The 226,003-nt window shown below is 64.3% G+C and carries 211 protein-coding genes (2 of these 211 cut by a window edge); 90 read left to right on the top strand and 121 right to left on the bottom strand.

Going from position 1 to position 226,003, the window contains the following annotated elements:
- Both fabF and AB7Z56_RS34440 read left to right on the top strand, forming a co-directional pair.
- Positions 1–877, top strand: the 3' portion of a protein-coding gene (gene fabF, locus AB7Z56_RS34435; RefSeq protein WP_063985107.1) for a beta-ketoacyl-ACP synthase II. Its footprint begins 386 nt before the window's first position; 877 of the gene's 1,263 nt are visible here — the last part of the coding sequence; its start codon lies beyond the left edge, outside the window; it ends in the stop codon at positions 875–877.
- Positions 878–921: 44 nt separating this feature from the next.
- Positions 922–1,554 carry a LysE family translocator gene (locus AB7Z56_RS34440; protein WP_063985108.1) on the top strand — a complete coding sequence of 211 codons (633 nt, stop codon included), beginning with the start codon at positions 922–924 and terminating at the stop codon, positions 1,552–1,554.
- Positions 1,555–1,617: 63 nt separating this feature from the next.
- On the opposite strand, the gene AB7Z56_RS34445 is transcribed toward AB7Z56_RS34440, so the two are convergent.
- On the bottom strand, positions 1,618–1,881 hold the full coding sequence (locus AB7Z56_RS34445) for a hypothetical protein (RefSeq protein WP_084795277.1): 264 nt from the start codon (positions 1,879–1,881) through the stop codon (positions 1,618–1,620).
- Positions 1,882–2,364: 483 nt separating this feature from the next.
- Between AB7Z56_RS34445 and AB7Z56_RS34450 the strand changes: the two genes are divergently transcribed.
- The gene (locus AB7Z56_RS34450; protein WP_063985111.1) at positions 2,365–3,237 is read left to right on the top strand and encodes an alpha/beta fold hydrolase; all 873 of its coding nucleotides are present in this window, start codon (positions 2,365–2,367) and stop codon (positions 3,235–3,237) included.
- 125 nt (positions 3,238–3,362) lie between these two features.
- Here AB7Z56_RS34450 and AB7Z56_RS34455 read toward each other — a convergent pair whose 3' ends face one another.
- The 3 genes from AB7Z56_RS34455 to AB7Z56_RS34465 all read right to left on the bottom strand — a co-directional run bounded on the left by AB7Z56_RS34455 (position 3,363) and on the right by AB7Z56_RS34465 (position 8,043).
- Positions 3,363–4,247, bottom strand: a complete 885-nt coding sequence (locus AB7Z56_RS34455; RefSeq protein ID WP_063985112.1) for a 4-(cytidine 5'-diphospho)-2-C-methyl-D-erythritol kinase — start codon at positions 4,245–4,247, stop codon at positions 3,363–3,365.
- A gap of 25 nt (positions 4,248–4,272) precedes the next feature.
- The gene (locus tag AB7Z56_RS34460) at positions 4,273–6,066 is read right to left on the bottom strand and encodes a tetratricopeptide repeat protein (protein WP_187387792.1); all 1,794 of its coding nucleotides are present in this window, start codon (positions 6,064–6,066) and stop codon (positions 4,273–4,275) included.
- Positions 6,067–6,381: 315 nt separating this feature from the next.
- The gene (locus AB7Z56_RS34465; protein ID WP_283018495.1) at positions 6,382–8,043 is read right to left on the bottom strand and encodes an electron transfer flavoprotein-ubiquinone oxidoreductase; all 1,662 of its coding nucleotides are present in this window, start codon (positions 8,041–8,043) and stop codon (positions 6,382–6,384) included.
- Positions 8,044–8,182: 139 nt separating this feature from the next.
- On the opposite strand from AB7Z56_RS34465, the gene AB7Z56_RS34470 reads away from it, so the two are divergent.
- Entirely contained in the window at positions 8,183–8,989 is an 807-nt protein-coding gene (locus AB7Z56_RS34470) for a uracil-DNA glycosylase (RefSeq protein WP_063985115.1), read from the top strand.
- 111 nt (positions 8,990–9,100) lie between these two features.
- Here the strand turns inward: AB7Z56_RS34470 and AB7Z56_RS34475 are convergent, their stop codons facing one another.
- The 4 genes from AB7Z56_RS34475 to AB7Z56_RS34490 form a co-directional block, all read right to left on the bottom strand.
- Positions 9,101–10,609, bottom strand: coding sequence for a glycosyltransferase family 39 protein (locus tag AB7Z56_RS34475; protein ID WP_063985116.1), 1,509 nt, complete (start codon positions 10,607–10,609; stop codon positions 9,101–9,103).
- A gap of 99 nt (positions 10,610–10,708) precedes the next feature.
- Entirely contained in the window at positions 10,709–11,572 is an 864-nt protein-coding gene (locus tag AB7Z56_RS34480; protein ID WP_063986628.1) for a ribonuclease HII, read from the bottom strand.
- A gap of 76 nt (positions 11,573–11,648) precedes the next feature.
- Positions 11,649–12,104, bottom strand: coding sequence for a VOC family protein (locus tag AB7Z56_RS34485; RefSeq protein ID WP_063985117.1), 456 nt, complete (start codon positions 12,102–12,104; stop codon positions 11,649–11,651).
- Positions 12,105–12,127: 23 nt separating this feature from the next.
- Positions 12,128–13,291, bottom strand: coding sequence for a PA0069 family radical SAM protein (locus tag AB7Z56_RS34490; RefSeq protein WP_063985118.1), 1,164 nt, complete (start codon positions 13,289–13,291; stop codon positions 12,128–12,130).
- Positions 13,292–13,501: 210 nt separating this feature from the next.
- Here AB7Z56_RS34490 and AB7Z56_RS34495 point away from each other — a divergent pair, with 210 nt between their 5' ends.
- Both AB7Z56_RS34495 and AB7Z56_RS34500 read left to right on the top strand, forming a co-directional pair.
- The gene (locus AB7Z56_RS34495) at positions 13,502–15,889 is read left to right on the top strand and encodes a phosphoketolase family protein (RefSeq protein WP_063985119.1); all 2,388 of its coding nucleotides are present in this window, start codon (positions 13,502–13,504) and stop codon (positions 15,887–15,889) included.
- Between the two features lie 4 nt (positions 15,890–15,893).
- Entirely contained in the window at positions 15,894–17,075 is a 1,182-nt protein-coding gene (locus tag AB7Z56_RS34500; RefSeq protein WP_063985120.1) for an acetate/propionate family kinase, read from the top strand.
- Between the two features lie 179 nt (positions 17,076–17,254).
- On the opposite strand, the gene AB7Z56_RS34505 is transcribed toward AB7Z56_RS34500, so the two are convergent.
- Both AB7Z56_RS34505 and AB7Z56_RS34510 read right to left on the bottom strand, forming a co-directional pair.
- A complete protein-coding gene (locus tag AB7Z56_RS34505; RefSeq protein WP_084795278.1) occupies positions 17,255–17,638 on the bottom strand; it encodes a hypothetical protein in 384 nt (127 codons plus the stop codon).
- A gap of 176 nt (positions 17,639–17,814) precedes the next feature.
- Positions 17,815–18,654 (bottom strand): RMD1 family protein, encoded by an 840-nt coding sequence (locus AB7Z56_RS34510; protein ID WP_085402542.1) that lies wholly within the window; start codon positions 18,652–18,654, stop codon positions 17,815–17,817.
- Positions 18,655–18,989: 335 nt separating this feature from the next.
- Between AB7Z56_RS34510 and AB7Z56_RS34515 the strand changes: the two genes are divergently transcribed.
- Together AB7Z56_RS34515 and AB7Z56_RS34520 are read left to right on the top strand one after the other, a co-directional pair.
- Positions 18,990–19,565: a glycosyl transferase gene (locus AB7Z56_RS34515; protein WP_231144353.1), complete on the top strand. Its 576-nt coding sequence runs from the start codon at positions 18,990–18,992 to the stop codon at positions 19,563–19,565.
- A 66-nt stretch (positions 19,566–19,631) separates the two neighbouring features.
- A complete protein-coding gene (locus tag AB7Z56_RS34520; protein ID WP_063985122.1) occupies positions 19,632–20,609 on the top strand; it encodes a bifunctional helix-turn-helix transcriptional regulator/GNAT family N-acetyltransferase in 978 nt (325 codons plus the stop codon).
- Positions 20,610–20,968: 359 nt separating this feature from the next.
- Here the strand turns inward: AB7Z56_RS34520 and moaB are convergent, their stop codons facing one another.
- Together moaB and ypfJ are read right to left on the bottom strand one after the other, a co-directional pair.
- The gene (gene moaB / locus AB7Z56_RS34525) at positions 20,969–21,532 is read right to left on the bottom strand and encodes a molybdenum cofactor biosynthesis protein B (protein WP_063985123.1); all 564 of its coding nucleotides are present in this window, start codon (positions 21,530–21,532) and stop codon (positions 20,969–20,971) included.
- A gap of 163 nt (positions 21,533–21,695) precedes the next feature.
- A complete protein-coding gene (gene ypfJ / locus AB7Z56_RS34530; protein WP_063985124.1) occupies positions 21,696–22,631 on the bottom strand; it encodes a KPN_02809 family neutral zinc metallopeptidase in 936 nt (311 codons plus the stop codon).
- Positions 22,632–23,032: 401 nt separating this feature from the next.
- Between ypfJ and AB7Z56_RS34535 the strand changes: the two genes are divergently transcribed.
- Together AB7Z56_RS34535 and AB7Z56_RS34540 are read left to right on the top strand one after the other, a co-directional pair.
- Positions 23,033–24,163, top strand: a complete 1,131-nt coding sequence (locus tag AB7Z56_RS34535) for a site-specific DNA-methyltransferase (protein ID WP_441256744.1) — start codon at positions 23,033–23,035, stop codon at positions 24,161–24,163.
- Between the two features lie 179 nt (positions 24,164–24,342).
- Entirely contained in the window at positions 24,343–24,669 is a 327-nt protein-coding gene (locus AB7Z56_RS34540; RefSeq protein ID WP_063985126.1) for a hypothetical protein, read from the top strand.
- A 16-nt stretch (positions 24,670–24,685) separates the two neighbouring features.
- On the opposite strand, the gene AB7Z56_RS34545 is transcribed toward AB7Z56_RS34540, so the two are convergent.
- Positions 24,686–25,576 carry an SDR family NAD(P)-dependent oxidoreductase gene (locus AB7Z56_RS34545; protein ID WP_063985127.1) on the bottom strand — a complete coding sequence of 297 codons (891 nt, stop codon included), beginning with the start codon at positions 25,574–25,576 and terminating at the stop codon, positions 24,686–24,688.
- Positions 25,577–25,679: 103 nt separating this feature from the next.
- Between AB7Z56_RS34545 and AB7Z56_RS34550 the strand changes: the two genes are divergently transcribed.
- Together AB7Z56_RS34550 and AB7Z56_RS34555 are read left to right on the top strand one after the other, a co-directional pair.
- Complete coding sequence (locus AB7Z56_RS34550; protein ID WP_231144352.1) at positions 25,680–26,555, top strand: LysR family transcriptional regulator; 876 nt, start codon at positions 25,680–25,682, stop codon at positions 26,553–26,555.
- Positions 26,556–26,716: 161 nt separating this feature from the next.
- Entirely contained in the window at positions 26,717–27,403 is a 687-nt protein-coding gene (locus AB7Z56_RS34555; protein WP_063985128.1) for a glutathione S-transferase family protein, read from the top strand.
- Between the two features lie 58 nt (positions 27,404–27,461).
- On the opposite strand, the gene AB7Z56_RS34560 is transcribed toward AB7Z56_RS34555, so the two are convergent.
- From AB7Z56_RS34560 to AB7Z56_RS34585, 6 genes are all read right to left on the bottom strand, one after another.
- The gene (locus AB7Z56_RS34560) at positions 27,462–29,471 is read right to left on the bottom strand and encodes a methyl-accepting chemotaxis protein (RefSeq protein ID WP_063985129.1); all 2,010 of its coding nucleotides are present in this window, start codon (positions 29,469–29,471) and stop codon (positions 27,462–27,464) included.
- A 294-nt stretch (positions 29,472–29,765) separates the two neighbouring features.
- Positions 29,766–31,775, bottom strand: coding sequence for a HAMP domain-containing methyl-accepting chemotaxis protein (locus AB7Z56_RS34565; protein ID WP_063985130.1), 2,010 nt, complete (start codon positions 31,773–31,775; stop codon positions 29,766–29,768).
- A gap of 270 nt (positions 31,776–32,045) precedes the next feature.
- Complete coding sequence (locus AB7Z56_RS34570; RefSeq protein WP_063985131.1) at positions 32,046–34,592, bottom strand: HWE histidine kinase domain-containing protein; 2,547 nt, start codon at positions 34,590–34,592, stop codon at positions 32,046–32,048.
- Positions 34,589–35,173, bottom strand: coding sequence for a biliverdin-producing heme oxygenase (locus AB7Z56_RS34575; RefSeq protein WP_063985132.1), 585 nt, complete (start codon positions 35,171–35,173; stop codon positions 34,589–34,591). The genes AB7Z56_RS34570 and AB7Z56_RS34575 overlap by 4 nt, the downstream gene beginning before the upstream one ends.
- Before the next feature lie 131 nt (positions 35,174–35,304).
- Positions 35,305–35,472 carry a DUF1127 domain-containing protein gene (locus AB7Z56_RS34580; protein WP_084795279.1) on the bottom strand — a complete coding sequence of 56 codons (168 nt, stop codon included), beginning with the start codon at positions 35,470–35,472 and terminating at the stop codon, positions 35,305–35,307.
- 53 nt (positions 35,473–35,525) lie between these two features.
- Positions 35,526–35,969 (bottom strand): nuclear transport factor 2 family protein, encoded by a 444-nt coding sequence (locus tag AB7Z56_RS34585; RefSeq protein WP_063985133.1) that lies wholly within the window; start codon positions 35,967–35,969, stop codon positions 35,526–35,528.
- A gap of 91 nt (positions 35,970–36,060) precedes the next feature.
- Here AB7Z56_RS34585 and AB7Z56_RS34590 point away from each other — a divergent pair, with 91 nt between their 5' ends.
- The gene (locus AB7Z56_RS34590) at positions 36,061–36,984 is read left to right on the top strand and encodes a LysR family transcriptional regulator (protein WP_063985134.1); all 924 of its coding nucleotides are present in this window, start codon (positions 36,061–36,063) and stop codon (positions 36,982–36,984) included.
- Positions 36,985–37,183: 199 nt separating this feature from the next.
- Here AB7Z56_RS34590 and AB7Z56_RS34595 read toward each other — a convergent pair whose 3' ends face one another.
- A complete protein-coding gene (locus AB7Z56_RS34595; RefSeq protein ID WP_441256745.1) occupies positions 37,184–37,804 on the bottom strand; it encodes a glutathione S-transferase family protein in 621 nt (206 codons plus the stop codon).
- Positions 37,805–37,944: 140 nt separating this feature from the next.
- Here AB7Z56_RS34595 and AB7Z56_RS34600 point away from each other — a divergent pair, with 140 nt between their 5' ends.
- Positions 37,945–39,222 carry a flavin-dependent oxidoreductase gene (locus tag AB7Z56_RS34600; protein WP_063985135.1) on the top strand — a complete coding sequence of 426 codons (1,278 nt, stop codon included), beginning with the start codon at positions 37,945–37,947 and terminating at the stop codon, positions 39,220–39,222.
- Positions 39,223–39,483: 261 nt separating this feature from the next.
- Here the strand turns inward: AB7Z56_RS34600 and AB7Z56_RS34605 are convergent, their stop codons facing one another.
- Positions 39,484–39,906 (bottom strand): PaaI family thioesterase, encoded by a 423-nt coding sequence (locus AB7Z56_RS34605; protein WP_063985136.1) that lies wholly within the window; start codon positions 39,904–39,906, stop codon positions 39,484–39,486.
- Between the two features lie 52 nt (positions 39,907–39,958).
- The gene (gene mutY / locus AB7Z56_RS34610) at positions 39,959–41,098 is read right to left on the bottom strand and encodes an A/G-specific adenine glycosylase (RefSeq protein WP_231144350.1); all 1,140 of its coding nucleotides are present in this window, start codon (positions 41,096–41,098) and stop codon (positions 39,959–39,961) included.
- Between the two features lie 128 nt (positions 41,099–41,226).
- Here mutY and AB7Z56_RS34615 point away from each other — a divergent pair, with 128 nt between their 5' ends.
- From AB7Z56_RS34615 to AB7Z56_RS34655, 9 genes are all read left to right on the top strand, one after another.
- On the top strand, positions 41,227–41,718 hold the full coding sequence (locus AB7Z56_RS34615; protein WP_063985137.1) for a DUF721 domain-containing protein: 492 nt from the start codon (positions 41,227–41,229) through the stop codon (positions 41,716–41,718).
- A gap of 139 nt (positions 41,719–41,857) precedes the next feature.
- Positions 41,858–42,514 (top strand): DsbA family protein, encoded by a 657-nt coding sequence (locus AB7Z56_RS34620; protein ID WP_063985138.1) that lies wholly within the window; start codon positions 41,858–41,860, stop codon positions 42,512–42,514.
- 218 nt (positions 42,515–42,732) lie between these two features.
- A complete protein-coding gene (smc, locus tag AB7Z56_RS34625; protein ID WP_063985139.1) occupies positions 42,733–46,197 on the top strand; it encodes a chromosome segregation protein SMC in 3,465 nt (1,154 codons plus the stop codon).
- 154 nt (positions 46,198–46,351) lie between these two features.
- Positions 46,352–47,329, top strand: a complete 978-nt coding sequence (locus AB7Z56_RS34630) for a small ribosomal subunit Rsm22 family protein (protein ID WP_063985140.1) — start codon at positions 46,352–46,354, stop codon at positions 47,327–47,329.
- 137 nt (positions 47,330–47,466) lie between these two features.
- Positions 47,467–48,027 (top strand): LemA family protein, encoded by a 561-nt coding sequence (locus AB7Z56_RS34635; protein WP_014497379.1) that lies wholly within the window; start codon positions 47,467–47,469, stop codon positions 48,025–48,027.
- Between the two features lie 32 nt (positions 48,028–48,059).
- Positions 48,060–49,262, top strand: a complete 1,203-nt coding sequence (locus AB7Z56_RS34640) for a M48 family metallopeptidase (protein WP_063985141.1) — start codon at positions 48,060–48,062, stop codon at positions 49,260–49,262.
- A gap of 194 nt (positions 49,263–49,456) precedes the next feature.
- Positions 49,457–50,209, top strand: coding sequence for a hypothetical protein (locus AB7Z56_RS34645; protein WP_085402523.1), 753 nt, complete (start codon positions 49,457–49,459; stop codon positions 50,207–50,209).
- Between the two features lie 60 nt (positions 50,210–50,269).
- Complete coding sequence (locus AB7Z56_RS34650; protein ID WP_063985143.1) at positions 50,270–50,938, top strand: hypothetical protein; 669 nt, start codon at positions 50,270–50,272, stop codon at positions 50,936–50,938.
- 92 nt (positions 50,939–51,030) lie between these two features.
- Positions 51,031–51,363, top strand: coding sequence for a GIY-YIG nuclease family protein (locus AB7Z56_RS34655; RefSeq protein ID WP_063985144.1), 333 nt, complete (start codon positions 51,031–51,033; stop codon positions 51,361–51,363).
- A gap of 24 nt (positions 51,364–51,387) precedes the next feature.
- Here AB7Z56_RS34655 and AB7Z56_RS34660 read toward each other — a convergent pair whose 3' ends face one another.
- The 5 genes from AB7Z56_RS34660 to petA form a co-directional block, all read right to left on the bottom strand.
- Positions 51,388–51,927: an adenine phosphoribosyltransferase gene (locus AB7Z56_RS34660; protein WP_038943444.1), complete on the bottom strand. Its 540-nt coding sequence runs from the start codon at positions 51,925–51,927 to the stop codon at positions 51,388–51,390.
- A 9-nt stretch (positions 51,928–51,936) separates the two neighbouring features.
- Positions 51,937–54,102, bottom strand: a complete 2,166-nt coding sequence (locus tag AB7Z56_RS34665) for an anthranilate synthase component I (RefSeq protein ID WP_063985145.1) — start codon at positions 54,100–54,102, stop codon at positions 51,937–51,939.
- A gap of 233 nt (positions 54,103–54,335) precedes the next feature.
- Positions 54,336–55,010, bottom strand: a complete 675-nt coding sequence (locus AB7Z56_RS34670; RefSeq protein WP_063985146.1) for a dienelactone hydrolase family protein — start codon at positions 55,008–55,010, stop codon at positions 54,336–54,338.
- Positions 55,011–55,155: 145 nt separating this feature from the next.
- Positions 55,156–57,219, bottom strand: a complete 2,064-nt coding sequence (gene fbcH / locus AB7Z56_RS34675) for a cytochrome b/c1 (protein ID WP_063985147.1) — start codon at positions 57,217–57,219, stop codon at positions 55,156–55,158.
- A gap of 62 nt (positions 57,220–57,281) precedes the next feature.
- A complete protein-coding gene (petA, locus tag AB7Z56_RS34680; RefSeq protein ID WP_063985148.1) occupies positions 57,282–57,812 on the bottom strand; it encodes a ubiquinol-cytochrome c reductase iron-sulfur subunit in 531 nt (176 codons plus the stop codon).
- Positions 57,813–58,090: 278 nt separating this feature from the next.
- Between petA and AB7Z56_RS34685 the strand changes: the two genes are divergently transcribed.
- From AB7Z56_RS34685 to AB7Z56_RS34710, 6 genes are all read left to right on the top strand, one after another.
- Positions 58,091–58,549, top strand: coding sequence for a tRNA (cytidine(34)-2'-O)-methyltransferase (locus tag AB7Z56_RS34685; protein ID WP_063985149.1), 459 nt, complete (start codon positions 58,091–58,093; stop codon positions 58,547–58,549).
- A gap of 18 nt (positions 58,550–58,567) precedes the next feature.
- Entirely contained in the window at positions 58,568–59,203 is a 636-nt protein-coding gene (queE, locus tag AB7Z56_RS34690; RefSeq protein WP_063985150.1) for a 7-carboxy-7-deazaguanine synthase, read from the top strand.
- Between the two features lie 17 nt (positions 59,204–59,220).
- Positions 59,221–59,586: a 6-pyruvoyl trahydropterin synthase family protein gene (locus AB7Z56_RS34695; RefSeq protein ID WP_063986630.1), complete on the top strand. Its 366-nt coding sequence runs from the start codon at positions 59,221–59,223 to the stop codon at positions 59,584–59,586.
- Between the two features lie 115 nt (positions 59,587–59,701).
- A complete protein-coding gene (gene hemF, locus AB7Z56_RS34700; RefSeq protein WP_063985151.1) occupies positions 59,702–60,589 on the top strand; it encodes an oxygen-dependent coproporphyrinogen oxidase in 888 nt (295 codons plus the stop codon).
- Entirely contained in the window at positions 60,580–61,329 is a 750-nt protein-coding gene (locus AB7Z56_RS34705; RefSeq protein ID WP_187387794.1) for an HAD family hydrolase, read from the top strand. The genes hemF and AB7Z56_RS34705 overlap by 10 nt, the downstream gene beginning before the upstream one ends.
- 329 nt (positions 61,330–61,658) lie before the next feature.
- The gene (locus tag AB7Z56_RS34710) at positions 61,659–61,865 is read left to right on the top strand and encodes a YodC family protein (protein ID WP_028153663.1); all 207 of its coding nucleotides are present in this window, start codon (positions 61,659–61,661) and stop codon (positions 61,863–61,865) included.
- Positions 61,866–61,941: 76 nt separating this feature from the next.
- Here the strand turns inward: AB7Z56_RS34710 and AB7Z56_RS34715 are convergent, their stop codons facing one another.
- The 4 genes from AB7Z56_RS34715 to AB7Z56_RS34730 all read right to left on the bottom strand — a co-directional run bounded on the left by AB7Z56_RS34715 (position 61,942) and on the right by AB7Z56_RS34730 (position 66,421).
- Positions 61,942–62,769, bottom strand: coding sequence for an outer membrane protein (locus tag AB7Z56_RS34715; RefSeq protein WP_063985152.1), 828 nt, complete (start codon positions 62,767–62,769; stop codon positions 61,942–61,944).
- Positions 62,770–62,987: 218 nt separating this feature from the next.
- Positions 62,988–63,569 carry a TetR/AcrR family transcriptional regulator gene (locus AB7Z56_RS34720; RefSeq protein WP_063985153.1) on the bottom strand — a complete coding sequence of 194 codons (582 nt, stop codon included), beginning with the start codon at positions 63,567–63,569 and terminating at the stop codon, positions 62,988–62,990.
- Positions 63,570–63,711: 142 nt separating this feature from the next.
- Entirely contained in the window at positions 63,712–65,178 is a 1,467-nt protein-coding gene (locus AB7Z56_RS34725) for an amidase family protein (RefSeq protein ID WP_063985154.1), read from the bottom strand.
- 307 nt (positions 65,179–65,485) lie between these two features.
- Positions 65,486–66,421: a LysR family transcriptional regulator gene (locus AB7Z56_RS34730; RefSeq protein WP_063986632.1), complete on the bottom strand. Its 936-nt coding sequence runs from the start codon at positions 66,419–66,421 to the stop codon at positions 65,486–65,488.
- A gap of 98 nt (positions 66,422–66,519) precedes the next feature.
- On the opposite strand from AB7Z56_RS34730, the gene AB7Z56_RS34735 reads away from it, so the two are divergent.
- Complete coding sequence (locus AB7Z56_RS34735; RefSeq protein ID WP_028158248.1) at positions 66,520–66,846, top strand: hypothetical protein; 327 nt, start codon at positions 66,520–66,522, stop codon at positions 66,844–66,846.
- A gap of 139 nt (positions 66,847–66,985) precedes the next feature.
- On the opposite strand, the gene AB7Z56_RS34740 is transcribed toward AB7Z56_RS34735, so the two are convergent.
- From AB7Z56_RS34740 to AB7Z56_RS34750, 3 genes are all read right to left on the bottom strand, one after another.
- Complete coding sequence (locus tag AB7Z56_RS34740) at positions 66,986–67,684, bottom strand: helix-turn-helix transcriptional regulator (protein WP_063985155.1); 699 nt, start codon at positions 67,682–67,684, stop codon at positions 66,986–66,988.
- A gap of 87 nt (positions 67,685–67,771) precedes the next feature.
- Positions 67,772–68,701, bottom strand: coding sequence for an NAD(P)-dependent alcohol dehydrogenase (locus tag AB7Z56_RS34745; RefSeq protein WP_441256746.1), 930 nt, complete (start codon positions 68,699–68,701; stop codon positions 67,772–67,774).
- Positions 68,702–68,714: 13 nt separating this feature from the next.
- Positions 68,715–69,095: a nuclear transport factor 2 family protein gene (locus tag AB7Z56_RS34750; protein WP_063985157.1), complete on the bottom strand. Its 381-nt coding sequence runs from the start codon at positions 69,093–69,095 to the stop codon at positions 68,715–68,717.
- A gap of 231 nt (positions 69,096–69,326) precedes the next feature.
- Here AB7Z56_RS34750 and AB7Z56_RS34755 point away from each other — a divergent pair, with 231 nt between their 5' ends.
- Positions 69,327–70,334 carry a class I SAM-dependent methyltransferase gene (locus AB7Z56_RS34755; RefSeq protein WP_187387795.1) on the top strand — a complete coding sequence of 336 codons (1,008 nt, stop codon included), beginning with the start codon at positions 69,327–69,329 and terminating at the stop codon, positions 70,332–70,334.
- Between the two features lie 52 nt (positions 70,335–70,386).
- Here the strand turns inward: AB7Z56_RS34755 and AB7Z56_RS34760 are convergent, their stop codons facing one another.
- The 6 genes from AB7Z56_RS34760 to AB7Z56_RS34785 form a co-directional block, all read right to left on the bottom strand.
- Positions 70,387–72,576 carry a PQQ-dependent dehydrogenase, methanol/ethanol family gene (locus AB7Z56_RS34760; protein ID WP_084795281.1) on the bottom strand — a complete coding sequence of 730 codons (2,190 nt, stop codon included), beginning with the start codon at positions 72,574–72,576 and terminating at the stop codon, positions 70,387–70,389.
- Positions 72,577–72,884: 308 nt separating this feature from the next.
- Positions 72,885–73,655, bottom strand: a complete 771-nt coding sequence (locus AB7Z56_RS34765) for a sulfite exporter TauE/SafE family protein (protein WP_063985159.1) — start codon at positions 73,653–73,655, stop codon at positions 72,885–72,887.
- Complete coding sequence (locus AB7Z56_RS34770; RefSeq protein ID WP_063985160.1) at positions 73,652–74,908, bottom strand: CCA tRNA nucleotidyltransferase; 1,257 nt, start codon at positions 74,906–74,908, stop codon at positions 73,652–73,654. The genes AB7Z56_RS34765 and AB7Z56_RS34770 overlap by 4 nt, the downstream gene beginning before the upstream one ends.
- 10 nt (positions 74,909–74,918) lie before the next feature.
- Positions 74,919–75,182, bottom strand: a complete 264-nt coding sequence (locus tag AB7Z56_RS34775; protein ID WP_014497409.1) for a DUF6111 family protein — start codon at positions 75,180–75,182, stop codon at positions 74,919–74,921.
- Positions 75,179–75,850: a CoA pyrophosphatase gene (locus tag AB7Z56_RS34780; RefSeq protein ID WP_063985161.1), complete on the bottom strand. Its 672-nt coding sequence runs from the start codon at positions 75,848–75,850 to the stop codon at positions 75,179–75,181. The genes AB7Z56_RS34775 and AB7Z56_RS34780 overlap by 4 nt, the downstream gene beginning before the upstream one ends.
- Complete coding sequence (locus AB7Z56_RS34785; protein WP_063985162.1) at positions 75,847–76,458, bottom strand: DUF1285 domain-containing protein; 612 nt, start codon at positions 76,456–76,458, stop codon at positions 75,847–75,849. The genes AB7Z56_RS34780 and AB7Z56_RS34785 overlap by 4 nt, the downstream gene beginning before the upstream one ends.
- A gap of 257 nt (positions 76,459–76,715) precedes the next feature.
- On the opposite strand from AB7Z56_RS34785, the gene AB7Z56_RS34790 reads away from it, so the two are divergent.
- From AB7Z56_RS34790 to AB7Z56_RS34815, 6 genes are all read left to right on the top strand, one after another.
- Positions 76,716–77,714, top strand: a complete 999-nt coding sequence (locus AB7Z56_RS34790; RefSeq protein WP_063985163.1) for an AAA family ATPase — start codon at positions 76,716–76,718, stop codon at positions 77,712–77,714.
- Positions 77,714–78,658 carry a DUF58 domain-containing protein gene (locus tag AB7Z56_RS34795; RefSeq protein ID WP_063985164.1) on the top strand — a complete coding sequence of 315 codons (945 nt, stop codon included), beginning with the start codon at positions 77,714–77,716 and terminating at the stop codon, positions 78,656–78,658. The genes AB7Z56_RS34790 and AB7Z56_RS34795 overlap by 1 nt, the downstream gene beginning before the upstream one ends.
- Positions 78,655–81,468, top strand: a complete 2,814-nt coding sequence (locus AB7Z56_RS34800; protein WP_063985165.1) for a DUF4159 domain-containing protein — start codon at positions 78,655–78,657, stop codon at positions 81,466–81,468. Before AB7Z56_RS34795 ends, AB7Z56_RS34800 begins: the two co-directional genes overlap by 4 nt.
- A gap of 7 nt (positions 81,469–81,475) precedes the next feature.
- Positions 81,476–83,539 carry a hypothetical protein gene (locus AB7Z56_RS34805; protein WP_063985166.1) on the top strand — a complete coding sequence of 688 codons (2,064 nt, stop codon included), beginning with the start codon at positions 81,476–81,478 and terminating at the stop codon, positions 83,537–83,539.
- A gap of 145 nt (positions 83,540–83,684) precedes the next feature.
- Positions 83,685–84,089 carry a DUF2946 domain-containing protein gene (locus AB7Z56_RS34810; protein ID WP_354233795.1) on the top strand — a complete coding sequence of 135 codons (405 nt, stop codon included), beginning with the start codon at positions 83,685–83,687 and terminating at the stop codon, positions 84,087–84,089.
- A 147-nt stretch (positions 84,090–84,236) separates the two neighbouring features.
- On the top strand, positions 84,237–86,624 hold the full coding sequence (locus tag AB7Z56_RS34815) for a TonB-dependent receptor (RefSeq protein WP_063985168.1): 2,388 nt from the start codon (positions 84,237–84,239) through the stop codon (positions 86,622–86,624).
- Between the two features lie 83 nt (positions 86,625–86,707).
- Here AB7Z56_RS34815 and AB7Z56_RS34820 read toward each other — a convergent pair whose 3' ends face one another.
- Genes AB7Z56_RS34820 through AB7Z56_RS34830 form a run of 3 tightly spaced genes read right to left on the bottom strand, consistent with a single transcriptional unit; the run spans position 86,708 to position 88,962 of the window.
- Positions 86,708–87,190: a GNAT family N-acetyltransferase gene (locus AB7Z56_RS34820; RefSeq protein WP_063986634.1), complete on the bottom strand. Its 483-nt coding sequence runs from the start codon at positions 87,188–87,190 to the stop codon at positions 86,708–86,710.
- Between the two features lie 30 nt (positions 87,191–87,220).
- A complete protein-coding gene (locus AB7Z56_RS34825) occupies positions 87,221–87,736 on the bottom strand; it encodes a GNAT family N-acetyltransferase (protein ID WP_063986635.1) in 516 nt (171 codons plus the stop codon).
- Between the two features lie 53 nt (positions 87,737–87,789).
- Complete coding sequence (locus AB7Z56_RS34830) at positions 87,790–88,962, bottom strand: hypothetical protein (RefSeq protein WP_441256747.1); 1,173 nt, start codon at positions 88,960–88,962, stop codon at positions 87,790–87,792.
- A 124-nt stretch (positions 88,963–89,086) separates the two neighbouring features.
- Here AB7Z56_RS34830 and AB7Z56_RS34835 point away from each other — a divergent pair, with 124 nt between their 5' ends.
- The 3 genes from AB7Z56_RS34835 to AB7Z56_RS34845 all read left to right on the top strand — a co-directional run bounded on the left by AB7Z56_RS34835 (position 89,087) and on the right by AB7Z56_RS34845 (position 90,741).
- A complete protein-coding gene (locus AB7Z56_RS34835; RefSeq protein WP_063986636.1) occupies positions 89,087–89,836 on the top strand; it encodes a glycosyltransferase family 2 protein in 750 nt (249 codons plus the stop codon).
- Between the two features lie 64 nt (positions 89,837–89,900).
- Positions 89,901–90,281, top strand: coding sequence for a DUF2304 domain-containing protein (locus AB7Z56_RS34840; protein WP_063985170.1), 381 nt, complete (start codon positions 89,901–89,903; stop codon positions 90,279–90,281).
- A gap of 55 nt (positions 90,282–90,336) precedes the next feature.
- Positions 90,337–90,741, top strand: a complete 405-nt coding sequence (locus tag AB7Z56_RS34845) for a VOC family protein (RefSeq protein ID WP_063985171.1) — start codon at positions 90,337–90,339, stop codon at positions 90,739–90,741.
- Positions 90,742–90,807: 66 nt separating this feature from the next.
- On the opposite strand, the gene AB7Z56_RS34850 is transcribed toward AB7Z56_RS34845, so the two are convergent.
- Positions 90,808–91,299 (bottom strand): NUDIX domain-containing protein, encoded by a 492-nt coding sequence (locus AB7Z56_RS34850; protein WP_063985172.1) that lies wholly within the window; start codon positions 91,297–91,299, stop codon positions 90,808–90,810.
- A gap of 128 nt (positions 91,300–91,427) precedes the next feature.
- On the opposite strand from AB7Z56_RS34850, the gene AB7Z56_RS34855 reads away from it, so the two are divergent.
- On the top strand, positions 91,428–92,309 hold the full coding sequence (locus AB7Z56_RS34855; RefSeq protein ID WP_063985173.1) for a metallophosphoesterase family protein: 882 nt from the start codon (positions 91,428–91,430) through the stop codon (positions 92,307–92,309).
- Between the two features lie 134 nt (positions 92,310–92,443).
- Here the strand turns inward: AB7Z56_RS34855 and AB7Z56_RS34860 are convergent, their stop codons facing one another.
- From AB7Z56_RS34860 to AB7Z56_RS34870, 3 genes are all read right to left on the bottom strand, one after another.
- A complete protein-coding gene (locus AB7Z56_RS34860) occupies positions 92,444–92,998 on the bottom strand; it encodes a hypothetical protein (RefSeq protein WP_028148626.1) in 555 nt (184 codons plus the stop codon).
- A 183-nt stretch (positions 92,999–93,181) separates the two neighbouring features.
- The gene (locus tag AB7Z56_RS34865; protein WP_008137787.1) at positions 93,182–93,391 is read right to left on the bottom strand and encodes a DUF4170 domain-containing protein; all 210 of its coding nucleotides are present in this window, start codon (positions 93,389–93,391) and stop codon (positions 93,182–93,184) included.
- A gap of 30 nt (positions 93,392–93,421) precedes the next feature.
- Positions 93,422–95,056, bottom strand: a complete 1,635-nt coding sequence (locus AB7Z56_RS34870; RefSeq protein ID WP_063985174.1) for an isocitrate lyase — start codon at positions 95,054–95,056, stop codon at positions 93,422–93,424.
- Between the two features lie 241 nt (positions 95,057–95,297).
- Between AB7Z56_RS34870 and AB7Z56_RS34875 the strand changes: the two genes are divergently transcribed.
- Positions 95,298–96,743, top strand: coding sequence for a helix-turn-helix domain-containing protein (locus AB7Z56_RS34875; protein ID WP_063985175.1), 1,446 nt, complete (start codon positions 95,298–95,300; stop codon positions 96,741–96,743).
- A 209-nt stretch (positions 96,744–96,952) separates the two neighbouring features.
- Here the strand turns inward: AB7Z56_RS34875 and AB7Z56_RS34880 are convergent, their stop codons facing one another.
- Complete coding sequence (locus tag AB7Z56_RS34880; protein ID WP_014497428.1) at positions 96,953–97,246, bottom strand: antibiotic biosynthesis monooxygenase; 294 nt, start codon at positions 97,244–97,246, stop codon at positions 96,953–96,955.
- Between the two features lie 224 nt (positions 97,247–97,470).
- Here AB7Z56_RS34880 and AB7Z56_RS34885 point away from each other — a divergent pair, with 224 nt between their 5' ends.
- A complete protein-coding gene (locus AB7Z56_RS34885; protein ID WP_063985176.1) occupies positions 97,471–98,277 on the top strand; it encodes a hypothetical protein in 807 nt (268 codons plus the stop codon).
- Positions 98,278–98,439: 162 nt separating this feature from the next.
- Entirely contained in the window at positions 98,440–98,784 is a 345-nt protein-coding gene (locus tag AB7Z56_RS34890; RefSeq protein ID WP_063985177.1) for a hypothetical protein, read from the top strand.
- 245 nt (positions 98,785–99,029) lie between these two features.
- Here the strand turns inward: AB7Z56_RS34890 and AB7Z56_RS34895 are convergent, their stop codons facing one another.
- The gene (locus AB7Z56_RS34895; protein ID WP_187387797.1) at positions 99,030–99,671 is read right to left on the bottom strand and encodes a tetratricopeptide repeat protein; all 642 of its coding nucleotides are present in this window, start codon (positions 99,669–99,671) and stop codon (positions 99,030–99,032) included.
- A 149-nt stretch (positions 99,672–99,820) separates the two neighbouring features.
- Positions 99,821–100,777, bottom strand: a complete 957-nt coding sequence (gene htpX / locus AB7Z56_RS34900) for a zinc metalloprotease HtpX (protein WP_063985179.1) — start codon at positions 100,775–100,777, stop codon at positions 99,821–99,823.
- 334 nt (positions 100,778–101,111) lie between these two features.
- On the opposite strand from htpX, the gene AB7Z56_RS34905 reads away from it, so the two are divergent.
- From AB7Z56_RS34905 to AB7Z56_RS34915, 3 genes are all read left to right on the top strand, one after another.
- A complete protein-coding gene (locus AB7Z56_RS34905) occupies positions 101,112–102,413 on the top strand; it encodes a lytic murein transglycosylase (protein ID WP_063985180.1) in 1,302 nt (433 codons plus the stop codon).
- Between the two features lie 242 nt (positions 102,414–102,655).
- Positions 102,656–103,159, top strand: a complete 504-nt coding sequence (locus AB7Z56_RS34910; protein ID WP_063985181.1) for a DUF1993 domain-containing protein — start codon at positions 102,656–102,658, stop codon at positions 103,157–103,159.
- A 173-nt stretch (positions 103,160–103,332) separates the two neighbouring features.
- Positions 103,333–104,433, top strand: coding sequence for an alkene reductase (locus tag AB7Z56_RS34915; RefSeq protein WP_063985182.1), 1,101 nt, complete (start codon positions 103,333–103,335; stop codon positions 104,431–104,433).
- Positions 104,434–104,654: 221 nt separating this feature from the next.
- Here the strand turns inward: AB7Z56_RS34915 and AB7Z56_RS34920 are convergent, their stop codons facing one another.
- The 7 genes from AB7Z56_RS34920 to glpD all read right to left on the bottom strand — a co-directional run bounded on the left by AB7Z56_RS34920 (position 104,655) and on the right by glpD (position 112,371).
- Entirely contained in the window at positions 104,655–106,397 is a 1,743-nt protein-coding gene (locus AB7Z56_RS34920; RefSeq protein ID WP_063985183.1) for an ABC transporter substrate-binding protein, read from the bottom strand.
- Between the two features lie 130 nt (positions 106,398–106,527).
- Positions 106,528–106,857, bottom strand: a complete 330-nt coding sequence (locus tag AB7Z56_RS34925) for a DUF2160 domain-containing protein (RefSeq protein ID WP_063985184.1) — start codon at positions 106,855–106,857, stop codon at positions 106,528–106,530.
- Positions 106,858–106,867: 10 nt separating this feature from the next.
- A complete protein-coding gene (locus AB7Z56_RS34930; RefSeq protein ID WP_063985185.1) occupies positions 106,868–107,674 on the bottom strand; it encodes a carbohydrate ABC transporter permease in 807 nt (268 codons plus the stop codon).
- Positions 107,674–108,648 (bottom strand): carbohydrate ABC transporter permease, encoded by a 975-nt coding sequence (locus tag AB7Z56_RS34935; RefSeq protein ID WP_063985186.1) that lies wholly within the window; start codon positions 108,646–108,648, stop codon positions 107,674–107,676. The genes AB7Z56_RS34930 and AB7Z56_RS34935 overlap by 1 nt, the downstream gene beginning before the upstream one ends.
- Positions 108,648–109,733 (bottom strand): ABC transporter ATP-binding protein, encoded by a 1,086-nt coding sequence (locus tag AB7Z56_RS34940; RefSeq protein WP_063985187.1) that lies wholly within the window; start codon positions 109,731–109,733, stop codon positions 108,648–108,650. The genes AB7Z56_RS34935 and AB7Z56_RS34940 overlap by 1 nt, the downstream gene beginning before the upstream one ends.
- Before the next feature lie 14 nt (positions 109,734–109,747).
- Positions 109,748–110,824, bottom strand: coding sequence for an ABC transporter ATP-binding protein (locus tag AB7Z56_RS34945; protein WP_063985188.1), 1,077 nt, complete (start codon positions 110,822–110,824; stop codon positions 109,748–109,750).
- Positions 110,821–112,371 carry a glycerol-3-phosphate dehydrogenase gene (gene glpD / locus AB7Z56_RS34950; protein WP_063985189.1) on the bottom strand — a complete coding sequence of 517 codons (1,551 nt, stop codon included), beginning with the start codon at positions 112,369–112,371 and terminating at the stop codon, positions 110,821–110,823. Before glpD ends, AB7Z56_RS34945 begins: the two co-directional genes overlap by 4 nt.
- 229 nt (positions 112,372–112,600) lie before the next feature.
- Here glpD and AB7Z56_RS34955 point away from each other — a divergent pair, with 229 nt between their 5' ends.
- Both AB7Z56_RS34955 and AB7Z56_RS34960 read left to right on the top strand, forming a co-directional pair.
- Entirely contained in the window at positions 112,601–112,882 is a 282-nt protein-coding gene (locus AB7Z56_RS34955; protein ID WP_028148610.1) for a type II toxin-antitoxin system Phd/YefM family antitoxin, read from the top strand.
- On the top strand, positions 112,879–113,304 hold the full coding sequence (locus AB7Z56_RS34960; RefSeq protein ID WP_063985190.1) for a type II toxin-antitoxin system VapC family toxin: 426 nt from the start codon (positions 112,879–112,881) through the stop codon (positions 113,302–113,304). Before AB7Z56_RS34955 ends, AB7Z56_RS34960 begins: the two co-directional genes overlap by 4 nt.
- Positions 113,305–113,308: 4 nt before the next feature.
- Here the strand turns inward: AB7Z56_RS34960 and AB7Z56_RS34965 are convergent, their stop codons facing one another.
- Both AB7Z56_RS34965 and AB7Z56_RS34970 read right to left on the bottom strand, forming a co-directional pair.
- Entirely contained in the window at positions 113,309–114,157 is an 849-nt protein-coding gene (locus AB7Z56_RS34965; RefSeq protein ID WP_063985191.1) for a DeoR/GlpR family DNA-binding transcription regulator, read from the bottom strand.
- A gap of 91 nt (positions 114,158–114,248) precedes the next feature.
- Positions 114,249–114,947: an HAD family hydrolase gene (locus tag AB7Z56_RS34970; RefSeq protein WP_063985192.1), complete on the bottom strand. Its 699-nt coding sequence runs from the start codon at positions 114,945–114,947 to the stop codon at positions 114,249–114,251.
- A 154-nt stretch (positions 114,948–115,101) separates the two neighbouring features.
- Between AB7Z56_RS34970 and AB7Z56_RS34975 the strand changes: the two genes are divergently transcribed.
- Together AB7Z56_RS34975 and AB7Z56_RS34980 are read left to right on the top strand one after the other, a co-directional pair.
- Positions 115,102–115,569, top strand: a complete 468-nt coding sequence (locus tag AB7Z56_RS34975; RefSeq protein WP_231144343.1) for a nuclear transport factor 2 family protein — start codon at positions 115,102–115,104, stop codon at positions 115,567–115,569.
- Positions 115,570–115,888: 319 nt separating this feature from the next.
- Positions 115,889–116,284, top strand: coding sequence for a nuclear transport factor 2 family protein (locus AB7Z56_RS34980; RefSeq protein ID WP_155795382.1), 396 nt, complete (start codon positions 115,889–115,891; stop codon positions 116,282–116,284).
- A 265-nt stretch (positions 116,285–116,549) separates the two neighbouring features.
- Here the strand turns inward: AB7Z56_RS34980 and AB7Z56_RS34985 are convergent, their stop codons facing one another.
- The 9 genes from AB7Z56_RS34985 to AB7Z56_RS35025 form a co-directional block, all read right to left on the bottom strand.
- Positions 116,550–116,741 carry a hypothetical protein gene (locus tag AB7Z56_RS34985; RefSeq protein ID WP_028134810.1) on the bottom strand — a complete coding sequence of 64 codons (192 nt, stop codon included), beginning with the start codon at positions 116,739–116,741 and terminating at the stop codon, positions 116,550–116,552.
- Positions 116,742–116,961: 220 nt separating this feature from the next.
- Complete coding sequence (locus tag AB7Z56_RS34990; protein ID WP_063985193.1) at positions 116,962–117,372, bottom strand: acyl-CoA thioesterase; 411 nt, start codon at positions 117,370–117,372, stop codon at positions 116,962–116,964.
- Positions 117,373–117,379: 7 nt separating this feature from the next.
- Positions 117,380–119,476: a 3-hydroxyacyl-CoA dehydrogenase NAD-binding domain-containing protein gene (locus AB7Z56_RS34995; RefSeq protein WP_063985194.1), complete on the bottom strand. Its 2,097-nt coding sequence runs from the start codon at positions 119,474–119,476 to the stop codon at positions 117,380–117,382.
- A 2-nt stretch (positions 119,477–119,478) separates the two neighbouring features.
- Positions 119,479–120,762 (bottom strand): acetyl-CoA C-acetyltransferase, encoded by a 1,284-nt coding sequence (locus AB7Z56_RS35000; RefSeq protein ID WP_063985195.1) that lies wholly within the window; start codon positions 120,760–120,762, stop codon positions 119,479–119,481.
- Complete coding sequence (locus AB7Z56_RS35005; RefSeq protein WP_231144342.1) at positions 120,762–123,029, bottom strand: acyl-CoA dehydrogenase; 2,268 nt, start codon at positions 123,027–123,029, stop codon at positions 120,762–120,764. Before AB7Z56_RS35005 ends, AB7Z56_RS35000 begins: the two co-directional genes overlap by 1 nt.
- 309 nt (positions 123,030–123,338) lie before the next feature.
- Complete coding sequence (locus AB7Z56_RS35010) at positions 123,339–123,962, bottom strand: flavin reductase family protein (RefSeq protein WP_231144341.1); 624 nt, start codon at positions 123,960–123,962, stop codon at positions 123,339–123,341.
- Positions 123,963–124,045: 83 nt separating this feature from the next.
- Positions 124,046–124,645 carry a TetR/AcrR family transcriptional regulator gene (locus AB7Z56_RS35015; RefSeq protein WP_063985197.1) on the bottom strand — a complete coding sequence of 200 codons (600 nt, stop codon included), beginning with the start codon at positions 124,643–124,645 and terminating at the stop codon, positions 124,046–124,048.
- A gap of 33 nt (positions 124,646–124,678) precedes the next feature.
- The gene (locus tag AB7Z56_RS35020) at positions 124,679–127,816 is read right to left on the bottom strand and encodes an efflux RND transporter permease subunit (protein WP_063985198.1); all 3,138 of its coding nucleotides are present in this window, start codon (positions 127,814–127,816) and stop codon (positions 124,679–124,681) included.
- A gap of 176 nt (positions 127,817–127,992) precedes the next feature.
- Positions 127,993–129,099, bottom strand: a complete 1,107-nt coding sequence (locus AB7Z56_RS35025; RefSeq protein WP_028148596.1) for an efflux RND transporter periplasmic adaptor subunit — start codon at positions 129,097–129,099, stop codon at positions 127,993–127,995.
- A 179-nt stretch (positions 129,100–129,278) separates the two neighbouring features.
- Here AB7Z56_RS35025 and AB7Z56_RS35030 point away from each other — a divergent pair, with 179 nt between their 5' ends.
- Together AB7Z56_RS35030 and AB7Z56_RS35035 are read left to right on the top strand one after the other, a co-directional pair.
- Positions 129,279–129,500: an antitoxin MazE family protein gene (locus tag AB7Z56_RS35030; protein WP_063985199.1), complete on the top strand. Its 222-nt coding sequence runs from the start codon at positions 129,279–129,281 to the stop codon at positions 129,498–129,500.
- Complete coding sequence (locus tag AB7Z56_RS35035; RefSeq protein WP_063985200.1) at positions 129,497–129,850, top strand: type II toxin-antitoxin system PemK/MazF family toxin; 354 nt, start codon at positions 129,497–129,499, stop codon at positions 129,848–129,850. The genes AB7Z56_RS35030 and AB7Z56_RS35035 overlap by 4 nt, the downstream gene beginning before the upstream one ends.
- 101 nt (positions 129,851–129,951) lie before the next feature.
- On the opposite strand, the gene AB7Z56_RS35040 is transcribed toward AB7Z56_RS35035, so the two are convergent.
- Complete coding sequence (locus AB7Z56_RS35040; protein WP_063985201.1) at positions 129,952–131,283, bottom strand: MFS transporter; 1,332 nt, start codon at positions 131,281–131,283, stop codon at positions 129,952–129,954.
- A gap of 80 nt (positions 131,284–131,363) precedes the next feature.
- Here AB7Z56_RS35040 and AB7Z56_RS35045 point away from each other — a divergent pair, with 80 nt between their 5' ends.
- Entirely contained in the window at positions 131,364–131,792 is a 429-nt protein-coding gene (locus AB7Z56_RS35045; protein ID WP_063985202.1) for a ribosomal maturation YjgA family protein, read from the top strand.
- Positions 131,793–131,916: 124 nt separating this feature from the next.
- Here the strand turns inward: AB7Z56_RS35045 and AB7Z56_RS35050 are convergent, their stop codons facing one another.
- The 3 genes from AB7Z56_RS35050 to AB7Z56_RS35060 all read right to left on the bottom strand — a co-directional run bounded on the left by AB7Z56_RS35050 (position 131,917) and on the right by AB7Z56_RS35060 (position 135,223).
- The gene (locus AB7Z56_RS35050; protein ID WP_441256748.1) at positions 131,917–133,080 is read right to left on the bottom strand and encodes a winged helix-turn-helix domain-containing protein; all 1,164 of its coding nucleotides are present in this window, start codon (positions 133,078–133,080) and stop codon (positions 131,917–131,919) included.
- A gap of 233 nt (positions 133,081–133,313) precedes the next feature.
- The gene (locus tag AB7Z56_RS35055; protein WP_063985204.1) at positions 133,314–133,559 is read right to left on the bottom strand and encodes a hypothetical protein; all 246 of its coding nucleotides are present in this window, start codon (positions 133,557–133,559) and stop codon (positions 133,314–133,316) included.
- A 251-nt stretch (positions 133,560–133,810) separates the two neighbouring features.
- Complete coding sequence (locus AB7Z56_RS35060) at positions 133,811–135,223, bottom strand: caspase family protein (RefSeq protein WP_063986640.1); 1,413 nt, start codon at positions 135,221–135,223, stop codon at positions 133,811–133,813.
- A gap of 461 nt (positions 135,224–135,684) precedes the next feature.
- Between AB7Z56_RS35060 and AB7Z56_RS35065 the strand changes: the two genes are divergently transcribed.
- A complete protein-coding gene (locus AB7Z56_RS35065; protein ID WP_063985205.1) occupies positions 135,685–136,326 on the top strand; it encodes an OmpA family protein in 642 nt (213 codons plus the stop codon).
- Between the two features lie 85 nt (positions 136,327–136,411).
- On the opposite strand, the gene AB7Z56_RS35070 is transcribed toward AB7Z56_RS35065, so the two are convergent.
- A complete protein-coding gene (locus tag AB7Z56_RS35070) occupies positions 136,412–137,842 on the bottom strand; it encodes a phospholipid carrier-dependent glycosyltransferase (RefSeq protein WP_187387798.1) in 1,431 nt (476 codons plus the stop codon).
- A gap of 51 nt (positions 137,843–137,893) precedes the next feature.
- On the opposite strand from AB7Z56_RS35070, the gene AB7Z56_RS35075 reads away from it, so the two are divergent.
- On the top strand, positions 137,894–138,595 hold the full coding sequence (locus AB7Z56_RS35075; RefSeq protein WP_063985207.1) for a FecR family protein: 702 nt from the start codon (positions 137,894–137,896) through the stop codon (positions 138,593–138,595).
- Between the two features lie 2 nt (positions 138,596–138,597).
- Positions 138,598–139,755: a hypothetical protein gene (locus AB7Z56_RS35080; protein ID WP_063986641.1), complete on the top strand. Its 1,158-nt coding sequence runs from the start codon at positions 138,598–138,600 to the stop codon at positions 139,753–139,755.
- 155 nt (positions 139,756–139,910) lie between these two features.
- On the opposite strand, the gene AB7Z56_RS35085 is transcribed toward AB7Z56_RS35080, so the two are convergent.
- The 3 genes from AB7Z56_RS35085 to AB7Z56_RS35095 all read right to left on the bottom strand — a co-directional run bounded on the left by AB7Z56_RS35085 (position 139,911) and on the right by AB7Z56_RS35095 (position 141,515).
- Entirely contained in the window at positions 139,911–140,399 is a 489-nt protein-coding gene (locus AB7Z56_RS35085) for a VOC family protein (RefSeq protein ID WP_063985208.1), read from the bottom strand.
- 43 nt (positions 140,400–140,442) lie between these two features.
- A complete protein-coding gene (locus tag AB7Z56_RS35090) occupies positions 140,443–140,871 on the bottom strand; it encodes a VOC family protein (protein ID WP_014497472.1) in 429 nt (142 codons plus the stop codon).
- Positions 140,872–141,002: 131 nt separating this feature from the next.
- Positions 141,003–141,515 carry a cupin domain-containing protein gene (locus AB7Z56_RS35095; protein WP_028148584.1) on the bottom strand — a complete coding sequence of 171 codons (513 nt, stop codon included), beginning with the start codon at positions 141,513–141,515 and terminating at the stop codon, positions 141,003–141,005.
- 128 nt (positions 141,516–141,643) lie between these two features.
- Here AB7Z56_RS35095 and AB7Z56_RS35100 point away from each other — a divergent pair, with 128 nt between their 5' ends.
- A complete protein-coding gene (locus tag AB7Z56_RS35100) occupies positions 141,644–141,862 on the top strand; it encodes a CsbD family protein (RefSeq protein WP_028148583.1) in 219 nt (72 codons plus the stop codon).
- Between the two features lie 164 nt (positions 141,863–142,026).
- Here AB7Z56_RS35100 and AB7Z56_RS35105 read toward each other — a convergent pair whose 3' ends face one another.
- The gene (locus AB7Z56_RS35105; protein WP_234678579.1) at positions 142,027–142,437 is read right to left on the bottom strand and encodes an FKBP-type peptidyl-prolyl cis-trans isomerase; all 411 of its coding nucleotides are present in this window, start codon (positions 142,435–142,437) and stop codon (positions 142,027–142,029) included.
- Between AB7Z56_RS35105 and AB7Z56_RS35110 the strand changes: the two genes are divergently transcribed.
- A complete protein-coding gene (locus AB7Z56_RS35110) occupies positions 142,373–142,525 on the top strand; it encodes a hypothetical protein (protein ID WP_224517873.1) in 153 nt (50 codons plus the stop codon). The genes AB7Z56_RS35105 and AB7Z56_RS35110 overlap by 65 nt on opposite strands.
- Positions 142,526–142,558: 33 nt before the next feature.
- On the opposite strand, the gene ggt is transcribed toward AB7Z56_RS35110, so the two are convergent.
- Positions 142,559–144,145, bottom strand: coding sequence for a gamma-glutamyltransferase (gene ggt / locus AB7Z56_RS35115; RefSeq protein WP_063985209.1), 1,587 nt, complete (start codon positions 144,143–144,145; stop codon positions 142,559–142,561).
- A 222-nt stretch (positions 144,146–144,367) separates the two neighbouring features.
- On the opposite strand from ggt, the gene trhO reads away from it, so the two are divergent.
- Together trhO and AB7Z56_RS35125 are read left to right on the top strand one after the other, a co-directional pair.
- Positions 144,368–145,135 (top strand): oxygen-dependent tRNA uridine(34) hydroxylase TrhO, encoded by a 768-nt coding sequence (gene trhO, locus AB7Z56_RS35120; RefSeq protein WP_084795283.1) that lies wholly within the window; start codon positions 144,368–144,370, stop codon positions 145,133–145,135.
- Complete coding sequence (locus tag AB7Z56_RS35125) at positions 145,125–145,343, top strand: SlyX family protein (RefSeq protein ID WP_063985210.1); 219 nt, start codon at positions 145,125–145,127, stop codon at positions 145,341–145,343. The genes trhO and AB7Z56_RS35125 overlap by 11 nt, the downstream gene beginning before the upstream one ends.
- Positions 145,344–145,353: 10 nt before the next feature.
- On the opposite strand, the gene AB7Z56_RS35130 is transcribed toward AB7Z56_RS35125, so the two are convergent.
- Both AB7Z56_RS35130 and AB7Z56_RS35135 read right to left on the bottom strand, forming a co-directional pair.
- Positions 145,354–147,258 (bottom strand): diguanylate cyclase domain-containing protein, encoded by a 1,905-nt coding sequence (locus AB7Z56_RS35130; protein WP_063985211.1) that lies wholly within the window; start codon positions 147,256–147,258, stop codon positions 145,354–145,356.
- Between the two features lie 188 nt (positions 147,259–147,446).
- Entirely contained in the window at positions 147,447–147,662 is a 216-nt protein-coding gene (locus AB7Z56_RS35135) for a hypothetical protein (RefSeq protein ID WP_014497480.1), read from the bottom strand.
- 108 nt (positions 147,663–147,770) lie between these two features.
- Here AB7Z56_RS35135 and hemE point away from each other — a divergent pair, with 108 nt between their 5' ends.
- Positions 147,771–148,805: a uroporphyrinogen decarboxylase gene (hemE, locus tag AB7Z56_RS35140; protein ID WP_063985212.1), complete on the top strand. Its 1,035-nt coding sequence runs from the start codon at positions 147,771–147,773 to the stop codon at positions 148,803–148,805.
- A 202-nt stretch (positions 148,806–149,007) separates the two neighbouring features.
- Here hemE and hemC read toward each other — a convergent pair whose 3' ends face one another.
- The 3 genes from hemC to AB7Z56_RS35155 are packed head-to-tail and all read right to left on the bottom strand — an operon-like array spanning position 149,008 to position 152,281.
- The gene (gene hemC, locus AB7Z56_RS35145) at positions 149,008–149,988 is read right to left on the bottom strand and encodes a hydroxymethylbilane synthase (RefSeq protein ID WP_084795284.1); all 981 of its coding nucleotides are present in this window, start codon (positions 149,986–149,988) and stop codon (positions 149,008–149,010) included.
- Between the two features lie 25 nt (positions 149,989–150,013).
- Positions 150,014–151,639 carry a GMC family oxidoreductase gene (locus tag AB7Z56_RS35150; protein ID WP_063985214.1) on the bottom strand — a complete coding sequence of 542 codons (1,626 nt, stop codon included), beginning with the start codon at positions 151,637–151,639 and terminating at the stop codon, positions 150,014–150,016.
- Positions 151,640–151,690: 51 nt separating this feature from the next.
- A complete protein-coding gene (locus AB7Z56_RS35155) occupies positions 151,691–152,281 on the bottom strand; it encodes a TetR/AcrR family transcriptional regulator (protein WP_063985215.1) in 591 nt (196 codons plus the stop codon).
- Positions 152,282–152,381: 100 nt separating this feature from the next.
- On the opposite strand from AB7Z56_RS35155, the gene AB7Z56_RS35160 reads away from it, so the two are divergent.
- The 3 genes from AB7Z56_RS35160 to AB7Z56_RS35170 all read left to right on the top strand — a co-directional run bounded on the left by AB7Z56_RS35160 (position 152,382) and on the right by AB7Z56_RS35170 (position 155,521).
- The gene (locus tag AB7Z56_RS35160; protein ID WP_063985216.1) at positions 152,382–152,747 is read left to right on the top strand and encodes a nuclear transport factor 2 family protein; all 366 of its coding nucleotides are present in this window, start codon (positions 152,382–152,384) and stop codon (positions 152,745–152,747) included.
- Between the two features lie 370 nt (positions 152,748–153,117).
- Positions 153,118–155,079 carry a putative bifunctional diguanylate cyclase/phosphodiesterase gene (locus AB7Z56_RS35165; RefSeq protein WP_063986643.1) on the top strand — a complete coding sequence of 654 codons (1,962 nt, stop codon included), beginning with the start codon at positions 153,118–153,120 and terminating at the stop codon, positions 155,077–155,079.
- Between the two features lie 292 nt (positions 155,080–155,371).
- The gene (locus tag AB7Z56_RS35170; RefSeq protein ID WP_166084486.1) at positions 155,372–155,521 is read left to right on the top strand and encodes a hypothetical protein; all 150 of its coding nucleotides are present in this window, start codon (positions 155,372–155,374) and stop codon (positions 155,519–155,521) included.
- Positions 155,522–155,527: 6 nt separating this feature from the next.
- On the opposite strand, the gene AB7Z56_RS35175 is transcribed toward AB7Z56_RS35170, so the two are convergent.
- The 5 genes from AB7Z56_RS35175 to pgm form a co-directional block, all read right to left on the bottom strand.
- Positions 155,528–155,971 (bottom strand): DoxX family protein, encoded by a 444-nt coding sequence (locus AB7Z56_RS35175; protein ID WP_063985218.1) that lies wholly within the window; start codon positions 155,969–155,971, stop codon positions 155,528–155,530.
- A gap of 244 nt (positions 155,972–156,215) precedes the next feature.
- Positions 156,216–157,196, bottom strand: a complete 981-nt coding sequence (locus tag AB7Z56_RS35180; protein ID WP_063979736.1) for a PDR/VanB family oxidoreductase — start codon at positions 157,194–157,196, stop codon at positions 156,216–156,218.
- 10 nt (positions 157,197–157,206) lie between these two features.
- Positions 157,207–157,968, bottom strand: coding sequence for a GntR family transcriptional regulator (locus AB7Z56_RS35185; RefSeq protein ID WP_063979735.1), 762 nt, complete (start codon positions 157,966–157,968; stop codon positions 157,207–157,209).
- A 5-nt stretch (positions 157,969–157,973) separates the two neighbouring features.
- A complete protein-coding gene (locus AB7Z56_RS35190) occupies positions 157,974–159,023 on the bottom strand; it encodes an aromatic ring-hydroxylating dioxygenase subunit alpha (protein ID WP_187387662.1) in 1,050 nt (349 codons plus the stop codon).
- Between the two features lie 287 nt (positions 159,024–159,310).
- Positions 159,311–160,957 (bottom strand): phosphoglucomutase (alpha-D-glucose-1,6-bisphosphate-dependent), encoded by a 1,647-nt coding sequence (gene pgm, locus AB7Z56_RS35195; protein WP_283018492.1) that lies wholly within the window; start codon positions 160,955–160,957, stop codon positions 159,311–159,313.
- A 146-nt stretch (positions 160,958–161,103) separates the two neighbouring features.
- On the opposite strand from pgm, the gene AB7Z56_RS35200 reads away from it, so the two are divergent.
- Entirely contained in the window at positions 161,104–162,246 is a 1,143-nt protein-coding gene (locus AB7Z56_RS35200) for an alpha/beta hydrolase family protein (RefSeq protein WP_063979732.1), read from the top strand.
- Positions 162,247–162,280: 34 nt separating this feature from the next.
- Here the strand turns inward: AB7Z56_RS35200 and AB7Z56_RS35205 are convergent, their stop codons facing one another.
- The gene (locus AB7Z56_RS35205) at positions 162,281–163,096 is read right to left on the bottom strand and encodes a response regulator transcription factor (RefSeq protein WP_063979731.1); all 816 of its coding nucleotides are present in this window, start codon (positions 163,094–163,096) and stop codon (positions 162,281–162,283) included.
- Between the two features lie 298 nt (positions 163,097–163,394).
- Here AB7Z56_RS35205 and AB7Z56_RS35210 point away from each other — a divergent pair, with 298 nt between their 5' ends.
- Both AB7Z56_RS35210 and AB7Z56_RS35215 read left to right on the top strand, forming a co-directional pair.
- Positions 163,395–164,552 carry an acyltransferase family protein gene (locus tag AB7Z56_RS35210; protein ID WP_283018491.1) on the top strand — a complete coding sequence of 386 codons (1,158 nt, stop codon included), beginning with the start codon at positions 163,395–163,397 and terminating at the stop codon, positions 164,550–164,552.
- A gap of 111 nt (positions 164,553–164,663) precedes the next feature.
- Positions 164,664–165,512 carry an MBL fold metallo-hydrolase gene (locus tag AB7Z56_RS35215; RefSeq protein ID WP_063979729.1) on the top strand — a complete coding sequence of 283 codons (849 nt, stop codon included), beginning with the start codon at positions 164,664–164,666 and terminating at the stop codon, positions 165,510–165,512.
- Positions 165,513–165,538: 26 nt separating this feature from the next.
- Here the strand turns inward: AB7Z56_RS35215 and AB7Z56_RS35220 are convergent, their stop codons facing one another.
- From AB7Z56_RS35220 to AB7Z56_RS35240, 5 genes are all read right to left on the bottom strand, one after another.
- Complete coding sequence (locus AB7Z56_RS35220; RefSeq protein ID WP_063979737.1) at positions 165,539–166,423, bottom strand: aldose 1-epimerase family protein; 885 nt, start codon at positions 166,421–166,423, stop codon at positions 165,539–165,541.
- 124 nt (positions 166,424–166,547) lie between these two features.
- Positions 166,548–167,861 carry a UDP-glucose dehydrogenase family protein gene (locus AB7Z56_RS35225; protein ID WP_441256749.1) on the bottom strand — a complete coding sequence of 438 codons (1,314 nt, stop codon included), beginning with the start codon at positions 167,859–167,861 and terminating at the stop codon, positions 166,548–166,550.
- A gap of 176 nt (positions 167,862–168,037) precedes the next feature.
- Positions 168,038–168,979, bottom strand: a complete 942-nt coding sequence (gene fcl / locus AB7Z56_RS35230; RefSeq protein WP_063979724.1) for a GDP-L-fucose synthase — start codon at positions 168,977–168,979, stop codon at positions 168,038–168,040.
- A complete protein-coding gene (gene gmd / locus AB7Z56_RS35235; protein ID WP_063979719.1) occupies positions 168,960–170,030 on the bottom strand; it encodes a GDP-mannose 4,6-dehydratase in 1,071 nt (356 codons plus the stop codon). The genes fcl and gmd overlap by 20 nt, the downstream gene beginning before the upstream one ends.
- A 164-nt stretch (positions 170,031–170,194) precedes the next feature.
- Positions 170,195–171,214: an NAD-dependent epimerase gene (locus tag AB7Z56_RS35240; protein WP_038960118.1), complete on the bottom strand. Its 1,020-nt coding sequence runs from the start codon at positions 171,212–171,214 to the stop codon at positions 170,195–170,197.
- A 269-nt stretch (positions 171,215–171,483) separates the two neighbouring features.
- Here AB7Z56_RS35240 and AB7Z56_RS35245 point away from each other — a divergent pair, with 269 nt between their 5' ends.
- Together AB7Z56_RS35245 and AB7Z56_RS35250 are read left to right on the top strand one after the other, a co-directional pair.
- On the top strand, positions 171,484–172,599 hold the full coding sequence (locus tag AB7Z56_RS35245) for a glycosyltransferase family 4 protein (RefSeq protein WP_063979720.1): 1,116 nt from the start codon (positions 171,484–171,486) through the stop codon (positions 172,597–172,599).
- A 98-nt stretch (positions 172,600–172,697) separates the two neighbouring features.
- Positions 172,698–173,858, top strand: a complete 1,161-nt coding sequence (locus AB7Z56_RS35250) for a glycosyltransferase (RefSeq protein ID WP_081369340.1) — start codon at positions 172,698–172,700, stop codon at positions 173,856–173,858.
- Positions 173,859–173,869: 11 nt separating this feature from the next.
- Here AB7Z56_RS35250 and AB7Z56_RS35255 read toward each other — a convergent pair whose 3' ends face one another.
- Entirely contained in the window at positions 173,870–174,013 is a 144-nt protein-coding gene (locus tag AB7Z56_RS35255) for a hypothetical protein (RefSeq protein WP_166084269.1), read from the bottom strand.
- 543 nt (positions 174,014–174,556) lie between these two features.
- On the opposite strand from AB7Z56_RS35255, the gene AB7Z56_RS35260 reads away from it, so the two are divergent.
- From AB7Z56_RS35260 to AB7Z56_RS35280, 5 genes are all read left to right on the top strand, one after another.
- Positions 174,557–175,780: a polysaccharide biosynthesis/export family protein gene (locus AB7Z56_RS35260; protein WP_245328408.1), complete on the top strand. Its 1,224-nt coding sequence runs from the start codon at positions 174,557–174,559 to the stop codon at positions 175,778–175,780.
- A 160-nt stretch (positions 175,781–175,940) separates the two neighbouring features.
- The gene (locus tag AB7Z56_RS35265; protein WP_063979727.1) at positions 175,941–177,233 is read left to right on the top strand and encodes a hypothetical protein; all 1,293 of its coding nucleotides are present in this window, start codon (positions 175,941–175,943) and stop codon (positions 177,231–177,233) included.
- Entirely contained in the window at positions 177,116–178,462 is a 1,347-nt protein-coding gene (locus AB7Z56_RS35270; RefSeq protein WP_245328409.1) for a glycosyltransferase family 4 protein, read from the top strand. Before AB7Z56_RS35265 ends, AB7Z56_RS35270 begins: the two co-directional genes overlap by 118 nt.
- A gap of 57 nt (positions 178,463–178,519) precedes the next feature.
- Positions 178,520–179,731 carry a glycosyltransferase family 4 protein gene (locus tag AB7Z56_RS35275; protein ID WP_166350071.1) on the top strand — a complete coding sequence of 404 codons (1,212 nt, stop codon included), beginning with the start codon at positions 178,520–178,522 and terminating at the stop codon, positions 179,729–179,731.
- Between the two features lie 71 nt (positions 179,732–179,802).
- A complete protein-coding gene (locus AB7Z56_RS35280) occupies positions 179,803–181,194 on the top strand; it encodes a hypothetical protein (RefSeq protein WP_063979723.1) in 1,392 nt (463 codons plus the stop codon).
- 2 nt (positions 181,195–181,196) lie between these two features.
- Here AB7Z56_RS35280 and AB7Z56_RS35285 read toward each other — a convergent pair whose 3' ends face one another.
- Positions 181,197–182,420, bottom strand: coding sequence for a glycosyltransferase family 4 protein (locus tag AB7Z56_RS35285; RefSeq protein WP_283018488.1), 1,224 nt, complete (start codon positions 182,418–182,420; stop codon positions 181,197–181,199).
- 965 nt (positions 182,421–183,385) lie between these two features.
- On the opposite strand from AB7Z56_RS35285, the gene AB7Z56_RS35290 reads away from it, so the two are divergent.
- Positions 183,386–187,747, top strand: coding sequence for a hypothetical protein (locus tag AB7Z56_RS35290; protein ID WP_063986644.1), 4,362 nt, complete (start codon positions 183,386–183,388; stop codon positions 187,745–187,747).
- A 60-nt stretch (positions 187,748–187,807) separates the two neighbouring features.
- On the opposite strand, the gene AB7Z56_RS35295 is transcribed toward AB7Z56_RS35290, so the two are convergent.
- From AB7Z56_RS35295 to AB7Z56_RS35320, 6 genes are all read right to left on the bottom strand, one after another.
- The gene (locus AB7Z56_RS35295; protein ID WP_063985219.1) at positions 187,808–188,545 is read right to left on the bottom strand and encodes a class I SAM-dependent methyltransferase; all 738 of its coding nucleotides are present in this window, start codon (positions 188,543–188,545) and stop codon (positions 187,808–187,810) included.
- Between the two features lie 128 nt (positions 188,546–188,673).
- Positions 188,674–189,243: a serine O-acetyltransferase gene (locus AB7Z56_RS35300; protein ID WP_354095951.1), complete on the bottom strand. Its 570-nt coding sequence runs from the start codon at positions 189,241–189,243 to the stop codon at positions 188,674–188,676.
- A 13-nt stretch (positions 189,244–189,256) separates the two neighbouring features.
- The gene (locus AB7Z56_RS35305; protein WP_063985221.1) at positions 189,257–190,711 is read right to left on the bottom strand and encodes a lipopolysaccharide biosynthesis protein; all 1,455 of its coding nucleotides are present in this window, start codon (positions 190,709–190,711) and stop codon (positions 189,257–189,259) included.
- A 48-nt stretch (positions 190,712–190,759) separates the two neighbouring features.
- Complete coding sequence (locus tag AB7Z56_RS35310) at positions 190,760–191,812, bottom strand: acyltransferase family protein (protein ID WP_063985222.1); 1,053 nt, start codon at positions 191,810–191,812, stop codon at positions 190,760–190,762.
- Between the two features lie 88 nt (positions 191,813–191,900).
- A complete protein-coding gene (locus tag AB7Z56_RS35315; RefSeq protein ID WP_028152415.1) occupies positions 191,901–193,253 on the bottom strand; it encodes a hypothetical protein in 1,353 nt (450 codons plus the stop codon).
- A gap of 5 nt (positions 193,254–193,258) precedes the next feature.
- Entirely contained in the window at positions 193,259–194,449 is a 1,191-nt protein-coding gene (locus tag AB7Z56_RS35320) for an acyltransferase family protein (protein WP_283018487.1), read from the bottom strand.
- Positions 194,450–194,796: 347 nt separating this feature from the next.
- Here AB7Z56_RS35320 and AB7Z56_RS35325 point away from each other — a divergent pair, with 347 nt between their 5' ends.
- The 6 genes from AB7Z56_RS35325 (at position 194,797) to AB7Z56_RS35350 (ending at position 201,635) form a co-directional block, all read left to right on the top strand.
- Positions 194,797–196,197: an O-antigen ligase family protein gene (locus AB7Z56_RS35325; RefSeq protein WP_354102471.1), complete on the top strand. Its 1,401-nt coding sequence runs from the start codon at positions 194,797–194,799 to the stop codon at positions 196,195–196,197.
- 39 nt (positions 196,198–196,236) lie between these two features.
- Positions 196,237–196,887, top strand: a complete 651-nt coding sequence (locus AB7Z56_RS35330; protein ID WP_063985224.1) for a hypothetical protein — start codon at positions 196,237–196,239, stop codon at positions 196,885–196,887.
- Between the two features lie 144 nt (positions 196,888–197,031).
- Entirely contained in the window at positions 197,032–197,673 is a 642-nt protein-coding gene (locus tag AB7Z56_RS35335; protein ID WP_063985225.1) for a transglutaminase-like cysteine peptidase, read from the top strand.
- A gap of 419 nt (positions 197,674–198,092) precedes the next feature.
- Positions 198,093–198,620: a hypothetical protein gene (locus AB7Z56_RS35340; RefSeq protein WP_283018485.1), complete on the top strand. Its 528-nt coding sequence runs from the start codon at positions 198,093–198,095 to the stop codon at positions 198,618–198,620.
- Positions 198,621–198,640: 20 nt separating this feature from the next.
- Positions 198,641–200,851, top strand: a complete 2,211-nt coding sequence (locus AB7Z56_RS35345; protein WP_063985227.1) for a GNVR domain-containing protein — start codon at positions 198,641–198,643, stop codon at positions 200,849–200,851.
- Complete coding sequence (locus tag AB7Z56_RS35350) at positions 200,835–201,635, top strand: hypothetical protein (protein WP_354124288.1); 801 nt, start codon at positions 200,835–200,837, stop codon at positions 201,633–201,635. The genes AB7Z56_RS35345 and AB7Z56_RS35350 overlap by 17 nt, the downstream gene beginning before the upstream one ends.
- Position 201,636: 1 nt before the next feature.
- On the opposite strand, the gene AB7Z56_RS35355 is transcribed toward AB7Z56_RS35350, so the two are convergent.
- The 3 genes from AB7Z56_RS35355 to AB7Z56_RS35365 form a co-directional block, all read right to left on the bottom strand.
- Complete coding sequence (locus AB7Z56_RS35355) at positions 201,637–202,797, bottom strand: acyltransferase family protein (protein WP_063985229.1); 1,161 nt, start codon at positions 202,795–202,797, stop codon at positions 201,637–201,639.
- 34 nt (positions 202,798–202,831) lie between these two features.
- Positions 202,832–203,926, bottom strand: a complete 1,095-nt coding sequence (locus tag AB7Z56_RS35360; RefSeq protein ID WP_063985230.1) for a hypothetical protein — start codon at positions 203,924–203,926, stop codon at positions 202,832–202,834.
- Between the two features lie 141 nt (positions 203,927–204,067).
- Entirely contained in the window at positions 204,068–205,492 is a 1,425-nt protein-coding gene (locus tag AB7Z56_RS35365; protein ID WP_063985231.1) for an undecaprenyl-phosphate glucose phosphotransferase, read from the bottom strand.
- A 345-nt stretch (positions 205,493–205,837) separates the two neighbouring features.
- On the opposite strand from AB7Z56_RS35365, the gene AB7Z56_RS35370 reads away from it, so the two are divergent.
- A complete protein-coding gene (locus tag AB7Z56_RS35370; RefSeq protein ID WP_245328482.1) occupies positions 205,838–206,143 on the top strand; it encodes a hypothetical protein in 306 nt (101 codons plus the stop codon).
- Between the two features lie 132 nt (positions 206,144–206,275).
- Entirely contained in the window at positions 206,276–207,010 is a 735-nt protein-coding gene (locus AB7Z56_RS35375; protein ID WP_063985232.1) for a metallophosphoesterase family protein, read from the top strand.
- A gap of 28 nt (positions 207,011–207,038) precedes the next feature.
- On the opposite strand, the gene AB7Z56_RS35380 is transcribed toward AB7Z56_RS35375, so the two are convergent.
- The 4 genes from AB7Z56_RS35380 to AB7Z56_RS35395 all read right to left on the bottom strand — a co-directional run bounded on the left by AB7Z56_RS35380 (position 207,039) and on the right by AB7Z56_RS35395 (position 208,865).
- A complete protein-coding gene (locus tag AB7Z56_RS35380) occupies positions 207,039–207,461 on the bottom strand; it encodes a hypothetical protein (protein WP_028159056.1) in 423 nt (140 codons plus the stop codon).
- A 51-nt stretch (positions 207,462–207,512) separates the two neighbouring features.
- Positions 207,513–207,758 carry a hypothetical protein gene (locus AB7Z56_RS35385; protein ID WP_063985233.1) on the bottom strand — a complete coding sequence of 82 codons (246 nt, stop codon included), beginning with the start codon at positions 207,756–207,758 and terminating at the stop codon, positions 207,513–207,515.
- A 394-nt stretch (positions 207,759–208,152) separates the two neighbouring features.
- Positions 208,153–208,359 (bottom strand): hypothetical protein, encoded by a 207-nt coding sequence (locus AB7Z56_RS35390; RefSeq protein ID WP_283018484.1) that lies wholly within the window; start codon positions 208,357–208,359, stop codon positions 208,153–208,155.
- A gap of 254 nt (positions 208,360–208,613) precedes the next feature.
- Complete coding sequence (locus tag AB7Z56_RS35395; protein WP_063985234.1) at positions 208,614–208,865, bottom strand: hypothetical protein; 252 nt, start codon at positions 208,863–208,865, stop codon at positions 208,614–208,616.
- Positions 208,866–209,300: 435 nt separating this feature from the next.
- Between AB7Z56_RS35395 and AB7Z56_RS35400 the strand changes: the two genes are divergently transcribed.
- The 3 genes from AB7Z56_RS35400 to AB7Z56_RS35410 all read left to right on the top strand — a co-directional run bounded on the left by AB7Z56_RS35400 (position 209,301) and on the right by AB7Z56_RS35410 (position 210,815).
- Positions 209,301–209,474 carry a hypothetical protein gene (locus tag AB7Z56_RS35400; protein ID WP_187387800.1) on the top strand — a complete coding sequence of 58 codons (174 nt, stop codon included), beginning with the start codon at positions 209,301–209,303 and terminating at the stop codon, positions 209,472–209,474.
- A gap of 224 nt (positions 209,475–209,698) precedes the next feature.
- A complete protein-coding gene (locus tag AB7Z56_RS35405; RefSeq protein WP_063985235.1) occupies positions 209,699–209,950 on the top strand; it encodes a hypothetical protein in 252 nt (83 codons plus the stop codon).
- A gap of 499 nt (positions 209,951–210,449) precedes the next feature.
- Positions 210,450–210,815, top strand: coding sequence for a VanZ family protein (locus AB7Z56_RS35410; RefSeq protein ID WP_014497531.1), 366 nt, complete (start codon positions 210,450–210,452; stop codon positions 210,813–210,815).
- 24 nt (positions 210,816–210,839) lie between these two features.
- Here the strand turns inward: AB7Z56_RS35410 and AB7Z56_RS35415 are convergent, their stop codons facing one another.
- The 12 genes from AB7Z56_RS35415 to AB7Z56_RS35470 all read right to left on the bottom strand — a co-directional run bounded on the left by AB7Z56_RS35415 (position 210,840) and on the right by AB7Z56_RS35470 (position 223,024).
- Positions 210,840–211,124 carry a hypothetical protein gene (locus tag AB7Z56_RS35415; RefSeq protein WP_063985237.1) on the bottom strand — a complete coding sequence of 95 codons (285 nt, stop codon included), beginning with the start codon at positions 211,122–211,124 and terminating at the stop codon, positions 210,840–210,842.
- A 124-nt stretch (positions 211,125–211,248) separates the two neighbouring features.
- The gene (locus AB7Z56_RS35420) at positions 211,249–211,695 is read right to left on the bottom strand and encodes a hypothetical protein (protein ID WP_028150364.1); all 447 of its coding nucleotides are present in this window, start codon (positions 211,693–211,695) and stop codon (positions 211,249–211,251) included.
- A gap of 149 nt (positions 211,696–211,844) precedes the next feature.
- Positions 211,845–213,572, bottom strand: coding sequence for a chemotaxis protein (locus AB7Z56_RS35425; RefSeq protein WP_187387801.1), 1,728 nt, complete (start codon positions 213,570–213,572; stop codon positions 211,845–211,847).
- A gap of 5 nt (positions 213,573–213,577) precedes the next feature.
- The gene (locus AB7Z56_RS35430; protein ID WP_063985238.1) at positions 213,578–214,669 is read right to left on the bottom strand and encodes a protein-glutamate methylesterase/protein-glutamine glutaminase; all 1,092 of its coding nucleotides are present in this window, start codon (positions 214,667–214,669) and stop codon (positions 213,578–213,580) included.
- 16 nt (positions 214,670–214,685) lie between these two features.
- Positions 214,686–215,540: a CheR family methyltransferase gene (locus tag AB7Z56_RS35435; RefSeq protein WP_063985239.1), complete on the bottom strand. Its 855-nt coding sequence runs from the start codon at positions 215,538–215,540 to the stop codon at positions 214,686–214,688.
- A gap of 138 nt (positions 215,541–215,678) precedes the next feature.
- Complete coding sequence (locus AB7Z56_RS35440; protein ID WP_063985240.1) at positions 215,679–217,481, bottom strand: methyl-accepting chemotaxis protein; 1,803 nt, start codon at positions 217,479–217,481, stop codon at positions 215,679–215,681.
- Between the two features lie 60 nt (positions 217,482–217,541).
- Positions 217,542–218,018, bottom strand: coding sequence for a chemotaxis protein CheW (locus AB7Z56_RS35445; protein ID WP_063985241.1), 477 nt, complete (start codon positions 218,016–218,018; stop codon positions 217,542–217,544).
- A 36-nt stretch (positions 218,019–218,054) separates the two neighbouring features.
- Positions 218,055–219,752, bottom strand: a complete 1,698-nt coding sequence (locus AB7Z56_RS35450; RefSeq protein WP_063985242.1) for a methyl-accepting chemotaxis protein — start codon at positions 219,750–219,752, stop codon at positions 218,055–218,057.
- Positions 219,753–219,790: 38 nt separating this feature from the next.
- Complete coding sequence (locus tag AB7Z56_RS35455) at positions 219,791–220,252, bottom strand: chemotaxis protein CheW (protein ID WP_166350025.1); 462 nt, start codon at positions 220,250–220,252, stop codon at positions 219,791–219,793.
- Positions 220,252–222,339: a chemotaxis protein CheA gene (locus tag AB7Z56_RS35460; RefSeq protein ID WP_063985244.1), complete on the bottom strand. Its 2,088-nt coding sequence runs from the start codon at positions 222,337–222,339 to the stop codon at positions 220,252–220,254. The genes AB7Z56_RS35455 and AB7Z56_RS35460 overlap by 1 nt, the downstream gene beginning before the upstream one ends.
- Positions 222,336–222,701, bottom strand: coding sequence for a response regulator (locus AB7Z56_RS35465; RefSeq protein WP_008142319.1), 366 nt, complete (start codon positions 222,699–222,701; stop codon positions 222,336–222,338). Before AB7Z56_RS35465 ends, AB7Z56_RS35460 begins: the two co-directional genes overlap by 4 nt.
- Positions 222,701–223,024, bottom strand: a complete 324-nt coding sequence (locus tag AB7Z56_RS35470) for an STAS domain-containing protein (RefSeq protein WP_063985245.1) — start codon at positions 223,022–223,024, stop codon at positions 222,701–222,703. Before AB7Z56_RS35470 ends, AB7Z56_RS35465 begins: the two co-directional genes overlap by 1 nt.
- A 286-nt stretch (positions 223,025–223,310) precedes the next feature.
- Here AB7Z56_RS35470 and AB7Z56_RS35475 point away from each other — a divergent pair, with 286 nt between their 5' ends.
- The 3 genes from AB7Z56_RS35475 to AB7Z56_RS35485 form a co-directional block, all read left to right on the top strand.
- Positions 223,311–224,450 (top strand): response regulator, encoded by a 1,140-nt coding sequence (locus AB7Z56_RS35475; protein ID WP_063985246.1) that lies wholly within the window; start codon positions 223,311–223,313, stop codon positions 224,448–224,450.
- Between the two features lie 186 nt (positions 224,451–224,636).
- Positions 224,637–225,308 carry a hypothetical protein gene (locus AB7Z56_RS35480; protein WP_283018482.1) on the top strand — a complete coding sequence of 224 codons (672 nt, stop codon included), beginning with the start codon at positions 224,637–224,639 and terminating at the stop codon, positions 225,306–225,308.
- 18 nt (positions 225,309–225,326) lie between these two features.
- Positions 225,327–226,003, top strand: partial view of a CHASE2 domain-containing protein gene (locus AB7Z56_RS35485; protein ID WP_441256750.1) — the start only. 1,474 nt of this gene lie beyond the right edge of the window; 677 of the gene's 2,151 nt are visible here — the first part of the coding sequence; the start codon lies at positions 225,327–225,329; the stop codon falls past the right edge of the window.

Consider the following 226,003-nt stretch of genomic DNA (forward strand, 5'->3'; position numbering starts at 1 on the left):
GCAGCGCGGCGCGCGCCGGCTCTCGCCCTTCACCATCCCCTCGTTTCTCGCCAATCTCGCCGCCGGCCACGTCTCGATCAAATACGGCTACAAGGGTGCGCTGGGCACACCGGTCACGGCCTGTGCCGCCGGCGTCCAGGCGATCGGCGATGCCGCGCGCATGATCCGTGCAGGCGAAGCCGATGTCGCGATCTGCGGCGGCGCGGAAGCCTGCATCGATATCGTCAGCATCGGCGGCTTTGCCGCGGCCCGCGCGCTGTCGAGCGGATTCAACGGCGAGCCCGCGCGCGCCTCGCGCCCGTTCGATCGCGACCGCGACGGCTTTGTCATGGGCGAAGGCGCCGGTATCCTCGTGATCGAGGAGCTGGAGCATGCGCTGGCGCGCGGCGCCTCCCCGATTGCGGAAATCGTGGGCTACGGCACGACGGCGGACGCCTATCACATGACGTCGGGCCCGCCCGACGGCGACGGCGCCCGCCGTGCCATGGAGATCGCGCTGCGCCAGGCGAAGCTTGCGCCCGCGGATTTGCAGCATCTGAACGCGCATGCGACGTCGACGCCGGCCGGCGACGAGAGCGAGCTCGGCGCGATCGCCGCGCTGTTCGGCCGCAACCGCGGCATCGCGGTCAGCGCGACGAAATCGGCCACCGGCCATCTGCTCGGCGCCGCCGGCGGCCTCGAGGCCATCTTCACCGTCCTCGCCTTGCGAGACCAGGTCGCGCCGCCGACGCGCAATTTCGAAAACGCAGATCCCGGCGCTGATGGCATCGACATCGTCGCAGGCAGCGCGCGGCCGATGCCGATGCTCAACGCCATCTCCAACGGATTTGGCTTCGGCGGGGTGAATGCCAGCGTGATCTTCCGCCGGATGGGCTGAACGAGAGGCCTTGCAATCGCAGCACGCTACGTTACCAAAACGGGATGATCGAAACGAATTTCTGGCTGTTCCTGGCCGCAGCGTGTCTCATTGCCGCCGTTCCCGGCCCCGGCATCTTCTACGTCGCGGCGCGGACCTTGTCGGAGGGGCGCGCCAGCGGCTTTGCGTCAACTGCGGGCACGGCGCTCGGCGGGCTGGTTCATGTCGTCGCGGGCAGCCTCGGCATCTCCGCGATCATCCTTGCCAGTGCGGAGCTGTTTGCCGTCGTAAAATTCATCGGCGCGCTCTATCTGGTTTGGCTCGGCATCAAGACCTTCCGCAGCGCCGGCCGCGCGCTCTCGCTGGAGAGCGAGCCCGTCGGCGACAGGCGCGCGTTCCGCGACGGCGTGCTGGTCGAGGCGCTGAACCCGAAGACCGCCGCATTCTTCCTCGCCTTCATTCCGCAGTTCCTCGATCCCGCGGGATCGAGCCCCACGCTGCAATTCATCGTGCTCGGCGCGATCTCGGTGATCCTGAACACGCTCGCCGATGTCGTCGTCGTGCTGATGGCAACTGCAACGCGCACGCAGCTGATTGGCAGGCCGCATCTGATGCGGCGTCTCACGCAGGGCTCGGGCGTCTTCATCACCGGCCTTGGCCTCTCACTTGCGCTGGCGCGGCGGCCGGTGCAGACCTAGCTCGCGTCATTCCCGACGGCATCCGCCGAAAAAAGAAAGGGGCCGAAGCCCCTTTCTCGGATTTCACCACTGATGCCAATGATGCCAGCGGTGCCAGCGAGCCCAATGATGCCAGCGCCAGCCGTCACCCCAATGATGGTGCCAGCCGTAACCACCCCAGTAGTGCGGATGGTAGTAGCCTCCATGGTAGTGCCGTTGCCAGCAATGGCCCCATTCATTGCAGACATAGCCGGTCGGCACCTCGATCGGTGCTGCTGACGCAGCCCCGCTCGACAGCGTGACCCCGCCAAGCGCGGCAAGGCCGACAAACGCAGATACAAGTTTCATGATGTTCACCTCCTAACATCCGTTGGAGGCGACGAGTGCGTCCTGCGTTCGGCGCCTTACGCAGGTTTAATACCGATGAACGATTTCGATGAGGCGATCCGCTCGCGATGACGGCGTGCGCGCGACATTGTCGCCATCGGCCCGAAAGACTTTCCGACCCGTAATGACCTAGATGTAACGCGTGGAATTCGAACGACCCATCGCTCGCGGCTCACCCATGGTTGTTGCGATGGAGAGTTCGATGAGGATGATGTCCTGGTCGCGTTATCGCCTCCTGACAAGGTCGTTGTCGCGCACCGCGCGTCGCTGTCACGACGCGAAGATGCGCAAGACCCGGCAGCGCCGACGCGCCATGCGCCGCCTAGCCGGCACGAGCTCGCCGCCGAAGCGCCCGTGACCTGCGGCTTGCTTGTGGAATGGCCGGCAGCAGGCTACTCCAGTCGTGCTGTTATCTCGTCCGGCATTTCGAAGGATCGACGCCCGATGCTCGCCCCGCAAAGTCGCACTTACGAGTCCCACGGCCTGCGGCTGCACTATGCCGATTGGGGCAATCACGGCGCGCCCGTCGCCATCCTGGTCCATGGCGGCCGCGATCATTGCCGGAGCTGGGACGCCATCGCCCGCTCGCTTCAGCCGCATTTTCACGTGCTCGCGCCCGATCTGCGCGGTCATGGCGATTCCGACTGGACCAAGGGCGGCAGCTACGCGCTGACCGAGTATGTCTACGACCTCGCGCAGCTCATTCGCAGCATCGCAGCGCCTCAGGTGACTCTGATCGGCCATTCCATGGGCGGCATGGTGAGCCTGATCTTTTCGGGGTCGTTCCCCGAACTGGTTTCGAAGCTCGTCGTCCTCGACGGCGTCACCATGTTGCCGGACACCCCCAAAGCGCCGACGCATGAGCGCATCAGCAAATGGGTCAGCCAGCTCGACAGGCTGCACGACCGCACGCCGCGCCGCTATTCGACCCTCGAAGACGCGGCCGCGCAGATGGTGCTTCACAACAAGCGCCTCGCCCGCGACCTCGCGCTGCATCTTGCAACGCACGGCTCGCGGCGGAATGACGACGGCACCTATAGCTGGAAGTTCGATCCCTACCAGCGCGCCTCTGCGCCGCACCGGCTCTGGCCGGACGATCACGTCGCGCTGTGGTCGCGCATTGCCTGCCCGACGCTGCTGCTCAATGCCGGTGAAAGTTTTCTCGCCGGCGCCAAGGCTGCGGGCCTGGAGCGCTACTTCCCGCAGGCGCGCATCGAAACCATCGCCGGCGCCGGACACTGGCTGCAGCATGACAAGCCGCAAGAGGTGTTGGGTGAGATCCGGCGGTTTCTCGGGCTGGCCGAAGACGGCGGCTAGCTCCACTGCCGTAGGGTGGGCAAAGGCGCAAAGCGCCGTGCCCACCACGCAGCCAGATTGCGAGAATAAGTTTGGTGGGCACGCTTCGCTTTGCCCACCCTACGGCACCGTCGTCGGGGAAAAACCTAGCTCAACGTCCCCGCATGCACCCACCAGCCGGGGTGGTCGCGCCGGATCTTTTCCGCGCCGGCATGCGCATCGCTCGCTGCGCCACAGATCGCAAAGCAAGTCGCGCCGGAGCCGGACATGCGGGCAAGCTTGACGCCGGCGGAGTCACGCAAGGCTTCCAGCACCTCGCCGATCACGGGCTCGATCCGCAACGCAGGGGCTTCGAGATCGTTGGCCACGGTTTCGAGAACGTCGACCCAATCGGCAATGGAGGCGCCCTCGTCCGGCCAGGCCGGGGCGTCGAGGACAGAGGTGGCGCCCACCAGCAATTCGCCGTTGCGCAAGCCCAGCGCCTGGAACACGTCCTTGGTCGCGACCGGCACGCGCGGATTGACCATCACGCAGGGCATGCTCGGCAGCGCGAGCGGCAGCAGCTGCTCGCCGACGCCGGTCATGTCGCAGGCGCGCGAGACCAGGCACACCGGCACGTCGGCGCCGGTCGCGAGCGCGACTTTCTGCAAGCGCGGATCATCGAGAGACAGATTGTTGAGACGCGCGAGCAGCCGCAGCGCCGCCGCGGCATCGGCCGAGCCGCCGCCGATGCCGGCCGCGACGGGAAGCACCTTGTCGAGCGCGAAGGCGCCCAGCTTCAGGTTCGGCACGGCCTCGGCCAGGAGCCTGGCCGCCTTGACCACGAGATTGTCGGCGGTGTCGCCGCAGGCCGCGGCCAGCGGCCCGGTGGTGACGAGCTTCAGTTCGCCGCCCGGCTCCAGCGTCAGCTGGTCCGCGCAGTCGGCAAACGCGACCACGCTTTCGAGATCATGATAGCCGTCGGCACGACGGCCGACCACGCGAAGGCTCAGATTGACCTTCGCGCGCCCTTCTTCAATCAACGCCGACATTGGCGATCAGCCCCCAAACGCACTCTTAGCCGCCCTTGCCGTCGTCCTTCTTCTTGTCCGCCTGCGCGGCCGAAGAGTTCGAATCGTCGGTCATACCGTTGGCGATCTTGGCCTCGATCTTCGGAAGCTCCTCCGGCTCGGGCTTGAGATCGCGGGCGTGGGCCCACTGGAATTTCGCTTCCAGCGTGCGGCCGACGCGCCAATAGGCATCGCCGAGGTGATCGTTGATGGTGGGATCCTCGGGCTTGAGGTCGATCGCGCGCTCGAGGTTCTTCACCGCCTCTTCGTAATTGCCGATGCGGTAGTAGGCCCAGCCGAGGGAGTCGACGATGTAGCCGTCGTCGGGACGCTGCTCGACGGCACGCTTGATCATCTTCATGCCTTCGTCGAGATTCACGCCCTGGTCGATCCAGGAATAGCCGAGATAGTTGAGGACATGCGGCTGGTCGGGCTGGAGCTCGAGCGCCTTCTTCATGTCGGCTTCGGCCTTGCTCCACTCCTTGGAACGCTCCTCGCAGATGCCGCGATAATAGTACCAGACGCTGTTGGCCTTGTCGTTGCCCGCCGGCAGCACGTCGACGCCCCGCGAATAGGTCGCGCCGCAATCGCCGAACTTCTTGCGACCGCGCTCGATATTGCCGAGCGCCATGATGGCCTCGAGATCCTTGGAATCGTCCGATGTGACGCCCTTGAGGATCTTGATCGCCTCGTCGGTGCGGTCGGCGGAATCCAGATCGATGGCCAGCTGGATCTGCGCATTGCGCTTCAACGGCGAGGTCGCGGGCACCCGCTCATAAACCTTGATCGCCATCTGCGGCCGCTTCACCGATTCATAGAGGTCGGCGAGCGAGAGTAGCGCCAGCGGATGGGTCGGCTGGAGATAGAGCGCGAGCTGGAGATAGACCAGCGCCAGATCCTCGCCGCCGCGGCGGGTCAGCGTGGCGCCGATGCCGTACAGCGCTTCGGCGGCACCGGCTTGGGCGGAGTCGGCCAGCGGCGGCATCTTCTTGCCGGCCTTGGTGTCGCGCAGGCCTTCCACGATCAGCGGATGGCGGGCGAGCTTCTTGTCGAAAGCCAGGTAGACGGTGGTCGCGGCCGCGGAATCCTTGTTGCGCGACAGCCAGCGGGCATAGGCCTCGGTGACGCGCAGCATGGAATCGTCGAGCTTGTAGGCGCGCTCGAAGCGGACGCCGGCGTCCTTCTCCTTGCCGGAGAGCTCGAGGATCATGCCGGCATGGAGGTCCTTGAACAGCGGATACCATTCCGGACCGGCGAGCTTGTCGATGGTGGCGACGCCGCCCTTGGCATCGCCCGCGCCATAGGCGGCCCAGCCCGACAGCAGCGTGGCGACGAGATCGGTGATCGGACCGCGGATCGACTGGTTGATGTTGGTTTGCGCGGTCGCGTATTTCTTCATCTTGAGATCGTGCACCCCGACGACGAGACGTGCGACGCGGTTGGTCTTGTCGATGGTCAGGACGCGCTCGGCGAGCTTGACCGCCTCGTCGATGTCACCGTCGGCAACCGACGAGATGAAGGCGCGATCGAGCAGCTCATTGTTTTTGGGATCGGTGCGGAGCGCCGAGCGGTAGAAGGCGGCGGCCGAGGCCGCATCGCGCTCGACGCTGGCGTGGCGGGCAGCGAGATAGCTGCCGGAGGTCGTCAGCGACTTCAGATCGTTCCGGGTCGGGAATTGCGCCGCCGTGTCGGACGGATGGTCCGGCGTCTGCGCCAGGACCGCGCCGGGGACCGTCGCAATCGCGGTGCCCATGAGGGCGATGGCGGCAACAGTCCAGCGGTTGAAACGATTTGAGAACATCAGGGGCTCGCCTTGAGTTGTAGTGCCTGGGTTTGCAGCAGTAGGCCGTATCGCATGCGAACGCGGCCGGTGGCATGGGGACCCGGAACCGTCGGGCCGACAATGCCGCTTTTGGCGCTTCACCGCAAGGATTCGGGCATGCGATCCCCTCCGCACGCCCCAAATCGGCCTACTACGCCCCAAGACGCTGCCAGTATGGCCTTATCGTGGCCGCGGACCGCTACCCCGGGCCGGTTCTCACGCGAACGTGCGTCACAATGCCGGGGGCACGTCACATTGACCCCGGCCTGATCGCTTTGGTCCAATGATCCCGGCTTACATCGCCTCGTAGTTCGGGCCGCCGCCGCCCTCCGGGGGAACCCAGGTGATGTTGCCGTTGGGGTCCTTCACGTCGCAGGTTTTGCAGTGGACGCAGTTCTGGGCATTGATCTGGAAGCGCGGGCTCGCGCCTTCCTCGACCCACTCATAGACCCCGGCCGGGCAATAGCGATTCGAGGGACCGGCGAAGACGTCGTGCTCCGAGGTCTTCTGCAGGTTCATGTCGGCGACCTTGAGATGGACCGGCTGGTCCTCCTCATGATTGGTGTTGGACAGGAACACCGACGAGAGCTTGTCGAACGAGATCTTGCCGTCCGGCTTCGGGTAGTTCTTCGGCGCGTGGCTCTTCGCCGGATCAAGCGTGGCGCGATCGGGCTTCGCATGCGACTGCGTGCCGAACAGCGAGCCACCGAACAGCGTGTTGCACCACATGTCGAAGCCACCGAGCGCGACGCCGAGCACGGTGCCGAACTTCGACCATAGCGGCTTGACGTTGCGGACCAGGAACAGGTCCTTGCCGACCGCCGAGGACCGCCAGGCGTTCTCGTAGTCGACGATCTCGTCATTGGCGCGATCGGCAGCGAGCGCGGCCGCGACATGCTCTGCGGCGAGCATGCCGGTGCCCATCGCATTGTGCACGCCCTTGATGCGAGGCACGTTGACGAAGCCCGCCGCACAACCGACCAGCGCGCCGCCGGGGAAGCTCAGCTTCGGCACCGACTGGTAGCCGCCTTCGGTGATGGCGCGCGCGCCATAGGCGAGCCGCTTGCCGCCTTCAAAGGTGCCGCGGATCGAGGGATGGGTCTTGAAGCGCTGGAACTCGTCGAACGGCGACAGATACGGATCGTCGTAGTTGAGATGCACGACGAAGCCGACGGCGACGAGATTGTCGTCATAGTGATAAAGGAACGAGCCGCCGCCGGTCTTCAGGTCGAGCGGCCAGCCGAACGAATGCTGGATCATACCCTTCTGGTGCTTGGCGGGATCGATCTGCCAGACTTCCTTGAGGCCGATGCCGAACTTCGGCGGCTCGCTGTTGGCATCTAGCGCGAACTTCGCGATCAGCTGCTTGGTCAGGCTGCCGCGCGCGCCTTCGGCGAACAGGGTGTACTTGCCGAGCAGTTCCATGCCACGGGTAAAGGAGTCCTTCGGCTTGCCATCGCGGCCAATGCCCATGTCGCCGGTGGCGATGCCCTTCACCGCGCCCTGCTCGTCATAGAGCACCTCGGCTGCGGCAAAGCCCGGATAGATCTCGACGCCGAGCGCCTCGGCCTTGCGCGCCAGCCAGCGGCAGACATTGCCGAGCGAGCCGATATAGCAGTGATGATTATCCATCAGCGGCGGCATGATGAAGTTCGGCAGCTTGATCGCGCCGCCAGCGGTCATCCAGTAGAAGCGATCGTCCTTCACCTGCGTCTTCAGCGGACAGTCGGAATCCTCGCGCCAGTCCGGGATCAGCTTGTCGAGCCCGGCCGGATCGATCACGGCGCCGGAGAGAATGTGCGCACCGACCTCGGAGCCCTTCTCCACCACGACGACGTTGAGATCGGCATTGAGCTGCTTCAGCCGGATCGCGGCCGCCAGGCCAGACGGGCCGGCGCCGACGATGACGACGTCGAATTCCATGGATTCGCGCGGGGGAAGTTCTTCGGTGCTCATCTGATCTCAGCCCTTGAGACGGTTCCTCGTCATTTGCGCCCCCTTGTTTCCGATTTTTCCGGGTAGGACAACCACGGAAATGCGTTCCACTGGGATGCAAGGCACCCCAAACTGATATAGTAAAAGTCTGACTTTCCAAATGATCCCCGAACCCGCACCCACCGTCCGAGAGCTTCTCGCCTTCTATCTGGAGGCCGGGGTCGACTGCGCGCTCGCGGAGGAACCAGTCGACCGCCTGGCGGAATTGGATGCTCCGCCGCCGGCCCCACGCGCCGCACCTCCGGTTGAGGCACCACGGCCTGTTGCCGCGCCCGCGGTGATGCGCGGCGAGGCCGCACCTGCGCCGGACATTGCGATCGCCTCCGCGCGCGAGGCCGCGCGTACCGCGCCGACGCTCGAGGCACTGCGCGAGCTGATGCAGAATTTTGAAGGCTGCGCGCTGAAGCACACCGCGACGCAGCTGGTGTTCGCCGACGGCAATCCGCAGGCGCGCATCATGTTCGTCGGCGAGGCGCCGGGCCGCGACGAGGACATCGAGGGGCTGCCCTTCGTCGGGCGCAGCGGCAAGCTGCTCGACCTCATGATCGGCGCGATCGGGCTCAACCGCACCACTGCCTACATCGCCAACGTGATTCCCTGGCGGCCGCCCGGCAACCGCACGCCGACGCCGCAGGAAACGCAGATCTGCCTGCCTTTCATCCAGCGCCAGATCGAGCTGGTGAATCCCGACGTGCTGGTGACGCTCGGCAATCCCTCGACGCAGACGCTGCTGTCGACGCGCGAAGGCATCATGCGCACCCGCGGCCGCTGGTTCGACTACGAGACGGGTGGGCGCACCATCCGCGCGCTGCCGACGTTCCATCCGGCCTATCTCTTGCGCTCGCCATCGTACAAGCGGCTGGCCTGGCAGGATCTGCGCGCGATCGCGAAGGTGCTGGCGGGATAGCGAGCTCTCGTAGGGTGGGCAAAGGCGCAAAGCGCCGTGCCCACCGTCTCTCTCCGCGATCATGGATGCGTGGTGGGCACGCTTCGCTTTGCCCACCCTACGATTCCCGACTTACGTCCCCTTCGGCCGCACGATGGCCCAGCCGATGCGCAAGAGCTGCTGGCGGCCGGTCACCAGCCATTCGAAGGCGCGCGGCACTTCCGGAACGATGCCGGGAAAGCGCGCGAGGATTTCCGGCGGCGGGGTGCCGGCGGTGTCGGAGGCGCGCCAGACCACGACGCCGCCGGTCTCGCTGAACTTGGCCTGATTGATCCACGGCGTACGCGCGGGCTGGGCATCGATGAAGAGATGCGGCCGGCCGGAATGCAGCGTGATCAGGCTCGCGAGCTGGGTCTCGCCGGCGACCGCGCGCAGGCGATGATTGGTGCGGCGGGCAAAGCTCTCGTCGAAGAAATCCGAGATAGCGCGCGCCGGCATCGAGGTCGCAATCTCGTTGGCGCCGGTCAAGGGCAGAAACAGCACGGCGAGCACGACGCCGGCTGCGGGCGCCAGGACGGCGGCAGCCCACACCGTCCGCAGCACCCGCGCGCGGCGCATCGCGATGAGGTCGCCAGCCGCCACCACCACGGCAAGTCCCGACACCACCAGCACGACACCGGCGCCGCCGACAACGGCATCGAGCCCGAGCACGCCGGAGATCAGGACCGCGCCGAGCGCAGGCGCCAGCGCGAAGAAATAGACGAAGTTGTGCGCGAGCGGCTCGACCGGCGGCCGGTAGATGATCGGCGCTTCCTCGCCCTTGGCGACGAACAGGCCGCTATTGAGAAAGGTCAGCGCCGGGATCGCCGCCGCGCCGAGCACGAGCCCGCCGAGCAGCCAGGCCGCGTGCAGCGCGCGAGCGTTCAGCTCGGCGACCTCAGGCAGGGTCGGCATGACAAGCGTCTCCGCGCGCATCAGCCAGACTGCATAGGGCAGCGCCAGCACGGCGACGACGATCAGCGCGAACAGCGGATCGAGCGCGCGTAGCGTCCGGCGTCCGCCGGCGGTCGAGACCGCGAAGACGACGAGCAGGAGGAGAAGGAAGATCGCCGCGGGCGTCGTCAGCAGCAAGAGGCCCGCTTCGATCGACCAGGCAAACCAGGCATTGCCGCGGCGCTGGCCGATGATCTGCCAGGAATGCAGCAGCAGCAGCGCCCAGAGCGGCCGCGCCAGCACCAGCGGGCCAAAGTCGAGCGCCGGCGAGGAGAAGGCCAGCACGGTCATGGTCAGCAGCACGGCGAGCACCGCCTGCTGTGAGCCGACCACGGCGCGGGAGAGATGATAGAGCGCGATGAAGGTCGCGACCTCGCAGAGCTGGGCGAGGACATAGACGCCGAACACGTGGCCGCCTGCGGCGCGATAGGCGATGTCGGCGAGCCAGACCGGCAAGGGCGGCCCGAGATCGGTGCCGACCTGGTATTCGCGGCCGAACGCCAGCAGGGTCGCGAGCGTGCCGGGCGGGCTGCGGTAAAATACCAGCGCCACGAACAGCCACATCGCGGCCTGCAGCAGCACGGCGATCCACACGATCAGCCGCGGCCGGGCGCGAATGAGCTCGATGACCAGGGAGGTAAACCGCATGCAACGTCCGAAAGATGCAGCCAACCCGTCCAGCCGGCCCTATTCGCTCACATCTGTTTTGATAAAGGGCGCTGCGCGTTGTGGCAACGACCGTCTGCCCTACAGGCCCGCTGACGCATCAATTTCAACGCTTGCTTCTAGCTGCACTTCCATCTCGGTCACCGCGAACAGGTCCCGCACCGGCTCGACGGTCCAGGGCATGTGCTTGGCGCGGGCGGCGGCAACGGGGGCGAAGAAGCTGCGGTGGTGGATGGTGGGACCGAGGCGGTCGAGCGCGTCGAGGTGCTCCGGGACGGCGTAGCCCTTGTGCTGCTCGAAGCCATAGCCGGGGCAGTCCTGCGCCAGCGCGCACATCAGCCGGTCGCGCGTCACCTTGGCGATGATCGAGGCTGCGGCGATCGACAGGACGATGCCGTCGCCGCCGATCACGGCCTCGCAGTCGCAGGCGGTGTCGAGCCGGTCGCGGCCGTCGACAAACACATGACGCGGCGAGTCGGGCAGCGCCACCACGGCGCGCTTCAGCGCCCACAGCGAGGCGCGCAGGATGTTGTCGCGGTCGATTCGGGAGCGCGAGGCGACGGCGACCGAGACCTGCGCGGTGGCGCAGATCTTGTCGAAAAGCTTCTCGCGTTCCTCGGCCGTCAGGCGCTTGGAATCGTCGATGCCGCGGGGAATGCGGTCGGGATCGAGAATCACGGCGGCCGCGACCACGGGTCCGGCCAGCGGCCCGCGGCCGGCCTCGTCGCAGCCGGCAACCGGCCAGATGCCGCGCTTGATCAGCGCGCGCTCGCGGCGGAAGGTCGGCGATGCGACGGCGATGATGGCGCCCTGCCTACCGGCCGGGGCCTTGGCCGCCCCCTTGGCCGTCTTCGCAGGCGCTGCCTTCCTGGCGGCATCCTTCTTCGACGCGCCCTTCTTTGGCGCGTCTTTGGCCGGCTTCCTGGTGGACTTGTCCCGAATCATGGGCGGGATCGTGCGCAAGCGGCCCGGCCGGCGCAACCGGGAACCCCGGACAATTCCCGTTATTCAGACCAGCCGCCTACTCCGCCAGATGCACCCGCCGGTCCTCACCGACCTCGATGTCGGGCGCGACCACGACTTCCCAGGGATGGCCGTCGGGGTCGGCGAAATAGCCGGAATAACCGCCGTAGTCGGTCTCATGCGCCGCTTTCAGCAGCGCCGCGCCCTTGCCGACGGCGAAGGCCAGAACCGCATCGACCTCGCCGCGCGTGGCGCAGTTCCAGGCGAGCGTCATGCCGCGGAAGGTCGCGGGCCTCGGATTGTCCGGCAACTTGGCGTCGGCCGCGAGTTTGTCCCAGTGAAACAGGGCCAGCACCGGACCACCGGTATCGTAGAAGGCGACGGCCTCGCCGGTCGCCTTCAGCCGACGCGAGAAGCCGAGCGCGTCATAGAAGGCGATGCTGGCACGAATGTCGCTCACACCCAGTGTGATGACCGTGAGCCGCGGCACCGGCGCGGTAAGTTCCTGGCTCATGCTACGCCTCTTCCGTTTCCCGATCAGAACAGGCTGAGCTGATCGCCGTTCCGCTTCGGCCTCGCAAAGTGATCCGTCGTCAGCTTGGAGCGCCGCTTGTTCAGCCCAAGCCTGTCGCAGGCGATCTCGAAGCGGCGGCCGATGGTCCAGGCCATCGGTCCGGTGCCCTTCATCCGCTCGCCCCATTTCGCGTCGTAATCGCGGCCGCCGCGCATGTCGCGGATCAGGGTGAAGACGTGGCGGTAGCGGTCTGGATAATTGGCCATCAGCCATTCGCGGAAGAGATCGCGAACCTCCAGCGGCAGCCGCAACAGCACGTAGGAGGCTTCCTTGACGCCGGCATGGGCGGCGGCATCGAGAATGCGCTCGATCTCGGAATCGTTCAGCGCGGGGATCACGGGCGCGACCATCACGGTGGTCGGAATACCCGCGTCCGAAAGCTGCTTCAGCGCCTCCAGCCGCTTCGGCGGCGTCGATGCGCGCGGCTCCATGGTGCGAGCCAGCTTTGGATCGAGCGAGGTGACGGAAATTCCGACCTTGGCGAGATTGCGCTTGGCCATCCGCGCGAGAATGTCGATGTCGCGCGTGACCAGCGCCGACTTGGTGACGATGCCGACGGGGTGGCCGGCGCGCTCCAGCACTTCGAGAATGCCGCGCATGATCTTACGCTCGCGCTCGATCGGCTGATACGGATCGGTGTTGGTCCCGATCGCGATCATCCGCGGCTCGTAGCCGGTCGCGGCCAGCTCCTTCTCGAGCAGCGCCGGCGCATCGGGCTTGGCAAACAGCTTTGACTCGAAGTCGAGCCCCGGCGACAGGCCGAGATAGGCGTGCGTCGGCCGCGCGAAGCAATAGACACAGCCGTGCTCGCAGCCGCGATACGGATTGATCGAGCGGTCGAAGCCAATATCGGGGGATTCGTTGCGGGTGATCACCTTGCGCGAGGTATCGACGCCGACGGTGGTCTTGAACGGCGGCAGCTCCTCCAGGCTCTGCCAGCCATCGTCGAAGGCGACGCGGGCCTCGGCCTCGAAGCGGCCGCTGGCATTGGACTGGGCGCCCCGCCCTCGCCTGCGCTGTTTGTCGATGGCGACCGCCAGTTCGGGAAAATCAGAGTCCGCACCCGCCGGCTCGGAGGGCGCCGTGACCGGCGGGTGCTTGAGAGCATGAGAGGATGCTGGACTCATGAAGCCAAGATAGCACGCAAAAGGAACAAATCAAGAACACAAACAAAAAACTCAAAAACAACCCCATGCACAGTAGCCGCCCAAATTTCGGGCGCGGTCCCTTGACCTCACGCAACACACCCGTCGCGGCGATCCTGTTCGATGCCGGACAGGGATCAATCGCACCGGAACAAAGTTGGTGTCGATCGCTGGGTGAAGGTCAGCAGGAACATGACAAATCAACGACAATCGGCCTCAGGGAGCAGCGAGCTCGATCTGCTCGATCGCTATTGGCGCGCCGCGAACTACCTCTCCGTCGGGCAAATCTATCTGCTCGACAATCCGCTGCTGCGCGAGCCGTTGCGGCCGGAGCACATCAAGCCGCGCTTGCTCGGCCATTGGGGCACGACGCCCGGTTTGAACTTCATTTACGCCCATCTCAACCGCGTCATCCGCGCGCTCGATGTCAACGTGCTCTATATCTGCGGTCCCGGCCATGGCGGCCCGGGCATGGTGGCCAACACCTATCTCGAAGGCAGCTACAGCGAGATCTATCCTGACGTCGCGCGCGATACAGACGGATTGCGAAAACTTTTCAGGCAGTTCTCCTTCCCCGGCGGCATTCCGAGCCACGCGGCGCCGGAAACGCCAGGCTCGATCCACGAAGGCGGCGAACTCGGCTACGCGCTGGTGCATGCCTATGGCGCCGCATTCGACAATCCCGACCTGATCGTCGCCTGCGTCGTCGGCGATGGCGAGGCGGAAACCGGCCCGCTCGCGGCGTCCTGGCACTCGAACAAGTTCCTCAATCCCGCCCATGACGGCGCTGTGCTGCCGATCCTGCACCTCAATGGCTACAAGATCGCGAACCCGACCGTGCTCGGACGGATGCGCGACGCGGAGATCCGCGACCTGTTCCGCGGGTTCGGCCACGAGCCGCTGTTCGTCGAGGGCGACGATCCCGAATTGATGCACCAGGCCATGGCGGATGCGCTCGACGTCGCGCTCGCCAGCATCCGCTCGATCCAGCAGCATGCCCGCGACGGCCGCAAGAGCGTCGAGCGGCCGCGCTGGCCGATGATCGTGCTGCGCAGCCCGAAGGGCTGGACCGGCCCGAAGGAGGTCGACGGCAAGAAGGTCGAGGGCTTTTGGCGCGCGCATCAGGTTCCCGTTGCGAGCTGTCGCGAGAACCCGGCGCATCTGAAAATCCTCGAAGACTGGATGCGCAGCTACGAGCCCGAGAAGCTGTTCGACGGCAGCGGCGCGCTCATTCCCGAGCTCCAGGCGCTGGCGCCCGACGGTAACAGGCGCATGGGCGCCAATCCGCACGCCAATGGCGGCCTGCTGAAGAAGGAGCTGAAGCTGCCGGACTTCCGCAGTTTTGCGTTGGACGTGCCGCAGCCCGGCGGCGTCACCGGCGAAGCAACGCGCGAGCTCGGCAAATTCCTGCGCGACGTCATCCGCCTCAACGCAGAAACGCGCAACTTCCGCATCATGGGTCCGGACGAGACCGCGTCAAACCGGCTCGATGCCGTGTTCGAGGCGACCGAACGGGTCTGGATGGAGCCGACGGAGCCTTACGACGTGCATCTCGCCCAGGACGGCCGGGTGATGGAGGTTTTGAGCGAGCATCTCTGCCAGGGCTGGCTCGAGGGCTATCTGCTCACCGGACGGCACGGCTTGTTCTCCTGCTACGAGGCCTTCATCCACATCGTCGATTCCATGTTCAACCAGCACGCCAAATGGCTGAAGGTGACGCGACATCTGCCCTGGCGGCGACCGATCGCCTCGCTGAACTATCTCCTGACCTCGCATGTCTGGCGGCAGGACCATAACGGATTCAGCCATCAGGATCCCGGCTTCGTCGATCTCGTCGCCAACAAGAAGGCCGACATCGTCCGCATCTACTTCCCGCCCGACGCCAACACGCTGTTGTGGATCGCCGATCACTGCCTGCGCACCTATGACCGCATCAACGTCATCGTCGCCGGCAAGCAGCCGGCGCCGCAATGGCTGTCGATGCAGGACGCCGCCACGCATTGTGATGCCGGCATCGGCATCTGGACCTGGGCCGGCACGGAGGATGCGGATGGCGAGCCCGACGTCGTGATGGCCTGCGCCGGCGACGTGCCGACACTGGAGACGCTCGCCGCCGTCGATCTGCTGCGCAAGGCGCTGCCCGACCTGAAGATCCGCGTCGTCAACGTCGTCGACCTCATGACGCTGCAGCCGAAAGACCAGCACCCGCACGGCCTGTCCGACCGTGACTTCGACAGCCTGTTCACACCAGACAAGCCGGTGATCTTCGCCTATCACGGCTATCCCTATCTCATCCACCGTCTCACCTATAACCGCACCAACCATGCCGGAATGCATGTGCGCGGCTTTGCCGAGGAAGGCACCACGACGACGCCGTTCGACATGGTCGTCCTCAACGGGCTCGACCGCTATCACCTCGCGATCGAGGCGATCGCGCGCGTGCCGGGTCTGGCGACCAAGGCCGCGCAGGTGCAACAGCAGTTCCGCGACAGACTGATCGAACATTCGCACTATGTGCGCGAACACGGCGAGGACATGCCTGAAATTCGCGACTGGGTCTGGCCGGGCAAAGCGGGTTGACGTCATGACGGCGTCGGCCCTCGTGCTCAACTCGGGCTCGTCGAGCATCAAGTTCGGCCTGTTCGACATCGCGGCGGACGAGCCTGCCCTGCTCTGCAAGGGCCTGCTCGACGAGCATGAGGCGAAGCCGCGGCTCGTGGTGAAAAGCCCTGCGGGCGGAGACCTGTTCGAGACGCAGAGGGAAGCATCCGATGCGGACAGCGGTCATCTGTTCGCGGAGGTGCTCGGCTTCATCGAGGAGCGTTTTGCCGACCACCGCCTGCGCGCCGTCGGTCACCGCATCGTTCATGGCGGGCCGGATTATTCGGGCCCGGTTGAGCTGACTGACGACGTCTACGCAAAGCTGGACGCACTGACGCCACTGGCGCCGCTGCACCAGCCGCGGTGCCTTGAACCAGTCCGCACCATCAGGGCAATAAAGCCCGACCTGGCACAGATCGCATGTTTCGACACCGCCTTTCATCACAGCATGGCGCCACCCGCGAGCCGCTTCGCCATCCCGCGGCGCTATGAAGAGCGCGGTATCCGGCGCTACGGCTTTCACGGCCTCTCGTTCGAATATGTCGCGGGGCGCCTCGCGAAAATCGCGCCGCAGTTCGTTGCCAAGCGCACCGTCATCGCGCATCTCGGCAATGGCGCCAGCCTGTGCGCGTTGCGCGATGGCCGCAGCGTCGACACCACGATGGGGCTGACGCCGCTCGATGGCCTCGTGATGGGCACCCGGAGCGGCACGATCGATCCCGGCGTGCTGCTCTATCTGCAACAGCACGAGAGGATGTCGGTCGAGGATGTCCAGCACCTGCTCTATCACGAGTCAGGCCTGCTCGGCGTCTCCGGCATCTCTGCCGACATGCGCACGCTGCTGGCGAGCCGTGAGGCTGCGGCGCGGCAGGCGGTCGAGCTCTTCACCTTCCGTGCGGCGCAGCAGGTCGCGGTGATGGCGACCACGCTGGGCGGGCTGGACTGTCTGGTCTTCACCGGCGGCATCGGCGAGCATGCGAAGGAAATCCGCGCCGCGATTGGTGAGCGGCTTGGGTGGCTCGGCGTACATATTGACGCGGGTGCGAATGACGCGGCACGCGAGCGGATCAGCAGCAGTGGCAGCACCGTCAATGTGTTCGTCATTCCGACGAATGAGGAGCTGACGATCGCTCGGCATTGCGCGGCTGTGCTGCGAGCGAAATGAAAGCCCGGTCGACCGCTGCATCTTTCCCTTCTCCCCCGTGGGAGAATTTCAGCGGACCATGACTTGTCGGGCCATGACTTGTCGCAGCGCTGCTGCGCCACTGTCGAAATGACCATGGTGCGCAAAGCAAACGATTTCGCCAGCGCTTCGAGCACCATGGGCCAACTACGTCGCTCCGCTCAGTACGGAGAGTACCCGCCCGGGCAAACATAGTTTCCGTAAGCGTCATAGCCGCAGCCGCTGCGGTAGTAGGCCCCCGTCGCAGCTGCGCCGATCGCCGCGGCCCCCACTGCCGCCGCACCGACGCCGTAACGATATCCGCGATACCCTGCATAAGCGCCCCGATAGCCGTAACGCCCGCCGCGCACGGCGACAGCACCGCCCCGATATCCACGCGCCGCGACCGCGCCCCCGCGGTAGCCTCCTGCCCGCACGGCACCGCCGTGGAAACCTCCTGCGCGCATGCCGCCGCCGCGACCGCCGCGGGCAGATGCGTCATCGGGAGTGAAGGCGACAAGCAGCATAGCTGCGGCTGCCGAAGCGATGAGAGCTTGACGCAACATCAGCGTACTCCTTCTTCGAGGGAGGAAGCCGCGGACAGCTGCACATCGCGTTGACCGCGGGTCCGATCGAAGTCTCGTGCGCTGGAGCTTCGTGCCTTTGATTTGGATCAACGTTCATCTACATGAACGACGGTTCCCCGCCCGCACAGTGGCGTGCAGGCCGATCTCAGGCCGATCTAATGCGTGCCCGACAGGATCTGGATGCACCCGATCACGACCTCGATCACGATCAGCACCACGACTGCGATTTCCAGACGCAGCGAGCGCTGGGTGTCGATGATGTCGGTCAGCGCGTTGGCGGTTTCCGACACCGCGGTGAGCTTGCGCTCGAGCGTATCGAGGCGCTCCTTCAATTCGTACTCGTCTTCGAGACGGGCATAGAGGCGGTCGAGCTCGGGCTTCTCCCAGAGCACGTCCGGTTTCTCGGCCACCGCGACACGGCCGGCGACGCGCTGCTGGACCAGAAGCGCATTGCCGATCAGTTGCAAGATGCCCTTGCGCCGGGGCGGCGTGCGGCCCTGCTCGGCGAGTCCCCGCGCAAAGGGCTCGATCACGTCGAAGACCGCGGCGACGCGGCGCTCGTCGCGGGCGAGCGAGGTGCTCTTGGCGAGCGCGTCCGCAACGATCAGCAGGCGATCGTCGGAGAATTTGGCGAGGCAGATCGGCCCGCCGGGCTGGATCGCCTCGGCGTTCTCATCCTTGCAGAGCTGCGCCTGTGCGATCTCCTCTTCAAAAGGGCTGAGCTCGCCGGTCACCCGCGGTTTCAGGCTGTCGATCAGCACCTTCTCCTCCGAAGGGAGGAGGCCGATCAGCACCACGACGCCGTAGCGGAAGATCACGACGAGCCCGGCATGGACGCGGAAGGCAGCAGGCGTCGAGGAGACAGGTGCGCCAAGCTCGAGCCCGGACGGATTGATGCGTTCGCCCAGCATCACGGCGCGGATCCGCAGGGTCGGCGCGGCCTCCGGCTTCGGCGATGTTGGCGTGGTGCCAACGGGAAGTTGATCGGCGTTCACTGGACTATCTCACTTTGCGCGGCGAGCGTTGCACGTTTTTCCCGTCGAAAGGTTTGTGTCAGACTGCCGGTGCAGCCTTGCGGAACGTGCCGTCCTCGCCCCGATCATATCGGCAGAGAAAGCCCCCGTTTGAAGCTCACGGAAACGACATTCGCGGAAACATTGGGCAACAGGGCCACCCCGCGCACGACATATTCGGCTGCGATAGACCGGCGGCGATTTACCATCGCATGCCGGAACACCGGCGAAAAGTTGCACTCGGCGACGCCGCGTGTTTATGACACATTCATAACAAGCTACGCTTCTCCCGAAGTGCAGACATCGAAGCCTCAATCATGCTGAGCGTCATCATACCGACCGAAGGCGTCGAGCAGACGGCGGTCGCAACTCTGGCCGCGCTGGTACCCGGTGCCGCTGCGGGCATCATCAAGGAAGTCCTGCTGGTCGATGGCACCCGCAACGGTGTCATCGAGCGCGTTGCCGACGTCGCAGGCTGCCGTTTCATCGGCTTCGAGGGTTCTTCGCAGGGCGCGGCGCTTGCCGCCGGTGCGCTCCAGGCCCGTTCGCCCTGGCTGATGTTCCTCCCGGCCGGCGCCGTGCTGGAGACCGGCTGGATCGAGGAAACCACCCAGTTCATCCAGGCTGTCTCGACCAGCGGCAGGGATCGCGCGGCGGTGTTCCGCTACACACGGTCGCCTTATGCCGATACCGGGTTTCGCGACGTCCTCTGGGCCGTGGTGCGCAAACTGGTCGGCCCCCTCGGCGATCAGGGACTCTTGATCGCGCGCGATCATTACGACCGGATCGGCGGCTACCCGCCCCAGGCCCGCCGTTCCGAGGCGCGGCTGCTCCGGCGGCTCGGCCGCTCGTCCCGGACCATGCTGCGCAGCCGGATCGTCATGGTCGGCTGACGTCACCGATCTAATACTTGCCAAAGTCAAATAATTGTTTGACAATGGCAAGTATCGAGGTGACCCATGCCATCAGCCCTTTCGTCATCCAGCCCTTCGCCATCCGGCCCCGCTTCGACCGAACAGGTCGCCGACGACCAGGTCCAGGCGGTTCGCGCCTTCAACCGCTTCTACACCCAGAAGCTCGGCGTGCTCGACCAGCAGCTCCTGAAGAGCCCGTTCTCGCTGAGCGAGGCGCGCGTGCTCTACGAGCTGGCCCATGGTGGCGAGCAGTCGGCCAAGGAGATCGGCATCGCGCTCGGGCTCGACGCCGGCTATCTCAGCCGCATCGTGCAGAACTTCGATGAAAGCGGCCTGATCGCGCGCAAGCCGCTTCCGAGCGACCGCCGGCAGGTTCAGCTGAGCCTGACTGCGAAGGGCCGCCAGGCGTTCGCCAGGCTCGAACGCTCGTCCCAGGACGACGTCGCCGCGATGCTGCGGCCGCTGCCGGATGAGGAGCGCAGCAAGCTCACCGGTGCGATGGAGACGATCGAGCGGCTGCTCGCCATGCCGCGCACGCCATCCCCGCGGGCGACCCTGCGCGAGCCCCGCCCGGGCGACATGGGCTGGGTGGTGCAGAGCCACGGCGCGCTCTACGCCAGCGAATACGGTTTCGACTCCGGCTTCGAGGCGCTGGTCGCCGAGATCGTCGCCAAATACATGACCTCCTACGATGCCTCGCGCGAGCGCTGCTGGATCGCCGACATCGAGGGCCGGCCGGTCGGCTCGGTATTTCTGGTCAAGGCCAGCGACGACGTTGCCAAGCTGCGCCTGTTGCTGCTCGATCCGGCCGCGCGAGGCCAGGGGCTAGGCCAACGGCTGGTCGCCGAATGCGTCTCCTTTGCCCGCGCCTGCGGCTATCGGCGGATGACGCTGTGGACGCAGAGCAATTTGGTCGCCGCGCGAAAAATCTATCAGGATGCCGGCTTCAAGCTGACCGCCACCGAGCCGCATCGCAGTTTTGGCCAGAACCTCACCGGTGAAACCTGGGAGCGCGATCTCTGATGCGGCGGCACGCGCTCATCACGGGAGAGCTCGTCGATCTCTACAAGCGCCGGGCGCGACGGTTGCACGTGGAGGCGCGCCGGACTATGTGGCGCGTGGTGTGGAGCTCGCTGAGACGGAAGAGCTAGTCGCTGGCGCAGCGGGCGCGATGCGCATGATTGTGCCCTCGCCCCTTGCGGGAGAGGGCAGCGACGCCAGTAGATACGAACTCGCTTGGGTGAGGGGTATGTCTCCGAGCGGTCCGTGCGGATGGAGACCCCTCACCCGTCTCGCCGCTCCGCGGCGAGCCACCCTCTCCCACAAGGGGGAAGGGAAGAGGTCCGCGCCTAGCTCAGCAAAGCAGCGTCAAAGCAACGCACTCACACCGTCGCGCCCTGCGCCTTCGCCCTTCGCAGATGCTCGTCGAGGCGCGGCATGATCTCGACGAAATTGCAGGGACGCGTGCGGTAGTCGAGCTGGGCGGCGAGGATGCCGTCCCAGCCGTCACGACAGGCGCCGGGCGAGCCCGGCAGGCAGAAGATGTAGGTGGCGCCGGCGACGCCGGCGGTGGCGCGGCTCTGGATCGTCGACGTCCCGATCTTGGCGTGGCTCAGCATGTGGAAGGCGATCGAGAAGCCGTCCATGCGCTTCTCGAACAGCGGCTCGATCGCCTCCGGCGTGACGTCGCGCCCGGTAAAACCGGTGCCGCCGGTGGTGACGACGACGTCGACGCCGGCATCAGCAATCCAGCGGCGGACGACGGCGCGGATCGCCTCGACGTCGTCGGTGACGATCTCGCGCGCGGCAAGATGATGGCCCGCCGCGGTGAGGCGGTCGGCCAGCGTCTGGCCGGACTTGTCGTCGGCGAGCGCGCGCGTGTCAGAGACGGTGAGCACCGCGATGTTGAGCGGGATGAATTGTTTTGAGTCGTCGATCGAGGCCATTGGTCCTTCCTCTCGTGTCCCGGACGCGATGCAGCGCGTCAGCGGTGCGTCGCAGAGCCGGGACCCATTTCCGAGGCTTGGGAGACCGGCATTGTGGGCCCCGGCTCTGCAGCGCACCGCTGAAGAAGCGCTGCGCTGCGTCCGGGGCACGATGTCCTGGCGACTACGACCCGCTGCCGAACGTGTTGCAGGCCTGGACGGTGCCTTGCTGGTAGCCGGTCATGAACCACTGCTTGCGTTGCGCCGCCGAGCCGTGCGTGAAGGAATCGGGCACGACGCGTCCCGTCGCCTGGCGTTGCAGCGTGTCGTCACCGATCGCGCTCGCCGTGGTCAACGCGGCGTCGATGTCGCCGGGCTCGAGGAAGTTCGGACGCTTCTTCGACTCGCGATTGACCCAGACGCCGGACAGGCAATCGGCCTGCAATTCGACCTTCACCTGGAGCGCATTGGCCTCGGCCTTGCTGCCGGCCTGCTGCTGCAGCCGCGTCACGCGCGGAATGATGCCGAGCAGGTTCTGGATGTGATGGCCGGCCTCATGCGCGATGATGTAGGCGGTGGTGAAGTTGCAGGCGGACTTGCCGGAGCAGCCGCGGAAGCGCGTCTCGACCTCGCGGAAGAAACTGGTGTCTAGGAAGATGGTACGATCCGGCGGACAGTAGAACGGCCCCATCGCCGACTCTGCCCGGCCGCAGCGGCCGCCATTGGTGACGTTGCGGAACAGCACGACCTTCGGACCGGTGTAGGACTGGCCGCTGGCCTGGAAGATCTCGCTCCAGCGGTCGTCGATCTCGCCGAGGATGCCGGAGATCATGCTGCCCATCTCGTCGGTCGGCGCGCCGCGCTTGGCGGAGGTCGACTGACGATCGGTCTGGTAGGAAGGCGCCTGGCCGCCGCCGGTGAGGATCTCGGCGCCGCCGATCAGGATGCGCGGATCGATGCCGAAGGCATAGCCGACCAGGCCGAGCACGATGATGGTGCCGATGCCCAGACCGCCGCCGCCCATCGGCAGGCCGAACCCGCCTCCGCCGCCGCCCATGCCGCCACCGCCGTCGCGGCGATCCTCAATGTCGTCGCTGCGGCGGAAATCATCATAACGCATGGCGGGTTTCCCTCAGTCCTCAATTGGCGTCATTTGGGCGCAGAAGCGCGAAAGCTCAACGCGCCACACACGTAAAATTTCCAATGCGTTAATCAATATCCCGCTCGGCAATTATTGCCTAGTGCGACAGCATGCCGATGCCAGCAATTTTTTCCGGGGTCGTGCAATTTTTTCCGAGAGAAATTTGGCGACCTGACTGCTCCCGCAACGCGAAGAAATACGAAATACACTGGAAAACACGACGAATGCGCAGAGCGAAACGCGCACAATGCGTGATGCGAGGGCTGCTCACCAAAGCGGCGGGTTAAGTCGATTTTTACTTTGCCGCTCCATTGTAGCGGTCAGTCGGTTGTTTGGTCCCGCGTCGCCGACAGCGTCGCCTGAGTCAGAGTTCTTGAGTCATGGTAGTGTCGCGTCGCGGGGCGTCTGCAAGGGCGCCCCGCACAAATTTTGAGTCCGCTTCGCACAGCATCATCCTCGGTGATTGCGTCGCCGAGATGTCGAAGCTTCAGGCCGGTTCGGTCGACCTCGTGTTCGCCGATCCGCCCTACAATCTCCAGCTCAAGGGCGATCTGAAGCGCCCCGACGAATCCCATGTCGATGCCGTCAACGACGACTGGGACAAGTTCGATTCGTTCTCCGCCTATGACGATTTCACCCGCGCCTGGCTGCTTGCCGCCCGCCGCGCGATGAAGCCGTCGGCGACGATCTGGGTGATCGGCTCCTATCACAACATTTTCCGCGTCGGCGCGATCATGCAGGATCTCGGCTTCTGGCTCCTGAACGACATCGTCTGGCGCAAGTCGAACCCGATGCCGAACTTCCGCGGCCGCCGCTTCACCAACGCGCACGAAACGATGATCTGGGCCGCGAGTGACGAAAAAGCCAAGGGCTACACGTTCAACTACGAGGCGCTGAAGGCGGCGAACGAGGACGTGCAGGCACGGTCCGACTGGCTGATCCCGCTCTGCACCGGCGAGGAGCGCCTCAAGGGCGCCGACGGCAAGAAAGTGCATCCGACGCAGAAGCCGGAAGGCCTGCTCGCGCGCGTGCTGCTGTCGTCGTCGAAGCCCGGCGATCTCGTGATCGATCCCTTCAACGGCACCGGCACCACGGGTGCTGTCGCCAAGCGTCTCGGCCGCTCCTATATCGGCTTCGAGCGCGACAAGACCTATGCCAAGGCGGCGGAAGCCCGCATCGCTGCGATCGAGCCGCTGCCGGAAGAAAGCCTCGCCCCGTTCATGACCGCGCGCGAAGCGCCGCGGGTCGCGTTCTCCGAGCTGATCGAGCGCGGCATGATCATGCCCGGCACAAAGCTGTTCGACGCCAAGAAGAAGCTTGGTGCGCTGGTGCGTGCCGATGGCGCCATCATGCTGGGCGACAAGGTCGGCTCGATCCACCGCATCGGCGCCGTGGCGCAAGGGGCGCAAGCCTGCAACGGCTGGACCTTCTGGCATGTCGAGACCAAGAAGGGTCTCAAGCTGATCGACGAGTTCCGTGCCGAGATCCGTGCGGGGATCGGGGCGGAGTAGTTTTCTCCGCGGTCCCGTAGGGTGGGCAAAGCGAAGCGTGCCCACCACCTTAGAATATGCCGCAAGCGACGCGGTGGGCACGGCGCTTCGCGCCTTTGCCCACCCTACGGCTCCTTGAATGCCGCCACAGCCAGGACTAGATTTCACCGATCAGCCCCGTCCTGACCGGTCCGGCTCCGATGCGACGACAGTCCGAGACTTTGCTGCTGGTGCCGCTGCTGCCGATCTTCCTGCTCGGCATGTTTCCGATGTTCCTGATCGCCCTGCTCGGCTTTTTCGGCCTCGCCATCTTCGGCGTGCTGGTGGTCTGCGTCGGGCTGGCCAGCAGCAACGAGGCCCACGACAATTTCAATCACGACGTCATCGTGCACGGCTACGCGCGCGGATCGGAGCGCAAGGCACGGGCCTCCAGCATGCACGCCGCAACGCGGCTCGCGATGCGGCTGGACGCTGTCGGCGCCGGGATGATCGTCATCGCCATCGTCGGCCTGCTCTATTCCAGTTGAGCGTCGAGGCGCGGCCTCACGGCGCCAGACGAGCGATCAATCGATCGGAGGCATCCATGAGCGCCGTCGCGTAGGATCGCTCCGCAGACGAAGGGCTCGGCAGGATCGCCTCAGCCTTGTTGTTGAACATGACACCGCTGCGGCCGTTGAGATCAGGCGACACCAGGAGCGGCACCAGTCGCTCGGCATAGGCGTCCGGCTCGACCATCATGAAGCTGGTCAGCCAGTTGATCAGCGAGACGAGCGCGCGCGACCCGAGCAGATTGGCGCGAATATCGGTCTTCACGAAGCCGGGATTGAGGCCGAACACATCGACATCGGCAAAGCGCCTGGCGGCCTCGAGGACGAGCACTTCGTTGCCCGCCACGGTGTTCGAGTGGGCTGCGAACCGTTTGTAGCTCCGTTCCGAATTCAGATCGCCGACATCGGCCCTCTGCTCGGTCCCGGGGAATCCCATGACGAAAATCCGAGGCTTGAATGTGGCCGTGGCCCTGTCCCTTCCAAGACGAGAGGCGATCGCGTTCAGGATGACGAAGCGGCTCAGATAGCTGACGGCGAGATCGCGTTCGATGCCTTCCGCCGTCACCTCACGCCTGGGCCCCGCCATGATGCCGGTCGTGAAGACGACGATGTCGAGCGTCTCGGCGGGAAGCTCACGGCCGATCCGCCTGGCTTCCCGCATCAGGCTCAGATCGGCCTGCATGAATGCGATGCCCGGCACGTTCTGATCGCGGAACGTCTGGCCGACGACGAGGACACGCGCCCCCTTGGCCGCCAATTGGCGACTGAACGCCCGGCCGATGCCGCCGGTGCCGCCGATCACCGCCACATTCAATCCAGCGAGCCTGAGGCCTTCGAGCGCCGGCGGATTCACCTTCAGGTTCTTGTCGAGTTCTACGCGTTTCATGGATGGCTCGCCCTGCAATGTCAGCAAAGGGCAGATGGACCTTCCACTCAATGGAATAAATACCGTAAATTGGAACTGATTGATCCATTGATGGAATAATGAAATGGCGTTGCTGAACGATATGGCGCTGTTCGTGGAGGTCGCGAAGGCCCGCAGCTTCCGTCGCGCCGCCAAGACCCTCGACATGCCCAATTCGACGCTGTCGCGCCGGATCGATCTCCTGGAGAAGGAGATCGGGCTTCGCCTGCTGAACCGGACGACCCGCAAGATCGAATTGACCGAAGCCGGCCAGATCTACTTCGAGCGCTGCAAGCGCATCGTGGACGAGGCGCGCCTGGCGCATGAGCAACTGGACGGGATGCTGGCGCAGCCGAGCGGCATGCTCCGCGTCTCGCTGCCGGTGGATTTCGCGAACACCTACCTCGCACCGTTGATCGCCGAATTCGCGCAGCAATATCCCGACATCGATTTCGAATTCGACCTGACGCCGCGACGTGTCGATCTCGTATCGGAGCCATTCGATCTGGCGATCCGCGTCGGAGAATCAGAGCCGTCCCACATGATCGCGCGGCCGCTCGCCCGCATGCCGGGATATCTCTACGCCTCGCCGCGCTATCTCGAGACCAACGGCGAGCCGCATGAACCGGCGGACCTCACCCGTCATCAATGCCTGTGCATGACGAAGGTGAGTGCGTGGACGTTACACAGGGGCACGCAGATGGAGCAGACCGACGTCGGCGGCCGTTTTCGGCTCAACAACGTGGGACTGATCCGCCGCCTCGCAACGCTCGACATGGGCATCGCCTTTCTGCCGCAAGAGATCGTGGCCGACGAAGTGGCGAATGGCCGGCTGCGTCGCATCATGCCGCAATGGCAGGGCTCGCCCGTCACTGTCTACGCAGTCACCGAGACGCGCCTGCTGCCAGCCAAGACGCAGCGCTTCATCGAATTCCTGCGGGAACGGCTCAGCCGGACTTGAACCGCCATTACGGCGGCGATCGGCCCTTGTTACGCCGGCTGATCTGCGTACCGCGCAGACACCGCCCGGCAAACTCGCCGGTTGCTCTCCCAGGCCATGTTCAGGCACAGAAGGCCGCGACGCTGCATTCATTCTCTAAGAAGGGAATCGGGGAGACAAACATGCTCAAATTCTATTTCAACGGATCGCCGAACCCGACCAAGGTCGCGCTTTATCTCGAAGAGGTCGGCCTGGCCTTCGAGCCGGTCAAGATCGACACCCGCACGGGCGAACAGTTCGCGCCGGACTATCTGAAGATCAATCCGAACGGCAAGGTGCCGGCGATCGATGACAACGGCACCATCGTGTTCGACTCGAACGCCATCCTGCTCTACCTCGCCGAGAAGACCGGCAAGTTCCTCCCCGCCGCCAACGTCCGCGGCGAGACGCTGTCATGGCTGATGTTCATTGCCACCGGCGTCGGGCCGTATTCGGGCCAGGCCGTGCACTTCAAGCATTTTGCGCCCAAGGACCAGAACCACGACTACGCGCACAACCGCTACCAGTACGAGACCGATCGCCACTACAAGATCCTGGACGGTCACCTCAAAGGCCGCAGCTATATGGTCGGCGACAGCTATTCGATCGTCGACATGGCGCTGTGGGGCTGGGCGCGGATGGTGCCGTTCAAGCTCGGCGACGATGCCTTTGCGCGCTACCCGAACGTGAAGCGGCTGGTGGACGAGATCTCGGCGCGGCCGGCGGCGGCGCGTGCGATCGCCCTGAAGGACAAGTTCACCTTCAAGGCCGAGATGGACGACGAGGCGCGCGCCAACATGTTCAAGCACATGACGACGAAGGTCGCCTGATCGCGCGACGCAGCTCTTGGAGGCCACGCGCATGCGCGTGGCCTTTTGCGTTTGCGGCTCAGGCGGCGTGGACCGAGCTCAGGAACTTCGCGACTTCCTGCTTCAGCCGGTTGCTGTCTGAAGACAGCGAGCGCGCCGCTGAGAGCACCTGCGAGGAGGCCGAGCCGGTCTCGGAGGCGCCGCGCTGCACGTCGCCGATATTGGTCGACACGCGCTGCGTGCCATGGGCGGCCTGCTGGACGTTGCGGGAGATTTCCTGTGTGGCAGCGCCCTGCTCTTCCACGGCCGCCGCGACCGTCGACGAGATCTCCGACAGCCGCTCGATGGTGCCGCTGATCTCCCGGATCGAGCCGACCGACTCCTCCGTCGCGGCCTGGATGCCGGAGACCTGCTGGGCGATCTCGCCCGTGGCCTTCGCGGTCTGCTCGGCCAGCGCCTTCACCTCGGAGGCGACCACGGCAAAGCCGCGACCGGCCTCGCCCGCACGCGCCGCCTCGATCGTCGCGTTCAGTGCCAGCAGATTGGTCTGGCCGGCAATCGTGCTGATCAGCTCGACCACGTCGCCGATACGGGCGGCGGCCTTGGACAGCTCACCGACCCGTTCGTTGGTCCGCGTTGCCTGACCCACAGCCTCGCTGGCGATGCGGGCGGATTCCTGCACCTGGCGGGCGATCTCCGAGACCGAGGAGGACAGTTCCTCGGTCGCCGAGGCAACGGCTTGCACATTGGCCGAGGCCTCCTGGGAGGCGCTGGCGACTTCCGTCGACAGATCCTGGGCGCGCGTTGCCGTCGTGGTCAGGGTGCCCGCGGAAACCTCGAGCTCGTTTGATGCCGACGACACGGTGTCGACGATCTCGCCGACCGCTCGTTCGAACTGATTGGCCAGGTTTCGCATGTCGGCCTTGCGGCTCTCCGCCTGCCGCGCCTCGACCTCGACCTGCTCGTGGCGCAGGCGGTCGGTCTCGACCATGCTCTCCTTGAACACCTGGATCGCCTTGGCCATCTCGCCGATCTCGTCGCGATTGCCGCGGCCGGGGATCTCGACCTTGAGATCGCCACCGGCGAGGGCTCCCATCGCCCGGGTCATCGTGGTCAGCGGTCCGACGATGCTGCGCGCGATCAGGAAGGCGACGAGGCCGCCGAACAGGACCGCAAGGCCGCCGGCGACTTCCTGAATCCAGGTCGTGCTGGCAATGACGCCATCGGCGGCCGCGCGCGATTTCTGGTAGTCGGCCTTCAATCCGGTCTCCGCCACCTTGAGCCTGTCGACGCTATCGCTGATCAAGGGGGCGATCTCGTTGCGGTAGATTTCATCGGCCTGGAGGATTGCGGCGGATGTCGTCTCGAAAGCCCCCTTGTAGGTCGAAAGTGAACTCTTGATCGGCCCGAACGCGGCCTTGACCTCGTCCGGCAGACCGGCCCCCTCAAGTGACTTGAGTGCTTGCTGCGCCCGATCGACATTGGTCCTGAAGGTCGCCGGCCCCTTCGCGTCCCGGACGGCGAGGAAACGCCAGTTTGAGACACGAACAAGGAGGATCTTGGATTCGAGATCGGCGACGGGGGCGGTCACGCTGGTGTCGCCGGTTGCACCCGCGGCCTCGACCAGCTTGCCGGTGTTAGCGGTGAGCTCGTCGCCGCCGGCGAGCAAAGTGGCCTTGCCTTTCGTCGTCTCGTTGACGGCAGCGCCCATGCGCTCGCGCAGGGACTTCATCTTGTCGACGTCGCCGACGAGGCCATTGTAGATCTTGAGCCGCTCCTCGGAGACCGTCGACTTGGCCGCGGCCCTCAACAGCTCGGCCGTCGCCGCCTCCCGCTCCGCAGCCTCCTTGAAGGCCGGCTCGTTGGCGTCATAGATGTAACGCAAATTGGCACGCCGCAGCGCCTGGAGGTTAATCGAGATTTCCTGGACGCGGGCGGTGTTGTCCGAGAGCGCGGAGAGCCGTGCCATCTGGCCCTGGACGGCCCACAAATTCCAGACCGCAACCGCGGCCATGATCAAACCAACGACCACGAGAACCGAAAATCCGGCGTAGAGACGCCCCCGAATTCTCAAACGCAAGCTCGGCATCACTGTCCACCCATTGCAGCAGAAAAGCAGAAGCAGCCGACGACCTTCGCGCGATTGCAACGACAGATCATTGCAACCACGCCTCCGAGAATCGCGCTGCGCTGCCGTACAATGCGGAACAATTGTTAATTGCGGCTGTATTTTACCGGTGTCGAATACGGAGAAGCCGACGAAGACACCACCGTATTCCGGACATCAAGCGGTGGCGCGCGATCGATGTCCTCATCCTACCACGCCGCCATGGCAGGTCCACGCGCATGCGCGTGGACCTTTGCTTTTGCGGGTCCGCGCCGATCAGGCAGCGTGGACCGAGTCCAGGAACTTCGCGACTTCCTGCTTCAGCCGGTTGCTGTCTGAAGACAGCGAGCGCGCCGCCGAGAGCACCTGCGAGGAGGCCGAGCCGGTCTCGGAGGCGCCGCGCTGGACGTCGCCGATATTGATCGAGACGCGCTGCGTGCCATGGGCGGCCTGCTGGACGTTGCGGGAGATGTCCTGCGTCGCCGCGCCCTGCTCTTCCACGGCGGCGGCAACCGCCGACGAGATTTCCGACAGCCGCTCGATCGTGCCGCTGATCTCCCGGATGGAGCCGACCGACTGCTCGGTCGCGGCCTGGATGCTCGAAATCTGCTGGCCGATCTCGCCGGTCGCCTTCGCGGTCTGCTCGGCCAGCGCCTTGACCTCGGAGGCGACCACCGCAAAGCCGCGGCCGGCCTCGCCGGCGCGCGCGGCCTCGATGGTGGCGTTCAGCGCCAGGAGGTTGGTCTGGCCGGCGATCGTGCTGATCAGCTCGACCACGTCGCCGATGCGGGCGGCCGCCTTGGACAGCTCGCCGACGCGCTCATTGGTCCTGCTCGCCTGCCCGACGGCCTCGTTGGCGATCCGGGCGGATTCCTGCACCTGGCGGGCGATCTCGGTGACCGAGGAGGACAGCTGCTCGGTCGCGGACGCCACCGCCTGCACATTGGCCGTGGCCTCCTGTGACGCCGACGCCACCTCGGTCGACAGATTCTGTGCGCGCGTCGCGGTCGTCGTCAGGGTGCCCGCCGACGCCTCCAACTCGTTCGATGCCGACGACACGGTGTCGACGATCTCGCCGACCGCCTGCTCGAACTGGTCGGCGAGCCGGACCATGTCGGCCTTGCGGCTCTCCGCCTGCCGCGCCTCGGTCTCGGTCTGCTCCGTGCGCAGCCGTTCGGTGTCGATCATGTTGGTCTTGAACACCTCGATCGCCTTGGCCATGTCGCCGATCTCGTCGGCCTTGCCGCGCCCGGGAATCTCGACCTCGAGATTGCCGCCGGCCAGCAGCCCCATCGCGCGCGTCATCGAGGTCAGGGGACCGACGATGCTGCGGGCGATCAGGAAGGCGACGATCAATCCGAACAGGGTGGCAAGGCAGCCAGCGATCGCCTGCACGGTGGTCGTGCCGTCAATCACGGCTTCGGCCTGGCTGCGCGACTCCTTGTAGTCCTTCTTCAGGGCGGCTTCCGCGACCTTGAGCTTGGCGATGCTGTCGACGATGAGGGGCGCGAGGCTCTTGTGGTAGATCTCGTCGGCCTGGAGCATCGCGGCCGACGTCGTCTCGAACGCGGATTTGTAGATTCCGAGTGAGGTCTTCACCGGCGCGAGCGTCGTGCGCAGTTCGGTCGCCTGCGGGCTCTTTTCGAGCGCCGAGAGGCGCTGCGACGCCCTGTCCACATTGGTTCTGAAGTTGGCGGGCCCCTTGCTGTCGCGCAGGGCCAGGAAACGCCAGTTCGCGATCTGGACGAGAAGGAGCCTGGATTCGAGATCCGCAACGAGGGCCCCGGTGTCTTCGTCGACGGCTGCGCGCGCCACATCGACCAGCTTGCCCATCTTGACAGTCAGTTCGTCACCGCTGGGCAGCAGCGTCGCCTTGCCGGTCCGCGCCTCGTTGACGGCGTCGCCGAGATTGTCACGCAGGCTTCGCATTTTCGCGATGTCGGCGATCAGATCGTTGTAGAGCTTCCGCCGCTCCTCGGAGAGCGTCCCCTGCGCCCCGACCTTCAACAGCTCGGTCGCCGCGGTCTCCCGCTCTGCGGCCTCCTTCATTGCGGGCTCGCTGGCGTCGTAGATGTAGCGCAGATTGGCGCGCTGGATCGCCTGAAGATGGGTCGAGACCTCCAGGACACGCGCCGTGCTGTCCGAAAACGCCGAAGCCTTTGCGACCTGGTCCTGCACGGACCGCAAATTCCAGATGGCGACCACCGCCATCACGAGACCAACCGCCACCAAGGCCATGAAGCCTGCGTACAGGCGCCCCCTGATCCGCAAACGAAAGTTCGGCATTCCCACTGTCCACCCAGGTGCATGTGAATTCGGGCGGACGAACGACCCCGGCAATCGTCACGGCCACCCCCGGCAGCCGCGAGTCGCTTTTCGGCACCCACGCTGCACCGCGGTACAATGAGGGACACTCGTTAATTGAACCTTCCGATTTTTCGCGCATGTGTGCGCCGGCCCGCCCAAGACCTGCTGATTTTATCGGCAGTTGCGCAGGTTTCGGCGCAAAGCCCGCAGCCGCTTGCAGAGCGCTGCACGCGTCGCCGGGATGGATGTCTATTGGGCGACCGTCCCCTGCAATTTGCCGAGCGCGTTCTCGACGACTTCCAGCGTGTAGGGCTTCTGGACCACCGGCGCGGACGCCAGCTCTTCCGGGATCGGCGCGCGCTCGCCATAGCCGGTCGCGAACATGAAGGGCACGCCGATCTCCTTCAGCTTCTCGGCCACCTTGATGCTGCTCTCGTTACCGAGGTTGAGATCGAGCAGCGCAAAACCCGGACGCGTGCGCTCGATCGCGCGCAACGCCTGGTCGACGCTCGCCGCAGTATCGACATGGCGGGCACCGAGATCGAGCAGGATGACTTCCGCCGCCATGGCGATGATCAGATTGTCCTCGACGATCAGTGCCGTCTCGGAAATTCGCGGACGGGCGGGTTGCTGCTCCTCGACGCGCATGGCGGCTCCTCCGATTGATGGCACCAGTTCGACAAAATTGGGCGGGATGATAAACTTGGCCTGGACCCCGAGCAGGTCGAAGCGGATTTCGGCTTCGCCCTTGAGGTCGAAGGGGACGGAACGCTCGATGATGGTGGTCCCGAAGCCGCGGCGCGACGGCGGCTGCACTGGCGGACCGCCGCTCTCCTTCCATTCGATGACAAGGCTTGAAGACGGATCGAGACGCCACACCACCTCGACGCTGCCGGTGGAATCGGCCAGCGCGCCATATTTGGCGGAATTGGTCATCATCTCGTGCACGACGAGCGCCAGCGTCGCGAACGCCTTGGGATCGAGCGCGACGTCGGGCCCGCCCATCTTCACGCGGCCGGCGCGCGCGCCGAGATAGGCGCCGGCCTCGGACTCGACCAGCGAGCGCAGCGCAACCGGCGCCCAGTTCAAATTGGTGATCTGGTCGTGGGCGCGAGCCAAGGCCTGGATGCGGCCACCGAGCACGCCGGCGAATTCCTCGACCGACGTGGCGGTGTCCTTGCTCTGCGCCACCAGCGCGCGGACGAGGCTCAAAATGTTGCGGACGCGGTGATTGAGCTCGGCGATCATCAGCTCCTGCCGCTCCTGCGCGCCGCGACGCTCGCGGGCGGCAAGGTCGGACAGTTGCAGGATCACTTCGAGCAGCGTGACGCGCAGGCTCTCGGCGATGCGGATGTCGGCCGTGGACCACGGTTTCGACTGGCCCGCCACCGTTTCCTGCCAGAGCTCAAAGCTCTTGCGCGGCGTCAGCCGCGGTCCGTTCGGACCCTCGTCATAGACCTTGTCGGGCGCGCCGGCCCAGTTCACCGAGCGCACGACCTCGCGCCGGAAGAAGATCAGGCAATCGCGCGGAGTCCGTGAGATCGGAATGGCGAGAAATCCCGCCGCGCGGTCGCGAAAGGACTGGCCCGCGGCATAGACCTTGGCAATCTCGGCACTGGCGAAAATCCGTCCCGGCGAGGTTCGGTTGATGAAGGCAACCAGATCCTTCACCTCGTCCTCGGTCGGCGTCTGGCCCTGAAGCGTGATCTTGTTGTCGGACCACACCGCCACGCCGTCGCAATCGATCATCCCGCGATAGTCGCCGAGGAAGTCGACGATCGCGCGCCGGCTGTGCTCATGCGAGGCCGCGGTCTCGATCAACCGCTCCTGCACCTGGTGAGCGCGCATCTCATAGGCGACATTGCCCTCGCGCTCGCGCCCCTCCACGATCCAGGAGAACATCTGCCCGAACAGCTCGGACGCGGTGCGCTTCTCGAACGAGATGTAGCGCGGCGAATAATGATGGCAGGCGAACAGGCCCCACAGCTTGCCGTCACGCAGGATCGACACCGACATCGAGGCGCCGACGCCCATGTTGCGCAGATATTCGATGTGGATCGGCGAGACCGAGCGCAGTACGCTCATGGAGAGATCGAGCAGCCCCGCATTGTGCGTGGCCGTCGAAAACAACGCGGCTGGTTTCGAATTGATATCGGCGATGATGCGCAGCCAGTTGCGCTGATAAAGGATGCGGGCCTGTTTGGGGATGTCGGAGGCCGGATAGTGCAGGCCGAGGAACCGTTCGAGGCCGGCTTCCGCAGCTTCAGCGATCACCTCACCCGATCCGTCCGGGTGAAATTGATAGACCATGACGCGGTCGAATCCGGTCAGGACCTTGAGCTGGCGCGCCGCCTCGCGGGCGAGCTCGGTCATGCCGCGCGTCTTGCGGATTCGCTCCAGCATCAGGCGGACGAGCTCGCCGGAATTGACGCCGGGCTCGTTGACGCTGGGCTCCGCCTCGATGACCAGATAGGCGCCGGAGAAGTGGATGGAGAGATCGTAAGGCGGCTTGCCGGCCTGGAGTTCGACACCGAACATGCGCTCGGTCGTATCGGGGCCGCTGAGATGATCGACGCGGCTGCGAATGGTCTCGACCGCGGCTTCCGAGATGACGCGCGACAACGGCTGCTGGAGCAGGTCGGCGACGTCAGTCCCGAGAAAGCTGTCGACATTGTCGGAGGCCATGCAGATCGTGAAATCCGACAGCACCGTGAGCAGGAAGCCGAACGGCTGGACACTGCCGGGGATGTGGATCGGCTCGCGATCGCAATTGGTGAGATTGACCGCCTCGTTCATGCGCGGTCCGCCGCCTGCTCGAAGGCCGCGAAGGCGAGACGTGCCGACTCGATCGCCTCGTCCTCGTCGCATGCCTCTTCGTTTTGAAGTTTCGCCAGAAAGCTCTGCCAGAGCCGTTTGCCCGCGCCATGGCTGAGATAGGCGGTGGCCTCGCCGATGCGCGGATCGCCCGCATCGGCAACCGCCTTCAGCAGAAACTTTGCGCCGAGCCGGGAGCCCTCCAGAACGTACAACGTGCCGAGCATGCCACTGCGCGTCAGCGGCGGCACGGACACGGTGGATTGCGCGGCGCTGCCGAGCTGCGCGAGATCCGCCGCGATCGCGGCGCTACGCGCCCGCTCCCGCCAATCCGGAAACATCTTGGCGACGCCGGCCTGCACAAGCGCAGCTTCGAGCGGAAGAAGTGCGCCGGCGCTGGCTTGCAGGAAGCGGCGGTAACCGGACAGGACTGTGAGGTCGAACGACGAAAGCTGCGCATCGAGCTCCCGGTGCGCATTCGCAGTCGCATCTCTCAATCGTTCGCGGAGTCCGGAAAAGCTGCGGCCCACCTGTGTTGAAACGTCCGAAACCCCAGCCAGCATGAAATGTCCCAAACGCGTGCAATGCCGGGGCGCGATTGCCCCCGAACCGAGCAAACGCCCGGCGGAACCCGAAGGTTCCGCCGGCTACGATAAAATGGGAGGCAGGCGGCGCCTGGATCTCGTCCGTTTGTCTAACTCCGTCGCACCGGTCTCCTCAGTTCGTACGCGATCTCCGCCCGGGTCATGCCGCAGTCCTGAAGCTCCCGTTCGCTCATGGCGGCGAGCTGGCACCGGGCCCGGGACCGCTCGCGCCTGACATGGACGATCGCTATCAGCCTGCGCCAGATCGACACGACCATCGCCGAACGGGGCCGACGGCACCGGTCGGCGGACGAGATGGTCCTCGATCCGGTCAGCTCGCGGCCCTCACGGGCGTCTGCGGAAACGGACCGAGCGCCTTCTCGGTCAGGGTCGAGTCGCAATATTCCCGGATCTCCTTGATCTTCCCGTCCTCGAGGCGAAACACCAGGCAGTAGTCGTTGTCATAACGAACGCCCTCGGGCGTGACGTTGTCGCCCTTGGCTTCCACCACGACGACGTCGCCATCGGCGATGAAACGGTGAGCCACGGTGCGCGTCCGATCGCGCAAGCGGGTGCGCACATAACCGTGCAGATCGTTGAGGATCGCCTCCTTGCCGGTGAAGGTGCGCGACCAGGAGTACTGTCCGGTCACGACCCATCTGGCATCGTCGGCAAGGCTTGCGGCGAACAGGGCCCGGTCGCGCGCGGCCGGATCGGGGCTGGCGGCGGCGGCAAAGATATCCTGCATCAGTTTCTTGTTGGCGCTCGCGCTCATGGCGGCATCTCCGTTTGGTGGCAACACGGAGATCATCCCCGCCGGATGAGAATTCTTCAAATCGATAGTGGATATGATATCTATTCGCTTCATGAATTTGAATTCGCTTGACCTCAATCTCCTGACCGCGCTCGACGCGCTGCTGCGCGAGGCCAATGTCAGCCGGGCCGCGCTTCGGATCGGGCTGTCGCAGCCGGCCGCGAGCCATGCGTTGCAACGCCTGCGCGACATCTTCGGCGATCCGCTGCTGGTGCGCACCGGCGCGCGCATGGAGCTGACGCCGCGGGCGCAAGCCCTCCGCGCACCGCTGGCCCAGGCGCTCGACCAGGTGCGCGGGCTGTTCATACCCGACGACTTCGACGCCGCGCGCAGCGAGCGGCAATTCCGCCTGATGATGCCTGATCTCGCGGTCGAGCTGCTGATGCCGCCCTTGATGGAGAAGGTGACGCGGGCCGCGCCCAACGTCCGCATCGACGTCGTACCGTGGCGGGGCCCTGCGATCTTTCACGCCGAGTTCGCCCGCACCATCGACCTCGTGATCTCGATCGGCAACGCCTTCAAGGGCTTTCACCGCCAGTTGCTCTACACCGACAGCGACGCGCTGGCGGTGCGGCGCGGCCATCCCATGGCTGCGAAGCTGAAGCGGCGCGAGACGTTCCTGGCGGCACGCCATGTCGGCGTGATCATCCGCGGCCAACCGGAGGATCTCATCGACACCTGGCTGCGGACCAAGGGCATCGAGCGGCACATTTCGCTGGTGGTGTCAGGCTATCTCGAAGCGCTGCACGTCGCCGCCCGCACCGACCTCGTCGCCTTCGTGCCGCGCCGGCTGATCGCGGCGCTGTCGAAGCAGTTCGGCCTCGTCACGGTGACGCCGCCGCTCGATCCAGGGATCGACGAGCAGTTCATGTTCCATCCGACGCGGGCGCAGATGGACCCCGGCTCGATCTGGCTGCGGCGGCTGATGCTGGCGACGGGACGGGAATTGGAGAAGAAGGAACGGCGTGCTGGGTAGGACGCAGCTTCAAAACAAATGGTGTCGTCCCGGACAAGCGCAGCGAAGCGGAGCGCCGATCCGGGATCCATAACCACAGGGCGCGGTTTGGCGAAGACTCGTGGTCGTCAGCTCGTGTCACAACTTCTCCCTGTGGTTATGGGTCCCGGGTCTGCGCTAACGCTTGCCCGGGACGACAGGGGAATATGTGGCCGCGTTCCTACGCCTTCTGCGCGTCCATCACCTTGCGCACGGCGGGGCGGTCTGACATGCGCTTGAAGTGGTCGGCGATCTTCGGCGTCGCGTTGATGTCGACGCTGTCGCCTTCGAGCCAGTGCGAGAGCGTGTGGAGGTAGGGATCGCAGATCGTGAACTGGTCGCCCAGCACCCAGGGACCTTTGAACATCTTCTGCTCGATCAAGGAGAAGCAGGCGCCCATGCTCTTCGGCACCATCGCCTTCATGTCGGCGAACGAGCTCTCCTGCGTCGCCCAGCGCGCGCCGCGCATCTTGTGGGCATGGTTGATGTGCGCGGTCGAGCAGAGATAGGAATTGAACGACTGCACCTGGGCGAAGTCGAAGGGATCGTCGAGCGGGGCGAGCTTCGCCTTGGGGAAGGTCTGCGCGATATAGGCCAGCATCGCGGGCGTCTCGGTCAGCACGCCGCGATCGGTCACCAGCGCCGGCACGCGGCCCTTCGGATTGATCGCGAGATAGTCCGGGCTGTTCTGCTGGTTATCCTTGAAGCTCAGCCGTTCAGCCGTGTAGTCGGCGCCGGCCTCCTCCAGGGTCATGTAGGTGGCGAGCGCGCAGGTGCCGGTGGCGTAGTAGAGCTTGAGCATGTCGGACCTCATGGGAAAATTGGAAACTAACGGCTGCGGGCCGCCAGGTCCATAGCACGCTGTTCTAGGTGCTTTGCTCTTCGCAGTTGCCCACCGCCGCCCGCCTGTGCCAAGACGCCTGCAATTGGAGGGGTTTTGTCATGACCGTACTCATCGCCGGTGGCGGCATCGGCGGGCTGACGCTCGCGCTCAGCCTGCACGGAATCGGCGTTCCCGTAAAAGTGTTCGAGAGCGTCGCGGAACTGAAGCCGCTCGGCGTCGGCATCAACGTGCTGCCGCATGCGGTGCGCGAGCTGATCGAGCTCGGGCTGATGGACCGGCTGGACGAAAGCGGCGTGCGCACCCGCGAGCTCGCCTATTTCTCCAAGCACGGCAAGCCGATCTGGAGCGAGCCGCGCGGGCTGGAGGCCGGCTACAAATGGCCGCAATTCTCGATCCATCGCGGCACGCTCCAGCAGCTTCTGCTCGACACCGCGATCGAGCGGCTCGGCCGCGAGAATATCCTGACCAGCCACCATCTGACGGGCTGGACCGAGACGGACAGCGGCGTGCGCGCCAATTTCGTCGACAGGGCGACCGGCAAGGCTGCCGGCAGCTACGACGGCGCGATCCTGATCGCCGCCGACGGCATCCATTCCGCCGTGCGAGAAAAGCTCTATCCGCAGGAGGGACCGCCGATCTGGAACGGCCGCATCCTCTGGCGCGGCGTCACGCCGTCAAAGGCGTTCCTCACCGGCCGCACCATGATCATGGCCGGGCACGAGATCCTGAAATTCGTCTGCTATCCGATTTCGAAGGCGCCGGACGCAGCGGGCAACCATCTGATCAACTGGGTTGCCGAGCGCCACATGCCGCCGACCTATCAGTGGCGGCGCGAGGATTATAACCGCACCGCGCGGCTCGAGGAGTTTCTGCCCTGGTTCGAGAGCTGGCAGTTCGACTGGCTGGACGTCCCCGGCCTGATCGAGAACTGCCCGCACGCCTACGAATACCCGCTGGTCGACCGCGATCCGGTGTCGCAATGGACCTTTGGCCGCGTCACGCTGATGGGCGACGCGGCGCATCCGATGTACCCGATCGGCTCGAACGGCGCCTCGCAGGCGATCCTCGATGCCCGCACCATCACGCGCGAGATCCTGGCGCATGGCCCGACGACCGCGGCGCTGCTCGCCTATGAGGCCGAGCGCAGGCCCGCGACCACCGACCTCGTCCTGCTCAACCGCAAGAACGGCCCCGAGCAGGTGATGCAGCTCGTCGAGGAGCGCGCGCCTGACGGATACGACGTCGTCACCGACGTGCTGTCGCAAAAGGAGCTGGAAGACATCGCCGCCAACTACAAGCGCGTCGCCGGCTTCCAGGTCGAGGCGCTGAATGCGAAGCCGCCGATCGTGAGTGCTGGTGCGCGCGCGAGGGCGTGATGCTCTCGCTCAAAGCGAGATGTGCATGAATGCGCCCTCGCCCCTTGCGGGAGAGGGCAGCGACGCCGGTGGACGCAGGCTCACTCGGGTGAGGGGTCTGTCTCCGCGAGTCCAACTCGCATTTGAGTTCGCGGAGACATACCCCTCATCCGGCGCCATAGCCGAAGCTTCGCTTCGGCGTTCTCTTAAGAACGGCGGCCCGAAGGCCGCCTATGCCACCTTCTCCCGCAAGGGAGAAGGGAAGAGGAATGCGCGGCTCGACTATTTCCCCACCACCCTCGCCGCCTCCAGCAGCCGCTCGCTCGCGCTGGCCGTCGCCAGCACCGTGCCGTCTTCCGCCATCAGCTTCGCCTCGACGAACGCAATCGTCTTGCCGAGTTGCGTCACCTTGGCCTCACCGATGATCGGACCGGGCCTTGCGGGGCTGAGGAAATTCACGGTCATGCTGATCGTGGTGGTGTAGAGCCGGCCCTCGCTCATCACCAGCACGGCCGGCCCCATGGTGTCGTCGAGCATGGCAGAGAGCATGCCGCCCTGGATGAAGCCCGCCGGATTGCAGAACTCGGGCTTACCCTGGAAGGCGAGCCTGATCCAGCCCTCCTCCGGACGGGCATCGAGCAGGCGCCATCCGAGCAGCTCGGCGCAGGGCGGCCTCTTGAAGTTGTCGAGTGCGGTCTTGACCATTGGCAGCCTCCGTATCGGGCGCTGATAGCGTAGCGCTGCTGCCAGCGTGCTGTCAGGAAGGTGGGGCCCTTGAAGGGTCCAGCGCGTGCGCGATCACCTTGCGCATGACGTTGGGCAGCGCTTCACCGGCGAGGGTCGCGATCGGCACCCAGCGCATGCCCTCGGGCGCGCGAGTGCGCGCTTCGGCCTTCGCCGTGTAGACCACCAGCTCCAGCGGAAAATGCGTGAAGACGTGGGTGACGACGCCCACCTTGCGCTGCCAGCGCGACAGTCCCTTCAGGTCCGGCGCCTGCTGCTTCGCCGTCGCGTCTTCCTGGCCGGCCAGCCAGTCCGAGCCCGGGACCTCGGTCATGCCGCCAAGGAGGCCTTTTTCGGGCCTCGAGCGCACCAGCAGCTCGCCGCCGCGCGTCACGACGAAGGCAGCACCGCGCCGCAACGTTCCGCTCTTCTTCGGCGCCTTGCGCGGAAACGTTTCCTGCGTCGCTAGCGCACGCGCGGTGCAACCCTCATTGAGCGGACAGAGCGAGCAGGCCGGCTTCTTCGGCGTGCAGATCGAGGCGCCCAGATCCATCAGCGCCTGCGCGCTGTCGCCGGCGCGAGACGTCTCGTCGCCGGCGCGAGCGTCCGCAAGCAGCGTCGCCGCCAGTTGCTGGATCAGCGGCTTGGCCTGCGGCAGCTCCTCCTCGACGGCGAACAGGCGCGACACCACGCGCTCGATGTTGCCGTCGACCGGCATGGTGCGGCGGTCGAAGGCGATCGCGGCGATCGCGGCCGCCGTATAGGGCCCGATCCCCGGCAGCGCGCGCAGCCCCTCTTCCGTGTCCGGAAACACACCGCCGTGCTCGCGCGTCACGGCGACCGCGCAGGCATGGAGATTGCGCGCGCGGGAGTAATAGCCGAGGCCAGCCCACATCCGCAGCACGTCATCCTGCGACGCCCGCCCCAGCGCCGTGACATCCGGCCAGCGCGCGACGAACTTTTCGAAATAAGGGCCGACGGCTTTCACGGTGGTCTGCTGGAGCATGATCTCCGACAGCCAGACGCGGTAAGGGTCCGAGGTCTCGCCGGGCATCGCGCGCCATGGCAGACGGCGGCGATGGCGGTCGTACCAGGCGAGCAGCAGCGTTGGGCGAGCCGATGCCTCCGACTGAATTGGTTCCGACTTGGCCATTAGTGCCGATTTGGGGCTCATGCTCTCACTGTAGCGGCAACGCGCCGGCCTCTCCACGTCATGCCCGTGCTCGTCGCGGGCATCCACGTCTTTCTTCGCGGAACGCTCCCCAATGGTGAGGCCTGCGCTCCAAGGTGCTATAAGGGTCCATGTCCAAATTCCCTCCCAGACCCGGTCCCATCAGCGCCAAGCCGCTTTCGCTGCTGCTCAACGACGTCTTTGCCGAGGCCTATGCCAAGCAGGGTTTTGCCGCGCGCGAGCTCGTGACCCGGTGGGCGCAGATTGCCGGGCCGGAGATTGCGGCCCATGCCGAGCCCTTGAAGATACAATGGCCGCGGCCGGTCGAGGGCCAGCCGCAGGAGCCGGCGACCCTGGTGCTGCGGGTCGAGGGGCCGATGGCGCTGGAGATCCAGCACTCCGCCGACGTGATCCTGGAGCGGGTCAACCGCTTCTTCGGCTGGAGCGCGGTCGGCAAGCTCGCCTTCCGCCAGGCCCCCCTGTCGCGCGCCCGGCCGCCGGTCCGGCCCGGTCCGCCGGATCCCAAATCGGTGGCCAAGGTGGCGGAGAGCCTGGGGGACATCGAAGATGAAGAATTGAAGACAGCGCTGGCGCGGCTCGGGGCCGCCATCAAGCGAAATTGAGCCTCATTCCGACGGTAATCTGGACCCGTCCCTGTCGCTCGCCATTGCCTCGAACTACGTTTCAAGCTAGCGACAGGCCGCCTGAACGGGAACTCAATAGGACCCTTGGGGCGAGACCACATCAATCCGGGAGCCGACCTTGATCATCACCCGCCGCGCCTTCAACACGATGCTGTCGCTGACCGGTTTTGCCGCGCTCGCCGGGCTGTCGCCGCTGCGGTTCATCTCCGAAGCGATGGCGCAGTCGGCCGCCGATGTGGCCAAGCCCGTGTCGCTGCCCGACATGGCACTCGGTCCCAAGGATGCCCCCGTCACCATCACCGAATATGCCTCGATGACCTGCCCGCATTGTGCGGCGTTCAACGAGCAGGTGTTCCCCAAGATCAAGTCGGAATACATCGACACCGGCAAGGTGCGTTACATCTTCCGCGAGTTCCCGCTCGACATCAAAGCCGCCGCCGGCTCGATGCTGTCGCGCTGCATCGCCAAGGACGACGCGCCGAAATATTTCGCGGTCACCGACATGCTGTTCCGCCAGCAGAACGACTGGGTGCTGAAGAACACCACCGAGACCCTGACGCGGATCGGCAAGCAGGCCGGCCTCACCCAGCAGCAGGTCGAGGCCTGCCTGAAGGACCAGGCGCTGCTCGACAAGATCGCCGCCGACCAGAAATACGCCAGCGACGTTCTGAAGGTGGATTCGACGCCGACCTTCTTCATCAACGGCGAGAAGATCAAGGGCGAAGCCTCGTTCGATGAATTCGCCAAGAAGATCAATCCGCTGCTGAAGAGCTGATTTTCCCCGCTCAACGCCTGATTCGCATCTCGAAAGCCGTATCTTTCCCGGCATAAATCCCTTGGGAAAAGCGGCTTTCGCCGGTTGCCCTCGCGGCGCACCGCGGCCATTGTCCGACCGCATGAGGCGCCTCGCGCGACTCACCCAGAGAGTGACATTGCCTTCCATGGTATTGTCCCGGCAGGGGGATTCGCGCCTGCCAACAGAGATGCGTGCTTATGAAAATCACCCGCCTGCGCCTTCACGGCTTCAAGTCCTTCGTTGAGGCCACCGACTTCGTCATCGAGCCCGGCCTGACCGGCGTGGTCGGACCCAACGGTTGCGGCAAGTCGAATCTCGTCGAAGCGCTGCGCTGGGCGATGGGCGAGACCTCGTACAAGTCGCTGCGCGCGGCCGACATGGACGCGGTGATCTTCGCCGGCTCCGGCAACCGTCCTGCGCGCAACCACGCCGAAGTGACGATGACGATCGACAACACCGATCGCACCGCGCCGGCGGCGATGAACGACAGCCAGCTGCTCGAAATCTCCCGCCGCATCGAGCGCGAGGCCGGCTCGGTCTATCGTATCAACGGCCGCGACGTGCGTGCGCGCGACGTGCAGATCCTGTTCGCCGACGCCGCCACCGGCGCGCGTTCGCCCGCCCTCGTCCACCAGGGCAAGATCGGCGAGATCATCCAGGCCAAGCCCGAGCAGCGCCGCCGCGTGCTGGAAGACGCCGCCGGCGTCGCCGGCCTGCACGCCCGCCGCCACGAGGCCGAATTGCGGCTGAAGGCGGCCGAAACCAACCTCACCCGCGTCGAGGACGTGATCGGCCAGCTCGCCGGCCAGATGGAAGGCCTGAAGAAGCAGGCCCGCCAGGCCGTGCGCTATCGCGAGGTCGCGGCCAAGGTCCGCAAGGCTGAAGCCACGCTGTTCCACCTGCGCTGGATCGGCGCGCATGCCGACGTCAACGAATCCGGCCAGACCCATGATCTCGCGGTTCGCGAGATGGCCGAGCGCACTCAGCACCAGGCCGAAGCCGCCCGCATCCAGGCGATCCGCGCCACCGAAATGCCGGCGCTGCGCGATGCCGAAGCGCGCGCCGCGGCCGGGCTGCAGCGCCTGACCAATGCCCGCGAGCTGCTCGACCGCGAGGAAGAGCGCGCCAAGGAGCGCGTCGCCGAGCTCGAGCGGCGCCTGGCCCAGTTCGAGGGCGACATCTCCCGCGCCCAGCAGCAGACCATGGACGCCGACGTCGCGCTCCAGCGGCTCGACACCGAAGACGCCGAGCTGAAGGAAGAGATCAAGTCGCGGGTCGAGAAGCGCTCCGGCGTCGACGAGCGCGTCGGCGAAGCCGAGGCGGTGCTGACCGAAACCGAGCACCAGTTCGCCGAGCTCACCACGGCGCTCGCCGACCTCACCGCCAAGCGCAACCAGCTCGAGGCCAATGTCCGCACCCATCGCGACAAGCTCGCCCGCCTCGACCAGGAGATTTCGAACGTCGCGGCCGAGGAGCAGAAGCTTGCCGACGAGACCGGCGGCTTCGGCGATCTCGACGAGCTGACCGCAACGGTCGAGAACGCGGAGCAGACCCTTGCCGCTTCGGAAGCCGCGGCCCAGGCCAGCGAAGCTGCGCATGTTGCCGCGCGCCAGACGCTGGAATCCTCACGCTCACCGCTCGTCGAAGCCGACAAGCGCGTGCAGCGGCTCGATACCGAAGCGCGCACGATCTCCAAGATCGTCAACGGCGAGACCAAGAATCTGTGGCCGCCGATCATCGACGGCATCACCGTCGACAAGGGCTTTGAGAAGGCGATCGGCGCAGCTCTCGGCGACGATCTCGACGCGCCGGTCGATCCGTCCGCGCCGATGCGCTGGACCAATGCCGGCGTCACCGACGGCGATCCGGAGCTGCCCGAGGGCGTCGTGCCGCTCGCGAGCCACGTTCAGGCGCCCGCCGAGCTGGCGCGCCGCCTGGCGCAGATCGGCGTGGTGCCGCGCGAGCGCGGCGCCGAGCTGGTCTCGCAGCTCAAGACCGGCCAGCGGCTGGTCTCGCCCGAAGGCGACGTCTGGCGCTGGGACGGCTTTGTCGCCGCAGCCCACGCCCCGACCGGTGCGGCACGGCGCCTCGCCGAGCGCGCCCGCCTCGTCGACATCGAGAACGAGCTGGAGCAGGCCCGCATCGACGCGCAGATCAAGCGTCAGGCGCTGGAGAACGCCGAGTCCGAGCTGCAGATGGCCGCCAGCACCGAAGGTGCGAGCCGCGAGGCCTGGCGCGCCGCCCAGCGCGAGGTGAACGTCGCGCGCGAGCGCCATGCCACCGCCGAGCGCGAGATCAGCCGCCGCGCCGCGCGCAAGGCGACGCTGTCGGAAGCCCATAGCCGTCTCGCCGCCGACCGCGCCGAGGCCGAGGCCGCGTACGAATATGCCGAGGCCGGGATCACCGAGCTGCCGTCGAGCGAGGACACCGAAACCCGTCTCGCCGCCGTCCGCAGCGACATCGAAGGCCATCGCCGTATGGCCGCCCAGGTCCGCGCCGAGGCGCAGGCGCTGGCGCGCGAAGCGGAGCTCGCCGACCGCCGCGTGCAGGCGATCCTCGCCGAGCGCACCGAGTGGCAGAACCGCAAGGAGAGTGCGGCCTCTCACATCGACACCATCCAGACCCGCATCACCGAGGTCTCGATCGAGCGCAGCGATCTCGAAAACGCGCCCGCCGTGTTCGCCGAGAAGCGCAGCGCGCTGATCACCGAGATCGAATACGCGGAAAACGACCGCCGCATGGCCGCCGACGCGCTCGCCTCGGCCGAGACCGCGATGGCCGAAACCGATCGCGTCGCCAAGCTGACACTCGAAGCGCTGTCGAGCTCCCGCGAGGCCACCGCGCGCGCCGAGGAACGCATGGAAGGCGCACGGCGCCGGCTCGAGGACATCGAGCGCGAGATCCGCGACATGCTGGAGGTCGAGCCGCAGGCCGTTGCCGGCCTCGCCGAGATCGAGCCCGGCGCCGAGCTGCCGCCGCTGCACGGCATCGAGGAAGACCTCGAAAAGATGCGCCGCGACCGCGAGCGCCTCGGCGCCGTCAACCTGCGCGCCGAGGAAGAGCTGCGCGAGGTCGAGACCCAGCACACGGGCCTCGTCACTGAGCGCGATGACCTCGTCGAAGCCATCAAGCGGCTGCGCCAGGGTATCCAGAGCCTCAACAAGGAAGCGCGCGAGCGGCTCCTGACCTCGTTCGAGGTCGTCAACAACCACTTCAAGCGCCTGTTCGTCGAGCTGTTCGGCGGCGGCGAGGCCGCGCTGCACCTGATCGAGAGCGACGACCCGCTCGAAGCCGGTCTCGAGATCATCGCAAAGCCGCCGGGCAAGAAGCCGCAGACGCTGTCGCTGCTTTCGGGCGGCGAGCAGGCGCTGACCGCGATGGCGCTGATCTTCGCGGTGTTCCTCACCAACCCCTCGCCGATCTGCGTGCTGGACGAAGTCGACGCACCGCTCGACGACCACAACGTCGAGCGCTACTGCAACCTGCTGCACGAGATGACCAGCTCGACCGACACCCGCTTCATCATCATCACGCACAACCCGATCACGATGGCGCGGATGAACCGGCTGTTCGGCGTCACCATGGCCGAGCGCGGCGTCTCGCAACTGGTGTCGGTGAGCCTGTCAGAGGCGGTGGACATTCTCGACCAGAACGTGGCGTGAGCCTCCGGTCGTTCCACACCCATTGACGTCATCATCCGCCTTGTGCGCAAATTGCGCACTGGAGCGGATGATCCAGTACGCCGCGGGCTCTCGGTTGACGGCGCCGTCTCGGAATACTGGATGCCCCGCCTGCGCGGGGCATGACGATGAGAAAATGATCTCACCCACCCTCCCCGCTGAGCTAAAAGCAGCCCTCGACGGCAAGCTCCAGGGCTTCTCCCGCACCGACGCCGCACAGCGCTCGCAAAAAATCTCGACCGCCTATCGCGCAGGCGGCACCTCCGGCACCATCAAGTCGGAGGCCGACGCGCTCGCCTATGCGCTGGCGCGGATGCCGGCAACCTATGCGGCCGTGGCGGCCAGCCTGAATGCGCTGACCGAGATGGCGCCGGACCTCGCCCCGGAAACCCTGCTCGACGTCGGCGCAGGCCCGGGCACCGCGAGCTGGGCCGCTGCTGAGGCCTTTCCGTCGCTGCAGGATTTCACCCTGCTCGACGCCAACGCCACCCTCAGCCGTCTCGCGCTCGAACTCGCGCATGACAGCACGCGGCTCGCTGATTGCCGCTATCTGCCGGGCGACGCCGGCACCAACCTCGCGGAAGCCTCGCAAGCCGATCTCGTCGTCGCGAGCTACGTGGTCGGCGAGCTCAGCGAGGGTGATCAGCGCAAGCTGGCGGAAACGATGTGGGCGAAAGCACGCCACGCGCTGGTCGTGATCGAGCCCGGCACACCGGCCGGCTACGCCCGCATCCTGGCACTGCGCCAGCAACTGATCGCGCTAGGTGCCTACGTCGCCGCGCCCTGCCCGCACGAAAAACCCTGCCCCCTCGTAGCGCCCGACTGGTGCCATTTCAGCCAGCGTCTGCCGCGCTCGCAGGCGCACCGGCAGATCAAGGGCGCCGACGTGCCGTTCGAGGACGAGCGCTTCATCTACATCGCCCTGACCCGGACAGCGCCCGCAACACGCGCCGCGCGCGTGCTGGCGCCGCCGGATGTCGGCAAGGCCGAGATCACCGCAAAGCTCTGCACGGAGGGCGGCCTCGCCATCACCAAGGTCTCGCGGCGCGACAAGGCCGCCTATGCAAACGCCCGGCGCTGGCGCTGGGGTGACGCGGTCATTGCCGAAAGTTAACTTCGTCGGACGCTTTTGCCTTGAACTCGGATGGTTCCCCATTCGACCAAGTCTTACCTTCCTCTGCGCCGGGCTCTCGTCCTGTGCCAATTTGGTCTAGGCTGCGCCCGCCTTCTTCCCCCCTTCAGGAGTTCTCCATGTCGACCGGCTGGATCGTTCTCGGCGTCATCGTCGTCCTCGTGTTCCTGGCGTTCAGCGCCTACAACCGGCTGGTGGCGCTGGGCCAGCGGGTCGGCCAGGCCTTTGCCGACATCGATGTGCAGCTCAAGCAGCGCCACGATCTGATCCCAAACCTGGTCGAGACGGTGAAGGGCTATGCCTCGCATGAGCGTGGCACGCTCGACGACGTCATCAAGGCGCGCAACTCGGCGATGTCCGCACAGGGGCCGGCACAGGTATCCGCCGCCGAGAACCAGCTCTCCGGCGCGCTCGGCCGGCTGATCGCGCTGTCGGAAGCCTATCCGGACCTCAAGGCCAACGCCAACTTCCAGCAGCTCGCCAGTGAGCTCTCCGACCTCGAGAACAAGATCGCGGCGAGCCGCCGGTTCTTCAACAACGCGGTCCAGGAATACAACACCGGCATCCAGCAGATGCCCGCCGCCCTGTTCGCCGGCATGTTCGGCTTCACCAAGAAGGACTTCTTCGATCTCGGCGCCAGCCGCACCGAAGTCGAAGCCACTCCGCAGGTGAAGTTCTGAGTTGAGCCGATAGGCCGGCAGGGCATCGCGTCATGGCCGCGTATGGTCTCTACACGCACATCGCCTCGAACAAGTTTCGTTCGATGCTGCTGCTCGCCGGCCTGTTCATGCTGGTCTACGTGCTGGTCTATGCCGGCGCGCTGGTCGCCGAAGTCGTCATCAACAGCAATGGCACTGTCGCCTACTATCTGAGCCGCGCTTTCCACGACCTCATCGTCGCCGCGCCGTTCGCGACGATCGCGGCGGCGGTCTGGATCGTCATCGCCTATTTCTTCCACCAGTCGATGATCGATGCCGTGACCGGCGGCCACGACGTCACCCGGCAGGAAGAGCCGCGGCTCTACAATCTGCTCGAAAACCTCTGCATCTCGCGCGGCATCACCATGCCGAAGCTGAAGATCATGGAAAGCCCGGCGCTGAACGCGTTCGCGACCGGCCTCAATCCGCGGCAATATTCGATCACCGTAACCACGGGTCTCCTCAATGCGCTCAACGACAAGGAGATCGAGGCGGTGCTGGGCCACGAGCTGACCCACATCAAGAACGGCGACGTCCAGCTCATGGTGGTCGCCGTCATCATCGCCGGCGTGGTCGGCTTCTTCGGCGAGTTGTTCTTCCGCCTGTTCACGAGCTTCAACTGGAGCTCCGGCTCCGGCGGCTCGTGGTCGTCGGGCTCGTCCTCATCGTCGCGATCATCCTCGTCATCGAGCGAAAGCAAGAGCTCCGGCGGCGGCGCGGTGATCGTGATCATCATCGCGGTCGTGTTGATCGTGGTGGCGTGGCTATTGTCGCAGGTGGTGAAGCTCGCGCTGTCGCGTTCGCGCGAATATCTCGCCGACGCAGGCTCCGTCGAGCTGACGAAAGATCCGGACGCCATGATCTCGGCGCTGCGCAAGATCGAGAACCGCGGCGAGCTGCCGGGCGCGACCTCGGCGGTGATGGAGCTCTGCGTCGACAATCCGCGCGAGGGCTTTGCCGATTTGTTCGCGACCCATCCCTCGGTGCAGTCCCGGGTCGACGCGCTGGTCAAGTTCGCCGGCGGCCATGATCCCGGCCCGCTGCCGCCGCCCGACGAGGCGGACGAGCCTGAGGCACAGGTTGAGCGGCAGGGCGGCCCGCCGCCGTTGCGCCAGGGGCCTTGGGACGATGCAGGCGGCTCGGCCAGTCCGCCGCCCGTACCCGCACCCTCCGGAACTGCAGCCGGCAATCCGATGGGTCCATGGGGCCGTCGTTAAGGGCGGGATTTTAAGCGACTTGCGAAGGGTTGCGTTGCGATTGGGAAAAACCTCGGAAATTGCCACAACCATAGGCCGAGGATTTGAATTCTCCCTTGTTTCTGCCATGTTCGCGCCCAACAGCAGACTTGGGACATCGATTTGGGGCCCGACCGATTGCAAGGCGCAATCGGAGGGCGCGTTAGGGGACAGCAATGGCAAAGCCGGCAGTGGTTGTGGTGGGCGCGGACAAGGGCGGGGTGGGCAAGACCACGGTGTCGCGCACCTTGCTCGATTATTTTTCCGCCAACAACGTACCGACGCGCGCCTTCGACACGGAGTCGCCGCGCGGAACCCTGAAGCGCTTTCACCCCGAGATCACCGAGATCGTCGACATGATGACGACCTCGGACCAGATGAAGATCTTCGACACGCTCAACGCGGCGAGCCCGTCGGTGACCGTGATCGACGTCCGCGCCGGCCTGCTCTCGCCGGCGCTGGCCTCGCTGCGCGACATCGGCTTCCTCGACGCCGCCAAGGCCGGCCAGATCACCTTCGCGGTGTTCCACATCCTGGGCCCCTCGATCGCGTCGCTCGACGAAATCGCCGAGACCGCGGGCTTCATGGGGGGCGCAAAATATTTCCTGGTGAAGAACTTCATCAACGACACCCAGTTCTTCCAGTGGGACCAGGCGACCTACAATTCCTACTTCCACCGCATCAAGGACGCGACCGAGCTGACCATCCCCAAGCTCAACGAAATGGCCTATGAGCAGGTCGAGGTGTCCTCCGTCCCGTTCCTGAAATTCGTCGCCAACAAGGGCATCAACGACGAAGCCGCGAACTATTCCTTCGTGCTGCGCGGCTATGTCCGCCACTGGCTGGCGAATGTCTGGAGCGAGTTCGACCGGATCCGGCTGACCGACATCGTCGGTTCGAAGCCCGCCACCCGCAACAGCGAAAAATAGTTGCAGAGCCCGGGCGGATACGGCTGGATTGGGCGGTGAGTTCGCCTGATATAGCTGTCGATGCCCGCGACGCCCCTTTACATCATCTGCTCGCCCCGCCCGCAGGTCGGCAAGACGCTGCTGGCGCGGCTTTTGAGCGAATTTTTGCTGCTCAAGAACGGCGACGTCGCGGCCTTCGACGTCAACCTGAAGGAACCGTCGCTACTCGACTATCTGCCGAAGGTCACCGAAACGGCTGATGTGATCGACACCTACGGCAAGATGCAGCTGATGGACCGCGTCATCGTCGATGACGGCATGGCCAAGGTGATCGACCTCGGCTTCCACGCCTTCGACGAGTTCTTCAAGATGAGCGACGAGATCGGCCTGTTGAAGGAGGCCGCGCGCCGCCACGTCGCGCCGATGATCCTGTTCGTGGCCGATACCGATCGCGTCTCGGCCCGCGCCCACGAGATGCTGCGCGGGCAGATCCCCCGGATAAACCTGATCACGGTGGACAATGAGCACATCGTGCGCGGCGAGCTGCCGGCCGCGATGGCAACCGGGCGGCTGTTCCGCCTGCCCGCGCTACCCGGCTTCCTCAAGACCTATATCGACCGGCTCAACTTCTCCTTCACCGGCTATCTGCGCCAGGAGAAGGACGCCTCCACCGAGCTGCACCAGTGGACCCGGCGGAACTACCTCGCCTTCCGCGAGCTCGAGCTCAGCCTGATCCTGCAAAGCTCCTGAGGCGATAATTTTACCCGGATAATATTGACTGCGGGGCTGACCGCGCCTATTGAGGCGGAGATCGGTATCCCTCTCAGCAAGGTCCCACCCCCGTGAGCATCGACCGGAAGGCAGCCATCGCCGCCTACAAGGAGCGCAAGACCATTGCGGGCATCTACGTCGTCCGCTGCGCGGCATCGGGCGAGGCCTGGGTCGGCCAGGCGCCGAACCTGCAGACCATCCAGAACCGCATCTGGTTCTCGCTCCGCCAAGGCAGCCACACCTGCCGTACCCTCCAGGCCGCCTGGAACGCGCATGGCGAGGCGGGCCTGACGTTCGGCGAATGCGAGCGGCTGGAAGATGAGGAGACGGACTACGTCAGGAACGCGCTCCTGAAGGAGCGCATGCTGCATTGGCGGTCGGCATTGAAGGCCGAGGCGATCTGACGACCGCCGGGGCGCCGACGCGGCTCAATGCCCTTCGAACGTCATCAGCGTGCGCACCGGCACGTCCATCGCGCGCAGCTTGGCGGCACCGCCGAGATCGGGCAGATCGACGATGAAGCAGGCGGCGACGACATTGGCGCCGATTTGGCGGAGGAGCTTCACCGCGCCTTCCGCGGTGCCGCCGGTGGCGATGAGATCGTCGACCAGGATGACGCGCTCGCCGGGCTGGATCGCGTCGACATGCATCTCCATCTCGTCGATGCCGTATTCGAGCGAGTAGGCAATGCGCACGGTGGTGTGCGGCAACTTGCCTTTTTTCCGGATCGGCACGAAGCCGGCCGAGAGCTGATGCGCCACCGCGCCGCCGATGATGAAGCCGCGCGCCTCCATGCCGGCGACCTTGTCGATCTTGTTGCCGGCCCAGGGATTGACGAGCTCGTCGACCGCGCGGCGGAAGGCGCGCGCATCGGCGAGCAGCGTCGTGATGTCGCGGAACATGATCCCCGGCTTGGGATAGTCGACGATGGTGCGGACGCTCGCCTTCAGATCGTGGTCAAAGGTCATTGGTGCCTCTCAATCAACGCGCGCATCCAGCCGGAACGCATTCTCGACAATCCGCAGGCCCACCTCGCCACTGAGCGACATCAGCGATTCCGGGTGGAACTGCACGCCGGCAACCGGCAGGGTCTTGTGCTCGAGCGCCATGGCGACGCCGTCCTCGGTGCTGGCGGTGACATCAAGCACCTCGGGCATGCTGTCGCGCTCGACATAGAGCGAGTGATAGCGGCCGATGACGATCTCGTTCGGCAAATTGCGCATCAGGCGTCCGCCGCGGACCTGCACCCGCGAGGGCCGGCCGTGCGCGGGATGGGTGAGCTGACCGAGCTCGCCGCCGAAATATTCGCCGATCGCCTGCACGCCGAGACAGACGCCGAACACCGGCAGCTTCTTCTCCAGCGCCGCATCGATGGTCTTCTTGATCCCGAAATCTTCGGGCCTGCCGGGTCCGGGCGACAGCACCAGCAAATCCCATTTCTTCCGCTTGAGCATGTCGAGCGCATGCACATGGCGGACCACGGTGACGTCGGCGCCGACCTGGCGGAAATAATCGGCCAGCATGTGCACGAAGCTGTCGTCGTGATCGATCAGCAGCACCTGCTTGCCCGAGCCGGTCGCGTCGGGCGCGAAGGCCGAGAGCGGCTTTGGCGGATCGCCGCGCAGCGCCTGGAACAGGGCTGCAGCCTTGACCTGGCACTCGCGGTCTTCGGCCGCGGGATCGGAATCGAACAGGCAGGTGGCACCGACGCGCACCTCGGCGAGACCATCCTTCATGCGGATGGTGCGGATGGTGAGGCCGGTGTTGATGCTGCCGTCGAAATTCACCGCACCGATCGCGCCGGCATACCAGCGCCGCGGCGAACGCTCGTGATCCTCGACGAACTGCATCGCCCAGAGTTTTGGCGCGCCGGTTACCGTCACCGCCCAGGCATGGGTGAGGAAGGCATCGAGCGCGTCGAAGCCGGGACGCAGCATGCCCTCGACGTGATCGACGGTGTGGAACAGTTTTGAGTAGGTCTCGATCTGCCGCCGCGCCAGCACCTTGATCGTACCGGGGACGCAGACGCGCGCCTTGTCGTTGCGATCGACGTCGGTGCACATGTTGAGCTCGAACTCGTCCTTCTCCGAGTTCAGGAGCTGGCGGATCTGCTCGGCATCGCCGATCGCATCGGTGCCGCGCGCGATCGTCCCTGATATCGGGCAGGTCTCGACGCGGCGGCCGTCCGAGCGCACGAACATTTCCGGCGAGGCGGAGACGAGGAACTCGCCCTCGCCGAGATTCATCAGCGCGCCGTAGGGCGACGGGTTGATGACGCAGAGGCGCTGGAACACTTCCGCCGGCGAGCGATCGCAGGGCTCGGCGAACAGTTGTCCGGGTACGGCCTCAAACAGATCGCCGCGCGCGAAAGCCGCGCGCGCGGTCTCGACCGTGGCCTGATATTCACCAGGCGCGTGATCGGCAAAGCCCTGGCGCGGTGTCTTGAGGTACGGGCTCTCGACGGTCTCGCGCGGCAAGCCTTCGGTGGACTTGCCCTTCCACGCAAAATCGTAACTCAGCACCACGCCGCGGCCGGTGGCGCGGTCGTAGGCGAGCAGGCGATCGGGGACGTAGAGCACGATGTCGCGCTGATCATTTTCGCGTGCGCGCTTCTGCACGAGGTCCTCGATCTGGAACACGAGGTCGTAGGCGAAGGCGCCGAACAGGCCGAGCAGCCCGTCATCGTTGGCGGAGAAGGCGGCGACGAGATCGCGCACCAGCGACATCACGCTGGCGCGCCGCGTGCGCTGGTCTTCCTCGACCGGCGCATCGCCGCGGATGATGTGGCCGGCAAGCTGCGTGGCGCTCTTCTCGGAGATCACGACGCAGGGCTCGTGCAGCACGTCTGCGAGGAAGGCGATCAGCACCTGGCCGCGTTCATTGAGCGCTTCCAGCTTGAAATTGACGCCAGTGGTCTCGAGCTTGAGCGGCGGATCGGAGAAGCCGAGGTCAAAGCTCTCGTAGCGGCCGGGCACGGTCGTGCCCGAGGACAGCACCACGCCGCGGCGGCGGTCGAGCAGGTTGATGAGATCGTCGAGCCTGTTGGCGCCGCCGGTGAACTGCTCCGCTACACGCGTGATCGCGAGACCGCCGCGGGTCACGTAGTCGCTTCGGGCCGGGAGGGCAAAGACTGTCCTGTTCATGTCGTCCTCTTACGAAACTTGCCGAGGAAACGCCACACAGGACAAACGATCAGGCCGCCGCACTGCGTGGCGACCTTCGACGATTTTGAGAAATGAAATCGCACCGGCCACCTCTTTAGGAGGTGCGCCACCAAAGACGGGCTGGGCGGACGGCGGTGCTCATGGGGCGGATACTCACCATGGCGCGGGGACGGCGTCAAGGGTGGGCCCGATGCCGTCCGGGCTCCAGGCGATCAGCCGAGATGCTTCCTGAAAAACTCCGTCGCCCTGCCCCAGGCGAGCTCGGCGGCTTCGCGGTCGTGCACGGCCTGGCGCTGCTCGTTGACGAAAGCGTGCTCGGCATCATAGCGGAACAGCTCGAGCGACTTGCCGGCGGCCTTCATGCCGTTTTCAAAGGCATCGACCAGTTGCGGCGTGCACCAGTCGTCCTTGTTGGCGAAATGGGCCTGGAGCGGGATCTTGACGTCGGCGGGCTTGGCCGCCTGCTCTGGCGGGATGCCGTAGAACACGACGCCGGCCGCAAGCTCCGGAATCTTGGTCGCGCCGATGATGGTGACGGCGCCGCCGAGGCAGAAGCCTGTTAGCCCGACCTTGGCGCCGTTGCGCGACAGATATTGCGTGGCGCCGCGGACGGTCTGCGTGGTGGCGTCCATGAAATCGAGCGAGTTCATCTCCTTACCGGCGGCGTCCGTGTCGTGATACGGCACCACCTTGCCCTTGTAGAGATCAGGCGCCAGCGCATCGAAGCCGGCGAGCGCAAAGCGGTCGCACAGGCCCTTGATCTGGTCCGACAGGCCCCACCACTCCTGGATCACGACCACGCCCGGCGCGTTGCCGCGCGCGGCGTTGGCGAGATAGCCCGAGGCGTCCTTGCCGTCCGGGCGCTTGAAGGTGATGGCGGTTCCCATGGTGTCCTCCGATGAGTTTCTGGGGGAGCGGTTGGCAGTATTTTGGCCGCTGGGAGCGCGATAGGCAATCGCGCCAAACAACACACGCTCGTGTCCAACAAAAAAGCCCCCTCGCGGGGGCTTCTTCATTTTCTTCTCGATCCGCTCAGTGGGAGTCGGTCCAGACCTTTTTCTTCGTGAAGTACATCAGGCCCGCGAAGATGATCAGGAACACGAACACCTGGAAGCCGAGGCGCTTGCGCGCTTCCATGTGGGGTTCGGCGGTCCACATCAGGAACGTGGTGACGTCCTTGGAATATTGCGCGACCGTGGTCGGCGAGCCGTCGCCATAGGTTACCTGGCCGTCGCTGAGCGGCTTCGGCATCTTGATCGCGTGGCCCGGGAAGTACTTGTTGTAGTAGGAGCCTTCCGGGATGGTCACGCCTTCAGGCACCTTGTCCTCAAAGCCCTGGAGCACCGCCGCGACATAGTCCGGGCCCTGCTCCTGGTACTGGGTGAAGAAGTCGAAGATGAACCAGGGGAAGCCGCGACCGTAGGAGCGCGCCTTGGTGATCAGCGACAGATCGGGCGGCGCCGCACCGCCGTTCGCCGCACGGGCCGCCTGCTCGTTCGGGAATGGCGAGGGGAAATAGTCCGCCGGCCGGCCCGGGCGCTCGAACATGTCACCCGCATCGTTCGGGCCGTCCTTGACCTTGTAGTCGGACGCAAACGCCGCTGCCTGCGCCACCGAATAGCCGGGGCCGCCGGCTTCCGCGAGGTTGCGGAAGGCGATGTAGGACAGGCCATGGCAGCTCGAGCAGACCTCCTTGTAGACCTGCAGGCCGCGCTGGAGCGCGCCGCGGTCGTACTTACCGAAAGGGCCGGAGAACGACCATTTGTTGCCCGGCGGCCTGTCGCTGCCTTCGGAGGCGCGAGCGTCCTGAAGGCTGCCGAGGAACAACGCGCCGGCGGCAACGAGCGCGATGGCGACCGAGGCCACCGCCTTGCCGCCCTTGGCCAGGATCGCCTCCGAGATCGAGTTCGGCACCGGCCGCGGCGTCTCGATGCGCGAGAGCAGCGGCAGCACGATCAGGAAATAGGCGAAGTAGCAGACCGTCAGGACCCGGCCGGCGATCACGTAGATGCCTTCCGGCGGCTGCGCGCCGAGATAGCCGAGCAGGATGCAGACCGCGACGAAGATCCAGAAGAACTGCTTGGCCAGCGGACGGTACTTCGACGACCTGGTCTTGGCGGCATCGAGCCAGGGCAGGAAGCACAGGATGATGATCGCCGAGAACATCCCGATCACGCCCGCAAGCTTGTTCGGGATCGAACGCAGGATCGCGTAGAACGGCAGGTAATACCATTCCGGCACGATGTGTGGCGGCGTCACGCCCGGGTTCGCCGGGATGTAGTTGTCGGCGTCGCCGAGATAGTTCGGCATGTAGAAGATGAACCAGGCGTAGAGCAGCAGGAAGCAGGCGACACCGAACCCGTCCTTGATGGTCGCGTGCGGCGTGAACGGCACCGTGTCCTTTTCCGTCTTCGGCTCGACGCCGTCAGGATTGTTCTGGCCGGCGACATGCAGCGCCCAGACGTGGAGCACGACGACGCCAGCGATCAGGAACGGCAGCAGATAGTGCAGCGAGAAGAAGCGGTTCAGCGTCGGGTTGCCGACCGAATAGCCGCCCCACAACAGCGTCACGATGCTCTCGCCGACATAGGGAATGGCGGAGAACAGATTGGTGATGACGGTGGCGCCCCAGAAGCTCATCTGGCCCCACGGCAGCACGTAGCCCATGAAGCCCGTCGCCATCATCAGGAGGTAGATGATGACGCCGAGGATCCACAGCACCTCGCGCGGCTCCTTATAGGAGCCGTAATAGAGGCCGCGCAGCATGTGGACGTAGACCGCGAAGAAGAACATCGACGCGCCGCAGGCATGCATGTTGCGCAGCAGCCAGCCGTAATTGACGTCACGGACGATCAGTTCGACCGACTTGAAGGCGAGATCGGCGTGCGGCGTGTAATGCATCGCCAGGACCACGCCGGTCAGGATCTGCATCCCCAGCATGAAGGAGAGGATGGCGCCGAAGGTCCACCAGTAGTTCAGGTTGCGCGGGGTGGGATAGACGACGAAGGAGGAATGGACGAGACCGATGATCGGCAGACGTCGCTCGATCCATTGCAGGGCCGGATTGCTCGGCTGGTAGTCGGATGGTCCGCTCATGATGCGATCCTGAGGAAATATAACGACGAGACGGCGCGAAGCTTCGGGCGAAGGCCCGAAGCTCAGCCGATCTGGATTTTGGTGTCGGAAACGAACTGGTACGGCGGCACCGGCAGGTTCGCGGGCGCGGGCCCCTGGCGGATGCGGCCGGACGAATCGTACTGCGAACCATGGCAGGGGCAGAAGAACCCGTCGTAATTGCCCTCATGAGCGATCGGGATGCAGCCGAGATGGGTGCAGATACCGATCACGACCAGCCACTGCTCGTGGCCCGGCTTGACCCGGGCCTCGTCGGACTGCGGATCGGGCAGGCTCGCCACGTTGACGGCGCGCGCCTCGTCGATCTGCTTCTTGGTGCGGTGGCTGACGTAGATCGGCTTGCCGCGCCAGAACACCTTGATGTCCTGCCCCTCGGCGACCGGGCTGAGATCGACCTCGATCGGCGCACCGGCGGCGATGGTCGACGCATCAGGATTCATTTGAGAGATGAAGGGCCAGAGCGCAGCTGCGCCCCCTACTGCTGCAGCTGCCCCCGTTGCAACGAATAAGAAATCACGGCGTGTCGGATGGTCCGCCGAAGACGCTGTCGTCACGATTCCAACCCTTTCTTCTTATGCTGCCGACGGAACCGTTCCGGGAGCCCCCAAGGTCCCCAAAACAGCGTGCCGGCGCCCGCGGCCCCCCGCGGCGGCAGAACTTCACTTGTCCCCACCGAAACAAGGCGAAAACAGCAGTCCAGAATCGTTCTATTGGCACCCTTGCCGGGCGAGCGCAAGCCCGCTAACGGCGTGGGGGCGTGCAATGCACGAATTCCGCAGCCAGCGATGTTTTATTGAGACATTTCCGGCCCGCACCGACCCTGATACAGCCCATGCAGATCGCGCTTTTCCAACCCGACATCGCCCAGAACACCGGCACGATTCTCAGGCTCTGTGCCTGCCTGGGCATGGCCGCCCATATCATCGAGCCGGCGGGCTTCCCGTTCTCCGACCGCTTGTTCCGCCGGGCGGGAATGGACTACCTCGATCATGTCAGCGTGACCCGCCACGACTCCTGGTCGAAATTCGAGGACTGGCGTGCGACACAGGGCTACCGCCTGCTTCTGTTCACCACCAAGGCCGCCACCGATTACCGCGATTTTCATTACCAGACGGCGGACATCCTGCTATTCGGGCGCGAGAGCGCCGGCGTCACCGACGCGGTGGTCGAGGCTGCGGACGCGCGGCTGGTGATCCCGATCAATGCGGGGCTGCGGTCGCTCAATGTTGCCATGACCGCGGCGATGGCCGCAGGCGAGGCGCTGCGGCAGCTCCGGAACCCGCAAGTTTGAGATGTTGAGGAGAGATCATTGAGTTACGCGGTCAAGGAAATCTTCCTGACCCTGCAAGGCGAAGGCGCCCATGCCGGGCGCGCGTCGGTGTTCTGCCGTTTTGCCGGCTGCAACCTCTGGAGCGGCCGCGAGGCCGACCGCGAGGCCGCGACCTGCAAATTCTGCGACACCGACTTCGTCGGCACCGACGGCACGCTCGGCGGCCGCTATGCCTCGGCCGCGGAACTCGCCGACACCATCGCCGCGCAATGGACGGCCGCCGCTGACAACAACCGTTACGTGGTGCTCACCGGCGGCGAGCCGCTGCTCCAGGTCGATGCCGCCCTGATCGACGCCCTCCACGCCCGCGGCTTCGAGATCGGCGTCGAGACCAACGGCACGATTGCGGCGCCTGAGGGGCTCGACTGGATCTGCGTCAGCCCCAAGGGCGGCAGCGAACTCGTCCAGCGCCGCGGCCACGAGCTGAAGCTGGTCTATCCGCAGGCCCTCGCCGCCCCCGAGACCTTCGAGGACCTCGCCTTCGAACGCTTCTCGCTGCAGCCGATGGACGGACCCGAGGTTGCCCAAAACACCGTGCGTGCGATCGACTATTGCCTGCGCCATCCGCAATGGCGGCTGAGCGTGCAGACGCATAAATCGCTCGGCATCAGATAGGATTGGTTTTCGAACAGATGTGGGAATTGACGAAATCGTTCCGCTTCGAGGCGGCGCACTCACTATCGGGGACGACCTTTGGCGCCGCGAGCGAGGAGATCCACGGCCACTCATTCCGCGCCGAGGTGACGTTGCGCGGCACGCCGGACCCTGCGACCGGCATGGTGGTCGATCTCGGCCTCGTCCAGCGCGCCATCGAGGACGTACGGCTGACGCTGGACCACAAATACCTCAACAAGATCGAGGCGCTGGGCACGCCGACGCTGGAAAACCTCTCGCGCTTCGTCTGGGAGCGGCTCCAGCATATCGGCGAGCTCACCCGCGTCAGCATCCACCGCGACAGTTGCAACGAGAGCTGCACCTATTACGGTCCGCAGGGGTGAAATTCGCAGGGTGGGCAAAGCGAAGCGTGCCCACCATTCAGGACGACAGTGAAGATGGTGGGCACGGCGCAAGAGCGCCTTTGCCCACCCTACGAGACCGGTTTTGGAATTGGATATGGACATCTCGACAATCGAAGACCGCAAGACGCGCGCCCGCGCCTGGTTCGAAGCTTTGCGCGACGACATCTGCGCGAGCTTCGAGCGGCTGGAGGATGACGCCCCCCAAAGCCTTTATCCGGGCGCGGCCGGCCGCTTCAAACGCACGCCCTGGCAGCGCACCGATCATACCGGCGCGCCCGGCGGCGGCGGCGTGATGTCGATGATGTCCGGCCGCCTGTTCGAGAAGGTCGGCGTGCACTGCTCGACGGTGCACGGCGAATTCGCGCCCGAGTTTCGCGCCCAGATCCCGGGCGCAGCAGACGACCCCAAGTTCTGGGCCTCCGGCATCTCGCTAATCGCGCATCTGCGCAATCCGCACGTGCCCGCCGTGCACATGAACACCCGCTTCGTCGTCACCACAAAAGCCTGGTTCGGCGGCGGCGCCGATCTCACGCCGGTGCTCGACCGCCGGCGCACGCAGGACGATCCCGACACGCTCGCCTTCCACGCCGCGATGAAGGAGGCCTGCACGGGCCCGAACGGTGTTGCCGACTACGACAAATACAAGAAATGGTGCGACGAGTATTTCTACCTGCCGCACCGGAGAGAGGCGCGCGGCATCGGCGGCATCTTCTACGACTGGCACGACAGCGGCGACTGGGACGCCGACCTTGCCTTTACCCAGGATGTCGGCCGCGCCTTCCAGAAAATCTACCCTGACATCGTCAGGCGCAATTTCGCGAGCGCCTGGACCGCTGAGGATCGCGAGGAGCAGTTGATCCGGCGCGGTCGCTATGTCGAATTCAACCTGCTCTACGACCGCGGCACCATCTTCGGGCTCAAGACCGGCGGCAACGTGGACTCCATCCTGTCGTCGCTGCCGCCGGAGGTGAAATGGCCATGAGCACCGCGATGCCTCCGCTGCCGCGCGCCATGCTGATCGACATGGACGACACCATCCTGTCGGCCTACGGCCGGCCCGAGATCGCCTGGAATACGATCGCAGAAGAATTTGCCGACGAGCTCGCGCCGCTGCCGCCGCAGCAGGTCGCGATCGCAGTTTTGGCCTTCGCACGAAACTTCTGGGCCAATGCGGAAGCCGCATGGCGAATGAAGCTTGGCGAGGCACGGCGGCTCACAGTGCGGGGCGGCTTCGCCGCGCTCGCCGCCGACGGCCACCGCGCCCTCTCCGACGATCTCGCCGATCGCCTCGCCAACCGCTTCACGACCTATCGCGAAGAAGCGATCTTCGTGTTCCCCGGTGCGCATGATGCGATCGACGCGTTCAAGGCACGCGGCGTCAAACTCGCGCTGGTCACCAACGGCGCCGCCGACATGCAGCGCGCCAAGGTCGAGCGCTTCGAGCTCGCGCATCGCTTCGATCACATCCAGATCGAGGGCGAGCACGGTTTCGGCAAGCCCGAGGAGCGCGCCTATCTGCACGCGATGGAGGCGCTCGGCGTCACCGCGAAAGACACCTGGATGATCGGCGACAATCTGGAATGGGAAGTCGTGACGCCGCAGCGCCTCGGCATCTACTCGATCTGGATCGACGTGCATGGCGACGGCCTGCCCGAAGGCTCGGCCGTCAAGCCCGACCGCATCATCCGCTCGCTGACCGAACTCGTGCCGGACCAGCCGTAACCCAGGCGAAAACAAAACATCGAAAACAACCCCATGCACAGTAGCCGGCTGCTGCAATTTCAAGAGCTTGCCGCAAACGCAATTCATTGCTGATTTTACGAAATCATTTGACGCGTCGGGCAAAACAGGCGCATGATGCCATCATCGCCGTGCCTGGGACGGAATAGCCCCTGGTGACCTCGAGCGATCCCCCACTCGAACCTCTGCCATCGACGTGTCGGCAGTCTGTGCAAGCCGCAGCGAATTCACGGGTCCCATAGCCCGTGATCGGCCTGTCATGACGGCTTGCTAGCCTCCCCTCTCGTCGATCAACCCCGAAAGGACCATCCATGGAACTGAAAACCGGCGACGTCGTGATGCTGAAATCCGGCGGCCAGCCGCTGACCGTCGCAGAGGTGAAAGGCGACGACATCCTCTGCCTCTGGATGGGCTCGGAAGGCGATCTGTTCCGCGAGACACTGCCGCTGGCCGCGCTCGACCGCCTGGAAGTGGAAGATCACGACGAGGATGAGGACGAAGACGAGGATGACGAGTAGGCACGCCTAAGCGGCCTGCGATTGCGAGAAAGGGAGACCTGAAGTCTCCCTTTCTTCACGTCTTCAGATCCGCTGATCAGAAGCGATAGTTCACACCAACGCGGGCGATGTCGAAGCTCGGCTTGATATCGACGTGAGTCGCGATGACGCCCGTCAACCCGGCCGGCGATTGAAGCGAGCCGGTCAAGTTGTAGCCTTTCGTGCCGAAACCCATGTGCAGATACTCGCCCTTGACCGACCACCCTGCCCCCAGAGCATATTCGAAACCGCCGCCAACCGTGTAGCCGATCAGGACGGCGCTGTCAGAAGCGTTCATGGAGCCCAGCGGTCCCAGGGTTGGCGGGAAGAGGGCAGTAACGATACTGCCCGTAGCGCTCGCACTGACCTTGGTATCGGCCAACGCAATACCGCCAGTCGCGTAGAGCAACGCCGGCCCAAACGCATAACCCACTCGGCCACGGAAGGTCGCGTACCAATCGGTGCTGACGGACGTGCTGCCGCTGAAATTGCCGCCGATGAAGACGGGAACAGCAATAGCCGAGTTGCCGGTGCTGGCCTTTGAATTGAGATACTGCCAATCAGCCTCGATGCCGAGCACAGTCTGCTCGATCTGCCAGTTGTAGCCGGCCTGGATACCGGCCGTGACCCCATTGCCGTTTCCGGATACAGCGTTGAAGCCATAGATGCCCGAACCGCCATTCGAGTTCACGATTGTCCCGGTGGCGTTCGACGCGCCGTAGCTGCCCCAGCCATAACCAACGTTGCCGCCGATATAGAATCCCGTCCAGTTGCCCACCTGAGCGGGAGCCTTCGACGACATACGGACCGGCGCCAGATCCGCAGCCTGGGCTGTGATCGGGCCGAGAGCGACTGTCGACAGCAATACAAGTGTAAACTTCCTCATTTCAAAACCCCCTTATTGAGCCGCCCGGGCGGCCTGCCAATCATATGAAGCAAAACCAAAGCAGCATCAAAGCGCGATTGAATGCGCGAATTAGATCGCCCAATCGTTGCGCTCGGAGCCAGCGACGCCCTTCGCTGCTCGCGGCGGACAATGCGACGCCGTGTCTGCTCTGTTTGGTGAAGCGGACCTCGAGGGACCGCCTCTCCCGGCTTCCTAATCTAGCGAGAGGGAGCTCGTGCCAAGTGCAAGGCGGCCTCAACGCCGCCTTCCAGGATCTGCTCGGCCTGCGCAGCGTTGGGCACGGCCCGCGCGAACTGAAGGGTGCCCACCATGAGACCGAAGATGGCGGTCGCGCGGCGGCGGCTCGCTGATGCATCTGCGTCAGGAAGCAGTGCAGCCAATGTCGCAACGTAGCTTCGCAGCCCCTTCTCGTAATCTTTCCTGGTGGACAGGGGCTGTCGGGCGATTTCGGGGAGCAACGCCGCCGAGGGGCATCCGCCCGTCGGGTCTTCGAGGTGAGCGCGGTTCAGGTATCTCCGGATCGCTCCCTCAAGGTCCAGGCCTCTCCGCTGATCCTCATCGAGGCGATGTTGCTGGTCGTCGAGCGCGCTCGCCAGCGCCTCGCGAACGAGCGCGTCTTTGGATTCGAAGTGCGGAGAGAATGCGCCTTTGGTCAGGCCGGCCTCGTCCATGATCCCGGCGATCCCGGCGGCGGAGATGCCGTTCCGGCGCATGCACTTCGACGCCACATCGATGATGTGCAGTCGCGTCGCCGCCTTATGACCTTTCTCGAAGCGCATGTTCTCTCCCCTCCACCAATATCCCGCGGCCCTTCTGCGGCCGCTTCCAGCAAAGCCTGGAGGTCGCGATCAAGTTGCTGGGCCACTGGATCGACATTATCGCTGCCAAGCTGACTGAAACCGACGCTGGTCGATCACGACGTCAGATCGCACTCGACTCTGCGCCCAAGATGCCCTCGATGCCGCGGGCAAGGTTTAGAAGCCCCCGGTCGCTCCCTAAGGGGGCATCCAGCTCAAGCCCGATCGGCAGCCCCGCGCGAGACAAGCCAACAGGAAGGCTGACACCGGGCAACCCTACGCTGCTTGCCGACACGGTGTGGTTCGCCAAAGCGAGGTAGCTAACTTCCTGCCCCGCGATATGGACGGTCGCCTGCTCCTCGATCAAAGGCGCCGTGCAGGGCGTGGTCGGTTGCAGAATGACCAGCGCCCCATGAGAGACGAACGCCGTGTTGAGCCGGCGCTGGATTTCCGGCCGGCTCACGTCGAGCGCAACCTGATAGGCCTCTGCCGAGGTAGCACCTGCGCCACCCGGCAGCACGATGTGCCCCCACGCCTGCCGAAGTTGGGGCTTAAGGCCCTCGTAAATGGCCTCGAACGTGGTCGGAATGTCATGGCGGCGAAGAAACTCTGAAATTTCGCCCATCGTCTCATGAGCGAAGATGCCCCATGTTGCGGTTTGGACGAGGGAATTGAAATCGTCGCCAAGGTCTACTTCAACGATCTCGGCGCCGGCGTCCTGCAAGCGCCGAACCACCTCGCGGAAGCGGGTCTCGACCTCCGAGTCCACCAGATCCAGGAACTGTCGCGGCGCGAAGGCCAGCCGGGCACCCTTCAAGCCGTAGCCGCCGTCGGAGGACTCCGCCGCCTGTTCGCCGGTCACGACCTGATCCACCAGCATGCAATCCTCAACGCTACGCGCGAATACGCCCGTCGTGTCGAGCGTATGGGAGATCGGCGCAACGCCGTAGCGCGGCCAACGCCCGGTGGTTGGCTTAAATCCCACGACCCCACAGAACGATGCTGGCACCCGGATCGACCCAACGGTGTCACCGCCCAAGGACGCGGGAACGATGCCGGCGGCCACGGATGCGGCGGAGCCGCTCGAGGAGCCGCCCGACACGCGATCTCGTGCGTGCGGATTCTTCACCTGGCCGTAACGCGCGTTGTGACCGGTCAAGCCGTACGACATCTCGACGAGGTTGTTCTTGCCGAAGACCAAAGCGCCCGCACCCTTAATGGCCTGGACAGCGTCGGCATCTTCGCGCGGCACGAAGTGAGCGAGACCTTCGACGCCCAGGCTGGTAGGTAGCCCTTCCGTCAAATAACTGTCCTTCACCCCAAGCGGCACGCCGAGGAGCGGGGCCGCCGATCCGGCCGCACGCGATTTGTCTGCGGCCCTCGCGGCCGCCAGCACCCCGGCCTCGTCGATGGTGATGAAGGCGTTCAGCTCGGCAAGCGCTCGGGCGCGCTGTAAAAGTGCCGCGGTGTAGGCCTCCGAGGTGATATCGCCGTTGCGAACCGCTGCTGCAGCGGTTGCGAGCCCAAGCGAGCCGACATCTGTGGTTTGTCGCGATGCGATGTGGCGTGAGGCCGTGGTCGTGTCGTCCATGAAATCCTCGCTGGGAGCTGTTTGGCGGCACCCGGCCGCCGCCCAACAGCGGCTCAGCTTGATGCCATTACGGTCACAATATTAAATTACGATCGTAATTCAATAGAAATAGCGGCCTCGCCGCGGACACATGAGCGTGAGGTGCCGCCGGACCGATGGATTGCTGGGCAATGATTGGTTTCAACAGCGACTTCTGCTTTGGGTCAAAAGCCGGCATCGACCCAGAGCGCTGGAACGTCTGCTAAGGGCCAAAGGGCGACAAGTGGCCTGTGGAGTCTGCACCGCTCCACGCCGGGTGGTGGCCAGCTCAAAGCTCGGAGACCAATTCCACCAAGATCTGACGCAGCCACGCATGAGATGGATCGTGATCGTAGGAAGCGTGCCAGAGCAGTGAAACAGCTACGTCCTGCAAATCCACCGGAGGCTGGCTCAGGCTAAGCTTGAGTTCTGTGGCGAACAACCGAGCCAGCCGCGCGTGCATTGTCACGACGACAGGTGCGCGTGCCACCAAGGCAGGGACAGTGAGGAAGCGAGGCGTGGTCAGGACAACCGTCCGCCGCAATCCCAGTTTCTCAAGGGCGTCGTCTACCACGCCGCGCACAGTCCGGCCCGGCCGCAGGCTCGTGAGAACATGAGGTAACCGCACATAATCTTCGAGCGAGATTTGGGCGTCGGTGATGCCCGTTATCTCCTTGTTGAACATGCACAGATAGCTCTCATTGAACAGCAGACGCCGCTTGTGGTGGATCTGGCCCTGAGGAAAGACGTCATAGCCAATAGCGAGGTCCAGTTCGTCGGCATCGAGATCATCCAGAAGTCTCGACGAGTCGATGTTGTAGAGCCGCAGATGGACGCCAGGCGCGACCTCGCGCAGGCGTGCGAGGAGAGCGGGAAGGACCAGGATTTCCATGCTGTCTGGGAGTCCGAACCTGAAGGTCCGCTCTGCCGTCGCTGGATCGAATGCGTCGTCGCGTGAGACAATCGTTTGGATTTGAGACAGCGTAGCCCGCACCGGCTCTACCAGCATCACTGCACGAGGAGTGAGGCGCAAGCCGTCGGGCCCTCGCGTCAGAAGCTCGTCGCCGAACAGGTCACGCAGGCGGGCGAGGTTGTGGCTCATCGCCGACTGACCAATGCCTACGCGGCCTGCAGCTCGCGTGACGCTACGTTCGCGAAGCAAGGCATCGAGGTGAACCAGTAGGTTTAGGTCGAGATGGCTTAGATTGACGGCATCGATACCCATCATCGATTCAATCTGTTTGATCAATGAGCATAGGCCGCCCATCTTATGTGGCAAGGGAACGGAGGGCGTGGCCCACCGCCCAGCTAAAGGAGATCAACATGTCAATCCGCAGTAGCCTCTTAGCCGCGACACTAGCCTTAGCCGCTTTTGGAACCGCTCATGCAGATAGCCTCAGGCCAATTCAGGCAAAGAGCATCGATCTCGGCGGGGTGTCCGGCGTCGCCTACTACACCGTTGAGCGCGATGGGTTCCATGTCGTGACGACCCTTGCTCAGGGCGAGACGGGAACGCCAATCCGCGTAGTCTCTGTTCTCGCGCCAGGCCAAAGCGTTGTTCTCTCAACGTCCCAGCAGCCACGTGCGCTTGAAATCAGCCGGGCGGGCAACGAAGTGTTGGTCCGCAAGGCGGCGCCCGTCACAAATTAAGGTTCGAGCCTAGCGGGCGCGGTAATTTTCGGCGCCCGCTCTAACCCCGGAAGGCGTCAGGCGGCCCTTACGCCGGCGATGGTGAAGCGCACCAGCAGGTGATAGCTCGCCAGCATCAGCGTCGGACCCGGTGGTGAGATCAGCTGAGAGTCTTGCGACGTTCCGCGTCAACTTGAGCCCGCCATTGCTTGACGAGATCGCGCCGGCGACCGGGATAGCGTTCCGTCCTGAGCTTGATCTTTTCTATCCGATCCGCCCGGAATGAGCGGAAGTCCTTTCTCATTTCGCACCAGCCGGCAATGATGCGCCGGGAATCGAAAAAGCCGACGCCAATTGGCCAGATGATCCGCGTCGTCTTCGCGCCTTGCGGGTCGCGATACACAATGGAAAGCTTGTGTTGGTCGCGCATGGCTTGCCGCACGACGCGAAGGTCGACGGCTTCGGGCTGCTTCAACCTGCGCCCTACGTGAAAGGCACTGTCGTCCAGCTTGTGTTGCAGCTCCGAGGGAAGGACCGCGCCAATTTTAGCGAGCGCGTCACGCGCCGCCAGCGCGAACTCGTCATCGGTCTGGCGAGATACCCATTGGGCGCCCAGCGCCAAGGCTTGGATTTCCTGTTCCGAGAACATCAGGGGAGGAAGGAGGAAGCCGGGTTGCAAGACATAGCCAAAGCCAGGCTCGCCGTCGATTTGTGCGCCCAAGCCCTGCAAGTCGGCGATGTCGCGATAAATCGTTCGCAACGACACACCCGCCTCAGCCGCAAGGTCGTTGCCCGACACCGGGGTGCGGTGCCGCCGCAAAATCTGCATGAGGTCGAATAATCGTTGGCTCTTCGACATAGACCAAGTCTAGCACGAATCCTGCCAAAAAATGGCAGTAGGCATCGCGGGCGACGGGCGGCGGGGCTTTACTGGCCCAGACGGCATTTACATCGCTACCAGAGCCTTTCCGGCGAGCTTGTGCCCGGCTTCAAGCGCCGCGATGAGCGGGATCGCATCGTTCAGACGCACGGTCTCAGCAACTGGCAAGCGCAGCTTTCCATTCGCCGAAGCGACGGCAAGGCCGTCAAGGATATCAGCCCGCGCGGCGCAGACGATCGGCTTGAGTTTCCGGTTGAAGATCGCACGGATGAACTTGATTGGCGCTGGATTGATATCGAGATACACGCCGCCTTCGCGAAGCAGGCCAACCCCGGCGGCAACTGCCATCGTTCCCGCCGAGTCATACACTACGTCGAAGCGTTCACGGATCTTCGACAGATCGGTGGCCCGATAATCGAAGAGAGGCTGGACGTCCAAGTCACGGGCTCGCTGCATCGCCTGCGCACTGCATGTCCCCGCGACGGTCGCCCCGAACATCTTTGGGAGCTGCACCGTGGCCTCGCCGACAGCGCCGGTGCAGCCGTTGATGAACACCTGGCCGCCGGATTTCAGGGCAGCCTTGTCCACGAGGCCGTTCCATGCGGTGACCCCCGGCGTAGCCAGGCAAGCCGCGTCCTCGAACGAGACTGAATCCGGCCTCCTGGCGACGAAGGTTTGGGGAGCGATGACGACTTCGCCAAGCGCGCCACCATGCTTTATCTGCGCCATGCCGAATACGGGATCGCCAATCTTGAAGCGCGTGACACCAGCGCCGACAGCGGTCACGATGCCGGAAAAATCGCTGCCCATGGCACGCGGAAATTTCTTCCCCGTCACCATTTTGAGATAGCCATTGCGCACCTTCCAATCGATGGGATTGATGGCGGCGAACTTGACCTTGACCGCGACTTCGCCGGTCCCCGGAGCCTTCAGCTCGAAGGCTTCGAGCTTCATCGTTTCAGGGCCGCCGTAGCTGTCATATTGAATCCGTTTCATGGTCGATCGTGCCTTAGTGCGGTTGGACGGTCGCCGTGTAGGCGGCGAACGGAGTCGCGTCGTAGATCACTTCGGTCGACGCGATCTTGCCGTTCTTCACCTTGAGGAGTTCCGCGACGACGGCGTTGGCAACCGGATGGGTGTCCGCGCTGTAAAGGACGACAGCCTGATCATCGTCGCCGTAGACGGCGAGAACCGTGACCTTCTTGATCATGCGGGCGAAACCCTGGTGGAATTCGCGAAACTTCTGCATGCCGACGATCCGCCCGCGTGGCGACGTGCAAACAACGTCGTCCGCCGACACGGAAGTAATCGTATCCACGCTCCTGCTGGCGATGGCCTCGATGTAGGTCTTGGCGATCTGCAGCGCCTGGCCGTTGCTCTGGGTTTTCATCGTCTTCCTTTCAGTAAAAATGCCCTGAAAGAAGACCTAGCGCAGGCCAGTGACAGATTCTGGCAGTAGGAAATCGGCGCTGCCGAAGGCGCCTTCGCGCCGCGAGCGGCCTGCCTCCCCTGTCCTGTCCACTGCCCCGGACCTCGCGCTCCGCCAACCTTCATTTGAATGATGACGAGACAATTGGTCGCAACCACTTTCCACCGAAAGACCTGAATGAGGTCAGGAGAGATGAGCACCTGTCCAGCATGCGGCAGTGGATCAACTGCCAAACTGTTTGAAGTGACCGCAGATCAGGCCTCTCGATCCTTCGTCAGTCCGCGCCAGTATCCGGATCGCTCTCGAAAGTTAATAAGCCACCTGTCGCTGCTCTGGGGCCGCGACACCTGCGATATCCGCAAATGCGCGGATTGCGGATTTGGATTTGCAGATCCGTTCGTCGCGGGCGGCGCCGAGTTCTATAACCTGGCCGCGCCCCACCCTTCCTATCCAACCATGAAATGGGAGTATGAGAGGACGATCGAGGAGCTGAGCGGCCTCGGCACTGCCGGAAAAACGGCGATCGATGTCGGGGCCGGGTTTGGCTATTTTCTCGATCACATCAAGGACAAACTCTTTCGCGCGTCCGATATTTACGCGGTCGATTACAACGAAGCAGCGCAACAGGCCTTGCGATCGAAAGGCTACAAGACCTTTTCGGTCGACCTTCGGGAGGATGGCTTCACTCCGATGAAGGAGGCCTTCGACATCATCTTCATGTTTCAGGTGTTCGAGCACATGGACCGGGTGGATGACGTCTTCGCGCGATTGAAATACCTCCTCAAGGCGCAAGGCTCTGTCTTCATCGCCGTGCCGAATGATATCCGAACGCACTACATGGAGGGCCACGGATCGCTCATCGACATGCCGCCGAACCACATTGGCCGCTGGACGAAGGACGCGTTTGATGCGGTATGTCGACGACACGGCCTGCAATTGAGCGTTTGCGAGCGGGAGCCATTCGATCTCCTGAAGTTCCTCAGGGAAGACATCGTGGACAGCTTTTTGCGCAGGGCGGAGAAGCCGGGCAGCGTCAGTGAGTTCGTGCGCGGCCTGCCGCGAAGCAAAGCGCAGCGGATTGGGCAAGCGATGATCGCACTTGCGCTTGCACCATCACGCTTGCCGGCATGGGCCTACGCGGCCAGGAACTCATCGACGCTCGGCAGTGCGCTCTGGGTGAAGATCGACAAAGGCGCGTGACGAGCGGCCACGGTCGAACGGGCCGCTCGCCGCCGCAGCGCCTGCTGACTCATCACCTGCTCTTCGGTCTGATGGCGTCAACAGTTCCCTGTATGAAGGCCTGGAGTTTCCCGACGTCCCCTTCCGTCAACTTGCCGCTGAAATCCGGCATGCCCTGGTCGCGGAATGGACCGTGGAAGAGGATATGCCTCAGATTGGTGATCTCTTCGGCGCTGACGTAACCGAGATTGATGATGTTGCCGCCGCGGCCGACGCCAGGCACGCCGTGGCAGGCGACGCAGGCTGCCGCGACATAGATCTCGCCGCCTTCCCTGATGTCCTTCGGATCGTACTTCACGCCCTGCAGCAGACCTTCGGTCTGATATTTGACGAACGCTGGCAGCTTCGCCGTGCCGCCGAGTGCGTATGTGTAGATCGTTCCCGGGTTCTGGTACTCGGTCGCGCGGTGCGTCAGGCCGTAGGAGCCGCCCCAGCCGACCGCAATCGAGATGTATTGCCTGTCGTCGACCATGTAGGTTGCGGCGGCCGCCACCGCGCCGGTGCCGGTCGGCATTTCCCACAGCTTGGTTCCGTTTGCCGCATCATAAGCGACGAAGCGGCCATCCGCCGTCCCCTGGAAAACCAGGTTGCCGGCGGTGGTCAGCGTCCCGCCGTTCCACGGCGACACGTGCTCGACGCGCCAGACTTCCTTTTGATGCACCGGATCCCAGGCGAGCAGACGTCCGAATGGGGCCGACTTCGGAGGGTTGAAAACGAAACCGATATTCCCGCCCAGCAAGCCGCCGAGCTTGCCCGGCGCAGCAGCATTCTGCACGAACGACTTTTCCGGCGACAGATTGACCGGGATGTGCTGCGCCGGAAGGTAGACGAGGCCGGTCAGCGGATTGAACGACATCGGCTGCCAATTGTGAGCCCCGTCCGGTCCCGGAATCGACTCGTATTGATCTGCATCGCGCGCCGCAGGCAGCTCGATCGGCCGTCCGTTGGCATCGTATCCCGTCGCCCAATTCACATCGACAAAATTCTTCGCCGAGATGAACTTGCCGTTGGTGCGATCGATGACGAAGAAGAAGCCGTTTTTCGGCGCGTGCAGGATCACCTTGCGCGGCACATTGTCGATCTTGATGTCGGCGAGGATCATCGGCTGGGTCGATGTATAGTCCCAATTGTCGCCGGGCGTCTCCTGGTAGTGCCAGACATACCGGCCCGTGTCGGCGTTGAGCGCGACGATCGAGCCCAGATAGAGATTGTCGCCACCCGACGGACTGCGAAGCTTGCGATTCCAGGGACCGCCGTTTCCCGTGCCGACATAGACCATGTTCAGATCGGGATCGAACGTGATCGAGTCCCATGGCGCGCCACCGCCGCCGTTGATCCAATACTTCCCTGAGGGATCCCAGGTCTTCGCCGCGGCTTCCATCGAGGCGTCTTCAAATGGCTTGGATGGATCGCCGGGCACGGTGAACCAGCGCCAGAGCTGATGACCGGTCTCGCTGTCGTAGGCCGTGACGTAGCCGCGCACACCATATTCGGCACCGCTCTGGCCGATCACGACCTTGCCGTTGAAGACGCGAGGCGCGCCGGTGATCGTGTAGGAATGATCGTGATCGATCAGCGTGTCCGTTTCCCAGAGCTTGGCCCCGGTCGCGGCATCGAGCGCGATCAGGCGCCCGTCATAGGCGGCTTCGAAGACCTTGCCCTTGTAGAGTGCGAGGCCACGGCTGACAGCGTCGCAGCACCCGCGATAGGTCTTCGACCGGTCAACACCCGGATCGAACGACCAGATTTTTGTCCCGGTCCGCGCGTCAATGGCATGGACCACATTCCAGGGGGCCGACTGATACATGATGCCGTCGACGACGAGGGGCGTTGCCTCGATGCCGCGCGATGATTCCAGATTGTAACTCCAGACGAGCCCGAGATCCCTGACGTTGTCAGTGTTGATCTGATTGAGCTTGCTGAACCGCGTTTCGGCGTAGTCGAGGCCGACGGTCGGCCAATCCCTGGATCTCTTGGTATTGGCTTCAATGAAGTCGCGGTCGACTCTCGAGATATTCGCCTTGATGCGGTCCGGCTTCGCGTCGGTCCCGGTCTGCGCCCATGCACTGGAAGGGAGAGAAAGACCCAGGAGAGCAGGAAAGAGAACAAGAACGGCACTGATCTCACGGAAGGCAATCTGAATCCTGGACCGATTGCGCGACTTTTTTTCAGGCCATTGGCACTCTGTGTTGGATCGTCCCATGCCTCACCCTCCTCCGTGCACGTCGAGACCACGATGCGTGCGCATGCCTGCGCCCGCTTCCATTGATATGAAGTCTCAAACCTGCCTCGACGGTGCTACTGAAGCATTTCAGTCCTGACATGCCCGATTGCAGTTGTAAGAAAGCGTCCCGCTTGGCCCACCGGCCCACGGCCGTCATCGGCGGAAATCTTTTCAACCCCCGGCAGTCAGGATCGGGCGTTTCGGCTAGCATTTGGTGGCGTGCAAGCATCGGGACGGAATGTCCGTCCTTGAAAGGACATCGCGAACGCCAATCGGACCGGAGTCATCTATGCGATCAGCGACCTTGCCGCAGCCGAGATCATCACCAGCCCGCCGGTGATCACGGCGACGTCGAGGATCGCCGTGTGGATATGCACCGGCATGCGTTCGACAAAAGCCTTTGCGAGGAACGCGCCGGGGATCGCAATCGCGCCGATCAGCAGCGCGAAGGCGAGCACCTGCGCATTCACCGCGCCGGCAAGGCCGAACACCGAGATCTTGATGAGACCGGTGCCGAGCGAGATCATCGCATCGGTCGCGATCACGGCGGCGCCTTCGAGGCCCGCGGCCATCAAGAGCGAGAGCAGGATCACGCCGGAGCCGGAGGTGCCGCCGACCAGCACGCCGTAACCAACGGAGCCGGCGGCAAGGCCGGTGTCGCCGATCCTGACCTGGCGGCGGCGGAGCACGCGGCGCAGCGGCACGCTGAGGATCAGCATGGAGCCGATCACGAGCGCGGCGCCCGCATTGGTGAGGCGCGTGTAGCCGTAGGCGCCGAGCGCGGTCGTCAGCGCCGCACAGGCGAGCACGATCAGCGCGCGGCGGCGATCGGCATAGCGCAGATAGGCGAGCGCGCGGCTTGAATTGGTGAAGATCGCGGAGATCGCGATGATCGGCACCACGGGCTCGGCGCCGACCAGCGGCACCAGCACCAGCGGCATCAGCGCGCCGGTGCCGTAGCCGGCGAGACCACCGATGATCGAAGCAAACAACGCCATCAACGCGACCAGCAGGAGCTGAAGGATCGAGATGTCGGCGAAGCCTGAGACGATGGTCACGTTCTCTCATCGCGGCTGACGCGTGCCGCTGCTTGATCGGCGATGGAAGCGAGCGCGGCTTCCTCTAGGGGAAAATCCGCCGCAAGCCAAGCGTCCTCGGCAAGCGTCAGCACATGCCCGAGCGCGGGTCCTTCCGCCATGCCGCGGGCGATGAAGTCGGCGGCGCGCAGCGGAAATTTCGGCGCAATCCAGCGCTGCGGCAACTCGGCGAGCGCACGCCAGCGCGACGATCCGACGTCGCCGCCGGCCCGCGCCCAGCCAAGCAACACGCGATCGTGATAGCGCTCCGCGCCGAGCCGATAGAGCAACCGCCGCGCATTGGCCTCGTCCTTGGTGGCGAAGCGCCACCAGCGATGCCCCATCGAATCCAGCGCCTTGCTTTCTACATTGGAGAGCCGCAAGCGCGTGGCAACGCGCTTGGCATCTTCGGTCACGGCGACCGTCAGCGCGGCGAGCCGCCGCGTGCTGCTTGCCGGCAAGCCAAGCTCGCCCTCGATCGCGATCATGGCCGACAGCGGCCCGGTATAGACGACGCCTCCGCTCAGCACTTGCAGCAACCCGCCATCCGCCATCGCGACCGCGGCGTCAGAGGCACCGTGAGCGACCAGCAGCTTCAGCATCTCCATGCGCACCCGCTCGGCCGACAGGCTCGCAAGACCCGCGCGGCCGCGGATGCAGGCGAGATAGCCGTCGCGGTCGGGCTTGCCGGCCCCGAAGGCGGCGTGGATGCGGAAGAAGCGCAGGATGCGCAGGAAATCCTCGGCGATGCGCTGGTCGGGATCGCCGATGAAGCGCACCCGCCGCGCGGCCGCATCCGCGATCCCGCCGACATAGTCGTAGACGACGCCCATCGCATCGGCCGAAAGTCCATTCATGGTGAAGTCGCGGCGCTCGGCGTCCTTCACCCAGTCGCGGCCGAACGCGACCTTGGCCTTGCGGCCGAAGGTCTCGGTGTCCTCGCGCAGCGTCGTGACTTCGTAAGGTTGCCCGTCGATGACCAGCGTGATGGTGCCGTGGTCGATGCCGGTCGGCACGCTCTTGATGCCGGCAGCCTTGGCGCGCCGCATCACCTCGTCGGGCCGCGCCGTGGTCGCGATGTCGATGTCGCCGGGCACGAGACCGAGCAACGCATTGCGCACGGCGCCGCCGACCACGCGCGCTTCCTCGCCGTTGCCGTTGAGCAGCGTCAGGACGCGCGCCGTCCCGCCAGAGGTCAGCCAGGGCGCATTGGCGAGTAACGGCTCTGCGCTCATGGTCCAGCCCCTATTTTTCCACGCCCGGCACGAGCCTGCCGTTCTCGATATGGGCGGGAACGTAGGTCGAATCCGGTGCGGCGCCGGAGAAATGCGCGAAGCCGATCAGCCCCGCGATGACAAGCACGAGCGCGGCCAGGACAAGGCGCGCGACGACGGTGACCGGCCAGGACGATCGCGCGAACAGGCCGGAGCGGGTGGCGGCCAGGAACAGCGCATAGACGGCAAAGGGGATGAGGAAAATTCCGATCTCGGTCAGAACCGGCCGGATCATGATGAGTAGATCCGCTCATACAGCACACGCAACATTCCGGCCGTCGCACCCCAGATGTAGCGTTCCGCGAACGGCATCGCGTAGTAAAAGCGCTCCATGCCGCGGAATTCCTTGCTGTGCACCTGGTGGTTCACCGGGTTCATCAGGAAGGATAGCGGTACCTCGAAGGCATCATCAACCTCCGAATGGTTGATGGTGAGCTCGAAGCCGGGCCGCACCTTGGCGACCGTCGGCAGGATGCGGAAGCCGAAAGCGGTGCCGTAGAGATCGAGATAGCCGATCGGCTCGACGAAGTCTCTGGACAGGCCGACCTCCTCCTCGGCCTCGCGCAAAGCCGCATCGAGCGGCGAGGCGTCGATCGCGTCGATCTTGCCGCCGGGGAAAGCGATCTGGCCGGCGTGGTCATTGAGATGCGCCGAGCGCTGCGTCAGCAGGATGGTCGGCTCGGGACGGTCGACCACGGCGATCAGGACCGCAGCCGGCCGCACCGGCTGCTCGCGCGCGACGATCTCGAGCATCTTGTCGGTGCCGGGATCGCCCGAGGCGGGGATGACGTTCGGATCGTAGAGGCCGGGCGGCACGTCGAACCCGAGCCTCGCCCGGGATCGGGCGAAGAAATCGGCCGCGCCGATCACGACCGGACCGCTCTTCAGGATAGGCTTGTTCAAAGTGCGGCCCTCACCTGCTCCGCGTCGGCCATGGCGAAGAATTCGCCGGCCGACTCGACGCCGAACATCGGCTGGCCATCGACCATCCGCTCCTCACCCATGTCAACCAGATCGTAGTAGAGTGCGCGGGTGACCTTGGCCCAGAGATCGGCGCGGACATGCAGGTATGGCGTCAGCCCGCCCTCCCTGGCCTGCTCGAAGCGCAGCCGGTGCGCGGCATCGCAGGTGACCCAGTCGTCGACATTGGTGCGGAAGCGGAGCACGCGATGGTTGTCCTCGCCGTCCTTCTGCATCTCGACCGCCATGAACGGCGCATCGTCGACGCGAATGCCGACCTTCTCCACAGGCGTGACGAGGAAATGCTTGTCGCCCTCGCGCTTCAGGACGGTCGAGAACAGGCGGACCAGGGCGTGTCGTCCGATTGGCGTGCCCATGTAGAACCAAGTACCGTCGGACGCGATTCGGATGTCGAGATCGCCGCAAAACGGCGGATTCCACAGATGCACCGGCGGTAGGCCCTTCGTGGCGCCTTCGGTATTGGCGGCAGTTTTGGCGGCGGCAGTCAGCCCCTCAAGACCTCGATCGGCGCTCTGCCCTTGGTTCGCCATGGTTTGCCCTGACTTTGTCTGTTGGCACGATTGGTGCAGGTTTTACGTTGTACCCGGGTGCGCGGTTCCACACCGGATTAACCCGGTGTGGAGGTCGCCACTTCGTGATGCCCTACATATCCCTAAGCCGATAAGGTGGGGATAGGTTAATTCAACGAATACATGGCCTTCCTGCAAGTCTAGCATAGGGCCCATGTGCGACTTGTGATGATCTGACGACGCAAGCGGGCCGCGTGGCGGACTTAAGGAGCTGACGGATGGCGGAAAGTGTCGAGAAACTGGAAGACGGAATCGTCCGTTCGGCCGAGCAGGTGTCGAGCCAGATTCGCGCGGCGAAAGACGCAATCGCGTCCGTCATCTTCGGCCAGGATCGGGTGATCGAGAACACGCTCGTCACCATCCTCTCAGGCGGTCATGCGCTGCTGATCGGCGTGCCCGGCCTCGCCAAGACCAAGCTGGTCGAGACGCTCGGCATCACGCTGGGCCTCGACGCCAAGCGCATCCAGTTCACGCCCGATTTGATGCCGTCGGATATTCTCGGTGCCGAAGTGCTCGACGAAAGCACCGCCGGCAAACGCTCCTTCCGCTTCATCTCCGGTCCCGTGTTCGCGCAGCTGCTGATGGCGGACGAGATCAACCGCGCCAGCCCGCGCACGCAGTCGGCGCTGCTCCAGGCGATGCAGGAGCAGCACATCACCGTCGCCGGCGCGCGTCACGACCTGCCGAAGCCGTTCCACGTGCTGGCCACGCAAAACCCGCTGGAGCAGGAAGGCACCTATCCGCTGCCGGAAGCCCAGCTCGACCGCTTCCTGATGGAGATCGACGTCGACTATCCCGATCGCGACGCCGAGCGCCGCATCCTGTTCGAGACCACGGGTGCCGAGGAGACGCTGGCGAGGGGATCGATGAACGCAGATGCGCTGATCACCGCGCAGCGGCTGATCCGCCGTCTGCCGGTCGGCGATTCCGTGGTGGAGGCGATCCTGTCGCTGGTCCGCTCGGCCCGTCCGGGCGAGGAGAGCGGCGAGACCGGCAAGTTCATCGCCTGGGGTCCCGGCCCGCGCGCCAGCCAATCCTTGATGCTCGCCGTGCGAGCACGCGCGCTGATCGACGGACGCCTCGCGCCCTCGATCGACGACGTGCTCGACCTCGCCGAGCCCATATTGAAGCACCGCATGGCGCTGACGTTCCAGGCGCGCGCCGAAGGCCGCACGATTCCGGACGTGATCAAACAATTGAAGGCTCGGATCGGTTGATGGCCGCAGACAACGGGCACACAGCGAAGGAGATCATCGCGATCCGACGTGCCGATGGCGAAAGCCGTACGCTCGCCGCTTCACTGCCGCGCCTGGTGCTCGAAGCCCGCCGTATCGCCGCCAACGTCATCCATGGCCTGCACGGAAGGCGCCGCGCCGGTTCCGGCGAAAATTTCTGGCAATACCGCCGCTTCGTCTCCGGCGAGCCGGCGCAGAACGTCGACTGGCGCCGCTCGGCGCGCGACGACCATCTGTATGTGCGCGAGCTCGAATGGGAAGCCTCGCACACGGTCTGGATCTGGCCCGACCGCTCGCCCTCGATGGCGTTCGCCTCCAAGACCGCGCGCGAATCCAAGCTCGAGCGGACGCTGATCGTCGCCTTCGCGCTGGCCGAGTTGCTGGTCTCGGGCGGCGAACGCGTCGGCATTCCCGGACTGATGGCGCCGACCGCGAGCCGCAGCGTCATCGACAAGATGGCGCAGGCGATGCTGCATGACGATGCCGACCGGCTGAGCCTGCCGCCGTCCTTCGTGCCTTCCGCGCTCGCCGAGATCATCGTGCTGTCGGATTTCTGGTCGCCGATCGCGGAGATCAAATCCACGCTCGCGGGCCTGTCCGGCTCCGGCGCGCATGGCACGATGGTGCAGGTGGTCGATCCCGCCGAAGAGTCGTTCCCTTATTCCGGCCGCGTCGAGTTCGTCGAGCCCGAGGGCTTCGGCGTGATCACGGCGGGCCGCGCCGAGAGCTGGGCGCAGGACTACACCGCGCGGCTCGCGCTGCACCGCGACCAGATCCGCGCCGAGACCAGCAGACTCAACTGGCTGTTCACGACCCATGCGACCGACCGCTCCGCCGCCGAGCTCTTGCTGTTCCTGCATGCCGGCATGCAGGTGAGCAAATCGGGCACCCGCACCACGACGATCAAGGTGGGGCCGGCCGCATGATGGGATTGCCGCTCGCCTTCACCGAACCGCTGCTCCTGATCGGCCTCGTCAGCCTGCCGGTGCTGTGGTGGCTGCTGCGCGTGATGCCGCCGCGGCCGCGCCGCATCGAGTTTCCGCCGACGCGCCTGCTGTTCGACATCGCGCCAAGGGAAGAGACGCCCTCGCGGACGCCGTGGTGGCTGACCGCGCTGCGGCTCCTAGCTGCGGCCCTCGTCATTTTCGCCGCCGCCGGCCCGATCTGGAATCCGCAGACCGGCGCCGCCGGCAGCAAGGCGCCGCTGATGATCATGTTCGACGACGGCTGGAGCGCCGCATCGCATTGGGATGTCAGGGTCAGGGCCGCCGACGAGCTGATCGCCAATGCCGACAACGACCGCCGCGCCATCGCGCTGGTGCCGCTGTCCGAGCCGAACCGCGACATCACCCTGATGCCGGCGGGTGCGGCGCGCGTCGCACTGCGCCAGCTCGCGCCAAAGCCCTACTCGATCGATCGCGTTGAAACCCTGACCGCCATCGACCGTTTCCTGAAGGCCACCGGCGACTGCGAGATCGCCTGGCTGTCGGATGGCGTCGACACCGGCCGCGGCGAGGACTTCGTGCAGGGCCTGGGCAAGACCATCGGAGATCGCAGCCTGACGGTGTTCGAAGGCGGCACGTCCTCCCCGCTGGCGCTCGTCGCCGCCGAGAACGCCGCCGCCAAGATGACGGTGAAGGTGCTGCGCACCGACAGCGGCATCGCCGTCGGCACCGTGCGCGCGCTGGACCAGAAGTCTTCGCCGATCGGCGAAGCGCGTTATTCGTTCGGCCCGCAGGACAAGGAAACCGAAGCCTCGTTCGACCTGCCGGTCGAGCTGCGCAACGACATCACGCGGCTCGACATATCGGGCGAGCGTTCGGCCGGCGCGGTGCAACTGCTCGACAAGCGGTGGCGCCGCCGCGCCATCGGCATCGTCACCGGCACGACCAGCGAGACCGCGCAGCCGCTGCTGGCGCCGACCTTCTACCTGACCCGTGCGCTGGCGCCGTTCGCCGACGTGCGGCTCGCCGACCGGGGCTCGCCGCAGCAGGGCATCACGCAATTCCTCGACCAGAAGCTGCCGATGATCATCCTCGCCGATGTCGGCACCGTCGCTCCTGAAATCCGCGAGCGCCTCAACGCCTGGATCGACCAGGGCGGCGTGCTGGTGCGCTTCGCCGGTCCAAGGCTCGCGCAGGCCGAGGACGATCTCGTGCCGGTCAAGCTGCGCAAGGGCGGCCGCACGCTCGGCGGCAGCCTGACCTGGGAGAAGCCGCAGCATCTCGCCGCCTTCGCGGCAAACGGCCCGTTTGCCGGCGTCGCCGTCCCCAAGGACGTCACCGTGAACCGCCAGGTGCTGGCCGAGCCCGACGCGGTGCTCGCCACCAAGAGCTGGGCCTCGCTGGAAGACGGCACGCCGCTCGTCACCGGCGAGCATCGCGGCAAGGGCCTGGTCAGCCTGTTCCACGTCAGCGCCGACATGCGCTGGTCTGACCTGCCGATGTCGGGCACCTTCGTCGAAATGCTGCGCCGGGTCGTCGACATGTCCGGCTACACCGCCAAGCCCGGGCCCGGGGTCGCGGCCGAGGCGAGCACCGAGACGGTGGCGCCGCTGCACATCCTCGACGGCTTCGGCGCGTTCGGTCCGCCGCCGGCCACCGCAAAGCCGCTGCCCGCGGATTATCGCGACCGCGCTACGCCTGATCATCCGCCCGGCTTCTATGGTCCGGCAGAAGGACCGCTCGCCGTGAATACGCTCGCAGCTTCCGACCGCATCGCCGCGCTGAACACCGCAGGCCTGCGCGCCCGGCACGCGACTTACACCAACGCCGAGCCGCGCGACCTGCGCGGCTGGCTGCTGTCGACGGCGCTCGCGCTGTTCCTGATCGACGCCATCATCGTCGCGGTGCTCGGCGGCGGGATCGCCGCGCTGCTGCGCCGGCGCGCCGCGACAGCCATGATCGTCGTCGGGCTGGCGCTTGCAGGCCTGGTGTCGCTTGCGCCCGCGCCGTCGCGCGCCGATGGCGCGTCCGACGAGTTCGCCATGAAGGCGGTGTCGCAAACCCGCCTCGCCTATGTCGTCACCGGCAATGCCGACGTCGATTCCATCGTCAAGGCCGGCATGTCCGGTCTGACGCAATTCCTGGCGCAGCGCACCGCGCTGGAGGCCGGCGATCCCGTCGGCATCGATCCCGGACGCGACGAGCTCGCCTTCTTCCCACTGATCTACTGGCCGATCGTGCCGGGCGCGCCCAAGCCGCCGCAGGATGCCATCAACAAGATCGACGCCTACATGAAGCAGGGTGGCACCGTGCTGTTCGACACCCGCGACGCGATCGAAGCGCCGCCCGGCGAGAACGGCGCCGCACAGACCCCGGGCATGCAGACGCTGCGCGAGATCCTGTCGTCGCTCGACGTGCCCGAGCTCGAACCGGTGCCGCGCGAGCACGTGCTGACCAAGACCTTTTACCTGCTGCGCGACTTCCCGGGCCGTTTCAGCACCGGCCAGACCTGGGTCGAGGCCTTGCCGCGCGATGAGGACGACGACAGCGCGCAGCGGCCGGCCCGCGGCGGCGACGGCGTCTCGCCAATCATCATCACCTCGAACGATCTGGCCGGCGCCTGGGCGCAGCGGCTCGACGGTCAGTTCATGCTGCCGATGTCCGGCGGCGACGCCCGCCAGCGCGAATTCGCCTACCGCGCCGGCGCCAACATCGTGATGTACACCCTGACCGGCAACTACAAGGCCGACCAGGTGCACGCACCGGCCCTGATCGAACGGTTGGGGCAATAGGATCGACATGAATTACGGCATTGCGTTCACGCCGCTTGTTCCCACGATCGTCCTGTGGCTCGCGCTCGCCGCGATCGTCGTCGTTGCGCTCGTGCTGCTGGTGGCGCGTGCGCGCGGTGCAGCCGTGCGCGTGGCCGCGCTGGCGCTGTTCCTGCTGGCGCTCGCCAATCCCTCCTTCACCCGCGAGGACCGCGATCCCCTCACCTCGGTCGCCGCCGTCGTGATCGACAAGAGCCCGAGCCAGAATTTCGGCAACCGCAATCGCGAGGCCGCGCAAGCGCAGGAAGCGCTGGTCGACAGCCTGAAGAAGATCAAGGGCCTCGAGGTCCGCGTCGTCGACGCCGGACAGGCCGATGGCGAGACCGACGGCACAAAACTGTTCGGGGCGCTGGCCACCGCGCTGTCGGACGTGCCGGTCGACCGCGTCGCCGGCGCGTTCCTGATCACCGACGGCCGGGTCCACGACATCCCGGCCAATACCGCCGGGCTCGGCTTCCAGGCGCCGGTGCACGCGCTGATCACCGGGCAGAAGGACGAGCGCGACCGCCGCATTGCGATCACGGCCGCGCCGCGCTTCGGCATCGTCGGACAGACCCAGACCATCACCTACCGCCTCGACGACCAGGGCGTCACCGGCGAGCGCGCCAAGGTCACGATCCGCAGGGACGGCGAGGTCCTGGGCGAGCGCACGCTATCGAGCGGCCAGAGCGCAAGCGTCGACGTCGACATCAAGCATGCCGGCCCCAACATCGTCGAGATCGAGGCCTCGCCGCTCGAGAAAGAGCTGACGCCGGTGAACAACCGCGCGGTCGTCGCCATCGACGGCGTGCGCGACAAGCTGCGCGTGCTGCTGGTCTCGGGCGAACCACATTCCGGCGAGCGCACCTGGCGCAACCTGCTGAAGTCCGACGCCAGCGTCGACCTCGTGCACTTCACCATTCTGCGTCCGCCGGAGAAGCAGGACGGCACGCCGATCAACGAGCTGTCGCTGATCGCGTTTCCGACCCGCGAGCTGTTCCAGCAGAAGATCAACGAATTCCAGCTGATCATCTTCGACCGCTACGCCCGCCAGGGCGTGCTGCCGATCGCCTATTTCGACAACATCGCGCGCTACGTCCGTGCGGGCGGCGCGGTGCTGGTCTCGGCCGGCCCCGACTATGCCTCCAACACCAGCATCTGGCGCACGCCGCTGGATTCGGTGCTGCCGGCTGAGCCGGTCGGCGTGACGGAAAAGCCGTTCTATGCGCATCTGTCGGAGATCGGAAAACGCCATCCGGTCACGCGCGGCCTCGAGGGCTCCGCGAGCGAACCGCCGCGCTGGAGCCGCTTCTTCCGCACCGTCGACACCCGCAATGCGGTCAACCCGCCGGTGATGACGGGCGTCGACGGCAAGCCGCTCCTGTTCCTGTCGCGCTTCGGCGAGGGCCGCGTCGCGCTCTTGCTCTCCGACCATATCTGGCTGTGGGCGCGCGGCTATGAAGGCGGCGGCCCGCATCTTGACCTGCTGCGGCGGATGTCGCACTGGCTGATGAAGCAGCCGGACCTCGATGAAGAGGCGCTGCGCCTCCAGGTGCAGGGCAAGGACCTCGTCGTGGTGCGCCAGACCATGTCGGACAGTGTCCAGCCGGTCAGCGTGACCTCGCCGTCCGGCGTATCGCAGGACCTGACGCTCAGCCCTGCCGATCCCGGCGAGTGGCGCGCCAGCCTGCCGGCCAGCGAGCTCGGCCTGTGGCAGGCGACCGACGGCACACTGAAGGCGCTGATCAATGTCGGCCCGACCAATCCGAAGGAGTTTTCGGAAGTCACCTCGACGACCGAAACCCTGAAGCCGCTGACGCAGGCGACCGGCGGCAATGCCGTGCGCGTGGTCGACGGCACCAGCGTCGAGCTACCGCGCATCGTGCCGGTGCGTTCGGCGAGCGTCTTCGCTGGCGATGGCTGGATGGGCGTGCGGATGCGCGACGCCAGCGTCGTGAAGGGCGTCGGCGTGCTGCCGATCTTCGCCGGCCTGATCGGCCTGTTGCTGCTGCTCGGCGCGTTTGCCGCGACCTGGGTCCGCGAAGGGCGCTAGTTGCCTGAACGACACATCGCGCGGCCACCCGCGCGAGATCGTTTGACTTCCGTTGACATAAGCAGACCGTTCCTGCGATGTTACATTATAACATCGCAGGAAGCCGAGGGGATCGGCGCCTCGCGATGTGGGGTGGCTTTTCCAGATGAAGTGGTTCCGGTCGAATATCAGGCACGGCGCCCGGCTCGCGTTGTTCGCGATGCTGGTGCAGTTCGCGTTGACGTTCGGCCACAGCCATTGGATCGCCCAGGCCGCGCCCCTCGCACAGTCCTCGCTCCAGCAGACCGACAGCGGCAAGAGCATCGCTTCGATCGACCGCGCCGCGGTCCAGAAGCAATCGCCCGCCGGCCCCGACCGGGAGCAGCCGGGCGAGGACAATTGCGCGATCTGCGCCGTGGTCGCGATGGCGGGTACCGTCGTATCCGCGACGCCGCCTGTGCTCCTGCTGCCGCAGGCGATCGAGCTGCTTCAGCTCACCACCGATGCCGAATTCGTCCATCTGAAATCGGCCGGCACGGCGTTCCAGCCCCGCGCCCCTCCCGCGTCCTGACTCCAGACATCACTTGATCACGCCCGGCTCGCCGCTTTCCGGCGAACGCACGGGAGAAGTTGAAGTCGAATTCCGTCGCGCTGCGACGGCAGGCCGCCTCCGATCAGCACCAAATCTTGCGGACGGCGCCTGACTGGAATCAGGACTATGTCATTTGAATTGCGACGCGCGCAGCGTCTGGGTGGAGCAAGCCTGCTCCTGCTCGGCGCCGCCGCCACATCGGCGCTCGCCCAAGAGCCGGTACAACAGCCTGCGCAAGATAAATCATCGACCGAGATCCCCGCCGTCACCGTGACGGCGCCGAGCCCGATCGTGCGCAGGGTGGTGCCGACCCGCAGCCCGGTCCATGTCGCGCGCACCGGACGGTCGCGCGGCCAGCAACGCGCGGCGGAAGCAACGCCGGCGGCGCCAGCGACGGCCGCCACGCCCCAGCAGGGCGTGCTGCCAATCGTCACCAACCAGTTCGCCACCGTCACCGTGGTGCCGAACGAGGAGATCCGCCGCGAGGGCGGCGGCCAGCTCGGCGATCTCCTGTTCTCCAAGCCCGGCATCACCGGCTCGAGCTTCGCACCTGGCGCCTCAAGCCGGCCGATCATCCGGGGCCTCGACGTCAACCGCGTCGGCATCGTCGAGAACGGCACCAATGCGAACGGCGCATCCGATCTCGGCGAGGATCACTTCGTCCCGATCGATACGCTCGCGACCAATCAGGTCGAAGTGGTGCGCGGGCCGGCCGCCTTGCGCTATGGATCGACCTCGATCGGCGGCGTCGTCAGCGCGACCAACAACCGGATTCCGGACGCGCTGCCAACCTGCGGTGCCCAGCCGTTCCAGAGTTATGGCATGCCGGTGAAGGCGCCACTCGCAACCGCTGGGACATCGCCCTGCGTCACGGCCGAGACGCGTTCCGCGTTCAGCTCGGTCGATCGCGGTGTCGAGAGCGGCGTGCTGCTCGACACCGGCGCCGGCAATTTCGCGTTCCATGCCGACGTCTACGGCCGCAACACGACGGATTACGGCATCCCGAGCTACCCCTATTTGACCGACCAGACCCGGACCATCACAAACGGGCGCCAGCCCAATTCGGCGTCGCGCACGGACGGCGCCTCGATCGGCGGCTCCTACTTCTTCCAGGGCGGCTATATCGGCGCGTCGATCACGCAGAACGACTCGCTCTACCATATCCCCGGCATCGACGGCGCCGACCACAACACCCGGATCGACGCGCACCAGACCAAGATCAACGTCAAGGGCGAGTACCGGCCCGATGCCGCCGCGATCGACACCATCCGCTTCTGGGCTGGCACCACGGATTATCGACACAACGAGATCGGCCTTGCCGATCCCGCCGATCCCAACACCGACGGTGTGCGGCAGACCTTCACCAACAAGGAGCAGGAGATCCGCACCGAGGTGCAGTTGATGCCGTTCAACGCGCGCTTCGCCGAGGTGACGACGGCGCTGGGCTTTCAGGTCGGCCATCAGGAATTGACCGCGCCGAGCCCTGACAATCCCGGTACGCTGTTCAACGGCCTGTGGGACCCCAACAACAACACCCGCGTTGCCGCTTACGCCTTCAACGAGTTCAAGTTCACGGACGCGACGCGAGCCCAGATCGCCGGCCGCATCGAGCATGTCGAGCTGCACGGCACGACGCCGAACTTCCCGCCGGATTATCTACCCGACGGCACGCCGCAGGTGGGCATCGCACGCAATCCGTCCTTCACGCCGAAGAGCGGCAGCATCGGCCTGTTGCAGGACCTGCCGGGCGGCATGGTCGGCAGCATCACCGCACAATATGTCGAGCGCGCGCCGAAGCCGGCCGAACTGTTCTCGCGCGGTGCGCATGATGCGACCGCGACGTTCGACATCGGCAATCCGAACCTCACGATCGAGACCGCTGAGTCGGTCGAGGTTGGACTGCGCAAGGCGACGGGGCCGTTCCGGTTCGAGGCGACCGTCTACTACACGCATTTCGACAATTTCATCTTTCGCCGCCTCACCGGCGTGATGTGCGACGACAGTTTCGCGTCCTGCGGCACGCCGGGCGCCGAGTTGAACCAGGCCGTCTATTCGCAACGCAATGCCAATTTCCGCGGCGGCGAATTCCAGTCGCAGCTCGACGTCGGCGCATTCCAGGGCGGCATCTGGGGCATCGAGAACCAGTTCGACGTGGTGCGCGCCACCTTCACCGACGGCACCAACGTGCCGCGCATTCCGCCGCTGCGGATAGGCGGCGGCGTGTTCTGGCGCGACGACAACTGGTTGATGCGCGTCAACCTGTTGCACGCGTTCGCGCAGAACAACGTCGCCGTGATCGCGGAGACGCCAACGCCGGGCTACAATTTGCTGAAGGCCGAGGTCAGCTACAAGACCAAGCTCGATCCGCGTCTGTTCGGCGCGCGCGAGATGACGGCCGGCATCGTCGGCAACAATCTCCTCAACGAAAACATCCGCAACTCGGTGTCCTACACCAAGGACGAGGTTCTGATGCCCGGCATCGGCGTGCGGGCGTTTGCCAACTTCAAGTTCTAGCCTTGCGACAGCCGGGGCCCGCGGGCCCCGGCACATGCGCGTTGAGTGAACCGTAGCCCGGATGGAGCGGAGCGAAATCCGGGCTACGGGCTGCGCGTCAGCCGCTTCTCGAAGCGCCATTGATCGACGGGGAACGGCCCGTTCGAGGTGTCCGTCATCATCACGAAGGTGCCGGCGTTGCGCCAACCGCTCTTCTCGTAGAACCGCGCAGCGCGCGCGTTGCCGACGGCGCAGGCGAGCCACGCCAGCTCCACGCCGCGCGCGGCAAGGCGGGCCTCTGCGTCGGAGATCAGCGCCGCGGCCACGCCCGCGCCGTGCGCCTTCGGCGATACGAAGAGCTGATACAATTCGTCAGCCCTGACGGCGCAGAAGCCGAGCGGCGCGCCGGCCGGGCCGACGACGCGGATGTCGGGAAGCATGACCGCCAGCCGATCGCGAAAATTCGGGAGCGTGCGAAGGCGGACCAGTTCTTGCGGCGCAAGCGAGGCATGCGACCCATGCCAGGCATCGTGCCACAGCTGAGCGAGATGATCGACTTCACCGGCATCAGCGGGCCGCACCTGCATCATGGATACTCCGCAAGAGGTATCGTAGCCCTAGCCTCGCGCCTTGCTCCAGTCAGGCGTTACCTGCCCCGACACGCCCTCGAAAGCGCCGTCGACGAGCTCGAACACCAGCACGCGCGCGGCGTCGACCGGGCCCGGCATGGTGACGCGGCCCTTCGGCACCGGCTTGAAGCCGACGCGGCTGTAATAGGGCTCGTCGCCGACCAGCAGCACCAGGCGGTGACCTTTCTCCTTGGCGTCCTTCAGCGCGCGCTCCATCAGGAGACGGCCGATGCCGCGGTCGCGGAACGGCGGCTCGACGGTGAGCGGTCCGAGCAGCAGGGCCTGCGTTTCGCCGACCAGCACCGGCAATTGCCTGACCGAGCCGACCAGCAGCGTACCGATGCGGGCGGTGAAAGACAATTCGAGCAGATGGTCGACATGCTCGCGAATGCGGTAAGCGCTGAGCACGAAACGGCCGGGGCCGAAGGTGCGCTCGTGCAGCCGTTCGATCGCCTGGGCGTCGCCGGCGGCTTCCGGAAGGATGGTGAGCGAGAGATCGGTCATGTCGGCATGCGTCTTCGAGCGAAGTGGTTTCAGGTTCGCGTCAGGAAAACGCGTCAATGCGAGATGCGGGATAACATCTCAGACGGCCGCGGTCCATCGGCCTCGTGGGCGATAAAACCCTGTGCCGGACCGCGACTGAGGACCGCCGCGAACAGCAGCGTCCAGAGCGACAGCATCAGGATCGGGATGACATAGTACTGCGTGAAGACCGGATGCGTGGCAAAGAACGCCAGATTCAGCGCGAGATTGCCCGCCACCAGCAACGCGAGTTTCCTGACGCCACCATGGCCGGCGTAGCGCCACAACAGCGCGGTCCCGACGCAGGCGATCACGATCAACGGGAACTGCGTGTCGCGGAGATAGGCCAGCAGCACGGCCGGGTCGAGGCTCGGCGGGGCCGTATCCTGGCCGCCATAGGCCGAGACCAGCGGATTGCCTGAATTGACCAGGTTCGCCGCGAACACCGGCAACAGCCCGACGAGGAACGAAAGGCCGAGCGCGAGACCCGAAACGAACGTCTCGCGGTTACGCCGGATCAGGAAGGACAATCCGAAGAACAGGAAATAGCCGGCCGACAGAACCACGTTGGCGATCCGAAAGCTCGCGGACAGGCCGAGCAGCACGCCGACGGCAGCGACCATCAGCAGGCGGCGCCGGCCTTCATCGACGAACAGTCTTGCGGTGAACAGACCCGCCAGCGCGCAGACGACCATGGTCGGCGCCATCGAATAGCTCGCCTTCGTCGGATTGATCATGAAGTAGATCGAGAGCGCGCCGAGCAATGCGGCGAGCGTCAAGCCGACCTTCTCCTGCGCCCGCCACAAGCCGAACAGCGCAAGGCCGGCGACGATCGCGTTGGCCAGCATATAGAGCGGAACGACCTGGAACCCCTCCGGGAACAGCGCCAGCACGAAGCCCGTGCCCGGCGGCGGCGTCATCACCCATTTGCTGCCGTCGGCAGTCTGGGTGTGGCAGGGTGCCCGCGTCGGTTCGTTCCAGTTCGGAAAATCGATACTGCGCAACTTGGCCGCGAGATAGCCGTCGGTTTCACGGGCGAGACTGGTGTCGAGCCCTTGCCAGCCGAAGCGCTGAAACAGATGCGCCTGCCTGAGATAGCAGATGTCGTCATAGACGCCGCGGCTCTCGCTCCAATGCGAGGTCAGCCTGATGTTGCTGGCCAGAGTTGCCAGAAACACAATTGAAAAAAATACTTTGACAGCTCTCATCGGCATTCGCCGGGCGGCCCCCGCAGCTTGAAATGGCCCGCCGCCTGTACAGGAAAAGCACCGGCAAGTATAGCAAAGTGGGGATTCTGGAGGTGAGGCGGACGTGGCCGATATGGGACTGGGCTTGGGTTCAACTGACACGTGCCGCAACGGTGCTGCCGCACCGCAGCAGGGCACGTCGCGCGTCCTCATCATCATTCCCTGCTTCAACGAGGAGGCCTCGGTCGGCGGCCTGCTGAGCGAGATCGCGGCGACCGGCCGCGGCTACCACACCCTGGTCGTCGACGACGGCTCGTCGGACGCGACGTCCGCGGTGGCAAGCTGCCGCTCGCCGGTCGCCCGCCTCGCGCAGAATCTCGGCATCGGCGGCGCCGTGCAGACCGGCATCAAATACGCGGCGCGTCAGGATTTTGATTTCTGCATCCAGATCGACGGCGACGGGCAGCATGATCCGCGCGCCATCGAGACGCTTCTGGAGGCCTATCGCAACGACCCGACCAACATCACCATCGGAAGCCGCTTCATCGACCATGCCGGTTTCTGCTCCACGCGCATGCGGCGCGCCGGCATCAGGCTGATCGTGCTTGCGCTCAACGGCCTCTTCAGCGGCGGCCGCATCACCGATCCGACCAGCGGCATGCGTTTGCTCGACCGTTCCGCCATCGCCTTCTTCGCAAAAGCGTATCCGACGGATTTTCCGGAGCCGATCTCGCTGGCCTGGGCCATGCGCGCAGGCCTCACGGTCAGCGAAGTTCCGGTCGAGATGCGGGCGCGGGAGACCGGCGTCAGCTCGATCGACGGATTGAAGTCGGCGAGCTACATGATCCGCGTCCTCGGTTATATCCTGCTCGCGCGCCTCGTGAGGGCGTCATGACGCCGAGCGTCCCCGTTCCGATTTGTGGTCTCATCATCTCGTCGAACATTCTGAGGAGGCAGCCGTGACAGATGCCCTTCCAAGTCCGGAGACGGTCGTCGTCGTCTCCGCCTTTGCGCTGATCTACATGCTGGTGCTGCTGCGCAAGACGATGCAGGGCAAGTTCGATCTCTATGACTTCCTGATGCTGTCCATGGTGGCGATCATCCCCGCGGGCTTCACGCTGTTTCCGACACTGGCTTATCTGGTCAGCCATCTGACCGGCGTCGTGTTTCCGTTCGTCGTGATGTTCGGCGCCCTGTTCCTGGTGGTGTTCGCGTTCATGCACAACATGACGGCGCGACTGCACAGGCTGGAGCGGCAGAACTGCGCGCTGATCCAGGAGCAGAGCCTGCTGGTGCTGGAGCTGCAGGCGAAGCAGGGCCGTCAGGGCGTCGAGTCATGAGCGCGTAGCCGAGGAAATCCAGCGTCGTCGCGAGGCAAAGACAGGGAGAGTGGGCATGCTGAAGAACGCGAAGGTGGCAACCCGGCTTCCAGCCAAAGACCTCGACCGTGCGCGGGCGTTCTATTCGGAAAAGCTCGGGCTCGAGCCGGTCGAACAGCGCGAGGGTGGGCTCCGTTACGTCTGTGCGGCCGGCGAGTTTGCGATATTCGTCTCGGCCGGCACGCAATCCGGCACGCACACGCAAATGGGGTGGGAAGTCGAGGATATCGAGGCAACTGTGCGCGAACTTCGCACACGCGGCGTGGCGTTCGAGGACTATGATTTGCCCAGCTTGAAGACCGTCGATGGAATTGCGGAGATCGCGGGAAACTATCCGAGCAAGGGTACTGGTGAGCGGGGCGCCTGGTTCCGCGACAGCGAAGGCAACCTGCTGGGGATCGGGCAGCCGGTTCGGGCTTGAGGATTCGGCCAGGCCGCTTCGACGTCACATCGCTTCAACGTCACATCGCTAAAGCGGCAAATTCCTTTAACGCCACGTCGCGATCAGCGGCTTGCCGTCCAGCACTTCCGCGAGCCTTTGCCGCGTGCCGTGTGTGGTGCCCTCGGGCAGCGCATTGATCGCGAAGAATCCGCATTCGACGATCTCGTGGTTGGGCTCAGGGAGGCGATCCTGCTTGAACTGCCTGACGACATAGACCGCGACGTGGTCGCGGCGGGAGACGTGGCTGTTGAGGAAGATACCGTGCAGCACCGCGTCACTGGTGAGATCGATGTCCCCTTCCTCCTTGAGCTCGCGCCGCATCGCCTGCTCCATGGTCTCGCCGAGATCGACGCCGCCGCCGGGCAGATACCAGCCGGAGATGTAGCTGTGCCTGACCAGGAACACGCGGTTCTCGGAATCCAGCACCACGGCGCGAACGCCGAGCGTCATGCCGCGGACAAGCAGGAAATAGGCGTGGAAGATTCGCCGCAGCAGCGGTTCGAATGTCCGTCGGACGCTGTTCAGACGATCCCCCATCAGGCTCCCAAAGAAACTCCCAAGAAAACTCCCGAGAAGACTCCCAAGAGGCCCCTGCCCGGGCCCCGCTTGCACAGTCCTCGCGACCTTGCCATTACAGCGGACGAATAGCGAGGCAATCGCGCGCCATGGCCCCCTTCACGCTCGCCCATCTGTCCGACCCGCATCTGCCCCCGTTGCCGAAGCCACGGCTGATCGAGCTCGCCGGCAAGCGCGCGCTCGGCTACGTCAACTGGACGCGCAACCGCCACAAATACCAGCGCCGCGAGGTGCTCGACGCGCTCGTCGCCGACGTCCAGGCGCAGACGCCCGACCACATCGCGGTCACAGGCGATCTCGTCAATCTGGCGCTGGAGGCGGAGTTCGCGCCGGCGCGCGCCTGGCTCGACGGCGTCGGTCCGCCCGACCGCGTCACCACCATTCCCGGCAATCACGATGCCTATGTCCACGCCACCTCTCACCGATTCGGCGAGATCTTTGCACCCTATCTTGCGGGCGACGACGGCAGCATCGGCTTTCCTTCGCTGCGCCGGCGCGGGCCGCTCGCGCTGATCAGCCTGTCCACGGCGGTGCCGACCCTGCCCCTGATGGCGACGGGTACGCTCGGCCGCGATCAGCTCGCATCCCTCGAAGCGGTCCTCGACCGCCTCGCCGCCGAGGACGCCTTCCGCGTGCTGCTGGTGCATCATCCCCTGAAGTCCGGCGCGCGCCAGAAACGGATGACCGATGCGGGTGCGCTGCTGGGACTGATCAAGCGCCACGGCGTCGAGCTGATCCTGCACGGGCACGACCACATTCATTCGACGATGTGGTTCGAGGGCCCCAACGGCAACATCCCCGCGGTCGGCGTGCCGTCGGCCTCCGCGCTCGCCCACGGGCGCTACCCGGCGGCAGCGTATAACCTGTTCACGATCGAGAAAGACAATGCCGGCTGGCGCTGCGAGCAGACGGTGCGGGGCCTCGGGTCCGGATTTCAGATCCGGCAGATCAAGCAGGCAAGGTTGATCTAGTTCGCCGTCATTGCGAGCCAACGGGTCCGCGCGAAGCGCGGCCCGATGACAGGCTCCGCGAAGCAATCCAGAGTTTCTCCGCGGAAAGATTCCTGGATTGCTTCGCCGCGCTCGCAATGACGACGGCGAGCGTCTCACCAGCTCCGCAGGGCCGCCAGCACGGCGAGGCCGAACAAGGCGGCCGCGCCGAAAATGAATCCGAACACGAACGGCCAGAGGCGCGAGCGGCGCGGCGGCTCGGCGGCCGCGGGCTTCGGCTCTGATGGCACCACCATGGCGTGCTCGCGCTCGATCATGCGGCGGGCGACGTAGTCGGTCACGGCTTCGACGATCATTGCGGTGTCGTGCGATTCGGCGAGCACGATGCGGCCGAAGCGGGTGTCCTGGACGAAGCGGTACATCCGCTTGTCGCGCCCCATCATGATGTGTGCGACGACATCGATCCAGAGTCTGGGCGTATCGCCCTGGCTGATGCCGCGATCGAACAGGTCGATCTGGTCGGGCACCTGCGCGAACAGGGGATCGAGCGCGTCATTGAGGATCTCCAGCCGCGCCACCTCCGCGTCGCGCAAATCGACGACCACACCGGTCCGGTCGGCGGCCTCGATCCGTGCGCGCAGCAGCGCGTCGCGCAGCCGCACCGGGCGCGGCTGGCTGGGATGGGTCCCGCTGGTCTCAGGCTCTGACATTGTCGGCCTCGTCCTCGACTTTACGCCATTAACCTATCAGCAACCACACCCTCCGCAAAGGGTCCACAATTCCAGAGACTTACGGCGCCCACAGCCGATTGACCTGTCCCAGAAACAGACGATCCCACCCGGCTTGCGCCGGATGGGACCCTCCGTCCTTGGACGTCTTCTTAGTTCAGATTGTCAGGCCGAAACCCGCGACGGCTCCTCCACGATCGAGAAGCGGACGCCGGCCTTGTGGCGGTTCTCTTCCGAGACCGAGCGCCAGGCATCCTCGGCTTCCTTGCGGGTCTTGAACGGACCCTGCACCTGGGCCGAGCCTTCCACGAGCTTGTGGAAGTTCATCGAACCGAACTCGCCGCCGATCACCCAGAAATTGCTGCCTTTGGTCATTGTCAGTCTCCTGTCGAATAGCGTGGTACGTTAGCCGAACTGGTTCATCGTATTGTGGGCGCCGCCCGCCTTCAGGGCAGCCTCGCCGGCGAAGTATTCCTTGTGGTCGTCGCCGATGTCGGAGCCGGCCATGTTCTGATGCTTGGCGCAGGCGATACCCTGGCGGATCTCGGCGCGCTGCACGTTCTTCACGTAGCCGAGCATGCCCTGGTCGCCGAAATATTCCTTCGCCAGATTGTCGGTCGAGAGCGCCGCCGTGTGGTAGGTCGGCAACGTGATCAGGTGATGGAAGATGCCGGCACGCTTGGCTGAGTCGGCCTGGAAGGTGCGGATGCGCTCGTCGGCTTCCTTCGCCAGCGGCGTATCGTCGTATTCCGGCTTCATCAGCTCGGCACGGTTGTACTTGCTGACGTCCTGGCCGGCTTCCTTCATTGCGTCGTAGACCTGCCAACGGAAGTTGAGGGTCCAGTTGAACGACGGCGAGTTGTTGTAGGCGAGCTTCGCGTTCGGAACCACCTTGCGGATCCGATCGACCATCTTGGCGATCTGCTCGATATGCGGCTTCTCGGTTTCGATCCAGAGCAGGTCGGCTCCGTTCTGCAGCGAGGTGATGCTGTCGAGCACGCAGCGGTCTTCGCCGGTGCCGGGACGGAACTGGTAGAGATTGGAAGGCAGCCGCTTCGGACGCATCATCTTGCCGTTACGGTTGATGATGACGTCGCCGTTGCGGGCGTTCTCCGGCGTGATTTCCTCGCAATCCAGGAAGCTGTTGTACTGATCACCGAGGTCGCCAGGCTTGTGGCTGACGGCGATCTGCTGCGTCAGGCCGGCGCCGAGCGAGTCGGTACGGGTCACGACGACACCGTCTTCGATGCCGAGCTCGAGGAACGCGTGGCGGCAGGCGCGGATCTTCGCCAGGAACACCTCGTGCGGCACGGTGACCTTGCCGTCCTGGTGACCGCACTGCTTTTCGTCCGAGACCTGGTTCTCGATCTGGAGCGCGCAGGCGCCCGCTTCGATCATCTTCTTGGCGAGCAGATAGGTCGCCTCCGCGTTGCCGAAGCCCGCGTCGATGTCGGCGATGACGGGCACGACATGGGTCTGGAAGTTGTCGATCTTCTCGATCAGCTCCTTCTCCCTGGTCTTGTCGCCTTCCTTGCGCGCCTTATCGAGGCTGCGGAAGATGTCGTTCAGCTCACGCGAGTCGGCTTGGCGCAGGAAGGTGTAGAGCTCCTCGATCAGGGCGGGCACCGAGGTCTTCTCGTGCATCGACTGGTCGGGCAGCGGGCCGAATTCGGAGCGCAGCGCCGCGATCATCCAGCCGGACAGGTACAAATAGGTGCGATCGGTCTTGCCGCCGAAGTGCTTCTTGACCGAGATCAGCTTCTGCTGCGCGATGAAGCCGTGCCAGCAGCCCAGCGACTGGGTGTACTTGGTCGGATCGTTGTCATAGGCCGCCATGTCGGCCCGCATCAAAGCCGCGGTGTAGCGGGCGATGTCCAGGCCGGTCTTGAAGCGGTTCTGCAGGCGCATGCGCGCGACGGCCTCGGCCGACACCCCGTTCCAGGTCGGCTGGGTCTTGAGGAGCGCCTGGGCTGCCTCGATCTCGCTCTGATACGAGGCCGGGCTCTGCAGGGCGTTGATGCCACGGGGCTGGTAATTCATCTGCTCGATCCTTTCGCTGATGACAACTCAACTTGTCATCGACATTTTTGACAGTGCATTGCGAAATGCGTGTCATGAGCTAAACGCCAGAAAGCGAAGTTCGTACAGAGGCCTTGTATTCGAATGGTGATGTCATGTAACATCAGAACATGTAATAGATGTTATTTTGTAAATCTTGTAAAGAATATGAGTCAACAAGACTGTCCTTGATGTGCCTGTTATTCCGTTGGGAGATCTGAAAATGCCCGCCGTATCAGGGAAAAAACTGTTCGTCGGCCCGCGCTTCCGGCGGATCCGGCAGCAATTGGGGCTGTCGCAGACCCAGATCGCCGAGGGGCTCGGGATCTCGCCGAGCTACGTCAACCTGATCGAGCGCAACCAGCGCCCGGTGACGGCGCAGATCCTGCTGCGGCTGGCCGAGACCTATGACCTCGACCTGCGCGACCTCGCGACCGCCGACGAGGACCGCTTCTTCGCCGAGCTGAACGAGATCTTCTCCGATCCGCTGTTCCGCCAGATCGACGTTCCCAAGCAGGAACTGCGCGACCTTGCCGAGCTCTGTCCCGGCGTCACCCATGCGCTGCAACGGCTCTATGCCGCCTATGCCGAGGCCCGCCAGGGCGAGACCTTGGCCGCGGCGCACATGGCCGACCGCGACGTCGGCACGCGCTATGAGGCCAATCCCGTCGAGCGCGTGCGCGAGCTGATCGAGGCCAACCGCAATTATTTTCCGGAGCTGGAGCAGGCCGCGGAGACGCTTCGCGACGAACTGAACGTGCCGGCCGAAGGGCTCTATGCCGCGCTATCCGCACGCCTGCGCGAAAAGCATTCGATCCAGACCCGCATCATGCCGGTCGACGTGATGCGCGAGACGCTCAGGCGTTTCGACCGCCATCGCCGCCAGCTCCTGATCTCCGAGCTGGTCGATCCGCCCGGCCGCGCGTTCCAGCTCGCCTTCCAGCTGGGCCTGGGCGAATGCGCGCAAGCCCTGGAGACCATCATCGGCCGCGCCGGCCCGCTCGACGACGCGCCACGCCGCCTGTTCCGCATCACGCTCGCCAACTATTTTGCGGCGGCCGTGATGATGCCCTACCCGGCCTTCCTCGCCGCGGCGGAGGCCTTGAACTACGACATCCACGTGCTGGCGCAGCGCTTCAACTCCGGCTTCGAGCAGGTCTGCCATCGCCTCACCACGCTGCAACGGCCGAACGCGCGCGGCATTCCGTTCTTCCTGCTGCGCGTCGACAATGCCGGCAACGTGTCGAAACGCTTTTCGTCCGGCACGTTCCCGTTCTCGAAATTCGGCGGCACCTGTCCGTTGTGGAACGTGCACTCGACCTTCGACACGCCGGATCGCCTGTTGAAGCAGGTGATTGAGCTGTCCGACGGCACGCGCTATTTCTCGATCGCGCAGATGGTGCGACGCCCCGTCGCGCCGCATCCGCTGCCGCAGCCGCGCTTCGCCATCGGCCTCGGCTGCGAGATCCGTCACGCCGCCCGCCTCGTCTACGCCTCCGGCCTGGATTTGGAGAAAACGGAGGGCACGCCGATCGGCGTCAACTGCCGCCTCTGCGAACGCGAAAACTGCGCCCAGCGCGCCGAGCCGCCGATCACGCGCACGCTGATTTTGGATGAGACGACAAGACGGGTGTCGAGTTTCGCGTTCTCGAATGCACGGGAGTTGTGAGGCACACCGCTGTCATGCCCCGCGACCCGGCTACGCCAAGGCTTCGCCGCGGCTGCGGTCCAGGGGCGCCGAAGCTTTAGCGTAGGCGGCAGGCGGGGCATCCAGTACGCCGCGGCTTATCGGTTCGATCACAGCCGTCTCGGAGTACTGGATCGCCCGGTCAAGCCGGGCGATGACAGTTGAGTGTGAGGCGAGAGCGATCCGTCCACCTACGCCAGCGTATGCACGATCACCGGCCCGGCTGCGGCGCTCGCGTGCCCTGCGAGCAGCGGCCCCAGATCCTTCTCGATCCAGGCGATCGCTCGCCGGTTCGCCTCCTCCGCCTGCTCGAACTTGTCGAAGATGGAGATGGCGGTGACCGTGTCGTCGCCGGCATAGACGACGTAGTAGGCACGGAAACCGTCGACGTCGCTGATGATCGGAACGGCGCCGTCCTTGATGCGGCGCGCCAGCTCTTCGGCGCTCCCGCTTTTCGCCTTGGCCTGACGGATGGCGGCATACATGGCATCCTCCTCCGGCTATTGCTGTCGGGCATGTGCCCGGCTTCGATCCTACGCCGAAGCGCGCGACCAATCCACGCTTGGTTAACCCGCCACTAATCCATTCCCGCGATCTGCAACCAACGGTTAAGCACGCCTCAACATCGGTGCCTTAGTCTCGCCCCACTCACTTTTCGCAAACGGCGGCGGCCTATTCTGCCGGGTGAAGTGACAACAGGGGGTTCATCATGCGCGCTGCGCTGCTGCTGACCGCGACCGTTGTGGGCGCGCTCTTCGCCAATCCATCCCATGCCGGATCGCTCGACGCGTCGGCCGGGGCAGCGCAGGTGCTGCCGCCGGGCTTCCAGAGCTACCGCGGCTACATGTTCGACCTGACGGAGAATTCCGAGCGCAAGGACGTCGACAAGCTCACCGACAATCTGAAGCAGCAGATCGACGTCGTCGAGGCTTCCGGCCTGTCGCCGCGCGTGCTGCGCTTCTTCCACACCGTTCCGATCGTCGCGAGCGAGCTCGCCTGCCTCGACGAAGGCGCCGCGACCGCATGCTACGGCCGGGTCACGCCGGATATCCAGCGCACCGCACCCCGGACGCTGACGGTCTGGGACCCCGACAAGCAGCGCTGGACCAATCCGAACGCCGTCGACCTCGCGGTCGATTCGGGCCTCGGCGTGATCATGCTGCGGCCGGACATGATGCGCTACGAGAAGGAAGCCGTGCTGCTGCACGAGCTGCTGCACGCCTATCACGCGCGGCTGTTGCCGGACGGCTACGCCAACAAGGGCGTGATCGGCTATTTCGCCCTTGCCAAGTCCAAGGACCTGTTGCCCAAGGAATCCTATGCGATGAAGAATCCCATGGAATTCTTTGCCGTGACCGCCAGCATCTTCCTGGCCGGCAAGAGCGAATTCCACGACCCGAAGTCGCGCGAGGCGCTCAAGGAGAAGATGCCGGACTATTACAAATATCTGGTCGGCGTGTTCGGCTTCGACCCCGATCCGGCACCGGCGAGCGGACCGGTTGCCTCGCTGAAATAAGGCGTCTGCGCCAAGCCACCCCAGAAAGCCGCGCAAAAATGCGCGGCTTTTTTGGTTTGGTAACCGGAAGCTGCGGATGACGCACCGCCGGGAATTGCCAAGGCGGGGCCCGATCTGCATAGTCCCGCCCGCATCGATACCGTTTTAAGAGGATAGAACAACATGGCGGACGCCGACCTGGATGTCGTGATCCGGCAACTGGCCAGACAGCTGCATACGGGCCTTTTGACCCGCGCCAAGGAGCGCCGGGATCGCTTCAACGGCCTTGCGGCCAAGGCCAAGGGCAAGGAGACCGGCGACCGCTTCAAGATGATGGCCAAGGCCACGATGGAGCAGGCCACCGCCGCCGCCAAGCGCCTCCAGATGTCCGCCGACAACGTCGCCGACAGCTACGCCCGCTCGATGCGCCTCGTCGCCAGCACGCCGATCCCGGCGAAGGTGGAGAAGAAGGCGAAGGAGAAGCCGGTGAAAAAGGCGAAGAAGGCCAAAGCCAAGAAAGCGAAGTAAGCGCGCACTTTCTTCCTTCTCCCCTTGTGGGAGAAGGTGGCATAGGCGGCCTTCGGCCGCCGTTCTTAAGAACGCCGAAGCGAAGCTTCGGCTATGGCGCCGGATGAGGGGTTCTTTCCGCGTACTCGTCTGCGAGAGGATCAATCGTGGAGAGATACCCCTCACCCGTCTCGCCGCTATCGCGGCGAGCCACCCTCTCCCGCAAGGGGAGAGGGTTGCAGCGGCGAATGCGGCTCTAGATATCTCTACCGCCTCGGCGCGGGGGCCTGGTTCGGCTCGGCGCTCGCGAGCTCGGCGAGCTTGGCGCGGGCTGCGTCGCGGGTGCGGTCGTCCTTGCCGGCCGGCAGCGCGAGAGCGGCTTCGAAATCGGCGCGTGCGTCGTCGGCCTGGCCGCGGGCGAGGAATGCAAGGCCGCGGTCGAGGCGGGCCTGCGCATCCGACGGGTCGAGACGGACCGCCGTGTTGTAGCTCAGGATGGCGCGATCGAGATCGCCGGTGGCGGCGAGCGCGAGACCGCGTTGGTGATAGGGCGCGGCGTGCCTGGGATCATGCGCGATCGCCTCGTCGTAATCCTCGATGGCAAGCTCCAGGTCGCCGTTCTGCCGGCGCGCCTGCGCCCGGTCGCGATACAGCGAGGCGCGGTTGGGATTGAGGTGGATGGCCTCGTCGAAATCCGCGATCGCCCGCCGCCAGTCGCCGTGGCGCAACGCGATCCGTCCGCGCCCTTCATAGGCGAACGCGATCAGCGATCCCCGCAGCGGCGAGAATCCGATCACCGCCGAGCAGATGTCGGGCTCGTCCTCGTCCCCGCAATTGACGACCGTGTGCGTGGACAGGCCAATGAGCACGCCCAGGACGATCAACAATGGTACCGCAGCTTTGGTCATCTTCGACCGTGGCAGGCAGAGGACCGGCCACGCATCCCCTTTCGAAGGAACAGTCTCGCCATGGTGTTAACACCGGCCGGGACCATCCTGTGTGCGCCAGGTCACAAAAGCCGGTCACAAAGCCGGGCGCGATTCCGGCCGGTTCCGCATCAGCCCCAAGGGCCACGGGAAGGACCAGGTGAAGGGCCGCGTGAGGACGACTGCCCCCACGGGCTCCGCGGCGGATAGTTTTCGTTGGCGCCGACCGACGGAGATGCCTGCGCGCCGAGCTCGGCCGCGAGCTGCTGGAGCGCCGCGATGCGGTTCTGCGTCGAAGGATGGGTGGCGAACAGATTGTCCACACCATGGCCCGACAGCGGGTTGATGATGAACATGTGCGCGGTCGCGGGGTTTCTCTCGGCATCGTAGTTCGGGACCTGATGCGCGGCGCCTTCGATCTTCAGCAGCGCCGACGCCAGCCACATTGGCTGGCCCGCAATGCGCGCGCCGAGATTGTCCGCGGCGTATTCGCGGGTACGGCTGATCGCCATCTGCACCAGCATGGCGCCGATCGGGGCGAGGATCATCATCAGGATCGAGCCGACGATGCCGGGGCCGTTGTTGTCGCGATGGCCGCCGAAGAACATGCCGAACTGCGCCAGCATCGAGATCGCGCCGGCGATGGTCGCGGTAACAGTCATCAGCAGCGTGTCGTGATGCTTGATATGCGCGAGCTCGTGCGCGATCACGCCGGCAAGTTCCTCGCGGCTGAGCTGATGCACAAGGCCGGTGGTGACGGCGACCGCGGCATTCTGCGGGTTGCGCCCGGTCGCGAACGCGTTGGGCTGCGCCTCGTCCATTACGAACACACGCGGCATCGGCAGCGAGGCGCGGCCCGCAAGCTCGGCGACGAGCCCGACCAGCTCCGGCGCGCTGGCGCGGTCGACCTCATGGGCGCCGTACATGCGGAGCACCATGCGGTCGGAGTTCCAGTAGGTGAAGAGATTGGTCGCGGCGGCAATGACGAGCGCGATCATGGCGCCGGTGGCACCGCCGATCAGATAGCCGACGCCCATGAACAGGGCGGTGAGGCCGGCGAGCAGCATTGCGGTACGCAGATAGTTCATGGCCGTCTCCCAGGGCGGCCGCGGGCAAACCTCTGGCCGGCGCTATTCAGGTAGGGATGACCCCGGCCCGGGTGCAAGGTTTCAAGGTGCGTCGCGGGGCCGCGGCTATGCCCAACATTGCATTTCCGTCATGCCCGGGCTTGTCCCGCCTGCGCGGCCGAAGCCGCTTCGGCGCGGCGAAGGCCCGGGCATCCACGTTCTTCCTCTACACAAGGCCCGAAAGGCGTGGATGGCTGGGACAAGCCCGGCCATGACGAAGGGATGGTTTGAGGCGCTCAATTCACTTAAGCTTTAGCAAGATTCCACACGCGCCCTTCTCCCCGCCGGAAACCTCATGCTCCAGACCCGATTTGCGATCGCGGCCGCCGCTCTGCTCGCCTTCGCCCTCCCCGCCTCCGCCCAGTTCGCGCCACCACCCGCCAAGCCCATCGCGCCCAAAGCCACAACCCCGTCGCCGCGCGCGGCCTCGTGCCACAATGGCACGAGCTTCGATCGCTTCCTGGCCGACGTGAAAAAGCAGGCCGTTACCGCCGGCGTGTCGCAGCGGACGATATCGGAAGCCTCGCCCTACCTCGTCTACGACCAGGGCATCGTCAATCGCGACCGCGGCCAGCGCGTGTTCGGCCAGCTCTTCACCGAATTTGCCGGCCGCATGGCCGCGCCCTATCGCATGCAGAACGGCCAGCAGCACATCAAGAGCCACGCGGCTGCGTTCGCACGCGCCGAAAAGGAATACGGCGTGCCGCCGGCGGTGATCGCCGCGTTCTGGGGCCTCGAGAGCGATTTCGGCGTCAACATGGGCAATCTGCCGACGCTGAAATCACTGGTGTCGCTGGCCTATGACTGCCGGCGCTCGGAGATGTTCGTGAACGAGACCATCGCCGCGCTGAAGATCATCGATCGTGGCGATCTCACACCCGACGAGATGGTCGGCTCCTGGGCCGGCGAGCTCGGGCAGACGCAATTCCTGCCCGTGCATTACGTCAACTACGCCGTCGACTATGACGGCGACGGACGGCGCGATCTCTTGCGCAGCGAGGACGACGTGATCGGCTCGACCGCGAACTACATCGCCAACGGATTGAAGTGGCGGCGCGGCGAGCCGTGGCTCGAAGAGATCAAGGTGCCGCAGAACCTGCCCTGGGATCAGACCGACCTCACGGTGCAGCAGCCGCGCTCGAAATGGTCGCAGTTGGGAGTCACCTATCCCGACGGCCGTCCGCTGCCGAACGACAATCTCGCGTCGTCCGTGCTGCTGCCGATGGGACGCAATGGACCTGCCTTCATGGCGTATGCGAATTTCGCGGCCTACACCGAGTGGAATAATTCGCTGATCTATTCGACCACCGCGGGTTATCTCGCCACGCGCATCGCGGGCGCGGCTCCGATGCGCAAGCCGGCCCAACCGGTCGCGCAACTGCCGTTCAACGAACTCAAGCAATTGCAGCAGCTCCTGGTCCAGGCCGGCTTCAACGTCGGCAAGGTCGACGGTGTGCTGGGCCAGCAGAGCCGTGCCGCCGTGAAGGCGATGCAGATCAAATACGGCCTGCCCGCCGATTCCTGGCCGACCGCCGAGCTGCTCGCGCGGATGCGCGGCGGCACGGCCCAGGCGCAGCCGGCGGGGATGGTGCGCTAAGGCCTCTACTCTCCGTCATGCCCCGCGAAGGCGGGGCATCCAGTACTCCGAGACAGCGCGGCCGGAATCGAACCGCTGCGGCGTACTGGATCGCCCGCCTTCGCGGGCGATGACACTGCGGGTGTGGCTCGCTAGAATTTTCGCACCGCACAAGCCGCTCTCGCGATTGTAATTTTCTGTGATGCTCCCATGTGAGTGGCTCAGGTTTCTCCTGAGATTTCCCATTCACAAGCGAGCATCACATGTCCTTCCACGACGCCGTCGTCCCCGCGTACTTGCAAATGCTGAACAGCCTGACCGGCCTGCTCACCAAGGCTGAGGCGCATTGCGCGGCCAAAAAGATCGACCCGGGCGTCCTGCTCGGCTCGCGCCTCTTCCCGGACATGCTGCCGCTGTCGAAGCAGATCCAGCTCGCCAGCGATTTCGCCGCCAAGGGCTGCGCCAGGCTGACCCATAGCGAGGTGCCTTCGATGCCCGACACGGAAAAGACGTTTGAGGAGCTGAAGCAGCGGCTCGCCAAGACGATCGACTACGTGAAATCGTACAAGCCGGAGCAGTTCGAAGGCGCCGACACCAAGGACGTGACCTTCCCGGCGGGCCCGGACCGGACCATGACGCTCAAGGGCCAGCAGTTCTTCAGCGGGGTCTCGCTGCCGAACTTCTATTTCCACGCCACCACCGCTCACGGCATCATGCGTCACAACGGCGTCGAGATCGGCAAGCGCGATTTCCTCGGCGCGAACTGAGGGATCGCAGGCCGTGGAAGCGCAAATCCGCTGTCATGGCCGGGATTGCACATGAATCATGCTACGCGGGCCAGGCCGCGTAGCTCGCCTGCACTTTCCGTATGGCTCCTCCCTTGCGCTGATTGTCGCGATGCACAAGTGTTCGTGATCTCTCACCGCCTGGAAGCATTCCCATGAGCCGCCCGACCAAATTGCTAGAGACCTACAAGCTCGGCCCGATCACGCTGGCCAACCGCCTCGTGATGGCGCCGCTGACGCGCAACCGCGCAGCGCCCGGCACGTTCGTGCCGAGCCCGCTTGCCGCCGATTATTACGGCCAGCGCGCCTCCGCAGGTCTCCTGGTCACCGAAGCGAGCCAGATCTCACAGCAGGGCCAGGGCTACCAGGACACGCCCGGCATCTACAGCAAGGACCAGGTCGCCGGCTGGCGCAAGGTCACCGACCGCGTGCATGAGCGCGGCGGCAAGATCTTCATCCAGCTCTGGCATGTCGGCCGCATCTCGCATGTCGATCTCCAGGCCAATGGCGCAGCCCCGGTGGCGCCGAGCGCGATCCGCGCCAAGGGCAAGACCTTTGTCAACGGCACTTTTGCCGACGTCTCCGAACCCCGCGCGCTCGAGCTCTCCGAACTTCCCGGCATCATCGATGACTTCAAGCGCGCCACCAAGAATGCGCTCGAGGCCGGATTCGACGGCGTCGAAATCCACGGCGCCAACGGCTATCTGCTCGACCAGTTCGCAAGGGACGGTGCCAACAAGCGCACCGATGCTTACGGCGGCTCCATCGAGAACCGCGCGCGGCTGATGCTGGAGGTTTCCAGGGCTGTTGCCGCCGAGGCCGGCGCCGACCGCACCGGCATCCGCATCTCGCCGGTGACGCCAGCCAACGACCTCTCCGACTCCAATCCGCAGGCCTTGTTCGATCACATCGTCGACGGTCTCAACGCGCTCAAGCTCGTCTATCTGCACGTGGTCGAAGGCGCCACCGGCGGCCCGCGCGACATCGCGCCGTTCGACTATGCGGGCCTGCGCAAGCGCTTCACCGGCGCCTACATCGCCAACAACGGCTACGACTTCGATCTCGCGACCAAGGTGCTGGACGCGAACGCGGCCGATCTCATTGCCTTCGGCAAGCCGTTTATCTCCAACCCCGACCTGGTCGAGCGGCTGAAGACGGGCGCGGCGCTGAACGACTGGGACAAGAACACGTTCTACGGCGGCGGCGCGAAGGGCTACACGGATTATCCGACGCTCGCGGCCGAGCCGGCGGAGTAAGTACCAACCACACGACGGCTGTCATGCCCCGCGAAGGCGGGGCATCCAGTACGCCGCGGCTCTTCGGTTCAATCACGACCGTCTCTGGAATACTGGATCGCCCGATCAAGTCGGGCGATGACAGCGAGTGTGTAGTCGGCACAATCGCCATTCTCGACATCCGCCAGGAAAAAGGCCGGGATCGCTCCCGGCCTTTCGTGTTTGATGACGCTATGCGCCGCTTACTTCGCTTCCGCGCGCTTGGGCGGGGATGCCGGCCACGACTTGATCAGCGTGTCGTAGTCGACCGTCTCACCCTTCGGCTTCTCGTTGGCGAGCTTGCGCTGCGGTGCGATGGTGCCGTCCTTCTGGGCCTTGGCGTACCAGTACTCGGCGGTCTCCTTCTTGTGCAGCTTCGGACCGCAGGCGCCCTGCACGCCGGACTTCTCGAGGCGCTCCATGACGGAGTCCTGAGCGGCCGCGAGTGCATCCATCGCGGCTTGCGGCGTCTTCGCACCGGACGACGCATCGCCGATGTTCTGCCACCAGAGCTGCGCGAGCTTCGGATAGTCAGGCACGTTGTTGCCGGTCGGGGTCCACTGCACGCGCGCGGGCGAGCGGTAGAACTCGATCAGGCCGCCGAGCTTCGGCGCACGCTCGGTGAACGACTTGTCCCAGATGTCGGATTCACGGATGAAGGTGAGACCGACATGGCTCTTCTTCAGCGACACCGTCTTGGAGACGATGAACTGGAGATAGAGCCAGGCCGCCTTGCGGCGGTCAGCCGGGGTCGACTTCAACAGCGTGAGCGAGCCGGCGTCCTGGTAGCCGAGCTTCATGCCTTCCTTCCAGTACGAGCCGTGCGGCGACGGAGCCATACGCCATTTCGGCGTACCGTCCGCGTTCATCACGGCGATGCCCGGCTTCACCATGTCGGCGGTGAAGGCGGTGTACCAGAACATCTGCTGGGCGATGTTGCCCTGCGCCGGCACGGGACCGGACTCGGAGAAGGTCATGCCCTGGGCCTGCGGCGGAGCATACTTCTTCATCCACTCGAGGTACTTGGTGATCGAGTAGACCGCGGCCGGACCGTTGGTGTCGCCACCGCGATCGACCGAGGAGCCGACCGGACGGCAGCCTTCCATGCGGATGCCCCATTCGTCGACCGGCAGACCGTTCGGAATGCCCTTGTCACCGTTGCCGGCCATCGACAGCCAGGCGTCGGTGAAACGCCATCCGAGCGACGGGTCCTTCTTGCCATAGTCCATATGGCCGTAGACCTTGACGCCGTTGATCTCCTTGATGTCGTTCGTGAAGAACTCGGCGATGTCTTCATAGGCCGACCAGTTCACGGGCACGCCGAGCTCGTAGCCATACTTGGCCTTGAACTTGGCCTTGTAGTCCGCGTTGGTGAACCAGTCGTAGCGGAACCAATAGAGGTTCGCGAACTGCTGGTCGGGCAGCTGATAGAGTTTGCCGTCCGGCGCGGTGCCGAACGACTTGCCGATGAAGTCGTTGACGTCGAGCTGGGGATCGGTGACGTCCTTGCCCTCGCCGGTCATGTAGTCCGACAGCGCGATGGTCTGGCCGTAGCGGAAGTGTGTGCCGATCAGATCGGAATCGTTGATCCAGCCGTCATAGACGTTCTTGCCGGACTGCATCTGGGTCTGCAGCTTCTCGACGACGTCACCTTCCTGGATGATGTCGTGCTTGAGCTTGATGCCGGTGAGCTCGGAGAACGCCTTTGCCAGCGTCTGCGACTCGTATTCGTGGGTCGCGATGGTCTCGGAGACGACGTTGATCTCCATGCCCTTGAAGGGCTCGGCGGCCTTGGCGAACCACTCCAGCTCCTTCTTCTGCTCGTCCTTTGACAGCGTCGAGGGCTGGAATTCCGCAATCCACTTCTGGATCGCGGCGTCGTCGGCGGCGCGGACCGGCGCCGAGACGGCGAACGACACCGCCACGATGGCGGCGGCGCTGGACATGGTCAGAAAGCTATTCTTGGTCAATGGACCTTTCCTTCTCCTAAACTGTCGCATGTTGTTCCTCCGTTGCAGCGACAAAATTTTATACAGGCCCGGGTTGCCCCCGGATCTGGCCGTCCCTTCGCGAGCTTCAGACCGTGCGAAAAATGAGCACGGCCGTGGCCAGCGAAATCCCACTTGCGAGCCACAGGCTCGAAATCTCAAAACCTTCCTCGCCGATCGGCAGGGTGGCGAGCGTGTCGGTGCCGGCGAAGGCGATCCACAGAAGGTGGATGACGGCCGCCGTGATCAAGGAGATGAACAGGCGGTCGCCCCGCGTCGTCGGAATGCTGAGCACGCCGACGCGCTCGGCTTCGGGATAGACCGCGGCGAGGCACGTCATGACCGCGAGGGTGGAGGCGAGCGCCACGAAGAAGATCGCCGTCGGCAGCGTCCAGGCCATCCATGCAATAGATTCCATCGATGCCTCCCTAGACCCGACCGAGCGCGAAACCGCTCGCGATGTAATTGCGGACGAACCAGATCACGAGCGCGCCTGGGATGATGGTAAGCACGCCGGCCGCGGCCAGCAGGCCCCAGTCCATGCCCGCAGCCGACACCGTACGCGTCATGATCGCCGCGATCGGTTTTGCCTGCACCGAGGTCAGCGTCCGCGCGAGCAGGAGCTCGACCCAGGAAAACATGAAGCAGAAGAAGGCGGCGACGCCGATGCCGCTCGCGATCAGCGGCACCAGGATCCTGATGAAGAAGCGCGGAAAGGAATAGCCGTCGAGGAAGGCGGTCTCGTCGATCTCGCGCGGCACGCCGGAGACGAAGCCTTCGAGGATCCACACCGCCAGCGGAACGTTGAAGATGCAATGCGCGAGCGCGACCGCCCACGGCGTATCGAACAGGCCGATCGCCGAATAGAGGTTGAAGAACGGCAGCGCATAGACCGCCGCCGGGGCCATGCGGTTCGACAGCAGCCAGAAGAACAGGTGCTTGTCGCCGAGGAAGCGGTAGCGCGAGAACGCGTAGGCCGCGGGCAGCGCCACCGAGATCGAGATGATGGTGTTGAGGACGACGTATTTGAGCGAGTTGATGTAGCCGGAGTACCAGCTCTCGTCGGTGAAGATGCGCTTGTAATGCTGCAGCGTCGGCGCATGTGGCCACAGCGTCATCGTCGAGACGATTTCTGCGTTGGTCTTGAAGCTCATGTTGACGAGCCAGTAGATCGGCAACAACAGGAAGATCAGAAACAGCGCCATGATGACGCGGCGGCCGGGAATTGAGTGCATCAGGCCACTCCTTCCTTTGGCTTGAGTGCAGTCACGGGCTTGAGCACGGCCGAAGGCTTGGGCTCCGTCGCCGGCTCGGTCTCGGCCTGGACTTTGCGTTCGACGCCGGCATTGGTCATGACGGTATAGAAGATCCAGCAGACGATCAGGATGATCAGATTATAGACCAGCGAGAGCGCCGCGGCCTTGCCGAGGTCGAACTGGCCGAGCGCGATCTTGACGAGCTCGATCGACACGAAGGTCGTCGAGTTGCCGGGTCCGCCACCCGTCACCACGAACGGCTCGGTGTAGATCATGAACGAGTCCATGAAGCGCAGCAGCACGGCGATCAGGAGCACGCGGTTCATCTTCGGCAGCTGGATCGCCTTGAACACAGCCCAGCGCGAGGCGCCGTCGATCTGAGCTGCCTGGTAATAGGCCTCGGGGATCGACTTCAGGCCGGCGTAGCACAGCAGCGCGACCAGGCTGGTCCAGTGCCAGACGTCCATCACGATGACGGTAACCCAGGCATCGACGGCGTTGGAGACGTAGTTGTAGTCGATGCCGATCGCATTGAGCACATAGCCCATCAGACCGATGTCGGGCCGGCCGAAGATCTGCCAGATCGTGCCGACCACGTTCCACGGAATCAGCAGCGGCAGCGCGAGGATGACGAGGCAGGCCGCCACCGTCCAGCCCTGACGCGGCATCGACAGCGCGATGACGATGCCGAGCGGCACCTCGATCGCGAGGATCACCATCGAGAAGAACAGATTGCGGCCGAGCGAGGCGAGGAATCGGCCGCCGAGATCGGTCGATGGATCGAGCAGCTCCTTGAACCAGCCGACGCCGTTCCAGAAGAACTGGTTGTTGCCGAAGGTGTCCTGCATCGAATAGTTCACGACCGTCATCAGCGGCAGCACCGCCGAGAAGGCCACGACCAGGAACACCGGCAGCACCAGGAACCAGGCTTTTTGGTTGACGGTCTTGTCCATCAGGCGGCTCCCTCCACCAGAAGGCTGTCGGCATAGACGTGGACATGCGCCGGATCGAACTTCAGCCCGGCGGTACCGTCCGCGCTGGTGAAGCCCGCCGGCGCGCGCGCCGCGATCTTGGCCTCGCCGATGCGGACGCGCGCGAAGCGGATGCGGCCGAGGTCGTCGATGCGGTCGATCTTCGCACTGAGCAATCCGGGTGCGGGCGCGACGGCGTCGACAAACTCCGGACGCACGCCGATCTCGATCTTGGCGCCGGCTGGCAGGCTGTCATAGCTGCGGTTGAGCGCGATGACATTCCCGCCGATGCGCGCCTCGCGACCCTTCACCTCGGCCGGCAGGATGTTCATGCCGGGCGAGCCGATGAAATAGCCCACGAACGTATGCGCCGGCTTGTCGAACAGCTCGGCGGGCGTGCCGCTCTGCACCACGCGGCCGTCATGCATGACGACAACGGTGTCGGCGAAGGTCAGCGCCTCGGTCTGGTCGTGGGTGACGTAGATCATCGTCAGGTCGAGCTCGCGATGCAACGCCTTCAGCTTGGAACGGAGCTGCCATTTCAGCTCGGGATCGATCACGGTCAGCGGCTCGTCGAACAGCACGGCGGCGACGTCGGAGCGGACCAGGCCGCGGCCGAGCGAGATTTTTTGCTTGGCATCCGCCGTGAGGCGCGTCGCCTTGCGATTGAGATAGGGCTCAAGGTCGAGCAGGCGGCCGATCTCGGCGACGCGCTTGTCGATCTCGGCCTTCGGCACGCCGCGGTTCTTAAGCGGGAACGCCAGGTTCTGCCCCACCGTCATGGTGTCGTAGATCACCGGAAACTGGAACACCTGGGCGATGTTGCGCTTCTGGGTTGACAGCGGTGTGATGTCCTGGCCGTCGAACAGGATTTTCCCCCGCGACGGCGTGATGATGCCGGAGATGACGTTGAGCAGCGTGGTCTTGCCGCAACCGGACGGGCCGAGCAGCGCGTAAGCACCGCCCTGCCGCCAGGTCATGGTCACCGGCTTCAGCGCAAAGCTGTCCTGCGGCGCATCATTGCCGCCGTAAGAGTGGGCGAGATCGACGAGGTCAATGCGGGCCATGTCGCATCTCCCCCTTACGAGCTCGGCGCGGCGACCAGACGGTCGGCCGCGTCGAAGACGAAGATATCATTGGGATCGAGCACGGCATCGATGGTCTGGCCGGGCTCAAACTCGTGCACGCCGTGCAGCACTGCCACCCAGTTCGATCCGTCGCGGGTCAGATGCACAAAACTCTCCGAACCGGTGATCTCGGTCACCGTCACCGTGGCGTGGAAGGCGTGGCGGTCGGTCTCGCCATTGGCGAGGGCGAGCTGATGCGCGCGGAAGCCGACGCGATAGGCGCCGTCGGCGAGCGATGAATAGAGCCCGGAGGCCGGCGCGGCGATGCCGCCTGCATATTGCACAGAGCCGTTCTTTTTCTCGATGCCGACGAGGTTGAGCGGCGGATCGGAGAACACCTGAGCGACACGCAGCGTCTGCGGACGGCGGTAGACGTTCGGCGTCTCGCCGATCTGGAGCGCCTGCCCCTCCCACATGCAGACCGTGTTGCCGCCGAGCAGCAGCGCCTCGGTCGGCTCGGTCGTGGCATAAACGAAGATCGCGCCGGACGCCTCGAAGATGCGCGGCAGCTCGGTACGAAGCTCCTCGCGCAGCTTGTAGTCGAGATTGGCGAGCGGTTCGTCGAGCAGCACGAGATCGGCGCCCTTCACCAGCGCGCGCGCCATCGCGGTGCGCTGCTGCTGGCCGCCGGAGAGCTGGAGCGGCGTGCGTTTCAGGAACGGCTCGAGCCGGAGCAGCCGCGCGGCTTCCGCCACGCGCTTCTCGATCTCTTCGCGCGGCTTGCCCTGCACGCGCAAGGGCGAAGCGATGTTCTCGTAGACCGTGAGCGAGGGGTAGTTGATGAACTGCTGATAGACCATCGCGACCGAACGCTTGCGCACGTCGACGCCGGTGACGTCCTTGCCGTTGACCAGCACCTTGCCCGTCGTCGGCTTGTCGAGGCCGGCGAGCAGCCGCATGATCGAGGTCTTGCCTGACAGCGTCGGCCCGAGCAGCACGTTGAGCGTCCCGCTCTCGAGCGTCAGCGAGACGTCGCGGATGTGCGGTATCCCCTCGACGGTCCGGGTCACATGATCGAGCGTCACGGTCATGGGCGTCCTCCCGCTTCCAGCAGGGGACTTTGCGGCACAGCGTGGGTTGCAATCCAGTCGTTCAATGCAGCAACCTCGTCGGCAGATAGTCGCAGGCCAAGTTTGGAGCGGCGCCAGACGATGTCTTCCGCCGTGACCGCCCATTCATTGGCCATGAGGTAGCGGACCTCGCGTTCGGTCAGTGTCGCGCCGAAGGCCTGGCCGAGATCGGCGACCGACTTGGCATCACCAAGCAGCTTGATGGCGCGGGTACCATAGGCGCGCGCGAGGCGCCGGGCATGCTCATGGCTGAGGAAGGGATAGCCGCGCTGGAGCTCGGCGATCAGGCCGTCGACGTCGGACACGCCCATGTCCCCGCCGGGCAGCGGCCATTTGCCGGTCCAGCCTTCGCGCGCTTTCGCACTGCGAAGATAGGGCGCGAGCCGTTCCAGCGCCTCTTCGGCGAGTCGGCGGTAGGTCGTAATCTTGCCGCCATAGATCGAGAGCAGCGGCACGCCGCCGGGTGTGTCGAGCTCGAACACGTAGTCGCGCGTCGCGGCCTTGGCTTCGCTGGCGCCGTCGTCATAAAGCGGCCGCACGCCGGAATAGGTCCAGACCACGTCCGCCGAAGTCACCGGCTTGGCCAGGTATTCGCTCGCGGCGGCGCAGAGGTACTCGATCTCTTCGGGCGTCGCCTTCACCTTGGAGGGATCGCCGTCATAATCGCGATCGGTGGTGCCGATCAGCGTGAAATCGTCCTGGTACGGGATCACGAAGATGATGCGGCCGTCGGCGTTCTGGAACATGTAGGCGCGGTCGTGGTCGTAGAGCTTTTTGACTACGATGTGCGACCCCTGCACCAGGCGCACCTTGGCCTTCGCGTTCACGCCAGCGCCGCGGCCGAGCACATCCTCGACCCAGGGGCCGCCGGCATTGACCACCGCGCGGGCCTGGATCTGCGAACGCTCGCCGGTCAGCGTGCTGACCATGCTGACGGTCCAGATGCCGCCGGACTGCTTGATATCCGTCGCGCGGGTGCGGGTGCGGATCTCGGCGCCCTTGTCCGCGGCATCGCGCGCGTTGAGCACGACGAGACGGGCGTCGTCGACGAAGCAGTCGGAATATTCGAACGCGCGGCTGTAGCGGTTCGGGATCAGCGGGCGGCCGACCTCGTCACGCCTGAGATCGACCGAACGCGTCGCCGGCAACAGGTGCCGGCCGCCGATATGGTCATAGAGGAAGAGGCCGAGGCGCAGCAGCCAGGCCGGACGCAGGCCGGCGTGATGCGGCAAAACGAAACGCAGGGGATGGATGATATGGGGCGCGATGCCCCAAAGGATCTCGCGCTCGATCAGCGCCTCGCGGACCAGGCGAAACTCGTAATATTCGAGATAGCGCAGGCCGCCATGCACCAGCTTGGTCGACCAGGACGAGGTCCCGCTCGCCAGATCGTTCATTTCGCACAGGAAAACCGTGTTGCCCCGGCCCACCGCGTCGCGCGCGATGCCGCAGCCGTTAACACCGCCTCCGATAATGGCGAGGTCGAAAATACGCTCCAACAGACGCATCCCCCGGCGACCGCTCGTTCCTTCGAGCGACTACTTTCGTTTTTGATTAGATCACACCGAAAAACGAAAGCAAGATGAAAGAGAGGCGAAGGGAAGTGAAAGAGGAACTTTCTGGTGGGCAATCAGCCGTGGAAATGGGCAGTTCGGACGCCAATCGAAACCGCAATACGATCTTGAATAGTCACGTAGAGCCAATATAGTCATAATAGTCACATTAGTTATATTCGGCATGACAGACCGCAGCACCGCCCCCGATTCGCCCCCGACTGACACGTGGACGCTCGCCAATGCCAAGGCACGCCTGTCCGAGGTGGTCGATCGCGCCCAAACTGGCCCCCAGATCATCACCCGACACGGCAGGCCCAATGCGGTTGTCGTTTCCGCGGATGAATGGGCGCGAAAGACGGCACGCAAAGGCACGCTAGCTGAATTCCTGCTGGCTTCGCCGCTGCGCGGTGCCGACCTCGAACTTGAACGGGTGCAGGACGAACCGCGCGACGAGATGCCGTGAACCTGCTCCTCGACACCAACGTGCTGTCGGAGGTTCAGCGGCCGGCGCCTTCCCCGAAAGTCCTGGCATGGCTCGATACGGTCGATGAGGATCGCACGTTCATCAGCGTTGCTTCGATCGCCGAGCTTCGCCGCGGCATCGCCCTGCTGGACGATGGCCGTCGGCGCGCCGCACTGGTCGCTTGGCTCGCCCATGACCTGCCGGCTCGGTTCGCGCAGCGCATCCTGCCGATCGACCACGCGGTCGCTGAGCGCTGGGGCGACCTGATGGCGCAGAGCCGTCGCAATGGCGTTGCGTTGTCCGTGATGGACGGCTTCTTTGCGGCCACCGCGCTCGCCAACGATCTCACGCTCGTCACACGCAATGTGAAAGATTTTGCGGCCTTCGGCGTTCCGCTGCTCGACCCATGGAGCGACGCCTAAGCCGCTATCTCAGCCGGACCACCGGCGCGGCTTCGGGCGCGGCATCCTGCGCTTCGGCCTGCGCATCATCGATATCCGCCGCATCCTTCGGCATCGCCGCCATCACCTCGATGCCCTTGCTGTGGCAGATGGTGGCGAGGCGCTCGGGCAGCTCCTGGTCGGTCACGAAGGTCTGGATCTGGGTGATATGGGCGATGCGCACCGGCGCGCTGCGGCGCAGCTTGGTGGAGTCGGCAACCAGCATGACGCTGCGGGCATTGGCGATGATGGCTTGCGCCACCTGCACCTCGCGATAGTCGAAGTCGAGCAGCGCGCCCTCCTCGTCGATCGCGGACGCCCCGATGATGGCATAGTCGACCTTGAACTGGCCGATGAGCTGCGTCGCGGTCGAGCCGACCACGGCACCGTCGGCCCGCCGCACCGTGCCGCCGGCGACCACCACCTCAATGCGGGGATGGCGGTAGAGCAGCATCGCGACATTGAGATTGTTGGTGATGACGAGGAGGTCCTCGTGCGAGGTCAGCGCGCTCGCCACCTCCTCGGTCGTGGTGCCGATATTGATGAAGAGCGAGCAGCCGTTCGGGATCAGCGAGGCGGCCGCAGCCCCGATCGCCTTCTTTTCGTCGGCGGCGACGAACCGCCTCGCCTCGTAGGCGAGGTTTTCGACGCCGGAGGCGATGATGGCGCCGCCGTGGATACGGGTCAGCGAGCGGCGCTCGCAGAGATCGTTCAGATCCTTGCGGATCGTCTGCGCCGAGACCTCGAACCGGCGCGCGAGCTCCTCGACCATGACGCGCCCCGAGGCGCGCGCGATGTTGAGGATTTCGGCTTGGCGATGGGTCAATCCGGTCACGGCGATGGCCTCAAATCAGGAAGGCGCATGGTGCGGCGGTTCGCACGTTCGGTCAATGCGCTCAGCGATCACGGTTAACGGACAAAGCCTCTCACCATGCCATCGCGGCGGCGAGACGCGCGAGCAGTTCCGGATCGTCGAACGCGCTGGCGGAAGCAACCGCGCCGGCGCCAACAAGGTCGGCATGGCTGAGGCTCGTCCGGATGCCGATGGTCGGAATGCCGGCGGCCGTCGCCGACTGCACGCCGGAGCGGGAATCCTCGAACGCGATCGAAGCCGTCGCGCTCCCGCCGACGAAACGCAGCCCCTCCTGATAGGGCAGCGGGTGCGGCTTGCCGTGCGGCAGCTCGTCGCCGATCACAAGTGCCCTGAAGCGGTGCGTGATGCCGAGACCGGAGAGCAACAGCTCGGCATTCGGACGCGGCGCGTTGGTCACGGCGACCATGGGAATGCCGGCGGCATCCGCGCGGTCGAGCAGCGCCATCAGGCCCGGAAGCGGCTCGATCTGTCCGGCGACGAGTGTGCGGAAGACGACCTCCTTCTCTCCGAGGATCACGGCGCGCCGTTCCACGGTTTCGTCGGGCAGAAAGCGCTCGCCGATCGACGCATTGGCGAAGCCTTGCAGCTCCCTGGAGAAGCGCGCGTGATCGAACACATGGCCCAGCGGCCCAAGCACCTGGTTGAACGCCTTGAGGTGCAGCGGGTCGGTGTTGGCCAGCGTGCCGTCGATGTCGAACAGCAGCGCCCTGCCCGTCACTTGCCCCTGCGCCTGCCCTTTGGCCTCGATCATTTCCGTACTTTCCCGAATGCACGATGCATCAATGCGAAACACGTATCAATGCAGCCCCGATCGCGCAATGACGCATCGACATGACCGCCAAGCGACACTCGACAAAGTCGCGCGCGGCTGCAACACTCCGCGCAAGACCAAAAAGGAGGAAACGATGACGATCAACCGACGCGATCTGGCTCTCTCGACTCTTGCCGTCTCAACCCTTGCCGTCTCCGCGCTTGCTCTCACAGCACCGGCGTTGGCGGCCGCGGCGGATGAGGAAGCCGTGGCGAAAAAGGTCGAGGCCTTCCGCCTTGCCCAGATCGCGGCCGATCCCAAGGCGCTCGGCGCGCTCTGCGCCGACGAGGTGAGCTACAGCCATTCCAACGGCAAGGTCGAGGACAAGGCGACCTTCATCACCAACGCCACCGACGGCAAATCAAAATTCCTGTCGATCGAGTACAAGGACCCGACCATCAAGGTCGTCGGCCCCGCCGCGATCGTGCGCTTCCACTGGATGGGCGAACAGGAAATGGCGGCCGATGGGAAAAAAGTATCGACCAATCTTCACATCCTGATGAACTGGCAGAAGCAGGGCGACGATTGGAAGCTGCTGTCGCGGGCTGCGACGAAGCTGTGATTGCGATTCTTTCCCTCTCCCCCTGTGGGAGAGGGTGGCTCGCGGCGAGACGGGTGAGGGGTATGCTTCCGCGAGTAACTCTCTCGCTTCCGAATGCGCCGATAGAACCCCTCATCCGGCGCTTCGCGCCACCTTCTCCCACAAGGGGAGAAGGAAAAGGCAGCGGTATCAAGGGCTGCAAAAAATTCCGACCACGCTTTGCGCGTCAGAAATCGCGCCGCCTGGCGCAATGCAGCGTATTGCGACGACGATTGCGACCTGGCGCTCGACACAATCAAGTGCGGCTGCAACAGTGGGCGCAAGATCAAGGACGGAGGATATGATGACACTGAATCGCGACCATGCTGCCACGACGGACCACGAGGCGGTGGCAAAGAACGTCGAGGCATTTCGCCTCGCCCAGATCGCGGCCGATCCGAAGGCCCTCGGCGCGCTGTGCGCGGACGATCTGAGCTACAGCCATTCCAGCGGCTTCCTCGAGGATAAGGCGGCCTTTATCGCCAACGCCACCGACGGCAAGACCGAATTCCTGTCGATTACGTACAAGGATCCAACCATCAAGATCGTTGGTCCCGCCGCGATCGTGCGCTTCCACTGGTTGGCCGAGATGATGACCGGCGGACAGAAAGTGGCAAACAGCCTTCACATCCTGATGAACTGGCTGAAGCAAGGCGACGAGTGGAAGTTGTTGTCGCGCTCCGCGACGAAGTTGTGATTGCGATTCTTTCCCTCTCCCCCTGCGCGAGAGGGTGGCTCGCCGCGCGGCGGCGAGACGGATGAGGGGTTGCCCCCGCGGGCGACCCTCTCACGATTGAATTCGCGGAAACAACCCCTCATCCGGCGCTTCGCGCCACCTTCTCCCACATCCGCCTTCGCCAAGGCTTCGGCGGACATGAAGGGAGAAGGAAAAGGCAGCGGCATCAAGGGCTGCAAAAAATCCCGACCACGCTTTGCGCGCCAGAAATCGCCAGCGGCGGCGTTTACGCCGCTTCCTTCACATCGCCGTTAACCAGCTTGCGCGCGGCACGCTCGGCTTCGCGTGCGTTGCGGAAAAGCTGGCCTTCAAGGCGATTGAAGCGGTGCGACGAGGCGAAGAAACAATAGCCTCCCTGAGAACGAACGACGATACCTGCGGTTTGCGAGTCGACTTCGATAATGTAGCTGTCCGGCATGGTCCGTAGATTCCTCAGTGCGGGCAAATAACGGCAATCCTGCCCAAAGGTTCCTGAGCATTTGAGGCCGTCTCCACCCCGAATCGACACGCAATTGAGTACGCCGGGACCTCATCCGTTTTATGACTTGTTCTTGGCGAAGCCGCGACGCGGTGACTCAGTCGCGCCGCGTTTGGCGTGCCGCAAGTTTGCGTGAGATGGGGCAGAGCGTCGCGCGCGATTACGTCGCGATCGGCGGATCGTTGCGCTGGATCGCTTGCGGACGGCCGTCATCATCGATCGAGACGTAGGTGAAATGACCGTCGGTGACGAGGATCGGCTGGAGCTCCCTGCGCCGTAGCGCCCAGGCTTCGAGATGCACGGTCATCGAGGTGCGGCCCACGCGGACGAGATTGGCATAGACCGAAACGAGATCGCCGACATAGACCGCTTTGCGAAAATTCATCGCCTCGATCGCCACGGTGACCGTACGCGACCTCGCGAGCTTCGATGCGAACACGCCGCCGCCGACATCCATCTGGCTGAGCAGCCAGCCGCCGAAGATGTCGCCGTTGGCATTGGTGTCGGCGGGCATTGCCAGCGTGCGAATGCAGAGATCGCCGCGCGGCTCGGTGTCGGACTTCTCGGTCATGTCGGTCTCACCTAAAATTGTCCCAGCCCGGATCGGGCGCAAAGCGCCCGCCGAATCGCTCGGCCAGCGCGCGCAGGGTGGATACGACATTTTCCACGCCGCGCGTGCGCGCGTAGTTCAGCGGACCGCCGCGGAACGGTGCATATCCAGTGCCGAAGATCATGGCGCCGTCGACCGCATCGGCATCGTCGACGATACCTTCGCGGAGTGCCGCGACGCAGACATTGGACATCGGCAGCACCAGGCGGTCGATCATCGGGTCGGTGACGCGCGGGCCGGTCTCGGGCAACGGCGCCTTCTCCGCCTTGCCGTCCTTCCAGGTGTAGAATCCCTTGCCCGTCTTGCGGCCGAGCTCGCCCTTGGCGACCTTCTCGCGCAGCCAAGCCGGCGTCGGCGGGAGCAGATCGCCGAACTTGGTCCGCAGCATGTCACCGACGTCGAGGCAGATGTCGAGCCCGACCTGGTCGGCGAGCTCGATCGGCCCCATCGGCATGCCGAACTGCTCGGCCGCCGCGTCGATCAGGCGCTGGTCGATCCTCTCATCCAGCATCACCATCGCCTCCAGCATGTAGGGCGTCAGCGCACGGTTGACGAGGAAGCCGGGCGAGCTCTTCACGGAGAGCGGCAGACGGTCGATCGCGCCGACGAAGGCGAGCGCCTCCTTCAGCACCCGCGCGTCGTTGCCGTCATGGCTGACGACTTCGACCAGCTGCAGCCGCGACACCGGGTTGAAGAAGTGCAGGCCGACGAGACGATCGGGCCGCGCCAGCGTGGTGCGCAGATCCTGGAGCGGAATGCTCGACGTGTTGGTCGCAAGGATCGCGCCCGGCTTCATCTTCGGCTCGAGGCCCGCATAGACCTTCTGCTTCAGCTCGAGCTTTTCCGGCACCGCCTCGATGATCAGATCGGCGTTGCGAACGCCCTCGCCGTCCATGTCGGGGATCAGACGATCAAGCGCATCGCGCACCTCGGTCGGCCTGCGAATGATCTTGCCGTAAAGCTCGGCCGCGCGCTTCACCGCGCCGGCGACCGGCTCCGGCTTCATGTCCGCGAGCGAGACGCGCAGCCCCTGCCCCGCACACCACGCCGCGATATCACCACCCATGGCGCCGGCGCCGATGACATGGACGTGCTTGATCGTGTTGCCGCCGCCGGCCGTCTTCTTCATCTGCTCGCGCAGGAAGAACACGCGGATCAAATTCTGCGCGGTCGGCGTCACCATCAGCCTGGCGAACGAGGCCTGCTCGGCCTTCAGCATCGCGGCCTTGCTGCCGCCATGGGTCTCCCAGAGATCGATCAGCGCGTAAGGCGCCGGATAATGCTCGCGGCGCGCGGCCTTCGCCGCCTCCGAGCGCATGCGCCTGGCCAGCAGCCCGCGCACGGGACCGAAATTGGCCGCGTGAGTCAGAAGGCCCGGACGCGCCCGCTTCAAGCGGCCGAACAGCGCATCCTTCACCGCGTTGCGGACGTGCCGCTCCTGCGTCACGGTATCGACGAGGCCGAGCGATCTGGCGCGGCGCGCATCGATGGTGCGGCCGGTCAGCATCAGCGCCATCGACTGCGTCGGGTTCACCAGCGCGGTGAAGCGCGCGGTGCCGCCGAGGCCGGGATGCAGGCCGAGCATCACCTCCGGGAAGCCGAAGCGCGCGCCGTCGATCGCAATGCGCGACTGGCAGGCCAGCGCGACCTCCAGCCCGCCGCCGAGGCAGAAGCCGTGGATGACCGCGACCGTCGGCAGCTTCAGCGCCTCCAGATGATCGACCACCGCATGCGCCGCGCGGATGCGTGTCTCGACCATCTCGGGATCGCTGGCGCCGCGGAATTCGTTGACGTCGGCGCCGGCAATGAAGCCGGACGGCTTTGCCGAGCGGATCACGAGGCCGGCGGGGCGCTCGGTCTCGATCGCCGCGAGCACGGCATCGAACTCCTCCATCACGTCCGCGGACAGCGTGTTGGCGCTGGCATCTGCGCGGTCGAACAGCAGCCAGGCGACGCCGTCGGCATCGCGCGTCAGCTTGAAGTGCTTGTAGGGGCAGTCGGTCGCGGGCCTGGGCCCAAGCTCCAGCACGCGGTCGCCGAGCGCGGTCATGATCCTGGAATCCATGGTCACACCGCCTCGATCAGCATGGCGCCGCCGAGCCCGCCGCCGATGCATTCGGTCGCAACGCCGCGGCGCGTGCCGAGCCGCTTCATCGCATTGACGAGATGCAGCACGATGCGGTTGCCGGAGGTGCCGACGGGATGGCCGAGCGAGATGGCACCGCCATCGACGTTGAGCCTGTCACGGTCGATCTCGCCGGCCGCGCCGTCGAGGCCCAGGATCTCGCGACAGAATTTGTCGTCGTTCCAGGCGGCGAGACAGCCGAGCACCTGCGTCGCAAAAGCCTCGTTCAGCTCCCAGGTTTCGACGTCCTTGACGGTGAGGTCGTTGCGGTGAAGCAGCGGCGTCGCCGACATCACGGGTCCCAGTCCCATGATGCTGGGATCGAGCGCCGCCCAGTGGCTGTCGACGATGACAGCCTTCGGCGTCAGTCTGTGCTTTGCGACCGCCGCGTCGGAGGCGAGGATCACCCAGGAGGCACCGTCGGTGATCTGCGACGAATTGCCGGCGGTGACCTGGCCCCAAGGGCGTTCGAACACCGGCCGCAGCTTTGCGAGCGTCTCGGCCGTCGAGTCCGGCCGCACGCCGTCGTCATGGTCGAAGAATTTTCCGTCGCGGGAGAACGCTGTCTCGACCTCGCCCTTGAGAAAACCTTCGGCCTGCGCATGCGCGAGCCGGCGATGACTCTCGGCGGCATAAGCGTCGGACTGTGCCCGCGTGATGCCGAAGAGATGGCCGACGACCTCGGCGGTCTGGCCCATGTTCAAGTCGGTGATGGGATCGGTCAGCCCGCGCTCCAGGCCGATGATCGGCTTGAGGTAGCGCGGCCGCAGCTTGAAGGCGGCAGCGAGCTTCGCGGCCATACCCTTGGCGGTGGCAAGGCCGGCGAACCAGCGCACACCGGAATTCGGCCAGACCAGCGGCGCGTGGCTCAGCGCCTCGGTGCCGCCGGCGAGGACCATGTCGGCATGACCCTCGCGGATGTAGCGGTAGGCCGTGTCGATCGACTGCATGCCGGAGCCGCAATTGATCTGCACGGTGAAGGCGACCATGTCCTCGCCCATGCCGAGCCGGAGCGCGGCGACGCGGGCCGGGTTCATCTCGTCCGCGATCACGTTGACGCAACCGAGGATGACCCGGTCGAAATCATCGGGTGAAAACGGCTGGCGTGCCAGCAGCGGCCGGCCGCATTGCACGGCGAGATCGACTGGCGTGAACGGCCCCGGCCCCGAACGCGCTTTGAGAAACGGCGTCCGGCTGCCGTCGACGATGAAAACCGGTCGTGCCATCAGCTCGCCGCCCTCTGTTCACCGAGTTCCTGGAAGAACTGATGCACATCTCCGGTTTTCTTGTAAATCGGCGACAGCGCTTCGGGCGCAAAATCGTCGACCTCGATCACTTTTGTGACGGCTTCATGAGCGGCCGCAAGCTGCTCGCCTTCGGCCTGCGTGATCACGCCCTTGGTGACGGCGTCCTTCCAGTCGCGGATGTGCGCGGCGCGCATGCGCTTGGCGATGGCATCGGTGGCCGCAACGAGCTTGAACGCGCGCTCCAGCCGGGCAAAGCCGCCGTCGTCATCGACATAAGCGAGATCCGGCGTGAGGCGCTCGCGCGCCGCCGACGGCTCCAGCACGAGGCTGGCGCACTGGTGCACGACACGGTCAGACGGGCCGAGCACCCGCGCGCCGAAGGGCTGGACCACGAGCTTGAGGATGACAGCGACAAAACGATTGGGCAGATTGGCGAGGATCTCAGCAAGCCGGTTCTCGATGGTCTTGAAGCCGGTCGCCATGCACCATTCCAGCGCAGCGAAGTCCTCCTTCTGCCGGCCCTCGTCCTGCCAGCGTTTCAGCGCGGCCGAGAGCAGATAGAGCTCGGAGAGGATGTCGCCGAACCTCGCCGACAGCATCTCCTTGCGCTTGAGCGCGCCGCCGAGCGTGAGCAGCGCCATGTCGGCGCAGAGCGCGAAGGCCGCGGAGTAGCGCGCGAGCTGGCGATAGAATGGCGTGGCATCGCCCGCATCCGGCGCAAGCGCGAAGGCGCCGAAGCTCCAGCTCCGGCCGAACGCACGCAACAGCGTCTGGAAGCTGTGGCCGGCATGTTTCCAGAACGCCTTGTCAAAGGCGGTGAGCCCGCGTTCGCGATCGGCGTCCGCAAGCGCATTCATCTCGTCAAGCAGATAGGGATGCGCGCGGATGGCACCCTGCCCGAACACGATGAGGTTGCGGGTCAGGATGTTGGCGCCCTCGACCGTGATACCGACAGGCACGGCGCGGTGCAGATTGCCGAGATAGTTTTGCGGACCGTCGATCACGGCCTTGCCGCCATGGATGTCCATGGCGTCGTCGACCGCCGTGCGCATCCGCTCGGTCGCGTGCAGCTTCATGATGCCGGAGATGACGGCGGGATGGATGCCGGCATTCAGCGCCGCGCAGGTCAGCCGGCGCGCCGCGTCGAGCTGGTAGGCGGTGGCGACGATACGCGCGAGCGGCTCCTCGACGCCCTCGAATTTGGAGATAGAGATGCCGAACTGCTCGCGGATGCGGGCATAGGCGCCGGTGGTACGGGCGGCATAGGCGGCGCCGGCCGCCGACAACGATGGAAGAGAAATGCCGCGGCCGGCGGCGAGCGCGGTCATCAGCATCTTCCAGCCCTGCCCGAGTCTCTCCTTGCCGCCGATGACGTAGTCGAGCGGGATGAAGACGTCGCGGCCCCAGTTCGGGCCATTCTGGAACACCTGCATCGACGGCAGATGACGATGGCCGATCTTGACGCCCGGCAGATTGGTCGGGATCAGCGCGACGGTGATGCCAAGCTCTTCCTGGCTGCCCACGAGGTGGTCGGGGTCATAGGCCTTGAAGGCGAGGCCCAGCAGCGTCGCGACCGGGCCGAGCGTGATGTAGCGCTTGTGCCAGTTGAGCCTGAGGCCAATGACCTCGCTGCCCTCGAAATCGCCCTTGCAGATGATGCCGGTGTCGACCATCGAGGCGGCGTCGGAGCCGGCTTCGGGGCTGGTCAGGCCGAAGCAGGGAATGTCGCGGCCGTCGGCGAGGCGCGGCAACCAGCGCTCCTGCTGCTCTTTCGTGCCGAAGCGCATCAGGAGCTCGCCCGGCCCGAGCGAGTTCGGCACCATCACGGTGACGGCCGCGGCGATCGAACGGGTCGAGATCTTGCGCACCACTTCCGAATGGGCATAGGGCGAGAAGCCGAGACCACCGAATTCCTTCGGAATGATCATGCCGAAGAATTTCTCACGCTTGACGAAGTGCCAGACGTCTGGCGGCAGGTCACGCCATTCCCAGAAGATCTTCCACTCGTCGAGCATGGCGCAGAGCGCGTCGACCGGGCCGTTGAGAAAGGCCTGCTCCTCGGGGGTGAGCGTCGCCTGAGGCACCTTCAGCAACTTCGACCAATCGGGGTCGCCGGTGAAGAGATCGGCATCCCACCAGACGTCACCGGCCTCCAGCGCCTCGCGCTCGGTGTCGGACATCGCTGGCAGCACGCCGCGCGCCCAGGAGAAGATCGGCTTTGTGATGGTGTCGCGGCGGAAGCTCATGGCTGACCTCATGCATCGGCGCGGTTATCGGCATTTTAGCGGAAAGTGGCCGGGGTAAGTGAACACTTCGCGAGCAAAAAGACGCGAATTGACGCGGCCGGGCGGCCGCCCCGGAGGCCATAACGGTCGGGGCGTGGGGGCAGTTCCGGGGAGGCGAATCGGGCTGAATGCCCCGTCGTCATTCCGGGGCGACGCGCAAGCGTCGAGCCCGGAATCCATAACCACCATCGGGAGTATGGATTCCGGGCTCGCGCCTGACGGCGCGCCCCGGAATGACGATGCGGAGAGAGTGGCTTAACCTGGATCAGATCAGTCCGGCCGCACCATCTCGAACATGTTTTCCGGCTTGATCTCGAAATAGTCGCCGCGACGGCCGGCGCGGACGATGGGGTGGGCGGCGGCGGTCTGGTAGACGCCGTCCTTGATCATGGCCTTGTCGATATGGACGGCGACGACCTCGCCCAGCGTCAGCCAGGCGTCGGCCTCCTTGCCGTCGGCGCCCTTGAGGCGGACGATGTCAGACACCTTGCACTCGAAGGCAACCGGGCTCTCGGCCACGCGCGGCACGTTGACGAGCTTGCCGGGGACGGCGGTCAGCCCTGCGAGCTTGAACTCGTCGACCTCGGGGCCGACATGCGCGGCGGTCGCGTTCATGTGCTTGGCGAGATCCATGGTCGTCAGATTCCAGACGAACTCCCGGGTCTGCTCCATGTTCGAGACCGTGTCCTTCCAGTTGGTGGAGGAGAAGCCGATGATCGGCGGCACGTAGCAAAAGGCGTTGAAAAAGCTGTAGGGCGCGAGGTTGACGTGGCCCTTGGTGTCGCGGGAGGAGATCCAGCCGATCGGCCGCGGCGCGATGATGGCGTTGAAGGGATCGTGCTTGAGGCCGTGGCCCTTGGAGGGCTCGTAGAAGTAGAGGTCTTTGTCGGTCACGCGCTGCTTCCTTTTCGTCATTGCCCGCCATCCACCCGTTAAGGGCGGCGCTAAGCAGTTTATAGGGGAAATTCCAGCGCCCGTCAGTGGCGCGGGGACAGACCGGCGATGACGAAATCGATCATCTGGTCGATGGTCGGGCCCGGCTTGGTGGCGCACTGGGCGATCATCTGGGGGTGGAAGAAGCGCATCATCGCGGTGCAGGCGCACATCGAGGCCAGTTGCAGGTCCGGCGCCTCGAACTCGCCGGACGCGGTACCCTGCGCGATCACCTGGCCGATGACGCCAGCAATGCACTCCATATGGGCGACGCAGACGTCCCAGTCCTCCTGCATCGCGATCTCGACCATCTCATGCAGCTTGTTATCACCGACATAGCGCTCGGTGTTCATGCGGTGGATGGTGGTGAGCAGCTCGCGGAAGCGCGGGAGCACCGGACCAGGCCTCGCCACGATCCGCTGCGCTTCGATCTCGACCTCGCCCATCAAGGCCCGCGCCACCGACTGGTGGATCGCCTTCTTCGATTCGAAGAAGCGATAGACATTGGCGGGGCTCATCCTGAGCTCCTTGGCGATGTCCCCGACCGTGGTCTTCTGGTAACCGATCTGGCGGAACAGCCGCTCAGCCACCTCGAGGATACGATCCCGGGTGTCGCCTTCGATATGTTCCGCAACCAGTGTCATGTGTCAGGACTCGTCCATCAGCAGTCTTCTCATTTATTCAGCCGCTTCAGCAAGCGGAATTGCGTGCTGGTCATCGCTCCCATGCTGCGGCGCGGCAGGCTGCTCGGGGGTGCCCGCCTCGTCCAGGCTCTTCCTGAACCACAGGGCGTAGAGGCCCGGCAGGTACAGCAGCGTCAGGAAGGTCGCGACGAACAGGCCTCCCATGATCGTGATCGCCATCGGGCCCCAGAAGGCCGAGCGCGACAACGGGATCATGGCCAGGATCGCGGCGAGCGCCGTCAGCACCACCGGCCGGGCGCGGCGGACGGTTGCCTCCACGATCGCCTCGCGGCGGGTCAGGCCGTGGGAAACGTCGGTCTCGATCTGGTCGACCAGGATGACGGTGTTGCGCATGATCATGCCGGCGAGCGCGATCAGGCCGAGCAGCGCCACGAAGCCGAACGGGGCATTGGCGACGTTGAGGCCGAACGAGGCACCGACGATGCCGAGCGGCGCGGTGAGGAACACCAGGATCAGGCGCGAGAAGCTCTGCAGCTGGAACATCAGCAGCGTCAGCATCACCATGACCATCAACGGGAAGAGGATGAAGATCGAGGCGTTGCCCTTGGCGGATTCCTCGAACGCCCCACCCGGCTCGATGCGGTAGGCCGGCTCGAGATTGTCCTTGATCGCCTTCAGCTTCGGCGTGATCTGGCTCGTGACGTCGGGCGCCTGCACGCCGTCGACGACGTCGGAGCGCACGGTGATCGCCATGTCGCGGTTACGCCGCCACATGATCGGCTCCTCATGGGCATACTCGATCTTGGCGATCTGCTGGAGCGGCACGGCGACGCCGTTCTTCGAGGTGATGGTCAGATCGCCGACGCCGCCGAGATCGAGACGTTCGGACGGGACCGCACGAGCAACCACGGCCACCTTCTCGATGCCGTCGCGTATGGTCGTGACCTGCGCGCCCGAGATCAGCATCGACAGCGCCTGCGAGACGTCCTGCGGGGTCAGGCCCATGGCGCGGGCACGATCCTGGTCGACGACGAGCTTGAGGTAGGGCGACTGCTCGTTCCAGTCGAGCTGGACGTCCTTGACGCTCTTGTTCTGCCGCATGACGTCGCGGACCTGATAGGCGATCTCGCGCACCTTGTTAGCGTCGGGGCCGATCACGCGGAACTGGACGGGGAAGCCGACCGGCGGACCGAAGTTGAAGCGGTCGACGCGCACGCGCGCCTCGGTCAGCATGCCCTCCGCAGCCGCGTTCTCGATCTTGGCCTTGATGCGCTCGCGCGCCTCGACGCCCTTGGCGACGATGACGATCTCGGCAAAGGCCTCGTTCGGAAGCTGCGGATTGAGGCCGAGCCAGAAGCGCGGCGAGCCCTGGCCGACATAGGACGTATAGGTCTCGATGTCCTTGTCGTCCTTGAGCAGCGTCTCGGCCTTCTTCACCGCCTTCTCGGTGACGTTGAAGGCGGTGCCCTCGGGCAGGCGGAGCTGGAGGAACAGCTCGGGCCGCTCCGACAGCGGGAAAAACTGCTGCTGGACATGGCCGAAGCCGACGATCGAGGCGATGAAGACGCCGACGGTCGCGGCCACCACGGTGATGCGGTGGTTGACGCACCATTGCACGATGGCGCGCAGGCCGCGGTACATGCGGGTCTCGTAGACCGCGTGCGGATCGTGATTGTGGTGCACCTTGATGTTGGGCAGCAACATGACGCCGATATAGGGCGTGAAGATCACCGCCACGAACCAGGACGCGACCAGCGCGATCGCCACGATCCAGAAGATGCTGCCGGCATATTCGCCGACCGCGGAATTGGCAAAGCCGATGGGGAGGAAGCCAGCGGCCGTGACCAGCGTTCCCGTGAGCATCGGAAACGCAGTGGATTCCCAGGCAAAGGAGGCCGCGCGGAAACGGTCCCAGCCCTGCTCCATCTTCACCACCATCATCTCGACCGCGATGATCGCGTCATCCACCAGCAGGCCGAGCGCGATGATCAGCGCGCCGAGCGTGATGCGGTGCAGATCGAGCGACATCGTGTTCATGACGACGAAGACGATGCCGAGCACCAGCGGCACCGACAGCGCGACCACGATGCCGGTGCGCCAGCCGAGCGCCAGGAACGACACGAACAGCACGATGACGAGCGCTTCCATGAAGGAGTGCACGAACTCGCCGACGGCGTGCTCGACCACCTTGGGCTGGTCGGCGATGAGCTTGACGTCGATGCCTTGCGGCACCGCCTTCATGAACTCGGCGGTGGCCTTCTCGACCTCCTTGCCGAGATCGAGGATGTTGGCGCCCTTGGCGGTGACGACACCGATACCGATCGCGGCCTTGCCTTCCTGGCGCACGATGAAGCTCGGCGGGTCGACATAGCCGTGGGTGACGGTGGCGATATCACCCAAACGGAACACGCGGCCGTTGCTCTCGACCGGCGTCTCGGCGACGGCCTTGGCGCCATCGAGCGCGCCGGTAACGCGCAGCGGCACGCGCTGCGACGAGGTCTCGACCGTGCCGGCGGGCACGACGTTGTTCTGCTTGGCGAGCGAATCGAACAGGGCCTGCGGCGTGATGCCGAGGGTGGCGAGCTTGGCGTGCGAGAATTCGACGAAGATGCGCTCGTCCTGGTTGCCGTAGACGTCGACCTTGGTCACACCAGGCACCTTCAACAGGCGCTGGCGGAAGCCTTCCGAGACCTTCTTGAGCTGGGCATAGTCGGCGCCGTCGCCGGTCATCATGTAGAGGATGGAATCGACGTCGGAGAACTCGTCGTTGACGACGGGTCCCAGAATGCCCGAAGGCAACTGGCCCTGCACGTCGGCGAGCTTCTTGCGCAAGAGATAGAAGAGATACGGCACGTCCTTTGGCGGCGTGGAATCGCGGAAGGTCACCTGGAGCGCGGTGAAGGCCGGCTTGGAATAGGTCTGCACCTTCTCGAAATAGGGCAGCTCCTGGATCTTCTTCTCGATGGGGTCGGCGACCTGCGTCTGCATCTCCTGCGCAGTCGCGCCCGGCCAGATCACGGAGACGTTGACCACCTTCACCGTGAAGAACGGATCCTCGGCTCGCCCGAGCTTCTGATAGGAGAAGAAGCCGGCGACGCCGAGTATGATCATCAAGAACAGGACCAGCGTCGGATGGCTGACGGCCCAGGCCGAAAGGTTGAAGCGCTTCATCGCACTCTCCAAAGATGGTCCAATTGCAAAAAAACCACAGCCACTCTGTTCAAACCGTCGTCGCGAGGCAGCGAAGCAATCCAGGGGGCTGGGCAGGTTCTGGATCGCTTCGCCGCTTCAGCCCCGGCATTTGCGCTTGGGCCGAAACTCACCTCACACGACGTGACTCGTAAACTCTAGAAAGACAGCGACGAGACGATCCGCACCCGCTGGCTCGGATCGAGCTTCTGCACGCCGAGCGCCACGATCTTGGCGCCCTCTTCGACACCGCTGGTGATGATGACGTCGTTGCTCTCGTAGGACTTCACCACGACCGGCTTGAGCGTGACGGCGCCATTGTCGTCGACGACGTAGAAGGAGGGCTTGCCGCCTTCGTTGAACAGCGCCGACAGCGGCAGCCGCGCGACGCGCTCGGTCGCGGCATCCGACAGCGTCAGCGTCGCGGTCATGCCGAGCGAAACCTTGTCGTCGGCCTCAGGCAGCGAGAATTTTGCTAGATAGGTGCGCGTCGACGGATCGGCCGTCGGCGCGATCTCGCGCAGCTTGGCCGCATATTTCTTGTCCGGCTCCGACCAAAGAGTGACGCTGGCGGCGCCCGACTTGGCACGTCCAACCAGCGTCTCAGGGATCGCGACGACCGCTTCCTTCTCGGCAAAGCGGGCGACACGGATCGAAGTCTGGCCTGCGGCAACCACCTGGCCGGGCTCGATCAGCGTTGCGGTGACGACGCCACGGGCGTCGGCGTTGAGCGTCGCGTAGGAAAGAGAATTCTTGGTCAGCTCGACTGAGCGCACGGCTCGGTCCAGACGCGCGCGGGCCTCATCGGCGGCGGCGCGGCTCGAATCCATCGCCGCATCCGTAGTCCAGCCCTTGGCCTTCAGATCCTTGGCGCGCTGCTCGGCCGCGGCGGCCTGGGCCAGCACGCCGGTCGCAGCGGTCTGCTCGGCGACGGACTGTTCAGCCTGGAGCTTCAGATCGACCTCGTCGAGGGTCGCGAGCGGCTGGCCGATTTCGACGGTCTGGCCGACCTCGACCAGGCGCTTGGCAACCTTGCCGGCCACGCGGAAACCGAGATCGCTCTCGATCCGGGGCCTGACGGTGCCGACAAAGCTGCGCTCCGGCGTCTCGGCATCATAATGGGCGGTCGCGACCAGAACCGGCCGTGGCGGCTCGGCCTTTTCAGCGACGGTGTCATTGCACCCGGCCAGCGCGGCGGCCATCAGGGCCAGCGACACACCCGCCAAGAGCTTGGAATAGCTGGACAAAACTGACCGAACGAACATCGGAGGACACTCCCGCGACTGCAATGAGAGGAATGTCGACTAATCACTGATAAAAGTCAATAATCGTCAGTCATCAGGAAAGCGTGATCGTTAAGGGGCGGTAAGGATTGGTGAGCCTTGTGCCGCTAGCAACGCGCACCATTTCTTGATAGGGTTACATGTAACCAACGGAAATACATATGAGCCCTTCAAAGCCCAAGCCGTCTCGTATGAAGGTGCAGGCCCACCGCGATCGATTGCGTGCACAAGGCCTGCGGCCGATCCAGATCTGGGTGCCGGATATCCGCTCGCCCTCCTTCCAATCGGAAGCCCATCGCCAATCGCTTGCGGTCGCAACGAGCTCACATGAATCCGAAGACCAAGGCTTCATTGATGCCGTATCCGATTGGACCGATGAATGAAGCGAGGTGAGGTCTGGACGGTGGCAGGCGGCAAGGACTATGCGGGCAAGCCGCGCCCCGTCGTCATCGTGCAGGACGACAGCTTTGACGCGACGAACTCCATCACTGTCTGCGCCTTCACGACCGACGAAACCGAGGCGCCACTTTTCCGGCTCAAGGTCGAGCCGAACGACGGCAACGGCCTTCGAGCTCCGTCTCGACTTATGGTCGACAAGATTACTACAGTGCCAAAAGCCAAGGTAGGAACGTTAGTGGGACGCCTAGACGATGACGACCTGCTGCGTCTCAATCGCGCTATTCTGGTGTTTCTCGGACTGGCTGGTTCGCAGAGAAGCGCCAGTGCAGATTAGCCCGGATGGAGCGCAGCTCAATCCGCGGCCTGCAGGCTGTAGCTCGAGCGCTCCCGGATTTCGCTTCGCTCCATCCGGGCTACGCAGTGGTGGGTGCAGCTCTAACGCCCCTGCCCGGCGAACTCGTGCTTGCTCTCGTGGCCGCCGACAAACACTAGGATGCCGGCGATCAGGGGCAGGACGGCCAGCACCAGCAAGCCGGTCGAGGTCTGGCCGGTGGCTTCCTTGACCCAGCCGATCAGGTAGGGACCGCCGAAGCCGGCGAGGTTGCCGATCGAGTTGATCAGCGCGATGGCGCCGGCCGCCGCCGTGCCGGAGAGCCAGGCGGTCGGCAGGGTCCAGAACACGCCGAAGCAGCAGAACACGCCGATCGCCGCGACGGTGAGCACCACCATCGTCATGGTGGGATCGGTGAGATAGGAGGAGACGGCCAGCGCGACGGCGGTGAGCAGCAGCGGCGCGCCGACATGCATCACGCGCTCGCGCGTCGCATCGGAATGCCGCGCCCACAGGATCATGGCGATGGTGCCGAACAGATACGGGATCGCGGTGACGAAGCCGGTCTGGGCGTTGGTGAGGCCGAACGCCTTGACGATCTGCGGCAGCCAGAACTGCATGCCATAGAGCGCGCCGACGAAGCCGAAATAGACGAGGCTCAGCATGATCACCTTCGGCGACGACAGCGCCTCGCCGAGCGACAGATGCTTCACCGCCTGCTTGGCCGCGATTTCCGAATCGAGCCTGGACTTGAGCCAGGCCTTCTGATCGGCCGAGAGCCAGTCCGCCTTCTCCGGCCTGTCGGTGAGATAGAACCAGGTGACGATGCCCAGCAGCACCGAGGGGATGCCTTCGATGATGAACAACCACTGCCAGCCCTTCAGCCCCATCGCGCCGTCGAGCCCGAGCAGCAGGCCCGAGACCGGCGCGCCGATCACGGTGGAGACCGGGACAGCGATGGCGAAGGCGGCGAGGAAGCGGGCGCGATACTCGGCCGGGTACCAGTAGGTGAGATAGAGGATGATGCCGGGGAAGAAGCCGGCCTCGGCGACGCCGAGCAGGAAGCGCAGCACGTAGAAGCTCGTCACGCCGCTGACCAGCGCCATCAGCGCCGAGATGATGCCCCAGGTCACCATGATGCGGGCGATCCAGCGGCTCGCGCCGAATTTTTCCAGCGCCAGGTTGCTCGGCACCTCGAAAATGAAATAGCCGATGAAGAAGATGCCGGCGCCCCAGGAGAAGATCAGCGGCGTGAACTTCAGCTCCGCGTTCATGGTCAGCGCGGCGAAGCCGAGATTGACGCGGTCGAGATAGGAGAAGAAGTAGGCCAGCACCAGGAACGGAATCAGGCGCCAGGAGATGGCACGGATCGTCGAGGTCTCGATTTCCGACTTGGCTGAGCCGGCGGAACCGGCATAGGTCGTGGTCTGGCTCAAGGCTTCCCCCCGGGGTTGTTGCTCTTATGGGCTGATCCGGGGTTTTCAGCATCGCTGCGAAAGAGTCAATGGAGCAAGCAATGCACGGGGCGCAGCCGGATAAACCTGTTGCGCTGCGACGGAGGTCGCTGACCCGCGCCGCCCTTGCGCTGGTCGTGATCGCCTGCGGGCTGTCCTTGCGCTGGTACGGCTTTCCGCTTGGGCTTCCCGCCTTCGTGGTGAAATATGGCGGCTCGCTGCTATGGGCGACGATGGTGTTTCTGCTAGTCGGGGTTTTGCTGCCGGGGATGTCGCGGAGCCGACTTGCAGCCATCGCCGTGGCGATCGCGATCGCCGTCGAGTTCTCCCGGCTGGTGCATGCGCCCTGGCTCGATGCGTTTCGGCTCACCACCGCGGGCGCGCTGCTGTTAGGACGGATCTTCTCGCTGTGGAATCTGGTGGCCTATGCGGTCGGGATTGCGTTCGGCGTTTGGATTGATGGTCTTGTAGGGTGGGCAAAGGCGCGTTAGCGCCGTGCCCACCGTTCTCCTTCGCGGACCACGATGGTGGGCACGCTTCCGCCTTCGCTCTTCGAGCTACGGCGGACAAGTCGCTTTGCCCACCCTACGGGACCGACGCCGTGGCGAGCGCCCCTCACTCTGTCAATTGAAACCGCTCGAAGCGATCGAGCTCCTCCTCGATCACGCGCTTCAGCTCCTTGCGCCCCGCCGTCTTCTTCCCCTGCCCGACCCAGGTCCATTTCTGCATCAACAGCTTCTTCGCCTGACGGTCGGTCTTGAGGTCAAGCGCCGCGACGATCTCATCGCCCACCAGCACGGGCAACGCGAAATAGCCGAGCTTGCGCTTGGCCTTCGGCACATAGGCTTCGAACAGGTGGTTGTAGCCGAAGAACAGATTGGTGCGCTTGCGCTGGATGATCAGGGGATCGAACGGCGAGAGGATGTGAACGAGATCGGGCGAAGCGCCCTCACCCGGCTCCAGCGCCGCAGGCGCGGCCCAATGCTCCTGCTTGCCGGCGCCCTCGATCGCAACGGGCACGAGCTCACCGCGGCGGATGCGTGAGGCGACCAGCTGAGCGATCGCCTTCTTGCTCGGCGCATCGAGGTGGCAGATCGAATCCAGACTGACCAAGCCCTGCGACCGCAGCGCGCGGTCGAGCAGATAGGCCGTGATGTCTCTCGCCGACGCCGGCTTCGGCAGCTTGTCCCAGCCGAAGTGCCGCGTCATCAGCTCATAGGTCTTGAGCATGCCCTGGCGCGCGCTGACGGTCGCGACGCCGGTGTAGAAGGCGAGCTGCAAAGCCCGCTTCGAGGGCTTTCGGCTCTGCCAGAGATGCTCCTTCTCGGTGAGCACGTCGTCCTCGATGTCGCGGATCGTCAGCGGACCGGCGCGCAGGAGCCGCATCACCTTGCGCGTATCGGCCGGCTTGACCGAGGCGTACCATTTGTGCCCCTCGCGCCAGTGCTCGCGCATCGCCGGCAGGAAGAAGCGAAAATCGTTCGCCGGCACATAGGACAGCGCATGGGTCCAGTATTCGAACACGCTCCTGTCGACGCTCTGGGCCTGGCGCAGATCGGCACGCCGGTAGGACGGAATGCGGCTGAACAGGATGTGGTGGTGGCTGCGCTCGATGACGTTGATGGTGTCGATCTGCACATAACCGAGATGGTCGATCGCATCCGCCACCGCGCGCGCGCCCTCCCCGAACGGCGCGCGCTCGTCCAGCCGCTGGGCATGCAGCCAGATCTGCCGGGCCTGTGTCGTGGGGATCGGAAAGGGTTTGGGCGCGCGTGACATTGCAGGAGGCAATGTAGCCGGATTCGCGCCAGGAAAAAGAGAGACGCCAAAGAAGCTTTCTCAAGAAAAAGCCGCGCTGCCAACTGCTGACAGCGCGGCCGAACCGTGCGCGCCTCGCGCCTCACTTCATCGACATGGCCTTCTGCGCCTTCATGTAATGCGTGCAGGCGCTCTTCATCTTGCCGTTGCTCATAACGGTGTTGGCCATGGCTGCGCTGCGAGGGTGAAAGGCCTCAATTGCCGTTCTTTTGCACCTTGGGCCGGTCACCGAGGCTGCCGGTGGCAACGTCAGGCTCGCAGGACGCTTTGCCACGCACCTCCGCCTGGCAGCGATAGACGCTGCCGGTGAGGCGGTCGACCAGCCACATGTTCTCGTCGTTCGGACCGTCGAGGCCGACATAACGGCTGCTCAGCCCGGTGATCAGCGTGGACAGCAGGATCGCCACCGCGATCATCGCCGCACCGACATAGATGGGCATTGAGCTCAGAAAGACTGTCCGATCCGGCGGCCCGCCACGATAGAACTGGTAATCACTCGGCCTGGGCACTGGACTGAACTCGGCTCCGTTCCTCGGCGGTTATTGGACGCGGAGTCCTGCTAGGCGCCCAACTGGCCGAATTCTTGTTCGCACGCAGGCCATCACGCGACGGCTTTGCGACGATCGGTGAGCAAGGGTTTCCGGAACAAATTGGCGGCCCGAGCCGGGCCGCCTGTTGCTTGCCTGCCGGCTCAGCGGCGGCCGAACAACCCGCCCATCATACCGCCGAACAGACCGCCGGGGCCGCCTGGCGGACCGGCACCGCCACCGCCGTAATGGCGCCGGCCGCCACCGCCGGAGGACCGGCGACGCGCCGGCTCGTCGTCTGCCTGTTCGGAGGAGGCCGCGCGGGTCGAGACAATCTCCGACAGCAGGGCCTTGTGCTGGAGCTTGTTAAGGTAACCAGTCGCAGGATAGACACGGGCAGCCTGCCACCGCCTCATCACGGAACGGGTCTCATCATCGAACTTGCCCGTCGCCTTGACGTCGAAGCCGAGCCCGGTGAGGCGGCGCTGCACGTCGCGGCGCTGGTTCTTGTCCAGGCCGATCTGGTCTTCAGACACCTGGTTGGCTTCTTCCGTAAAGGTCGCGGGATCGATCCCGGCCGAGAGGTTGCGGGTGGTGATGGATGGACCATCCTGCAACGCCGCGATGCGGGCGAGCGCGATCGATTTGAACGTGCCGTTGGGATAGCTGGTGAGATAGGCGTTGAGCTCCTCGACCTTGTTGGAGTCCCTGATCGAGCGCCAGAACTCGAGCTCGACGTCGGAGCCTTGCTTGCTCGCGGCCAACACCGGTGCGTTCGACGGATCGGTCGTGGCCGCAGCCGGCACGCCGACCGGATTGAGATAGACGTTGCCCGTGAGGTTGGTGTGCCCCCAGGGCAATTGCCCCTTGCTGGTCTCGTCACTGACCTGGGCACGGACCTTGGTCATCGCCTGCTGGATCTCGATCCCGGGCTGGGCAATGTTGGCGACGAGCGCGCGGGTGAACGGGCTGTTGGTGCCGGCTTCGCCGTCGAGCGCGGTCTGGCCGGGGCCGGTGGCAAAGGCAATCAGCGTACCCTCGCCCGACTTCATCTCGGCAAGACCGGTCTGGACGTTGACGGAGCGGGTGGCCTTGGCCGAGCGGATCTTTGCCGCGAACGGATTGTCGCGGCAGGCGTCCAGGAACACGAGCTTCACCTTCGCGTCAGACATGGTCTGATCGAGCGTGAGGTCGACATTGATCGCCGCGCCCAGCTTGACGTCCATCTCGGATTTCAGGTCTGCGTCGACCGGCAACAGGTAGTTGACGCCGTTCACGGCAATCCCGTGGCCGGCATAGAAGAACACAGCGACGTCGGCGCCTTCGCTCTTCTTGCCGAACTCCAGAAGCTTCGCGGTCATGGCATCGCGGGTGAGGTTGGCGCCCTCGACGACGTCGAAGCCGACATTGCGCAGCACCCTGGCCATCGCCTTGGAATCGATCGCGGGGTTGGGAAGCTGCGGGACATTCTTGTAGGCGGCGTTGCCGACCACGAAGGCGACGCGCTTGTCCGCGAAGGCCGCGTTGCCGCTGACGAGAAATACTGCGATTGAAATTGCTGCGATCAAGAAGCGCATGATCATTCTCCCCTGATCCAAACTTCCTCGCTGCTCTCGGTTCGGCCTGAGCCGATCCGATGAGAGCAATCTGATCCAGTTCACAACGACGCACTGTGATCTGGATCACTCGGGGATTTCTGCTGCTCGAACCGAGCTGAGAGTCGCTGCGACGGTCGCTTTTCGGGCTGCTGACGCAGCGGGCAATACGGCTGGTGACGAACAATGGCCGAAAGATTGTACCTGCTCGGGCTGCGAGTCCAGCCGGTTCAGCTGTCGATGCCGAATGAGACGGCGGTTCTTCCCGGTGGCAGGGCACCGCCGCTGGCCCGACATGCCATGGATGCCGATCGGCGCCGGCGCTAGGATGCACGGGTCATTTCGGTCGTCTGGAATGTGACCCGCATCACATCGAGGCTGTTGAACCTTCCCTACGCTCGCAACATCAAATCGCCATCAGGCGTAACAGCGAGGATGCGACAATGACCCGTTTTGATAAGTTTTTTGGATTGAAGGCGATTACCCTCACGGCCGCGCTGTCGATGACGGCCGGCCTGGCTTTCGCCGGGGATAACGTCTCTGCTAACCAGATTCTGGATGCGCTGAAGCCGAAGCCGGCAACCCGCGGCCTGTCCGTCGGTCCGCAGGCCGATCCGACCGCGCAGGCCAAGGAAGCGACGTTCCTGAACACGGTGCGCAACCGCTCGACCCGGTCGCTCTCGATGGGCGAGCGCGAGCAGATCGCCGAGCTCGCCGCCACCAAGCCGAAGATCGATCTGGAGATCCAGTTCGACTACAACTCGGCCGACATCGCCAAGACGTCGGTGCCGTCGGTGCAGGCGCTCGGCAAGGCGCTGTCCGATCCGTCGCTGAAGGGCTCGACCTTCGTGGTCGCCGGCCACACCGATGCGATCGGCGGCGAGGAGTACAATCAAGGCCTCTCCGAACGGCGCGCCGACACCATCAAGAAGTACCTGGTGCAGAACTATGGTCTCAACGGCACAGAGCTCGTCACCGTCGGCTATGGCAAGACCAAGCTGAAGGACACCGCCAACGGCGCCGACCCGATCAACCGCCGCGTCCAGGTCGTCAACATGGAAGCCAAGACGACGGCGTCCAAGTAGATTGTCCAAGTAAACTGTCCAAGTGAACTTCAAATCATCGCCGCGTGAAATACGCCGCCTGCCCCGATCGTGACAGGCGGCGATTTCATATCCAGCTCTGGAACAGCATCAACCGGTTGAACGTCTGCATGGACGTGCCGATGAAGGCCGCCGAGATCGGCAGCATCACCGCAAAGCCGATCGCCGCGACCCCGACATAGGCCCACAGCAGCCAGCGCGGCAGCCCCTCTCGTCGCAGCACATAGACCAGCGCAAGCGACGCCACGGTTGCGGCCGGCAGATAATAGTAGAGGAAGCCGAGCGTGCGCGGCAGCAAGGCCCAGGCGAGCCAGGAGCCGAAATAGAACGTCGCGATCAGGAACGCATCCCAGCGGCGAGCGACGATGAAGTCGCGCAACACGACGGCGAGCGCGAGCAGCGCCGGCCACGCGACCAGCGGATTGCCGAGGAAGACGATCGCGGAGACATTGTTCTCCGAGGTCTTGTCGAATAGGAACCACACCGGGCGCGCGAGCAGCGGCCAGGATGGCCACGCGCTCATATAGGTATGGCCGGCGATCGCGGTCGTGGTGTTGTCGGCGAATATCCGGCGCTGCGCCTCGATCAGATCCGGCAGCGACGCTCCGTAGAGCGGCACGAAAGCGGCAAGATATGTCAGCGCCGGCAGCACGGCGAAACAGAGCGCGACATGCTGCACCCGAAAACCGGGCCAGAGATCGGGCCGATACCAGTCGCTCGGCTTCGCGTCGGCAAACAGTGTGTGCCAGCCCTGCATCAGGCGGATCACCGCAACCATCACGATGCAGATGCCGAGCGGAAACAGGCCGCTCCATTTGCAAGTCGCGGCGAGGCCAAACAAGGCGCCAGCGAGCGCGAACAACGCATGCGGGCGCTCTCTTCGAAAGCCGTGCATGAAGGCGGCAATCGCGAGCAGGCCGAATCCGAGCGCGTAAATGTCCAGCATGGCGATGCGCGCCTGCACGTAAAGCATCTGGTTGAAGCCCGCGATCGCCGCGGCGGCGATCGCGGGCCCTTGCGCGGAGAACAGCGCGAGCCCGCACAGATAGATCGCGACGATCGCGAGCGCACCGAACAAGGTCGACGGATAGCGCCAGCCCAGCGCATTGTCGCCGAAGGCGGCGATCGATGCCGCCATCAGCTCCTTGGCCAGCGGCGGATGCATCGGATTGAGCATCGGTTGCGACATCGTGGGTGTCAGCATCTGCCGTGCCGCCGGCACGTAATGCACCTCGTCGAAGACGAACTTCTCCGGCGCCGTCAGGCCGATCAGCAGCGCGAGATGCGCGACCAGGAAAATCGCGACAGCGATCACTGCGCTCTGCGACACCTTCGGAACCGAGGGCAATTCGAACGGCTGCTGTGGGGCTATTTTGCGTGGCAAATCTGCTTCACCGCGGAGAAAAACAAAGACGGCACTTTTCATTGAACGCATTCTGCCGCAACTGTCACTAAGCATAACGCACGTCCAGCGCCGCTTGTGATAATTTCGCCACATCAGAAGCGCGCGCGATCCGGTACGATCAGGGACATATCGATCGGTTGCGAAATGAATTTGCGTTTCTGGCTTTTCCCCACTCTGTTGTCGGCACTCGTCTGCGCGGCGCCTTGCGCGCAGGCACAGACGCGCGTCGGCGAAGCCGTCGTGATCCAGAACGACGTGGTGCGCGTGGCCACGACCACGACGCCGATCAGTGTCGGCGACAGCATGCTGCGCGACGAGACTGTGCGCACCGGCGCCGATAGCGCTGCGCGCTTCGTCATGGCCGACAGCACCAATCTGTCGCTCGGCCCTAGCGCCACGCTGAAGCTCGACCGCACCGTCTTCAACGACGAGCACAGCTATCGCGACGTCGCGATCCGCATGACCACAGGCGCATTCCGTTTCGTCACCGGACATTCGGAAAAGACCGCCTACAAGATCACGACACCGCTCGCGACCATCGGCGTGCGCGGCACCACGCTCGACATCCTCTCCCAGCGCGGCCGCTCCGTCGTCGTGCTCCAGGACGGAGCCGCCAGCGTCTGCACGACGAGCTCCCAGTGCGTGCAGCTCACCCAGCCCGGCGACACTGCAATCATCACCTCGGCCGGCGGCAAGGTTAGCATCACCAAGACCAACACGCCGCCCTGGACCTTTGCCGCCAACTGCGCCGCAAGCGCCGGGCTGTGCTCGGTCAACCAGTATGCGGACGCCTCGCCGACCATCACGCCTGCCGTCCACGACGACGGCATGCTGTGCGGGCGGTGATGATGGCGAAACTCGACGTCAAGCGCTTCGTCCTCGCCGCCGCGCTGACCGCAACCGCTGCGTTTGCGTTCTTCGCGTTCAATGCGCGACCGGCGGCAGCGCAGGCGTCTTGCGAGTCCGGATGCGGTGGGCCGACGCCCTCTCCGTCGCCGACCTATTCACCGTCGCCGTCGCCGACACCCACACCGACCCCCTCCCCTTCGCCAAGCCCCTATCCGTCGTCCTCGCCGAGCCCGTATCCACCGCCTCCACCTTCGGGCCCGACCGGCGCGGACTCCAGCGGCAATTCGATCGGCGGCCTCGCCAACCAGCGCTTCAACCAGATGATCACCAACCGGGTGCTCGGCACGGTGCTGCTCGGCGTCAACGAGCAGGTCAATTGCAGCGACTGCATCAGCGCATTCGGCTCCGCCGGCTCGTTCTCGGCCGGCATCCACGGCCGCAAGGAGCTCACCAACAACCTGTCGCTGCTCGCCGGCATCGCCTACACGCAATACAGCGAGGGCGGCTACAATATCACCAGCGCGCCGATCGGCGCCTTCGCTCTGCGCTATGACTTCACCGACTGGGGCTCGTCGCGCCCGTTCTTCGACGTCGGCACCATCCTGACGCCGTGGGAGAAGGCGCGCTACACCCGCAACTACAACACCAGCCTCGGGCCGGTGAGCGTCACGGGCTCGACCAACGCGTCGAACTACGCCGTCTATGGCCGTGCCGGCTGGATGAGCCGCGTGTCCCCGCGCGACGAATTCGCGGCCTCGATCGAAGTCTGGCAGCTCTGGCAGCGCGTCTCCGGCTATTCGGACAGCGCCGTGGCGTTCAATCCGTTCGACGCCTCCATTGCGACCGGCACCGACCGCACCAGCCTGGTCAAGATCGGCGGCCAGTGGACGCACCTCTTCGGCAGCAACATCGAGGCCAATGTCAATGGCGGCTGGGTGCAGTCCTTCGCCAGCCATGGCGGCATCGTCGCCACCGTGACCGGCGACGGCCTGGTGGTGCCGACGATGGGCAACCAGGGTTGGTTCGAATATGGCGGCCGCCTCGGCTTCCGCGTGCAGAAGGGCTGGATCGTGGACCTGTTCGCCAACGGCACGCTGGGCCCGCAGCCGGTGGGGAACACCATCCATGGCGGCGTGGGGCTAAGGATCAATTACTAGGGCGGGATCTCGCCCCAAATTCCGCTGTCATGCCCCGGCTTGACCGGGGCATCCAGTACGCCGCGGCCTATCGATTGACCACTAGCGTCTCGGAGTACTGGATCGCCCGATCAAGTCGGGCGATGACAGTCAATATGTGGCCAGAGCATGCCACGTCACGCTGCCGACTTGCCCTCGAACGCCCGCCGGAGCACTTCCACATCGAGCTTCACCATCGTCATCATGGCTTGCATCGCGCGCGCAGCCGCGGCCTTGTCGGGGCTCGACAGGAATTCGAACATCACCTTCGGCACCACCTGCCAGGATACGCCCCAGCGATCGCTGATCCAGCCGCACTGCTGCTCCTTGCCGCCATGAGCAAGGAACGCGCTCCAGACGCTGTCGACCTGAGCCTGGTCGTCGCAATGGATCATCAGGGAGATTGCGTGGGTATATTCCACCTTCATGCCGCCGTTGAGCGCGACCAGGGGCTGCCCGGCCACCGTGAACTCGACGACGAGCACGGAGCCGGTCTTGCCGGACGGGCCGTCCGAAACGTTGCGCTGGACGTGCGTGATTTCCGAGTTCGGAACGAGCGACACGTAGAACTTCGCGGCTTCCTCGGCATCGCCGTTGAACCACATGCAGGGCACGAGCTTGGACATCGTGAATGCTCCTCTTGAGATGGTCGATGTTCGTTGGCTTCGGTCAGGCGTTCGCCATGTCGGACTGCGCGGCGAAGGCTGCCATGTCCATCCAGTTCACGCCCCACATATGACCGTCCGGATCCTCGAAGCTGCGGCCGTACATAAAGCTGTATTCGTCCTTCGGGCTTGGATCGGCCACACCGCCCGCGGCCTCGGCCTTGCCGACGACGTCATCGACCTCGTCGCGGCTGTCGGCCGACAGGCAGAGCAGCACCTGGTTCGAGGTCTTGGCATCCGCGATCGGCTTCGGCGTGAACTTGCGGAATTTGTCGTGGGTCAGGAGCATGGCGAAGATGGTCTCGGAGAAGACCATGCAGCTCGCCGTCTCGTCGCTGAATTGCGGGTTCCTGACCGCTCCGACCGCCTCGTAAAAGGCCGTCGCGCGCTTGAGGTCGGTCACCGGCAGATTGACGAAGATCATTTTGGGCATCGGAGGCTCCTTGGGCGGGGTTCTGCCCAAGGACGGATGGCCCGACGGCCATCCGACACGGCTTCCGAATATTTTTTGAAGGCTGTGCCCTGCGTGGTTCTGTCGCACAGAACCAGCAGGCTTTCAGGCCCTTACTTCTTCTCGTTGGGATCCCGGTGCACGGGGTCGATCCACAGCACGGTCTCGGGCTTCTCGACCGGCTCGATGTCGAGGTTGATCGCGACCGCCTCGCCGTCGCTGCGCACCAGCACGCATTCCAGCACCTCGTCCCGGCTGGCGTTGATCTCCTGATGCGGCACGTAAGGCGGGACGAAGATGAAATCGCCGGGGCCGGCCTCCGCCGTGAATTGCAAGCTCTCGCCCCAGCGCATCCGCGCCTTGCCCTTCACCACGTAGATGACGCTTTCGAGATGGCCGTGGTGATGCGCACCGGTCTTGGCGTCCGGCTTGATGCTGACCGTGCCCGCCCACAATTTCTGCGCGCCGACGCGTGCGAAATTGATCGCGGCCGCGCGGTCCATGCCCGCCGTCGACGGCACGTTGGTATCGAGCTGATTGCCGGGAATGACGCGCACACCGTCATGTTTCCAGCGATCGTCATGATCGTGGTCATGGTGGGAATGCGTGTGGTCATGGCCGGTCATGGGACTTGCTTTCTGTTGGTTCCGTGCGCGGCAAGCTAACCAAAGCGGGCCTATCAAGCCATACCCAAAATCGGAACTCTCGTAGTCGGCAGGCGTTGTTTTCGCGAGCCAACTGGAAGGAGAGTTTCATGGGTAGCACGAGCGACAAGATCAAGGGCACCGCCAACGAGGCCATTGGCAAAGCCAAGCAGGGCATCGGTGAAGCCACCGGTTCCGATCGCCTGAAGGGCGAAGGCGTGGTCCAGGAAGTGAAGGGCAAGGGCCAGCAGGCCATGGGCGACGCCAAGGACGCCGCGAAGGAAGCAATCGATCGCGCCGCAGCCGCGGCAAAGCGCGCGGCGGAGTGACGCGCGTCAATCTGAAAGCGAAAAGACCGGCCGTGAGGCCGGTCTTTTTGTTTTGCGCTGATCTCTATCCGTCATGGCCGGGCCTGTCCCGGCCATCCACGTCTTGGCTGCACGAAGGAAAGAACGTGGATGCCCGGGACAAGCCCGGGCATGACGAAGCAGGCTCACTTCACCGCGAGCAATTCCACGTCGAACATCAAAGTCGCGTTCGGCGGGATCACGCCGCCGGCGCCGCGGGCGCCGTAGCCGAGTTGCGGCGGGATGATCAGCGTACGCTTGCCGCCGACCTTCATCGTGGCAACGCCCTCGTCCCAGCCGGCGATGACGCGGCCCTTGCCGATCGGAAACTCGAACGGCTCGTTCCGGTCGACCGACGAGTCGAATTTCTTACCCTTCTGGCCGTTCTCGTAGAGCCAGCCGGTGTAGTGCATCACGCAGATCTGGCCGGGTTTCGGCGAGGCACCGGTGCCGACGACGCTATCAATGGTCTGCAAGCCTGAAGCTGTTGTCATGGGTTTTCCTGCGGTCTGGGCCGAGGCCGTGGTGGAAACGAATGTCGACACGCTGCCGATCACGGTGATCGCGAGTGCCGACATGATGGCGAGGAGCGCGCGCTGGAAACGCTGCATAAGAGACCTTCCGTTTGAGGCGGAAGGTGTCTAGCGCAACGAAGCAATCGTTTCCAGCCCTCGGCCCTTAATAGCCCAGCGCGCAGCCGTCCTTGCGTGGATCGGAACCGCCGGTGAGCGTGCCCTTGTCCCAGTCGATCCAGATCGCCTGGGCGCCGCCGAGCGGGCCGACCACGCTGGTGGTCTTGTGGCCGAGCTTCTTCAGGCCTTCGACGATATCGGCAGGCACGCTGTCCTCGAGCTGGTACTGGCCCTCGTAGTGCAGACCGCGCGGCATGTCGATCGCCTCCTGCACGTCGCAGCCATAGTCGAGAATGTTGGTCACGACGTGGGTCTGGCCGACGGGCTGGTACTGTCCGCCCATCACCGCGAACGGCATCACGGAGCGGCCGCCCTTGGTGAGGAGGCTCGGCATGATCGTGTGCAGCGGGCGCTTGCCGCCGGCGATGCAATTGGGATGGCCGGGCTGGATGCGGAAGCCGCCGGCGCGGTTCTGGAACAGCACGCCGGTCTTGTTCGAGACGATCGCCGAGCCGAAGGAATGCGCGATCGAATTGATGAACGAGCAGACGTTGCGATCCTTGTCCACGACCGTGATGTAGATGGTCGAGGGATTCATCGGCGGCGCGACGTTCGGCAGGTCGAGCATGCCGTCCATGCGGATCTTGCTGATGTACTCGTCGGCAAAGCCCTTCGCGAGCATTTCGGCGACGTCGATCTTCATATGCTCAGGGTCGGCGACATGCATCTCGCGATTCATGTAGGCGATGCGCGCGGCTTCGGCTTCGAGATGGAAGCGCTCGATGCTGAGCGGCGCGTACTTGGTCAGGTCGAACCGCGACAGGATGTTGAGCATCAAGAGCGCGGTGACGCCCGGGCCGTTCGGCGGGCACTGCCAGACGTCGTAACCCTTGTAGTTGGTACCGATCGGCGTCGTCGTCTCGGTGGTGTGGGCGGCGAAATCGTCGAGCGTGTGCAGGCCGCCGATCTCCCTGAGGGTCTCGACCATGTCCTCCGCGATCGCGCCCTTGTAGAACGCGTCGCGGCCGTCCTTGGCGATCGCGCGCAGCGTCTTGCCGAGCTCGGCCTGGCGGATGATGTCGCCGGCGACCGGCGGCTTGCCGCCCGGCAACAGGTAACGCACGGTATTGGTGCCACCCTTCAGCTTCTCGAACTGGTTCTTCCAGTCGAAGGCGATGCGGGGGGCAACCACGTAACCTTCCTCGGCCGCCTTGATCGCGGGCTGCAGCAGGCGGTCGAAGCCGAACTTGCCGTGATCGCGCAGCACGGTCGCGAAGGCGTCGATCACGCCCGGGATCGAGACCGCATGCGCCGAGGTCAGCGGCACGGAATTGATCTTGCGCTCGAGATACCAGTCGGCGTTCGCCGCCTTCGGGGCCCGGCCGGAGCCGTTATAGGCGATGATCTTGCCCTCGCCGCGCGGCTGGATCAGCGCAAAGCAGTCGCCGCCGATGCCGGTCGATTGCGGTTCGATCACGCCGAGCAGCGCCGAACCCGCCACCGCCGCATCCACCGCCGTGCCGCCCTCGCGCAGCACCTCGATCGCGGCCAGGGAGGCCTGCGGATGCGAGGTCGCGACCATCGCGTTGGTGGCGTGGACGGTGGACCTGCCGGGGAAATGGAAGTTTCTCATCGAAGTTTTGCTCTCTCAGGGCTCTCTTGGGGGGCTCTCTTGGGCCGTCGGCGCGGAGGGCGCGCCGTCTCGGAAAAACCGGGCCTACATGACACATTCCGGCCCGTCGGGGCAATGCTGGCATACCAGCGAAATAGCTGCCATCCGCTGGGCGTATAGACCTTTTGCCGTCCGGGGCCATGCGGGTTTTCTGGGCGGCGGCCGCCTGCTAAACGAGCCGCCATGATCCACAAGGTCGCCGCCTTTTACCAATTCGCCGCCCTGCCCGATTACCGCGAGCTGCGCGAGCCGTTGCGCGCGTTCTGCGCAGGCCTCGCGCTCAAGGGCAGCGTGCTGCTCGCCCAGGAAGGTATCAACGGCACGATTGCGGGTGCGCCCGAGGCGATCGACGCCTTCGTCCACGAGCTCGCGCACGGCGCCCTGTTCGGCGGCCGGCTGAACAATCTCGAGCTGAAATTCTCGACCGCCGAGGCGATGCCGTTCGGCCGGCTCAAGGTGCGGCTGAAGAAGGAGATCGTCACGCTCGGCGACGAGGCCGCAGATCCGACGCGGCAGGTCGGCACGTACGTCGAGGCCGCCGAATGGAACGCGCTGATCGCAGCACCCGACACGCTGGTGCTCGACACGCGCAACGCCTTCGAGGTGGCGATGGGCACGTTCGAGGGTGCGGTCGATCCCGAGATCAAGAGCTTTGGCCAGTTCAAGGATTTTGCCGCCGAGCAGCTCGATCCGGCAAAGCACCGCAGGATCGCGATGTTCTGCACCGGCGGCATCCGCTGCGAGAAGGCGAGCGCGCATCTGCTCGCGCGCGGCTTTGCTGAGGTCTATCACCTCAAGGGCGGTATCCTCAAATATCTCGAAGAGGTGCCGGAGGCGCAGAGCCGCTGGCGCGGCGAATGTTTTGTATTCGACGAGCGCGTCGCACTCAGTCATGGCTTGCGCGAACGGGGCCTACGCGAACAGGAATTGGGGCACGACCGTGACGAGTGACATCAAGACGCTGGGCGAGCGCATCGACACGCTGGAGACGCGCATCGCCTATCAGGACGATACGATCGAGACGCTCAACCAGACGATCACCGCGCAATGGAAGCAGATCGACGCGCTGACGCGGAAGATCGCAGAGCTCGGCGAGCGACTTCAGGAAGCCGAGACGAATGCGCCGGGCCCCGCCAACGAGCCCCCGCCGCATTATTGAGGATGATGGGCTACAGCCCTGACGCCTTCGGCAGCAGGCTCGCCACCTCGACCGACATCATCAGGCGGTCGCGCCCACCCTGCTTCGCCGCATAGAGCGCCTGATCGGCAGCCTCGACGAGCGAGCCCACGCCGGCGGTGCGTTCCAGCGCGGGCCGGCAGGCCGCGCCGCCGAGCGAAGCGGTGACGCAGCCCGACGCGTGATTGGTGCTGTGGACGAGGCCCGCCTCGCGGATCGCCCGGCGGATCCGCTCGCCGATCCGCGCGCAGCCGGCGGCATCGGTGTTCGGCAGCAGCATGGCGAATTCCTCGCCGCCGTAGCGCGCAGCCAGATCTCCGGCGCGCTGCATCTCGGCCGCGATGACCTTCGCCACCACACGCAGACAGGCATCGCCTGCGGGGTGGCCGTATTCGTCGTTGTAGGCCTTGAAGTGATCGACGTCGATCATCAGCAAAGCGAGGCTGGAGCGGTCGCGATAGGCGCGCGCCCATTCCTCCTTCAACCGTTCGTCGAAGCGGCGGCGGTTGGCGAGCCCGGTGAGGCTGTCCTCGATCGCGAGTGTCTCGAGCCTGGTCTCCAGCTTCTTCTGCTCGGTGATGTCGCGCGAGATCGCGACCACCCCGTCGACGTTGCCGTTTTCCTTGCGCGTCACCCGCATGGTCGATTCGAGCCAGACTTCCGAGTTTTGCCGGTGCGCGTTGCGATAGGTGACGCGCGCCTCGTCCTTTTCGCCGCGCTTCATGGCATCGACGAGCGCCTGGACCTGCGGCCGATCATCCGCATGGATGCCGGCGAGCGCCGGCGTTCCGATCAGCTGATTGGGCCGCCAGCCGACGACGCGAACCGACGAGGGCGAGACATAGCGCAGCCGCTCGTCGAGCCCGATGCGGGTCACCATGTCGCTGGAGCCTTCCGCGAGCAGGCGGAAATGCGCCTCTTTCTCGACCAGGGCCGCGGCCATGCGCTGGCCCCGCTGCAACTGCCGCACCAGCACCGCGCCGATGACCGCGATCAGCACGACCAGCGCGAGCACGTAGAGCATGCGGGAGATCGCCGCGGCGCGCCAGGGCGCCAGCAGTTCGGCCTTGTCGACCATGGCAAGCAGGACGAGCGGATAACGGCCAGAGCGCTTGAAGAAGCTGACGCGCTCGGCGCCGTCCAGCGGCGACCTGAAATGGTATGCGCCGCCCGGCTGCTGCAGGCTCGCGTCGCGGAATAGCGGGGTGTCGGCGACGCTGCGGCCGACGAACCTGTCGTTGCTTGGATTGCGCGCGATGATCATGCCGTCGCCGTGCACGAGCGCCACGGAGCTGTTGCGGCCGAGCTCGAACTGCTCGTAGAAATGCGCGAGATAGTTCGCACTGATGGTCGCAAGCACGACACCGCCGAAGCTGCCGTCCTGCTTGTTGAAGCGGCGCGACAGGGTGACGACCCATTCGCCATCGAGCTGGCTCCGCACCGGATGGCCGACATGAGGCTCCCGTTTCGAGGACAGCTGGTGATGACGGAAGAAAGCGTCGTCGCTGAGGGTCGAGCCGATCGTGCCCGGCGAGGTCAGCCAGTTGCCCTGGTCGTCGATGATGGCGAGGCTGTGAATGCGCGCGATCGCCTTCTTGCGCGCCTCCAAGAGGTTCCTGAGCTTGGCGATCGTGGCGGGTTCGGCGCCGTCCATCTCCAGCCGGCTGACGACGCCGACGACGCCGGAATCCAGCAGGTCGAGGCTGTCCTCCGCATGCTGCGTCAGCGAGCGCGCAACATTCGCCATCTCGGTCTCGGCGCCCTTGAGCACGGCATCGCGCGCGGCCCATTCACGCCAGCCGCTGACGCCGAGGATGGTCGCACAAGTGAGCACGACGAACGCCGCCGCGCGCAACGGCAGGCGGCTCCATCCGGCTCTTTGTGAGGCGACGGTCATGCGGCAGAAATCTCCGATCGCCGGAACTTCCACCGCTTCTGTTATTGAACCCTGAAACGCTTGAGGACATTCGCAGCGTTATGCGGGTTTTCCCGTACTCCTACGGACTGGAGCGTCGTTGGATCGCTAACAATGCGTTAGCGACCCTATCGGAAACCGAGCGCCCCGGCGCTCGCTGAACGTCGGCCTTAGCTGAAGATCGACTTAACCTTGTCCCAGAGCGAGGGACTGTCGGCGTCCGCATCGGCCTTCGACGGTGTCGGCTGCGCAGCGCTGACCGGATCGGACGCAGGGAAACTGTCCTCCAGCCCGGCTTCAAGCTTGGTATGGCGATCGGCGGCCAGCGCCTTGCCAAGATCATCAGCGTGCTTGTCGTGCGGCGCGGGATTGAATGTCTCAGCCATGGAGTCCTCCTCGATTGGGAGGTCAACGCGGCGCATTTGCGCTGGTTCCACTGTTCCGCTCCGGCTTCCGGCAGTGTATCAGGAACCTCAATCTTGATAGGACCGTCCGTGCCCCAGTCTGCGACAAAGCCCTTCATCGACGTGCTCTCCGGCCAGCGCCAGGCTACCCCGCCCATGTGGATGATGCGGCAGGCCGGGCGTTATCTGCCGGAATATCGCGAGGTGCGGGCCAAGGCCGGCGGCTTCCTCGATCTCTGCTTCAACCCGGAGCTTGCCGCCGAAGTGACGCTGCAGCCGATCCGCAGGTTCGGCTTCGATGCAGCGATCATCTTCTCCGACATCCTCGTGATCCCCTATGCGCTCGGCCGTTCCGTGCGGTTCGAGGTTGGCGAGGGTCCTCGGCTGGAGCCGCTGGATGATCCCGCAAAAGTCGTGACGCTCGCCGCGCACGCCGACTTCAGCAAGCTCAAACCGGTGTTCGAAGCGCTCAGGCTCGTGCGCGGTGCGCTCGATCCCAAGACCGCACTGATCGGCTTCTGCGGAGCGCCGTGGACGGTGGCGACCTACATGGTCGCCGGCCAGGGCACGCCCGACCAGGCGCCGGCGCGGATGATGGCCTACCGGCATCCGGAGGCGTTTGCGACAATCATCGACGTGCTCGTGGAGAACTCGATCGCATATCTGCTGGCGCAACTCGCGGCCGGTGCCGATGCGTTGCAGATCTTCGACACCTGGGCCGGCGTGCTGCCGCCGGCCGAGTTCGCGCGCTGGTCGGTCGAGCCGACCCGGCGCATCGTAGAAGGCGTGCGCGCAAAAGTGCCCGATGCGAAGATCATCGGTTTTCCGCGCGGCGCTGGCGCGCAATTGCCGGGTTATGTCGAAGCGACCGGCGTGAATGCCGTCAGCATCGACTGGACTGCCGAGCCGGCCTTCATCCGCGAGCGCGTGCAGAGCCGCGTCGCCGTGCAGGGCAATCTCGATCCGCTGGTGCTGATCACGGGCGGCGCTGCGCTCGACCGCGCCGTGGACAACGTGCTGGCGAACTTTGCGCAAGGGCGCTTCATCTTCAATCTCGGTCACGGCATCCAGCCGGAAACGCCGATCGCCCATGTCGAGCAGATGCTGAAGCGCGTGCGGGGCTAATTTGTTGCGTCCCGGAGGGGAGCGGAAACAAAAACCGCGAAAACAACCCCATGCACAGTAGAGAGACCACGCCCGATCAATGACTTAAAGGGCACTGAAATCAGATGCGCGGTCATCGCACTAGATTGCGCCGACGTTTGACACGTCGGGCAAAACAGGAGCAGGATGGCATCATCCCACCGATTGCGATTTCACAGGCCAGCTAGCGCGGCCGGCTGCGCTCGATGATCTCGGCGGCGCCCTTCGTCAGCAGATCCAGTCCCACCGCACGGCCGAGCTCGCGCGGGCGGTTGGCGGGGCCTGTGTGCGAGGCTTCGATGATGGTGTTGCCGGAGAGGTCGAGCACGGACGCCGTCAGCGACATCTGATCGCCTGCGATGGTCGAAAAACCCGCCACCGGCGAATTGCAATGGCCGTTGAGCACCCACAGCACCTCGCGCTCCGCATCGGCAGAAGCGTGCGCAGAGGGATCGTCGATCGATGACAGGATCTGCCGCGTCTGCCAGTCCTGCGCGGCGCATTCCACGGCGACGATGCCCTGGCCTGCCGCGGGCAGCATCTCCGCCGCGGTGAATTCATAGGCGATACGGTGAGAGAGGCCAACGCGGTCGAGGCCGGAACGCGCCATGATCAGCGCATCGGCGGGACCAACCGCGCCGCCATCCGGCAACTTCTGCTTCTCGCCATTGTCGAGTTTTCGCACGCGCGTGTCGGCGGCGCCGCGGAAGTGGATCACTTCGACATCGGGAAACAGCCGCCGCGCATAGGCGGCGCGGCGCACGGCGTTGGTGCCGATCTTGAAACCCTTACCGCGGGACTGGCGCAGCGCTTCCAGCGTCACGCCATCGCGCAGCACCAGTGCGTCACTCGGGGGATCGCGCGATAGCGTAGCGCCGATGACGAGGCCGGGCGTGTCCTCGTTGCCGGGCATGTCCTTCAGCGAATGCATAGCGGCCTGCAATTCGCCCGACAGGACCGCGGCGCGGATCTGCGCCACGAAGGCGCCGCCCTTGCCGCCATGCGGCAACAGCTTGCTGGTCTGGTCGAGATCGCCCGTGGTGTCGAACTTGACGATCTCGACGTCGAGATCGGGCATGGCGGCGGTCAGGCGGCGCGCAATCTCTTCCGTCTGCGCCAGCGCCATCGCGCTCTTGCGTGTGCCGATCTTCAGTCGCGTAGCCAAGTCGAATGTCCTTTCAGCGCAATGTTTATCGCGCATCCTCCAATATCATGTCGGAGGCCTTTTCGGCGATCATGATGATCGGCGCGTTGGTATTCCCCGACACGAGGTCCGGCATGATCGAACCGTCGACGATGCGAAGGCCTTCGAGCCCCCTCACCTTCAGCCGCTGGTCCACCACCGCCAGCGCGTCATTGCCCATACGACAGGTCGAGGTCGGATGGTAGATGGTGCTGCCGCGCTCGCGGCAATAATCCAGAATCTCGGCGTCCGTGGATACCTTCGCCCCGGGATCGTACTCGCTGACCACGAACGGCTTCAGCGCCGGCGCATTCAGGATCTTGCGCAGGATCTTCAGGCCTTCGACATTGGTGGTGCGGTCGGTCTCGGTGGACATGTAGTTGATGCGAATTTCCGGCGGCACGGTCGGGTCCGCGCTTTTGATGCGCAAGGAGCCGCGGCTTTCGGGCCGCAGCTGGCACACCGACGCCGTGAACCCGGAAAAATCATGCAGCTTCTCCCCCATCTTGTCGGTCGAGAACGGCAGGAAATGCACCTGGATGTCGGGCGAAGCAAGCCGCGGACTGGTCTTGAAGAAGGCGCCGGCCGTGCCGGCCGCGATGGTCAGCCAGCCCTTCCGGAACAGCGCATAGCGCGCACCGGCCAACGTGCGGCGGAACGGATTATTGACGGTGTCGTTGAGCGTGATCTTCTGCGAGCAGCGCATCACGACGCGGACCTGCATGTGGTCCTGGAGATCGTGGCCGACGCCCGGCGCGTCCAGCACGACATCGATGCCGTGCTTGCGCAAGAGATCGGCAGGGCCGACGCCGGAGAGCTGAAGGAGCTGCGGCGAGTTGTAGGCGCCGCTCGACAGCACGACCTCCTTGCGCGCGCGGGCCCGGCGCACGGTTGCGCCTTGCCGATATTCGACGCCGACCGCGCGGCGTCCCTCGAACAGCACGCGCTGGCCGAGCGCCTCGGTCTCGACCTTGAGATTGCTGCGCGTCTTCGCGGGTCCAAGATAGGCCACCGCCGTCGAGGCACGGCGGCCGTTGCGCGTCGTGGTCTGGAACAGGCCGACGCCCTCCTGCGTGGCGCCGTTGAAATCGGGATTGTAGGGCAGACCGGTCTGGACCGCGGCATCCATGAAGGCCTTCGACAGCGGATCGGTCACGACCATGTTGGACACCGGCAGCGGGCCGCCGCTGCCGTGATATTGATCGGCGCCACGCGCCTGGTTCTCGGCTTTCTTGAAATAGGGCAGCACGTCGTCATAGCCCCAGCCGGCATTGCCGTGCTGGCGCCAGCGATCGTAATCCTCGTGCTGGCCGCGGACATAAAGCAGGCCGTTGATCGAGCTCGATCCGCCCAGCGTCTTGCCGCGCGGCTGGAACACCTGGCGCCCCTTCAATTCGGGCTCCGGCTCGGTCTGATACATCCAGTTGACCGTCTTCTCCTTGAACAGTTTTCCGTAGCCGAGCGGCACGTGGATCCAGATGTTGGAATCCTTAGGTCCCGCCTCGAGCAGCAGCACGCTGTGCTTGCCGTTCGCCGACAGCCTGTTGGCGAGCACGCAGCCAGCGGAGCCGGCGCCGACGATGATGTAGTCGAACTCAGGATCGGACGGCGCGAGGGAGGAATTTGCGTTCATGCGCTACTGTTCTTCTTGTTGGTGGGCGTTTCCGGTTCGTCACTAGCACAATCATGCGCGTAGACGCAGCGCCTCGACCAGTGACTTGAACGCACGGGCATATTCCGCCCCTGCCCTTGCGATATCGGCGCGTCCGGCGCAGGCGACCGCCGCTTCCGTCACCGCGCCGAGCAGAAGCCGCGCCAGCGGCTCGACCGGTTGCTTTGCGATGAGGCCGGCCTCCATCGCCACCGACAGCGCGCGCGGCATCTTGCCGCCAAAATGCTGCGCGTCGATCTCGCGCCAGCGCTCCCAGCCGAGCACGGCCGGGCCGTCGCGCAGGATGATCTGGCCGGTCGGCCCCTTGGCGGTCGCCGCAAAGTAATGCTGGGTGCCGGCGACCATCGCGGCGAGCACGTCCTTCTCGGCGCGCGCGGTGCGGTCGATCTCGGCGACGAGATCGCGCGAGACAGAATCGAACACCGCTTCGAACACCGCCTCCTTGGTCTTGAAGTGATGATAGACCGCGCCCTTGGCGACGCCCGCGGCCTCCGCGATGTCGTCCATGGTGGTCGCGGCAAAGCCCTGCGTCCCGAACAGGCGGCGCGCCGCCGTCAGGATCGCCTCCGATGTCGCCGCCCGCCGCTCCGCCTGCTTTGCCATCGCTCCCGTCTAGTCCAATTCGTCGCACCCGGCCAGTTGACTTTTCGACTACCGGTCGGTATTTACCGACTATCAGTCGGTTTTAATCGTGAGGTGCGCCATGCCGAGCCGTGACGTCGTCGAAGCTTTTGCGAAGCGGTTGGAGGATGGGGAGTTTGTCGAAGCGATCGAGCAGTACTACACGTCCGATGCCGCGACCTATGAGAACAACGCCGCCCCGACGGTTGGCCGCGACAAGCTCGTCGCCAAGGAGCGCGGCGTGCTCGCGGCATCCAGGGAGGTGAAGGCCGTCCGCATCGGGCCGAGCCTGATCGAGGGCGACACTGTCGCGACACGCTGGCGGTTCAGCTTCACCAATGCCGAAGGCGCCACCCGAACACTGGATGAGATCGCGTGGCAGACCTGGCAGGGCGACAAGCTGGTCGAGGAGCGGTTCTACTATGATCCGAAGCAGCTCGGGCGGTGACGTTCGGCACATTTGGCAACAGATCGGGTTGGCAGCCTCCTCGCGGCCATCCTTCGAGACGCCCGCCTTCAGCGGGCTCCTCAGGATGAGGTCTGCTCCGCGGCAACATCTTGGACCCTCATGGTGAGGAGCGCCGCCTTGCGGCGCGTCTCGAACCATGAAGGCCGAGCGCGTTCTGCAATCGGCCCACTGTTACAACCGTAACGCGGGGCGCCGCATTTGTATCGATTTGTTATCGATACCCTCGCTTGAACACGCAGAAGTGGCCATGGCGATCGTGGCCAGCGGGGATAATTCATATTTCGTCAAAGGTTTGCAGCGAATCCTCCTGATCGAGCCGGACAAACGGCCCATGCTGCTAGGCCCTGGAATGCGGACTCAAACGACCAGCTATTTCGCACGGCTGTTCGCCGGCGATCTGTCGACCTTTGGCGGTCCTGCAACCGACGAAGCCGTCGCCGGACATATCCGCGCCGATCAGATGTCACTGGTGCTCGGCTACTCCGTCGGCATCATGCTTGCCAATGCCTGCAACGCGGCCGTGCTCGCCATCGCGCTCTGGCATTCGCCGGACTGGAAGTTTGCACTGGCCTGGGCCGCGATCGTGGCCGGCGCCGCGATTGCGTTCGGCCTGCAATCCCACGCCTCGCGCCGGATCACAAAACCGCAATTCGTTTCGCGCCGGGCGATGCATCGGCTGGTGCGCAACGCCTTCGTGCTCGGCGTTGCCTGGGGCATCGTCCCGGTCGCCTTCTTCGCGAATGCCGCGACCGGCGGCCAGCTCGTCATCACCTGCCTTTGCTCGGGAATGCTGGCCGGCGGCGCGCTTGCCTTCGCCACGATCCCGATTGCGGCCATCGCCTTCACCAGCCCCATCTTCGTCGGCATCGCCATCTGCCTCGGCCGCGACGGCGATCCCGCCTATGTGCTGATGGCCATCCTGGTGGTGGTTTACGGCAGCGTGCTGCTGCGCGCGGTGTTCGTCAATTCATTCGCGTTCGCGCGACGCGTGATCCGGCAGATCGAGGCCGAGCGCACGGTCCGGCAGGATCCCCTCACGCTGTTGCCCAACCGCTTCGCCTTCAACGAGACGCTCGAAGCCGCGCTGCGGCGGATGGCCCTGTCCGGCGAGGAATTCGCGGTGCTCCTGCTCGACCTCGACCGCTTCAAGGAGGTCAACGACAAGTTCGGCCACCCCGCGGGCGACGAATTCCTGTTGCAGGTCACAAGCCGGCTGCAACGCTGCACGCGCGCCGCCGAGCACGTCGCGCGAATCGGCGGCGACGAGTTCGCGCTGGTGATGGCCAATCTGGCGCGGCCGGAGGATGCGCTCGAGATCGCCGAACGCTTCGTCGCGGCCTTCGACGAACCGTTCCAGTTCGAGGGCCGCCAGATCGTCGGCGCGACCAGCGTCGGCATCGTGCTGGCGCCGCGCGACGGCACCACGCAGCTCGACATCATGAAGAATGCCGACGCCGCACTGTATCGCGCCAAGAAAGCCGGCCCCGGCACGGTCTGCTTCTTCGAGGAAGCCGATGAAAGGGTGTCACGCGATCGCAAGGCGCTGCAAGCGGACCTCGAAGGCGCCATCGCCAGGGACGAGCTGTTCCTGGTGTTCCAGCCGTTCCTCGATCTCGGCGAGAACCGCATCACCGGCTTCGAGGCGCTGCTGCGCTGGCAGCATCCCCGGCGCGGACTGGTACCGCCGAGCGAATTCATCCCGATCGCCGAGGAGACCGGGCTGATCCACGAGATCGGCGAATGGGTGATCCGGCGCGCCTGCGCAACGCTTTCGGACTGGCCCGAGGACATCAGGGTCGCCGTGAACTTCTCCGCCGCGCAGTTTCACAGCACCGGCATCCTCCAGACCATCGTGCAGGCGCTCGCGGACGCGAAGGTCGCCCCGCACCGGCTCGAGGTCGAGATCACGGAATCGATGCTGCTGTCGAAATATGGCTCCGCGGCGTCGATCCTGAACGCGCTGCTCGAGCTCGGCATCACGGTGGCGCTGGACGATTTCGGCACCGGCTTCTCCTCCCTCACCTATCTGCGCAAGCTGCCGTTCAGCCGTATCAAGATCGACCAGTCCTTCATCCGCGACATGCTGGTGCAGCCCGACTGCGCCGCGATCGTGAAGTCGGTGATCTCGCTGGCGCGCGACCTGCGCATCGGCGTGGTTGCGGAAGGCGTCGAGACCGCCGACCAGCTCGAGTTTCTGCGCCAGTTCGGTTGCGACGAAGCGCAGGGCTATCTGATCAGCCGGCCGGTGTCGGCCGATGGCGTTCTGGCGCTGTTGAACACGAAGAAGCTGCGGGCGACTTACGCGGCGTAGGGAAATACTCGCAAATGTGAGGCGGTCCGCTTCCAGGGGTGAAGCAGACTCGCGCAGGGCAGAATTTCTTCAAGCCACCCTTCGCAAATGAATCGCTGCCAGGCAGTTCTGCATCCCGCGCCAGTCTTCGCGGTCATAGGGTTGGTCTGCATCCCTGACCTAAGGCTGCCCGCTGTTTTGAGGGCGTTTCCGAGTGTTTCGGCGCGCTACCACTCTCAAGACGGCTTGCCGTGTCGGCCCCATTAAGCAACACTTGCCTCATTTCAAAGTAATTATTTTGAGGGGCATCATCATGCCTGAGATATTTGAAGTCGTGCTGTGGTGTGCCGCGCTTGCGACATGGTTGATGCTTCTCTTCGCCCTCGTGAGCAAGACCCTGAAGCAGCTCTCAAAGAGCATCCGCCGCGCGATAGAGGAAGCTTTCAAGCCCGACTTGAAGTGATCTCGGCTACGATGCCCGATCGAAACTGAACCGGCCCGCCCCGGTGACGAAGATCAACATCGCGCCTCCCATGATCGAGACATTCTTCAAGAAGTGGTTGTATTGACCGATCTGCTGCGCACCCGCGGGATACTCCCAGTAGCGGTGCGCAATAGCCGTTGCCGCCAATACGAACACAAACGTCAGAATTGCGCAGTAGCGCGTACCGACGCCCAATATCAAACCGACGGATATCAATACCTCCAGTACGATGTTCGTCATCGTGAACAGCTCAGGTGCTGGAAGGTTCAGGGACCTGAAATAACCCACAGAGCCGCTGAAGTTGGATATTGCTCCATACGCGCTTCCGACGAATACCCACGCGAGGAGAATGCGGCCGATTAAAATCAGCGCGTCAGCTCGCCCTTTGGCGAACTCATCGACTGCCAGCGAGACAGAATTGGATTTCATGGCAGAATCTCCACCCTTGCTGTCCAAGACCGGCTGAACACTTTTACTGCGAGAGCAAACCTATCATGATTGATGGACCGCACGAAGCGCTCTTACCGGCCCGTTGGCGCTGCAAACGAAGCCCGCTTCGTCACCGCCCTTAGCTGCCTCGCCAGGACGACCTGCACCCGCCCGCTCCGAAAGTAGGGCGGATGCGCGAGCTTTCAGGCTGATCGCGGTTTCCGAGTACGCCTTCCAGCCCCGGTCAGACCGCATCCGCCCGCAGCAGCGTGTCCACGGTGATGGTACCGCGGGCGCGGGAGACGCAGGCGCAGATCTTCTGGTTGCTTTGCTTCTGGTGATCGCTGAAGAAGACGTCGCGATGGTCGATCTCGCCGTCGACCTCGACCACGTCGATGGCGCACAGGCCGCATTCGCCGCGCTTGCAATCGTACATCACGTCGTGGCCGCTGGCATTGAGCACATCAAGCATCGAGCGCTCGCGCGGGATTTCGAGCTCGACATCGGTCCCCTTCAGGCGCACGCGAAACGTCTCGGTCGGCAGCGTGCCGCTGGAGCCGAAGGTCTCGTAGCGGAGATCGGGAAGCGGATGGCCGGCGCCGATCCAGGCGTGCCGCGCGGCATCCAGCATCCGCATCGGACCGCAGAACAGCGCCAGCGCACCTTGCGGCAATGATCCGAACAGCGCATCGAGGTCGAGCCGCCGGCCCTCGTCGCTCGCGTGAACGACCAGGCGCTCACCGAGCATTTTGGCGAGATCGTCGAGGTAGGCGGCATCGGTGCGCGAGCGCACGGCATAATGCAGCGTGACGTCAGCGCCGCGACGCGCCAGCGCCTGAGCGGCGCCAAGGATCGGCGTGATGCCTATGCCGCCGGCGATCAGGCAATAGTTTTCGCGGGCCCAGTCGACCGCGAGCAGCGAAGCCGGCCGGGTGATGTCGAGCCGAGCGCCGGGTGCGAGCTGCCACATATAGCGCGAGCCGCCGCGGGAATCCTCGGCACGGCGCACCGCGATCCGCAAGCCGCGCGAGGACGCCTCGCCGACCAGCGAATAGGATCGCGTCTCCGGCAGGCCGTCGATGGTCACGCTGATATTGATGTGGCTGCCGACCGGATAGGCCGTGCCGTCGAACTGATCCGGCAGGATCAGGAATTCGCGGATGCCCGGCGCAAGATCGCGCGTCGCGACCAGCGTTGCCGGAATCCAGGTTTCGATGAAGCGCATGGCGATTGCCCTAGTCGGTTGCGGTCCTGATCAGCGCGAGCGCCGGCAAGAGGTCGAGATGGGTGCGGTTGCGCAGCGCAAGCCGCAGGTTTCGCACTGCGAGGCGCGCGTGCTCGCGCATCACGGCCTCGGCGCGGGCGCCTTCGCGGTTCTCGATGGCGTCGATCACGACGCGATGGTGCTCCTGCCCGATGATCAGAATCTGCTGCGCCTCGGGCAGCGCCGATTGCGCCATCACGAAACCGCTGGGCGAGGCGAACGGCAGCGCCGAGGCGCGGTCGATCTGCCGGATCAGCGGCGGGCTGCGCGACAATTCCGTGAGCAGTGCGTGGAAGCGCGCGTTCAGCGTGACATAGGATGAGAACGCGTCGACCGAGATCGGCACCTGGCGCAGCAACTCGTCGATCGCGGCCAAACACTCCTTCAACGGCTCGAGCTCGCGCGCGGAAACGCCGCGCTCGGCTGCGAAGCGCGCGGCGAGCCCTTCGAGCGTGCCGCGCAGCTCGATGGAATCGGAGATGTCGCGCTCGGAAAACGCCTTCACCATGAAGCCGCCGGAGGGAATCGCCTCCAGCAGGCCTTCCTCCTCCAGCCGCACCAGCGCCATGCGCACCGGCGTGCGCGAGGCGCCGGTCGTCTCCACCGCCTGCAGCTCGGAGATGCGCTCGCCGGGCCGTAAGCGACCCGACAGGATCTGGTCGCGCAGCGCGAGCTGCGCCTTCACGGTCTGCGAGACGGAGCGGTCGACCTCTCGCTCAGGCGCTGGTTTCACCTGGCCTACTCCGCGGCCTGGAGCTGCTGCGGCGCGCTTTCCTTCGCCACCATCCTGTCGATCAGCTTGCGCGTCCACATCGCACCGGCGTCGATGTTGAGGTTGTAGAAGATCCGATCGGGGTTCTCGTCCATGGCGCGCTGCTGCGCCTCGAGGATCAGCTCGTCCTCGTGGAAGATCCCGGAGACACCCTCGCGGATCTCGGTGGTGATGCGCTGCTCGCCGATCTGATAGTTGCGGACGAACGCCCAGAAATAGTGGCAGGTCTTCTCGGTCTCCGGCGTGATGGTGTTGAGCACGAAACCGTTGACGCCCTGCGAGCGGTCGCCTTCCGGCGCGCCCGTGCCTGTCGGCGCCACGCCGACATCGATCGCGATCGTGCACGGGGCTTCGAAGCGGATGATCTGCCAGCGGTCGACGAGGCCGGGCTTGCCGAGCTGCTTGGCCCAGAACGGCGGCGCCTCGATGCCGCGCATCCAGCGCGTCACCGTCACCGTCTTCTCGCCATGGGTGACGTCGAACGGCGCTTCGGCCACCGCATCATTGCCGATCGAGGAGCCGTGCACAAAGGTCTCGTGGGTGAGGTCCATGAGATTGTCGAGCACGAGGCGGTAGTCGCAATTGACGCGGATGGTCTTGCCATCGCCGGCCCAGGCCGGATCGTGATTCCAGTGCATGTCCGGCACCAGCGCGGGATCGGCCAGCGCGGGATCGCCCATCCAGAGCCAGATGTAACGATGACGCTCGACCACGGGATAAGCGCGGACGCAGGCCGACGGATTGATGGTCTCCTGCGAGGGCATGAAGGTGCAGCGCCCCTGCGCATTGTATTTCAGGCCGTGATAGCCGCAGACGACGGTGTCGCCTTCCAGCCGGCCCTTGGACAGCGGCACCAGACGGTGCCAGCAGGCATCCTCCAGCGCGGCCACCGAGCCATCGGCCTTGCGGTACATCACGACATGCTTGCCGCAGATCGTCCGCGGCAACAGCGCCGGCTTGACGTCAGCGTCCCAGGCCGCGGCGTACCACGCGTTCATCGGGAAGGGTTTTGTCACGGGTCGCTCTCCCAAGGCTTGTGTATGCTTTATGTATACAATAGCGGAGGGATAGAATCGTTCAAGGCTAAATATGGCGTATTTGGATACCTATTATCCAGATGGTGTATACAATTCTACCCACATGTCATTCCCCGAAGGAGGGGAATCCAGTACGCCGCGGCTTCTCCGCATCACGGCACGGCGGCGGCGTACTGGATCACCCGCTTTCGCTGGTGATGACAGCGGAGAATGCGGCAAACACTTCCTCGGAGCAGCAACCGAAGAGTCGTACTGGGCTCAGTGCCCTACGCCCCGAACACCTTCTTCAGCCCTGCCTGGGCCTCTTCCTGAATCCGCTTCAGGTGCTCGGTGCTGCGGAAACTTTCCGCGTAGATCTTGTAGACGTCCTCGGTCCCCGACGGCCTTGCGGCGAACCAGCCGAAATCGGTCTCGACCTTGATGCCGCCGAACGGCTGGCCGTTGCCCGGCGCCTTGCTCAGCGTGGCGCGGACAGGATCGCCGGCGAGGTCCTTGAGGCCGAGCTGCTCGGGCGTGACGGACTTGAGGATGTTCTTCTGGGGCGCGGTGGCGGCGACGTCGATGCGCGCATAGTGCGGCACGCCGAGCTCCGCGGTGAGGTCGTTGAAGAGCTGGCTGGGGTCGCGGCCGGTCTTCGCCATGATCTCGGCTGCGAGCAGGCCGAGGATGATGCCGTCCTTGTCGGTGGTCCACACCCCGCCGTCGCGGCGCAGGAACGAGGCCCCTGCACTCTCCTCGCCGCCGAAGCCGAAGCCGCCCGTGAGGAGGCCGTCGACGAACCATTTGAAGCCGACCGGCGTCTCGACCAGCCTGCGGCCGAGCTTCTTGGCGACGCGGTCGATGATCGAGCTCGACACCACGGTCTTGCCGATCGCGGCATCCTTGCCCCAGTTCGGGCGGTTCGCGAACAGATAGGAGATCGCGGTCGCCAGATAATGGTTCGGATTCATCAGGCCGCCGGTGCGCGTCACGATGCCGTGGCGGTCGGCATCGGTGTCGTTGGCAAAGGCGACGTCGAAGCGGTCGCGCATCGCGATCAGGCTCGCCATCGCGTAGGGCGAGGAGCAATCCATGCGGATCTTGCCGTCCCAGTCGACGGTCATGAAGCGGAAGGTCGGATCGATCGCCTCGTTCACGACGGTGGCCTTCAGGCCGTAGCGCTCGATGATCGGATGCCAGTAATGCACGGCGGCGCCGCCGAGCGGATCGATGCCGATATTGATGCCGGCGGATTTGACGAGATCGAGATCGACGACATTGCCGAGATCGGCAACGTAGGGCGTGATGAAGTCGTAGGCGTGCACGTTCGCGGATTTGCGCGCCTTGGCGTAGTCGATACGCTTCACGCCCTTGAGGCCGTCGGCGAGATAGGCGTTGGCGCGCTTCTCGACGACGGAGGTCGCGTCGGTGTCGGCCGGGCCGCCATGCGGCGGATTGTATTTGTAGCCGCCGTCCTCGGGGGGATTGTGCGAGGGCGTGACGACGACGCCGTCGGCAAGGCCGCTAGTTCGGCCCTTGTTGTAGGTCAGGATCGCGTGCGAGATGACAGGCGTCGGGCTGTAGCCGCCGTCCTTGTCGATCATGATGTCGACGCCGTTGGCGGCGAACACCTCGACGGCGCTGACCAGCGCGGGCTCGGCCAGCGCATGGGTGTCGATGCCGATGAAGAGCGGGCCGGTCAGGCCCTTTTCTGTTCTGTAGTCACAAATCGCCTGCGTGGTCGCGAGGATGTGGCCCTCGTTGAAGCTGTTCTTGAACGACGTGCCGCGATGGCCGGAGGTTCCGAACGCCACCCGCTGCGCGGGATCGCCGACATCGGGCTTGCCGGCGAAATAGGCCGTCACCAGCCGCGGAACGTTGGTGAGCGCGTCCGGCGAGACCAGCTTGCCCGCCGCGGGATGAACATCAGCCACTGAAATATCCTCGTCCTGTCGTGCAGAGTTTGTGGAGTACCATAGCATCGGCCGGACCCCCGCCAAGGGCACAACACGCGCGGCGGGCTGGCCGTTCCCGAGATCATGCTATGGTCTTTCAAATCGGGGCTTTTTCGAGTCGGGGCATGACGCTGTTTCACAGGCTCTTGGTTGTGCTGATGGCCTGGCTTGCGACCGCTGGCATCGTGACCAATGCGACGGCCGCGGAGTTCTACACGGAAGACCTGCGCATTCCGATGGCGGGGGCCGGGCCGCAGGGGCTGGAGGCCTTTCTGGTCCGGCCGGCCGGAACGAAGCGCTATCCGCTCGCGCTGCTCAACCACGGCTCGCCGCGCAGTTTCGACGACCGCGCGACCATGTCGGCGCACAAATATTACGGGATCGCGCTCGAATATGCCCGGCGCGGCTTTGCCGCGCTGATCGTGATGCGGCGCGGCTACGGCACCTCGCCCGGCGGACGCGTCGACAGCGTCGGCGGCTGCGCCAATGCCGCCTATCTGCCGGCGGCGGCGGTTGCGGTCGCGGATTTGCGCGCGGCGATCGACGCGATGGGTCGCAGGGCCGACGTCACGACATCGGGCATGATCGCGGCCGGCCATTCCGCCGGCGGGCTCGCCACCGTCGCGCTGACCGCGCAGGCACCGAGTGGTCTCGTCGCCGCGATCAGCTTTGCCGGCGGCCGCGGCTCGCGCGATGACGACGACGTCTGCAACGAGGACGGGCTGGTGCAGGCCTTCGCCACGTTCGGCAAAACCTCGCGCGTGCCGATGCTGTGGGTCTATGCGGCCAACGATTCGTTCTTCGGTCCCGATCTCGCGCGCCGCCTCTATGACGGATTTCGCGGCAATGGCGGTCACGCGAAATTCATTGCGGCGCCGCCTTACGGCGATGACGGCCACTATCTCTATTCGGTGGTGGGCCGCCCGCAATGGACGCCCTATCTCGACGCCTTCCTGCGCGAGCGCGGGCTCGGCCATGACATCCTGAGCCTTCCCGATCCGCTGCCGCCGCCGGGCCAGCTCAACGAGGCCGCGCGCGCCGAATTCTCCCGCTATCTCGCCAGCACCATGCCGCACAAGGCTTTTGCGGTGTCGCCGAACGGCGGTTACGGCTGGCGTTCGGGCCGCACCACCGCCGACGACGCCCGGCGCGATTCGCTTAGCGCCTGCATGAAATGGTCGCCGACCTGCACGCTGTATGCGGTCGATGACCAGCTGGCCGGGGCGGCGCAAAGGACATCGACGGATCAGAGCGCCCGCGCGCGATAGGCGCGAGGGTGATCGGATCTTTCGACGGTTGAGGCTAGAGCCGCTCGCTGAGCGCGAGTTTGTAGCCGACGCCGGTGACGGTCGCGATCACGGGCGTGCCGCTGCCGACGAGCTTGCGCCGCAGCCGCGCCACCAGCGCATCCACCGTGCGGATGTCGACCTCGGCCTGGCGGTTGCTGACGACCTCGATCAGATAGTCGCGGCTGAGCGGCCGGCCGTCGGCGCCGACCAGCGCCGCGAGCAGGTCGAACTCGGCGCGCGTCAACGCCACCGGCTTGCCGTCGCTGCCGAGCAGCTCGCGCCGGGTCAGGTCGATGATCCAGTCGCCGAAGGCGATCGAATTGTGGTTGCGCGCCGCCTTGCGGTCGATCGAGCGCCGCCGCAGCACGCTGCGCGCGCGCGCGAGCAGGTCGCGCAGATTGATCGGCTTGGTGACGTAATGGTCGCCGGCGATCTCGAGCCCGAGGATGCGATCGACGTCGGTGTCGCGGCGCGTCACGAAGATGATGCCCGCGTTGCTGGTCGCCTGGATCTCCTTGGCGAGCTCGAAGCCGTCGCCGTCAGGCAACTGCACGTCGAGGAAGACGAGATCCGTGCGCGAGCGCAGCGCCTGGCGGCATTCCGCGCAGGAGCCGGCGCCGACCACGTCGAAATTGTTCTCGCTGAAATAGCCGACCAGCATCGTCCGCGTCACGGGATCGTCTTCGACGACGATCAGCCGCTCGCGGCCGGCAGGCCTCAATTCCTGACGTGCGGAATCAACCACGTTGTTGGATGTCCTGTGTGCTTGTGGCGCGGCTTGAAAGTTCAAGTCGTCGCGCAGCGCACTGTCCTGTGAACGAACATTCACGACTTATTCGAGCCCCCGAAATTTGCCTGCTGGAATACTAGGCGTGTTGTGCTGCCCGAACAATATTGGTCATGGTATTGGCGTATTAAGTATGAATTGCCCCACAATTCTCATCGCGCGCATCATCATGCCGGCGTGGCGCGTGCGAGCGCCGACCGGGGCCCTCGACACCGCCGATCCCGTACATTCGGCATCGGACTCAACCGCTGGTTAACGTAAAGAAAGGCTTCGGCTTCGAAACAGCCGGCCGCGCCTCTATGGTCTCCGCTTGCAGATGCGAAACCACGGAGCAGGCGTGATGCAGGGGCAGGCCCGGTTGGCCGCCGAACGAACCGAGCAAGGTGCAACGCCTTTCGGCCGTTCTCACACGCTCGACGTCCTGCGCGGCCTCGCCATCGTCGGCGTGATGGCGATCCACGTTTCACAATCCTTTCCTTCAAAGATCCACGCCGTCGACTTCGCCTTCATGTGCGGCTGGACCGGCGTCAACGTGTTCTACTTCGTCAGCGCCATGACGATGTGCCTGATGTGGACGCAGCGCACCGAAACCGACCCGACGCGCAAATTCTACATCCGGCGCTTCCTGCGCATCGCGCCGCTGTTCTGGCTCGCGATCCCGGTTTACCTCGCCGTCAACGGCACGGGTCCCAGCTACAACGCGCCCAACGGCATCGGACCGCTCCAGGTGATCCTGACCGCGACGTTCCTGCACGGCTTCTGGCCGGACAGCGTCAACAGCGTCGTGCCGGGCGACTGGTCGATTGCGGCGGAAATGACGTTCTATCTCGTCTTCCCCTTCGTGATCACGGCCTTCGGATCTCGCCGCCACCTCTATCTCGCGCTCGCGATCGCGCTGCATCTCGTCAATGTCTGCCTGTTCAAGCCTTGGGCGTTCGCACTGTTCTCGGCCCATTACGGGCCCGGCCACGAGGCCTTCGTCTGGAATGCGCTGCACATCAGCTTCCTGAACCAGTTGCCGGTCTTCCTCGTGGGCTGCGCGCTGTTCTTCTCGCTGCGCGACGGCTTTGCGAAGTCGGGCGCCGCGATCTTCGCCGCCTTCATCGCGCTGTCCTTCATCGCCGATCGCGCCACCGACTCGCATGAATTCAACTATTTGATGATCAACCTCGTGCTCGGCGCGCTGGTTGCAGGTTGCATCCGCCTCGCGATCCGCTGCCGGCCGATCGAGGCGCTCGGCCGCAACTCCTATTCGATGTACCTGTCGCACTTCGCGGTGATCTACGGCCTGCGCCAGATCTGGCCGCTTACGGACGGACTGGTCTCGCTGCTGATCGCCTATGCCGTCATCGCCGCGCTCAGCTATCTCGTCGCACGCGCGACCTGGCATCTGGTCGAACGGCGCGCGCAGGATTTTGCGCATCGCCTGACGTCCACGGGATCGGGCCGCTCGACGATCCGGCCAACCATTGCTGCCACTGTGGCCGGTCTGCACTGACGCGCGACTTGTCTAGCTGACGCCTTCGAATCTACAGTACGCCACGAAAGATCTTCAGACACGCCGGGGCGGCGTGATCAGGTCGACCGGCTTCACGCTGGAGTAGGCGCCATGGAAGTCATACTGCTCGGCACCGGCGGCCCACGCCCGGACCCGCGCCGCATGGCGACGACCACGCTGATCAGGCTTGGCGAGGAGAATATCCTGTTCGACGCGGGCCGCGGCGTCATGGTGCAGCTCCACAAGGCCGGCGTGCCGCTCGGCGCCATCAACACGGTCTTTCTCACCCATCACCACTTCGACCACATCGGCGACCTCTACGATGTGATGTTGAATTCGTGGATGCATGGGCGCAAGGACGATCTGCGCATCTACGGTCCGCCCGATACCGAACGGCTCGTCAACACGCTGATCACACAGGTCTACGACAAGGACATCGCCTGGCGGGATCAGGGCGAGCCGACCTTTGGGGGATGGAAGCCGGTCGTCGCGACGGACATCATTCCCGGCCCCGTCCTCGACACCGGTCGCTGGAAGATCAGCGCCGAGCTCGTTTCACATGGCGACGGTCTCGACATGTCGCCGGCGTTTCTCGCGCGCTGGATGTGTCTCGGCTTCCGCTTCGAAGCCGAGGGCAAGGTCATAGCGATCTCCGGCGACACGGTCCCCTGCCCCGGTCTCGAGCGGCTGGCACAGGGAGCCGACCTGCTGGTCCAGTGCTGCTTTCTCGCGACGCCTGAGATCACCAACGACCACTTCCGCCGGCTCGCGAAATATACGCTCGCCTGCGGCGATACGGTCGGCAAGGTTGCCGCCAAGGCCGGCGTCAAGAAGCTCGCGCTGACCCATCACCGGCCGCGCACTGACGATTCCATGCTGAACGCGTTGCTCGCGGACGTCCGCCGAGACTACGCAGGTCCCGTCGTGCTCGGCGAGGACCTCACGCGGATCGAGGTCTGAGAGCCACAGGCACGCGAAGGCCTGCCTCAGGACGACCCGACCTCGATCCGGTACGACAGTTCTTCGTTCGCGCCGGCCGCAATGTGCATCAGACCCGGCTTGTCGCTGAACTCGCCTTCGAAACCGACGGGACTGGCATAGCCGCGCCAGGGCTCGATGCAGAGAAACGGCGCGCCTGTCGGTTTCGACCAGACGCCGAGTTCGCGAAAGCCGCGCCATGACATTTTGAGCCAGGGCCCGGCCCCCTGCCCGGCCGCATAGCGGACCGCATGGCTGTTGACGGGGTCGAGGATGACGGCGTCATTGGTGAACAGGGATTCCGACAAAGGAAGCACGGTGCCTCTGACGGGGCTCGGATCCGTTGCCGCGAGCAGGAGTCCGCCCTCGACACGGCGAACCGGAGACGGCTCCTCGTTCGTGAACGTCAGCGCGTAGCTCTCCTTCGACATTCCAGGCTGAAGCGGCCAGTTGAAGGCGGGATGGCCACCGAGCGACACCGGCAATGTCTCCTTGCCGGTGTTCACGACCGTGAGCGAGAGATCGAGACCAGCGTCGTCGATCGCGTAGGTGGCCGTCAGGCGAAATGCGAACGGATAGAGCGCGCGCGTTGTCTCGCTGTCTTCGAGCGCCAGCGCGCAACGGTTCTCGCCGCGCTCTACCCACGCGAACCGGCTGTCGCGCGCAAAACCGTGCTGGGTCATCCGGTAGGTCTTGCCCCGGTGCCGCATTTCGTCATTGGCGAGACGCCCGACGATCGGAAACAGCAGCGGCGCGTGGCGTGGCCAGGCCGGCCCCGCCTGCCAGACAAATTCGACACCGCTGCCGTCCTTCAACGAGCACAGCTCGGCGCCGTGTGCCTTGATGGTCGCGGTGAGCCCGCCACTTCGGATCGTGTGCGTGTCGTCGGTCATGACAATCTCCATCGCGGCAACGAGGCCAAACGCGGCGACCTGATGCGACCGGATCATATCGCATCAGAAACGATTTCGCCCGCCCCAGGATGAGGCGGGCGAAGCCGAACTTCAAACGACTGGCTTAAGCCTGGGACGATCGCCCGATGCTCTCGTAGGTGAAGCCGGCGGCTCGCATCTCTTCGGGCGGGTAGATGTTGCGGAGATCGACCACGACGGGCTGGGTCATGGCCGCCTTCAGCCGGCCGAGATCGAGCGCGCGGAACTGCACCCATTCGGTGACGATGACGAGCGCATCGGCGCCTTGCGCGCAGGAATAGGCGTCCTCGCAATAGGTGATGTTCGGCAACTCACCCTTGGCCTGTTCCATGCCGACGGGATCGAAGGCCTTGACCGTCGCGCCCATGTCGATCAGGCCGGTGACGAGCGGAATCGACGGCGCATCGCGCATGTCGTCGGTATCGGGCTTGAAGGTGAGGCCGAGCACGGCGATGGTCTTGCCGCGCAAGCTACCGCCGAGCGCCTGGCTGACCTTGCGCGCCATCGCGCGCTTGCGGTTCTCGTTGACGGCCAGCACGGATTCGACGATGCGCAAGCTCACGTCATAGTCCTGCGCGATCTTGATCAGCGCCTTGGTGTCCTTCGGGAAGCAGGAGCCGCCGAAGCCGGGACCCGCGTGCAGGAACTTGGTGCCGATGCGGTTGTCCAGGCCAATGCCGCGCGCGACCTCCTGGACGTTGGCGCCGACCTTTTCCGAGAGGTCCGCGATCTCGTTGATGAAGGTGATCTTGGTCGCGAGGAACGCGTTCGCGGCGTATTTGATCATCTCGGCGGTGCGGCGCGCCGTGAACATCAGCGGGGCCTGGTTCAGCGACAGCGGGCGATAGACGTCGCCCATCACCTTGCGGCCGCGCTCGTCGGAGGTGCCGACGACGACGCGGTCGGGATACTTGAAGTCGCGGATCGCCGCGCCCTCGCGCAGGAATTCGGGGTTGGAGGCGACGACGACGTCGGCCGCAGGGTTGGTCTCGCGGATGATGCGCTCGACCTCGTCGCCGGTGCCGACCGGGACGGTCGACTTGGTCACGACGACGGTGAAGCCCGACAGCGACTGCGCGATCTCGCGCGCGGCGGCGTAGACATAGGACAGATCGGCGTGACCGTCGCCGCGGCGCGAGGGGGTGCCGACCGCGATGAAGACGGCATCGGCGTCCGCGACCGGCTTCGACAAATCGGTGGTGAAGTCGAGCCGCTTGGCCTTCACATTGGTCGCGACCAGCTCGTCGAGGCCGGGCTCGTAGATCGGAATCTCGCCGCGATGAAGCGCCGCGATCTTCTTCTCGTCCTTGTCGACGCAGGTGACGTCGTGACCGAAATCCGCAAAGCAGGCGCCGGACACCAGTCCCACATAGCCCGTTCCGATCATCGCGATTCGCATGAAAAACTCTTTCCGTTGAAGACGGATGTTCCACTGAACACCCTAGACCATTTCTGTATCCGGCCGCACGCCCAACATTAGGGCAGGTTGCTTCGCGAACCGAATAAACCTTAACCGCCGCGCGTGACAGGCGTTGCGGTCATCTCCTGAAATACGCGACATGCATTGGTTGCATTCTACGTATGCGACAGATACGCCGCGTAAGCGCGTCTCACGCCGTCCTCGAGCGAGGTCGTGGCGCGCCAGCCGAGCTTGGCGAGACGGCTGACGTCGAGCAGCTTGCGCGGCGTGCCATCGGGACGCGAGGTGTCGAAGCCGATCTCGCCGCCGTAACCGACGATGTCGGCCACGACCCGCGCGAACTCGGCGATGGTGATGTCCTCGCCGGTGCCGATGTTGACCAGCTCCGCGCTCGAATAGGTCTTCATCAGGTGCACGCAGGCATCCGCCATGTCGTCGACATAGAGGAACTCGCGCCGCGGCGTGCCGGTGCCCCACACGATGACGCTCTTTGCGCCTGCGACTTTTGCCTCATGGAAACGCCGGATCAGGGCGGCGACGACGTGGCTCAATTCAGGGTGATAATTGTCGCCGGGACCGTACAGATTGGTCGGCATCACGCTGATGAAGTCGCTGCCATACTGGCTGCGATAGGCCTCCGCCATCTTGATGCCGGCGATCTTGGCGATCGCATAGGGCTCATTGGTCGGCTCCAGCGGGCCTGATAGCACCGAATCCTCGCGCAAGGGCTGCGGCGCCAGCTTCGGATAGATGCAGGACGAGCCCAGAAACATCAGCTTCTCGGCGCCGTTGAGATGCGCGGCCTGGATCACGTTCGCGGCAATCGCGATGTTGTCGTAGATGAACTCGGCACGCAGCGTGTTGTTGGCGACGATGCCGCCGACCTTGGCCGCGGCGAGGAAGATCACTTGCGGCCGCGCTTTCACGAACCAGTCGAACACGGCGGCCTGGTTGCAGAGATCGACCTCGCGCCGGTCGACCGTGACGAGGTTGACGTCCTCCCGCGCCAGCCGGCGCACCAGCGCGGCTCCGACCATGCCGCGATGGCCGGCGACATAGACGGTCTTTCCCCTCAGCTCAAACGGTGCGTTTGCCACTGGCCGCATCCCGCTTTGCCTCCGCCAGGTCGCTTGCCATCATCTCCTCGACGAGCTGGGCGAAGCTGCGCTTCGGCGTCCAGCCGAGCACCTCGCGCGCCTTGCTGGCGTCGCCGACGAGGAGATCGACCTCGGTCGGACGGAAATAGGTCGGATCGATCTTCACCACGGGCTTGCCGCTCGTCTCATCGACGCCGGTCTCCTCGACGCCCTTGCCGCGCCATGCGATGCGGCGGCCGACATGGGCAAAGGACAGCTCGACCATCTCGCGCACCGAGCGCATCTCGCCGGTGGCAAGCACGAAGTCGTCGGGCTTGTCGGCCTGCAGGATCCTGTGCATGCCCTCGACATAGTCCCTGGCATGGCCCCAGTCGCGCTTGGCTTCGAGATTGCCGAGATAGAGCGTCTGTTCCAACCCGACCTCGATACGCGCGACGCCGCGGGTGATCTTGCGGGTCACAAAGGTCTCGCCGCGGATCGGACTCTCGTGGTTGAACAGGATGCCGTTGCTGGCGAACATGCCGTAGGCTTCGCGGTAGTTCACCGTGATCCAGTAGCCGTAGAGCTTGGCGACGCCATAGGGCGAGCGCGGATAGAACGGCGTCGTCTCCTTCTGCGGGATCTCCTGCACCAGGCCGTAGAGCTCGGAGGTCGAGGCCTGGTAGAACCGCGTCTCCTTCTCCATGCCGAGGATGCGGATCGCTTCCAACAGGCGCAGCACGCCGATGGCGTCGGCGTTGGCGGTGTATTCCGGGCTCTCGAAGCTGACGGCGACGTGGCTTTGAGCTGCGAGATTGTAGATCTCGGTCGGCCGGATCTGCTGCACCAGACGGATCAGATTGGTCGAGTCCGTCATGTCGCCGTAATGCATCAGGAACGGCACGTTGCCGACATGCGGGTCCTGGTAGAGGTGATCGACGCGCGCGGTGTTGAACGAGGACGAGCGCCGCTTGATGCCGTGCACGACATAGCCGAGCGACAGCAAATATTCGGCGAGATAGGCGCCGTCCTGACCGGTCACGCCGGTGATGAGAGCGATCCGCTCAGCCATGGGCCCGCGCCTGGTTCGGGGTCAAAGAGGTTCAGAGGGACGGGATAACCACCGTTCGCGCCCGCTGACAAGGCCGCCGGCGGTCAAAAGCGCAAGAACCAGCGCAAGAACCGGCTTAAGAGCCGGCATTCCCGGGCGACACGCAGGTGCCGTCGCCCGCGGGATCAGACGCCGTGGTACTTCCGATACCATTCGACGAAGCGGCCGAGGCCATCCGCGATCGACGTGGACGGCGAGAAGCCGACGTCGCGCTGGAGCGCGGAAATGTCGGCGCGCGTCTCCAGGACGTCGCCGGCCTGCATCGGCAACAGCTGACGGATCGCCGGCTTGCCGATGATCTTCTCGAGCGTCTCGACGAACTCCATCAGGTTGACCGACCTGTTGTTGCCGATGTTGTAGACGCGATACGGCGCATAGCTCGACGAATTTTCCGGCCGCTCGGCATTCCACGCGGGATTCGGCGCCGCGGGCCGATCGAGGGTGCGGATCACCCCTTCGACGATGTCGTCGACATAGGTGAAGTCGCGCCACATGTCGCCTTTATTGAAAATCCTGATCGGCTCATTCGCGAAGATCGCGCGCGTGAACAGATAGGCGGCCATGTCGGGCCGGCCCCACGGGCCGTAGACGGTGAAGAAGCGAAGCCCGGTCACCGGCAGCTTGTGAACATGCGCAAAGGTATGCGCCATCAGCTCGTTGGCTTTCTTGCTTGCGGCGTAAAGGCTGACCGGATGGTTCACCGAATGCTCGGTCGAATACGGCAAGGTGCGGTTGGCGCCATACACCGAACTCGACGAGGCGTAGACGAGATGCGCCAGACCATGGCGCCGGCCGGCTTCGAGCACGGTGACAAAGCCGTCACAATTGGCCCGGATGCTGGTGATGGGATCGTCGATCGACGCGCGCACGCCGGGCTGCGCCGCCAGATGCACGACGCGATCGGGCGAGACCTCGTCGAAGACGCGCGTCACTGCGGCGAAGTCTGCGAGATCGATCTTGTGGAATTTGAACCCTGGATGGTGTTCGAGCGTTGCGAGACGCGCACGCTTCAGCGCGGGATCGTAATACGGAGTGATTGCATCGATGCCGACGACCTGCTCGCCACGTGCCAACAGCCGTTCACAAACATGCATTCCGATAAAGCCGGCAGCACCGGTAACGATCACTGGCCGCAAAGTTGTCATCTCGTTCATTCCGCGGAGCATTGCCAGACCAGGACATGAGAGGCAAGGTTTGGACAGTCACGACAATCATCAAATCAGTCGGCCCATGTAAGCGCATCGAAATGTGTAGGAAACATGATGGCGTCATGCACGATCGCATGCTATCCGCCTGCAAGGATGCTCGGACGATAGCGCCACATGTGCTAGACGTCATAGAACGTATATTCGGCGCCTGATGCTCAGTCTTCGAGCATTGTTCGCGCAAGAACCCGCAAAGAAAAAGATCGACTTTGAAACTCTCCATCAACGGCAGGTTCCTGTCACAATCGCTCACGGGCGTGCAGCGCTACGCCGCCGAGATCGTCAAGGCGATGGACCGCTTGCTCGCGAGCGGAGAGGCCCCGCGACAACTGCTGGATGCAGAGTGGCAAATCCTTGCGCCGCCGAATGCGCAGACGCTTCCAGGTCTTCGCCGCATCGCCATCAAGCAGATCGGATCTTTGCAGGGGCACGCGTGGGACCAGATCGATCTGGCGCGCGCCGCGGCCGGCACCCGTCTCGTCAGTCTCGCCAATTCCGGCCCCGTACTCCACCGCGACCATCTCGTCGTGATTCACGACGCGCAGGTTTTCCGGCGGCCGGACTTCTTCAGCTGGCGCTACCTCGCCCTGCACCGGACGCTCGGCCATCTGCTGGCGCGCACGGCAACGATCGCAACAGTTTCGGCGTTTTCACGCAACGAACTTGCCGAGGTGCTGTCGCTGGATCCGGCTTCGATCCCCGTCATTGCGAACAGCGCGGAACATTTTGCGACCGTCGCGCCCGACTTCTCGATCATCGACAAGCTGCGTCTTGCGCCCCATCAATTCTTCCTCTTCGTCGGCTCGATGACGAAGAACAAGAATGTCGATACGGCCATTCGCGCCGCCGAGCAGCTTGGCCGCGCCGACTTTCCGCTGGTCGTGGTCGGAGGCGATAACAGCAAAGTGTTCGGAGGCGCGGCCACGGAATCGAGGTCCGGCGTTGTCATCGCCGGGCGCCTGAAGGACGAGGAGATTGCCGCGCTGTTCTCCCAGGCCGCCGCGTTCGTGTTTCCGAGCCTTTATGAGGGATTCGGCGTGCCTCCCCTTGAGGCGATGTTCTTCGCCTGTCCGGTGATCGCGAGTTCCGCCGATGCCGTGCGCGAGACCTGCAACGATGCCGCCGTCTATTTCGATCCGCTCGACGCGGACGAGCTGTCGGCGCGGATGCGCGAAAGAATTGAACTCGGCAGGATATCGCCGGCGGAACAGGAGAAGCAGCGGCAGCGCCTTATGACATATTCCTGGGCCAAGTCCGCCGCAGCGATGCTCGAATTCCTCGCCAAACCGGCATCCCGATCCACATCCGACCGTGCGAAACAATGACGCGGCCCGATTATTGCTGCTTAGCGAGGTTAGACGTGCGCCTGCAAGATCCGGCGTCTCCAGTATCTGGCGCCTTCAAGACAAGGAAGGAATGACCGTTGTCCAGCGGCCTGAAGATTCTGCATGTCGCCGAAACGGTCCGTGGCGGCATCGCGACCTACCTCAACGAGCTGCATCCGCACCAGAGCGCGAGCTTCGGCCCCGGCAACGTCAACTATGTCGTTCCCTCCGACCATCGCAGCGACCTGGTGAACATCGAGGACGACGCGGTCACCACGTTTCCGCGCGACGGACGCAACGCGGTCGGCCTGTTTCGCATGCTGTTTGCAACCATGCGCGCGGTCCGGCAGCTTCGTCCTGACGTCATCCACCTGCACTCGTCGTTCGCCGGGCTCGTGGTGCGCCCGGTGCTCTGGCTCACCTATCGGCGCTCGCGCATCGTCTATTGCCCGCACGGCTGGGCCTTCGGCCGCGAAACCGGCCGCCTCAGCCGCGAGGTGACGAAGTTCACCGAGCTCGTGCTGTCGAAATTCACCCATCGCATCGTCTGCATCTCGGAAAGCGAGCAGGCCGACGCCAAGCAGGTCGGAATCGCGGCGAATCGCCTGGTTCTTGTGCACAACGGGATTTCCAAGCAGCGTCCTGCGCTCGACAAGGGCGCAGCGCAATGGCGGTCGGAGAAGATCAAGGTCCTCTTCATCGGGCGCCTCGACCGTCAGAAGGGCTACGATCTCCTGATCGAGGCGGCGCGCGCACTCGGAGACAAGCTCGACGTGCGCCTGATCGGCGCCTCGGTCGTCAGCAAATTCCGCAGAAGCGATCTGCCCGCCAACGTCTCTTTTCTGGGCTGGATGAACCGCAACCAGATCGAGGCCGAGCTCGACCAGGCCGACATGGTCGCGATTCCCTCGCGCTGGGAGGCGTTTGGCCTGGTCGCAATCGAGGCGATGCGGGCGGCCAAGCCGATCATTGCCTTCCGCATCGGCGCCCTGCCCGAAATCGTCGAAGACAATGCGACGGGCGTGCTGTGCGACGAAGTCTCGGCCGAAAAGCTGGTTGAAGGTTTCCAACGCGCAACCAGGCTCGACCTGGCTGCGGTCGGCCGTGCCGGATATGAGCGTTTCACCCGCCTCTACGACATCGAACAGACCCACCGCACGCTCAGTCAGGTTTATGCCGACGTCGTGCATGTGCGGATGAGCGAATCCGGGCAGCAGGCGAAGTTGCAGTCCGATTTCCCGAACAATCTGCGATCGTAGCGACCGGCTGATCAGGCCAGCCGGCGGGCATCGCCCTGCGCGAACTCGCCGTCATTCACGCGTTTATCGGAGAACGACCAAGCAATGGCCGATGCGACGATCATCGCGCAGGTGAGAAAGCCGGCCGCGAACAGCAGTGATCCGGTGTGCAACATCGTCTTCGCCTTCCTTTTGTTTGGCCGACCACTAGCCGGATCAGGATTAGGAAGACCTTACGGACGCCAGCGTGACGCCAGCTTCCAAATCTAAGCGTTAACGGAGGTGGAATCCCGTCGCAGAAACATTGGTCCGATGCCCCGGCGAGAACGTCCGCTCGGGCGCGATGCCCGCCGCAGGACGACGAAAACACAACGCAGAATCACTCAGGACGGGATCCAACACTTGAAGTTTATGGCGATGTCATCTCGCGACAATGCCGTCGCATCTGCATGTCCGTCGCCGCACGCTGCTCATTGGTTCGATCGCAGTCTCAATCGTGACATCGATCTGACACGTGTATGTATGGTTTGCGAACTGCTTATTTAAGAGGATGTTCCGCACAAATTTTGGACAGAGATTTCGGCGTGTATCCACGTTCACAAGTGGCAATAAGGTCACAGCCACAAGTGCTTTACCATAAAGTCGAAGACGTAGCAGTGACTCCGCAGCACGGGATTTGTACGGTGATTCCGATTTTAGATGAGTGCGAGGGAATAGTGGTGGCTAAGACCGAACGTTTTGATTTTGATTTCGGTATTAGCCGAATCCTGGCCGTTGCTGCGATCAGCTTCTCCTTGGCGGGTTGCGGTAGCTTCATTCCGTTAGACGCTCCTGATGCCGTCGCAACGCAAACAAATGCGGCGCTGATCACCGAGCCGAGCGCGCCGCTGGCCTATGCCCTGATGCCGGTCAATCCGGCGATCCTGCAGGCGACCAACGCGTTCACGGACTCCGCCGGAATGGTGTTCTCCCGCCTTCCCGGCGGCAACTACCGCGACGTCACCATCGGCATCGGCGACATCGTCACCGTGACCGTGTATGAAGCGCAGGCAGGCGGCCTGTTCATTCCGCGCGAAGCAGGCGTGCGGCCGGGCAACTTCGTCGACATTCCGCGCCAGCAGGTCGACCAGTCCGGCAACATCAACATCCCCTACGCCGGATCGATCAAGGTCGCAGGGCTGACGCCGCGCGCCGTGTCGAACATCATCCGCGAGCGTCTCAAGGACCGCGCCATCGACCCGCAGGCCGTCGTGAGCGTGGCGGAACAGCGCGGCAACCAGATCAGCGTGCTCGGCGAAGTCAACTCGCCGCTCCGCTTCCCGGTCGATCCGGGCGGGATTCGCCTGATGGGCGCGATCGCGCGCGCCGGCGGCCCGAAATATCCGTCCTACGAGAGCACGATCACGATCAAGCGCGAGGGCCGCACCTACAGCGAGACGATGTCCTCGGTCGTGCACAACCCCAACGAGGACGCGCTGCTCGCTCCAGGCGACGTCGTCTTCTTGACCCGCATTCCGCGCGTCTACATGGTGTTCGGTTCGACGCCGTCTCCGGGATCGATCGGCGGCACCAACAACCGTCGTTTCACGTTCGAGAACGACAACATGTCGCTGGCTGAAGCCATCGCGAAGGCAGGCGGTCTCGACGGCGCCCGTGCGGACTCCAAGTCGATCTACGTCTACCGTTTCGAGCCCAAGCCGCTGCTGGAGAGGATCGGCATCGCCGTATCCCAGTTCCCGACCAAGTCGGTCCCTGCCGTCTACAAGTTCGACATGAGCAAGCCGGACGGCTGGTTCCAGGCGGATACGTTCAGGATGCGCGATCACGACGTGATCTCGGTGGCGGAATCGCCGTCGATCGAATTCATCAAGCTCATGGCCCCGCTGAACGCGGCAACCGCCAACGCGGACAACATCAGCTCGGTGGTCGTGAACTCCAAATAGCCCAACTCAGCGCGCTCAATGACGAGCGTGCAGACAAGGCGGCCCTACCCCATTGGGGCCACAGAAGAGTATTAGCCTTGTCGGGTTGACGCGAGCAGGAGTGGACACGAGCGTGACCGAGCAAAACAGGAAACGCGCCCTGCGTCGTTTCCGGATGTTGATGTGCGGGCTCTGCGTCGCGGCCGGCCTCTCATATCCTGCAGACGCACAGAACGCGCAGCCGCTCGATCAGCGCTTCCTGCTGGGCGTCGGCACGCACCAGGGCCTCGGCGGCGTCACCAGCGCCCGCGGCTATGTGCCCGCGACCGCCATCAAGCAGATGAAGGAGCTGGGGGTCACCTCGTTCCGCGACGACTTCCCTTGGTCGGATTTCGAGCTGCCCGGCAAGCGGCTCGGCTTCAATGCCCTGAACGGCCGCCTCGAGACCCAGATCAGGTCCGGCGTCGGAATCCCGCTGCTCATTCTCGGGACCGGCCATCATCTCGTCCCGAATTCCGATCCGCCGACGACCGACGAAGCGCGCCAAAGATTCGTCACCTATGCCGCGGCAGCCGCGCAAGCGGTCGCATCGCGGCAGCCGATCTTCGAGTTGTGGAACGAGTACAATCTCAGAGCGCGCGCGGAGCCGCTGTTCACCGTCGAAAATTATGTGACGCTCGCCCGATCGGTGCAGCCCGCGGTCAAGCAGGCGGTGCCGTCCGCGCCTTTCGTGGTCGGAGCGCTGGGCGACGATCCCGGCTGGAAATGGACCGACGCCCTGCTGAAGACCGACCTGCTTCGTATCGCGGACGGGATGTCCATTCACATCTACAACCATTGCCTGTCACCGGCCGGGCGGACCGCAGCCGAGGCGATCGAACGGCTGCAAAATCTTCATCAACGCGTCGCACAGGCGACCGGCAATCCCGACTATCCGATCTATCTGACCGAAACGGGCTGGCCGACACCAAGCGCGAAATGCGGCGTGACCGAGCAGCTTGCCGCCGACAACATGGCGCAGATCATCCTCTGGGCCTCGACCGCCGGTCCCTGGCTCAAGGGGATATGGCTCTACGAGCTGAAGGACAGTGGGACGAAGCCTGGTGAACTGGAGGACAATTTCGGCATTTATCATTTCGACAATTCGCCGAAGCCTGCCGTGTGTTCCATTCGCGAAAGCTGGGCCTTCATCCGCACCAGCTTGAAGGCAACGCGAACCACGCCGGCGCCCGGCGTCGTGCAGATTCGCAGTGACAGTGGATCGGAAACGAAACTCGCGCTTTGGTCGGAGACTGCGTCGAAGCGCTTCGAAGTTCGATTAAAAAATGCGGAACCGAATGCCGAGATCAGATATGTATGTCAGCAAGCGCCGGGCCCTGCCGCCGGCGCCTGGACGGCGTTATCGACAACGCCGTTGCTTGTCAGCGTCAAGGGCACGGCCGTGCCGGATTTCGAGATCCGGCCATCGAACTGACGCTGCGGCGGGCTGCTAATCCGAGGCTATCCTTGAAAATACTGATCGTTAACACGCTCTATCCGCCCGAGATCATCGGGGGCGCCGAAGTGTCTGTGTCGCTGCTCGCGGAGGCGTTCGTCCAGCGCGGCCATCAGGTGTCGGTGGTCTGCCTTCAGAAGAAGCAGGAACGCACGATCGACGAACTCAAGGGCGTGCGCGTATACCGCGTGCCGATAGACAACGATTACTGGCCGTTCGGCAACGACAGGAAGCCCTCCTCGGTCCAGCGCCTGAAGTGGCATCTCAAGGACACATGGAATCGCAAATCCGCGGCGCGGTTCGCCGAAATTCTCGAGATCGAGAAGCCCGACGTCGTCCACACCAACAACCTCACGGGCTTCTCGGTCTCGCTGTGGTCGGAAGCCAGGCGGCGCAGCATCAGGATCGTGCACACCCTGCGCGACTATTCCCTGCTCTGCAAACGCTCGACGCTGTTTCGGGGCGATGCGACATGCGCGCAGCGCTGCACCGTCTGCGCCGCCATGACGTCGCCTTATCTGCTGGCCTCGCGTATGGTCGATGCGGTGGTCTCGAACAGCCAATTCGTGCTCGACCAGCACACCAGGCTGAAATATTTCCCCGGCACCGATGGCCGCGTCATCTTCAACATCGCCGATCCAAGCTCCGTGGTGCCGTCACCAGCTTCGAGCTCGGATGATCTGATATTCGGGTTCATCGGGCGGCTCGAGGCTGAAAAAGGTATCGAGGTAGTCCTCAAGGCGGCCGAGCAGCTTCCCGACGAGGGCTGGCAACTGAAAATCGCAGGAAAAGGGCTTGAGGATTACGTGCGGGGGCTAAAAAGCCGCAGCGGAAAGAAGATCGAATGGCTTGGCTTTGCCAAGGCAGCTGAATTCTATGCCAGCATCGACGTCTGCCTGGTGAGTTCGGTCTGGCCGGAGCCGCTGCCGCGCACGTTGATCGAAAGCATCAACGCCGGCCGGGCGACGATTTGCTCGACGGCCGGTGGGATTCCCGAGATCGCGGGGTTTTCCAATATGGTTGGGTCCTACGAGCCCAGCGATCATAGGCGACTGGGAGAATTGATGCTGAAGGCCGTCAACGAAAGGTCACACTGGAAAGTCTCCCGGCCTCCGCAGCCAGGATTCGCCGAGAGGTTTTCGGCGGATTCAGTGACAGGACAATATTTGGACGTCTATTTGAACAACAATCGAACCAACCGGCAATAAGCCGAAACGGAGATTTCAGCAAAGCCATTTGGCAGGATAGCTGGACAGACCTTTTCGATGAAGATCCTTATCACGTCATCCCTCTATCCAACGCCATTGGCACCGAAGGTGGTCGGGGGCGCGGAAACGTTCGTCCGCCGCCTCGCCGAGACCCTGGTCGGGCAGAACGACGGCGTGGAAGTGATACGTGCCGCGTCCGCATCGAACCAGCAGATGGAGACCTGCAACGGCATCGACGTGTATTCGGCGCCCGTACACAACATCTATTTCCCTTTCGCCAAGCAGCACAGTTCGCCGGTGCGCGGCATCTGGCACGCGATCGAGGACTGGCAGACAATGTCGGAGCTCGTTGCGGCGCGCATCAAGGCCTTCAAGCCTGACATCCTGCACTCGAACAATCTCTCCGGCCTGACGACCGCGGTGTGGCGGACCGCCGCCGAGCTCGGCATTCCGGTCCTGCACACGCTTCACGACTATTATCTCACCTGCCCGCGCTGCTCGCGCTTCTCGGACGGACATGCCTGCGAATCGAGCTGCATGAGCTGTCAGATCCTGACCCTTCGCCGTCGCGGGGCGACGCGACATCTGGATGCCGTCGTCGGCGTCAGCCAGCGCATTCTCGACATCCATACCCAGCTCGGCCTGTTCACGCAGACACCGCTGAAGATCGTCATTCGAAACGCCTCGACCGCCGACGTCGGCAACGCAGACACCGCGATGGTCGACGGCACCGTCACGTTCGGCTTCATCGGACGCCTGACCGAAGAGAAGGGCATCTACAATCTCGTGCGCGCCATCGCGACGATTCCGCCTGACCGGTTTCGGCTCGTCATCGCAGGCCACACAACCGAGAGCCAGCAGAAGCAGCTCAAGGCGCTCGCTCCGAATGCACGGATCGAATTTCTCGGCTTCGTACAGCCGAAGCAGTTTTACGAACAGGTGAACGTGGTGGTCGTCCCCTCGGTCTGGGAAGATCCCTGCCCGCTCGTCGTCGCCGACGCGCAGGCCGCCTGCAAACCCCTGCTCGGCACGCCGTTCGGCGGCATTCAGGAGGCGATCAAGCCTGGCGTGACCGGCTGGCTGACGTCGCCCGATCCCGCCTCGATCGCCAAGAGCATTTCGGCGATCATCGAAGCGCCGCAGCAGATCGTGGAGATGAGCGAGCGATTGAAGTCCGGCATCGACAAATGGGTTTTTGACGACGTCGTCGCCGGCTATCGCAACGTCTACGACGAGCTCACGCGCGGCCGCGGCACGCCTCGCACATAGCCGAAGCTGACGCAGATGCCGCCAATGGCCCTCAACCATCCCGCCATGTTCTTTCTCACGCATTGCCAGACATGATCAGCCTGCTCGCATTCGGCAGCTATATCTACCAGAGTGCGTCCGCGATCATTCTGATCTTCGCCGTCAGCCATATCCTCTCGCCGGCCCAGTACACCTCGTTCTCGCTGGCGCTGGCGACGAGCCAGTTGTTCTGCGTCTTCGTGTTCGAATGGCTGCAACTGGCCGGCGTTCGTTTCCTCGCCGCAGCTTCCGGAGAAGAGGCCGCGCGCCTGCGGTTCTCGCTGTTCAGCGCCGGGCTGCTCAGCGCGCTGGTGCTGCTGCTCGTCGGCGGCGTGGCGGGACTGCTGGGCACGCTCGAGACGAGCGTCGTCGCCCTCGCGCTGGCGATGGCCGTGCTGCAAGGCGCCACCGACCTCTATTTCATGATCGTCCGCGTGTCCGACCGGCTGGGGACCGCGTCCGTCCTCCTGATCCTGCGTGCCAGCGTGCTTCTGGCCGGCGCCGTCGCCGGCGCGCTGCTCCACGGCACGGCTGCAGCGACGCTGTGCGGCATGGCCGCGAGCTACGGCGCGGTGCTTCTCCTGAGCCTGGTCGTGCATCGCACCTCGCTACGGCGCGCGTCGCGGCACGCCATGCTAACCGATTGGGGCAATTTCTGCCGCTACGGCATCATGGCTGCGGCCGCCTCCGTCATTCATCTCTCCGTACCCGTCACCTTGCGCCTGATCGTGATCGCCACGCTCGGCCGGGCGTCGACCGGAGCGGCCGGCTTCTCGATGGCGATCGACCTTCTGCAACGACCGTTCTCGGTCCTGGTGGCCGCCATTCACACCGTCTGCTATCCCAATGTCGTGGTCCAGTTCGAGCGCGGCGTCGACGGCGAAGCGCGCAAGGCCACCGCCCGCATGCTCGAATTCATCCTCTGCGCGACGATCGTGATGCTGGGCGGGCTGATCGGCCTCCTGCCCGACGCGGCGCATCTGTTCGTGCCCGCCGATCTGCTGGTCGATTTCCTCAACGCGGCGCCGGTCGCGGCGATCTTCTACTTCCTCCACACCCACCTTCAGGCCACGCTCGCGATCGTGCCACATCTGACCAAATCGGCGACGAGGCTGGTGGTCGTCGCCGCGTGCCAGCTGCTGCTGGTGTCGGCGGCGTCCTCGATCGGCGCGTTGTTGCACATATCGGTGGCGGGACAGATCGCGAGCGCGGCCTTGGCCACCGCCCTCATCATCCTCTTCGCCAGCGGTCCGCTGATCCGGTTCAGGGCGGCGCCAAAGGTGTTGCTGATCCTGGAAGCGACCGTCGCGGCCGCCGCGATCGCGATGCTCGCGGCAGCTCCGTCGGACTCCCTGACCTGGCTCGCGGGAAAGATCGTCTTTGCCGGCCTCGCCGTCGTTCTGGTGACGTGGCGAGGCGATCTGCTGGCCTCGGCACGCAGTTAAGATCAGGCCTTCACCGCGTGAGCCAGCGCGTTGCCGCTGGTATCGCCGGTCAAACCGTAGATCCTGAGAGTCTCGTCGACCATCGGCCCGACACCGAAATATTGTTGGGCGCGCGCAAGAGCATTGCGCGACAGCGCGGCGCGCATCGCGGGGTCGGCCACCTTCTCGAGCGCACCGACGAGCGCGTCGACGTCCTCGAACGGCACGATGAAGCCGGTCTGGCCCTGGATGATCTGATCAGTCGCGCCGCCCGCCGGAGTCCGGACCGGAACGAGGCCCGTCGCCATGGCCTCGGCAACGCCGAGCGGAAATCCCTCGAACCGGCTCGGCAGCGCGAACACGTCGGCGGCCCAGAGAATTTCGCGGACGTCGCCCATGAAACCGAGGAACTTGAAGGTGTCCTTGTCCTTCTCGCCGGCGAAAGCGAACGACTTGATTTCCTTCTCGCGCTCGGCTCCGCCGCTGCCGACAAAGTAGCATTTGATGTCGATCGGCGGAGAACTGGCGCCGTCGCGGATCTTGCGCGCCGCCTTGATGAGGAGGTCGTGACCCTTCACCCAGGCGAGACGGGCCGCCAACAGGCACATGAACTCACCGTCGCCAACGCCGAATTTCGCGCGCGCATCGCGGCGCTCGGCATCCGAGGGCGGGCGGAAATGAACCGTGTCGACGCCGCCATAGACCTTGGCGATCCGGTTCTTGCCGAACAGCACGTAGCGGCGCAGATGCCGGAGCGATTCCTCCGACATCAGAATGAGGGTGTGGGGAAAGAAGAGGTTGAAGAACAGGACCTGGACCGGGCTGAAGGTCGATTGCGGCGCATTCTGCACCTTCTCGATGTTCCCGAGCACCGAGGGATGATAGGTCGCAACACAGCGCGCGCCGGTGAGCAGCGCGAGCAGCCTGCCCCACATCAGCATGCCCAGCCCGTGGACGTTGATCACCGTGATGTTGTTCTTCCGGATCAGCTTCAACAGCTGCATGAAGATCGACAGCGAGGGCAACTTCCGAAGTCCCGGAATGACGTGCCATTCCTTGACGGCCGCCGCCAGCTTCTGACGCTTGTATTCAGACTTGTCGTCCGAGCGCACGGCACCGGAGACCAGGTGGATCTGCACGCCCCGGCCATGCAATCCCGTGGCCAGGGTCTCGCAATAGGATGCAATCCCGTCATTGCAATTCACGACCTCAACCAGAAACATGACATTCGGGGCGGGATCTTGCATGGGAATGGCCTTACTCCGTTCAATCGACGACATTTCGGTCAGTGCTTAGCGGCAAATTCCATGCCGTGCCAGCGGTTTGCCCGCAACAGCATTGCGCGCCTAACATATTGACGTTGCGGATCTGCGACACTCCGCCCCGGCACTGCAGACGACGTCCGAAGTCCGCTTCTCGGGTTCGCACCTTCCGCCGGAAGTCGGCGTTCCCTTCAAATTCCGCAAGCAACGCCCGGTTGAAACGTCCCCCGGCCCCTTGCCCGCCGGGTCCGCGACCGATTGTCCCGCCGTCAACGCACCGATCGCCGCACCTCGTGCACACAGATTGGACCTCTCATCTGGTCGGCGTCGTTCGTTCGACTGGCCCTGCACATCAACGAGGCGTTTCTTCATCGGCCAAAGACAGACTCGATATCCTTCTGCATTGACGTCGACACGATGTCGCAGCGACCAGGAGAGAAAACAAAACTCCGGTGGCGAGTTCCATAGATTTACTTTCTCGCTTCCCGACTGCACGCGGGAAAATTTGGAAGCGCGCTGCAAGCCTTCAACGCCCGAACAACTGTCACATTCGAAGTTCGATCGATATTTTTTGCGGTCGTGACTCGCAGGCAACTCGATCCGCCCACGCCACAGGCTTAACGGCGCTTAACACAACAGATTCGAAGCAAGGCTGCTCGCGCGACAAGCAAATGCGTTTCGATTAGGCACCGGCACAACATCGATCGAACATCGTCGTTGCATCGCCATTCGAACGTCACGCTGCAAGCACATTGCCGTGGTCTTCATCGATCAATCTCAGTCCACGCAGATTCGTGCGCTGTGGGCGTCGCGCAGGAAGCGTCGGTGAGAAAATCTCCGGGTGCTTCCATTTTTACCGATCTCACCAACTCGAAAAACAGAGATTGGCCGATACGACAGACGCAGGCGGCACCGAACTCTCGCGTTTCAGAAAAGGCTCCGAAATACCGATGACTACCGCATCACCAGATCAGACGATCCTGTCGGCGAGCACCTTTGTCAGTTCCATCGGCGTCAATGTTCACGTTGGATATTCCTGGGGCGCCTACGACAACCTCGCCCTCGTCGAGGACAATCTCAAATATCTCGGGGTGACGAAACTGCGGGGCGGACTCGCCACGAGCCCGGAAGCGCAACCGATCGTCGAGGGACTTGCGAAGGACGGTTACAAATTCGACCTCGTGGTTCCGTCGGGCGTTCCGGCCGGCGGCGCGGCTGCGCTCCAGTCTTATTTGGAATCCGTCAAGGAGTTCGCGGCCAGCCATCCCGGCAGCGTCATCGCGCTGGAAGGCCTCAACGAGGTCAACATCCAGGGCTTCAGCTATAATGGGAGCTCGAGCGTCTCGGCCGCAGCGCAGTTCCAGGCTGTCTATTACAGCGCCATCAAGGCGGACGCCGCGCTCAAGGACATCCCCGTCTACAATTTGTCGATCGGCTATAATGACTCGGCCGACTACGCCAATCTCGGAAACATGTCGGGATCGACCGACTACGCCAACTCTCACGCCTATGTCAGCACCGGCCTGACACCCGAAACCGCCCTCGAGCAATTGCTCGGTAACGCCACGTCGGTCACCGGCGGCAAACCGGTCGTGATCACCGAGACCGGCTATACGACCAAGAGCGATACCCCGTATGTCGGCGCCAGCGAGAACGTACAGGCGAAATCGATCCTGAACACGCTGGTCGATGCCTACAAGGACGGCGTCAGCACCACCTATCTCTATCAACTGCTCGACGCCTCGGCGAGCAACGACCCTACGGATCCCGAATCGCACTGGGGCCTGTTCAACGCCGACGGAACCCCGAAGCTCGCGGCGACCGCGGTCCACAATCTGACGACGATCCTGGCCGACGACGGCAAGGGCGGCCACACGCCGACTGCCTCGCTGAACTATACGCTCGACAACATGCCGGCGAGCGGGAACAGCATGGTTCTCGGCAAGAGCAACGGCGCCTATGAGCTCGTGGTCTGGGCGGAACCCAAGGTCTGGAACGACGCCACCGACACCGAGATCGCGAATCCGACGATATCGGTTACCGTCAACCTGGGCAGCGTCCACCACCTGATCAACGTCTATGACCCGCTAAAGGGCAGCTCGCCGATCGCGACCTACACCGATGTCAGCCAGATCGTGGTTCCGATCACGGACCACCCGCTCATCATCGAGATCGACGCTCCCGCAGGAGGCGGCACTGCACCGCCCGCCGTGACCGACGTCAGCGGAACCGCCGCCGACATCGTATCGCAGATGTCCGACCTGAACGCCTCGGGTTCGCTTAAGACCATCACGCTCACCGACACCCACGTGCTTCCGGTCGCTTCCAATGCCACCATGGAGTACATGATCTCGCATTACGGGAAGGCGCTCGCAGCCATCCAGGGCGGCTACCAGTTCTCCGTCACCAACTCGACCGACACCTGGAGCGTGACCAGGGTCTACGACTCCTCCGCAAAGCTTCTGTCGACCAGCACGTCCAACTTCACCGACGGCGTCATCACCAGCAAGGTGACGCTCAATACCGACGGCTCGTCGGAGAACATCGCCTATACCGGCGGCAAGATGGTGCGTGACGTCACCGTCTCGGCGATCGGCGACAAGGACACCAAGACCTACGATACGAGCGGCAATCTCACCGCGGATCTCGTTCAGAACAAGGACGGCTCGTCCTCGAATACGCTCTATTCGAACGGCGTCAAGACCAAGGTCTACGTCACCAATGCCGACCGCACCCACGACAACTACTATTACAACATCACCGGTCAGTCCTATACCACCGAGCACGACCAGCTCGACGCGGGCGGGAGGCTTCTATCAGTCGTCCGGATGCATGCCGACGGCTCGATGGCCTACAGCCAGGTCTACAACAGCGACGGCAGCAAGGTTACGACCCAGTACGACGCCACGGGCCACAAGACCTCTGTCGTCACCGTGACATCGACGGCGACCAGCACCGATTTCTACACCACAGCCGGCGTTCTCAAGCAGACCGTCGTGCAGACGACCTCCGGCAACGTGACCACCACGAACTACAATGGTTCGCTGCTGGTGTCCGTCTACGTCGTCAACGCCGACGGCTCGAAGGACTCCAAGCTGTACGACGCCAAGGGCGTCATCGCGAGCGACGTGGTCCAGAACGCGGACGGCTCGTCGTCGACCACGCTCTATACGGCAGGCGTCAAGACCAAGGCCTACGTCACCAACGCGGACGGCAGCCGCGATAACTATTATTTCAACATCACCGGCCAGTCCTATACCGGCGAGCACGATCACCTCGACGCGAGCGGCAAGCTGCTGTCGGTCAGCCGCACCCATGCGGACGGCACCATGGCCTACAGCCAGGTGTTCAACAGCGACGGCAGCAAGGTCACGACCCAGTACGACTCGACCGGCCACAAGACCTCGGCCGTCACCATAACGTCGACGGCCACCACGACCAATTTCTATACCACCGCGGGCGCGCTCAAGCAGCAGGTCGTGCAGACGACCTCCGGCAACGTGACCACGACCAACTACAACGGCTCGCTGCTGGCGTCGGTCTACGTGGTCAACGCCGACGGGTCGAAGGAATCGAAGCTTTACGATTCCAACGGCCTCATCGCGAGCGACCTGATCCAGAACAAGGACGGCTCGTCCTCGAACACGCTCTACACGGCCGGCGTCAAGACCAAGGTCTATGGCACCAATGCCGACGGCAGCCACGACAACTACTATTACAACATCACCGGCCAGTCCTATACCAACGAGCACGACCACATCGATCCGAGCGGAAAGCTGCTTCTGGTCAGCCGTACCCATGCCGACGGCTCGATGGCCTATAGCCAGGTGGTCAACAGCGACGGCAGCAAGGTCACGACCCAGTACGATTCCACAGGCCACAAGATCTCGGTCATCACCGTCACGTCGTCGGGCACGACGACCGACATCTACGATGCATCGACCGGCGCATTGAAGCAGGAGATCTCCAAGACGAACTCCGGCGACACCACAACGACGAACTACAACGGCGCCAAGCTGGCGTCGGTCTACGTGGTCAACGCCGACGGGTCAAAGGACACCAAGCTGTACGATTCCAGCGGGATCATCGCCAGCGACCTGGTCCAGAACAAGGACGGTTCGTCCTCGAACACGGTCTACTCCGCCGGCGTCAAGACGAAGCTCTATGTCACCCATGCCGACGGCAGCCATGACAACACCTTCTACAACATCACGGGCCAGAGCTATACGACCGAGATCCAACACCTCACCGCCGCCGGCGCGCTTACGGCCCTGACCCGCCTTCATGCCGATGATTCGCTTGCCTACAAGCAGGTGATCAATAGCGACGGCAGCAAGGTCACCGACCTCTACGACAGCACCGGCCACAAGATGAGCGAGATCTTGAATGCCGCCGATGGATCGACCACGACGGACACGTACAATTCGTCGGGAGCTCTGGTCCAGGACGTTCACAAGACGGCGGGCGGCGACGTGACGACGACAAACTACGCGAACGGATTGAACTCGTCGATCTACGTCGTCAACGCCGACGGTTCCAAGGAAACGAAGCTGTTCGACGGCAGCGGCAGCCTCACCAGCGACTACGTGCTGAACAAGGACGGCTCCAACTCGACCACCGTGTTCACGTCGGGCGTCAAGACCGCGGTCTACGCCAATAACGCCGACGGCTCGCACGACAACACGATCTACAACATCACCGGCAAGAGCTACGTCACGGAGCAGCAGCACATCGACGCTGCGGGCAAGATGACCTCGATCATCCGTTCGCACGCGGACGGCACGCTCGACTACACGCAAGTGGTCAAGTCGGACGGCAGCAAAATCTCCGACGTCTACGACAGCACCGGGGTCAAGACGACCGAAACCATCAACAACGCCGATGGAACATCCGACGTCTTCAAGTTCAAGGTCGCCGGCCTGCCGGGCGCCGTCGAGCACGACAGCTACAATACCAGCGGCTCGCTGCTCTCGATCGACGTCCTCAACACCGATGGGACCCACGCCGTCACGGCGGTGACTGCGGGACTGACACTGGCGGGCGGCAGTGGCAACGATATCTTCTCCGCGGCGCCGGGCACGACCACCGTCATGTTCGACGGCGGCAACGACCAGATCAAGAGCTTCCACGCCGGAACCGCGGCGAACCACGACACGATCGAAATCCTGAAATCACTGGTGGCCGACTACAGCCACCTGCAGATTTCGCAATCAGGGTCCGACACGCTGATCCAGCTCACCTCGGCCGATTCCATCCTGTTGAAGAATGTGAATTCGACCACCCTGGATCACGGCAACTTCCTGTTCGTCTGATGCCGAACCAGCTGGCAGGTGCCCCCTGCCAGCTGAAATAGGAAGACGGGTGAAGCAACGTCAGTGCGGCCGCGCGGGTGTGGCCGCACCGATGAAGATGATATCCTCGGCCAGCAGCGGAAGCCGCCGCAGCAGCATCGACTTCAGCTTTCCGGCGCGCATGAAGGTGGCCATCTTCACCTCGACGGGCGCATAGCCGGCGTCGATTGCGACCTTGGCGATGGTGTAGGGCGTGAAGAAGAACCGGTGATCGCTGTTGATCGTCTCGACGTTCTTCAAGATGCCCTTGATGTTGCCACCCCTGAAGGCGTTCGGAACGGTGATCACGATCTGATCGACGACGTCGCCGTAATTCTCCCTGAAGCGCGACAGGAACGAGACCGGATTCGGAATGTGCTCGACGACTTCGCCAAACACGGCGATGTCGAACTTCCGGCCGGATATTGCCTCGATCTTCTGGCCGGACGTCACGTCGCCCGCGACCATGTTGTCGAGCCCGGAAATCCGCGACGCCTCCCGCACCGCATCCGCATCGATGTCGACGCCGACGGTGTATTCGGAACACTCGGTGATCAGGCCGTGCAGCCAGTCCCGGTTGTCGATCTTTCGTTTGATGAGCGGCAGATGATCACAGCATCCGACATGCAGGACTCGCTTGCCCCGACAGATGTCCACGAGGACGTCGCATCTGTATCTGACGTCGCCGTCGCCCCGATACTGCACGACGATGGTGTCTTTGAACTTCGAGCCGTCGAGATAGGGATAGACCTGCGAAAAATCGGTAATGATCGACGACATGGGCTTGCTTCCTGTGTCCGAGACGTTTCCAGACACAACTATACATGGCAAGCGATCAGAATTGTGACCGGGTTGAACCGGCGGACCAACCGCGGATCGCCGGAACCTCGCCGTCGGTTCGCGGCCGGTCAGGCGCGCAGGCGACCTGGTGCTTCGGAGCGCACGATCCGCGCAGGTGCTCCCGCGGCGACGGAATGCGGCGGGACGTCACGCGTCACGACCGCGTTGGCGGCAACGTTTGCTCCCGCACCAATCGAAGTCGGGCCAACGATCACGGCACCGGTGTAGATGACGGCGCCGTCGCCGATGGTCGGGCAACCCGGTTCATCCCAGGCACGCCGGCCGAGCGTGACGTTGTGATAAAGCATCACGGAACGACCGATCCGCGCCCCCTCGCCGATCACGACGCCGGTCGGATGCGGCAAGATCAGCCCTGGACCGATCTCCGCGAGAACCGAGATGTAGCAGCCGCGCCGCATTAGCGCCCGCACGAGCAGCCAGGTGATCTGATGTCCCCAGCGTGTCTGGAATCGCAGCATCCTGGCGATGCGCCAGGTCGTGATCACGGCAAAGCCCGGGCTCGTCAGCATGGCGACGAAAGCGGCACCAACACCGGACCTGCCGGTGTTTGCCATCAGGTCCTCGCGCCACGGAAATCCCGCCTGGGACTTGCCGCTCATTCCCTCAACTGATGACATCAAACGTTCTCTACTAACCTGCCGAGGAGACATTCGCCTGGATCGGCGGAACCGAGCCGCCGAGCAGCGACTGCATGCTGTTCCAGATACGACGCCTGAATATCACGTAGCTGCCAAGCACGATCAGCGCATAGACGGCCGTCGCCAACAGCCAATGTGACAGGCTTGCGACGTCTGCCTTCGTGGCGACGAGCGCACACAATGCGCCGAGCGCGGTGGCGACGGTGGCCGGCATCAGGGCGCCCAACAAAGAGGCATAGGAGATCGCGCAGTTGCGGGCTCCAATCATCAGCATCAGGACGCAAACGAGGATCGATACGATCAGGTACACGACCGCCACGGCCGTGAGCCCGAACGGCAACGCCACGACAAAGGCAAGGATCATGCTGGCGCTGTTGGCGGTGCTCACCCAGAACTGAAGCCGGGCCTTGTTGTGAGCCAGCAGAATCGGCCCGGCATAGGCCGCAATCGACTGTGCCGCGCCTGCGGGCGCGAGGATGGCAATCAGCGGCAGGACTTCCTGCCAATGCGGCGAGAGGAACGTCGCAACGGGATATTTCAGCCCGAATGTCAGATAGATCATCGCCGGGAATGTGATCATCGCGGTCATGCCGAGCACCGCGCAGATCGCCGACCGGCGCCGTTCCTGTTCCCGTTCGCCGTTCATCCGGCTCAGGGTGGCCATCAGAACGCCGCCGCCCGGCCACGACAGGATCATCAGCGGAAGCGTCATGAACTGGAAGGCGAGACCGAACAGGCCGACCGCCGCCGCGCCCAGCTTGGCGCCGATCATGAGATTGCCGACGTTTCTCGCAGTGAAGTTGAGGACGTTCGAGGCCAGCACCCAACCGCCGAACGACAGCATCAGCGCGACGCCGCGCCATTTGAAGGACAGATGGATATGGCGCCTGGTGTTCACATAGAAGGCGACGGCGCGCACCGCCTGCATCAGGACATAGTATGCGATCAGCGCCCAGATCCCCCATCCGAGCAGGGCTCCGGCCACGCCCACCGTCGCGGAAGCTAGAGCCGCGCCGGCCTCGATCAAGGCGATGGTCTGATATTGCAGGGAGCGCTCCAGGACCGCGCGCGGCCCCATCGCGGAAATGGACAAGACGACCGAACCGGAGAGAGCAGCCAGCACGGACGGCAGCCCCTGCATGTCGACGGCAGCCCCCAGCGGTTTCGAGGCGGCGGCCAGCACCAGGGCACAACCAATCCCGATCGCGACCATCAGAGTCGTCGCCGCGCCGGCTTCCTCCCTGGTGAGCGACGTCCGCTGGATCATCGCGCTCGACAGCCCAAGGTCGGTCAGCATGGAGATGAAGGCGATGAAGGGCAGCGAAAACGCAACGAGCCCGAATTCCGTGGGCGTCACGAAATAGGTGATCAGCAGCGTGATGAGGAACTGAACGGCCGACTTCACGACGTTCACGCTCGACATCGAGAGCAGATTCTTGATGATCATGACATCTCTCGTACGTGATCCGGCTGAAACGATTGCGAAGGGATGCGCTCAGGCGACATAGCGAGCTTCACGGCGCACTCCGAACAACAGGCCCCGCAGCACCGGATCGAGCAAGCGGCGGAGTCTCACTTCGATCAGCTCGTAACTGACCGTTCCCGCTATCAGCGCGGCAATCAGGCCGAGGCCCGCGAACCCGGCCCAGAGGAGCCAGAGATTGACGCCATGCGCGGCCAGCTTCACTCCGATGACCTGCAACGGAAATAGCGCGAAAGGATGGACCAAATAGAGGCTATAGCTGATCTTTCCGAGGAACTGTAGGAATTTGCCGCTCAAAGCGGCGGCAATACCGGAGTCCGGAGCAAGGACCATTCCAAACAGCAGCGCGCCCGGCAGCAGCCCGACCAGCGGATGCGCATATTCGATCGACACGTACATCGCGATCCCGCAAAGGATGCCCGCCAGCAATCCGGGCCAGCCGACGACGCGGATTCGCAAATCGATCAGGCTGAACAACAGCCCGACCAGAAAGAACGCGGCGATCGGCCGAAAGGCAATGCCCGCGAGACCGAGCAGGATGAACGGCGCCGCCAGCAGCCAGTTCCTCCGCCGCACCAACATCACGAAGATCACCGCGAACAGAATGTAGAACGCCCATTCGTAGCTCAGTGTCCATGCATTCTGCTGGCCGATCGGCAATCCCAGCGCGTCCGGCAGGAACGCCAGATTGACGAAGAACAGCTTGAGATAGGTCGGCAGGTCGATCCCCTTGAAGAACTTGTAGCCAACCAGGGGGCCTGCCGTGAACAGGATCAGGTGCAGGATCACGAACACGGGCAGGATTCGCAGGGCGCGATCGAGAAAGAACTTCCCGACGCTGCGGTGACGCATCAGGCTCGCCGGAATCAGGAAGCCGCTGATCATGAAGAACAGCTCGACCCCGTGCCCGCCCATGTTGACCGTCGCTTCCAGCCACGGCCAGATCGGAGGCAGGAAGCCCGCCAGAAGCGGCATGTCCTGAAGATGGACGATCAGCACGGTGAGCGCGGCGACGCCGCGCAGCCCCTGGATCGCCTCCACGAAATTCTTGCTGTCTGCGCTCACCGCCGCGATCCGATATCAAGACGAAGGAAAGTTGCGGACCAGAGCCCGTGCTGCGCATTGCAGCTCATTGCATGCGGCAACATCGCGATCATGCCGGCCGAGAGACCAGATCGTCGACGTCAGGCGCGAGCGGCACCGCGTCCGCGACGGTCTCGTCACGTCTCTCTCGGGCGAAGACTTCGCTGAAGGCGACGCCGAGCATGATCAGGCCGCTTGCGGGACCATAGGCCAGAACCGTGATGGTGAAGAGGTTCATGGCGACCGCGAAAGACAGCTTGTAGATGTCCCTGGTCCTTGCGACCGCGAGGATGACCATGACCATGAACAACACGAAGATCGGCCCGAACATCAGGTAGGTGCCGAGGTAGAAATTATCCACCGGAACGTAATAGCTGAGCTTGTTCGAGAACAGCAGCTGCGGATAGTTGAAGCAACCGAGGCCGCAGCCGGTGAAGAAGCCGACCGGCATGAGCTCAGCCATGTAGACGAACGGCAACTGCCAGCTGTTGTTGACGCGGTCCTGCAGGCTGAACAGGCCGCGCGACATGCTGACAAGCCCGTTGCCGGAGAACAGGGCGATCAGCACCGCAGGCACGAGGATCGACAGGAACGAAAGCAGCGCCATGCGCCGGAGCATGGGAAACTTCTCACGCTCGGGAACGAGGCGAACGATGATCAGGCAAGCGATGTAGATCACCATCACGCCGAGCGAGGTCTTGTTCGTGGTCAATTTGATGGCGTAGAGACCGATGGGCGCCCAGAACAGGCACCACAGCAGGCTCCGGCGCACCGAGCTGATCGTGAACGAAATGAACACGAAGAATGCGGCCATCGTGCTGTCGGCGGCAAGTCCGGCGAGGCGCGTCTCGGACGCCGACCACCACAGCCGCGTCGCCTGCCGCGTCGTGCCGAAAGTCTCGTAGGCATATCCCACCCAAGGCAACTGCATGCGGGACGACAATATGATCCCGACGATCGTCAGGTAGAAGATCGGGTGAAGCCACCGCAGCAGTCGATCGTAGTCGCCGAAATTGCGCCCGCAGAAACAGAAGCCGACGAACACCGGCGCGATCATCTTGAACGACGACATCATGCCGCTGAAATAGCCCAGGAACACGTATCCGAGGTAAAGCGCAAAGCAGATGTAGAACAGCGTGAGGATCGCGACGAGGTTACGTCCCATCAGGACGTAGCGCTGCACGAAGGCAAAAATGCAGACCAGCGCGAAAATGTCAGGCAGGAACCACAGCGGGCTGATCTTGAGAACGGCCAGATAATAGCGCAACGCGCCTGCGAGCGCATCGCGGTAGAAATAAAGCAAGAGCGCGATTGCCTCGAGACTGAAGAATGCACTGCCCTCCTGCTGGTGATGCCGGGGCAAGGCCACCGGATCGACCATGCGCCAGTCCGACCTCGGTAGAGCCGAAGAGCTGCTGGACATGCCCGTCACTCCGCCGCGACCACAGCGGGAACGGCGCGGCGATTGAAAAGCCGAAGCACGAACCGCGACCCCGGCATCTCGACCCAGAGGTAGGTGAGGTTGGAGAGCACGAGCACGGCGGCCACGAAGACGGCGAGCAGCAGCGAGGCTGCCAGTCCGGGAAGAATGTTGTCCACGATTTGCAGGCGCTCGGTGCCCACGCCACGCGCGAAGTACTGGATGAGGACAAGTATCAGCGCATGCGTCATGTAGATCGAATAGGAGCGCTTGCCCAGCCAGACCAGCGGACGGACGGACAGCAGCCTCGGCAGGAGCCGCTCCGGAAACGCCATCAGCGAGCCCAGCAGGGCGCCGAAAACGATCGGCGCCACGAAGCTGAGCCGTTCGTCGAAGCCGACGACTGAAACCAGCACGATGGCGACGACGGCCGCGCCGATCTGGCAGGCCGACTGAACGAAGGGGCTCACTGAACGACCTTTTCCCGAGACGAAACGAAGCGTGAGCACGCCGACGAAGAAGCCCAGGAAGCATCGGGTGAAGGCGTTGGTCTGGAAGTCGAGCGTTTCATTCTTGAGCACGAAGATAATGAGAGCCGCGCCCATCACGGCCAGCACGGCGCTGAAAACATAGACGAGCTTGATGTAGCCAAGGCGCTGCGACAGGACGACGACGGCGCCAAACACGAGATAGGTGTAGAACTCCGCGCTGATGCTCCAGCTCGGGCCGTTCCAGCTCAGATAGTCGAGCACGCCCATAGCATGGAGCAAGAACACATTCGCGACAAACGAGTACACATTGTTAACCTGGAGATCCGCCGTCTCGTTGGTCGAGAAGTGCAGCAGGTCCAGTTCGGTGAGCGTGAGCCGCATCAGCCGAAACGCCAGAAAGGCGAACAGCATGACGATGTGCAGCGGATAGATGCGTGCGATACGACGCAAGGTGAACGTTCGGAAGTCGAACCCGCTGAATTCGGACTGAACATAGCTCATCGAAATCACGATGCCGCTCAACACGAAGAACAAATCGACGAAGAGCCAGGAATTGTGAAAAAACGCGACGTCGATCCAGGCGCGATGAGGTAGCGCAGCGGCGAGCGGATCCGATCCGACGAAGTGATGGACGACCACGCAGAGGGCGGCGAGGCCACGAACGCTGTCCAGCGGAACGTAGTGCGCCTTTGTTTGATGAGCTAGCACTTGATAGAGGCTCTACGATTCGACCAAAGCGAAATGCTGCGGTGCAATATAATGCCTCCACCGGGTGGTTTATTCAACTGAAAAGAGCCGCGAAGCGCCGATCTCGACCAGGACAGTGCACGACAGATGCGGCAGCAAGACGCCGGTCGGCATCTTTGCTCCGACGACATGCTCATAGACTTCAATTCAGCTTTCGTGAGGCAACGGGCATTGCGTTTGGAACAGATCAGGGCTGCACGCGCGAGCTGCGGCCTTGTTTGCAATGTTGCGAATGGCCATCAACGACCTAGCCTCGCATTAACTTGATCTCGCGCGAAGTTCTGATAGCTCCATCGCGGCTGAGTTGAATGACAGAGGGGCCTTTGGGCGCGATATCGCGATTTTTCGCCACAGCCGTGTTTGTGCTGGCGCCACTTCCGCTCGGATCCCTCGACCTCGCGTGGATTTGCTTCTGGAATTTTCTGCTCGTCTGCAGCCTGCTGACCGCCGATCTTTCGGCCGTGAGCCGTCGCAATGCCATGTTGCTCATTCCATTGGCAGTGGCGATCGCGGCGGTGGTTGTCATCGTGGCGTTGCAAACGTGGAGCGATCCGTCCAGTGAATCAGCAGCGGTCTGGGAACTGCCGCGGCGTTTTTTCGGCCTCGTGTTGCCTGACCGCCTCTCGGTCACCGCACGCGGAACGTGGCTGGCGTTCGGATCGGTCTTGCTGCTGTCGCTCGCCTTCACGCGCGCCGTGATTCTTGCAAGCGATGCGGGAGCCGCACGTTCGCTGCTACGCATACTGGCATGGGCGGGATGCCTGTATGCATTGTACGGAATTCTGGCGGAGCTGATCGCACCGGACATGGTGCTGTTCAGGCAGAAAGAAGCCTACCTGGGCTTTGCCACAGGGACCTTCGTCAATCGAAACACGGCGGCGACGTTCTGGGGCAGCTGCGCCCTGCTGTTTCTGGTGCCGCTTCTGCGCACCATGCACCGCCAGGAAGGCGGGCCGCCGGAACAACCGGATTGGCGATCGCGGCTCGAGCAAATCCTCTCCGCGCCGGTGGCGCTCGGTGCGGGATTCGCGATCTGCACGATCGCGCTTGCCATGACCGGATCGCGGGCGGGTCTGCTGCTGTCGGTTGGCACGTTCGTGCTGGCCATCATCCTTTATCTCGTGCCGCTCGAGCTCGGCAGATCGCGGAAGTGGCTGGTCCTCGGCGGCTCAGCGGCAGCAGGGCTCGTGCTCTTGCAGCTCGTAGGCGGCCTCGTGGCGGGGCGAATCGTCGAACACGGGCTGGTCGATCCGCAGCGGCTTGCTGCGTACCAGGCATCATTGGGGATCATCGCTGATCATCGGCTGCTCGGTGTCGGGCTGGGCAATTTCGAAGCTGTTTTTCCCGCCATCAGACCCGCAACGCTCGGCAGTCTCGGCATCTGGGACCGCGCTCACAGCACGCCGCTGGAAATTGCCGTCGAATTAGGCATCCCCGCCTTCGGCGTCATCGCGCTGGCCTGCCTCTGGTATCTTTACCATCTGTTTACCGGAAGCTTGCGCCGAAAACGCGACCGCTACATACCCGTGATCGGCGCCAGCGTCGCTGTATTGGGAGTTGCACATAGCTGCATCGATTTCTCGTTGCAGATACCCGGTTACGGCGTGTTTTTCGCAGCCATCGTCGGGTGCGGCCTCGCGCAATCGCTACCATCACAGATGCGAAAAGAACGTGGCAAATCCGTGCAAGTCGAGCTAAAGTCAAATTAATTGAAGTTTAAAGCCAAATTGATTGAAGTGGGCAGGGCAATGAGCTGGAATTCTGGTAGGCGCTTCACCGTGGTCGTCGGAGCGCTGGCAATTTTCGCCGGAATGCCGGCAGCATTCGGCGCAACGGGCGTCAGCTCGGGCTGCGTTGCCAACACGGGCGTTGTTTCAGCCGAGCGCGCCACCGACTTTCTGGCCAATCCCGGCGGGCTGCTCGACCAGTTCAAGGACGGACAAGGCGGCCTCGCCTCGGCTGTGCGCGACCTTCTGACCGCGCGTCCCGAGACAGTCGATGGCATTGTCTCGCTGGCGAAGGCCAGCAGCACCGATCAAAGCCGCGCCATTGGCGCTGGTCTCGGCACCGCCGCTTCGGTTTGCGTCCTGTCGCAGCCCGGCGTTGCCCAGCTGATCCAGGAGGCGGTTCTCAAGACCGAGAATCCCGACCTGATCCAATCGTTCACCAGCATCACCGGCGATATCCCGACCGAAGCGACCAACGGCGCCGATCCGACGGGCGAGACCACAGCCGGCGGCGGACCTGGTTCGACCGCGGCGGAGGCACGCGGTGGCGGAGCAAGCTCGACCGCACCCACGGTCGTGAACCAGAGCGGGCCCGGTGCGGCGTCACAGACGCAGACGCTGTTTGCGGCGACGTCGACCGCCGTTCTGACCTCGGTAAGCCCGTCGCGCTGACGGCTGGAACCGTTAACCACCCCTCCCAGGCCGGTCCCGTGACCGGCCTATTTAGCTACAATTGTAAATTTCCGCGGAACCAAAGCTCAAATCGTTTGTGAGATACCCGTAGCGTCAAAAAAGAAAACGCGAGACGGGGATGTCATGAGCTGGATTATCAAATCGCTGGTCGCGATCGGGATCGCGTCGACCGGCACCGCCGCCAAGGCCGAGATGTTGAACGACAGTTCGCTCAATCAGGCGAAGAGCGCGTTCATCCGCGAGTACGACAATGCGCTCGCGCCGCTGCAATTCGTCAAGTTCTGCATGAACAACGACGGCGAATGCGCGAGCGACGCCGCCGACCGGACACTGCCTTCGGGCGACCGGGCGATGAGCATGCTGCGCGAGGTGAACAGCTCGGTCAACGCGTCGATCACACCGATGCAGAAATCGACCAATCCGATGGTGGCGCGCTGGAGCCTTTCGCCGTCCGCCGGCGATTGCAACGACTACGCGGTCACCAAGCGTCATCAACTGATCGAGATGGGCTGGCCCAAGTCGGCACTGCGCCTCGCAGTGGTCCTGACAAATGGCGGCCAGGGCCATCTCGTGCTGGTGGCGCGACTTGCCGACGGCGACTTCGTCCTGGACAATCTTTCCGCTTCGGTGCGCCCCTGGAACGCCGCGGATTACGAGTGGATCTCGATGCAGTCCGGCGGAAATCCGCGCTTCTGGGTCGCGATCGGCGAGCATGGCGAGCGCCTGCGCGCCACGCGTCTCGCGATGTTGCGGACCTCCGAATAGACCGCGCGAAGTTTCGCTCTACCGCCCTCAATCGCAGGTTGCGACAGGCGCGAGGCGATGGTCTGCCAGACCGTCCCTCGCGCCTTTGCCTTGGCATGGTGCTTGGCCTTGGCATGGCGCTTGCCTAAAATTCGTGCTTATCGCATACGAGCGCGCGCAACCATTCGCCGAATCCGCGCCTGATCGCAGCAAGAATTTCGTTCATGCGAAACGGGGATGCAGAGCGGGCAAGTATGGCAATTTGGTCCGTACTGGTTTATATTTTGCGCCGCACAAGAATTTGACATAGTTTTGGGTCATCAAGGACCTAGGGCCTAAATCCATACGTCATCGCTAGTTTGCAACGAGATATGAGCGCGATCCTAATCAAACTCGATAGCTTGTTGCGTGGCTCCCTGCCGGTTTTACGGATCGCGGCAGTGATCGCCGTTGCCGTGTCTGCGACGCTGTCGGCGCCGGCACAGGCTCAATGCGTCGATCGCGCCGAACGAGCGCCGTCGTCCGCGGTCAGCGCATTCGTCTCGGACCCCTCGGTTTTGTTGCGACAGTCGAAGAACGACAGGGACAAGCTTTCGGGCCGGCTCACCGGATTGCTGGTGACCGACATAGCCGCGCTCGATCCGGTTCGGGACATGCTGCGCCAGGCGAGCCAGGCCGACCGTGTCGCAATCGGCGCCGGGCTTCACCGTGCCGAAGAGCGCTGCATCGCGACCAAGCCCGACGTCGCGCGCCGGATCAGCGAATTCGTTGCCAAGCTGCACGACGGGTCCATCCTCAAAGGATATCTCACGGATCAGGACGCCGCGGCTGCGCCCGTTCCGGGAAGCCCGGCTCCCGCCACGGCCAGCAATGCACCGGCGGGTCCGGGTGCAAGCGCCGGTCTGATGTCGGGTGAGTGGAAGACCGAACTCGCCGACCCGTTCAAACCCGTTCCCCTTCCCGAGTGACAACCTCAAGATTCCCAGAGATGTTTCAGCCACGAGATCAGTTTCCGCAACGCCCGAGATATGCCATCGAGGTCGGTGGCACGACGCTCAGCGCCGAGCGCGCTCTGGACATCGTACGCCGCCAATGGCCGCTGATCGTCGCCATCGTGGCCGGTACGCTCGCGATCGTTCTCGTCTACCTGATCGTGGCAACGCCGATGTACACGGCAAATGCGCGCATCCTGATGGACACACGCCAAACCCAGGTACTGGACAAGGACAGCGGAACCGCCAACGCGCTGATCGACCCGGGCTTCGTCGACAGCCAGGTCGAGATTCTCCAGTCTGACGACCTCCTCCTGTCGATCGTCCGTCGCCTGAAGCTCACCGAGGATCCGGAGTTCAACGGCTCGGATCCCGGGTTGATTCCGCTGGTCATCGGCAAGGTCATCTCGATGTTCGGGTCGGACGGTCCTCCGAGCAAGGAGCGGGTCGAGCGCGGCGCGGTCGAGCTTCTCCAGAAGAACCTTAAGGTCGAGCGCGTGCTGACGACCTATGTCCTCTCGATGAACTACCGTTCGATCGATCCGAACAAGGCTGCGCAGATCGCCAACGCGATTGCAGACGCCTACATCGTCGGCGCGCTGGAGGCGAAATATCAGTCGACCAAGCGCGCCGGCGAGTGGCTCCAGCAACGCAGCGCCGAGCTGCGTGAACAGGCGACGGCGAGCGACCGCGCCGTGCAGACGTTCAAGGCGCAAAACAACATCGTGGGCACCAGCCGGGGTCTGATGAGCGAGCAACAGCTTGCGGACGTCAACTCTCAGCTTATTGCCGCTCATGCCGCGACCGCCGAGGCCAAGGCCCGCCTCGACCGGATCGAGGCGCTGCTTGACAAGGATCTCGTGCAGCCGACCGTGACGGACGCACTCAACAACACGGTGATCACGCGCCTGCGCGCCCAATATCTCGACCTGGCGGCGCAATATGCCGACTGGTCGAGCCGTTACGGCAAGACCCACCAGGCGGCCGTCAACCTCGCCAACCGAATGGAAGAGCTGCGCAAGGCGATCGCGGACGAGGTCCGTCGTATCGCGGACGCATATCGCAGCGAGTACGAGATCGCCAAGAGCCGCGAGACGGCGCTTGAGGAGAATCTCAAGAATCTCGTATCCCAGGCCGGCAGCACGAGTCAGGCGCAGGTCAAGCTGCGCGACCTCGAAAGCGCGGCGGATACTTATCGTAACCTCTACAACAACTTCCTCGAGAAGCTGCAGAACGCGACGCAGAACCAGAGCTTCCCGATCAGCGAAGCGCGCATCATCGGCACGGCGGTCAAACCCGACAAGAAGAGCTCACCCAAGACGCTGCTGGCGCTGGTCGGCGGCCTGCTCGGCGGTCTCTGTTTCGGCTTCGGGGCGGCCTTCACGAAGGAACTGATGAGCGACGTGCTGCGATCTCCGAGCGACGTCGAGGATCAGCTCGGGGTGAAATGCCTCGGCGTTCTTCCCGACATCCGCGCGGCGAGGGCTTCGGCAGATCATCCGGAAGGAAACATATCCAGCTACGTCGTCGAGCACCCGTTCTCGCGGTTCGCGGAGACGCTGCGGAACATCAAGGTGTCGATCGACGTCGCGCGCCTGTCGCGCGAGGTCAAGATCATTGGAATCCTGTCGTCCTTGCCGAAAGAGGGAAAAACGACGGTTGCCGCCAATTTCGGTCATTTGACCGCGTTGACCGGACATCGCACGCTACTGATCGACGGCGACCTCCATACCCGCTCGCTGACGAGGGCGCTGGCCCCCCATTCCAAGACCGGCCTGGTCGAAGCCCTCAAGGATCCGCGCTCGTTCGGCTATCATATCCAGCGCAGCAAGGAGAGCGGGCTCGACTTCCTGCCCTCCGTCGTCGCATCGCGCATGGTGAACTCGGCGGACGTCATCGCCTCCAAGTCGATGGCTGACCTGCTTGCAGTGGTGCGCGAGGAATACGAATACATCGTCATCGATCTGGCGCCGGTGATGCCGGTCACCGACGCCAAGGCTGTCAGCCATCTCGTCGATGCGATGGTTTACGTCATCGAGTGGGGCCGTACGACCCGCAACGCGCTCCAGGAGTCGATGGCGAGTTCCGAAGGCATTCAGAAGAAGCTTCTGGGCGCCGTGCTCAATCGCGCCAATCCGAAGATGCTCAAGAGGATCGAGGCGTATAAGGGCTCGCACTACAACAGCTACTATGTCGAGGGAGCCTAGCGCCACCGAGCCGGCGGCACAGGCAGCGGGGACCGCGTATCGCTGGCTTCTGCGCGGCTCGACCATCGCGCTGGCCGCAGCCGCGCTGGCGTGGATCGCGGCTATCGCCCCGGATGTGACCAATCCCGCGGTTCCGCAGATTGCAGGACGCGTCGCGCGCGGCGAGCGATATGAAGTCGATCGCCTGAGACGGATCGTATCGGACAATTTGCCATCCGCCCGTCGCCTATGCAGCGCCAAGACGCTGCGCGAGCTCCTGCTGCTCCAGCTCGCAATCGCCGACGAATCGACACGCACAGGCGACCTGAAGCAGATCGACCTCGATGCAGACGCCGTCGCGTCGACGAGCCGTGCCTTGCTGGCATGCGCGCCGACTGAAGCACTGGGCTGGTTCGGCAGCTACTGGGCCGAAATTCGCCAGGCCGGCTTTGGGCCGCGAACGGCGGAACTGCTGGGTCTTTCCTATCGCTTCGCACCACACGAGGCCTGGCTCCAGCTCATCCGCGCGCCACTGGCGCTTCGCGCCTTCAATGCGGCCTCGCCCGAGCTCAGGGATTACGCCACCCAGGACTTCGCCGATATCTTCCAGGCCCGCCTGTTCCCAAGCGCAGCTACGTTCTATCAGGCGGCAGGCGCCGAGGCGCGCATCGCGCTGCTCGAACGCACCTGCGCCGCGCCCGAAGCCGATCGGGAATTGTTCTCGCATTTCGTCGCGGAGAAGGGCCTGCGAATTCGCCATCACTGTTATCCAGTCGATGGCGATGGCTTTCGGATGAGCCGCTAGGCTATTTCAGCTCGGTTCGCGGCACGCCCTGCGAGGGATTTTCGGGCAGGTATTGCAGGAAGAATTTGGTCAGGCCGCGACGGCTGCGCAGGATCGGCGATTCGAAGTACTTCCAGGACACATGCGCGACAGCGTAGGAGATCACGAAACCGATGGCTGCGCCCGCGGTGATCTTCACGCTCTCGGGCACCGACATCCCGCCATAGAGCGTCAGCGCCTTGCCCAGCGGGTTCGGGATGAAGTTGTGAACGAGATAGAAGCCGTAGCTGATCTTCCCGAGATGCTCGAGCGGCTTCCACTCCAGCGCCTGAACAAAGGCACTGTCCTGGTTGGCGCGCACCCACCAGATCAGCGCGACCAGGCACAGCCCGATCGCAATGTCGATCGCGGGAGAAAGATACGAAGGGGCCTCGTAAATCACGCCGTTCGAGCACAGCGCGAACGCGACGATGAGGAGACAGGCAAATATGCCGTTGCCGTTCGGGGCCCATCCCTGCCTGCGAAGATGCAGGATCGTGATCGCGCCACCGAACGCGATCAGGCTGAAATTCCAGGGCGACAAGGTGTGGATGGCGGTGTGATTGAAGCCCGATGAATACATCAGGAAATGGCCGATCAACCCGAGGGCGACGACGCTCATGCAGGTGACGAAATGGCGCTCCAGCGGAAGCAGGATGAACAGGAAGGGCGCAATCACGTAGAACTGCTGCTCGACCGAGAGCGTCCAGAGCACGCCGAAGGGACCGGCAGTCCCGCCGATGACGCTGCCGATCCAGTAGTTCGACAGGTACACGACGTGATAGCGGAAGCCGAGATCGGGCCCCGCGTGCTGAAAATAGGACCGGGCCAGGAAGAGGATGGCGAGAAGCGCATAATATGCGGGAAAGATGCGCGTCGCCCGCTTGACCCAGAAGGTGACGATTTCCGCCGCGGGCCGGGACGCGGCCGTCCCGACCTTGCCTCGCTGCCTGTTGAGCTCGCCGATGATCAGGAAGCCGCTCAGGATGAAGAATATCCAGACGCCGACGCTGCCCGAGTAGAACTGCAGTCCGCACTTGTGATTGAGATAGACCAGGACGACCGAGAGACCGCGCAGCCCGTTGAAGCCCAAGATGCTGCCCGACTTCTCGGTGTTGACGCGCTCAGATCCAGGTAAAGGCATTGCAGGTTCTTTTCTTCGCACGGAGACCGAAAAGCTACAGTCCCCTGGTTCTCAACTCAGTCGATTCTTCAGCCGACAGGCGGCCGCCGGCAAATTCCGAAAGAAGGAAGAGCGCAACCTTGGGCCTGTCGATCTCGTACATCAGCCCAAACCTGTTCTCCGGCGGCTTCTTCTGCGGCTCGTCGAACAGCTCGTAGACCATCACACTCTCGATCTCGACGTCTTTCTGGTTCTTCAGATATTGGAAGGTGTCCCGCAGTGAGCGGAGGCATTGCTCCGTCAGGGGATCGCCGGGCCGATTTCCATAGGCCGGCTTGTAGATCTCGGCGCAATTGACCTCGTTGAACGTCACCGGGCGGTGATAGGACGCCAGCTTCTTGAAGAGGTCGAAGGGCGGATTGCGTCCATTCCAGTGCCGATGCGGGTTCTGCCCCGCCACCTCGTAATAGTGGTAGGAGATCACGTCGTATTTCACGCCCCGGGACTCCATGAAGTCGAGGAAGCCCAGCATCGTCGACGTCGTGTTCAGCACCTTGCGCAGACGACTTCCGGTCTCGCGGTTGATCTGGTCGATGGCATCGGACGCGCCGTGCAACACCTGGGCCCAGTCTTCCATCACCGGCATTTCGAAGTCCGCCGCGGTCATGCCGCGCCCGAACAGCTTCTTCCCGTCGGAATCGACCGCGAGCAGGTTGATCTCGTTCTCAAGCTCCCAGTCGGACACATCGTCCTTGAATTGCCGGACGAACGCGTAGGTGCGGTCGTAGCCCTGCCTGTAGAGCGCGTCCCGGTCTCCCTTGGGGTACCGCCCCTTGTCGGTGCGGTCACCGTAGCGGAAGGGGAAGTTGATCAGAGGGTGAAGCGTGATCGAATATTTTCTGGCGAGCGCAATGGTCTGCCGGAACATCGTGGCTTCGCCCGGCTCGGCATCTTGCGTCAGGTTGAGACCGGTCCTGTATTGCGTGAGCCCCCGCTCCCTCATGAGCTGAAAGATCGGCGCGAGATCCCTGCGTTTTTGCGGCGGTCCGCCGACCCCCCACTCCAACGCGTTCGCATGAGAACAGGCGGCAGCGATCGCCCAGGTGACGAGCAACGGCACGGCGACGAACTTGGCGAGGCGATGGCTCAATCTGCAAGGCTCGGCGTTTCGGGGGTGCAAATCGTCAAAGGGGCAGCAACGAATCACATGCTGCAAAATGCAGGCCGTTTCCCCTCTGCACGGGCGGCGTGCGGGTCGGGCGCGGCAACGCGCGCCCGACGTCGGCCTGGCTCAGTAGGCTTCCTGATGGATCAGCGCCAGCGCGGTCTTCAGGATGATCCTGATGTCGAGCCAGATGCTCCAATTGCTGACGTACCAGATGTCGTACTCGACCCGCTTTTCCATCAGATCGATGGTCGGCGTCTCGCCGCGGAAGCCGTTGACCTGGGCCCAACCGGTCAGGCCCGGCTTCATGTGATGCCGGTACACGTAGTTGCTGATGATCGGATCGTAGTAATTGTCGTGCGCGAGCGCATGCGGGCGCGGCCCGACCAGCGACATCTCGCCGCGCAGAACGTTCCAGAGCTGCGGCAGTTCGTCGATGCTGGTCCGCCGCAGCGCACGGCCAACACGGGTCACCCGCGCGTCGCTCTTCGTCGCCTGCGTGACCACATGACCGTTCTCCGCCACCGTCATCGAGCGGAACTTCCAGATATCGAATTGCTTGCCGTTGAAGCCGCGCCGGGCCTGCTTGAAGATCACTTTGCCCTTGGAATCGAGCTTGATCATGATCGCAGCCGTGATCAGCAGCGGCGCCAGCAGCAGAAGCGCGAACGAGGCAAGGCCGATGTCGAGGCAGCGCTTCTGCGCCTGCTCGAACACGCTGAGCGGCGCGCGCTGGATCTCGATCGCGACCGTGCCGCTGACGGGCTGGAACGGACGCGAGACCAGATCGGCGATCGGGAAATCTGGCAGAAGGCGGATCGGCTGGGGGACAACGCGCAGATGCTGGCTCAGCTTCTGGAGAAGCGGCATCTCGTCCCAGTCGATGACCAGGAGATATTCTTCCACATCCGCCGTGCGCGCCTGACGGGTGATGTCGCGAATCTCGTGATCCCAGCCCGCGCCCTCTTCAGACGGATCGAGCACGAAATGTCGCACGACGTTGAAGCCGTGCTTGCGCAGATCCTTGAACCGGGTCGAGGTGAAATCGAGAGGCTTGAGGCTGAGCAGCACGACCTTGCGGTCCACCAGACGGCCCTTGGCGTAGCTCGAGGTCAGCGCCAGGCGCCACAGCACGCGCAGACCGCCCAAGGCGACGCCGCCGGTCGCGGCGAACAGCAGCGTGGTTCCGCGCGACAGGTCCGCGGACGATTTGAGCAGGAACGCCTCGACGGCGAGAATGGTCAGCGAGATCAGCCAGACCGCCAGGGCCTTGCGCAGCTGCCAGACCGTGCTCAGCAGACGATGGTGATCGTAGACGCCCTGGAAGTAAGCGATGGTCACGAACACCGCGCCGACGACCAAGCCTGCTCCGACGGATGAGTCCTGCTCGATCACGAGCACGCGATACAGGCCGCTCGCCACGAAATAGCTGAGCAGTACGGCGACGAAGTCTCCGGCGATCAAAGCCACTTGCAGGGGTCTTTGGAGGGCACCGCGTCGGTTCGAGATAACCGAATAATAGTTTTCCGAACCGTAAGTTGCTACAGCCATCCGAACCTCGCTGCCTCGTCACCACTCGCAATCAGAATTGCGAGCAAATCGATCTAATTTTTTCGATGTGCGCCGAAGTATATCTTAACTAAACAAAGCGACATTGCGGCAGTGCACCGAAAAAATCAAATCGATTTTCATGCAATGCAGCGTCGCAGCAAAACAATGCTCAAACTACTGTCACACGCGTGACAATTAAGCAGGCATCACGCCGCGTTTCACACCAAATCGCGTCATTTTCGCACAGCATTGTCGCGCGCATTTGAACGGCTGTTCAACCATGCCGCTTAAGCCGTTATTAGGCCGCGGCCATTAACACTCGTGACCAATTCGAGGAGTTGCGTCGTGAGTACGGTTGCCATTTTCAGTCTGCTGATCGGATCGTTGCTGGGAGGCCGATTCCGGATCTTCATCCTGCCGCCCGCCATCGTTCTCGGTGCGACGATCCTCGGTGTGGGCTCCGCGTGGCAGGGACATGATTCAGCTCACATCGTTGTGACGATTCTCGTCTTCGCGTCGGTGCTCCAGCTTGGCTATTTCTGCGGCGCGGTTCTGGTGCGCGCGCGAGCGGCGGGCCTATCGCGGCAAGGCCGCACCCTCGTTCGACAGCCGCAGCTTCGGCTAGCCTCGCGCAAGCTTGTGGACAGGTGATTCGCAGCGCGGGTGAATGATCGGGCAGGCGCAGGCTTGCCGGCAGGGGTAGAAAAAAACCTGCTCGGACACCCAAATTCTCCGATAGCATATTGACATCCCGGGCGAAGCTCTTTGAAAGAGTTGCACCCCATGTCCATGATTGCGCCCCGAAGTTCGCCCCGGCCGAAGCTACCGAACGGCGTGCGCATCTATGCGATCAGCGATATCCACGGCTGCGCGCATCTGCTCGAGCAGATGTTCGCCGTGATCGATGCGGACATGGCGAACAGCCGGCCGTTTCGCGCGATCGAGGTCTTCCTCGGCGACTACATCGATCGCGGACCGGACTCGCGTCATACCCTCGATCTCCTGATCAACCGCAGCCGCCGCCGCAACACCGTCTTTCTCAAGGGCAATCACGAGGCCTATTTCACCTCGGTGCTGGAAGATCCCGCCCGCGCCGCCGAATGGTTTCAGTTCGGCGGGCTCCAGACCCTGATGTCGTACGGCGTGTCGGCCGCGCCCGGCCTTGGCAAGGACGAGTTGCCCGATCTGGTTCGCGAGCTCACATCCGTGATGCCGCCGGAGCACATCGCGTTCCTGCGCCAGTTGCGGCCGACCTTCACATGCGGCGACTTCTTCTTCGTCCATGCAGGGGTGCGTCCGGGAATTCCGCTCTCCGAGCAGCGCGAGCAGGACCTGTTGTGGATCAGGGACGAGTTCCTGCAAAGCAATAGGCGCTTCGGCAAATACGTCGTGCACGGCCATACGCCGGTGAAGCAGGCCGAGCTGCTCGAGAACCGGGCCAACATCGATACCGGGGCCTATGCCACCGGAAACCTGACGCTGCTGTCCATTCAGGGCAACAGCATGCTCGCGATCTAGCGGTCTCGCTCGCGCGCCGTATCAGGCGTCAGTTGGTGGGGCTCGCCGGAGGCCGGTAGTCCGGGAAACGGCTCAGCATCGCCGCCTTCAGGAACTTGAAATGGGCGATCGAGGCGCCGAGCTCCTTGAGCCGGCGCTGGCCGTTCAGGATTTCCTTGTCGAACAGGTCCTGGTGGTGATTGTCGAGCGCCTCGCGCTCGAGATATTCGTCGTCGCCGTTCCCGATCGTCACGGCGGCGCGCGCCAGCACGTCCTCGACCCGGCGGTTGAGACCTGACTGCTCGCGCTCCGCCGCATGCAGGGCGTCATCGATCGCAATCATGATGGCTTCGATGCGGGTGCGATCTGTTTCTGCGTCGCGCTCGGGCGAGCGCGCGCGGAACACCTGCTCGCCGCCGAAGCGGTCTTTCAGGAAGTTATGGGTGCGGGCCCGCAGGAAGAGCTGAAACATGCGTGCATTTTCCGGTTCGAGGCGCCAGACCAGAAAATGGGCCCGCGATGGTTAATAAAGGCTGAATCCTTCGCGTCGCTCGGTGCGGCTTTGCGCCATCCAGGCCCTCCAGGCACCCTCGTGCTTCTCATAGAGCTCGAGCCTGCGCTGCTCGCCGGCATCGGGCGCGACCTGCGCCTGCTCGCTGTCGAGCCGCTCGAACTCGAACGTCTCCTCGGGCGTCAGGCCGATCAGGACGCGGCGACCTCCCCCGTCGACGAAATACCGCCGTGGCGCGTTGTACGTCGGGCTCGTCATGGCGTCTCCCCGAAATCCCGTCATGCTTCACTCCCCTCCGCCGCCATGCGAGTCGCAACGGCGAGAACCGCACGCCGGTTGTAAATCCTTAGAATGCACGCCGCGCCCTCGCCAATGAACTGTTCTGCCGGAACGCGGTGGGACTGTAGGGACGGTGGAACGGATGGCGCTCCGTGCGCTCGCGAGGCCGCAGCGCGCGTGTCGCATAGCCTGCGCCAAAGCCAGCGAGGAGCGAGACAAGGATCGCGAGCAGCATCATTCGCAATTCGTTCCAGTGACACTGGCAGTCTCATCCTCGAGTTGTGTCGAGATCATGATCACCGCCGCTGATTTTCTCGTCATGCCAGGGATTTTTTGGGCAGCACCCTGCATGCGAACTGATCGGGCTCGTGCGTCAACCGAAAAACCAGAGGAACAATCGCACCAGCATCAGCGTGATGAAATACACCCAGCCCGCCATCGCGATCAGCGCAACGCTGAAAAACGCGCCTTCAAACGCCCGCTCTCTGAGCTTGGTGAGAGGAAGTGCCGCTCGCGCCTTTTGAAGCATCTCGGTCTTCTTGATTTTGTTGATTTTGATTTGTTCGTGCGCGCGCACCATAGCCGAACGAATTCGACGATCTCGTGACGACTCAACCGAGAGAAGCACAATACTGCTCGTCAAACCGCTGCCGCATGCATCGCGATTGAATTTTTTTCTCGTTCGAAGCCGTTGCGACCAACCGGCGCCGATTCAATTCAAGTTGATCGCTCGAATCGACGTCGTGATTTCGAAGCAAACAATGTCGTGATCTCGAAGCACTTAATTCCTAATCGCGCACAAGTGCTGACGCCGAAACGCCGTGCCATCCATTATCAAGGGGAGATTGCCGCCTGAGCTTGGAGGACATTGAGGGCGCAGGGAACAAGTTCCCTGCTCGCCTCCATCGTCAGCATGGCGTCCGAGCAGCTCCTGCCTGTCTTCGGTAAGCCGATGATCCAGTGTCTGCGATTCATCCTGACGCTCGCAGGCATCAGGAACATCTTCATCGCCACCACGTCGAAGGACCGGTCACTGTTTCGACGGCTGTCGGCGACGGCTCGACGATCGGCCGACACTTCTTCCATGCTCGTCAGAACAGTCCGCGCGGATTGGTGGAGCTGCCGCGTCTCGCCGCAGCGCCGAGACGCGGGGTCGTGATCTTCCGATATCGGCAGGCGCCCCCTGCAAGGATTTCGAGCGCGGACTTGCGAAGACCGTGCGCCGGTTCTGCGACAACCGGACGTCGTGGCAGAGCATCCTCGATCCCCACCATCAAAGCGTGCAGACCGATCTTGGTTAGCGAAACTCCGTGGTTATACGGAGCGCAACGCGCCGATTTCATCGCGGTAAGGTTGAGCAGTTAGCTTAATCCGCGTTGTTTGTTGCGAACCTTAGTGGATCGCATATCCATCTTCTCACCGGGCTCCCCCAGGCCCGGCCCCACCCAAGCAAAGCCGTCGAGCGAACGTGGGTCCGCTTGGCGGCTTTGTCTTTGTGTCGACGAGAGGATGATTTCGGTTATGGCGCGCAGGCCCTGGTCGTTCAAGGAAGACCGCCGGCTGATGGAATTGGCCAAGTCTTCGACTTCGCTGGAAGAGGCAGCAAAACTTCTCGGGCGCTCGCCCGATGCGATCAAGCGTATGGCCTTGCGCCTCGGCCTGTCGCTGAAATCCAAGGGCCCCAAGAAGGGCTAGCGTCGGCCGCGCGCGACACGTCATGGACGGGCGCGTCCGCCTCATCAATCGATGAATGGCAGCCGCCAATCGACATGGGCCGATCGCTTTCGGCGCTCTCGATCTCTCCGTGCCCGGATGTTAGACTATCCAACGATGAAGATTGAACATCGTCCCTTTTCGGCGCAGAACGATCGCCGGACCGGCTTCGGTCTCAGTTTGATAGATTGTTGGAGGAATGCACCATGTTGTCCCGCGCGCTCGCCGTAGCTCTGCTCCTGGCTCTGCCCTCAGTAGCGTCGGCGCAAGTCCCCGTGGGGTTCGGATTTCCAAACGGCGCGCCGTGGTGCGCCTTCGGTTTCGATTGCCGATTCCTGAATTACCGGGAATGCGCCGACTGGATTTTCGATCCCGCGCGCAACTGCCTCAAGAATCCGTACTTCGCAGCCCACTACCCGACCAATGTCGACAAGGGCTGGACCTACAATCGGCGTTGAACGTCGGTCCCTGCGAACAGCTTGGTCATGCGGTCTGGCGCGTTGCTTCGTGCTTGACCGGGGTGGCCTGGTTTTGTCGATGACGAGAATTTGGGCAGGGACGATCGCCTGCCCGTTCCCCTGACGGTGGAACTCTCAGCCGCGCTCCGCATTGTTTTCGAAAGAAAAGCGGGAGGCGGAGCCGTCATGGCAAGCTCTTTCCTTATCGTGATGTCGATCTGGTTCGGCATCAACATCCTGTTCTTGGCAGTCCGGCTTTGGATCACCAGGCCGAAGAACTGGCAGATGAATGCCTGCCCTCGCCAACTCAGCGCCGTCCGCGTGAGATCGCGACTACACCGCCACGTTTGACGTCAACTGCATGCGTGCGGATTGGGCCGTAGCCACGGCTGCGCGGCTTGCCCGTGAACCTCGGTTCATGCCATCGAGGGTTTGTGAACCTTAACGATGTTCTTGGCTTTCGAAAGCGGCCAGCCGGTCGACCGGCTATGTTGGCGCAATGCGCCGCAATCATCTCATCGCAGCCGCGGTTATCTGTCTCGTGCTCATCGTCTATGCGACGCTGGCCAAGCTCGCGGGCCGGCCGGCACTCATGGGCCACGCGGAGGCCTACTGGGTCGTCGTGATCGAGCGCTTCAGCGCCTACGGCCTGTTGGGCTTCCTGCTGTCCTTCCTGCTACCGGGGCGCGTCAAGCTGGCTTGCGCGTTCGTGATCGCCGTCGCAGTCGGGTTAGAGGTCTTGCAGGCCGTGACGCCGGATCGTGATCCACGATTCATCGATGTGCTGCAAAAGGCCGCCGGCGGCACCGTCGGCGTCCTTCTGGCCCAAACCATCCTGGCTTTCCTGCCGAGGCCGCCGTCCTGAGGCGGCCGCCGGCGCCGCGAGAACTTACGCCACTCCGCTCCGCAAGCTCGGCTGACTCGTCGAAAGAACCCCGGACATCTGCCGGTGAGCATCGCGCAGCGCCGTGATCGCGTCATCGAGGTCGAATTCGGCTTCGCGAACGGTCTCGAAGAACCGGGCCATCAAGGCGAGGTTCAGCTTGACGCGGGTGTTCCCGTCGCGGCTCTTGCGGCGATCGAGCGACAGATGCATCGCCTGCATCCTGGCCTCGGCAGCGCTGCAGCCGCTGAGGGTCGCGAGTTCGTCATATGTCATCCAGATCTGAGGCATGTCCCTGTCCGCCTTTTGTTATGGGCCCCAACCTAGATTTCACCTCTAAAACTAGTGTTGCCGCAGTCCAGTCGCGCCGTGATTTCGCGACAACAGCGTCAATGCAAAGCTAAAAACCGGCACCTTACGACACAGGCGCCTTGGGCGGCGTGAACGGGTGACGCGGCCGGGAACGGTTGTCGAGGCCCTTGGGCAGCTTGTCGGCGTTGAGCTTCACGACCGCGCATTTGGCGTCGGCTGCCGGCGCATCTTCCTGGCTGTAGATCAGCGTCGCCTCGAACTTCACGTCGGGTGCTTCCTTGGCCGTTCCCGAACAGCTCGCCACCAGGCCGTTGCACACACCCGAAAGTTTGACCTCGACCTCATCAGGCCCAAAGACGCTCAACGGACCGTCAGCATGCCGGTTCACGGTCAGGACGGCCGAGAAGTGCTGCTCATCGACCCGGTAGGAACCACCATAAGTAAAGAAGCTGTCGCGGCCCGAGATCCGGCCCTCGGCCAGATCCACGATGCCGGTGCCCTGACCTCGTGGGGTCCTGAACCAGGCAGCGTATTTACCGTCTCTCAGCATGGGGAATTTTCCGAGGTGAAGATCGCCCTGTATTTGCGACCAACTCTGGGGCGCGACAATGACCTAACGGCCAGCCCTTCGGGCAAGGTTAATGCTCGGAAAACCCAATCCGTCGAATTGCCGCCGACGCGCGACGCCGGCGGCGAACGTCAGAACAACTCTATGCCGTCATCCGCGGTCTCGACCGCTTCGACGCGGCGCGTGGCGGCGATCGACGCAAGGCCAAGCGTTTGCAGGAATTCCCGGTGAACGTCCCGCTCGCGCTCCATCGTGTAGCGCGCGAAGAGATCATCGAGCATCGCCTGATCCTGCGCCTCCGGCTGCGGCCGCTGCGCGCCGGCGCTCGCGGTCTCGAGCCGCGCGGCAACCGCAGGCAAGGCCGCGGAGCTCTCGCCTAGCGAGCTCATCAGACCTTGCGCCGAATTCATCAGGCCCTCGAATTCCGCGCCTTCATCGACGAGCCGGCTCATCAGCTTGCCGAGCCGTTCGTTGCCGACCTCGACCTCGCGCAGCGCCTGGAGGATCTGCGGCTCGAACTTGGCGAGCTGCGTGGGATCGCCCCGGACGCGGAGCTCCTTCAGCTCGTTCGCAGAGCGCTCGATGCCGTCGAGCACGGGCCGCAGGCGCCCCGCGCCCACAGAGACCTGGTCGGCGGTCGCCTTGAGCTCGTTGGCGATCACGACGAACGCGCTGCCGCGGCTGCCCAGATGGCTTGCCTTGAGGCCGGCATTCATTCCGATCAGGGTAATGTCGACGGTCGCTTCGGCAAGTCCTGCGATGGCCTGGCGAAACTTTGCCAACGTGCCCTCGACGATGGCCAGCGCCTCGTCGACCGAGCGGCCGGCGCTCTCGCAGGTAGCGATCAGGGTCGAGGCATGTGCCAGTGCCTGCTTGATGCGCGCGAGGAACGATGACGAGCCGCCATCCGCGCCGCCGAACAGATTGCGGCCATGGCCGACGACATTGCCCGCATCGTGCAGGATGGCGGTGAGCGCGCGAACGATCTGGCCGATGTCGCCGCCGAATTCGCGCTGGGCGTCCCTGAGCAGGGCCGCCTGCAACTGGCCGATCGCGCGCGCGCCGTCCTCGCTCGCGCCCCGTTCGGGAACAAGGCCCGGCGCAGCTTCCGACGCCTGGCCGAGGCCATGACAGACATGTTCGAGGCGCTGGCGCGTGCTGTCGCCGGCCTGCAAGGAAATGATTGCGCCGCCGACCGCCTCGGCGATCTTCCTGGTGCTGGTGCTCGCGAGGTCGGCGAGCTGGCTGCTGTCCCGGCGCTGGCCGCGCAATCCGGAATAGGCTGCGCCGAGCTCGGCGCTCTCCGACACCAATTGATTCCGATAACGGCTCTCGAACTCCTTCTGCCGACCGGAGGCCGTAGCAACCGCCTCGGACAGGCGCTGCTGGTCCCGCGCGCAGCCCTCGATCGAACCTTGTACCGCCTTGCCGAGATCGTAGGCTTCCTGCGTGAAGGCGAGAAAGCCCTCGCGGTCGCCGTCGAGCGAGGCCGCCTCGATCCGCGCGCTGCGCGCGATGATGGTGATCATCTGGATGTGCTTGAACAGCGGCTTGAGCAGCGCGGACGCCTCCGCCGTACTCGTGCCGATGGTCGCAAGCAGGGCGCTCTCGGCCGGCAGCGCCTCTGCCAGCTCGCTGAGCCGCGCGGCGATCTCCTGTAGCGCGGTGGCGGCGCCCTCGATCTCGGCGCCGGAGAGTTCCTCCGAGAGCGTCGCGAGGCCCTGGTTCAGCTCCTTGAAGATGAGGTGACCGCGACCGAGCTCGTGACCGACGCGCGCGAAGACGTCCTCGATCCGCGACGAGACATCCTCGATCGCGACGATCGCCTCGGTGAGCGTATTGGCCGGAATGGCGGACATCGCAATCAACCTGCCACCGCAACGTGTCCGGCCTGATACCAGAGCATGATCTCGCGCGGGATATGATGCAGCGAGACGACCTTCTCGACACCGCCATGCGCGATGGCTTCCTTGGGCATGCCGAACACCACGCAGCTCTCCTCGTCCTGCGCGCGCGTCGAGGCGCCGAGCTTGCGCATCTCCAGCATGCCGCGCGCGCCGTCGTCGCCCATGCCCGTCATGATCACGCCGAGCGCGTTGGCGCCGGCATGCTGGGCCGCGGAGCGAAACAGCACGTCGACCGAGGGGCGATGCCGCGACACCGGCGGGCCGTCCTTGATCGCGATCTGATAGCGCAGGCCAATGCGCTGGAGCAGCATGTGACGGGCGCCCGGCGCGATATAGGCGCAGCCCGGCAGCACCGGCTCGCCGTCCTCGGCTTCCTTGACGCGGACCTGGCAGACGCTGTCGAGGCGCCTGGCGAAGGCGGCGGTGAAACCAGCCGGCATGTGCTGGACGATGACGATGGGAGGACAGTGCGGCGGCAGCATCTCGAGGACGTCGTTGAGCGCTTCGGTCCCGCCGGTCGATGCACCGATGCACACGATGCGTTCAGTCGTCGGCCGGACCTTACCCTGCACCGGCGGCGGGATGATGGCGTCGGCGGTCAGCTTCCTCTCGATCATACGGCGCTCCGCCCGCGGGCGCACCCGCGCGCGCGCTGCCGATTTCACGGCCTCGCGCAGCCGCGTCGAGCATTCGAGCAGCGCCTGCCGGGTGTCGATCTTCGGCTTCGGCACGATGTCGACCGCGCCCGCCTCGAACGCCTCGAACATCACGTTGGAGCCTTCCTCGGTGAGTGAGGAGCAGATGATCACCGGGATCGGGCGCTGCGCCATGATCTTGCGCAGGAAGGTCATGCCGTCCATGCGCGGCATTTCCAGGTCGAGGATCATGACATCGGGGATTTCGTTCTGGAGGCGGCGCGCCGCCGCGAACGGATCGGAGGCCGCCCCCATCACCTCGATGTCAGGATCGTCGTTGAGGATCGTTTGCAGGATTTGGCGCACCGACGCCGAATCGTCCACGATCAGTACGCGAACTTTCTCCCTCGGCATTCTGGTTGCGCTCCGGCTAGACCTTGAAAATGGTTGGCTGAACTTGCTTCAGACCCGGCACTGCACTGTGAATCATCGATTCCGAATGACCGACCAGAAGATAGCCGCCGGGCCGCAAATGGCTGCACAATTGCTCGATCACCTTGCGCTGGGTCTCGCGCTCGAAATAGATCAGGACGTTGCGGCAGAAGATGATGTCGACGTCCCGGTCGACGGGGTAGGACTTATCCATGAGGTTCATCCTCATGAAATGCGTCATGCGCCGCAATTCCGGCACCACCCGCACTTCGCCGCGCAACTTGTCGCGTGACGACAGGAAATATCGCTTCAGGAAATGCTCCGGCACCGGCGCCAGCACGTCGCGGGTGTAGATCGCGGTCTTGGCAAGACGCAGTACCGCGGTCGAAATGTCGGTCCCGAGGATGCGGTACTGAAACCGCGAGCCGTTCCGCGTCATGTCGTCGAGCACCATGGCGGTGGTGTAGGCTTCCATGCCGGTGGAACTCGCCGAGCTCCAGATCTTCAGGTTCGCGTTTTTCCGCCCGTGCGACTTGAGCAGGGCCGGGATCGCGACGTCCCTCATGAAGGTGAAGTGCTGGGGCTCCCGGAAGAAGTCGGTCTTGTTGGTCGTCACCACATCGATGAGATGGGTCAGCTCGGTGTCGAAATGATCGGCCTCGAACAGGTTGTCGACATACTCGTTGAGGTCGGAGAAGTTCAGCGCGCGCACGCGCTTGTGCAGCCGCCCCTCCAGCATCAGCCGCTTGCCCTGCGGCAGCTTGATGCCGACCTGGCCCTCGATCAGTTCGGCGATGGTCCGGAAGTGGCGGTCGGACAGATGGACGACCGTATCCTGCACGGCGGGCATCATGGCTGAATGCCCCGGTCCGCGATGGCCGCCTGCACTGAATGTCGGGCCGAACGGGCCATCTTGAATCCCACGCGTTTACACGATCACTGACGGCGGATCGGCCCACCGGCGAAGGATGGGCCGACCTCTTGACGGGTCTCAGCGCTGGAAATCGGCGTCCCGATCGTCCTCGCCGTCGTTCATGTCGAAGGCGAAGCCGCCGCCACCGGCCGCCTTCACCGCGCGCGCCGGCCTCGCCTGCGGCTTCTTGGCCGGCCGCTCGACGGCCGCCATTGTCGCCGCCTTGGCGCGGAGCTGGGTGACCGCTCGGTCGATCGGCGCAGCGGCCTGGCTGCGTCCCTGCTCGATGCGGAAATAGGCGATCGTCGACTGAAGCTGCTCGGCCTGCGAGGCGAGCTCCTCGGAGGTCGAGGACACCTGCTCGGAGGCGCTGGCGTTCTGCTGGCCGACCTTGTCGAGCTGCTGGATCGCCTGGTTGATCTGGGCCGAGCCGACGTCCTGCTCGCGGCAGGCGGCGGTGATTTCCTCGACGAGCTCTGCCGTCCTCTTGATATCAGGGACGAGCCTGGAGAGCATATTGCCGGCCTCCTGCGCAACCTTGACGGTTTCAGTCGAGAGCGTGCCGATCTCGGCGGCGGCGGCCTGGCTGCGTTCGGCGAGCTTGCGCACTTCGGACGCAACCACGGCAAAGCCCTTGCCGTGCTCGCCGGCGCGCGCGGCCTCGACCGCGGCGTTGAGCGCGAGCAGGTCGGTCTGGCGCGCGATCTCCTGCACGATCGTGATCTTCTCTGCGATGGTCTGCATCGCGTTGACGGCGCGGCCGACCGCGGCGCCGCTGGCCTCGGCATCCTTGGCGGACTGCGCGGCGATCTTCTCGGTCTGGTTCGCGTTGTCGGCGTTCTGCTTCACGTTCGAGGCCATCTCTTCCATCGAAGAAGAAGCTTCCTCGGCGGACGAGGCCTGCTCGGTCGCGCCCTGCGAGAGCTGCTCGGCGCTGGCGGAGAGCTCCTGGCTGCCGGCGGAGACGTTCTGCGCCGCGGTCAGGGCTTCCGACACGATCTGACGGAGCTTCTCCACCATGCGCTCGAGCGCGAGGCCGAGCGTATCCTTGTCCGACAGCGGTTTGGCCTCGACCATGAGATCGCCCTGCGCGATCTGGTTGGCGAGCGCCGCCGTCGCGTTGAGGTTGACCGTCATCGCGTTCAGCGACTTGATGAGATCTCCGATCTCGTCATTGCTGGAGGACTCGATCTTGTGGCTGAGATCGCCGATCGCCACCGCATCAGCGAGGCCCACCGCCTGCGCCAGCGCACGGCTGATGTTCAGCGCAATCCAGGTCGCCGCGACCGCGGCGATCAGGAGCGAGGCAATGACCAGGCTCATCAGCAGCATCTCGGCGCGCGCACCGTCCTGCTTTGACTGCTCGGCCTGCTCAGCCATGTTCTTCTTGACATTCTTGATGTAGACATCGGCCGCTTCGATCGCGTCCGCAACGACCTTGCGGCCATCATGCATGGAGCGATCCAGGGCCTTCGGCTTGTCGGTCTTCGCAAGCCTGACCGTCTCGTCCTGATAGGCGTTGAGCTTGGCGAAGGCGACGTTGAAGACCTCCATCAGCTTCTTGCCGCTTTCGCTGGCGGCTGCGTAGATCTCGTCCTTCGACTTGGTGATCGCGTCGCGGTTCTTGATGAGGTCGGCCTGGAACTGCTCGTGTTCCGCATCGGACGCTGCGAGAATCGCGTTCTTCTCCGCGCGCACAAGGAACAGGATGCCTTCCTTCAGCTCGGCGGCCTTTTCCATCCGGCCCGCACGGCTGACCAGAAGCTCGGTGGTGCCGACCATGTCCGCCAGCTTCACATAGCCGACCGCGCCGGCGATCATGGACAGCAGGATGACGACGCCGAAGGCGCTGGCAAGCTTGGCTTTGACGGTGAATCTCATGTCAGTCTCGTTGGTTCGAATTGGGGTGCTTACGCTTGACCACGCTTCACGCTTGCAAATTCAGGCGGCGCGAGAGGTATCGCGCCCTTCCGGGATCTCGTCGTTCGCCATCAGCTTGGCGAGATCGAAGATGACGACGAATTTCTCGCCCTTGCGGCCGATCCCGGCGGCATAGTCGGACTGCCATTTTCCGCCGACCTCGGGGATGGGCTCGATCGCCTGCTCGTCGATATCGGTGACCTCGAACACGCAATCGGCGACGAAGCCGACGCCGACCAGGCGATCCTTCATCGGCACGTCGAGGATGATGATGCGGGTCGCTTCAGTCGCTTCCACGGCCGGCAGGCCGAGCTTGGTGCGGAGGTCGACGATGGGATAGCCGCTGCCGCGCACGTCGATCATGCCGAGCAGGAAATTCGGCGCATGCGGCAGCCGTGAGATCGGCCGCATGTCGAGAATTTCCCGGACATTGCGGATGCTGATGCCGAACGTCTCGCCGGCGAGCCCGAGCGTCAGATATTGCGAGGTTGCGGCCATGGTACGGTCCAGAGTCAGATTGTTTTCAAGTTGCGGTCAGCGCTGAAACTCGGCGTCGCGGTCGTCTTCGCCGTCATGCATGTCGAAGGCGAAGCCGCCGCCATTGGCGACCTTCAGCGCGCGCGCCGGCTTGCGGGCGGGCGCGGGCTTCTTGACGCCGCGGTCCGCTGCCGCCATGTGCGCGGCCTTGGCGCGGAGCTGGGTGACCGCACGGTCGATCGGCGCGGGCGCGGCAGCCTCGCCGCGGCCGGCATGCTCGATGCGGAAGAACGAGATGGTCGACTGAAGCTGCTCGGCCTGCGAGGCGAGCTCCTCGGATGTCGAGGACACCTGCTCGGAGGCGCTGGCGTTCTGCTGGCCGACCTTGTCGAGCTGCTGGATCGCCTGATTGATCTGGGCTGAGCCGACGTCCTGCTCGCGGCAGGCCGCCGTGATCTCCTGGACCAGCTCGGCAGTCTTCTTGATGTCGGGCACGAGCTTGGACAGCATGTCGCCGGCTTCCCGAGCGACCTTCACGGTTTCCGTCGACAGCGTACCGATGTCGGCCGCGGCCGCCTGGCTGCGTTCGGCGAGCTTGCGCACTTCGGACGCGACCACGGCAAAGCCCTTGCCATGCTCACCGGCGCGCGCGGCCTCGACCGCGGCGTTGAGGGCAAGCAGGTCGGTCTGGCGCGCGATCTCCTGCACGATCGTGATCTTCTCGGCGATGGTCTGCATCGCATTGACGGCGCGCCCGACGGCGACGCCGCTGGCTTCCGCGTCCTTGGCCGACTGCGCGGCGATCTTCTCGGTCTGGTTGGCGTTGTCGGCATTCTGCTTCACGTTCGAGGCCATCTCTTCCATCGAGGACGAGGCTTCCTCGGCCGACGAGGCCTGTTCGGTCGCGCCCTGCGACAGCTGCTCGGCACTGGCCGAAAGCTCCTGGCTTCCGGCCGAGACGTTCTGCGCCGCGGTGAGTGCTTCGGCGACGATCTGCTTGAGCTTCTCGACCATGGAGTTCAGCGAGGTAACAAGATCGCCGATCTCGTCGTTGCTTGTGACCTTGATCGACTGGCTGAGATCGCCATCGGCAACCGCGCCGGCGAGCCCGACGGCGCGGCCGAGACCGCGGGAGATGCTCAAGGAAATCCAGATCGCGGCGATCAGGCCGATGACAAGCGAAGCCAGCACGGCCGAGATCAGCAGGAGCTGGGCCCGGTTGCCGTCCTCGTGAGCCTGGGCCGCCTGAGCGGCCATGTTCTTCTTGACGTTGGTGACGTAGACGTTGGCGGCTTCCATGGCCTCGGCGACCGCCTTGCGGACCTCGGTCATGGAGCGCTCGGCGGCTTTCGCCTTGTCGGTCCGGGCGGTCTTGAGGGCGTCGTCCTGAACGGCGTTCATCCGCGCGTACGCGACGCCGAAATTCTCCATGAGTTTCTTGCCTTCGGGGGAAGCCGCGGCCTGGATCTCTTCCTTCAACTTCGAGAGCGTCTCGCGCTGCTTGGCGATTTCGGCGATAAAACGATCCGCCTCGCCTTCAGGCGCGAGAATGAGGTTCTTCTCGGCGCGAACCTGAAGCAGGATACCCTTCTCGATCTCCGCCGCACGGTCCATCCGGTTGGCACGCGACACCAGACTGTCGGCGGTGTCGATCATCTCGCTCAGTTTCACATAAGCGAGGCCGCCCGCCGCCATCGACAGCAATAGGACCACACCGAACGCGATGGCAAGCTTTGCCTTGACCGTGAATCTCATTTCCAGCCCCTACCCCAGTCTCGCCCCGAGACCTCATTTCAATTCAGGATGCGTTCCATGTTGGGAACGATGACAAACTCTTCTCGCCACTTGGCGATGAAACGGATGAACTCCGGCTTCCAGTGCATGCCGACGCGCGGCGTCTGCTGCACGTCGGTCTGCGATATCTCGGTGACCTCGTAGACCTTGTCGGCGGTGACGCCGACCAGGACCGGCTCGCCGTCGAGCGTGAGCTCGATGACGACGATGCGCGTGTCGGCCGAATTGTCGAGCTGCGGCATGCCGAAGCGGATGCGCAGGTCCGCAAGCGGAATGACGTTGCCGCGCACGTTGATGACGCTCGGAACGAAGGCCCGCGCGCCCGCCACCTTGGTCACCGGCACGGGATCGATGATCTCGCGCACGAGGCCTGCGTCGAGCGCGAACTTCTCCTCGCCGAGGCCGATCATTACGACCTGCATCGCGTCGGCGTGATGCTCGCCCGTCAAACCATCGTTCATCAGGCCGCCTCGCTGATATGCTGTTTCTCGACCTTCGACTGCGCCAGCGTGACGAGCTGCGCGACATCGAGGATCAGCGTCGCCGTGCCGTCACCCAAAATCGTCGCGCCGGAGAAGATCGTGACGTCGGAGTGCAGCTTGGAGAGCGACTTGATCACGGTCTGGTGGTTGCCGATGATCTGGTCCGCGACAAGACCGACGTGCGTCTCACCGGTCGAGATGATGATCGTCTTCTGGTGCCGGTCGGGCGTACCCGACGCAGTCATGATTTCGCGCAGCCTGAGGAAGGGCACGAGATTGCCTCGCACGTTGAGGAAGTTGCGGCCGCGGGAGCGCTCGTCCTCGGCGGTCAGCTCGATGCATTCCTCCACGGCCGACAACGGAATGATGTAGCGGCCCTCGCCGACACGGATCAAAAGACCCTCGATGATCGCAAGCGTCAGCGGCAGGCGCAGCGTCACCGTGGTGCCCTGGCCCGGCCGGGTCGACAGATCGATCGTGCCGCGCATGTTCTCGATGGTGCGCTTGACGACGTCCATGCCGACGCCGCGGCCCGACAGCGCCGAGATGGTCTGCGCGGTCGAGAAGCCCGGGTGGAACAGGAATTGGTGGATCTCGTGATCGGTCAGCACGGCGCCGGAGGCGATCAGCCCCTGCTCTTCCGCTTTCGCGCGGATGCGCGCGGTGTTGAGGCCGCCGCCATTGTCCTTCACGGTGACGAGCACCTGCGCACCGGAATGAACGGCCGCGAGCTCGATCCGGCCCTGCTCCGTCTTGCCGTTGGCGGAGCGGGTCGCGGTGTCTTCGATGCCATGGTCGATGGCGTTGCGGATCAGGTGAACCAGCGGATCGGCCAGGCACTCGATCATGGTCTTGTCGAGCTCGGTGTCCTCGCCCGTGGTGACGAATTCGACCGGCTTCGACAGGTCGCGCGACAAATCGTGCACCAGGCGGCGGAAGCGGCCGAACAGCGAGCCGATCGGTACCATGCGCGCGCCCATCGTGGTGTCGCGCAGGGAGGAGGCGAGGCGCTCGATTTCCTCGGCGATCATCTTGATCGAGAGATCCGAGCCGGACGAGGCGAGCTGCGTCAGCCGCGCCTGGGCGATGACGAGCTCGCCGACCCGGTCCATCAACTCGTCGAGACGCTCGGCCTGGACGCGGACGGTGGCGATGCCGCGATCGTCACGCTTGGCCTCGGGTTTCGGTTCAGACTTCGATTCAGGCTTGGCTTCCGGCTTCGGCTCTGCCTTGAGGAGGGGCTGCGCGGCGACGGGCGCGTCAGCGACCTCGACCGCCGGCGCGGCCATCTCGGCCACGGGAGCCGGCTCTTCGTCGAGGAGCTGGAACAACGGCAGCGGCGCGGGCGCTTCAACCTGCTCAAGCGGCGAGAGCGTCAGCTTCATCTCGTCCTGGACGAACATGAAGACGTCGTCGATCGCGTCCTTGTCGCAGGCGGCGTGCAGCTTGACGTCCCACTTCAGATAGCAATCTTCCGGCTCCATCTCGTCGAGGAACGGGATGCCGTCGGTCACGGGCACGACGAAGCACGGGCCGAGCTTGCAAAGGTCTTCCAGCAGATCGAGCGGGTTCGAGCCGTTGCGCAGGATGTGGGATTCAAATTCCAGATACAGGTGCCAGCCGGCCTGCTTGCTTTCACCGGGGGCCAGCGGCGGCGCTTCGGCGATTTCGGCGACGGGCGCGGCGGACTGGTCGGGAAACACGAAGCGCTTGAGGTCGTCGAGGATGGCCTCGCCGATGATGTCGTCGGTCGACTGCGGATCCTCGATCAGCGCGCGGATATAGTCCTTGGCCGCAAGCGCGACCGAGATCAGCTCCTGCGTCGGCTTGATCTCGCCCTTGCGGACGCGGTCGAACGCGGTCTCGAATTCGTGGGTAAAGGAGGCGACCTTGTCGAAGCCGAACATGGCGCCCGAGCCCTTGATCGTATGCAGGGCGCGGAAGGCGGAATCGACCAACTCGCGGTCGTCGGGACGCTGGCCGAGATCGAGCAGGGCCCCTTCCAGGACCTCGAACAACTCGCTGGCTTCCTGGCGAAAGACCTCTGTCGGGTCCATCGCGTTCATGCACGCACCAGCTTGCCGACCACGGCGAGCAGCTGCTCCGGCTTGAACGGCTTGGTAATCCAGCCGGTGGCGCCGGCGCTCTTGGCTTCCTGCTTCACCGTGTCGTTGGATTCGGTGGTCAGGAACACGATGGGCATGCCGACCGCGCTCGGCAGCTTGCGCAGCGCCCGGATCAGCTCCAGCCCGTTCATGACGGGCATATTGAGGTCGGTGATGACGAGGTCGAGCTTGCCGGCCTGCGCCTTGGCGAGCCCTTGTGCGCCGTCGCCGGCCTCGATCACGTTGTGACCGGCCGGCTCGAGCACGACCTTGATCATCTGACGGATGCTGGGGGAATCGTCGACCGTGAGAATCGTGGCCATCAGGTGCCATCTTTCTTTTGCGGGAAGTGCTGATCGATCATCGCATCGCTGGCGAAGCCGGCGCGGCGAAGGGTGTTGCGCAGAGACTGGGAGAACGATGTGAGCACCACCGGGCGGCCTTGGGCCTCGCCCGTCTTGGCGGTCGACAGCAGAAGCTGGATCGAGGTTACGTCGGCCTTGTCGACGCTCGAACAATCGATCTCGAGCCGGTCCTGCCGGCCGAAAGCTTCGCGGATCAGGTCATAGACACTGCGGATCGCAGCGATGCTGCAATCTGCAGGCAGCCGTAGGGACCACTTCGGCTCAGTGACGTCAGACGGCATTCGTCCCCCAGATTTCCTCGGGATTCGCTGCACGCATGACGCGAATCTCGCGCGACGACTATTCGCTTGGGAGAGTGTGCAAACCCCTAATGGGCATCACCGTACAACTACGGGTCACAAACCGAAGAACTTCGCGCATGCATGCAGGCGTGCATGGTTCGCTCAATTCGCATGCGCTGTGCGCAGTCTTGAGTCAGTTCGCCGCAGCCCGGGCGTTTGCTCCGCGTTAAATCGCAAAGACTATTCGTGGAGGTCACGCCTCGCATCCGAACGAGACCGGCCGCCGATGCTGACCCAAGCGCTTCTCGTTGATGACAGCCGCTCTGTCCTCAATTTCCTGAAACGTCATATCGAAGCCGAAGGCCTGGTCGAGGCCACGACGTTCCTCGATCCCGTCGAGGCGCTGGCTTGCGCACGCGAGCGCGTCTTCGACCTCGTGCTGGTCGACTACGAGATGCCGCATATGGACGGCATCAGCTTTATCCGCGCCTTCCGCACCCTGCCCGGCTGCGCCGACATCCCGATCGCAATGATCACGTCGCGACAGACCGATGACGTCAAGATGGAAGCGCTGCAGGTTGGTGCAACCGATTTCTTACCGAAACAGCCACAGAGCCTCGAGATGACGGTGCGCCTGCGCAACTTGGTGCGCCTTGGTGCAGCCGTGCGCAAGCAGAACGACCGTGCCGCCGATCTGGCGAGCGCGGTCGCGGCCGCGACCCAGAAGCTCGGCGAGCGCGAGGAGGAGATCATCCTGCGGCTCGCGCTTGCGGTCGAATACCGCGACAACGACACCGGCGAGCACACGCTGCGGGTCGCCCGCTACAGCCGCATCATCGCCGAGCAGCTCGGCCTGCCGCCCCGGCTCTGCCGCGACATCTATCTGGCCGCGCCCCTGCACGACGTCGGCAAGGTCGCCATCCCCGACCATATCCTCCTCAAGCCCGGCAGGCTCACCGACGATGAGATGGCGGTGATCCGCACCCATGCGACGATCGGCGAAAAGATCCTGGCGGACTCCAGCTGCGAGCTGATCCAGCTCGGTGCGCAAATTGCCGCAGGCCATCACGAACGCTGGGATGGCGCGGGCTATCCGAACGGCCTTCAGGCAGACGAGATCCCGGTCGCCGCACGCGTCGTCGCGGTCGCCGACGTCTTCGACGCCCTGACGACGCGCCGGCCATATAAAGAGCCGATGCCGCTCGACGTGGCGCGCGACTATCTGGTCGAGAACCAGGGCCGGCAGTTCGACCCGGCCTGCGTCGAGGCCTTCCTGTCGCGCTGGGACGAGGTCGTGGAAATCGCCGCCGGTCAGCAGGCGACGCCGTATCAGAAGACCGAAGCCCCTCTCGCGCCCATTATAGAGTGTGCGGCAGAGAGCCCTGCGGTCGAGGACCGGTTGCCTGAGCCCGTCCCGGCCGCCTGACATGATCCATCCGGCAAATAGCTTGCCGCGGCTTCGCTTCTCCGGTCGCAGGTTTGAACCTGTTCCTGCTAGAGTGCACCAACAACCAAGAGTGATTCCGGTCACATTTGTCTGGACGCGCCGCTGCTAAGCATCGGACCAGGACGGGGACCGGCGATTTATCGGTCGAATTGGATGAGAATTCCCATGAGAAGCCTGATCAGCGCTGGTGTCGGCGCGTTCTGTCTTGCGGCCCCCGCTTTGGCGGAGACCCCTGCCGCGATCGTCGAGGACGTCCAGGGCAAGGTCGATGGCATCGCGTTCATGGACTATGTCGCGCCCGGCAAGATCATCAAGCTCGGGCCCAAGGCCAGCATCACGCTCAGCTACCTCAAATCCTGCCAGCGCGAGACCATCAGCGAAGGCGTCGTCCTGGTCGGCGCCGAGCAGAGCACCGTGCAGCTCGGCGAGGTCAAGCGCGAGAAGGTGCCCTGCGATACCAATGCAGCAAAACTGTCCGAGCGCGAGGCCAACCAGAGCGCCGCAACGACCTTCCGCACCATGCGATCGGACGTCAAGGGAGCGCCGCCGGCCAAGCTGCCGACGCTCTATGGCGTCGCCCCGCTGATACAGGCCAAGAGCGGCAGCACGCTGGTGATCGAACGTACCGACGGCAAGGAGCCCACGATCAGCGTGCCGCTCAAGAGCGAGATCATGGTCGGCGGCAAGTTCTACGACTTTGCCAAGGCCGGAAAGACACTGACCCCGGGCGGCAGCTATCTCGCCATCCTTGGCGCCAAGCGCTACGCCTTCCAGGTCGATGCCAGCGCCACGTCATCGCCGACGCCGATCGTCGGTCGGCTGCTGCGGCTCGAATAGGCGGTCTGCGACGGGGCGATGCGGCGGATCGGGGGACGGGACATCGTTGCGGCCATCCTGATTGCGCTCGTTGCGGGCGCGATCTTCACGTCCCCGCCGCTTCAGACACTGCAAGGTCTCTCGCTCGATATCCTCACCGCGATGCGCGGCAAGCTGGTCGGCGACCACCGTGATCCCGCAACATCGCCGGTCGTCGTGGTTGCGATCGACGGGGAGACCTACGACACTCCCCCTTTCAAGGGATCGCCGACCCAGACCTGGACGCGCGAGATCGGCCGGGTGCTCGGAAGCATCACCGAAGGCGGCGCCAAGGTCATCGGCTTCGACGTGATCTTTCCAAGCTCGATCGAGCAATCGGAGATTCCGTTCGGCGATGCGTCGTTCGGCAGCCGCTTGAAGGGCTTTGACCGGGACTACCTCATCGCACTCCGGCAACTCTCCGACGGCGGCAAGCTGGTGCTTGGCGAGATCCTCAGCAATGACCATCCGGACGTACCCTACCCCGCACAACGACTTGCGGTGAAAAACAATGTCCGCGCCCTCAACGTGCATACCGACACCGATGATGTGATCCGGCGGATGCCGCTGAGCTTTGCCATCGACGGCAAGCCTGTCCCTGCGATGGCGGTCGAACTCGCCGCGCGTGCGCTCGGCACGACGCCCGGGAACGGACCATCCGGCGCGATGCAGCTGCC

The sequence above is a fragment of the Bradyrhizobium sp. 482_C4_N1_8 genome (assembly GCF_052075965.1).
Classification (GTDB): domain Bacteria; phylum Pseudomonadota; class Alphaproteobacteria; order Rhizobiales; family Xanthobacteraceae; genus Bradyrhizobium; species Bradyrhizobium barranii.

Bases quoted from the DNA above. Each gene is read 5' to 3' on its own strand.
- AB7Z56_RS35180 (WP_063979736.1), bottom strand. From the start codon at position 157,196: ATGCGCTTCATCGAAACCTGGATTCCGGCAACGCTGGTCGCGACGCGC.
- AB7Z56_RS35445 (WP_063985241.1), bottom strand. From the start codon at position 218,018: ATGGCCGCAACCTCGCAATATCTGACGCTCGGGCTCGCCGGCGAGACG.
- AB7Z56_RS35000 (WP_063985195.1), bottom strand. From the start codon at position 120,762: ATGGCACGACCGGTTTTCATCGTCGACGGCAGCCGGACGCCGTTTCTC.
- AB7Z56_RS35005 (WP_231144342.1), bottom strand. From the start codon at position 123,029: ATGAGCTTCCGCCGCGACACCATCACAAAGCCGATCTTCTCCTGGGCG.
- AB7Z56_RS35160 (WP_063985216.1), top strand. From the start codon at position 152,382: ATGCCGAGCCGTGACGTCGTCGAAGCTTTTGCGAAGCGGTTGGAGGAT.
- glpD (WP_063985189.1), bottom strand. From the start codon at position 112,371: ATGCGTCTGTTGGAGCGTATTTTCGACCTCGCCATTATCGGAGGCGGT.
- smc (WP_063985139.1), top strand. From the start codon at position 42,733: ATGAAAATCACCCGCCTGCGCCTTCACGGCTTCAAGTCCTTCGTTGAG.
- AB7Z56_RS34860 (WP_028148626.1), bottom strand. From the start codon at position 92,998: ATGTCAGAGCCTGAGACCAGCGGGACCCATCCCAGCCAGCCGCGCCCG.
- AB7Z56_RS34440 (WP_063985108.1), top strand. From the start codon at position 922: ATGATCGAAACGAATTTCTGGCTGTTCCTGGCCGCAGCGTGTCTCATT.
- AB7Z56_RS34895 (WP_187387797.1), bottom strand. From the start codon at position 99,671: ATGACCAAAGCTGCGGTACCATTGTTGATCGTCCTGGGCGTGCTCATT.
- AB7Z56_RS34635 (WP_014497379.1), top strand. From the start codon at position 47,467: ATGTCGACCGGCTGGATCGTTCTCGGCGTCATCGTCGTCCTCGTGTTC.
- AB7Z56_RS35395 (WP_063985234.1), bottom strand. From the start codon at position 208,865: ATGGAAGAAGTGTCGGCCGATCGTCGAGCCGTCGCCGACAGCCGTCGA.
- AB7Z56_RS35410 (WP_014497531.1), top strand. From the start codon at position 210,450: ATGCGCCGCAATCATCTCATCGCAGCCGCGGTTATCTGTCTCGTGCTC.
- AB7Z56_RS34650 (WP_063985143.1), top strand. From the start codon at position 50,270: ATGCCCGCGACGCCCCTTTACATCATCTGCTCGCCCCGCCCGCAGGTC.
- AB7Z56_RS35435 (WP_063985239.1), bottom strand. From the start codon at position 215,540: ATGATGCCCGCCGTGCAGGATACGGTCGTCCATCTGTCCGACCGCCAC.
- AB7Z56_RS34820 (WP_063986634.1), bottom strand. From the start codon at position 87,190: ATGCAGGTGCGGCCCGCTGATGCCGGTGAAGTCGATCATCTCGCTCAG.
- AB7Z56_RS34790 (WP_063985163.1), top strand. From the start codon at position 76,716: ATGGCGGAAAGTGTCGAGAAACTGGAAGACGGAATCGTCCGTTCGGCC.
- AB7Z56_RS34985 (WP_028134810.1), bottom strand. From the start codon at position 116,741: ATGCCGGACAGCTACATTATCGAAGTCGACTCGCAAACCGCAGGTATC.
- AB7Z56_RS35375 (WP_063985232.1), top strand. From the start codon at position 206,276: ATGTCCATGATTGCGCCCCGAAGTTCGCCCCGGCCGAAGCTACCGAAC.
- AB7Z56_RS35315 (WP_028152415.1), bottom strand. From the start codon at position 193,253: ATGTCCAGCAGCTCTTCGGCTCTACCGAGGTCGGACTGGCGCATGGTC.
- AB7Z56_RS34745 (WP_441256746.1), bottom strand. From the start codon at position 68,701: ATGAAACGGATTCAATATGACAGCTACGGCGGCCCTGAAACGATGAAG.
- AB7Z56_RS34455 (WP_063985112.1), bottom strand. From the start codon at position 4,247: ATGTCGGCGTTGATTGAAGAAGGGCGCGCGAAGGTCAATCTGAGCCTT.
- htpX (WP_063985179.1), bottom strand. From the start codon at position 100,777: ATGAACTATCTGCGTACCGCAATGCTGCTCGCCGGCCTCACCGCCCTG.
- AB7Z56_RS34940 (WP_063985187.1), bottom strand. From the start codon at position 109,733: ATGGCCCGCATTGACCTCGTCGATCTCGCCCACTCTTACGGCGGCAAT.
- AB7Z56_RS34535 (WP_441256744.1), top strand. From the start codon at position 23,033: ATGGTAGTGTCGCGTCGCGGGGCGTCTGCAAGGGCGCCCCGCACAAAT.
- AB7Z56_RS34980 (WP_155795382.1), top strand. From the start codon at position 115,889: ATGATGACACTGAATCGCGACCATGCTGCCACGACGGACCACGAGGCG.
- AB7Z56_RS34830 (WP_441256747.1), bottom strand. From the start codon at position 88,962: ATGAGAGCTGTCAAAGTATTTTTTTCAATTGTGTTTCTGGCAACTCTG.
- AB7Z56_RS34660 (WP_038943444.1), bottom strand. From the start codon at position 51,927: ATGACCTTTGACCACGATCTGAAGGCGAGCGTCCGCACCATCGTCGAC.
- AB7Z56_RS34520 (WP_063985122.1), top strand. From the start codon at position 19,632: ATGCCATCAGCCCTTTCGTCATCCAGCCCTTCGCCATCCGGCCCCGCT.
- AB7Z56_RS35425 (WP_187387801.1), bottom strand. From the start codon at position 213,572: ATGTCCGCCATTCCGGCCAATACGCTCACCGAGGCGATCGTCGCGATC.
- AB7Z56_RS35075 (WP_063985207.1), top strand. From the start codon at position 137,894: ATGAATTTGCGTTTCTGGCTTTTCCCCACTCTGTTGTCGGCACTCGTC.
- AB7Z56_RS34590 (WP_063985134.1), top strand. From the start codon at position 36,061: ATGAATTTGAATTCGCTTGACCTCAATCTCCTGACCGCGCTCGACGCG.
- AB7Z56_RS34775 (WP_014497409.1), bottom strand. From the start codon at position 75,182: ATGATCCGGCCGGTTCTGACCGAGATCGGAATTTTCCTCATCCCCTTT.
- AB7Z56_RS34715 (WP_063985152.1), bottom strand. From the start codon at position 62,769: ATGAGGAAGTTTACACTTGTATTGCTGTCGACAGTCGCTCTCGGCCCG.
- AB7Z56_RS35460 (WP_063985244.1), bottom strand. From the start codon at position 222,339: ATGAACGCGATGGACCCGACAGAGGTCTTTCGCCAGGAAGCCAGCGAG.
- AB7Z56_RS34585 (WP_063985133.1), bottom strand. From the start codon at position 35,969: ATGAGCGCGAGCGCCAACAAGAAACTGATGCAGGATATCTTTGCCGCC.
- AB7Z56_RS35365 (WP_063985231.1), bottom strand. From the start codon at position 205,492: ATGGCTGTAGCAACTTACGGTTCGGAAAACTATTATTCGGTTATCTCG.
- AB7Z56_RS35175 (WP_063985218.1), bottom strand. From the start codon at position 155,971: ATGAAATCCAATTCTGTCTCGCTGGCAGTCGATGAGTTCGCCAAAGGG.
- AB7Z56_RS34460 (WP_187387792.1), bottom strand. From the start codon at position 6,066: ATGTTCTCAAATCGTTTCAACCGCTGGACTGTTGCCGCCATCGCCCTC.
- AB7Z56_RS35325 (WP_354102471.1), top strand. From the start codon at position 194,797: ATGACAGAGGGGCCTTTGGGCGCGATATCGCGATTTTTCGCCACAGCC.
- AB7Z56_RS35210 (WP_283018491.1), top strand. From the start codon at position 163,395: ATGCAGGGGCAGGCCCGGTTGGCCGCCGAACGAACCGAGCAAGGTGCA.
- AB7Z56_RS35240 (WP_038960118.1), bottom strand. From the start codon at position 171,214: ATGACAACTTTGCGGCCAGTGATCGTTACCGGTGCTGCCGGCTTTATC.
- AB7Z56_RS35110 (WP_224517873.1), top strand. From the start codon at position 142,373: ATGGGTTTTCCTGCGGTCTGGGCCGAGGCCGTGGTGGAAACGAATGTC.
- gmd (WP_063979719.1), bottom strand. From the start codon at position 170,030: ATGGCTGAGCGGATCGCTCTCATCACCGGCGTGACCGGTCAGGACGGC.
- AB7Z56_RS34955 (WP_028148610.1), top strand. From the start codon at position 112,601: ATGACAGACCGCAGCACCGCCCCCGATTCGCCCCCGACTGACACGTGG.
- AB7Z56_RS34450 (WP_063985111.1), top strand. From the start codon at position 2,365: ATGCTCGCCCCGCAAAGTCGCACTTACGAGTCCCACGGCCTGCGGCTG.
- AB7Z56_RS35270 (WP_245328409.1), top strand. From the start codon at position 177,116: ATGTCAGCAAGCGCCGGGCCCTGCCGCCGGCGCCTGGACGGCGTTATC.
- AB7Z56_RS35440 (WP_063985240.1), bottom strand. From the start codon at position 217,481: ATGAGATTCACCGTCAAAGCCAAGCTTGCCAGCGCCTTCGGCGTCGTC.
- AB7Z56_RS35225 (WP_441256749.1), bottom strand. From the start codon at position 167,861: ATGCGAATCGCGATGATCGGAACGGGCTATGTGGGACTGGTGTCCGGC.
- AB7Z56_RS34495 (WP_063985119.1), top strand. From the start codon at position 13,502: ATGACAAATCAACGACAATCGGCCTCAGGGAGCAGCGAGCTCGATCTG.
- AB7Z56_RS34770 (WP_063985160.1), bottom strand. From the start codon at position 74,908: ATGAGCGCAGAGCCGTTACTCGCCAATGCGCCCTGGCTGACCTCTGGC.
- AB7Z56_RS35420 (WP_028150364.1), bottom strand. From the start codon at position 211,695: ATGCTGAGAGACGGTAAATACGCTGCCTGGTTCAGGACCCCACGAGGT.
- AB7Z56_RS35330 (WP_063985224.1), top strand. From the start codon at position 196,237: ATGAGCTGGAATTCTGGTAGGCGCTTCACCGTGGTCGTCGGAGCGCTG.
- AB7Z56_RS34685 (WP_063985149.1), top strand. From the start codon at position 58,091: ATGCAGATCGCGCTTTTCCAACCCGACATCGCCCAGAACACCGGCACG.
- AB7Z56_RS34570 (WP_063985131.1), bottom strand. From the start codon at position 34,592: ATGAACGAGGCGGTCAATCTCACCAATTGCGATCGCGAGCCGATCCAC.
- AB7Z56_RS34515 (WP_231144353.1), top strand. From the start codon at position 18,990: ATGCTGAGCGTCATCATACCGACCGAAGGCGTCGAGCAGACGGCGGTC.
- AB7Z56_RS34935 (WP_063985186.1), bottom strand. From the start codon at position 108,648: ATGGACAAGACCGTCAACCAAAAAGCCTGGTTCCTGGTGCTGCCGGTG.
- AB7Z56_RS34740 (WP_063985155.1), bottom strand. From the start codon at position 67,684: ATGTCGAAGAGCCAACGATTATTCGACCTCATGCAGATTTTGCGGCGG.
- AB7Z56_RS35415 (WP_063985237.1), bottom strand. From the start codon at position 211,124: ATGCCTCAGATCTGGATGACATATGACGAACTCGCGACCCTCAGCGGC.
- mutY (WP_231144350.1), bottom strand. From the start codon at position 41,098: ATGAGCCCCAAATCGGCACTAATGGCCAAGTCGGAACCAATTCAGTCG.
- AB7Z56_RS35095 (WP_028148584.1), bottom strand. From the start codon at position 141,515: ATGACCGGCCATGACCACACGCATTCCCACCATGACCACGATCATGAC.
- AB7Z56_RS34555 (WP_063985128.1), top strand. From the start codon at position 26,717: ATGCTCAAATTCTATTTCAACGGATCGCCGAACCCGACCAAGGTCGCG.
- AB7Z56_RS35170 (WP_166084486.1), top strand. From the start codon at position 155,372: ATGCCTGAGATATTTGAAGTCGTGCTGTGGTGTGCCGCGCTTGCGACA.
- fbcH (WP_063985147.1), bottom strand. From the start codon at position 57,219: ATGAGCGGACCATCCGACTACCAGCCGAGCAATCCGGCCCTGCAATGG.
- AB7Z56_RS34600 (WP_063985135.1), top strand. From the start codon at position 37,945: ATGACCGTACTCATCGCCGGTGGCGGCATCGGCGGGCTGACGCTCGCG.
- AB7Z56_RS35300 (WP_354095951.1), bottom strand. From the start codon at position 189,243: ATGTCATCAGTTGAGGGAATGAGCGGCAAGTCCCAGGCGGGATTTCCG.
- AB7Z56_RS34995 (WP_063985194.1), bottom strand. From the start codon at position 119,476: ATGGATTCCAGGATCATGACCGCGCTCGGCGACCGCGTGCTGGAGCTT.
- AB7Z56_RS35070 (WP_187387798.1), bottom strand. From the start codon at position 137,842: ATGTGGCGAAATTATCACAAGCGGCGCTGGACGTGCGTTATGCTTAGT.
- AB7Z56_RS34815 (WP_063985168.1), top strand. From the start codon at position 84,237: ATGTCATTTGAATTGCGACGCGCGCAGCGTCTGGGTGGAGCAAGCCTG.
- hemF (WP_063985151.1), top strand. From the start codon at position 59,702: ATGGACATCTCGACAATCGAAGACCGCAAGACGCGCGCCCGCGCCTGG.
- AB7Z56_RS35455 (WP_166350025.1), bottom strand. From the start codon at position 220,252: ATGAACGATGGTTTGACGGGCGAGCATCACGCCGACGCGATGCAGGTC.
- AB7Z56_RS34465 (WP_283018495.1), bottom strand. From the start codon at position 8,043: ATGAGCACCGAAGAACTTCCCCCGCGCGAATCCATGGAATTCGACGTC.
- AB7Z56_RS34850 (WP_063985172.1), bottom strand. From the start codon at position 91,299: ATGGGGGATCGTCTGAACAGCGTCCGACGGACATTCGAACCGCTGCTG.
- AB7Z56_RS34445 (WP_084795277.1), bottom strand. From the start codon at position 1,881: ATGAAACTTGTATCTGCGTTTGTCGGCCTTGCCGCGCTTGGCGGGGTC.
- AB7Z56_RS34730 (WP_063986632.1), bottom strand. From the start codon at position 66,421: ATGGGTATCGATGCCGTCAATCTAAGCCATCTCGACCTAAACCTACTG.
- AB7Z56_RS35400 (WP_187387800.1), top strand. From the start codon at position 209,301: ATGGCGCGCAGGCCCTGGTCGTTCAAGGAAGACCGCCGGCTGATGGAA.
- AB7Z56_RS35265 (WP_063979727.1), top strand. From the start codon at position 175,941: ATGTGCGGGCTCTGCGTCGCGGCCGGCCTCTCATATCCTGCAGACGCA.
- AB7Z56_RS35305 (WP_063985221.1), bottom strand. From the start codon at position 190,711: ATGATCATCAAGAATCTGCTCTCGATGTCGAGCGTGAACGTCGTGAAG.
- AB7Z56_RS35285 (WP_283018488.1), bottom strand. From the start codon at position 182,420: ATGCAAGATCCCGCCCCGAATGTCATGTTTCTGGTTGAGGTCGTGAAT.
- AB7Z56_RS35100 (WP_028148583.1), top strand. From the start codon at position 141,644: ATGGGTAGCACGAGCGACAAGATCAAGGGCACCGCCAACGAGGCCATT.
- AB7Z56_RS35060 (WP_063986640.1), bottom strand. From the start codon at position 135,223: ATGCGCTTCTTGATCGCAGCAATTTCAATCGCAGTATTTCTCGTCAGC.
- ggt (WP_063985209.1), bottom strand. From the start codon at position 144,145: ATGAGAAACTTCCATTTCCCCGGCAGGTCCACCGTCCACGCCACCAAC.
- AB7Z56_RS35390 (WP_283018484.1), bottom strand. From the start codon at position 208,359: ATGGTGCGCGCGCACGAACAAATCAAAATCAACAAAATCAAGAAGACC.
- AB7Z56_RS34665 (WP_063985145.1), bottom strand. From the start codon at position 54,102: ATGAACAGGACAGTCTTTGCCCTCCCGGCCCGAAGCGACTACGTGACC.
- AB7Z56_RS35275 (WP_166350071.1), top strand. From the start codon at position 178,520: ATGAAGATCCTTATCACGTCATCCCTCTATCCAACGCCATTGGCACCG.
- AB7Z56_RS35255 (WP_166084269.1), bottom strand. From the start codon at position 174,013: ATGTTGCACACCGGATCACTGCTGTTCGCGGCCGGCTTTCTCACCTGC.
- AB7Z56_RS35380 (WP_028159056.1), bottom strand. From the start codon at position 207,461: ATGTTTCAGCTCTTCCTGCGGGCCCGCACCCATAACTTCCTGAAAGAC.
- AB7Z56_RS35090 (WP_014497472.1), bottom strand. From the start codon at position 140,871: ATGCCCAAAATGATCTTCGTCAATCTGCCGGTGACCGACCTCAAGCGC.
- AB7Z56_RS34760 (WP_084795281.1), bottom strand. From the start codon at position 72,576: ATGGGACGATCCAACACAGAGTGCCAATGGCCTGAAAAAAAGTCGCGC.
- AB7Z56_RS34500 (WP_063985120.1), top strand. From the start codon at position 15,894: ATGACGGCGTCGGCCCTCGTGCTCAACTCGGGCTCGTCGAGCATCAAG.
- AB7Z56_RS35450 (WP_063985242.1), bottom strand. From the start codon at position 219,752: ATGAGATTCACGGTCAAGGCAAAGCTTGCCATCGCGTTCGGTGTGGTC.
- AB7Z56_RS34505 (WP_084795278.1), bottom strand. From the start codon at position 17,638: ATGTTGCGTCAAGCTCTCATCGCTTCGGCAGCCGCAGCTATGCTGCTT.
- AB7Z56_RS34490 (WP_063985118.1), bottom strand. From the start codon at position 13,291: ATGAGTCCAGCATCCTCTCATGCTCTCAAGCACCCGCCGGTCACGGCG.
- AB7Z56_RS34575 (WP_063985132.1), bottom strand. From the start codon at position 35,173: ATGCTGGCTGGGGTTTCGGACGTTTCAACACAGGTGGGCCGCAGCTTT.
- AB7Z56_RS34615 (WP_063985137.1), top strand. From the start codon at position 41,227: ATGTCCAAATTCCCTCCCAGACCCGGTCCCATCAGCGCCAAGCCGCTT.
- AB7Z56_RS35050 (WP_441256748.1), bottom strand. From the start codon at position 133,080: ATGTCACGCGCGCCCAAACCCTTTCCGATCCCCACGACACAGGCCCGG.
- AB7Z56_RS35015 (WP_063985197.1), bottom strand. From the start codon at position 124,645: ATGACACTGGTTGCGGAACATATCGAAGGCGACACCCGGGATCGTATC.
- AB7Z56_RS35475 (WP_063985246.1), top strand. From the start codon at position 223,311: ATGCTGACCCAAGCGCTTCTCGTTGATGACAGCCGCTCTGTCCTCAAT.
- AB7Z56_RS34800 (WP_063985165.1), top strand. From the start codon at position 78,655: ATGATGGGATTGCCGCTCGCCTTCACCGAACCGCTGCTCCTGATCGGC.
- AB7Z56_RS35025 (WP_028148596.1), bottom strand. From the start codon at position 129,099: ATGTTCGTTCGGTCAGTTTTGTCCAGCTATTCCAAGCTCTTGGCGGGT.
- AB7Z56_RS34795 (WP_063985164.1), top strand. From the start codon at position 77,714: ATGGCCGCAGACAACGGGCACACAGCGAAGGAGATCATCGCGATCCGA.
- AB7Z56_RS34720 (WP_063985153.1), bottom strand. From the start codon at position 63,569: ATGCGCTTCGAGAAAGGTCATAAGGCGGCGACGCGACTGCACATCATC.
- AB7Z56_RS34875 (WP_063985175.1), top strand. From the start codon at position 95,298: ATGCCCGCCGTATCAGGGAAAAAACTGTTCGTCGGCCCGCGCTTCCGG.
- AB7Z56_RS34550 (WP_231144352.1), top strand. From the start codon at position 25,680: ATGGCGTTGCTGAACGATATGGCGCTGTTCGTGGAGGTCGCGAAGGCC.
- AB7Z56_RS34695 (WP_063986630.1), top strand. From the start codon at position 59,221: ATGTGGGAATTGACGAAATCGTTCCGCTTCGAGGCGGCGCACTCACTA.
- AB7Z56_RS34545 (WP_063985127.1), bottom strand. From the start codon at position 25,576: ATGAAACGCGTAGAACTCGACAAGAACCTGAAGGTGAATCCGCCGGCG.
- AB7Z56_RS34480 (WP_063986628.1), bottom strand. From the start codon at position 11,572: ATGATTCGGGACAAGTCCACCAGGAAGCCGGCCAAAGACGCGCCAAAG.
- AB7Z56_RS34725 (WP_063985154.1), bottom strand. From the start codon at position 65,178: ATGGACGACACGACCACGGCCTCACGCCACATCGCATCGCGACAAACC.
- AB7Z56_RS34735 (WP_028158248.1), top strand. From the start codon at position 66,520: ATGTCAATCCGCAGTAGCCTCTTAGCCGCGACACTAGCCTTAGCCGCT.
- AB7Z56_RS35045 (WP_063985202.1), top strand. From the start codon at position 131,364: ATGCACGGGGCGCAGCCGGATAAACCTGTTGCGCTGCGACGGAGGTCG.
- AB7Z56_RS34920 (WP_063985183.1), bottom strand. From the start codon at position 106,397: ATGTCCAGCGCCGCCGCCATCGTGGCGGTGTCGTTCGCCGTCTCGGCG.
- AB7Z56_RS34485 (WP_063985117.1), bottom strand. From the start codon at position 12,104: ATGAGCCAGGAACTTACCGCGCCGGTGCCGCGGCTCACGGTCATCACA.
- trhO (WP_084795283.1), top strand. From the start codon at position 144,368: ATGATCCACAAGGTCGCCGCCTTTTACCAATTCGCCGCCCTGCCCGAT.
- AB7Z56_RS34475 (WP_063985116.1), bottom strand. From the start codon at position 10,609: ATGCGGTTTACCTCCCTGGTCATCGAGCTCATTCGCGCCCGGCCGCGG.
- AB7Z56_RS34915 (WP_063985182.1), top strand. From the start codon at position 103,333: ATGAGCCGCCCGACCAAATTGCTAGAGACCTACAAGCTCGGCCCGATC.
- AB7Z56_RS35200 (WP_063979732.1), top strand. From the start codon at position 161,104: ATGACGCTGTTTCACAGGCTCTTGGTTGTGCTGATGGCCTGGCTTGCG.
- AB7Z56_RS35020 (WP_063985198.1), bottom strand. From the start codon at position 127,816: ATGAAGCGCTTCAACCTTTCGGCCTGGGCCGTCAGCCATCCGACGCTG.
- AB7Z56_RS35220 (WP_063979737.1), bottom strand. From the start codon at position 166,423: ATGACCGACGACACGCACACGATCCGAAGTGGCGGGCTCACCGCGACC.
- AB7Z56_RS34630 (WP_063985140.1), top strand. From the start codon at position 46,352: ATGATCTCACCCACCCTCCCCGCTGAGCTAAAAGCAGCCCTCGACGGC.
- AB7Z56_RS35215 (WP_063979729.1), top strand. From the start codon at position 164,664: ATGGAAGTCATACTGCTCGGCACCGGCGGCCCACGCCCGGACCCGCGC.
- AB7Z56_RS34750 (WP_063985157.1), bottom strand. From the start codon at position 69,095: ATGAAAACCCAGAGCAACGGCCAGGCGCTGCAGATCGCCAAGACCTAC.
- AB7Z56_RS34880 (WP_014497428.1), bottom strand. From the start codon at position 97,246: ATGTATGCCGCCATCCGTCAGGCCAAGGCGAAAAGCGGGAGCGCCGAA.
- AB7Z56_RS34580 (WP_084795279.1), bottom strand. From the start codon at position 35,472: ATGGTCGTGTCGATCTGGCGCAGGCTGATAGCGATCGTCCATGTCAGG.
- AB7Z56_RS34640 (WP_063985141.1), top strand. From the start codon at position 48,060: ATGGCCGCGTATGGTCTCTACACGCACATCGCCTCGAACAAGTTTCGT.
- AB7Z56_RS35080 (WP_063986641.1), top strand. From the start codon at position 138,598: ATGGCGAAACTCGACGTCAAGCGCTTCGTCCTCGCCGCCGCGCTGACC.
- AB7Z56_RS34885 (WP_063985176.1), top strand. From the start codon at position 97,471: ATGCGCGCTGCGCTGCTGCTGACCGCGACCGTTGTGGGCGCGCTCTTC.
- AB7Z56_RS34560 (WP_063985129.1), bottom strand. From the start codon at position 29,471: ATGCCGAGCTTGCGTTTGAGAATTCGGGGGCGTCTCTACGCCGGATTT.
- AB7Z56_RS34925 (WP_063985184.1), bottom strand. From the start codon at position 106,857: ATGGAATCTATTGCATGGATGGCCTGGACGCTGCCGACGGCGATCTTC.
- AB7Z56_RS34825 (WP_063986635.1), bottom strand. From the start codon at position 87,736: ATGACCGATCTCTCGCTCACCATCCTTCCGGAAGCCGCCGGCGACGCC.
- AB7Z56_RS34755 (WP_187387795.1), top strand. From the start codon at position 69,327: ATGAGCACCTGTCCAGCATGCGGCAGTGGATCAACTGCCAAACTGTTT.
- AB7Z56_RS34905 (WP_063985180.1), top strand. From the start codon at position 101,112: ATGCTCCAGACCCGATTTGCGATCGCGGCCGCCGCTCTGCTCGCCTTC.
- AB7Z56_RS34670 (WP_063985146.1), bottom strand. From the start codon at position 55,010: ATGGGAACCGCCATCACCTTCAAGCGCCCGGACGGCAAGGACGCCTCG.
- AB7Z56_RS34945 (WP_063985188.1), bottom strand. From the start codon at position 110,824: ATGACCGTGACGCTCGATCATGTGACCCGGACCGTCGAGGGGATACCG.
- AB7Z56_RS35295 (WP_063985219.1), bottom strand. From the start codon at position 188,545: ATGTCGTCGATCATTACCGATTTTTCGCAGGTCTATCCCTATCTCGAC.
- AB7Z56_RS34855 (WP_063985173.1), top strand. From the start codon at position 91,428: ATGGCCCCCTTCACGCTCGCCCATCTGTCCGACCCGCATCTGCCCCCG.
- AB7Z56_RS35150 (WP_063985214.1), bottom strand. From the start codon at position 151,639: ATGAACGCAAATTCCTCCCTCGCGCCGTCCGATCCTGAGTTCGACTAC.
- AB7Z56_RS35290 (WP_063986644.1), top strand. From the start codon at position 183,386: ATGACTACCGCATCACCAGATCAGACGATCCTGTCGGCGAGCACCTTT.
- AB7Z56_RS34890 (WP_063985177.1), top strand. From the start codon at position 98,440: ATGGCGGACGCCGACCTGGATGTCGTGATCCGGCAACTGGCCAGACAG.
- AB7Z56_RS35345 (WP_063985227.1), top strand. From the start codon at position 198,641: ATGTTTCAGCCACGAGATCAGTTTCCGCAACGCCCGAGATATGCCATC.
- AB7Z56_RS34470 (WP_063985115.1), top strand. From the start codon at position 8,183: ATGATCCCCGAACCCGCACCCACCGTCCGAGAGCTTCTCGCCTTCTAT.
- AB7Z56_RS35405 (WP_063985235.1), top strand. From the start codon at position 209,699: ATGTTGTCCCGCGCGCTCGCCGTAGCTCTGCTCCTGGCTCTGCCCTCA.
- AB7Z56_RS35280 (WP_063979723.1), top strand. From the start codon at position 179,803: ATGATCAGCCTGCTCGCATTCGGCAGCTATATCTACCAGAGTGCGTCC.
- AB7Z56_RS35035 (WP_063985200.1), top strand. From the start codon at position 129,497: ATGAAGCGAGGTGAGGTCTGGACGGTGGCAGGCGGCAAGGACTATGCG.
- AB7Z56_RS34805 (WP_063985166.1), top strand. From the start codon at position 81,476: ATGAATTACGGCATTGCGTTCACGCCGCTTGTTCCCACGATCGTCCTG.
- AB7Z56_RS34865 (WP_008137787.1), bottom strand. From the start codon at position 93,391: ATGACCAAAGGCAGCAATTTCTGGGTGATCGGCGGCGAGTTCGGTTCG.
- AB7Z56_RS34970 (WP_063985192.1), bottom strand. From the start codon at position 114,947: ATGATCGAGGCCAAAGGGCAGGCGCAGGGGCAAGTGACGGGCAGGGCG.
- AB7Z56_RS34975 (WP_231144343.1), top strand. From the start codon at position 115,102: ATGACGATCAACCGACGCGATCTGGCTCTCTCGACTCTTGCCGTCTCA.
- AB7Z56_RS35430 (WP_063985238.1), bottom strand. From the start codon at position 214,669: ATGCCGAGGGAGAAAGTTCGCGTACTGATCGTGGACGATTCGGCGTCG.
- AB7Z56_RS34785 (WP_063985162.1), bottom strand. From the start codon at position 76,458: ATGGCGAACCAAGGGCAGAGCGCCGATCGAGGTCTTGAGGGGCTGACT.
- AB7Z56_RS34595 (WP_441256745.1), bottom strand. From the start codon at position 37,804: ATGCTCAAGCTCTACTACGCCACCGGCACCTGCGCGCTCGCCACCTAC.
- AB7Z56_RS34565 (WP_063985130.1), bottom strand. From the start codon at position 31,775: ATGCCGAACTTTCGTTTGCGGATCAGGGGGCGCCTGTACGCAGGCTTC.
- AB7Z56_RS34845 (WP_063985171.1), top strand. From the start codon at position 90,337: ATGCTGAAGAACGCGAAGGTGGCAACCCGGCTTCCAGCCAAAGACCTC.
- AB7Z56_RS34710 (WP_028153663.1), top strand. From the start codon at position 61,659: ATGGAACTGAAAACCGGCGACGTCGTGATGCTGAAATCCGGCGGCCAG.
- AB7Z56_RS35355 (WP_063985229.1), bottom strand. From the start codon at position 202,797: ATGCCTTTACCTGGATCTGAGCGCGTCAACACCGAGAAGTCGGGCAGC.
- AB7Z56_RS35135 (WP_014497480.1), bottom strand. From the start codon at position 147,662: ATGGCTGAGACATTCAATCCCGCGCCGCACGACAAGCACGCTGATGAT.
- AB7Z56_RS35055 (WP_063985204.1), bottom strand. From the start codon at position 133,559: ATGCCCATCTATGTCGGTGCGGCGATGATCGCGGTGGCGATCCTGCTG.
- AB7Z56_RS35335 (WP_063985225.1), top strand. From the start codon at position 197,032: ATGAGCTGGATTATCAAATCGCTGGTCGCGATCGGGATCGCGTCGACC.
- AB7Z56_RS35470 (WP_063985245.1), bottom strand. From the start codon at position 223,024: ATGCCGTCTGACGTCACTGAGCCGAAGTGGTCCCTACGGCTGCCTGCA.
- moaB (WP_063985123.1), bottom strand. From the start codon at position 21,532: ATGGCCTCGATCGACGACTCAAAACAATTCATCCCGCTCAACATCGCG.
- AB7Z56_RS34645 (WP_085402523.1), top strand. From the start codon at position 49,457: ATGGCAAAGCCGGCAGTGGTTGTGGTGGGCGCGGACAAGGGCGGGGTG.
- AB7Z56_RS34990 (WP_063985193.1), bottom strand. From the start codon at position 117,372: ATGACCGAGAAGTCCGACACCGAGCCGCGCGGCGATCTCTGCATTCGC.
- AB7Z56_RS35130 (WP_063985211.1), bottom strand. From the start codon at position 147,258: ATGACCGTCGCCTCACAAAGAGCCGGATGGAGCCGCCTGCCGTTGCGC.
- AB7Z56_RS34810 (WP_354233795.1), top strand. From the start codon at position 83,685: ATGAAGTGGTTCCGGTCGAATATCAGGCACGGCGCCCGGCTCGCGTTG.
- AB7Z56_RS35385 (WP_063985233.1), bottom strand. From the start codon at position 207,758: ATGACGAGCCCGACGTACAACGCGCCACGGCGGTATTTCGTCGACGGG.
- AB7Z56_RS35350 (WP_354124288.1), top strand. From the start codon at position 200,835: ATGTCGAGGGAGCCTAGCGCCACCGAGCCGGCGGCACAGGCAGCGGGG.
- AB7Z56_RS35030 (WP_063985199.1), top strand. From the start codon at position 129,279: ATGAGCCCTTCAAAGCCCAAGCCGTCTCGTATGAAGGTGCAGGCCCAC.
- AB7Z56_RS34705 (WP_187387794.1), top strand. From the start codon at position 60,580: ATGGCCATGAGCACCGCGATGCCTCCGCTGCCGCGCGCCATGCTGATC.
- AB7Z56_RS34910 (WP_063985181.1), top strand. From the start codon at position 102,656: ATGTCCTTCCACGACGCCGTCGTCCCCGCGTACTTGCAAATGCTGAAC.
- AB7Z56_RS34930 (WP_063985185.1), bottom strand. From the start codon at position 107,674: ATGCACTCAATTCCCGGCCGCCGCGTCATCATGGCGCTGTTTCTGATC.
- AB7Z56_RS35155 (WP_063985215.1), bottom strand. From the start codon at position 152,281: ATGGCAAAGCAGGCGGAGCGGCGGGCGGCGACATCGGAGGCGATCCTG.
- AB7Z56_RS35480 (WP_283018482.1), top strand. From the start codon at position 224,637: ATGAGAAGCCTGATCAGCGCTGGTGTCGGCGCGTTCTGTCTTGCGGCC.
- AB7Z56_RS35465 (WP_008142319.1), bottom strand. From the start codon at position 222,701: ATGGCCACGATTCTCACGGTCGACGATTCCCCCAGCATCCGTCAGATG.
- AB7Z56_RS35085 (WP_063985208.1), bottom strand. From the start codon at position 140,399: ATGTCCAAGCTCGTGCCCTGCATGTGGTTCAACGGCGATGCCGAGGAA.
- AB7Z56_RS34870 (WP_063985174.1), bottom strand. From the start codon at position 95,056: ATGAATTACCAGCCCCGTGGCATCAACGCCCTGCAGAGCCCGGCCTCG.
- AB7Z56_RS34605 (WP_063985136.1), bottom strand. From the start codon at position 39,906: ATGGTCAAGACCGCACTCGACAACTTCAAGAGGCCGCCCTGCGCCGAG.
- AB7Z56_RS34540 (WP_063985126.1), top strand. From the start codon at position 24,343: ATGCGACGACAGTCCGAGACTTTGCTGCTGGTGCCGCTGCTGCCGATC.
- AB7Z56_RS35165 (WP_063986643.1), top strand. From the start codon at position 153,118: ATGCGGACTCAAACGACCAGCTATTTCGCACGGCTGTTCGCCGGCGAT.
- ypfJ (WP_063985124.1), bottom strand. From the start codon at position 22,631: ATGCGTTATGATGATTTCCGCCGCAGCGACGACATTGAGGATCGCCGC.
- AB7Z56_RS35065 (WP_063985205.1), top strand. From the start codon at position 135,685: ATGACCCGTTTTGATAAGTTTTTTGGATTGAAGGCGATTACCCTCACG.